This window comes from Lacisediminihabitans profunda (assembly GCF_008040105.1).
GTDB classification, from domain to species: Bacteria; Actinomycetota; Actinomycetes; order Actinomycetales; family Microbacteriaceae; genus Lacisediminihabitans; species Lacisediminihabitans profunda.
Map to the genome: position 1 here is coordinate 1 of NZ_VRMG01000005.1, position 227,898 is coordinate 227,898.

A 227,898-nucleotide genomic window follows, 5' to 3' on the forward strand; every position below is an offset into this window, starting at 1 on the left:
CCCGCCCTCACCCGCCCTCACCTGCCCTCACCCGCCCTCCCTCGCTCACTCACCCGCGTGCATAACTCCGGCAGAATTTTGCGGCGGGGTACCCGGCGCCCGGGATTCCGGGGCGCGAGCCGGTCGGCGCGGATTTCTGCCGGAGTTATGCACGGGCGACCGGCGGCCCAGCGAGCCGTCGCGGCAGGCGCAGCGGGGCGGCAGGCGCAGCGGGGCCGCGGGGCAGCGGGGCGGCAGGCGCTGCGGGGCGACAGGCGCAGCAGGCGGCAGCGGGTGCGACCGGGCGGACCGAACTCAGAGCGCGGGGCCGAGCCCGGCGATGCTCGCGAGCGGCAGCGTGCGCTCGATCGCCGACTTCTTGTCCCGCCCACGCAGCCGCCCGCCGGCCACGCTCGTCGGCTCCAGCTGGTAGTCGATGACCGATCCGTTGGGCATGCTCACGCTCACGGTCAGCGCCGACCGCGCCTTGATCGCCACGTCGAGCTGGCGGATGAGCCAGGCCTGACTGGCCTCGCCCTCCTCCGGCTCGCCGCCGAGCCGAAGGCGTTCGATCAGCGTCTCGATGGGGTTGACCGCGCCGGCTGCCGCCGACCGCGCGGTGCGCTGTCGTCGGAGCGCGATGATCTCCCCGGTCGCATCCTCCGCCGCGATCGGGTAGCGCGCGTCGCTGAGCGACCAGAACACGACATCGCGCGAGAACCGGCTCTCCAGCCGACCGGCGTCGAGCCGGGCGAGCCCGAGCGCCGACAGGTTCTGGTCGACCATGATCGTGCCGAGCAGGTGCTCGTCGTCGGAGCGCAGATAGCTTCTCGCCTCGGTGCCCGGCGCATCGACCACGCCCACCCGAACCAGTCCGTAGCGGGCGGCGGCCTCGCCGACGAGGTAGTCGAGGGGCTGCGGGATGCCGGTGAGCGAGATGCTACGCAGGAATTCCAGGATCGACTCGGCGGTCTCTCCCGAGGCCATCGCGCGGTTGACGCTCGAGGTAGACACGCGGTAGCTGGAGGCGAGGGCGCGGCTCTCGGCATCCGCGATCGACCGCAGCCGGGCATCCACCCGGGGAGTGAGCGGCCCGGGCGCCACGACCGAGAGGTCGTGCTGCAGGTACACCTGCTCCACTTCGGCGGGCAGCAGGGCCGCCATGGCGGCCGCGGCGTCGTCCAGGGCGTCGCCCAGCAGGAGGGAGCCGGGACCGGTGGGGGCCTGGTTCGCCGTGATTCCGAGCAGCTCGGCGTCGCGGGTGTAGACGGTGATGCGTTCGTCCATCCAGTCGCCGCCCGCCGGGTACAGCCAGTCGACGTAGCCCCTCAGCCCCTGGCCCCAGACGGCGTGGGTTCGCTCGCCGAGGAGGGTTCGGATGTCGCCGGGCAAGTGACCGAACCAGGCGCCGGCGAGCACGGCCCAGCGCGCGCCCGAGGATTCGAGCAGCCAGGACGCCCCGGCCTCGGTGATCATCCAGGACCCGGTCTCGCGGGCCACCAGCTCGGCCCGGTCGGCCACGGCGAGGAGGTTCGCGACCGACTCGAGATCCACGGACATCGCGTTGGCGAGCCGCTTGCTGTCCGGCAGCGCCACCCCGCCCTTGGCGAGTTCGCGGGCCGGATCGCGTTCGATCTCGACGAGCAGTTCGGTGATCGCGGTCGTGGCGGCGAAGGCGCGCTCGGCGCCCAGCCGGTCGATGAATCTGCGGTCGACGTCTGGCACGGGTTCGAGCGCGGCGGGCGGGGTCGCAAGCGCGAGGTCGGCAAGTCCCGGAAGGCCGAAGGCCGGCCACGATCGCAACTGCTGGCGCACGCCGTCGTAGGGGGCGACCGTCAGCGGGTCCTCCTCGAGCAGCAGCATGGCGCGCGCCTGGTCCGCGCGTTCGGCGATCACCTGGGCGGTGGGGGCGCTGCCCGCGATCGAGGACAGCAGGGCCTCCACCCTGGCGAGGTCGGGGGCGTCCCCCGTCTGGTCGGCGAGCTGGCCGGCGGCCGCGAGCACCGCGAGGGTCTGCCGATCAAGCCGGGTCAGGGCCTGCTGGATCGACGCCCTGTCGAGAAAGGCCTCGGCGAGGTCGAAGAAGTCCTTGATCCCGGAGGTGCCGACGCCTCGGTCGTTCATCGCCCGCGCGAGTTCCGCATCCGACATGGCGCGGAGCCGTGAGGCGAGCGACAGGGTGTTGCTCATGGGCCCTCAATGTGAGTCGATGTCCGGCGGCGTCGCCGGGCGGTTGGGCTACTTCTTGGACTTGGATCGTGGCTTGGGCTTGGCCGACCGCTCGGCCTCGAGCTGGGCCCTGGCCTCCGCGCTGCGCCGGCGGGCGCTGATCACGGTGAGTGCCACGATGAGCAGGATGCCCAGCGGAAGTCCGATGAGCGGCAAGACCCCGAAGATCGGCCAGATGGATTTGGCTCCGGCCGCGGCGGCGATGAGCACACCGATGAGGTCGAGGATCGCGACGGCAATCACGGTCACGATCATGTACGCGAGCACACGTTCGTTACGATGAATGGTCACTGGGGTTTCTTTTGCCACAGTGACAAGGATAAGGCCCCCCGACTGCCCGTAGGCTTACAGCTAGGTCTAAGCGAAAGAGGTATTGCCATGCCAACCGGCAAGGTCAAATTTTACGACGACGAGAAGGGCTTCGGCTTCATCAGTTCCGATGATGGCCAGGAAGTCTTCCTGCACGCGTCCGCCCTCCCAGCGGGAACCACGGTCAAGGCCGGAACAAAGCTCGAGTTCGGCATCGCCGACGGCAAGCGGGGCGCCCAGGCGCTCTCGGTTCGGGTCTTGGAGGCTCCACCGAGCCTCGTCAAACTGAGCCGCAAGCCGGCCGACGACATGGCCGTCATCATCGAAGACCTCGTCAAGCTCCTCGACGGCGTCGGCACGAACCTCAAACGGGGCCGTTACCCCGACAACAAGCACGGCAAGACGATTGCCGCGATGTTGCGCAAGGTCGCGGATGAGCTCGATGCCTGAGTTGGACACAGTGCCTGAGTCGGCCTCCACGCCTGAGTCGAGCACGGCGTCGATCGCCGCGACGCCGGCCGACTTCGAACTGGGCCGCACGGCCCTGCTCGAGATCACGTCTGCGGCCTCGGTCGGCGCGCCGGCCGGGTCGATCGACCTGGGCGACGGCGTCGTCACCGTCTACTTCGACAGCCTGCTGGCCGGTTACCCCGGCTGGCGCTGGACGGTGAGCATCGCGCACGTCGACGGCGAGGCGAGCGCGCTGGAGACCGAGCTCACGCCGGGGGACGACGCGCTGCTGTCGCCTGCCTGGATTCCGTGGGTGGACCGTCTCGCCGACCTTCAGGTGGCCGAGGACGGGTTCGAGGCAGACGACTCTGACGACGACGATGACGATGAGGACGAAGACGAAGACGAAGACGACGATGACGACGACGACCTCGGCAGCGATGTGCTGCATGGCGGGGATCTCGATGGCGTCGACATCGACGAGGCGGTCGACCCCGAGCTGGGCAACTCGCTCGACGACCACATCGAAGACGACGACGAGCTCGAACTAGGTGTGGCGCCAGTTGGTGTAGAGGATTCCGACGAGTCCGAGGGCGATTCCGACGACGCAGGTCCAGAGCCAGAGGCCGTTGCCGGCGGCGAGGAGTGGCCCGAGTACGGCCAGGAGCACGACAAGAGCTACTAGCCACAGGCTCACGCCCACGAGCATCGCCTTGCGGTCGTCGGTCTTCACCGGCGACGGATCCGGCCGGCGCTCGGAGTCCTTCAGCCAGAGCCGCATGGGCTAGAGGCCTTCCACCACGAACTCGATGCACGCGATCAGCTTGCGCACGTCATCCGGGTCGATTGCGGTGAAGGTGGCCACGCGCAGCTGGTTGCGTCCGAGCTTGCGGTACGGCTCGGTGTCGACGATCCCGTTGGCTCGCAACGTCTTGGCGACGGCCGCGGCATCGATCGACGGATCGAAGTCGATCGTCACGACCACCTGCGAGCGGTGCTCCGGGTTCTGCACGAATGGGGTGGCGTACTCGGTGGCGATCGCCCAGTCGTAGAGGGCGGATGACGACTCGGCCGTGCGCGCGCTGGCCCACTTCAGGCCGCCGTTGCCGTTGATCCAGTCGATCTGGTTCTCGAGCAGCAGCAGCGTGGACAGCGCCGGGGTGTTGAGGGTCTGCTTGAGGCGCGAGTTGTCCACAGCATTCTTCAGGCTGAGGAACTCGGGGATCCAGCGCTCGCTCGCCGCGATGCGCTCGACGCGCTCGAGTGCGGCGGGGGAGAACAGGCCGAGCCAGAGGCCGCCGTCCGAGGCGAAGTTCTTCTGCGGGGCGAAGTAGTAGACGTCGGCCTGCGACGCGTCGAAGTCGATGCCACCGGCCGCGCTCGTGGCGTCGATCACGGTGAGGGCTCCGGCGTCCCCGGCGACACGGGTGACCGGCGCCATGACTCCGGTGGACGTCTCGTTGTGTGGCCAGGCGTAGACGTCGATGCCGGAGGCGACCTCGACCTCGCTGCGCGACCCGGCCGGGGCGTCGATCACGCGCGGGGCCTTGAGGAACGGGGCGGATGCCGCCTGCGCGAACTTGGCGCCGAATTCGCCGAAGGTGAGGTTCTCACTGCGCTTCTCGATCAGTGAAAACGCCGCGGCATCCCAGAAGGCGGTGGACCCGCCATTGCCGAGAACGACCTCGTAGCCATCCGGGATGCTGAACAGGTCGGCGAGGCCCGCCTGCACCCGGCCGACGAGGTTCTTCACCGGCGCCTGGCGATGCGAGGTGCCGATGATGGCCGCCCCGGCACCGGCGAGGTAGGCGAGCTGTTCCGGCCGAACCTTGGACGGCCCGCAGCCGAAGCGTCCGTCGATGGGCAGGAGGTCGGTGGGGATCGTCAATTCCGGCATGTCGCCAAGTATATTGCCGGGGTTTTGCCGCCAGTGGCGCAGGAATTCTGCCGACCGAGCGCAGGTTAGGCTTACCTGAGATGCACGCACGAGCTGGAGGCGACGATGACCGATCTCATTGACACCACAGAGATGTATCTGCGCACCATCTACGAACTCGAAGAAGAGAACATTTTTCCCCTGCGCGCGCGCATCAGCGAGCGACTCGGGCACTCCGGCCCCACGGTCTCACAGACGGTCGGACGGATGGAACGCGACGGCCTCGTCGTCGTGGAGGGTGACCGCCACCTGGCGCTCACGACGGAGGGCCGCAGCAAGGCCGTGCACGTGATGCGCAAGCATCGCCTGGCCGAGCGCCTCCTCGCCGACGTGATCGGCCTGGACTGGACCCTCGTGCACGAGGAGGCCTGCCGCTGGGAGCACGTGATGAGCGAGTCGGTGGAGCGACGCATCATCGAGCTGCTCGAACACCCCACCCACTCGCCATACGGCAACCCCATCCCGGGCCTCGACGAGCTGGGCGACCACCCGGTTGGCCAGTTCTCCGATGGCGTGGTGAATATCGTCAACTTCGTGCTCGGGGCGGTCGGACCGGTGCGGGGCGTCATCCGTCGCCTGGGCGAGCCGGTGCAATACGAGGTGGAGCTGCTTGAGCAGTTGCGCTCGGCCGGCGTGATGCCCGGCGCCAAGGCGAGTTTTTCGGCGGCGGGCTCCTACGTGCTCGTCGAAGTCGAGGGTCACGAAGACGGTCTCGAGCTGCCGAATGAGGTCGCGATTCACGTCTACGTGGGTATCTGATTTTCGCCACTTGGTGAACGCAAGGTGACAAAAAGGTAACGGTCCCGTAGCCTAGGCAGGTCCACACCACCCGAAACGCGGTAATTGGACCCGGAACTGCAACGTCTCACATCCAACCTGCAGACTCCGAGAATGCACTCGATGAGCGAAAGGGATGGGGCGACTGCCTAGAGTCGTCGGGACGCAGGAGTCGAACTCTTGACCGAACTAGAACCACGCGGAACATCGCAAGAAATACCCGCCAAGCTCGAAACCCCGGCCAGACAGAAGAGTCTTTCGCGCCTCCGTCATCGCGGCGGCCCGCTCAAGCTCGTGATTATCGCCGTCTCGACCGGGCTCATCGCCACTCTCGCCATCCCGGCCTACGCCTCCAACGAGAGCGCGGATGCCGAGAAGACCGCCGCCGCCACCGAGCAGCTCAACTTCGTGCACGCGAACGCCCAGACCCTCAACGTGACTCCCGCCGTGGCCCTCGGCGCCGTCGAGCGCGACGCGTACACCGCCACCTCCGCGGTGAAGATCGCGGCCGCCAAGGCGGCCGCCAAGGCAACCGTCAAGACGGTCGCCGCCACACGCGGAACGGCCATCAACCCGGGCCTTCCGTCGTTCAGCCTCGACGGCATCTTCGCCGAAGGGATGAAGTACGTCGGAGTGCCCTATGTCTACGGCGGGTCGACGCCGGCCGGCTTCGACTGCTCCGGGTTCGTGCTCTTCCTCTACTCGCACGTGGGCATCAGCCTCGCCCACAACGCCCGGATTCAGGGACAGTCCGGCACCGTCATCTCCCAGGCGGATGCCCGCCCCGGCGACCTGGTGATCTTCTACGGTGGAGCCCACGACGGCATCTACGCCGGCAACAACATGGTGCTCGACGCGCCAAAGCCCGGAGGATCGGTGGGCGTCCGCGCGATCTGGACCTCCGACGTCTTCTTCGTTCGCCTCGGCATCTAGCTTCTGCCAGCCTTCCCGCCGCTTTAGCCGCCTGTAGCTGGCCTTTTCTGCCGCGCCCTGCGCCCTCCCCTGCCCCTCGGCCCCTCGGCCCCTCCCGGTCATCCGTCACTAACTGCTGGCTGGGGCACCTGAGCGAGCACTTGGTGACGGTTGAGTGGCGGGGGAGGCGGGCCGCCGGGTGGCCTGAGCGTCACTTGCCGCACCCTCCCGGTCATCCGTCACTAACTGCTGGCTGGGTTACCTGAGCGAGCACTTGGTGACGGTTGACCGGGAGGGGCCGGTCGAGTGGCGGGGGAGGCGGGCCGGCGGGTGGCCTGAGCGTCACCTGGCGCACCCTCCCGGTGATCCGTCACTAACTGCTGGCTGGGGCCCCGGAGCGAGCACTTGGTGACGGTTGAATGGCGGGGGAGGCGGGCCGCCGCGAGCTAACGGCTGGTTAACGGATGGCGCTCGGGCGCGCCAAGGCTCAAAAGCGCCAAAATTCTGGGTTACCCTTAGATCCTTGCAATTCTGAGAGTTGATTTTTCGGGAGAGCCGATGTCAGGAACGAGAGCCATCCAATCCGTGGATGCGCGCGCGCTCTTTTTCATACGGCACTGCAGTCAGCGGCGCGTGGTCACCCTCGCGCCATCGAGTTAGGCACTGTCTTCGACAGTGCCTTTTTTGTTGGCCGCGTTCTCCCAACTCCCAGATAGTCAGGGTGCATCGAACTGCCTGGAAGCCGTCCAGGCGTTTTCGAAAGGATGAGAATGCGCACGCTGGTCCTCAACGCGGGCTTTGAGCCCCTCGCCGTGGTGTCCTTCAAGCGAGCACTCGTGCTCGTGATGAACCAGAAGGCTACGATAATCGCGGCGGATGCCGAACATCCGGTCTGGGGCTCGTCCGGCTCCTACGATCGCCCGTCGGTGATTCTGCTCACCCGCTACGTGCGTATCCCCTCAACGAGGCTGATCCCGGTCAGTCGTCGCGGGGTTCTGCGCCGGGACGGGCAACGCTGCGCGTACTGCGCCGGCTCGGCCAACACGATCGACCATGTGCTGCCACGTTCGCGCGGCGGCCAGGACTCGTGGGAGAACCTCGTTGCCTGCTGCCTGCACTGCAACAACGCCAAGGGCAACCGCACGCCGAGCGAGATGGGCTGGAACCTGCGGGTGCGGCCGAAGCCGCCGCACGGCACGGCGTGGCTCGTGCGCGGCGTGGAGCGCGCCGAGCAGCAGTGGGAAGAGTTTCTGGCGCCCGCCGCCTGACCGCTGCGCTCGCCCTCACCCGCTAAACTCGTTGAGCCAGCCTCTGTAGCTCAATGGAAGAGCAGTTCCGTCCTAAGGAAACGGTTGGGGGTTCGAGTCCCTCCAGGGGCACACTGATTTCAACGAATACGGCGAATCGCGGACGACAATGCGATTGGGCGTCAACCGGGTCAGTTCGGCCTCGATTGCCGTCGGGATCGAATCAGCCGACACCAGCAGAACCGGTTCACCGTCCTTGCTAAGCGCGAAGAGTCAGTGCTCTTCGTCAAAGCCAGCTTGAGCGGGGCGCTGGCCGTCGAACAATCTCTTGGCTGCGTGGGCGCAGTCGTGATCTTCGGCCGCACTCGCTCCACTGACGCCTATTCCTCCGACGATGACCGGTCCATCGTGCAGTGGCACTCCGCCCCCGAAAATGACGTAGCGTCCGTTCCCGTTAGCGTGCAATCCAAACAGTGGACCGCCCGGCGCGGCGAGTATCGCCAACTCAGCCGTCGACACACTCTGCGCAACAGCGGTGTAGGCCTTGTCGACGGCGAGCGTCGGACCGGCAATTTCAGCACCGTCCATTCGCTGGAACGCCACCAGATGACCGCCTGAGTCGACGACGGCGATACTCACGTTCACCTCGAGCGCCGTGGCGTGCCGGTGGGCAGCCGTTATGAGCTGCTCCGCGATGTCCAGGGTCAGCGGTCGCGTCACGAGACGTTTGTAGGCTCTGAGTCTGCGGTGTCGTCAACTTCACCCGTGGCAAGAACCGCCCCGGCCCGTTGAAGCACTTCCGGCCGACGACGACCGATCCTGAACGCGATCAACGCCATGACCGCGATGAAGACAAGGACCAAGTACGGGAAGTAGGTTAGCGGGGCAGGCGGTGCCGGATAGACCTGACCGAAAATCGGTATTGCGAGCACGAGGATGCCCAGGATGGGGAGCACGACATGTCGCCAAATCGACCTCTCTGAGCGACCCGGTCCGGCGAAATGACGCATGCAGGCAATGTTGGTCAAGATGTAGACCGGGATGATCGCAAGAGTGAGGATCGATCCGAGGTAGATGTAGGCGTTGAACGGGCCGGAGAGAAGACCGACGCCGAACGTGAACACGACAGCCACGATGGCCTGCAACCAGATTGCGTTTGTCGGAGTGCGGTGCACGGTGTGCACTTTGCCAAGAGCCTTGGGGAGCAATCCCTCGCGGCCCATGGCGAACACAATGCGCACGATGCCGTTGTTGGCATTCATGGTGACGGCGAAGATGCTCGAGATGCCGGCGAGGCCGACCAGCACCTGCAGCCACGGTGCGTACATGTTTGCCAGCGTAGTGAACGGCGCCGTGTCTGCGGTGAGCTTGCCAACGTTGGCGGTGCCGAATCCGATCATCTCGCTGTAGGTGCAGAAGAGGTAGATGAGCCCGACAAAGAGCAAAGAGAGAACGATCGCGCGGGGAACGTTGCGATGCGAGTCACGCACTTCCTCTCCGAGCGTGGTCGCCGCCTCGAAACCGACGAACGACAGGATTCCAAAGGTCATTCCGAGCGCGAGACCAGACAGGCCGGTCGGTGACGACGCGGGATTAAGCGGCGCGAGCGACAATCCGTGTGCTCCGCCTTTCGCCAAGATGATTGCGCTCAGAAGGACAATGACGCCCACCTCGACGCTGAACAGGATTGCAGCTGTTCGCAGCGAACCGGTGATGCCTCGCAGCGACAGAACGACCATCAGCACGATGAAGAATGCCGAGATGATCGTCCAATGGATGTGCACTCCGTAACCTGCGAGAAGGTCCGAAGTGTAAATGCCGATCAGGGCAAGCTCTGCAGGCACGAGAAGCGCGTACGCCACGAACATCAGGCCACCGGTGACAAAACCACTCCGTGGACCCACCCCGCGGGAAACGTAGGTGTAGAAGGCTCCTGCGCTAGGAAACACTCGTGCCATTTCCATGATGCTGCTCGCCAGCACCAGCATGATCACCAGTGCGACGATGAAGACAAACGGGGTTGCAACTCCGGCACTCGCCGCCACGACCTGCGGGTTGAAGTAGACCGACACCGCGGGGCCCATGAGCGCCGCGGACATGATGACCGCACCGCCCAGACCCACCGCGTTAGTTCGTAGTGCGCCTCCACCAGACATGACAACTCCCATCGTTGCGCTCAAACAGTGCCCGAGCCGTGGGTCAGAAGCTAGGGCTCTCGGTCGGAGGCTGTCAACGAGTTCTCAGGCAAAGAAGGCATTTCCGGACACTCTGACTAATTCAGGGCCCTTTCGATCCGCTTTGATCGGCGACGACCCAGACCATGAGCGGCGTGGCATCCGCGCTCAGCGCGTGGATCTGCGTCGTGCGAGGAGAGCCGTGTGCAGCGCGCTCACGGTCTCGCCGTCGTTGAGGTCGGCCCCGAGCAGCTCTTCTATGAGCGATATGCGCTGGTAGAAGACGGATCGGGAGAGGTGGCTCGATGCTGCTGCCTGGGTTCGGTTTCCGGGGTGCGAAATATATGAAAGGAGCACTCTGAGAAGGTCGCCGCCTCGTCGCAGGTCGTAGTCAATCAGCGGGCGCAGCATCTGCTCGCTGTGGGCTTGCAGCCGCGGGTCGCCTCCGAGCGAGTTGACAAAGCGCAGCAGTGGGCGGTTCTTCACCCGGAAGACTGCGAGCCCGCGGCTGTGCGTGCTTCCGTGATGTCGAAGGAGTTCCGCCGCTTCTTCAAGCGACGACAATAGTCCGGCGACGTCAACTGCCTCTTCGCCGACCGCGACGACGAGTTCGTCGCCGTCAATTCCGCACTCGAGAGCGAATCGTCGAGCAAACAGGGCGAGCGCCTGGTCGGTCAATAGCAGGTTCTTGGGCAATGACAGAGCGACGATCAGGTGCGCTGACCCTGGCGTGGGGGCAACGCCGGCCAGTGCGTCTCCCCCGATTTCTCGTGCAGCTGCCCGTGCCGCTGCCCCGCAGGTGGCGGCATTCCAATGTGACACCGCGACGCCGACCCATCGCCGATCGCGCACGGGGACGCCCGCCGCTTCGAATCGCGCCGCAAGCCCCGTTTCGCTCCTATACCTACGCCCGAGGAGCGCGGTCAACAGGTGTTGATGACTCTGGCGGGTCCACTCGTCTGCATCCCTGTCGGCGAGGCGGCTGAGCGCGAGCGCGACTGCGGCCTGTTCGAGAACGTTTACCCTGCCGGCCGGATGCCGCTGCCCCGGCAACGCGATCAGGTACCCCCACCTGATTCCGCGGGCTTCGACGGGTGTGATGGTCCACCTCTGGTCATCGTCACTCTCGACGCTGTCAGGTGCCCTGATCGCGAATTCGCGATGCGCCATGCGCGACCTTTGTTCCCAGTCGATCAGTACGTCGTCGCCGAAATCCAGGCTCTCGATCGCAACGACTTGATGGTTCAGGTTCTCAAGCACGACGGGCGCACCCAGTGCTCGCCCCACTTGGGCAACGATGAAATCGGCTGGGCTGCCGCGGAGGCTGAGTTCGGTGAAGAGCGCATGGATCTCGTCGCGCGCGCGCAGGGCAATCATCTGATCTGAGATGATGCGCCCATGCACGGCTTCCGTGATGGCAATGAACCGGGTCTCCCGATGGAGCACGATGAGCGGAAAGTCGTGCGTGCGGCATTGCTCGAGCAGCCGGGATGGCGCTGTTTTGAAGCGTGCGCCGAGTTCGAGAATGAGGCCGGCGACACCTACCAGTGCAAGGCCTTCGACGTAACCGTCAAGTCCGTGCTCGCCCTGCGGCCAGCCAACGCCGGTCGACAGCAGCAATTCGCCGCCGTTGACCAGGCTCGCGGTGCCGGTGGTTTCGGTGACGTGCACCCAGCGAACGGGGTTGTCGAGTTTGCTTTCGCCCGCGAGCACTTCGGGCATTCCGCTTGCGACTGCGTCAAGCCGCAGTATGTCCCGGATACTCGGCAGGAGCGCACGGTCCGCGGCATCCAAGTTCAGACGATCTGTATTGACTACGGGAAATCGGCGACGATCTGGCACCGATCAAACCCCTGTCGCTCTGCAAACATTGAGTCATCAGCATAATGCCTTTGTCGGGCATTTCGTCCGATCGGCCATTCTATTCGTGCGCCCGGTCGAATCTTGAGAGAGAAGACCGCCCATGGCCCTCATCAGACACTTTGTCAGCGGAGAAGAATTCGGGAGCCCTGAGCGCACCGGTCCGGTCTTCAATCCGGCGACTGGTGAGCGCCAGCACGAGGTCATCCTTGCCTCAGTCTCCGATGTTGAGACCGCAATAGCGGCTGCGCGGACGGCGTTGCCCGCCTGGCGCAAGACCAGCCTCACCAAGCGTGCCGATGTCTTCTTCCGGCTGCGTCACCTGCTCACCGAACGTTCAGGCGAACTCGCAGCGATTGTCACCAGCGAGCACGGCAAGGTCCTGTCGGATGCTGGCGGGGAGATCGCTCGCGGTCTCGAGAACGTGGAATTCGCATCCGGCCTGGTCAACCTGCTCAAGGGCGGGTTCAGCCAGCAGGTTTCGACCGGAATCGACGTGCACAGCATCAAACAGCCCGTCGGGGTCGTCGCCTGTATCACGCCGTTCAACTTTCCCGTCATGGTCCCGCTCTGGATGATTGCAAGCGCCATCGCCTGCGGGAACACCGTCGTGCTCAAGCCGAGCGAGAAGGACCCCTCCGCAGCGGTATTCCTAGCGAAACTCTTTCTCGAAGCCGGCCTGCCTGCCGGCGTGCTGAATGTCGTCCATGGCGACAAGGTGGCCGTCGACGCGATCCTCGACAGCCCAGGCGTCGACGCCGTGAGCTTCGTCGGCTCGACGCCGATCGCCGAACTGATCTACTCCCGCGCGAGCGCCATGGGCAAGAGGGTGCAGGCCCTCGGCGGTGCCAAGAATCACATGGTCGTGCTCGAAGACGCCGACATCGAAGCTGCCGCCGACGCCGCCGTATCCGCCGCCTACGGGTCAGCCGGCGAGCGGTGCATGGCGGTGAGCGTTCTCGTCGCTGTGGGCGGTGTCGGCGACGCGCTCGTCGGGGCCATCCGGGACCGCCTTGGCAGACTCGTGATCGGCGACGGCACTCACTCCAGCTCCGAGATGGGACCGCTCATCACGCGCGAGCACCGCGACAAGGTCGCCTCGTACGTCGCGGCCGCCGCCGCCGAGGGGGCAACCGTGGTCGTCGACGGCACCCAGAAGCAGTTCGACTCTGCGGGCTTCTACATCGGCGCGAGCCTCGTCGACAACGTGGGAACCGGGATGAGCGTGTACACCGACGAGATCTTCGGGCCCGTGCTGTCTGTCGTCCGCGTCGCGACCTTCGCGGATGCCGTCGCTCTCGTCAACGGCAACCAGTACGGCAACGGGGTCGCCCTCTTCACGCGCGACGGCGGGGCCGCGCGGGACTTCGAGTTCGAGATCGAGGTGGGCATGGTGGGCATCAACGTCCCCATCCCTGTGCCCGTCGGTGCCTACTCGTTCGGTGGCTGGAAGAAATCGCTCTTCGGCAATGCCCACATCTACGGTCCCGAATCGATCGATTTCTACACGCGAAGCAAGGTGGTCACCTCCCGCTGGCCCGATCCCGCCCACTCGAAAATCGAGCTCGCCTTTCCGGGCAACTCCTGAGCGCGAAAGGCACTTTCATGGTTGAATCATTCACCGACCGGCGTGGTCAGGTTCATTCGTTCGGAGATGCTGTCGAAGAGCAGCGGGTTCGCGCTGACGACCGCGGCCACGTGTTTCACTCGTGGAGCGCGCAGGCCCGTATCAATCCCCTGCCGATTGCCGCGGGGAAGTCGTCGACGTTTTGGGATTACGAAGGCAACGCCTATCTCGACTTCAGCTCGCAGTTGGTGAACCTGAATCTGGGCCACCAGCACCCGGATCTGGTGCGCGCAATTCAGGAGCAGGCGGGCAGACTGACCACTATCCAGCCTTCCATGGCAAACGACGTTCGGGGCGAACTCGCTCGACGGATCGCCGAGGTCGCGCCCGGCGACCTGAACAAGGTGTTCTTCACCAACGGCGGAGCGGACGCCAACGAGTACGCGGTTCGAATGGCGCGCCAGGCCACAGGCCGCCGCAAAGTACTTTCGATGTACCGTTCGTATCACGGCGGTACCGCCACGGCGATTTCGCTCACCGGTGACCCTCGGCGCTGGGCGAACGAACCGTCCGACTCATCCGTCGCGCACTTCTTTGGCCCCTACCTGTACCGTTCGGCCTTCCACGCAACCACACAGGCGGAGGAGTCACAGCGCGCGCTGGAGCACCTCGAAAACGTCATCCTCCTCGAGGGCGCTTCGACGATCGCCGCCATCATCATCGAGACGATTGTTGGCACCAACGGCGTGCTCGTGCCGCCGCCGGGATACCTGCCCGGTGTTCGCATGCTGTGCGACAAGTACGGCATCATCTACATCGCAGATGAGGTCATGGTCGGTTTCGGTCGGGTCGGCGAGTGGTTTGCCGTCAACTCGTTTGACGTGGTCCCCGACCTCATCACCTTCGCCAAGGGCGTGAACTCGGGATACGTCCCGCTCGGCGGCGTCGTCATCTCTGATCGCATTTCGTCATTCTTCGACGACGTCGCGTTCCCCGGCGGTCTCACGTATTCGGGGCATCCGTTGGCGTGCGCTGCTGGCGTCGCAACATTTGAGGTGTTCGAACGGGACGGAATTCTCGAGCGCGTGCGGGATCTTGGCGCACGTGTGATCGAGCCCACCATTCGCGGCTGGATGGAAAAACACGCGTCGCTCGGGGAGGTGCGCGGGAGTGGGCTGTTTTGGGCGCTCGAGCTTGTGCGTTCCACCGAGACACGGGAGCCGCTTGTTCCGTTCAACGCCGCGGGGACCGAGGCGAAACCGATGGCGGAGATCGCAAGCGCCTGCAAGGCTGCCGGCCTGTGGCCGTTCATCCACTTCAACCGCGTTCACATCGCCCCGCCTTTGGTGATTTCCGAGGATGAACTGCGGCGCGGTCTCGACATTATCGATGAGGCGCTCACCGTCGCCGACTCCTTCGCGGTGCAGGAGTAGAGCAGCATGAGCAGCGCGCAACTGAGCAATTTCGTCAACGGCGAGTACGTCGAGGCGACCGCCGAGTCGTCCTTCGACCTCATCGATCCGGCCACCGAGGAGGTCTACGGCTCGTCGCCCGTCTCGAGCGCGGCGGATGTCGATTCCGCGTTCCGGTCCGCGGCGAAGGCCTTTCAGCAGTGGGGCGAGACCACCCCGGGGGAGAGGCAACTCGCGCTGTTCCGCATCGCCGATGCGATCGAGGCCAACGCGGAGAAGTTCGCCGACCTGGAATCCAAGGACACGGGCAAGCCGCGGGCGAGCTTAGTGGCCGATGAGATCATGCTGTCGGTCGACCAGATCCGCTTCTTCGCCGGCGAGGCCCGTCACCTGAGCGGCATGGCCTCCGGGGAGTATCTGAAAGACCACACCTCGCACATCCGCCGCGAGCCGATCGGCGTGATCGCGCAGGTCACACCCTGGAACTACCCGCTCAACATGGCGGTCTGGAAGTTCGCCCCGGCGATCGCCGCTGGCAACACCACCGTGCTGAAGCCGTCGGACACGACGCCGTCGGCCACCCTCTTCCTCGCCGAGATCGCGGCCGAATTCCTGCCACCGGGAGTGCTCAACGTGATCACCGGCGATCGCACGACCGGTGCCGCGATGATCGAGCACACCACCCCGCAGATGGTGTCCATCACCGGCTCTGTCCGTGCGGGAATGGAGGTCGCGAGGTCCGCGGCATCCGACCTCAAGCGCGTGCACCTCGAACTCGGCGGCAAGGCTCCGGTCATCGTCTTCGACGACGCAGACATCGAATCCACCGTCGCCGGCATCGCGGTCGCGGGGTACTTCAATGCCGGTCAGGACTGCACGGCTGCGACCCGCATCATCGTGCAGGCCGGCATCCACGACGAGTTCGTGGCCGCGCTCGCCGCCTATGTCAGGGCGAACGCAGTGACCGGAGCCCCGAACGACGGCAACATCCTCTTCGGGCCGGTCAACAACGCCAACCAGCTTGCCCAGGTGCAGGGATTCATCCAGCGGCTACCCGACAATGCGACGATCGAGGCCGGCGGCCACCGCCAGGGAGCCATGGGATATTTCCACGAGGCGACGATCATCTCCGGGCTGCTGCAGTCCGACGAGGCGGTGCAGAACGAGATCTTCGGACCGGTGATCACGGTGCAGGCGTTCACCGACGAGACGCAGGCACTCGAGTGGGCGAACGGCGTGCAATTCGGCCTCGCGTCGAGCGTCTGGACCCAGAATCACGGGCGAGCCATGCGATTCGCAAAACACCTGGACTTCGGCTGCGTGTGGATAAACACGCACATCCCGATCGTGGCGGAGATGCCGCACGGGGGATTCAAGCACTCCGGCTACGGTAAGGACCTCTCGTCCTACGGCTTCGAGGACTACACGCGAGTCAAGCACGTCATGAGTTTCATCGGCCGCTGAAGGCACGTCGAGCCGGGTGTCGCCAGACAATAGAGACATGCGACCGCACGATGGCGACGACACCGTCATCCGGGTAATTCGATAGGTCCCCCTGTGGTGAGCCCGAGGTTCGTGCCGTGCTGATGCGCGCGGTTCACCGTCGCGTCCACCGACACTTCCCGCTCGATCAACCCACCGGCATCGGCTTGGGCGAGCAGCTCCGCGAGGGTCTTGTCCCAGGTACTGAATCGCCCCGGATTTAGTGGAGGGCGGGTTCTCCCTGTCGCGGTTGCGGCTGGGCGGTGTTTTCACGGCAGGGGACTGCGGTTCGTATTCGATCGGGGTGAGGTAGCCGATCGAGGAGTGCAGCCGGTTCTCATTGAACCAGTGCACCCAGGACAGGGTCGCGAGTTCGAGCTCGTCGATGGTCCGGAATGGGTCTTGACGCACTCGGTCTTGTAGAGGCCGATCACCACAGCATTCCCAACGTCGACGTGATGGTCCTTGCGCGGGCGTCCATGTTTTTCCGACTCGTCGATGTCCTGCAGGAGACGACCAACCGTCCGCTGCTGTCCAGCGCCCGAATGGGTTTCACGTATCTCGCCGTACGCGTCGCGGACCTGTAGCGCTGACGGTGCAGCAGCGACATGTGAGCCGCTGTTCTCATTGAGCGTTGACCGGCAGGAGGATCGCAGCAGAGAACCCGGTCAGGGGACGTTCGGCGAAGGATTCGCAGTGATGTCCGTTGAGTGGCTTTCCCAAATCGAACTCATTTCAGCGGACGCTCGCTGCATGATTCCCAGCATCGCTTCGTGCGCGTCCGCCGGGTTACCTCGCTGAATGGCGCTGGCGACGTTTACATGGAGTTGCAGCGCTTCGTTGTGCGGGTGGCTAGGCATGAGCCCGTATTGGGTGCGTCCGGTGAGCACTTCCGCAACGAGGGCGTTGAGCTTCGCGAACATCTCGTTCCCCGAACTCGCCAGCACAAGACGATGGAACTCGATGTCGAGGGTGAGAAACGCGGCCTCTTCGCCTGCCTGTCCGGCCGCCCAGAGTTTTCCGGCAAGGCCCATGAGCTCACTGGCGTTCGCCAATGGCGCACGCACGGCGGCCAGCCGGGCCGCTTCCGGTTCGATCGCGGTTCGCAGCTCGGTCAGGGAACGCAACTGGGATATCCGGCCTGGCGAGGCGAGACGCCACCGGATGACCTGCGGGTCGTAGAGATTCCACTCCGTCGCCGGTCGGATCTGCACGCCGACCCGCCGACGTGAGGCGACCATGCCCATGGATGCCAGAACTCGGATCGCTTCACGAACAACCGAGCGGGACACGCCGTAGCGTTCTTCCAGCTCCTCGATTCGAAGAACGGAGCCGCTGCGCAAGTCGCCGGCGCAGATTGCCAGGCCGACCTTGTCGAGAAGCTGGGCGTGCAGTCCGGTCCATGGTGACCCGACGTCCCCAATCGCCACGGACGCGACGGACGAACCGTCTTGCGGGCCTGATTCTGCGGCTTCCGTCATGGGCTGATCATATCGTTACCTCTTTGAATTGAAATAAGTATGCTTTATTAGGTATCGTCTTCAAACGAGGCAGATGTAAAGATGCATCCGTTGGGTGTCTGCGCGTTACGGCAGGCCCATCAAGATTGGAGACACAGTGAAGCGTCATTCAGTTCGAATTGCGGTCATCGCGACCGCGGCGATCCTGGCAGCGGGGGTCCTTTCCTCCTGCAGTTCAGCAGCCCCAACCGGCGGTAGCACCGCGGCCAGCACGGGCTCGAAAACCATCCGGGTCACGCTCGCGAACCACGTGTGGACCGATGCCATCAAGGCAAAGCTGCCCGAGTTTGAGAAGGAAACGGGCCTCAAGGTAGAGCTCAGCCAGTACGGTGAGGATCAACTCTCCGCTCAGTACAACGTCAAGCTGAACGCTGGGACGAACGAGATCGACGTGATGATGTACCGTCCGCTCCAGGAAGGCAAGCTCTTCGCAAAGGACGGCTACCTGGCGAACCTCAGCACGGACGTGAAGTCCGACCCCGCGTGGGGGTGGAGCGACTTCCAGTCGGGCCCGGTCGGGTCCACGACCTACAAGGACAAGGTGGTCGGAGTACCGATCATCACCGAACAGGAAGTGCTCTATTACCGCAAGGACCTGCTGGCGAAGGCCGGCCTGAAGGTTCCGAAGACCATGGCTGAGCTCGAGCAGGCGGCCAAGGCGATCAAAGCGCAGAACCCCGGTGTCGCAGGGTTCGTCGCCCGCACGGCAAAGAACGCCGCGGTGACGCAGTACTCCAGCTTTCTCTACAGCTTCGGCGGGGACTTCATCGGCAAGAGCGGTAAGTCCGCGATCGCGAGTGACGCGGCCAAGAAGGCGTACGCCTACTACGGCGGCCTGATCCGCAATTACGGGCCGGCGAACGTCAGCACCGACATGAGCTGGCCGGAAGCGATGGCCATCTTCACCCAGGGCAATGCCGGCCTCTACACCGAAGCGGACAGCCTCTATAAGAACGCCACCGATCCGGCCAAGTCGAAGGTCGCCGACACCGTCGGCTTCGCACCGATGCCGGCCGGTCCCGGCGGCTCAAAGGCCTACAACGTTCCCTCCTGGGCGCTTGGCATCAACGCCGCCTCGGACAATCAGTCCAACGCGTGGAAGTTCGTCAAGTGGGCCACCAGTAAGAAGCTGACCCTGGCGGTCCAGCAGGCCGGTGTTCCCAGCGCGCGTACCTCGGTCTGGGCGAACAAGGCGGGCACCGCCACCTACCCCGCGGACCTCGCGGCGGCGATCGCGGCCAGCACGAAGAACGGCATCGGCCACGACCGACCCCTCGTAATCAAAGTGCCGGAGTCGCGTGACATCGTCGGCGACCCGCTTGTGGTCGCCATCACCGGCGGAGACTCAAATGCCGCCGCCGACCAGGCGAGCACGGCGTTCCAAAAGCTCCTGGACGCCGAGAAGTAGTAAACGGCGCGTGAGGCTGCCTTCCCCGATCGGGGCTAGGCAGCCTTGCGCAACCCGCTTTCCATTCACCATCACCGAGTGCGAGGTACACGATGACCGCAACGGTCGCCATCAGGCCCACCGCGTGGAAGACATATTCTGCCTGGGCAAATCGTCACCGCAAGTGGCTCTTCGCCGCCCCCGCGATGATTTTCGTCGGATTGCTCATCGCCGTGCCGCTAGCCTGGACGGCGTACTTGAGCGTCACCGACTCCCAGGGCTCCGTTCGAGCCCCGTCCAGCTTCGTTGGCATCGCTAACTACCTGAAGGTGCTCGGCGACACCGATCGCTACTGGCCCGCAGTGCTTCGCACATTCACTTTCACCGGCGGTGCGCTCGCGGCCGAATTGGTGCTCGGCATGGGGATCGCCCTTCTGCTCTGGCGTCCGTTTCGGGGCGAGAAATGGGTGCGCGTCGCGATCCTCCTGCCACTCGTGGCGACCCCGGTTGCGGTGGGGATGATGTGGCGACTCATCTTCGACCCCAACATCGGCTTCGCAAACCAGGTCCTCCGCTGGATCGGGATTCCGCCGCAGCCGTGGTTGTCCGGTCAGGCGACCGCACTGCCCACCCTCATGTTCGTCGACGTCTGGCAGTGGACCCCGATGATCGTGCTGATACTGCTGGCTGGTCTGACGTCCCTGTCGGAGGAGCCGGACGAGGCCGCACGTATCGACGGGGCGAACGCCTGGCAGCGCTTCTGGTTCGTCACCCTCCCCCTGATGCGCACGACGGTCGTCGTCGCCATAGTGCTGCGCGGCATCGACGCGCTCAAGACGTTCGACATCCTGTACGCGACGAAGGGCACGGGGGGCGGCTCGTTCCACGAGGTCGAGACGCTCAACGTCTACGCCTACGGGCTGAGCTTCGACTACAACGACTATGGGACGGCATCCACGGTGCTCATCCTGTTCTTCCTGCTCATCATCGCCATCATGTGGATGGTCACTTATCGCAGAAAGGGAAACCGGTCATGACCGACACCCTGACAGTCCAGCCCGAGCTGATTCGTGCCAAACCCGAACCGGAACGCAGCGTCAAACGGCGCTCGAAGGGGCGGGCCTACCCGATCTTTCGGGTGCTGATGCTCACGCTCACAGTCGTCCTCTTCGTGGCCCCGCTGGTCTGGATGGTGATGGCGTCGTTGAAGACAAACGTGGACATCTATGACCCGGGCAAGACCTTTGCGTTCACACCGACGTTGGACAATTACATCAACGTCTTGAGTCGCAACAACTACTTCACGTTCATCTTCAATAGCTTCTGGGTGGCCCTCTGGTCGACCATTTTCTCGTTGATCCTGGGAGTGCCGGCCGCGTACGCGATGAGCCGATTCACCATGCACCGTTCGGCAATGGTCGTGCTCATGGCTCGCATCATCCCCGGAGTGAGCCTCCTGGTGCCGTGGTATTTCATCTTCGCCAACCTCAAGATGGTCGGCGGTTTCGGCGTGCTGATCCTTTCCCACATGTTCGTGGCGCTCCCGCTGATCGTGTACATCATGATCAGCTACTTCGACTCGATGCCCCTTGAGCTGGAGGAACAGGCGCAGGTCGACGGATTGACTCCCATCGGCGCATTCCTCCGGATCAGCCTGCCGTTGTCGGCGCCGGGACTCGCGACGGCGGGAATCCTCTCCTTCATCTTCTCCTGGAACAACTTCATGTTCGCCCTGGTGCTTTCCGGGGCGAACACGAAGACGCTCCCGGTGGCGATCTTCAACTTCGTGTCCTACGCGAGCATCGACTGGGGGAGCCTGATGTCGGCGGCCGTCGTTGTCACCGTGCCGATCATGGTGATTGCGTTGTTCACCCAGAAGTACATCGTTTCCGGGCTCACCGCCGGCGCGACAAAGGGCTGATCGCCATGATCGACGCAGCAAGGGACGGCAGCCAATGAACATCAGCAGAGTTGAGACATTCCTGGTGGCGCCGCGGTGGCTGTTCGTGCGGATCGAAACCGAATCTGGTGTGGTCGGCTGGGGCGAGGCAAGCCTCGAGGGGCACTCGGATGCCGTGCGCACGGCGGTCGAACAGTTCGCCGAACTGCTGGTGGGCACCGATTCAGCGCGAATCGAAGACCATTGGCAAGTGCTGACCAAGGGCGGTTTCTACCGCGGGGGGCCTGTTCTCGGCAGCGCCGTGTCCGGTATTGACCAGGCGCTGTGGGACATCAAGGGCAAGTCCCTCGGGGTATCCGTCTACGAACTTCTCGGTGGCGCGGTGCGAGACAGAATTCGAATGTACGGCTGGGTCGGGGGAGACGACCCGAGCGGCATCGCCGATGCGGTGCAGGCCCAACTCGACGTCGGGTTGACGGCAGTCAAAATGAACGCGTCCGGGGCGATGAGCCGATCGGGTACCGTCGCTGAAATCGATGGAGTTCTCAAGCGGGTTGCCGCGGCGCGCGAAGTCCTCGGGCCAGAGCGCGATGTGGCCGTCGACTTCCACGGCCGCTTCACCCTCGCCAATGCGCGCCGAATCGCGCCGCTGTTGGAGTCCTTGCACCCGTTCTTCATCGAGGAACCGGTGGTGCCGGAAAACTCGCACTTAATCGGGCAACTCGTGCAGGCCACATCAGTGCCGGTCGCCACGGGGGAGAGACTCTACAACCGCCAGGACTTCCTTCCGGTGTTCCAGGCCGGCATCGCCATCGCCCAGCCAGACCTCTCGCACGCGGGCGGCATCTCCGAGGTGCGCCGCATCGCGGCCATGGCCGAGGTCTACGACGTGCAACTCGCCCCGCACTGCCCCCTCGGCCCGATCGCACTCGCCGCCTGCCTGCAGGTCGGATTTGCGACACCGAACTTCCTGATTCAGGAGCAAAGCATCGGGATCCACTACAACCAGGGCGCCGAGGTGCTTGACTACGTGCTCGACAAGTCTCCGCTCCAGTTCGTCAACGGCAACATCGAACGGCTCACTGGCCCCGGTATCGGAATCCAGATCGACGAGTCGGCGGTGCGCGCGGCCGACGCTCGCGGCCACTCCTGGCGGAGCCCGCTGTGGCGACACTCGGACGGGTCGCTGGCGGAATGGTGACCCGGCCTCGGGCGGCTTCCTCGCCGCGCTCGGTCAGGAGCGAATTGGTGCCATCATTCGAATTCGCGCATCGCTCGTACGACGAGATGCTGCACCCGGCTCACGAGCGGCCGTCGATCGTTGTAATGGGCGTTTCGGGCGCCGGAAAGACGACCACAGGCATCCTGATCGCAGACGTCCTCGGCGTGGAATTCGTCGATGCGGACTCTCTCCACCCGCAGGCCAACCGGCTCAAGATGGCCGGGGGAGAGCCGCTCACCGATGAAGATCGCTGGCCCTGGCTCGATGAAGTCGGCCGCGCCATGGCACTCAGCGCGAACGTCGGCATCGTCATGGCGTGCTCGGCACTGAAGCGGTCCTATCGCGACGCAATCGTCCGCCTCGCTCCCAGCGTGCAGTTCGTCCACCTTCACGCCCCGACGCAACTCCTGGCCGCGCGAGTCGAACAGCGCGCGGGACACTTCATGCCGTCCCGCCTGCTGGCCTCGCAACTCGATGCGCTGGAGGTTCTCGCCTCGGAAGAGTGCGGTGTAGAGGTATCCGTGGACGGACCGATCGGGGATGTGGTTGCCCGAGCGATCGCGGCGCTGGAATCCCTGGCGCCCCATCGACGGGGGCCGGTTGGGGCTCGGTGACCATGTCCCGAACGCGGCCGAGGTGTCCAGAGAATCCCCAGGAATAACTAGAGCGTGCACGTTCCCAAGTGGGGAACTGCATCCAGAATCTCTTCAAGGGCGAAGCGCCCAACGCAAGAACCACCCGCTTGTTGGTGGGTTACTTCTGGCGCTCGTCGATGATCCGCAGAGGAGCGGCGACGAGGGCCCGTCGCGGTGTGCCGCCCTCATGGGACGTGGCCCGCATTGATCGACTGTTCCGCGTGCATCGCGAACCTGCAATTACCGCGCCCCTTGCCCTCGTGGCTGGCGGCGGGGTTCGCCTCGGGAAGCGGCGAAAGTGAGGTTGATCTTCGGCCTCGTCCGCGCAGGTGCAGCGTGCATTAATACCACCGTCGGCCATGGCGCGGAAGAGCGTTGCGCGGCATGCTCGCCTGGTTAGATCGCCAGGTGTCCCTCCAGCAGGCGACGCGCTACCAGAGTGAGCCGCGCCGCGATGAGGTCGTGTCCGAATTGGTCGGGATGCAGGTTGTCCGGCAGGTGTCCGTCTTCGACCCCGAGCAGTGTCAGCCCATCAACGAGGTGCAGCGCCGGGTCGTCACGGGCCGCGACGACCTGCTCGAGCAGCGAGCGGGTACGCCGAAGGGTCAGACTGCCGTCGCCGGCCCCAATCTCTCGCGGTGTCGCCCCGGCCTTGCCAGGGGAGGCCTCGCGGGTTGGGCCCGTCGCGACCTCGTGGATGGGGCAGGCGAGCGCGGTGATGACCGCAAGCGGTGTGAACGGATGCCCCTCCCTCACGAGGTTCAGAAAGTTGTGTGCGGCGGGCACGAAGGTGCGGGCGCGCATCGCGTCGCCATTGACGACGTTGATTCCGATCTTGAGGCTGATCAGGTCTGCGGGTGCCTGCGCGATCGACCGCGCGACGAATGGGTCGAGCATGGCGTTGCCGGCGAAGCCCATGTTGGCTAGATCCAGGTCGAGGCGGCGGGCCACCTGCTGCGGCCATGGTCCGCGTGGACCGTCCAAGTCCGAGCCGTGGCTGATCGAACTGCCGTAGTGAATCCACCTTGCCCTCTTCTCGGGCGCGGGCCGCAGCGGTGCGTCGGCGCTCATTTCGTGCAAGATGCAGGCGGCGGAATGCGGCAACCAGATCGTTACGACCCGCTCGGACTCGGTGGCCTCGAGCGCAAAGTGCACGTGCGAGCGCTTACCGTGCTCACGCACCGCGGTGCGGTCGGACGCCTCGACGAGCACATCCCCTTCGTCCATCGTGATACTGCAGCTAACCATGGCAGTCTCGGCAACGAGACGAAAGGGCCGCGCCGGATGCGCTCGCGAAGCCGTGCGGGTGAACGTGGCCTCGAGTTGGATGCTGTGAGCCGCCGTGAGAAGTCGGATGCAGACTCCGCTCAGCTGCGCCGACATCCTGTCTATGCCCCCGTCGGCGTGCTCGGCGCGTGTCCAGGCTGGCAATCGCAACGGTGCAATTCCGCCAGGAACCGACTCGAGCTCAAGGGCACCATGCACGCTGCTCGCGAGATCTTGCAGCGTCATCACGTACTCTGACACGTCGCCTTGTCCTTTCGCCGTTCCTGCCGCTAGGTTAGAGAAACCGCTTTCACAAGAACGTTATCCCATGCTGGTCGACGAAGAAACTGTCAGATGCTCAAGCCCGACGAGAGAACCACGCCACGCAACGGCTGGGCAATTGACTTAGCACCGCTCCGAGGCAACCCCGCCTATGCGCGCCTCTGGGCGGGCGGAGTGACCTCAGGAATAGGCGCCCAACTCACCGTCGTCGCTATCGGCGTGCAGATCTACGATCTGACCAAATCGACCTTCGCCGTCTCGCTCGTCGGCATCATCTCGTTCGCACCGATGATCGTCGTCGGCACCTTCGGTAGTAGTCTCGTCGACGCTTTCGACCGGCGCATTGTGCTGCTCTGTGCGGCCCTCACCTCCTGGGTGGCCGTTGGCGGGATCGCTGCCTTTGCCTGGGTTGGCGGCAATAATCTCACGCCGCTCTACGTGCTCGCGACGCTCAGTTCGGTCAGTTCGACGATCGTCGGCACTGCGCGGTTCTCAATACTGCCGCGACTTGTGCCAGCGAGCCAGCTGCCAGCCGCGGCCGCCCTCAGCGGCGTCTCCGCGGGTTTGCAGGTGACGTTCGGTCCGGCGCTGGCCGGACTGCTCATCGCGGGCTGTGGATTCGCTTGGACTTACTCGATCGACGTCATTCTGTACACGACGGCATTTCTGGGCATCGTGATGCTGCCGCCGATTCGTCCGGAGGGGAAGCGCATGAGCCTCGGGTCGCGCTCGGTGCTCGACGGCATCCATTTCCTAGCCACGAGTCCGGCGCTACGGGCGCCGATTCTCCTTCACGTTGTGTGCATGGTGTTCGGTCGTCCCCAGGCCCTCTACCCAGCCCTCGCGGCGACGGTCCTCGGAGGCGGTCCCATGGTCGTTGGCCTGCTCTCGTCGAGCGCGGCGATCGGGGTGCTCGCGAGCAGCGTGTTTTCCGGGAGACTAGTGCGAATCCGCAGGCAGGGTGTTGTGGTCGGGCTTGCGGCAACCAGCTTCGGCGCCTCGATCCTCGCGGTCGGAATTGTCATTGCCAGCGCGGGCAGGGACGCTCGCGGCACCGAAATCGTCGCGGTGCCCCTTATCGCCGCATGCGTTCTTCTGTTCTTTTCTGGCGCTTCGGACAACGTCGCATCGATCTTCCGCACCACGATGATGCAGTCCGCCGCGCCCGACGCCGTGCGCGGCCGCATCCAGGGACTGACTACGGTGGTGCTCACAGCTGGTCCGCGTGTCGGCGACGCGTGGGTCGGGGCCCTTTCGGGTTTCTCATTCTGGGCGGCCCCGGTGGTCGGTGGCGCGATCATTGTGCTTGCCGCCGCCGCGACGACGCGCTGGGCACGAGGGATGCGCGAATATGTGCCCGTCGAGGTGCCGCAATGACCGCCCGGGAACGCGTGCTCGCGGCGCTCCCGGTCGGGGTCGACGGAGTGATCCTGGAGACCCCTGCTGTCGTGTCGTGGTACCTCGGCGGGGCGCGCACGAGTGTGCCGCTTGGCGGGGCATCTGTCGTCGCGGTGCTGGTCGGCCGCGACGGGGACGAGGTGCGCTGCCACGTCATGGAGGCTGAGCGCCTGATCGCGGAAGAGGGCATCACGGATGCGACGGCCGTCGATTGGATGCAGCCGCTGGTTCCCGAGGAATGGCGTCGCAATCCGCGCATCCGCTCTGAAGAACAACTCGAGTCCGAGTTGCGGATCGTGCGATCGTCTCTCACCGAAATCGAGGCCGACCGATACCGCACCCTCGGTGCCGAGGTTGCCGCCGCGCTGACGACCGTGGCGGCGGCAACCCGGCCGGGGGACACGGAGCGGTCGGTTGCGGGTGACCTCGCCGACAACCTTTTTTCCCTCGGTGCCGAGCCCGTGGTCTTGCTGGTTGCAGGCGCAAGCCGGGTCGGATACCGACATCCGCTGCCAACCGCAGCGGCCCTCGGCGAGCGCGCGATGCTTGTGGTGGGCGCGCGCCGCCACGGGCTGATCGTGAATCTCACCCGGTGGGTGCAGTTCTCGGGGTCCGAGCACCCGGGGGAGAGCGGCATCCGCACCGTCGAGGCCGACGTGCTCGATGCGACGGTGCCGGGCGCAGCGATCGCCGATGTCTTCGCGGTGCTCCTGGCCTCCTACGCCGCCAACGGCTTCCCGGACGAGTGGCGCCACCATCACCAGGGCGGACCGACCGGCTACCTCGGTCGCGATCCCAAGGTCACCCTGAGCACGACCGGCGTGATCGCCGAGCGGCAGGCCTTCGCCTGGAACCCCAGCGCGCAGGGCGTGAAGGTCGAGGACACGGTGCTGGCGACCTCGGCGGGAATCGAACTGCTCACGCGCGATCCCGCCTGGCCAACCGTTGAGGTCGCCGGCCGGCCTCGCCCCCTGACGATGCACCTATGAGATTGGAAACCCAATGACAACCCTTCCCTGGATCCACGTGGACGGCACCCGGCTCGTAAACGAGTCGGGCGAGACCGTGCTGCTCCGGGGCGTCGGCCTCGGCGGCTGGATGAACATGGAAAACTTCGTGACCGGGTATCCAGGTTCGGAGCAGGGCATCCGCCGACAACTGCTCGCCACGATGGGACCGGAGGCCTACGACGCCTTCTTCGACGCCTTCTACGTCGACTTCTTCGACGAGGCGGATGCAGCGCATCTGGCGTCGATCGGAATGAACTCGGTGCGCATACCGGTGAATTATCGCCACTTCGAGAACGACGACCGGCCATTCGAACTCACAGAGGAAGGCTTTGCCCGGCTCGACCGGGTGATCACCTTGCTTGCGCGGCAGGGCATCTATTCGATCATCGATCTTCATGCGCTGCCCGGCCACCAAAACCAGCACTGGCACAGCGACAACCCGACGCACCTCGCGACCTTCTGGGACCATCCGCACTTCCAAGACCGGGTAGTGCACCTGTGGGAGGCCCTTGCCGACCGCTATAAGAACCGGCCCGAAGTCGCCGGCTACAACCCGATCAATGAGCCGTCAGACCCGAGCAACGAGAGGTTGCTGCCCTTCTACGAGCGAGTGGAGAAGGCCGTTCGGGCCATCGACCCGCGGCACGTGCTCTTTCTCGACGGTAACAAATACTCCACCGACTTCAGCGCGTTCGATACCAGGCCCGAGCCGCTGCCCAACGCCGTCTACACCGCGCACGACTACGCGCTGCCCGGCATCACGAGCGCCACCGCGTACCCGGGTGTCACGCGCGGCGAGTACTTTGACCGCGACGTGATCGAGCAGACCTTCCTCCGTCGCACCGAGTACATGCGGCGCACGGGCACCCCGATCTGGATCGGTGAATTCGGCCCGGTGTACTCGACCGACCGGTCGCAGGACAGCTGGCGCTATCAGTTGCTGCGCGACCAGCTCGAGGTCTACCGCGATCACGGGGCGAGCTGGGCGCTGTGGACCTACAAGGACATCGGCCTCCAGGGTCTCGTTCACGCGGCCCCCGACAGCGAATACATCTCGCTCATCGAACCAGTGCTCGAGGCGAAGAAGCGGCTGGGCGTGGACTCCTGGGGTGGGTCAGACGCGGGCGTCCGCGACATCCTGGATCCGATCGACGCGACCTTCGATCGGGAGTTCCCCGGGTACGCGCCGTATCCGTGGGGGCGCCAGCCCCACATCGCGGTCCTCGTGCGCCACATCCTGCTGGCCGAGCCGCTCGCGGAACGCTTCGGAAAGCTCTTTGATGGCGTCGATGCCGATCGAGCCCGCGCTCTCGCGCACTCCTTTCGCTTCGAGAACGCCATCGAACGCACCGGGCTCACCGAGGTTCTGCGCTTCCACCTCGCGGGATAGCGCCGATCAGGCCCGGGGTGCGATGAACCCCGGGCCCGAGCGCTCGACGACACGACCGTCCCGGAACGAGACGCGCTCGTTTGGCCCGACGACGAGCGGGATCGTGCGTCCCTCGGCCACGAGCTCACCTGGAATAGCGACCGGCGACAGACCCACGACGGCGCTGACCGAGCCCGCCCGATCGGTAACCACCCGCCATCCGCGCGGGAAGCGCACATGCTCGACGCGGTCGCGGTAGACGATCACCGACTCGTCGTCACCGGCCAGTTCGAACTCGACGGCGTCCACCGTGCGCGCGTAGGCGGAGGCCGTGGTCGCCGTTCCGTGCTCGAGGCGGGTTGGGATGAGACCGCTGAACCACAGCTCACCGTCGGGACGGGGCAGGATGCCGCTGTGCCGCTCAATCGCGTCCAGAAGCCACAGGATCGACGGCGAGTACTTGCTTGTGAATCCGGGCGTTCCTGTCCACGGGTCGAGGCACTGAGGGAACCGGTCGGAGGACGCGACCGCGGACAGCACCGGCATTGCCGAGACTGCGAGTTCCGCGAAATGTCCGTGATGTTCGAATGCGTGAGGCGCGCGAATGAGGCTGAGGAAGTTGCTTGGCCCACCCCACGAGTTGCGTGAGTAGTCGTGGTCGAAGCGGGGGTCGTCCATGGCCAGTGAGGTGAATCCGTAGTGGGCGAGGAACTTGCGTGTGTTCATCAGGTAGCGCTCGAGGGAGGCCGTGAAAAACACCGCGTCGCCCACTTCGCAGGCCAGCACACGCAGCAGCACGTCGGACTGGATGCGCCTCAGCGCACCCGTGGCGTCGCGATCATAGAAGGCGGCGTCATCCCCATCGAAACACTGCTCGAACAGTGCTGAGAGCGAGGCCGCAGCCTTCTCCCGCCACGGCTTGGGGTCGAGCCCGAGTTCCTCGGCTATGAGCGCGAGATAGGAGCGTTGGCACGCGACGTTGGCTGTCAGGTCGGGGGCGATGTAGGGAAGCACGGGCGATGCCGGGTCGTAGTGCCGGGCGTCGTCGTGATAGCAGCGTTCGGGGATGAACCAGAAGCGCGGGGAGAGGTCATGACCGGTATCGAAGGTGCAGAAGGCCTCCACTGCTCCGGTGCCGCCGCTGTCACGATACTCGGCGAGCCAGGCGTCATAGCGCTCCATGGCGTCGTACATCGTGCGCAGGTACGAGGCATCCCGACCGCAAAGCAGGTACTGGTTCCACACGGTACGGGCGAACGGGGTGACGATCTGGATCTGGCTGAACGCCGGTCCGGCGTCCGTCACCTTGTAGGGCATCATGCCGTCCTCGCGCTGGAACTGCGCGAACAGCAGGTGGGTGTCGTGAGTCACGCTAGGCGCGAAGCGGGAAAGCAACTCGGCGTTGATGGTCGCCGTGCTCTCGATCCAGCTGCCCAGATAAACACCACCTTCGTTGAGCACAGCCGAACTGCCTGCGAGCGGGCGGATGCACTCGGCGAGTTCGACGAGCGCTTGGTTCCAGCGCTTCTCAAGGGGGCCGCCAATTGCCGCGAAGCGCACCCCGGCGGTACGCATCCCATCAGGCACGGGCCCGTCACCGACGGCAGCAGACGACCTCAGCCGCGCGAGTGCATCGTCGATCGAGGTCACAACTACATCCACTCTTTTGTAAAAAACACTGCTTCTGTAAACGACACTGCTTCTGTAAAAAATACTGTGGGCGGCCCGTCAGGACCGCCCACAGCGTTGTCAAGCGAAGGCTACTTCAGGTCGGCCGAGAGCTTCTGGACCCAGGTTGTAGCGGCTTGTAGCGGCGTCTGACGACCGAACAGCACTTCAGCCTCACCATTCTGCGTGTACTGGTTCATGTTGGCACCGCCGTTCGGCTGCGGTGGAGCCACTGTGCCGGAATCGAGCACCGACTTCACGTACTTCGCCGCGTCCTTGCTTGGTCCTTCGAGCAGCGGAGTCACGATCGCGGCCATGTCGGGGTTGAATGGCACGCCGCGGGTGTCCTTGATCAGCTTGATGGCGGCAGGCTCGTTGAGGAACCAGTTCATCAGCATTGCGGCCTCCTTCGGGTGCTTGGTTTCCGCATTGAGCGACCAGAATGCCGACGGCAGGAGCGCGACGCCGTTCTTCTTGGTGTCAGTTGGCGGCGGCAGGAGGAGTGTGGCACCGGCCTTGTCGTAGGTTCCGACCAGGTTGCTGTAACCGAAGGTGATCGCCGCCTGTCCGAGGGTGTACAACTGCTGGTCCGGCGGAAGTGCCCAGCCCGCGCTGACGATGGTCGGATCCGGCAGGCCGCCGCCGTTCTTGAGCTTGAGTTCCTTCTGATACAAACCCGCGATCGTCTTGGCGTTGACGTCGAGCTTGCCCTTGAAGTTGTAGACGCCGTATTTGGTTTCCTGCGCAGCGTAGGTGCCGACGATGTCCGCCACACGGAGGTCGAGGCCATAGATCGGGGCACCGGTGGCCGACTTCAGGCCAGCAGATCCGATCTTGTTGGCGGCACTGATCAGGTCATCCCAGTTCCAACTCGCGTCGGGGACTTTCACGCCGGCCTTCTTGAAGATGTCGGTGTTGACGAACGCGGCGGTTGCGTTGCCGCCGGTCGGCAGGCCGTAAAGCTTGCCATTTACCTTCGCGCTCGTGGTCGAGAAGTCCGGATACTTATTCACCTGCACGATGTTCTTGACCGAGGCGAGGTCGAGCAGCGCTCCAGCCGAACCGTACTCCTGCGGCTTCGCGCCACCGAGGGCGAACACGTCGGGAGCGGTGGTGCCGCCGCCGCCAAAGTCCGTCGCAAGTCGGTTGAACAGGTCGTCCGGGCTTCCGACCGGCGTCTGCTTCACGGTGATGTTCGGATACTTCGCTTCGAACTTGTCGATGATTTGGCCGAAGAGCGTCGCGCGAGCGTCGTCACCCCACCAAGACATCTCCAGCGTAACTTTCTTGGCCGCATCGGACTTGGGGGAACTCGATGCTGGGGATGTGGAACATCCCGCCAGAACCAGTGTCGCGGCGATGGCGGATCCGAGGATCGCCTTGCTCGCGAGGGACCGTTTTATGCGCGTCATCGCGCCTCGATTCGTGTCGTGGTGGGGGTCACCATGCTGATTACAGGAGGTAGCCGGAAGTTGTTCTGTCTCCAGCCAGCGATCGTACGACGCGCAGGACTCCGTCGTGAAACCGCTTTCTCGGAAAATTAGCACCCGCGTCGGGATCTGTCAACGGTGGCGAAAGATTCAGCTGCGAGGAGCGGCTGTCGACCGGCGAACCTCGAGCCGCGGGTGGAACTCGATGTTTGCCCCAGGTGTCTCTCCGGTTATCAGGGAATGCATCCGATGCCAGGCCTCTGCCCCGAGGTCCTCATTCGGCACCGAGACCGTCGTCAATGTCGGTGCGCTGAACCTAGCGAACGGGATGTCGTCGAAGCCCGTCACGGACATGTCTTCCGGCACGCGGACGCCGAGTTGGATGAGTCCGTTGAGCAGTCCGATCGCGACGAGGTCGTTGAATGCGAGTGCAGCCGTGGCCCCGGAGTCGCGCACTGGGCCGGCCGCCGCGAGGCCGTCTTCGCTCGTCGCGCCGCCGGACATCCGGTCAATGCGCACCCCGGGCATACGTCGCGCGAACTCGGCAAGGCCCTCGAGGCGGTGGCGGTTTGACACGCTTTCGGCCGGACCCTCGACGAAAACCAGATGGCGGTGGCCGAGATCCCAGAGGTGTTGGGCGAGGTCCTGGATGCCGGAGCGGTAGTCGACCGAGAGCGATGGCGCGCCGAGCTTGGGGTTCGTGCGGTTGATGAGCACGAGAGGGCTCAGCGAGTCAGCCATCGCGACGAGTTCCGCGTCAGACATGCGTGGAGCGCACAGCACGACTGCGTCACAGCGGTGCCGGATTTCGCTGACGAGAGCCGGCTCGTCGCGTGGCGACTCGGCCGAATCGGCGACGAGCACCCGGTATCCATCCTTCGCAGCCGCCTTGCTCAAGCTCGACAGCATCGCCTGGAATGCGGGGTTCGCAAGGTCTGGCACCACGAATGCGATTGCGCTTGTTTGGCCGAGTGCGAGGCTGCGGGCCAGGTGACTCGGCGAGTAGGCAAGTTCCGTCGCGACAGAGAGCACACGTTCGGCGATCGTCGCATCGCCGAAGAACCGTTGATTCATGACTCGAGACACGGTCGCCGGAGAGACTCCCGCCTTCTTCGCGACTTCGGAGATCGTTGCTGACCCTGAGCGACGTTTCACATCGGCCCTTCCTCTTAGCTCTGGTCAAACGATAACGGCGCGGGGCTCGGGTTGACGATTTCCTGTCAGAACGGCATAATCGGACATCACGCGTGAAACCGCTTTCTCGGAGTGACCGATCAAGCGATTCACAGTTTACGAGGAGGTCAACGTGAGCGGTCTCGGTGAGTTGCGCTCACTGGCGTTGAACGCGCGCCGCAGGGGCGACGGCACCCCACGGCTCAAGGAGCGGATGCCGGACAATCGGGCGGCATTCCTCTTCTTGTTGCCGTGGCTGATCGGACTCCTCGTCTTCTCGATCGGTCCGATACTCGCCTCGCTGTACCTGTCGTTCACGGACTACAACCTCTTGAAGTCGCCGCTCAAGTACCCGCCCGTATTCACCGGGCTCGAGAACTACATGAAGATGTTCTCCGACCCCGCGTTCTGGAATTCCTTCCGCGTCACGGTGACCTACGTGGCTGTGTCCGTTCCACTTCAGCTCGCACTCGCACTCGCCCTCGCGCTTCTACTCGATCGTGGAATGCGAGGGCTGGGGTTCTACCGCTCGATCTTCTATCTCCCGAGTCTCTTAGGCGGGTCGGTCGCCGTCGCGATCCTTTGGCGCCAAGTGTTTAGCAAGGACGGCCTCCTCAACGGCTTCCTCGGCTTGTTCGGCATCGATGCCCCGGGCTGGATCGGACACCCTGACTACGCTCTTGGCACGATCGTGATTCTGCACATCTGGACCTTCGGATCACCGATGATCATCTTCCTTGCGGGCCTTCGGCAGATTCCCGAGATGTACCACGAAGCGGCGTCGGTCGACGGCGCGGGTCGAGCCCGAAAATTCTTCTCGATTACGCTTCCGCTTCTCACACCGATTATCTTCTTCAACTTGGTGCTCCAAATCATCTTCGCTTTCCAGACTTTCACCCAGGCCTACGTGGTCTCCGGTGGAACGGGCGGGCCCGCCGACTCGACGATGTTCTACACGCTGTTCCTCTATCGGATCGGCTTCCTCCAATACAACATGGGTTACGCCTCGGCGATGGCCTGGTTCCTTCTAATCGTGATTGCGGCATTCACCGCATTCAACTTCTGGCTATCGAAATTCTGGGTGTTCTATGACGACTGAGAACGCGCGCGAGCGATTGCTTCCCTCAACCCCGAAGCGCATTGCTCATCGCAGCAGTCGGAACAGGGTGTCCTCGGTGCTGAAGCATGCTGGGCTCATCGCGGGGGCACTGGTGATGATGTATCCGCTTCTCTGGCTGGTGGTATCAAGCTTCAAGCCCAATGACCAGATCTTTCGGGACCTGAGTATCTTCACCACCCATTTGACCATCGAGAATTACATCCACGGGTGGAACAACCTTCAGTATCCGTTCGGGGTGTTCCTGCTCAACTCCACGATGATCGCGGTTGGCTCGATCATCGGGAATCTTGTCTCATGCTCACTCGCCGCGTATGCGTTCGGGCGGCTCAAGTTCCGCGGCCGAAACTTGCTCTTCGCGATCATGCTGGCGACAATCATGCTTCCGTTTCAGGTCGTGCTAGTGCCGCAGTTCACCATTTTCAAGGAACTCGGCTGGCTTAACACATTCTTGCCGCTCATCGTGCCGAAGTTCCTTGCTACCGACGCGTTCTTCGTCTTCCTCATGGTGCAGTTCATTCGCGCCCTTCCGGGAGAGCTCTTCGAGGCTGCGCGGATCGACGGCGCAGGGCACTTCCGCACCTACTTCCAGATCACGCTCCCGCTGATGACGCCGGCGCTGGCCACGACCGCGATATTCACCTTCATCTGGAGCTGGAGCGACTTCCTTAGTCCGCTGCTCTATTTGCGGGTTCCTGCGCTATTTACAGCGTCAGTCGCGCTGAAGGGGTTCCTCGATTCGCAATCGAGTTCTGATTTCGGGTCGATGTTTGCCATGTCCGTGGTGTCGCTCGTGCCACTGTTCGTGGTATTCCTCTTCGGCCAGCGGTATCTCATCAAGGGCTTTGCTACCACGGGGATGAAGTAATGACCAAAGAACGCCTTCGCTATGCGATCGTCGGCACGGGATCTCGCGCTCAGATGTACATCGATGCGATCACCGGCGCCCACGCCGAGGTCGCCGAACTTGTCGCTTGGGCCGATACCAACCCCGGCCGTCTTGCTTACTACGAAGCCAGACTTCCGGCCGGTGTCCCGCTGCCCCACCGCTTCACTCCCGATCGGCTCGCCGCTGTGATCGAGAAACATCAGATCGACCGTGTGATCGTCACCTCGCCCGATGCATTCCATGCGGCCACAGCAGTCACCGCGCTCGACGCTGGCGCCGATGCGATCATCGAGAAGCCGCTCACAACCAGCGCGGATGGCGTGCGGTCCATTGCGGCTGCCGTAGAACGTACAGGGCGCAATGTAACGATCACCTTCAACTATCGTTACTCCCCTCGCAATACGGCGCTGCGCCAAGTCATTGCGGATGGCAGGATTGGCAACGTCACCTCCGTGCACTTCGAGTGGGTGCTCGACACTGCCCACGGCGCCGACTACTTTCGGCGCTGGCACCGAGACAAACAGACCTCGGGCGGTCTCCTCATCCACAAGTCCTCGCACCATTTCGACCTTGTCAACTGGTGGATTGACGACGTTCCAACGCGTGTGTTCGCGAGCGGTGGACTCCGCTTCTACGGGCGCAAGAACGCGACTGCGCGGGGAATTGGCGAACGCCCGGAGCGCGGCACCACCGACTCCCCGTTGCGCGACGAGTTCAGCTTGGATCTTCGGGCGGATGACCAGCTTCGCGGGCTCTACCTCGAGCAGGAGGGGTTCGACGGCTATCGTCGAGACAAAGACGTCTTCGACCCGGGAATCACTATCGAAGACAACCTCTCGCTCGTCGTTGACTACGCGCGCGGCGCGACAATGTCGTACTCGCTCAATGCCCATTCGCCGTGGGAGGGCTACACGATCTCGGTGAACGGCACCAAAGGTCGCGCCGAGTTGCGCGTTGTCGAACGCGGCGCCGTGCTACTCGACGAGCAGGGCCGCGTCATCGTCGACCCGAGTGCCCGTCCCGATCTCGTCGTCGAGGAGGGGAGCAGGCCGACCTCGGAGACGCTCACCGTGCAGAGCCATTTCGCACCGGCTGAGGAGATCGTCATCCCCACCGGCACTGGCGGCCATGGCGGCGGCGACACCGCCCTGCTGTGGGACGTGTTCCGTGGAGTGGGTGACGATCCGCTCGGCCGCGCGGCGTCGTGGAGAGACGGAGTGCGCGCTGTCGTGGTTGGCCTCGCTGGAAACAGATCGCTGGAAAACGGGTCCGCGGTGCGCATGACCGATCTGGACCTCGGCGCCGCTGCGGGGTCTTTAGAGGATCGCTCGTGAGTCGCTACCTGGTCACCGGCGGCTCCGGACGGCTGGGACGTTCCGTCGTCGCCGTGCTGGCCGGTGCCGGCCACGAGGTCATCTCGGTTGACCGCGAGCCACGCGCCGCGGGTACGGAACGGAGCATCGCTTGCGACCTCTCGGATGCGAACGCAACGGCAGAGCTTTTCGCTGAAGTGCGGCCCGATGCAGTTGTTCATCTCGCAGGCATAGCCATTCCGTTCGGCCGGCCCGACCCTGAGCTCTATGCAATAAATACGGGTCTCGCATTCAGCGTGCTCGAGGCAAGCCTGACCAGCGGGGTTTCATCCTTGCTGTTTGCCAGCAGCCCTACGGTCATTGGCTACGGCGCACCGGACGGGTGGCAGCCGGCGTATCTTCCGATCGACGAGCAGCACCCCCTCGCACCGTGGAACGCCTACGCTCTCGCGAAGCAGGCAGTCGAGGGCCTTGTCGCCATGGTCGTGCGCGCCCACGGCGATCGCCTTCGGATTGGGGCTTTCCGGCCGTGCTACGTGATCACGCCCGAAGAGTGGGCCGGTGCGCCGACGCAGCAGGGGCACACCGTGATCGAACGCCTCGACCGGCCCGAGCTGTCGGCGGTCGCGCTTTTCAATTACGTCGACGCGCGTGACGTCGGCGAATTCGTGCTCGCCTGGATTGATCGTGCCCACGAGATCCCGAACGGTGCAACCTTCTTCGTCGGAGCATCGGACTCGCTTGCCCGGGAGCCGATTACCGACCTTTTCCCCCGTTATCGGCCCGAACTCGTTGAGGCCGCCGGCGCACTCGCTGTCCACGCACCGATATTCAGCTCGGAGCGGGCCGAGAGACTTCTGGGCTGGCGGGCGTCGCGCACTTGGCGCACCGAACTCGCTAGGGAGGATGTCTCATGAGTGAACTTGTCTTTCCACAGCGGGTGCTCTACTTTCCGGTCACTCCGTTCGATGAGCGTGGTGCTGTGGCGCCAGATGCCCTGGACGAACATCTCGCCTCTCGTCTCGTGCACAACCCCGGCGCCGTATTCATCGCCTGTGGCACCGGCGAGTTCCACGCGCTCTCGCTCGCCGAGTACGAGCTCGTCGTCGGGCGGGGGGTCGCAGTGACCTCTGGCACGGTGCCGGTGGTCGCTGGCACCGGTGGCCCGCTCGGCCATGCCATCGAGTGTGCGATCGCGGCCGAGAAACTCGGCGCAAACGCCCTGCTGGTCATGCCTCCCTATCTCGTTACCGGTCCGCAGGCGGGGACCGTCGCCTACGTGGAGACGATCGCTGCCGCAACCGATCTACCACTCATCGTCTACCACCGCGGAGCCTCCCAGCTGAGCATTTCCTCGTTCGAAGTCCTCGCGGCCAACCCGCGTGTCGCCGGATTCAAGGACGGCGTAGGAGACATCGCTCTTGCCCAGGAGTTCGTGCTCGCTGCAGGTCGTTCCGGTCGCAGCGATCTCCAGTTCTTCAACGGGCTGCTCACGGCTGAACTAAGCCAGCGCGCTTACCGGGCTGTCGGGGTGCCGCTATATTCCTCCGCGGTGTTTGCGATGGCGCCTGAGATAGCCAACGCCTGGTTCCGGGCTTACATCGCACACGACGACGCGCGCCTCGATGAGCTTCTCGAGGGCTTCTTTGTTCCTCTCGTGCGCTTGCGCGACACAACACCTGGCTACGCGGTCGCGCTCATTAAGGCCGGCCTTGAACTCGCCGGCGCGCGAGTCGGGGGGGTGCGGCCACCGCTAGTCGCCCCGTCTGCCGAGCACAGAGAGCGGCTCGCTCGCGTCCTCGAGCGCGGGAGGGAGCTCGTCGGATGACGGGCCTGATCGAAAGCGTATCGACGCGCGTCATCCATGTACCGCTCTCGCGTCCGTGGGCTGAAGATGTGCGAGAGATCGGCGTCGTAGAAGTCTGTGTCAGCCGCGACGACGGGATCGTTGGCCACGGCTTCTCCTGGACCCCGTCAATCGGAGCGACTGCCGTCGACGCCCTCATCCGCGACGACCTCGCCCCATGGTTGACTGGCCGACCGGCTGACGCGAGCATCTGGCAGCAAGCCTGGGAGCACGTGCACGAGGCCGGCGGCGGAGGCATTACGACAATCGCGCTCGCGGGAGTCGACCTCGCCCTCTGGGATCTCAACTTGCGCGAGCGCGGGCTCGCCCTAGCCGACGCGCTCGGCCGAAAGCATGAGAGCCTGCCCGCCTACGGCAGCGGCGTTAACCTGCACTACACGATTGAGGAACTCGTGTCGCAGGCTGCGCGTTGGCGCGACGCCGGTTACGGCGGGGCAAAGATCAAAGTGGGCAAGCCCGACCTCGCCGAAGACGTCGACCGGGTTGCCGCCGTCCGCGAGACGATCGGGCCAAACCTTCGACTCATGATTGACGCCAACCAACGTTGGGATCTCGGCCGCGCGACCCATGCTGTCGCCGAGCTTGCGCCCTTCGGCCTCGAGTGGATCGAGGAGCCGCTGCGCTCCGACGACAGCCGCGGTTATCGCCAACTTCACGACCTGATCGACGTGCCGATCGCACTCGGCGAAAACCTTCACACCATCCACCGTTTCCGGGAACTCATCGACGCCGAGGCGATCGACGTCATTCAGCCGAACGTCGTGCGGGTCGGCGGCATCACCCCTTTCCTCCGCATCGTGGAACTCGCGCGGGAATCGGGTCTGCTTCTCGCCCCGCACCTCTTGCCGGAGCTCTCCGCCCAGCTGGCCTTCGCTCTGCCGGAGAAATGCTGGGTGGAGGATGTGGAGGACGCAGGATTCGCCTCGCTCGGAGCGTTGGCGGAGCCGAGTGGAGTAGACATCGTGTCAGGCAGGGCCGTCGGCGGTCACGCCCTCGGTATTGGCATCAGGTTCGCGTGAACGGGGAGAACACCATGGACAATTCGATATTCGAACTGGCTGCCGGGGCGGCCTCCGTGATGGTGCGCTCGTCCGGCGTTCAGCGCGCGGGGTGGCTGCGGGCGGTGGCCGCCGCCCTTGATGCGCACACAGCGGAACTGGTCGCTGTCGCCGACGTTGAGACCCGCCTCGGAGTGGCACGGCTATCCGGCGAGGTCGCGCGCACCAGCGGGCAATTGCGGCTGTTCGCTGACGTGGTCACGGAGGGCTCGTACATCGAGGCCACGATCGACCATGCCGACCCAGGAACGGCTCCTCCCCGGCCGGACCTCCGGAGGATGCTGCGGCCCCTCGGCCCGGTCGCCGTCTTCTCTGCGTCCAACTTTCCCTTTGCATTCTCGGTCGCCGGCGGTGACACTGCCTCCGCGCTCGCCGTCGGATGCCCCGTGATCGTCAAAGCACACCCCGGGCATCCGGAACTTTCACGACTTACCGCAGGCATCGTCCAGGAGGCACTGCTGGCGGCGGGCGCTCCTGTTGGGGCATTCGCTCTCGCCGAGGGGTATGAGGCAGGTGTAGCGCTCGTGCAACATCCCGTCATCACTGCGGTGGCCTTTACCGGCTCGGTTGCCGGTGGCCGGGCACTGCACGATCTCGCCGCAGCGCGCCCGGCGCCGATCCCGTTCTATGGCGAGCTCGGCAGCATCAACCCCGTCGTAGTCACCCGCGCAGCCGATGCTGCGCGGGGTGCGGCGCTCGCGAACGGACTCGCTGGCTCGTTCACCCTCGGCGCCGGGCAGTTCTGCACCAAGCCCGGAGTCGTCTTCATTCCAAGAGGCTCAGAGCTGGAACGGGAGCTTGCGACGCTTGCCGTGCCGGCAGCCCATACCATGCTCACGGAATCGATCGCGAAGGGCTTCGCCTCCGGTGTCGAGCGGCTGCTCGCGATCCCCGGCGTTGAACGTGTCGCCGGGACCCAGGACGGGCCGCTCGTCGTCACGGCCTCATTCGACGCGCTCGATGCGCACGCGGATGAGTTGCTCGCGGAAGTGTTCGGGCCAGTGACCGTGCTCCTGCGTTACGACTCGGAAGAGCAGTTGCTCGCCGCGCTCGACATCTTGGAGGGAAGCCTCACCGCGACGCTTCACTCCGAGGACTCCGACGACACTGTGGCAGTGATCGAGCGGCTCGAACAAGTCGCAGGGCGCGTGCTGTTCGCCGGCTGGCCCACCGGAGTCGCTGTCACCTGGGCACAGCACCATGGCGGTCCGTGGCCGTCGACGACTTCGCAGTTCACGTCCGTGGGCGCAACGGCAGTTCGACGCTTCCTCCGCCCGATCGCGTACCAGGACGCTCCGGACGCGATGCTGCCGCCCGCGCTACGCGAGGAGAACCCGCTCGGCATTCCGCGGCGGGTGGACGGCGTGCTGGTCTGCGTGACATGAACGCACTCGGTCTCCTGTGCTGGAGACTTCCAGGCCCGCTCGTCGAGTCGGGAGCGATTCGAGATTGGCGGTATGAAGCTCGGGCCGCATTGAGCGTCGAGTTGTCGGCAAGCCTTTCTACGGTCTCCTGATATCGCGTACAAGGGAGTAACGACGTCGACGAGCTGGGATCGCATGTCCTCGTACTCGAGACCGCCTGACGAGACAATGGTGCGCAGGTTGTCGACCATCCCGTGCTTCGTTGCTGCCCAGTCGGCAAACAGATCCATCCACGTGCGCAGCGCCTGGAACGGCAGCGCGCTGGTCAGCAGTTCGTCTGCGCTGGTGCTCAATCGCTCGACTTGGTCGCGATAAACGGCCGCGACTAGGGCTTCGCGTGTGGGGAAGTGGCGGTAGAGCGTGCCGATTTCGACGCCCGCTACTTGCGCGATTGACTCCAGCGGCACGCGATTCTCACTGGTGGCGAACGCGCGAGTGGCGACTGCGATGAGGGTTACGGCCAGCCCCACGGCAATCGAGCCGTCGGCAATCGCACAAGCATTCTGGACAATGACCAAACAGCGCATAGCAACCCGAGTGCGTATCGCGGAGTGATTTCACCTTCGTCACCGCGCCGCAGTTCGCATCCACCAGAGGGTTCGGCTGGTGACCTGTGCGTCAGGACCTTCGACCCTTGCCGGAACGGACAACGCGAAGCGACCATAACGTGATGCTGGTGAAGGAGGGTGGCCGCGACCGCCATGAACCGATCTACTCCCTCGCGATAGGAATTGGCCGTGTCTTGTTCGGCGGGCTGCTCCAGCTGAAGCCAATCGTGTCGGGCATCGAACTGATTCCGCGCAGCGGAGGGGCGGTGCTCGCCCTGACGCATTTCGGCTACCTGGATTTTGCGTTGACCGAGTGGGTGGTCTGGCTGCACACCCGGCGCCGCATCCGGTTCCTGGCGACCCAGGCCGCGTTCGATAAGCCCGTTGTCGGCTGGCTGTTGCGGTCAATGAGGCACATCTCGGTGAACATGCAGGCTGGCGGCGACGCCTACGTCAACGCTGTCGAGGCACTTCGGTCCGGGGAACTGGTAGGGGTCTTCCCGGAAGCCGGTGTGAGCGCATCGTTCACCGTGCGGAAGTTCAAGACCGGTGCAGTTCGGATGTCGGCAGAAGCCGGCACCCCGATCGTTCCGATAGTCGTCTGGGGCGGGCAGATGCTGAAGACCAAGGCGCATCGCGCTCGGCTTCGTGACGCCTTCCGCGCGCCCATCCTCGTCGACGTGGCCGAACCGATTCGGGTCAGTTCCGCGGATGATCCTCAAGTGGCTACCGAGCAGCTCCGGCAGACCATGCAAGCCCACCTCAACAGAACTCAGGCCTCCTACCCACGCACTGGATCGGGCCAATGGTGGCAACCCGCACATCTCGGCGGGACTGCGCCCACGCCGGAGGTCGCAGCGGTCGCCGAGACAGAGCGACAGCGACGCAAGGCCGCGGCCCGTGGCCGGTAGCAGTCTCGCCGCCTACGCTTCGCGACCATGGCTGGCCTCCTATCCCGACGGTGTGCCCGCCGAAATCGACATGCCCACCGGTTCCCTCGTCGACCTGATCGACCATTCCGTGTCCGAGTTCGGGGCCACGGTGGCGCTGCAGTTCTTCGGCCGACGCATCACCTACACGCAACTGGGTGAGCGGATCAGCTCTGCCGCGGAGGCGCTCCGGCGGTTGGGCGTGAAGGCAGGCGACCGCGTCGCCTTGGTCCTGCCGAATTGCCCGCAGCTTGTGGTGGCGTTTTACGCAGTGTTGCGTCTGGGGGCGATCGTGGTGGAACACAACCCGCTTTACACCGCAACGGAACTCGAGCAGCAGTTCGCGGACCACGGCGCAGGTGTGGCAGTCGTCTGGAACAAGGCCGCGGAGAAGGTCGCCAATCTTCCCGACCCGGTGCGGCCCGCGGCGATTCTGTCGGTCGACCTGATTTCGGAGATGCCCGTTCACACCCGGTTGGCGCTTCGCCTGCCCCTGGCGAAGTCTCGGTCTGCTCGTGCGCAATTGACGACAGAGGCGACGTTGACGGGGACAGATCGCTGGGATCGACTCGTCCACGGTCCGACGATCGACCCCGCACACGTACGGCCTTCCATCGACGACGTCGCCGTTCTGCAGTACACGAGCGGAACCACGGGGGCACCCAAGGGGGCCATCCTCACGCACGGCAACCTGGTAGCCAACGCCGCCCAGGGCAGGGCGTGGGTTCCCGGGCTTCAACCGGGCAAAGAGACTATCTATGCCGTGCTTCCGCTCTTTCACGCCTACGGGCTCACGCTCTGCCTCACCTACGCGATGAGCATCGGAGCCACCTTGGTGCTCTTCCCGCGGTTCGACGTCGACCTGGTGCTCGATGCGATGCGCCGAACACCCGCCACCTTCCTTCCTGGTGTTCCTCCGATCTACGAGCGACTGGTCGTGGGGGCAGCGCGACGCAGCATCAAGCTCACGGGCATCCGATATTCCCTCTCCGGCGCGATGAGCCTGCCGGCGGCAACGATCAAGATCTGGGAAGAGGTGACCGGTGGCCTCTTGGTCGAGGGATACGGCCTGACGGAAACGTCTCCAGTGGCCCTGGGCAACCCGATGGGCCCGGCGCGACGACCCGGCACGGTCGGGATCCCGTTTCCGAGCACCGAGATCCGTGTCGTCGATCCCGATGATCCGGCGAGTGATCGCCCTGTGGGGGTTGCTGGCGAGTTGCTGATTCGAGGACCGCAGGTCTTCTCCGGCTACTGGAATCGACCCGCCGAGACGGCCGCGGCGCTCTTGCCCGGCGGCTGGTTGCGATCGGGCGACATCGTCACGATGTCCGCCGACGGCTTCGTGACCGTGGTGGACCGAATCAAAGAGTTGATCATCACCGGTGGATTCAACGTCGCCCCGACCGAGGTCGAAGAGCAATTGATGGAGCACCCCGACGTTGTCGCTGCGGCCGTCGTCGGAGTGCCGTCGAGATCGGGCGAGGACGTGATGGCCGCCGTCGTCCTGCGCGATGGTGCACTATTCGATTCGGAGGCGCTCCGGGAGTTCTGCAGGAGACGTCTCACGGCGTACAAGGTGCCCAAGCGCATAGTCCGCGTCGACGAATTGCCGCGTTCGTTGATCGGCAAGGTGCTTCGTCGCCAGGTGCGTTCGACGATCATGGCTGTGCTGCAAGCGAACGCTGCGTCTTCTGAGAACCCGCCTAGTGCGCGGGCTGAAGACGGCGCCTAACCTGAAAGTAGTCGAGTAACCCCGGACCGTGGTCGCTTCTCTCCTTCCCCGCACGGGGAAATGACCTACCTACCGAGATGAAAAACGCATGACCAGCACAGCCCCCGCCCAACCCCTTTTCTTGAAGACGAAGCCCAAGTCTGGCCGAGCGAATCCCACGACGGAGTACTCGGCACTCCTCCACACGGTTCGTGATGCCGGCCTTCTGCGCAGACGCACCGGCTTCTACTTCCTGGTCTTCGGACTCATCACTCTGGCACTCGGTGGTGCCGTGGCGGGGATCTTGCTGCTCGCCCACACCTGGCTCGTGCTTCTCATCGCCGCAGCGCTCGGGATCATCTTCACCCAATATGCGTTCCTCGCCCACGAGGCGTCGCACCGACAAGTCTTCACCTCCGGGAAAGCGAACGATGTCGCCGGCCGTACCATCGCCAATCTCTTCGTAGGCATCAGCTATTCGTGGTGGATGACGAAACACAGCCGCCATCACGCCAACCCGAACGTGATCGGCAAGGACCCGGACATCGAGCCAGACTTCGTCTCCTTCACGGCCGACGACGCCGCCAGGACGAGAGGGTTCCGCGCCTGGTTCACCAAGCGGCAGGGATACCTCTTCTTCCCCATCCTGATGTTCGAGGGACTGAACCTGCATTTCCACGGGTTCCGCACCGTCTTCGGCCGGGGCAAGGTGGATAAGCGCTGGCTCGAGATACTGATGCTGACCACGCGAGTCGCACTCTACCTTGCGGCAATCTTCCTGCTCCTGTCGCCCGGAATGGCGTTCGCGTTCATCGGCGTGCAGTTGGCGGTGTTCGGAATCTACATGGGCGCGTCCTTCGCGCCGAACCATAAGGGCATGCCCGTTCTCGCCAAAGACAGCAAGGTCGATTTCCTGCGGCGGCAGGTGCTGACCTCACGCAACATCGCCGGTGGCGGCCTGGTCGACGCCTTCATGGGCGGCCTGAATTACCAGGTTGAACATCATCTCTTTCCGAACATGCCCAGACCGCATCTCAAAAGGGCTCAGGTCATCACCCGGGAGTATTGCGCGGCCAACGACATCCTCTACACCGAGACAACGCTGCGAAAGTCGTACGCGATCGTCATCCGCTACCTCAATCGGGTCGGCCTCAGCGCGGTAGGCGACCCATTCGACTGTCCGGCGGCTACCGCATTCGGCCGTTAGGGATTTCGCGCCGGCGGGCCCTACCCCGCGGCCGCTTCGGGTTCCTGATTCCGTGCCTCCTCAAGGTAGGCATACGCGGTGACCCGCGAGATGCCCAGGCGGGCAGCGATGCCTTCGACGCCCTTTCTCATCTGAAGTACGCCCTGTTGGTCCAGCCGGGTGAGCACGGCGATGCGGTCGTCTCGGCTCATCTGGCCCACGGGCTTGCCGATCTCGCGGATGGCCTCGGTGACCATGGTATCCATCACTGCCACCAGGTCCTGCCCGAAGAACTCGTTCGGCTGATTTTGGGAGCTGGAAGCGGCTCCCGGCAGCAGGCCGTCGAGCAGTGCCCGGGCCCGTTCGATGATGCTGACGTCGAAGTTCACGCACAACGCGGCGATGATCCGCCCGGCTGAGTTGCGAAAATACACCGAGGAGCAGCGCAATTCGCGTCCATCGCTGGTGAATCCTCGGTATCCGAACGCGTTGTGGTCCGCTTCCTGATTGTGAAGCACGCCGATCCCGAGGCTGCTGGAGGGGCCGCCGACTTCGCGTCCGGTGACGTGCCCGTTCTCGATCGCTGCGATCGTGTGGCTGAGGTCCGGATCCGGGGCAGACAGGTCGTGGAGCACGACCTCGCAACTGGGACCGGCCGCCGCGGCCAATGCATGCATGACGGGGCGGAAGGCGGTGAGAATGTCCGCCACTGACTCGTAGGTGTCCGTGTCGGTGAGCTGGCCCAGCAAAGACGGCGTCGAATGCGCGGTCATCTTGTCTCCCTCACTCATCAAGCCATCATTATCCCGCGCTCTCCATGCGTACAAAAGTTTAAGCGCGTAGACATATTGTTCGACTTGCTGTTAGCTTATGCGGGGGTCGTGCGGCGGGCAACCCAAAGATTGGCGCCCCGCACCGCATCTTCACCCAGGGCAAGGAGGCTCTCAATGGTCCAGGCACAAGAAACGCAAAGTAAGTCGTGGGGATTCGCAATATCGCCGAAGCAACGCAGGATGGTCGCTGCGGGCGCCATCGGCACTCTCATGGAGTACTACGACTACTATCTCTACGGCCTTGCGGCTGCCGTCGTGTTCCCCACGGTGTTCTTCCCGAACGATAACGCCGCGGTTGCGACCCTCGCATCGTTCGGGAGTTTTGCTTTCGGCTTCTTGCTGCGCCCCCTCGGCGGCCTCTTCTGGGGCTTCATCGGCGATCGTTTCGGGCGCAAACCCGCTCTGCTGGCCACGGTGATCGGGATGGGGATCTGCACGGCCGCAATCGGCCTGACCCCCTCGTTCGCGTCGCTCGGGATCGTCGCGCCGATACTGCTACTGCTGTTCCGATTGCTGCAGGGACTGTTTGTGGGCGGCGAAATGGGGGCGGCCGCGACACTCGTCATCGAGCACGCCCCGGTGGGTCGACGCGGCCTGTTCGGGGCGATCCTGATCAGCGGTGCCGGCGTCGCGAACGTCGCATCGGCTGGCTTCATGGCCCTGCTGGGCGCCGGTTCCGCATCCTTCTTCATGGCATGGGGATGGCGCATTCCGTTTGTGTTTGCACTCGTGCTCGCCGTGATCGCCGTGGTGTTGCGCTCGAAACTGGAGGAGCCCGAAGAGTTCAAGGAGCACACCCAGGCCATCGAGCTCGGCCACGTCAAGCGCACGAACCCGCTGAAGGAGGCTCTTCGTCATCCGAAGAATGCGATCCTCGGCATTCTCATCGGCCTGCCACAGAGCATTGCCGGCTACGTCGTGCTCACCTTCGGACTTGCCTTCATGGTTTCCAAGGGAACTCAGGCCCAGGTCGGCTTCATCGGCACCATGATCGTCGGCGTCCTGCAGATCTTCGCCGCGCCGTTCTGGGGGTGGGTCTCCGACAAGGTCGGCCGCCGCAGGTTCTACATCGCCGCTGCCATCGTTTTCGCGCTGCTGCTCTACCCCGCCTTCGCGTTGTACAGCACGAATGTCGCGGTGCTCATCTGGCTCGGCATGGTGGTCGGCTTCGTCATCCCGGGTGTCGCCATGCAGGGCACCCTGCAGACGATGCTCACGGAGATGTTCGATGTCGAGGCGCGTATTACGGGCGTGAACATCGGCTACCAGTTCTCGAACATGCTCGGAGGATTCGCGCCATTGATCGCCACCGCGCTGTCGCTTGCCTTCGGCTCGATCGTGCCGATCATCGTCTTCGCGTCTGTCGTCGTGATCATCGGTGTCGTCGCCACGGCATACGCGTCGTTCCGGCCCGATGTGGAAGACGCGGGTCGGCTGCACACCCTCGCCTAGCGTGCGGAGCAGGGCACCGAACGGCCACGGTGCCCTGCCACCCGACTTAAGACCTCGATAATAAGGAGTACCAATCATGGCGAAGACCGCCTTCCGCACCACGAACGCGCCGCAGCCTGCGGGCCCGTACAGCCAAGGCATTGAGGCGAACGGGTTCTTCTATACGGCCGGATTCGGGCCACAGGACCCTGTCACCGGAGACATGGCAGAGTCCGTGGGCGACCAGACCCGGCAGGTGCTGCGGAACATTCGGTCCGTTCTCGCCGAGCGCGGGCTGACCATGGACGATTGCGTCAAGAGCACGGTGCACCTTGCCGATCTGGCCGACTTCGCCGAATTCAACCTGGCATACGCGGAGTTCTTTTCTGAGCCTTATCCCGTGCGCACCACTGTCGGGTCGCAACTGGCGAACATCCTCGTCGAGATCGACGTCGTCGCCGTCGTGCGGGACGGTGCGTAGCCCGCTACCCGAGCTCGCGAGCGATCTGCGTCGCGGTGCGCTGCAGGAGCGGGATGTGCACTTTGATCTGCTCCAGGTCGTGCTTCATGCGGATGGCGGTGAGTGAGAGCGCACCGACAACCCCGGCGGAACTCCGGATGGGCACGGCCACGCAGTTGACGAAGTCCTCGAACTCCCCGTTATCCACGGCCCACCCCTGCTTGGCTACCGCGTCCAGCTCGGCATCCAGGGCTTTGCGGGTGGTGATGGTCGTGTCCGTGTACTTCGTCCACGTCGCGCCGTCGAGGACGGCATCGCGTCTGGCTGTGTCGAGGTCGGCGAGGATCGCCTTGCCGACGGCGCTGCAGTGCGGGCGTACCGGGAAACCGATCCGCGAGTACATGCGCACGCCGCTGGCGTCTTCGACCTTGTCGACGTAGATGATCGCATCGTCCATGAGTGCGGCCACGTGCACCGTGTTTCCGACGAGCTGGTGAAGTCGGCGCACCTGCGCGTAGGAGGACTGACGCAGATCGAGGTTCTCGAGTGAGGCCTGCGCGAGCGACGCCAAGTGGAAAGCGAGCGCATAGGTGCCGTCCTTGCGGCGCCGGACGTACCCGACCTCCTCGAGCGTCTGAAGTTCCCGGAACATGGTCGAGCGGTGCAGCCCGAACTCCTCCGCCAGCTGCGCGACCGTCTTCGGCTGCGCGGCGATCGAGTCGATGATTCCCACCGCCCTCTTCACGCTCTGCGACACGGATTCCCTTACCCTTCAGCCTGTTCGCGCCGGAGGCCCCGGCCCGGTCTGCTGTTCACGAGCGCGCCGTTCGCGAGCACCGGCACTCCGGCCACCAGCACGTCGTCGATGCCGACGGCCTCGCCCAGTGGCTCGTCGTAGCTGGCGGTGTCGGCCACCGAACGCGGGTCGACCACGATGAGGTCGGCAACCCAGCCGGCGGCAACTCTGCCTCGTCGCCCCAGGCCGAAGCGAGCCGCCGGTGCGGACGAGAGGTGACCCACGGCATCCGACCATGACCACTCCGGCGATTCACGCACATACTCGCGCAGATACCGGGCGAAGGTGCCGCGAGCCCGCGGATGCGGATGAGCGCCAATGAAGATGCCGTCTGAGCCGCCCAGGTGACCGGGATGCCCGAAGATGCGCGCGAGCTCCTCGACAGGGCGCTCGTACCGCACCGCCATGACGGCATTGACCTGGAGGCGGGAGGCGGCCAGCACATCCAGGGCGAGATCGATCGCGTCGATGCCGGCTCGCGCAGCGGCATCCTCCAGGGTGAGTCCGTGGGCCCACGCGAACTCCGGAGCGGCCACATGCGCAAGCGTGATCATCGAGGGCCACTCGGGCCCGAGGCTCGCGTTGCGTTCGACGGCCGGGAACCAGTCGCGGCGCAGGCGCCGCCGCTCGCCCGGGTCGGTGATGACCTCGACGACCGTGTCGGCCGAGAGCACTGCGAGTTCCGGTGGCAGCAATGGCATGCCCAGCAGTGTGCAGCCGCGAGTGTACGGATACGCGTCGAAGGTCGCGTCAACGCCTCCGCGCTGGAGAGCGTCGAGCTGGTCATGAACGATGTGGGCCTGGGCGTGAAAGTGCGAGATGTGGACGCGCACGCCGGACGCCGCAGAGATTCGCGCGATCTCCTCGATGCCCGCGGCCGAATTGGATTCGTAGCCGCCGCGCATGTGCGTGACATAGATGCCGCCGGCGCGGGCCACTGGCGCGCACAGTGCCGCAATCTCATCCGCGGTGGCGAAGATGCCGGGAACGTAGTCGAGGCCGGTCGAGAGTCCAACGGCGCCGTCGCTCATCCCCGCTTCGACCAGGGCAACCATCAGCGCACGCTGCTCATCGTCGGCCGGCGTTCTCGAGCGCCCGCACACCTCCCAGCGAACCGTCCCCGCGGGGACGAGGTAGGCGAGGTTCAGCCGCGACCGTCCGTCGACCGCCCTGAGGAACTCGCCAATGCCGCCGCCCGAGTAGCTCGGATGCTCGCCGTTGATGGCGGCGAAGTACTCACGCGCGTACGTCCCGTCGCCCGGCGCATAGGAGACGCCGTCTTGCCCGGCAATCACCGTAGTCACACCCTGCCTGAGCAGGGCCCGCTGCACGGATTCGTCCTCCATGAGCCCGTCCACGTGCGAGTGGGTATCGACGAACCCGGGCAGCACGAAACGCCCACGGCAGTCGATGACCCGATCGTCCTCGCCGGCGGGGATGTCGCCGACCTCGCTGACCGTCTCGCCCTCGATCGCGACATCAGCGCGTCGCATCCCGTCGCCGTCGACGACCGTTCCGCCGCGCATCACCCACCGCATGCTGTGCCCCTGCCGACTGTGCTGGTCAAAAGAAAGTGCGAACGAGATCGACCACGCGGTCGGACCCCTGTGAGGCCACCACCGGCAGGTAGCGCCACTTGTCGAACGTGGTGCACGGATGCGACAGTCCCAGTGCCACGACAGTGCCGATCGCACCAGGTTGAGCGCCGAACGCGCCATTCTCGCCCGTCAACCCCAGATAGCTGTGTTGATCGTTCATGGCGAGAATCGACGCATCTTGTAGTGGGGCCCATTCTTGACCGAGGTCGCTCGCGACCTGACGGGGGATTGGCAGCCCCTCGTCGAACGGGAAGTCGCGCTTGCCGCCGTCGAGCAGCGCAAGGCCCGGCTCGGGGTGCGACACCACGCGGGCAATGCCGCGCATCGCGGAGCGCAGCCGATAGGGCCCGGCGCCGCCCTCGTCGAGTGGTGAAATGCCGCGATAGAAGCCATCGTCGTGCACGACATACGCCCCGCTGCGAAGGGTCCACAACGTGCGCGAATCGGCGGCGATCGCGCTGGCGAATGCCTCCGCGACCAGATCGAAGTACGCGCTTCCGCCCGCAGTCACATAGACGTCGCCGTCATCGTCGTAGAGATCGTGAAACACGTCGTGTAATTCGACCTGTCGCTGAAGATAGGCGCGCACCGCATCCAGCGACTCGTCTGAGCGGTCGTGGGCGAGACTTCCTTCGTAGCCGGCGACTCCGGCCAGGCGAAGGACGTCTGACGCGGCGATCCGCCGGGCGACCTCGAGTGCCTCGGCGTTGGTTCGGGCGCCGGTGCGCCCGTCGGCAGCACCGATCTCGACGCAGACGTCGACGGGTCGCGGGGTGCGGGCCTCGCGGAGGGTGCTTTCCATCGCCTCGACCGTCGCTATCGAGTCGGCCCAGCAGACGAAGCGAAACTCCGGGTCGGCAAGCTGGGTGGCGAGGTAGCGCAGGGAACGATCGTCGACCGCGGCGTTGGCGAGCATGATCGAGTCCAGCCCGAAGGTGCGCGCCGTGCGCACCTGGCCCATCGTCGCCAGGGTGATGCCCAGGCTCCCCGCGTCAAGCTGACGCTGCCACAGCGCGGGGGCCATGGTTGTCTTGCCGTGCGGCATCAGCTCGAGCCCATGGGAAGCGCTCCACTGGGCCATGACGGTCAGGTTGTTCTCGATGGCCTCGTCGTCGAGTGTGACGATCGGGGTCCAGAACTCAGAGAGCCGGGGGTCGCTCGCCAGGAACTCGGTCACCGCCATGCCGAATGCCCGCTCCGGGACTCCTTTGTCGCGCGCGGACAAGCGCTCATTCCCCAGCTCGTCCAACAGAAGCGCTCGTGTCATTGGGTCCCCTTCGGGATTTCGCGTGCAATGGGCCACATCGTGAGGCGTGGCGACAGTCAACTATAGATCTGACGTGGCGACCGTGTGCAAATGACGCAACGCGAGTTGCGCATGTCGCACCATAGAGGTCATAGTGGGGCTATGACGCTCGAGGCAACACCGCGCTTGATCGCCCTCGGCGAGACGATGATGATGTTCGCCCCGGCGCGGGCAGAATCCCTCGCCACCGCCGAGGACGTGGGCGTTCACCCTGGCGGCGCGGAGTCGAACGTCGCGTGTCACGTGGCGCAGGCGGGCCTCTCGTCCGCGTGGGTGGGCGTGCTCGGCGACGATGTTCTCGGCCACCGGATACGCCGGTCTATCGAGCGTCTCGGCGTCGATACTCGGTGGGTCAGCTTCGACTCGGCCGCGCCCACCGGCGTCTACTTCAAGGACCCCGGACACGGCGTGCTGTATTACCGCAGCGGGTCGGCCGCATCCCGGATGAGCCCAGCCACGGTTGAGCGCATCCCCCTGGAGGAAGCCGATGTCGTGCACCTCTCGGGCATCACTCCAGCGCTGTCGGCGAGTTGCGCAGCCCTGGTGGAAACGGTGTTCGACCGGGTCGCAGCGAGCAGCGCGAGACTGAGCTTTGACGTCAACTTCCGGCCCTCGCTCTGGCCGGAGGGCGCTGCGGCCTCGGTGCTGCGCACGCTGGCGAACCGTGCAGACATCGTCTTCGTCGGTCGCGATGAAGCACAGGTGTTGTGGGGGTGCGGCACGGCGGATGACGTGCGGGTGCTGCTGCCGGGACCGGGGCGGCTCATCGTGAAGGACAGCGATATCGGGGCCACGGAGTTCAGTGCGGACGGCAGCGTCTTCGAGCCGGCGATCCCCACTGAGGTGCTGGAGGCGGTGGGGGCCGGCGATGCATTCGCCGCCGGCTATCTCGCGGCCCTGCTGCGAGGCGAAAACACCAAGGGTCGGCTGCGCGCCGGCCACGAGCGCGCGCGGCTGGTGCTGATGTCACCAAGCGACTTCGTCGCGCAAGTCGCCTCGACCGGCGTATCGGCCGGAACCGTCGCCCCTGTCCTGCCCACCGAACCCCGATTGAAAGGCCCAGCCTGACCATGGTCGAAAACGCGCAGTTCAGCGAGATCTTCAACGCAGCGCCACTCATGGCCATCTTGCGCGGCATGGGCGTGGAGCGCAGCCTCTCCGTCGCGACAACCGCCTGGGATCTCGGCATAGACGTCATTGAGCTGCCGATTCAGACGCCGGATGACATCGAGGCGCTGCGGGTTGTCGTCAGGGCCGCCCGCGAGCGGGGAAAGGTGGTAGGCGCCGGCACCATCGTCTCGCTCGAGCACGTGCGGCAGGCGGCGGATGCGGGAGCCGAGTTCACCGTGTCTCCGGGCTTCGATCTCGAAGTCGTGCGGGCGTCGTCCGATGCCGGGATGCCTTCGATGCCGGGGGTGGCAACCGCAAGCGAGGTGCAGCTTGCGCTGAAGGAGGGACTGACCTGGCTCAAGGCGTTCCCCGCATCCGTGCTCGGGACGGAGTGGATCACGGCGATGCATGGTCCGTTCCCGCAGGCGACGTTCGTCACCACCGGCGGCATGAATGCCGCGAATGCGGGCGCATTCCTGAGGGCGGGTGCGCGCGTCGTGGCCATCGGCTCGGCACTCGAGGACCCGTCACAGCTTCCCAATCTTGCCGCGCTGCTCGAGCCTGCTGCGCCGTCTGCCGGGAATTGACCGTGGTCTCGCAGAGCGATCTTCTCGCGTTCGTGGACGCGAGGCTGGCGTACGAGATAGACGTGGTCGCTGCCTCGCGTGCCCAGATCGATGGCACGGCCACATTCGTCGATACCCGCAGACAGCTCTCGTGGGACCACGGTCACATCGCCGGCGCCCTGCACCTACCGGCCGACACCCTGGATGCCCAGCTCGCCACCCTGCCCCGCGACCGCGTCCTCGTCGTCTACGGCTGGGGCCCCGGCTGCAACGGTGCTACGCACACCGCCCGCCGCCTGCTCGCCGAGGGCTTCGACGTGCGCGAGTTGATCGGGGGGTACGAGTACTGGGTGCGAAATGGTTTTTCGCTCGAACGTGGTGCCGCCGTCACGAGGCAGGCGCCCGATCCCCTCGTGACCGCCGAAAGTCGCTGAGGTCTGGGTGGTCTCCTCTTCCTCTTCCGTGCTGCAGGTGGCCCGTTCTTCGGCATCGATGCCGCGGTAGCCGCGCCCTCCAGGCCCCTTTCGTCGAGCTGCTCGGTGAAGGTTTTCCGTACGAGGCGAATTATGCCGTCGCCGCCGGCGAGGCTCCGACGCCCCGACGGTGCGCCGCGAACCGGCAGCAATTCGCACCCTTTGGCGCACGGAGATTGACAATTCGGAGAACGGCACGCTAATGTCCGGAGATAGATAGGAAAGTTTCTATACGATCCTGTCGCTGGTCGATAGTCTCCCGTTTCACCGTGACGAAAAGAGCGAACATCGTGGTTTCTGGCAGCCCCAGCGTCCTGCGTGCGTTGAATGACCGTTCTGCGCTCGAGATCCTGCTGCGCGAGTCCGAGGTGTCGCGGGCGCAGCTTGAAACGATGACCGGGCTGTCGAAGCCGGCCACCTCGCAGTTGCTCAACCGATTGGAAGCTGTCGGACTCGTCAAGCGGGTCGGTCTGCGAGACGGAGGCCCAGGTCCCCGTGCCCAGCTTTGGAGCTTGAACGCTGAAGCCGCCTATGTCGCAGGCATCGACGTGACAGCGACCGAGATCGATGTGTCGATCGCCGATCTTCAAGGCGCTACCGTCTCACATCTGACTACACCGGTAATCCCGGGCAGGGGCGAAGCAGCTGACGCGCTGTTCGGCACCGTTTCCGAAGCCTGCGCATTGATCGATCTCAATCCGTCCGATCTCGCGCACGTGACGATCGGAATGCCCGGCGCGGTCGATCCGGTTTCAGGGCAACTGCGGTACGCCTCTGATCTGCCCGACTGGGCCGGCATAGACATTCTTCGGACCCTCAGCGACCACCTGGCTGTTCCGGTCACCGTCGAGAACGACGTGAATCTCGTCGCCCTCAACGAGATGGCCACAGGGACGGCCCTCGGGGCGACAGACTTCGTCCTGCTCTGGCTCTCCGACCGCGGCGTCGGATCCTCCGTCGTCTTGCGAGGAGAACTGCTACGGGGGTCGACTCTGGGCGCCGGCGAAATCGGCTTCATGCCCGTGCCCGACCTGGCCCGAGCGACAACCCCGAGCACAGGTTTCCGATACGGAGACCGCCTGGCCCAGCCCGCCGTTCTCGCCCTGGCGAAGGCCTACGGTATCAGCGCACCCACCGGCACGAACGCGGTGACCCAGGCTCTCGCGGACAAGCACTCCTCGACTCCCGGATTCCTCGACGACCTCGCACGTCGCATCGCGGCAGGACTCGCCGGAGTGGTCGCCCTGATCGACCCCGAACTCATCGTCCTCGGTGGGGATGTGGGGTTGGCCGGGGGAGAGGTGCTCTGCAACCTCATCGCCTCCAGCCTGGCTGAACTCGTGCAGCAGCGTGTGACCATCCGGCCCGGCCAAACCGACCGCGGGTCCGTGGGCGCCGGTGCCGTCCAATCCGCTGTCATCCCGGCCCGCGAGCGCTATTTTGCCGCCGGTTCTACCCTCGATCTCCCGTCAGCCTGACGGTACAGCACCACTAACCCCTGAATACGCATAGCAAAGGAGCACACATGCAAAAAATTCTCCCGGTCGCCGCCCTCGGTGTCGCGGCCCTCATCGCTCTAAGCGCCTGTTCGAGCGGGCCGAGCGCCACCGGTTCGAAGCTGGCGCCTCTCCCCAAGTCCAGCGACAAAATCACCCTGACGGTGTGGAGCGGATTCACCGACAGCGATCTCGCCGCGCTGAACACCACGCTCGCGGGATTCCACACACTGCACCCGAACATCACCATCACGAGTGAGGGCAGCCAGGACGATGACAAGATCTCCCAGGCCATCCGAGGTGGAACCGCTCCTGACGTCGCCATCTCCGGCAACGCCAACGCGCTGGGCCAATATTGCAGTTCCGGCGCATTCCAGGACCTGGCCGGTTACATCTCTCGCGATAAGGTCGACCTCTCACAGATCCCCCTTGCGGTTCAGAAGTTCACCTCGTACAAGGGCATACGGTGCGCGATGCCGCTTCTCGCCGACGACTATGGCCTGTACTACAACAAGGAGCTCTTTGCCAAGGCGGGCATCACCTCTCCGCCGAAGACGATGAGCGAACTGGCCAAAGACGCCAAGAAACTCACCGAACTCAACACAGATGGCAGCATCAAGGTTGCCGGATTCGTTCCCACCATCGGCTTCTACAACAACAGACTCGACGTGTGGGCACCCCAGTGGGGAGCGGCCTGGCAGTCCAGCGCCGGCAAGTCGAGCCTCGGAACCAGTTCCGGGTGGACCGACATGTTCGCCTGGCAGAAGAGTCTCACCGAGTTCTACGGGGCTGACAAGCTGACGGCCTTCACCTCCGCCGCCGGACAGAAGTACTCTGCCGACAACTCGTTCCAGACCGGGCAGATCGCGATGATGTTCGATGGAGAATTTCGCACCGGCTTCGTCGACAGCCAGGCCCCCAACCTCAAGTACGGGACCGCGCCGCTGCCCGTTGCCGACAAACTCAGCGCCCACTATGGCGGGAGCGACATCGGCGGCAACATCATCGGAATCCCGAAGGGCGCCCAGCACACCGGCGCCGCCTGGCAGCTGATCAAATACATGAGCACGCAGACTGCACCGCTGGTGACGCTCGCGAACGGGCTGAAGAACATCCCCACCACGCTCGACGCCATCAAATCGCCCGATCTCGTCAGTAGCGCGAATTTCGCGCCGTTCCTCCGCATATTCGCGAACCCGAATTCAAGCTCATTGCCTTCCACCCCGAACGGAGGCGCCTTCCTGAAGACCGCCACCGACTTCGCAGTGAAATGGCAGACCGGGGGCACAACGGATCTGAGCGCCGGGCTGAGCGCAGCCGACTCCGAAATCACAAGCGCATTGGCACTGAAGGCACCGTGACCTCCTCTGCAGCGACGGGAACGGCGACGCCACGAACAGTGGCGTCGCCGGCCCCCGGGGCGAACTCCGTAGGAAGAACACGTCGGGGTGATGGCGATCACAAACGCCGCAGGCACCAGCGCCTGGTTGTCCTGGCGTTCATGTCACCGTGGATCATCGGATTCGGAGTCTTCTTCGTCTACCCGCTGCTGGCAACAGTGTTCCTCTCATTCACCAGTTACGACCTGATCAGCGATCCGATCTGGGTCGGCGTGAAGAACTACGTCTTCATGTTCACCAGCGACCCACTCGTATGGACGGCGATTCGGAACACCACCTATCTGGTAGTCGCCATCACGATCGGCCGGGTCGGTTACGCGCTCGCTTCCGCGATGGTGTTATCGAAGGTGCGACGGGGGTCGGGAGTCTTCCGGACACTGTTCTACCTGCCCGCCCTGGCCCCGCCGGTGGCGGCGGCCCTGGCGTTCGTCTTCCTGTTCAACCCCGGGACCGGGCCGGTAAACCAAGTGCTGGGCTGGTTCGGCATCAAAGGCCTGCTCTGGTTCAACGATCCGCTCCTGGCGAAGCCTGCGCTGACCGTGTTGGCGCTGTGGGCTTCCGGCGAAATAATGGTCATCCTGTTGGCCGCACTCCTTGACGTGCCCACCGAGTACTACGAAGCGGCCGCCCTCGACGGCGCCGGCTCGTTCACCCGGTTCTGGCACATCACTCTCCCCACCATCGCGCCGGTGCTCACGTTCGCCGTCATCAACTCGATCATCGTTGGGCTGCAGTACTTCACAGAAGCGGTCGTCGCCGGTGCCGTGGCATCGGGATCGAGCGATGCCGTGGGATCCGGCACCCAGCTCGGCTACCCCGACAATTCCACCCTCACCTTCCCAATGTGGCTGTATCAACAGGGCTTTCACTACTACAACATGGGCTACGCCTCGACGATGGCAATTGTGCTTTTCATCGTTTCGGCCATATTCACCGTCATTCTGGTGCGGCAACTGCGCAAATCCGGGATGACAGAGGAGGACTGAACATTGGCCATAGCCACGCACGCGGGCGCACCGCTCACTCGCACCAAGAGTTCACAGGCGAAACGTCGCGACTTCCTCGCCTGGATCGCTCTCCACGCCGTCGCTATCGCGATGGCCATAGGATTCCTCGCCCCGCTGGTCTTCGTGCTGCTCACCGCATTCATGACCGACCAACAGGCGCTGACCAAGGACCTGTGGCCCCAAACCTGGCAGTGGCAGAACTTCGGAGCGGTATTCGAGAAAGCCCCACTGCTGCGCTACTTCGGCCAGAGCCTGACCTACTCGGTGTTGTCCACCGTCGGAATGCTCATCTCGAGCGTGCCCATCGCCTATGGCCTGGCACGGCTGAAATGGAAGGGCCGCACCTGGGCCTTCTACCTTGTCATCGTCGCCATGATGCTGCCGCCTCAGGTCATCGCGGTGCCGATGTACGTGCTGTGGGCGAAAGCCGGACTCACCGGAACGCTCTGGCCATTGATCATCCCCAACTTCTTCGGAGATGCCTTCAGCATCTTCCTTATTCGACAATTCCTAATCTCGATTCCGCAGTCCTATATCGACGCAGCACGAATCGACGGCGCGAGCGAACTCGGAATTCTCTGGCGCATTGTCATTCCCATGGCGAAGCCCGGGCTCGCTGCCGCGGCCCTTTTCATGTTCCTCCGCACCTGGAACGACTACTTCGGGCCACTCCTCTATACCGGCGAAAGCCCTGCCAACTGGACCCTCTCGGTCGGGCTGGCCTCCTTCAGGAGCGTTCACCAGGTGCAGTGGAACCTCACCATGGCCGCCACGGTTCTCGTGATGCTGCCGGTGATCATCCTGTTCTTCTTCGCTCAGAAGTCCTTCATCGAAGGCATCAAACTCTCGGGAGTCAAATAACAATGAAACTCACAGTCGTTGGCGGAGGGTCTACCTATACCCCCGAACTCATCGACGGATTGCTGCAGACATCCGCCGCATTCCAGATCGACGAAATCGCACTGATGGACACTGATCCGGTGCGGCTTGAGGTCATCTCCGCCTTCGCCCGACGCATGGTGGCCGCCGCCGGGCAACCCACCGTCATCAGCGCAACAAACGACCTCGCCCGTGCGGTTGACGGGGCCGCCGCCGTGCTCATCCAACTGAGGGTCGGCGGCCAGCGCACGCGGTTGTCCGATGAAACCTTCCCCCACGACTGCGGGTGCATCGGTCAGGAGACCACCGGAGCCGGCGGATTAGCCAAGGCGCTTCGCACGGTGCCGGTCGTCATCGATATCGCTGACCAGATACGGCGCCTTGCCGGTGACGACACCTGGATCATCGACTTCACCAACCCCGTAGGCATCGTCACTCGCGGGCTGCTCGAGGCGGGGCATAAAGCGGTGGGCTTGTGCAACGTCGCCATCAACTTCGAACGCAACTTCTCCCGCATCCTCGACGTCGCTCCCGAACGGGTTCAACTCAAGCATGTCGGGCTCAACCACCTGAGCTGGGAGACCGGCGTCCTCGTCGACGGGGAAGACCAGCTGCCCGCGTTGTTCCAGCACCGTCTCGCCGATGTTGCGCGCGAGTTCCGGATCTCCGAAAGCCATCTCCTCTTGCAGCAGGCGGTTCCTTCCTACTATCTGAGGTACTACTTCGCCCATGATGAGGTGTTCAACGAACAGCTGCGCGAGCCTGCCCGCGCTGCGGTCGTCATGAACGTGGAGAACGAGTTGCTCGACATCTATCGGGACGAGAGCGTCGTCACCAAGCCTCTTCAGCTGCAGGAGCGAGGGGGACGCTACTACTCGTTGGCCGCCATCCAGCTGGTGGCGTCGCTGCTGAGCGACACCGGGGACGTGCAGGTGGTCAACGTGCGAAACCGCGGCACTCTGCCGTTCCTCCCCGAGGATGCGGTCATCGAAGCGGCCTCCGTGATCACCGCGGCCGGCCCCATGCCGTTACCGATCGGCCGAGTCGACCCGTTGATGGAAGGTCTGATCGGTCACCACTTCGCCTACGAGCAACTGGCGCTTGACGCCGCACTGCATGGTGGCCGCGCCCGGGTGGTCAAAGCGTTGCTCGCGCATCCGCTGGTCGGACAATATGCGATCGCGGAAAAGCTCGCCGACAATCTGCTGGCGGCAAACAAGCACTTCCTCCCGTGGGCGTAGTGGATCCGCGTGACGACCGTGTTCTTCTGGCGATCGACGGGGGGAATAGTAAGACGGACGTGGCAGTAGTGGGATTTGACGGCACTGTGCTCGCCCAGTTCAGAGGCGCCGGCGTCTCCCAGCACATATTCGGGGCTCGACAGTCGGTACTCGCGCTCGAACAAATGGTGCGCACGGCGCTGAGCAGCGCCGGCCGGGCGCTGGGCCCGCAGCATGTCAGGCACACCGCCGCGTACCTCGCGGGGGTCGATCTTCCGCGGGAACAATCGACCCTGCTGAGCGTCGTCGTGGAGCGTGCATGGTCAGAATCGACGAGCGTCGATAACGACACCTTCGCGCTTCTGCGCGTCGGATCACCATCCGGTTTCGGCGTCGCCGTCGTGTGCGGCGCCGGCATCAACTGCGTTGCAGTCGATTCGCATGGCCGGACAATTCGATTCCCGTCCCTCGGCCAGCTTTCCGGTGACTGGGGCGGCGGCGAGCATCTCGGCGGGGAGGTCATGTTCGCTGCCTCACGTGCGGAAGACCAGCGCGACGTGAACACATCGCTTCGCAGCGCCGTGATCCGGCACTTCGGCACAACAACCGTGCTTGAAGTGATCGAGGCCATGCAATACAAAGAGATTCCGGCAGAACGGATTCACGAACTGGTGCCGGTGCTCTTCGACGAAGCCGATGCTGGCGACGCGGTAGCGTGCGCGCTCGTTGAACGACTCGCGTCAGAAGTGGCGCGATACGCTGTCTCGGCCCTGAGGCAACTCGGGATGCTCGCGTCTGACGCCCCCATCGTGCTCGGCGGGGGAGTCCTGGCAGCACGACGACCCATCCTGGTCGAATCGGTTGAGAGACGCATCGTGAACGATGCGCCCAACGTGCGGTTTGCTTACGTCGACCGTGCCCCGATTGCGGGAGCCGCGCTTCTCGGCCTCGATCACATCGGGATGACCGTCGATGCCACGGTCGAGCAGAGGATCCGCCGCCAATACGGTCTGGAGCAGGCGATAGCCGGCCCGCTGGTGAGCGCACCTTCGCACCCGGTCCTCCGACCGTCATCGCTCCCGGATTAGAAGGAATACCTCACTGATGAACTCGACCCGGTCAGGTGCCCAATCGGGCACCGCCATGGAGCGCGAAATCCGCCAGCAGCCGCTCATGTGGAGCAATCTCATCGACCAGCACGAGGAGATCCTCAACGTTGTGGCCGCGATCCGGGCATTCGCACCGCGCTCGATTCAATTCATCGCCCGCGGCACGAGCGACCACGCGGCGATCTACGCCAAATATCTCGCGGAGGTCCTGTGCGGACTCCCTGCCGGGCTGGCATCCCCGTCGACGATGACACTCTACGGAGCACGCCCTGACCTTAGTGACGTGCTCGTCATCGGCATCAGCCAGTCAGGCGGTTCGCCAGACCTGTCGCACGCCATGGGGGTATCACGCGAATGCGGAGCTCTCACCATCGCCCTGACCAACGACCCAAGATCTGCGATGGCGACCGCCGCAAAACACCACATCGATATGCGGGCTGGCGAAGAACTGGCCGTCGCCGCGACAAAGTCGTACACCGCTGAACTGTTGAACCTCTTCCTTCTCTTCGACGCGCTTGCCGGCGGTACCGGAGGTGCCACCGCGATGCTTCCAGAACTTGGCGAACAACTCATCAACGACGCCGGATGCCTGCCTGAACTGGTCGATCGCTTCCAGGGCGTGGAACGAACGGTAGTCACCGGGCGCGGATACTCATTCGCTACCGCCCGGGAGGGAGCGTTGAAGCTCATGGAGACGACCTACCTGTCAGCGCAGGCATTTTCCGGTGCTGACCTGCTGCACGGACCCATCGCCATGATTGGCACCGGATTTCCCGTGCTGCTCGTAGCCGGCGACGGGGCGGGAGGAGACGCGATGACGACAGTCGTCGAACGCCTTCGAGAATTGGATGCGGACCTGTTCGTGATCGGGTCGCAGGCGATTGTCGATCGGACCGGAGCGGGCATCGTCGTCCCCGGTCACGTCGGCGAGAAGCTCTCGCCGGTCCTTGAGATACTGCCATTCCAACTTCTCGCACTCAATCTCGCACGTGCGAAAGGTATCGATCCTGACCAGCCACGCGGGTTGCTGAAGGTGACCCGAACACTCTGACTGAGTATCCCGCAGGCGGCGGTAAGGACCGGGGATACGGCGCGCTCGGTGGTCCGTGAGCTGCGGAATGGCAGGTCAGATGCGTTTCACGCTTGAATGGCCAGGCAAATCGGTTCTTGGCCTACGCGTTGAGAGTAAACCCGGGCCGATTCATCTCGGCGATCCAGCCCAGGCTCTGCTCGGTCTGTCCGTTTGGCAGATACTCACAGGAGACCGCTCCCGAGTAGCCGATTTCAACCAGGGCATCGAACACCGCACGGAAATTGATCGCCCCGGTCCCCGGCGCACCACGGCCCGGGGCATCCGCCACTTGGACGTGACCGATGAAATCGCCGGCCAGATGGATTGCCGCCACGAGGTCGTCTTCATTGTTGCTGAGGTGAAACGTGTCGAAGAGCAGCGCAATAGTTTTCAGACCGGCAGTCTCGCGCGCCCGCTGGATGAGCGGAATCGCGTCGGAGACGGTCTGGATCGGGTAGTCGCCATTGAGCCCGCGGCTGAGAGGCTCGAGAAGCACTGTGCCGCCGACCCGCCCCAGTTCGCGGGCGGCCAAGGCCAGATTCGTCACGGCGGTGGCTTCCTGCAGTTCCTTCGAGAGCCCGGGTTGACGTTGACCATAGAGGGCGTTAAAGACACGGCAACCTGTCGCACGAGCGATCTCCGCGACAACGGCGACGTTCGCCTCGAACTGGTCGCGTCGGTCCGGTAGTGACACCACCCCTCGCTCTCCGCCGGCCATGTCGCCCGCCCAGAGGTTCATGCCCCTAAGGGCGATGCCCGACTTGCTGATCGCGGATGTCAGCCTCACGAGATCGGCAGCGATGGGTACCGCGTCGGCGAACGGCCACCAGAGCTCGACGGAGTGGAAGCCCGCGCTCGCCGCCGCGGAGAATCGGTCGAGCAGGGGCAATTCGGTGAATAGCAACGAGACATTTGCCACCAGGTCGAATTCGCCTGCAGGCACGCTGGGCATCGCTCAGAGCCCTGGTGCGGGCCCGAGGGCCTTCCGAAGCGCCGAGAGCGCTACGTACGCCCGGTTGCGGTAGTCGACGAGGGCAACCACGTCCTTCGCGTCGATGTCCAGGAACCCGCCGCCCGACTTGATGCCCAGGTGACCGTGCGCGACCATCGAACTCAACATGGCGGGCGACGCGAGTCGTTCTCCATATTCCGCCTCGAGCGAGGAATAGGACGCATTGTAGACATCCAGGCCAGCCATGTCGGCGATGGCGAACGGGCCGAAGAGAGCCAACCGGAATCCAAAGGCGTTCGAGACCACCTCATCGACCTCGGATGGGGTAGCGCTGCCCTCCTCGACGATTCGTACCGCCTCTTTGAAGAGGGCGAACTGCAGCCGGTTCGCGACAAATCCCGGGGTGTCCGCGACGCGCACCGGGGCCTTGCCCGCGCTGCGAATGAATGCCTCAACGGTGTCGACGACGTCCGCGCGGGTCGCCTCAGCCGCGATCAGCTCCACGGCGGGAATGAAGGGAGCCGGGTTCATCCAGTGCACACCGAGGAATCGTTCGGGGTGTCGAACGGATTGCGCGAGTTCCTGGATCGGGATCGCCGAGGTATTGCTACCGATCACGGCTGAGGCGGGCGCCGCTGCGGATATCCGGGATAAGGCATCCGCCTTAATCTCGCGGCTCTCTGGCACCGCTTCCGTGACGTAATCGGCCTCGGCAACAGCATCTTCGAGGGTGGGCGCGATGCGCAGCCGACTCCTCAGAACCATCGCTGAACCCTGATCGAGCAGATGGGCGATCTCGAAGGCTTCGGCCTCCTTCACGATCCGCTCGAAGGCGAGCGATGCCGTTTGCTCGTCAACGTCGCCCAGTGTCACCGTGGAGCCCGCCAGGGCGAGCACCTGCGCGATCCCGCCGCCCATGTAGCCGGACCCGATTGCCGCGACACGACATTGCGAATTGACCGTCATCGCTGGTCCTCGTCTCGTGTGGTTGAGAGCGCGCGTGCGCGGTCGAGGTCGTCGAGGTAGGAGCGAATGACGCTCTCGAAGTCGGGGTCGGCCTCGAGCCCGAGTGATTTGGCGCGCTCGGAATTGAACTTGGCGGGCCATGAGGTGACGATTTCGGCGATTCGTGCATCGGGGATCCAGTCCACAAGCGCGGCGACCTCTGGGCCGGCCACTGCGGACAAGGCATCGACGATTCCGCCGACCGTCACGGTCAGCGCTGGCAAGGTGAGGGCGGTCAGTGGACCCCACTCCACATCCGTCGCGGTCGCCGCCCGCACAAGGCCCTCAATCGTGCTGGCCGGAGAGAGTACAGCTACCTCGGTCCCGGGCGGTACGGGGCTGACGCTTCTGACGCCGGCCATGGGCTCTCGAACAATCCCCGAGAGGAACCCGGAAGCCGCCGCGTTCGGGACTCCCGGTCGAACTGTCACTGTCATCAAACGGACGGTGCGACCCGGAACCAGACCCTGGCGCGCGTAGTCGGCAACGAGCTGCTCGCCGATGAACTTCTGGATTCCGTAACTCGATTGAGGCGTTGGCAATGTCGAGTCTTCGATCACGTCAGGAAGGGGAAGCAGCGACGTTCGCCCGAAGACGGCAAGTGAGCTGGCGAAGATCAGGCGGGGCGGGCGGGATTGCCTGCGGCAGGTTTCGAGTAGCTGCAGCGTCGCCGCGAGGTTCACCGTCATTCCGAGGTCGAAGTCTGCCTCAGCAGCGCTCGAGACCACCGCGGCGAGGTGGAAGACCAGATCGCTGTCGTCGAGCAACCCGGTCGGCAGCAGTTCGGCGAGGTCACCGACGACCGAAGTGACTCGGGAGTCCTCCAAAAGGTCGACCTGCGGGCTCACCCGGTCCACCAGCACGATCTCGTCTATTCGGCGGAGTGTTTCTCCCGTCACGGGCAATTCGCCGAGGGAGAGCAAGGAACGTGCCAGACGGTCGCCGAGGAAGCCGGCACCTCCCGTGATGATGATTCTCATGGTCCTTACTCTCCCGATCGAATAGTGAGCGGGGCTGCCCCGACCCGAGTTCTGAGCGTTCGTACCGTGGTCGACATGCAGATGAACAGGGTCCGTCCGTCATCGCCACCCCAGGTGAGGTTGGCGCTGGTCTCGTCCGTCTCGATAATGCCGAGAAGGTCACCGCTTGGTGCCAGCACCCAGATGCCTCCGCGAGCAGTGCACCAGATATTGCCGAATTCGTCGCATCTCATGCCGTCGGGGTTGCCTCGGCCCGGGATGTCCGTGTCGCCCATCCCCGCGTGGAACGGTCGACCGGGGGAGAGCCCGCCATCCGGCGCGACGTCGAAGGCGCGCACGCCGTGCAGGTCGTCGATGTAGAGCACGCTCTCGTCTGGCGAGAAGCACAGCCCGTTCGGCTGGTCGAACTCGTCACGCGCCACCACTAGTCGGGTCTCGCCACCCCCGGGCGGCACCATGAACACTCCCTGGAATCCGAGCTCAAGCCGTCGGTGGACTCCTACGACGTGGTCCCAGCGGCCGTAATCGGGGTCGGAGAAGTACACAGTCCCATCGGATCGCTCGACGACGTCGTTGGGGCTGTTGAGGTAGGTACCCTCGAAATGGAATGCGACCAACTCGCGGTGTCCGTCGCGAAGCTCCCGCACCACGGAGCTGGTCACGTGTTCGCAGACGAGCAGGCTGCCGTCACGGGCCAGCGTCATCCCGTTGCCGATGCGATTGGGTTTCGCCGTGAGCACGGCAGCATCGGCTTCCGTCCACCGCCAGCGGGCGTCATTCTGGATGTCGTTGAACTGCAAGGACCGGTCGGCGGAATTCCAGACGGGTCCTTCCACAAACCTGAACCCCGATGCGATGGTGGTGAATTCCTCCGCGGGGTCGAGGAGCCGCTCGATGGCGGGCGTGCTGTGCGAGATGGTTACCATGCTCGATTGCTCTCCAATATCTCTACGACACCAATTATTCGAAAGTCGTTGACGATTCGAATCTTTACACATATCGTCTGATTAGTCATTTTTCTTAGCCAAAGAGGGCAGTGAACAACAATGCGTTTAGCAAACCTTTCGGGCCGGCTTGTGATCGTCTCCGGGTCGAAGGCCTCGGATGTCGAGGCTCTCAGCATCGGCCGGTTCTCTTCGGATCCGCAAGCAATCTACGGGGAGTGGGATGAGTTCACGACGTGGGCGAGGACCGCGGACCTGACCGCGGGCGTCCCCTTTGACCACCATGACCTCCTCGCTCCAGTTCCCCGCCCGCGGCAGATCTTTGCGGTCGGCCTGAACTATCAGGAGCACGCGTCCGAAGTCGGGCTCGTGGCATCAAAAGTTCCGATCGTCTTCACCAAGTTCGTCTCGTCGATCACCGGACCGCGGGCAGACGTCCCCCACCCGGGCGGCGACGTCGACTGGGAGGTGGAGCTCGTGGTGGTGATCGGCAAGACAGCGCGAAACGTGAGCGAGTCGGACGCCTGGGAGCACGTCGCCGGCCTCACTGTAGGGCAGGACATCTCGGAACGCATCACGCAGCACGAGGGTGCCACCCCCCAGTTCAGCCTCGGCAAGTCGTTTCCCGGCTTTTCGCCGATGGGACCGTGGCTCGTCACGCCGGACGAGTTCTCCGATCCTCGCGACATAGCCCTCGAGACAATCGTCAACGGTGCCACCCGGCAGCGCGGCCGAACCTCTGACATGGTGGCATCCGTGGCAACACTCATCACCGCGATGTCCAAGATCCTGGAGCTCCTTCCCGGCGACATCATCTTCACGGGGACGCCATCGGGAGTCGGCCTGGGGATGAAGCCGCCGCAGTTCCTGTCCGTGGGCGACGAGCTCGTGTCGCGGATCGAGGGCATCGGCGAGATGCGCAATCGGATTGTCGCGGTGGCGTGACGGTGTCGAGGCGTCTCTCCCTTACATTCGACAACGGGCCGACGCCCGGTGTGACCGAGCACGTGCTGGCCGAGCTCGCTGCGCGTGCTGTCTTGGCGACCTTTTTCGTTGTGGGTCGAGACCTGGAACGCGACGGCAGCCGAGAGCTGGTGCAGCGTGCGAAGGATGCGGGGCATCGCATTGGCAACCACACGATGACGCACAGCATCCAGTTCGGCACGAGCGACGATCCCGGCCTGCCCGATGCGGAGATCACGGCGGCGCAGGTCGTGCTCGGTGATCTGGCCGAGGACGATCGCCTGTTCCGGCCATGGGGTGGAGGCGGAGTGCTCGGACCGAACTTATTGAGCCCCGCCGCCGTCGACCTGCTCGAACGCGACGGATACACGCTGGTTCTTTGGAACGGTGTTCCTCGTGACTGGGAGGATGCGACCGGCTGGGTCGATCGGGCGCTCGCTGACATCGAGTCCCAGGACTGGACGGTGCTCGTGCTCCACGACATCCAGAGCGGGGCAATGGCGCAGTTGGGGCAGTTCCTCGATCGCGTCATCGAATCCGGGGTAGAGATCGTGCAAGACCTTCCAGACGCCTGCGTGCCAATCCGGCGCGGGAAGCTGGTGGGAAGTCTCGACGACCTCGTCACTCGGTAGCGAAACACATGGATACGACCCCCCTATAACAGCCCCAATAAACAGCCCCACTAGAACAGCCTCTATAAACGGACAGGAGTAGCTCTTGGCAACCAGAGCGATAATCGCAGGGATTGGCGAATCCCCCCTCGGCAAGGTGCCGGGGATGACCGCCCTCGGCATCATTGTTGATGCCGCGCTGAACGCGATCGAAGACGCGGGACTCACCGTGCAAGACATCGACGGCATCATCCTCCACCCCGCCTTTCACGTGTCTCCGCGGTACCACATCATCGTCGCGGAGACCCTCGGCATCTATGTGAAGACGATGGCCGACACAACCATGATGGGCGGCGCCTCCTATGGAGTCGCCATCGAGCGGGCCAAGCAGGCGGTCGAGAGCGGCCTGTGCAAGAACGTCCTGATCGTGGGTGGCGAGAAGCTCGCGACCGGCCACGTGAGCGGGTCGGCGATGATGGCCTCCGTCGGTGCGCACAATCTGGACTACGAGTACCCGTTCGCGGCGACGATCCCGGCCTACTATGGCCTGCTGGCCCAGCGCTACCTGCACGACTACAACGCCGACGAGAGCGACCTCGCCCAAATAGCCGTCGCGACTCGCAAGCACGCGGCGCGCAACCCGAACGCGACGATGCGTGAGCCGATCTCGGTGGACGACGTGCTCAACTCGCCGATCATCTCATCACCGCTTCACCGGCTCGACTGCTCCCTCGTCTCCGACGGCGGTGCGGCCTACGTCATTTCAGCGGCGGGGACAAGCAAGGACCCGTCACGCGAGGTCGAGGTGCTCGGTATCGGGCAGGCGCAGTCGTATTACCACATGGGTCAGCTCGCCGAAGGAAAGGGCGATCACGATCTCGTACGCACCGTCGTGGATGTGGCCGGCAAGCGTGCCTTCTCGCAGGCGGGCCTCACGCCGGCCGAGATCAACATGGCGAACATCTACGACAGCTTCACTATCACGGTGATCGTGCAGCTCGAAGACCTCGGTTTCTGCGAGCGGGGAACCGCTGGAAAGTTCGCGGCGGAGGGAAACATCGACCCGGGTGGAAAGCTGCCGGTAAACACCCACGGCGGCCTGCTGAGCAACGCACACCCCGGCGCCTGCGGGGGAATGCTCGGCTTCACCGAGGCCGTGCGTCAGCTGCGAGGCGAGGCTGGCCTGCGCCAGGTGGCAAAGCATGACAACGCGCTCGTCAGCTCGGCGAGTGCCGTGGCATCCAACTTCTCTGTCAGCATCCTCGGCGCTCCGATTCAGTAAGGGGACATCACATGCAGCACATCACAAGACCACTTCCCTCCATCACCCAGGACAACGAAGACTTCTGGAGATCCACGAGGGAGCACGCCGCCAGACTCCAGCGCTGCAATGCGTGCGAGAAGTTCTGGTACTACCCAGGTCCCGTCTGCCACAACTGCGGAGCGCGGAACTGGACGTGGACCCTGTTGAGTGGCGTCGGCACCATTTACAGCTACTCGGTGCTTGAGCGCGCGAAAGGCAATCCGTACGAGGAAGACGTGCCGATCACCATCGTCCTGGTGCGGCTGGCGGAGGGTCCAGTCGTCATGTCGAACCTCTTCGACTACGAGCCGGGAGAGCTCGCGATCGATGCCGAAGTGATGATCGATTATGAGGATGTCAACGACGAAGTCACCCTGATTGTGTTCCGGCCCGCGCGCCGGTAGGGGGTCTTCGTGCACCATTCGGCGATCGTTTCGACGCTGACCGGCATCGAGTCGGCCGGGGGATCACGCATGCGCTGGTGGCGTGATGGATCCGATATTGCACCATGTAAAAGCAGAAGAGCAAGATATTCGAAAAACGTTGACGATTCGAAATTCGTCCCGTAACATCCCGAAGTAAGCAGCCCCGAGAACCAGGAAAGCGTCAATGAAGACTAATCAGGACACCGCAGAGCCGATCCTTGCTGTCGAGAATGTGTCGAAGAGCTATTCGGGCACCGATGAGGCATCCCTCGTTCTTCGCTCCGTCAACCTCACTGTGGCCAAGTCCGAGTTCATCAGCATCATCGGGCCGAGCGGGTGCGGCAAGACGACCCTGATGAAGATCTGCGCAGGCCTGCTGTCACAGACCAGCGGCGTCGTGACATTCGCGGGCAAGGCCGGCACCCCGCCTCCCCGCAAGATGGGCGTGGTGTTCCAGTCGGCGGCGCTGCTGCCGTGGCGTACGGTCATGGCCAACATCCTGCTGCCCGCAACGATCCAGAAAGCAAACATGACGAAGGCGAAGGAGCGGGCACGCGAGCTCCTGGACATGCTCAACCTCGTCGGTGTCGAATCCAAGTACCCCTGGGAGCTATCCGGCGGAATGCAGCAGAGGGTCTCGATCGCGAGGTCGTTGGTCCTCGAGCCCGAGGTTCTCTTCATGGACGAGCCATTCGGCGCTCTCGACGCGATGACGCGGGAGAAGCTGAACCTCGACCTCCAGGCCATTCACGCACGCACCGGCGCCACGATCATGTTCGTCACCCACAACATCGCCGAGGCGGTGTTCCTCTCCGATCGGATCGTCGCGATGGCGGCCCGCCCCGGCCGCGTCGCAGACGTCATCGATGTCACGCTGGATCGTCCTCGTACACAGGACAGTTACGTCGACGAAGACTTCAGAGAAATTGAAACCAGAGTGCGTAACTCTTTTGACCGAGCGGCGGCGAGCTGACATGACCACTGACATGAATTCCGTGTTCAACGCGGAGAATCCCATTGCACCACCGGCAGGCGACCGGTCGCAAACAAGATCGACTCGACTGGTCAATGCCGGGCTGAGTGTTCTCCTGCTGATTGTCGCCCTGGGGGCGGTTGAGCTTGTCAGCCGTTCGGGTCTCGTCTCAATCCTCCTCGTGCCACCGCCCAGCGCCATTTTCGCGACGCTCGTGAACGGCATCGCGAGCGGGATCTATTGGGAGCCACTCCTCAACTCGCTCTCCGCGGCCTTCGGCGGCTTCCTGATAGCGGCAGTCCTTGGCTTCGCGATTGGCGGCCTCCTCGCCTCGCTGCCACGGTTGGAGAGGATCGTGTTTCCCTACGTGGTTGCCTTCCAATCCACCCCCATGATCGCCATCGCGCCGCTGATCATCATTTGGGTCGGATTCGGCATCCAGTCGAAGATCGTCGTCGTCATGGTGGTCTGCTTCTTCCCGATCCTCGTGAACACGCTTCAGGGCTTGCGGCTCCGCGATCGTGACAGGCAAGAACTGGCCGTGGCCCTCGGGGCAAATAGGTGGCAAGTCTTCCGCTACATCCGCCTGCCTGGCTCCATGCCCTACGTCTTCGCCGGCCTGCACGTCAGCGCGATCTTCGCGCTCATCGGAGCGATAGTCGCCGAGTTCGTGGGCGCGCGGGGAGGGCTCGGCACGATGATGAACGAGCAGCGCGCACTGTTCAACGTGCCAGGAGTGTTCGCCATCCTCATAATCCTGATGGTCCTCGGGCTGACAGTGAATCTGCTCATGAAGGCACTGGAGAAGCGCGTGACCTTCTGGGCGCGGGAGAAGAACTAGCGGCACTCGAGCTTGCGAGTCGTGACCTGCACGCGGCGCGCTAAGAAAAAACCGAACACACCAAGAAAACAAAGGAGTTTTACCCGCATGATGAAGAAAATGGTGTTTCCCCTAGCGGCGCTTGCGACAGTCGCACTGATCCTGTCAGGGTGTTCTTCCGCCACGCCCAAGGCGTCCTCGTCGTCGGGTGGCCTCACTACGGTGAACCTGACGCTCCCGGCGCCGGCATCACTCGAGTCGGTTGTCTACGACTGTGTGCCCAACATGGAAGGCTTCTTCAAGAAGGAAGGGCTCAAGGTCAATGTAGAGACGGCGGAGGGCAGCGTTCTTGCTTTGCAATCGCTCGAGACCGGGACCAGCGACGTCGTCGTCGTCGGCACATCGCCCCTCATGGCCGGCATCGGCGCGGGATCGACCGCGAAGGCATTCGCCTCCGTGGTGACCGGCAGCTACGCCTATCCCGCGGTGCTGCCGAACAGCCCGATCAAGACCTTCCTCGACCTTCAGGGAAAGACCGTCGGCGTCCCCAGCCTGCAAAGCGGATCCATTCCGTTCACGCGCGGCCTCGTCGCCCTCGCGGGCGGCAACCCGAAGTTGGTCGAATTCCTTCCGACTGGATTCGGTGCACCGGCACTCGCGGCCCTGAAGAGCGGGCAGATCGACGCGCTCGGCCTCTGGGACACCGCGTACGAGGTCATCAAGGGACTCGGCCAGCCGCTGAGGTTCATCCAGAACGACCAGTCGAAGAAGCTCGGTTTTCAAGTCGTCTACGCGGCCAAGTCCGCGTGGATCGACAAGAACCCGAAGGTCGCCCTGGGCATGTCTCGCGCAATGAACAAGGCCTATGTGTTCGCCATCACGAACCCCGAAGCGGCCCTCAAGGACTGCTGGGACGAGTACCCGAACCTGGTGCCAACCGGCGTCGACCCTGTCAAGGCGAAGGCTGACGGTCTGGCCGCGGTGAAGGCCCGGCTCGCATCGAGTGGTCCCGTCGACGGCGTCTACGGCACGTCTACTGCGGACCAGGTGCAGACGTTCTACTCGCTGCAGGTGGCTGCCGGCACGGTGAAGCCGGGCATCACGGTGGGTCAGCTGTGGACAGACAAGTTTGTCAAAGACGCCAACAAGTTCGACGTCGCCGCCGTCAAGAAGGCTGCTGCCGCCAAGAAGTAACGATGAACCTATAGCACCGCATGGGTGGCCCGGCACGTGAGAAATCACGAGCCGTGGCCATCTTTGTGTTGCGGCGAGTAATCGAGCATCGCCGAAGTACCACGCCCCGGCATGGCCGGAGGCCTGCCGTGGCCAAGCTGGGCAGTGCGGCGACAGTTGTGTGATTGTCGCGGTTCACAGTCCGGGAGACGGATCAGGCGGAGTTTCTGCGGGCTCGGTTGGCGGCAAGCAGTCGCTCCGGTGTCACCCCCTGGAACGGCGAGCTGTACTGATCCTGGAGGTCCTCGTGTCCGACCCTAACGCTGCTCTGACCTCGCGTCACCGGCTGCGTCTCGCGCGTCTGATCGTCGATGAGAATTGGCCGGTCGCTCTCGCAGCCCCGACGGTTCAATGTTTCGGGCCCGACCGCCCAACGGTGGGCCGAACGCCATGCCTGGATGGGCGCGGCGGGATGGCCGACCGGTCGGTGCGCCGGCATCGAGACCCACTACAACGGCGGGGAGTTGGTGCGGAATTAGCCGGTCAACCAACGTCCCTGGGCAGTGCAGTTAGCCGCCCTGCCCCACGAGGCGGCCGGTCGCGGTCCCGAATCTCGCCGCGAGCTCGCGCTTGAGGATCTTGCCGCTCTCCGTCATCGGCCACGTGTCCACCTGGATGATCTCCCGCGGCACCTTGAAACTTGCCATCAGCGAAGCGCAATGTTCGATGATCGCCGCCTCGTCAAAGCGGGCGCCACTCATCTGGACGAACGCCACGGGCACTTGCCCGAGCCTCTCATCCGGCTTGCCAACGACTGCGACGTCCGCGACTCCTGGAAACGTTTGGATCACCCGTTCCACTTCGGCGGCCGACACATTCTCGCCGCCGGGTTTGATCATGTCCTTGACGCGATCCACGAAGTAGAGGTTGCCGCTGCTGTCGAGACGCCCGATGTCGCCGGTGTGGAAGAAGCCGTCGGCGTCAATGGCCTCCTCGGTGGCTTTCTCGTTGCGGTAGTAGCCGAGCATCACTGACCAGCCGCGAATGATGATCTCTCCCGTGACGTCCGCTCGATGAGTGGCCCCGCTGTCGGTCTGGATGGCCACCTCTATTCCGGGAATCGCTCGGCCGCAGGAGTGAACCCACACGTCCTCTGGGTCGTCCAGCGAGTTGATCGTTGTGGTGCCGGCGGTCTCGGTCAGGCCGTAGATGGTCGTCATGACGGCCACACCCATTTCTCGGCTGATGGTGCGGCGCAACTCGGGGGTTCCCCCGGACCATGCCTTCGTGAGGGTGGCAAAGATCTCGGCGTGGTAGTCGGGGTGAGCGAGTTCCATGGCGTACATCGCCGCCTGTCCGGTCCGCGCGGTGCACCCATACTTGGGAATGAGTGAGAAAACCGCCTCCGGCGAATAGCGCTCAGGCACGATCATCGTGGGAGATGCGCCCAGGGCCATGAGTGTGGTGGCTACCGAACCGCCCACGTGATACATCGGCTGTGTGCTGAAGTAGATGTCGTCGGCATCGATCTGCATGCGCTCGGCGATATACCAGGTTGCCCCGAGGGTGGCCCGACTATTGAGCAGCGCCCCCTTCGGAAATGCGCTGGTGCCCGACGTGAACTGGAGAAGCACTGGATCGTCTGCGCGACCGATTATCGAGGGCGTCTCCGACGCAGCACCGAGCGCCAGCAGCTCCGCCCAAGTGCGACGGCCGGCTCGACCCTGGCTCGCCGCGGCAACCAATTCGACGGCGGGGGAGTCGAGTGTCACGAGTTCGAGCGGGGGCCCCGGAACAGACCTGGTAACGAGGTCGACGTAGTCGACGTTGTGATACTTCTCTATGAGCACCACGACCTTGGGCTGGCAGAGCCCGAGGACGAAGCCGACCTCGTCCTGGCGGTATCTCGTATTCACCGGAACGATGATCGCGCCGAGGTGGCTGCACGCCGTCTGCAGAATGGGCCACATCGCCGAACCTGGCGCCAGCGCCGCCACGCGGTCTCCCTTGCCCACCCCAAGCGCGGCCAGTCCGGCGGCAACGGCGCGGGACGTCGTAAGCCAATCCGTGAAAGACAACGCCTGGTGCCATTCCGGACCCTCGAAGTGGAATGCTGGGCGACCGCCGAGGCGGGCTTCGGCGCGTTGGAGGGCCTCCGCCCAGCTGAATTCGAGGATCTCGGCGAGGTCTGGAGCAGACATGGAGGGCGCCCTTCTTTGGCAAATGCCACAACGCTGTACAGTGCGAGCGCGATTGGTCGCGCATCTTCAGCGCCATCCTAACGGATGTTTCGCAGAACCAATAGATATTCGAAGATCTGTCGGTGTGCGCCAAATTTCCCCGTGTTGCGAAAACCACTGCTAGCATACGTGCGTATACCCGTCGACGAAGAAGAGGTAATGCGGCATGGCCACGCTAGACAGAATTCGTGTTCTCGATCTGGGGCATTACGTGGCGGGACCGCTGACGGCGCAACTTCTTGCACAGCAGGGTGCTGAGGTCGTTCGCGTGGACCGCCCGGGCGCGATCGACGGTCTTGCTGACGCGTATCTGCAGCGCAACAAGCAACGGATCAGTCTGGATCTGAAGAGGCCGGCCGATGTCGAGACCGCTCGGAGTCTGGCAGCTGATTGTGACGTCGTCATCGAGAACTTCCGACCGGGCGTCCTCGACCGGATTGGACTCTCCGCCGAGGTGCTCATGGCAGAGAATCCCGGACTGATCTACTGCTCGATTCCAGGCTTCGCGGCAGCCGATCCACGCTCGCAGGTGCAGGGCTGGGAGGGTGTGATCGACGCGGCGACCGGCAACTGCAGGGTTCGGGTTGGTGAGGCTCCGCCCGACTGGGATTTCACCAGGCCAACCTTCAGTGCGCTCCCGCTCGCCTCGAACTTCGCGGCGATCCTCTCGGCGACGGCGATCGTCGCGGCCCTGACCGAGCGTGAGGTGACCGGCAGAGGTGCGCGCCTGGAGGTGCCTCTCTTTGATTCAATGTTCGAGCTAATCGGCGGAGCCGGTGCGTACTCCGCCGAGCGGGGTTTTCAGAGCGAAGCTCCGCTTATCGCGAATGGCAGCGGAACGTATGAATGCGCCGACGGCACGTTCGTTCAGTTCAACCCGATTGGTGCCACCATGAGATTCCTGATCTGGTTTCTCGATGCGGCGGGAAAGCAGGACTGGATCGCAGAGGGGCTCGGTCTCGCGTCCTCATACACAGCGGATCCCGAGCTGGCCGCTGCCCTGCGCGTGCGCCTCGCGGCCCTCTTCCTGACCAGGCCCGCGCAAGAGTGGGAGGAACTCGGGCAGGAGGCCGGAGTCCCGCTCTGCATGGTGAGGTCGTCGCGGGAGTGGATGGAGAATGACCACGCGCGGGCTTCCGGGCAGGTTGTTGAGGTCACGGACCCTGAGTTCGGACGTACCTGGATGGCGGGGGTGCCCATTCACCTTTCGGAGAGTCCGTCGGTGGCTCCGACCCCGAGACATGCCGTGGACGCAGACCGGTCGATCGTCCTTGACGCACTCGCGCAGCGCGGTGGTGCTGTGGCGAACTCCGGTCAGGCTCGCGCCCCCAAGCAGATGAAGGACGTCCGCGTGGTGGACCTCACGCAGATTCTGGCCGGTCCCAGCGCCGGCAGAATGCTCGCGGAGTATGGCGCAGACGTCATCAAGGTCAACGCGCCACAACGCAACATCGAGGCCCACGGAATAGTCAACCGGGGCAAGCGATCCATCCTCATCGATCTTCAGCGCAGCGAGGGGCAGGCGTTGCTCTGGGAACTGATTGATCGCGCAGATGTCGTGACCCAGAACTTTCCGCAGGGGACGGCGGAGCGCTATGGCCTCGGGTATCGCCATGTCCATGCGCGAAGGCCGGACATCGTCTTCGTGTCAGTGAGTTGCTACGGATACGACGGGCCCTGGGCGCAGGGTCGCGGGTACGAGGTGCAGGGGCAGGCGGTGACCGGCATCATGGAGCGGGCAGGCCGTGGCGGGAAGCCCGCAGTGCTCGGCCCATACAATCCCCTCGATTACGGAACGGGCGCCATGGCCGCGTTTGCCGCGACTCTGGGCCTGTTTCACAGGGCTCGAACCGGGCAAGGCCAGCATGTTTCAACGTCACTCGCGCAGGTGGGTACCTTCCATCAGGCAACGATGCTGGTGGGCAATGCCGGCTCGGACGGTGAGGCGGCGGGTCGCGATGCCTTGGGGGCATCGCCCCTTCAGCGTTTCTATCAGGCTTCGGACGGATGGTTCTTTCTCGGGGCACGCACAGAGCAACTCGAGGCCATAGTTGCCGTCAGTCGAGTGCTGCCAGACGGATCGATCTCGTTCGAAGAGGGGCTCGAAGCCGCTTTTATCGCCAAGGATGTCGCGCACTGGGTGCGCAGCCTCCGAGACGGAGGAGTCGGCGCGCACGAAATCGTGCGTTTGCCCGATCTGCTTCTCGATCGCTATGTCGTCGACTCTGGCCTGCGGGTCGAACAGGTATCGGAGGAGGTGGGGCCAGTGATCATGCCCGGTCCTGCAGTGATCATCGATGGTCGACGGATCAGCGCCGGCAGACCGGCCAATGCGCCAGGGGCCGACGCGCAATCCGTCTTGGATGAGATTGGGCGAGGCGACGAACTCTCGTCATTGGAGTCGCGCTGGGTCGTGCAACGCGTCGCGCTCCCGTCAGGATGGCCAAAACCCTAAGCATTCGAAATGCACCGCGATATTCTTTGAATTAGGGGAGGGTTAAACTGATGCATAAAGATCAAAACATGCCGCGCACTGCGTATACGGTGATACCATCAGCTTTCGTGAAGAGCGGGCCGACTAAGAAGACAATGGCGATCGACGTGCGTGATCGCATGCGATCCGACATTCTCTCTGCGCGCCTCATTCCCGGTCAGCGGCTGATGTTCGCCGATCTGAGCGAGCGCTATGGCGTGAGCGTCGGAGTCACCCGAGAAGCGCTCACCTGGCTCTCGAGCCAGGGCCTCGTGCAGGCGAATGCCCATCAGGGGTACATTGTGACGCCGCTGTCAATACCGGACCTCACCGAATTGACCGAGACCCGCATACTCATTGAACCGCTGGTGCTTCGCATGTCGTTCGAGACCGGCGGCATGGACTGGGAGGGTGACGTCATATCGGCTCACCACATCCTGTCTCGTACGCCGCCGCCTCACGGTCCAAAGGCCCTCGATGAAGATGCACTTGACCAGTGGGCCGAGGTCCACTCTGCTTTCCATGAGGTGCTGTTCGCCGCGTGCACGAACAAGCGCCTCCTGCGAACGGTGAAGCAACTCGCTGAGGAGGCTGCGATGTATCGACGTTGGTCGGTAGCGCTCGTGTTGAGCAATCCGCAGGCCGAGAACGAGCATCGTGCACTGCTGGAAGCTGCTCTCGACGGGGACTGGGAACGCGGTGGTGCCGTGTTGAGGACCCACATCGAGCACACTCGCGAGATGCTCACGAACTACCAGGCAGCTCACCCCGACGAATAGGGCATGTTCCCGGCGGACGGGGCCTGAGCGCCAAAATGCGCGCGGAAGGGCTGTCGGTCAGATCGCCCACTATCGCCTCGCCTCTGGGCTTCCGATGCCTGACACCGTCGCCGAGGCTTCCCCTGCTCGCGGGGAGCGAGATCCCCGGACATCGATCGGTCTTCCGGCACTTTCACGCTATCGACAATTTTCGAATATCAAGTTATATTCTTTTTGGGTCCGCGCATTCGACGGTCCCAGGACTAGTGAGACCGCGTCTGTCAGCGGCTCACGGCGCCGATACGCACCTCGATTCCGGTGCAACACCCCTGAAGGGCCCTCGAAAATGACTGACTCCGCAGCGGTACGCCAGCAGATCCGCGACTGGCGGGAGAGCCGGTCCAGGCGGTTGGTCGTGCTCGACGATGATCCAACAGGTTCGCAGAGTGTGCACGACGTCCAGATAGTCACGGTCGTCTCCGAGGCGGAAATCACCCGCGCGCTGACCGACCGTGGTTCCACTGCATTTGTCCTCACTAATACGCGGGGCCTGCAGGAAGCCGAGGCCATCGAACTCAACAAGCAGGTGGTGACGAGCGCTCTTGCCGTCCACGGCGATGGCGTCGACATCATCAGCCGAAGCGATTCGACGCTCCGCGGTCACGTCATTGCGGAGATCGAGGCAATCGATGAATGTCGGGCTGGGATTGTCGGTCGCCACGTCGATGGTGTGTTGTTCGCGCCTGCATTTTTTGAGGCGGGGCGGTTCACCGTGGGGGACACTCATTACGCAACCGTTGACGGCGTGCCGGTGCCGGTAGGGAAGAGCGAGTTTGCGCGGGACGCAACCTTCGGCTACGCGTCTTCCAACCTGGGGGATTTTCTGGGGGAGCTGAGTCATGGACGAGTCCCTCCCGAGGACGTTCTGAGTATTTCTCTCGAGACCATCACTGAGGGAGGCCCCGATGCGGTGCGTGACGTGCTGATGCGTGCATCAGGGGCGGCATGGATTGTCATCAATGCGACGAGCTACGAGCATTACGAAACCGTGGTGCTGGGGGTGCAGGCGGCGATCGACGCCGGGCGGACTTTCCTCTTCCGCACCGGCCCGTCATTTGTGCGCGCCCTCGCCGGCCTTGAGCCGAAAGACCCGCTGTCGACAGCCGATTTCCCGCAACTGGGTTCGACGGACGCTCACGGTCTGATTTTGGTGGGCTCGCACGTGAGCCAGACGAGTCGTCAGGTCGCGGCGGTTCGGCTCTCTGGCGGCCTGGCTGAATTCGAGTTGAACGTCCCCCTCATCCTCGCGGGCGACAGGTCCTACATTCCCGCCGCCGCCGCGTCGGTCCGGGCGGCTCTCGCCAACCATGACGTGCTCGTGTACACGAGTCGAGAAGTCATCGGTGGGGAGAGCGCCGCCGCAAGCCTCGACATCGCGCGAACCGTCTCGAACGCCGTCAGCGAAGTTGTCGCCGGCGCACTAGCCGCTCGTCCCGCGTGGATCATCGCCAAGGGTGGCATCACCTCCCACGACGTGGCCGTGCGCGGGCTTGGCATGCGGCGCGCACGGGTCCTCGGTCAACTACTGCCGGGCCTGGTCTCGGTATTCGAGCCACTGACGGCTTCTCCGGAGGCGAGAGGCGTGCCCTATGTCGTGTTCGCGGGCAACGTGGGAGACGATGACACGCTCGCGCATGTTGTCTCTGTTCTCCGCTCGGCTCAGCCGGCGCGGGAGCTCGCACGATGAGCCCCATCGGCTGGATCGGCCTGGGGGCCATGGGCGCTCCGATGGCCTTGGTCGCAGCGCAGTCACATGATCTCGTGGTGTTCGATGTGGATCAGCGCGCCGTCGCGAGGCTCGCGGGAAACCGAATCACGGCGGCGGCGTCCGGCCGTGAGGCCGCGTCAAACGCCGACGTGTTGGTCGTGATGGTCGCCACCGAAGCCCAGGTCGAGTCGGTACTCTTTGGAACGCACGGTGCGGTCGACACGCTTGCTCCCGGTGCGGTGGTGGTCGTCATGGCCACGGTCGGGCCGGCGGCGGTGCAGCGCTGGGCGGAGAACCTTGCGGCGGTGGGGATCTCCCTCGTCGACGCTCCTGTCTCCGGCGGTGTATCGCGGGCAGAACAGGGAGAACTGCTCATCATGGTGTCGGGATCAGCCTCGAGCGTGCAGAAGGTCTCCCATCTGCTGGGGAGCCTCGCGCGGTCAGCCCCCGTCGTCGGAAACCGGCCAGGGGACGGTCAGAAGGTCAAGCTCGTCAATCAGTTGCTCTGTGGAATCCACATTGCCGCAGCAGGCGAAGCGCTAGCGTTCGCCGAGTCGCTGGGAATGGACGCGCGCTCGTGCTGGGAGGTGGTCCGCTCCGGCGCCGCTGCGTCGTTCATGCTTGACGACCGAGGAGAACGAATGCTCGAGGGGAAGTTCGATGACGTGCGGAGCGCCGTCGACATCTTTGTCAAGGACATGGCGCTTGTGCGTGAAGCAGCTGCCGACTCGGGCGTCCACACGCCACTGGCGGCAACGGCGGGACAACTGTATGCGCGAGCCGCCGCAGTTGGCCTCGGTCGCAAGGATGACTCCGTGATCATTCAGCTTCTGCGAGCCGCAGAATGAAGACTGGCCCGTCACTGGTCATCATTGCTGATGACCTCTCGGGCGCGGCGGAGACGGCTGGAGCGATCGCAGCGGCAACTTCGGCGGTGGTCGAACTCCGCATGGAACCCTGGCCCGGACCGCATCCCCAGGTGCTGGTCATCGATACGGATTCGCGGGCGATGCGGCCTTCGCATGCAGTCCTCGAGTGTGCAAAGGCGCTCGCAAGCATCGATCCGGGCACCATCGTCTACAAGAAGGTCGACTCGCTGCTCCGCGGCAACATTGACCTCGAGCTCCGAGCGATGCATGGCCTCGGGTTTGGGCTGATCGCCGCCCTCGCGGTGCCGCGGATCGGACGGACGGTGCGCAGCGGGGTCATGCACGTGGACGGTGAGGTTCTTGGTGCCATCGGCGATGTAATAGAACTGCCGTCGATTGTCATCCCGCTGGGCGTGGTGCGATCCGCGCACCTGCGGGCTGCGCTGGTAAGTGCGCTGGACGCCGGCACTATCGCGATCTGCGACGGCCAGACCCAGTCCGACCTCGACCTCGTGGCATCTGTGCTCGTCGGTCTCGAGCGTCGCGTCGCCATCGTCGCCGCCGGTGGGTTTGCGCGATCGCTCGCGCCTCTGCTTGCGGTGAGTGAAGGCGTTGCTCGATTCTCGACCGGCGCCGACAGGGTGGTCGCGGTGGTCGGAACCTTAGCGGCTTCGGCCGCCCTGCAGGTCGACCGGTTAACCGAAGCCGGGACGCGGAGGATAGTGTTGCGGCCGGGTTGCCGGCTCGCCCTCGACGGATCGGATGCGGTCGTGACATTGTCGGCGGTCGACGAGTGGACCGCCGAATCGTTGAGGGAGGCGTATGCGGCCATCGCCGACGGGATCCGGGCGCTCGACGGCCGCACTGACCTCGTCCTCACGGGCGGCGACACGGCTCGCCGGATTCTCGATCGTCTCGGTACTCGACGGCTCTATGCGGAGTCGGAGATTGAGCATGGTGTCGTGCTCAGCACGACCGACGACGGGGCGGCCGTCGTCACAAAACCGGGAAGTTTCGGGAGCGATGACACGCTTCTCCGAATTCTTGACCACCTGAAGGGGAGACGACCATGACAGCACTTCCAATCATCGCGGTGACGATGGGGGACGGCGCAGGGGTTGGACCCGAGATCTCATTGGCGGCCGCAGTCGACAATTCGCTGGCGCTGGATGCGGAGATCATCATCGTCGGCGACACTAACCGGCTTCGGCAAGCGGCGCAGATCCTTGGGATCAGCGCGGAGATCGTCTCGATCGACGGGGTCGACGACTATCGGGCGGGCCGAGTAAACGTGATCGATCTCGGCCTCCTGCCACAGGATCTCCCGTGGGGGCAACTCTCAGCGGTGGCGGGCGACGCCGCCTTCCACTACGTGCGGGTAGCCTGCGGACTCGCCATGGCCGGCCAGGTTAACGCGATCTGCACAGCACCGCTGAACAAGGAGGCGCTGCACGCCGCTGGCCACAGGTATCCCGGGCACACCGAGCTGCTCGCTGCGCTTACGAACACCCCAGAGGTGTCAATGCTCCTCTCGACACCCAAGGTGAAAGTGATCCACGTCACGACGCATCTAGGCCTCATCGACGCCGTAGCGCGCATCGAGCCAGGGTTGGTGGAACGCACCATCCGCCGAGGTTGGTCGGCCATGCGGGCTTCGGGCGTCGAGCGTCCAAGGATCGGAGTGTGCGCCATCAACCCGCACGCTGGCGAGAATGGACTTTTCGGCTATGGCGAGGAAGCCGAGAAGATCGCTCCGGCAATCGAGCTGCTGAAGGCTGAGGGCATGGACGTCCACGGTCCCCTGCCTGCCGACACCGCCTTCTTCCTCGCCGGGCGCGGCGACTACGACTTGATCGTTGCCATGTACCACGACCAGGGGCACGGACCGGTGAAGGTGCTCGGGATCGAGGCCGGTACCAATATCACCGTTGGCTTGCCCGTCATTCGCACCTCGGTGGACCACGGCACCGCCTTTGACATCGCGGGAACGGGCAGGGTCGACACTCGGAGCATGATCGAAGCACTCCGGCAGGCGATAGACCTGTCGGGCGTAGTCCGCGAGGGCGATTCCTAGTTTCGGCTCACCCGTGCGCGCCTTCGCCGGTCAGGCGAGGGGATCGTACTGGAACTCGCGGAGCTCCTGCGTGCAGCGGCAGGCGACCGCGATCTTCGCGGCCCACTCGAGGGCCGCCTCGCGCGAGGGAACGTCGATGATGGTGAAGCCGCCGTTGAGCTCCCTCGACTGCGGGTAGGTTCCCTCGGTGACCGTGCCGTCGCCGGCCACCATGACAGGGGCGACATCCTCGTTCACGCCGCCGCCGAAGATGTAGACACCGGCAGCCCTGGCCTCGTGGATGACGGCATGGGCGTCCCGGGCCACGTCGGAGATCTCCTCTTCGGAGACATCCATCGCAGCGCTGGGGAACGAGATCAGGTACCGCGTCATCTCACAACTCCTTTGTTCGGGCGGCTTCTGTCGGCGTGGATCGACCAGCTGCCTCCCAGTGTGCTCCGAGAGCGGCCCACCCGGAACCCCACAACCTGGTCGACACGCGGGCCGTCGAGGAGAGCCCCGTGACGATCCATGTTCTGCTGTGAGCATATTTCGCCGTCGGGAGACGATCGGAGCCCTACGGTCGAGGTGATGAGAAGCGGAGAGCGGGCCCACGAGACACGGCGTCCGCGTGTGCGGCTCGTACAATTCCACCGAATCGTGGAGGGAAGGAACACCCGATGGAACTGATCTTCGTGCACGGAGCCCTGGTGCGTGACGGGCTGTGGTGGTGGGAGCGGACCGCAGACCTGCTCCACGAGCGCACGGGCATCCGCAGCCGAGCGGTTGCGTTGCCCTCCTGCGGTGAGGCGGCCCCGGAGCAGGTTGCCGGCGGCCTGGCGGCCGACGCGGCGGCGCTCCGGCGTGAACTCGACGACGCGGACTCGGCGATCGTTGTCGGGCACTCCTATGGCGGCACCGTCATCGCCGAGGCCGGCCATCATCCCGCGGTCGCGCACCTGCTCTACATCTCGTCCTATTTGCCGGACATCGGGCAATCCCAGGGCGGGATCATGAGCGCCGAGAGCGACCCGGCGTCGATCGGTGACAACGGGGATGGCACCCTTGGCCTGTCCGGATACGACGCGACCTCGTTCGGGGCTCGCTTCCTTCAGGACGCAGACGTCGCGATCCAGCGTCAGGCGTGGGAGCGTGTCACCGCGCAGGCCCTCGCCGCGTTCATGACTCCCACCAGCGCCGCGGGCTGGGAGGGGATCGACTCGACCTACATCGTCTGCGGGCAGGACCGCAGTACCTCGGTGGAATTGCAGCGCTTCCACGCTTCCCGAGCGACCCGCTCCGTGGAGCTGCCGACCGGTCACCACCCCTTCGTCTCTCGGCCCGACCTGGTCGTCGAGCAGGTGCAGGCGCTGTTGCATCGCGCATGAGTCGATGGCGCGACCAGCGGCTCGAGCCTGCCGTCGCCACCGCACGGCACCGCGGGCCCTTTGGCCCTCGCGGGGGTGGGTGGCGCGCCCATGATGGAGGCTTCCGCACACCGTGGAGGTCCAGACCGTGAGTACCGCACGCATCGCTTCGCCCGAGGTCGACTCGCGCTGGCGCCCGGTGGTCAGGCTCGCCGCCGTCTCCGCCGTGCTCGTGACGGTGCTGATCCCGGTGCAGGCGCTGGTATTCATCCTGATTCCGCCGCCCCAGACCGTGCCCGAGTACTTCGACCTGTTCCAGCGCAACCCCGTTCTCGGCCTTCTGGACCTTGACCTGCTGCTCACCCTCGACTATCTGGTGATGATCCCCTTCTACCTCGTTCTGTTCGCGTGCTTGGAACGCGTCGCACGGGCCTGGGCGACGCTGGCGCTGATTCTGGGGCTGTTCAGTGTGCTGCTTTTTGTCGTCTCGCGCGAGGCGACGTTCTCGATGTGGCTGCTGAGCTCCCAGCACGCGGCCGCTCACACGGCGGCGGATAAGGCGGCCCTCGTCGGCGCCGGGCAGACGCTGCTCACGCTCTACAACGGCGGCACCTTCGGAATCAGCTACGTGCTCGGGGCGATCAGCACCCTCATCTTCTCGGCGGTGATGCGCCGGCATCGTATCTTCGGCCGGCTGCCGGGAATCGTGGGCATCATCACCGGGATCACCATGCTCGTGCCGTCGAACGTGGGCGCGGTCGGCCTCGTCATCGCGATGCTCTCGCTGATTCCCACGATGCTCTGGCTGATTCTGCTGAGCCGGGCGCTCTTCAGGCTCGCCCGCGACTCCGCTGCGAGCGCCGCTAGACCTGAGCGTTGAGCGCTTCCACTGCGGGGATGAACCGCATCCGCGAAGACTCGATGTGGCTGAGCATGAGTTCGCCGGCCGCGGCGCCGTTGCCCCCGGCGATCGCCGCGGCGATCTCGACATGCTCGCTCAACGCCAGCGGGCGCTTGCCGCCCTGGTAGTACTCCTCGAACATGTTCTGCACGAACTTGCCCTCGCTCGGGGCGTTCGCCTCGATGTTCAGCGTGGCCTTGTAGACCCGGAACAGATGCATGTGGCAGTGCGTGCGGATGAACGCCTCTTCGACGTAGTGGCTTCCCGATGCGCGCGCGACGAGTGCGTGAAAGCGTGTGTCGTGTTCGACGAACTCCGGATAGGTGGAGGCCAGCCCGGCGAGGGAGATGCTCTCGGCCCGCGCCAGTTCGGCGTCGAGAGCCTCGACCTGGCGGCGAGTGCTGCGTCGCGACGCCTCGGTGGCGGCCCACGGCTCGATGAGCGAACGGAACTGGAACAGGTCGTCGAACTGCTGCACGGAGAGCAGGTCGGTGGCCTCGTAGCCGCGAAGCGGGATCTTGGTGACGAGGCCGTCGGCCTCCAACCGGGCGAGCGCCTCACGCACCGGCGTCTGCGACACCGAGAGGCTGCGGGCGAGCTCATCGATTCCCAGATGCTCACCGGGGGAGATCTCGTGGTCGAGGATCATCGCGCGGATCGAGTCGTAGGTGCCGTCCGCCAGCACGAGCCGCTGCGGCCCGGCGAGCGGTCGTCTGGCAATATCCCTGGTCATCACGCTTCCCTCCCACTTGAGTGCGCGGTCACCGTGAGGCGAGACCCGCGATCATCGTATATCGAAGCTGGCATAGCACTCTCCGCGCCGCGTTTCAGCGTGCGGCGACCCGGAGGCCGTCCATCCCTCCATCGACCGCGAGCACCGTTCCGGTGGTGGAACGCTGGCTCGGATCGGCGAGAAAACAGATCGCGCCGGCCACCTCATCCGCGGTGACGAGCCTGCCGTTCGGCTGGCGTTGTTCGAGTGCGACGCGCTCCGCCGAGGGGTCGGCGGCCTGATCGAGCAGCCGCGCCACCCACGGAGTATCGGCGGTGCCGGGGTTCACACAGTTGACCCGGATGCCCTCGTGGATGAGGTCGGCGGCCATCGCTCGGGTGAGGGATTGCACGGCGCCCTTGCTCGCGGAGTAGACGGCGCGGCTACGCAGACCGACGGTCGCGGCGATCGAACAGGTGTTGACGATCGCGGCCGACTCACTCAGGCGCAGGAGGGGAAGTGCCGCGCGGGAGACACGGGCGATTCCCGTAACGTTGATGTTGAACACGAGTGCCCAGTCCTCGTCGGTCGCCTCCTCAACGGTGCCGATGGCGCCGATCCCGGCGTTGTTGACGAGGATGTCGAGCACCGGGGAGGCCGAAGCGATCTGGAGGAAGGCGGCGGCCACGGAATCGGCGGACCCCACATCGCAGTGGATCCACTCGGCTACGCCCTCCATGGCGCCGACGTTGAGATCCAGGCCGATCACCCGCGCTCCGTGGGAGGCGAGGCGGGTTGCGGTGGCGAGACCGATGCCGGATCCGGCACCCGTGACGACGGCGGTGAGGCCCGTGAGTTCTTCAGCCATTGTGCGGTGTGCTCTCTTCATCGAGGAGTTTCTCCCTCCCCGGATGCCTCGCGACAGAGTCCCGAGGCTCGAAGATGGGCCATGAAAAAATACTATATAGGATTCTGCGAAATCATGTAGCATGACTTCCACCGGAGCGAAGATGCTTTCTTTCGTTCCCTCACGGCATGAAAGGAAGCACCAATGAAACGACTAGCAGTGGCGCTCGTTGCGGTAGTGGCGGTAGGGGTGGCCCTCACGGGATGCTCGTCCGGAGCCCCGTCCTCGAGCGGCAAGCCCTCCATCCTGATCTGGGCGGACACGCCCCGGATTCCTCAGGCGACGGAGTACCAGAAGGAGATGAAGGGCAAGGTCGACGTCAAGATCGAGACCATCGCCCAGGCCGACGCGCAGACCAAGATCTCGCTGGCCAACCGCGCGAAGAAGGGGTGGCCGGACATCATCTTCGGCGCGCCAGCCGATACCGCTCAGTTCAAGGATCCATCCAATGGCTACGCCGCCGACCTGACCAAGCTCGTGTCGAAGAAGATCTTCGATGGCTTCGGGGAGGGCAACAGCGACTGCCTGTACGACGGCAAGTACTACTGCCTGAAGAACGACCTCGCCAACACCGTGCTCTGGTACAACACCAAGATCTTCGCGCAGTTGGGACTCACCGTCCCGACGACCATGCAGGAGTTCGCTGACACCGCGATGAAGCTCAAGGGCACCGGCTTCTCGGCCGGCGCGTACGGCGACCAGCTGTACTACGCAGCATTCCTGCAGTCGAGCGAATGTCCCCTCGCCGACCTGACTGCCGCGAACACCGTGCGCATCGCCCCCGGTGACTCCAAGTGCACTCGAGTGGCCAAAACAATCCAGCCGCTGCTCGACGCCGGCGTCATCGACAAGCGGTCCCCGTTCGATGCCGGCTTCATCAAAGATGTCGCAGCGCAGGATAAGGTCGCCATGACCATCGGCCCGTCGTGGTGGGGTGACTTCGTGATCAGGCCTCAGGCATCGTGGAACGTGCCCGCCGGTGAGATCGCCGCCGCCAACATGCCCGCCTGGGGCACCGGCAAGGACAACAAGTCGGGCGCGTACGGCGGTGGCGTCTTCACCGTCTCGTCGCACTCGAAGTTCCCGCAGGCCGCCGCTGATGCTGCAGTCTGGATGACAACCTCCAACTGGATGGCAACCGCGGCGACCACACCGACGTTCCCGGCCTACGGTCCGGCGAACAAGCTGTGGGAGGCGCGCATCTCGAAGGACGCCTACTATGCGAACAACGTGTACACGGCCATGGCGGCAGGCGCGAACAACATCTCGCAGGTCGACCGACCAGTTCGGTTCCCGTTCAACGCTCAGTTCGGCGCCACCCTGTCGGCGGACATCAACAACGGGAAGTCGCTGAGCGTCGCGCTCGATGACTACGCGAAGTCGATCCAGGGGCTCGCTCCGCAGTCCGGCTACAAGGTAGTAACCAAGTAACACCGTCCCTTGCGGTGCCGGGAGACCGACGGTCTCCCGGCACCGTGACGTCCCGAACGAAAGGAACGCGATGGCGCGCTCACGATCCAGCCGACGCAGTCTGCTAGCGGGCAGCATCATGTTCGCGCCTTACCTGATCCTGCTGCTCCTGTTCGGCATCTGGCCGATCATCCAGGCCACCATCACCTCGATCGGGCCGAGCATTGTTAACCCGGCGGGCGGACTGCAGAACTTCGCCGACGTCGTGGCGGACGTGCGCTTCTTGCCCGCACTGATGAACGTCGTGGTCTTCCTGCTGCTGTACGTGCCGATCATGATCATCGTGGTGTCGGTCATGTCTCTTCTCCTGGACACCGTCCAGGGCAGGTGGAACCTCCCCCTGCGCCTGACCTATATCGTGCCGGCCTCGATGACCGGGGCCACCGCTGTACTCATCTGGTACTTCATGTTGGAGCCCTCCCTGAGCCCATACCAGAGCGCATTACACGCCCTGGGGATCACCCAGGGCAACCAGATCTGGCGTCAGGGCGGACTCGCCTGGATCTTCGTGGCGATGGCTTTCTTCGTCGGCGCGGGCAACTGGATCGTCGTGCAGTACGGATCCTTGCAGTCCATCTCCGAAGACGTCCTCGAGGCAGCACGGATCGATGGAGCGAACGCCTGGCAGATCGGCTGGCGGATCAAGCTCCCGCTCATCCGCAAGTACCTCGTGTACATGGGCATCCTGGTGTTCGCCGCCGGCCTGCAGGTCTTCGTCGAGCCGCAACTGATCTCCGGCTCGGTCTACACCGGGATCGCGAAGGACTGGTCACTCAACCAGCTGAGCTATGACCTTGCCTTCCAAAGCAACAACCTGGCGGGCTCGGCGGCGCTGTCGCTGATGCTGCTGGTGGTCTGCATCATCGCGGCGATCGTCGTGATCTTCCGAACCGACTTCTTCGAGGGCACTGGGGTGGGCAAGAAATGACAACAGAATCGATCGTCCTTCCCGGACGCGGTGAGGGAATAGTTCGCACCCGCGGCCTGGGAGCTGTCACCGGCCGGGTCGTGGTGTGGATCGTGCTTGCGGTCTTCGGCATCCTCAGCATTATTCCGATGATCTGGCTGATCCTCGCGCCGTCGAAGACGGGCCAACAGTTGAATGACAACCCGCCGTTCTCGTTCGGCAGCTTCGAACAGTACGGGGCCACCTGGAACAACCTGCTCAGCCAGAACGACGGGATCATCCTGAAATGGATGGCGAACTCGGTCACCTACACGGCGTCGATCGTGGTCATCTCGTGTGTCACGGCGGTGCTGGCCGGCTACGCGCTGGCGGCCACCACCCTGCCGTTCAAGAGGGTGCTGCTGATCATCACCCTGATCGCGATGATCATCCCGCCGGTCGCCCTCGTGGTGCCGCTGTTCGTCGAGATCTCCGCGATCGGGCTGTACGACAACCCGGTGTCGGTGATCCTGACGAGCTCGTTCTATCCGTTCGGGGTCTTCCTCGCCTACATCTACTTCTCCACGTCGATCCCCACCGAGCTGTATGAAGCCGCCAAGGTCGACGGAGCGGGCGAGTTCACCACCTTCTTCAGGATCGCGTTGCCGCTCTCCAAGGGGTTGTTCGGCATGCTGGCGTTCTTCAGCTTCAGCGCCGCCTGGGTGAACTACTTCCTGCCCTACGTGCTGTTGCAGTCGCAGGAGAATTTCAACCTGTCCGTCGGCCTCGGGTTCCTGTTCACCTCCAGTCCGGCCCTGAACCCGTTGAACGGCGCGCAACAGAGCCTCATCGGCCGCCCGGAGATCGCGTTGGCCAGCCTGTTCCTCGCCATCCCGATATTGATCGTCTTCATCGCGTCCTCACGCCTGCTCGTTCGCGGCGTGCTTGCCGGCGCGGTGAAGAGCTAAGGAGTATTGCCACAGATGAGCACCGTCACCAGCATCCGCACCGTCGATATCAGGTTCCCCACCTCGATCTTCCTGGACGGGTCGGATGCCATGAATCCGGATCCCGACTATTCGGCCGCCTACCTGGTGGTCGAGACCGACTCCGACGATGGCCTGGCGGGCGCGGGGTTCGTCTTCACCATCGGGCGAGGCAACGACATCCAGTCCAACGCGATCGACGTGCTCGCCCAACGGTTCATCGGGCGCGATGTCGAGGAGCTCCTCGGCAACATGGGGGCGACGTGGAAGGAGATGCTCCACGACTCGCAGCTGCGCTGGCTCGGGCCCGAGAAGGGCGTCATCCACATGGCCATCGGTGCGGTCATCAATGCGTTCTGGGACCTGCGGGCGAAGCGTGCCGGGCTCCCGCTCTGGCAGCATCTCGCCACGCTTTCTCCCGAGGAGATCGTCGACCTCATCGACCTGCGGTACCTGAGCGACGCCCTCACCCGGGAGGAGGCCCTCGAGATCCTCCGTGCCGGAAAGGTGGGCGCCGAGGAGAGGATCGCCGAGCTCCTCGAGAGGGGATACCCGGCATACACGACCGGTCCGGGCTGGCTCGGCTACAGCGACGAGAAGCTCGAGCGCCTGGCCCGCGAGGCCGTCGCCGACGGGTTCACCCAGATCAAGCTCAAGGTGGGCGCCGATATCGACGACGACAAACGTCGCCTGGCGATCGCCCGCGCCGCCGTCGGCCCCGACTTCCGCATCGCCGTCGACGCCAACCAGCGCTGGGACGTGGACGAGGCCGTGGAGTGGATGAGTCAGCTCGCCGAGTTCGACCTGGCCTGGATCGAGGAGCCGACGAGCCCGGACGACGTGCTCGGGCACGCCGAGATCGCCCGCAGGCTCGCCCCGATGCCGGTGGCCACCGGCGAGCACGTGCAGAACCGGATCATCTTCAAGCAGATGCTGCAGGCCGGGTCGCTCGAGGTGCTCCAGATGGACGCCTGCCGGGTGGGCGGGATCAACGAGAACATCTCCATCCTGCTGCTGGCGGCCAAGTTCGGCATCCCGGTGATTCCGCACGCCGGGGGCGTCGGGCTGTGCGAGACCGTGCAGCACCTCTCCATGTTCGACTTCGTGGCGGTCTCGAGCACCATGGACGGGCGCATGATCGAATTCGCCGACCATCTGCACGAGCACTTCGTGACCCCGGCGTCGATCGTGGGCGGCCGCTACCAGACGCCCACCGCGCCGGGTTCCGGGGCCGAGGTCCTGCCGGCATCCATCGACGAGTGGATCTTCCCGCACGGCTCCGGCTGGATCGAGATCGAGGCCAGCGGAGGAACGCGCTGATGCTCAGGTTCATGCGGCTGGGCGCTGTGGGTTCCGAGCGTCCCGCGGCTCTCGACGACGATGGCGTGCTGTGGGACCTCTCGGGGCTCGCCGTCGACATCGACGGCGACTTCCTCTCCTCCGGGGGCTTGGATGCCGCGGCCGCGGCCGTGGCGGCGGGTGGGCTGCCCGTGATGGACGATCCCGCCGACGGCTCGGGGCTGCGCGTCGGATCCCCGATCGCCCGACCGCAGGCCGTGATCTGCGTGGGGATGAACTACGCGGCCCATGCGGCGGAATCCGGGTCGGAGCCTCCCACGCGCACCGTCATCTTCTTCAAGCATCCGAACACCGTCGTCGGGCCATTCGACGAGGTGCTGATCCCGCCGGGGTCGGCGAAGACCGACTGGGAGGTGGAACTCGCGGTGGTGATCGGCACGCGCGCACGCTACCTCGGGTCTCCGGCCGAGGCACTGGCCCACATCGCGGGCTTCGCGGTCTCGAACGACGTCTCCGAGCGTGAGTACCAGATCGAGATCTCGGGCGGTCAGTGGAGCAAGGGAAAGAGCAGCGAGACGTTCAACCCGCTTGGACCGTGGCTGGTGCGGCCGTCCGACATCGGCGACGGCTCCGCCCTGCGCCTGCGCTCGTTGGTGAACGGCGATCCGCGCCAGGACTCGTCAACCTCCGACCTGATCTTCGATGTCGCCCAGGTGGTCTTCGAGCTCAGCCAATACATGGTGCTCGAGCCGGGCGACGTGATCAACACCGGCACTCCCCAGGGGGTCGCGCTCAGCGGTCGATTCCCCTACCTCCGCCCGGGGGACGTGGTCGAGTGCGAGGTCGAGGGTCTCGGTCGCCAGCGCCAGGTGGTCGGCCAGGGACGATCGTGAGCGGTCGGGCGCTGGGTCGCGCCGGGCTCGAGGTCGGGCCGTACGCGTTCGGGGTCGCCCCTCTCGCGAACCTCGGTCACGAGGTCACCGAAGAGGATGCGGCCAGTGCGCTCGAGGCGGCCTGGTCTGCCGGGGTGCGCTACTTCGACACCGCACCGCACTACGGTCTCGGGCTGGGAGAGCGCCGGCTCGGCGCGTTCCTCGCCACGAAGCCGCGGAATGAGTTCGTCCTCTCCACCAAGGTCGGCCGCGTGCTCGTCGACAACCCGCTCGGGGTGCAGCCGGACGACGAGGGTTTCGACGTGCGCTCGCCGCTGGCGCGCCGCCGAGACTACAGCGCGGATGGTGTGCGACGTTCCCTCGACGACAGTCTCGAACGGATGGGACTGGATCGAATCGACGCCGTGTTCGTGCACGACCCGGACGAATTCTTCCGCGAGGCATTGGAAGGGGCGTTCCCCGCCCTCGACCAGTTGCGCCGCGAGGGTGTGATCGCCTCCTACGGCGCGGGCATGAACCAGTCCGCGATGCTCGCCGACTTCGTTCTCAACACCGACCTGGACGTGGTGATGTGCGCGGGCCGGTACACCCTGCTCGAACAGGGTGCCCTCGACGACCTGTTGCCGGCGGCCTCCGCCCGAGGGGTCTCGGTGGTGGCTGCGGCGGTGTTCAATTCCGGCCTGCTGGCCCGGGACCGCCCGGCGCCCGGCAGCACCTATGACTATGCCCCCGCGTCGGTCGAGCTGCTCGCCCGGGTGGGCGCGATCGCCGACGTCTGCGAGGCCAACGGCGTCTCGTTGCCGGCGGCCGCCCTGCAGTTTACTCTCGGACATCCCGCGGTCGCGACCGTGTGCACCGGCGCACGCTCGGCCGAGCAAGTGCGCCGCAACGCCGGCCTGTTCGACCTGACCATCCCCGATTCGCTCTGGGCAGACCTCGCTTCGGCCGGCCTGCTCCGGGCGGACGCGCCACTCCCCACGAAAGAGGAAACACCATGATCATCACCGCCGTCGACGTCGTTCGGGTGGCCGTTCCCGCCCACGAGCCTCCCTTCGTCTGGCGCGCCGGTCTGCCCGGTTCCGAGCCGGCGGCGGATGGCGCGTGGCTGGTGATCCGCACCGACACGGGTGTCTCGGGCCTGGCCTTCGCCCTGCGCGGTGCGATGCTGCAGGATGTCGTCGACCGCCGCATCCGGGCGGAGCTGGTGGGCCGGGATCCGATCGCCCGCGAGCTGCTCTGGGATCGCATCTGGGAGCTCGACCGGATCGACCGCTTTCCGGTCTTCGTGCAGGGCATCGTGGACGTGGCGCTCTGGGACCTTGCGGGCAAGGCCGTCGGGTTGCCCGTGTACCAACTGCTTGGCTCGTACCGGGAGTCGCTGCCCGCCTATGCGTCAACGGTCACCTTCGGCTCGATCGAGGAGTACCTCGACGTCGCCGACCAGTGCCTCGAGCTCGGCTTCCCCGCGATCAAGCTCCACGCCTGGGGCGACGCCCGCAAGGATGCCCGGCTCTCCGAGGCGCTGCGCGAGCACGTCGGCCCGGATGTTCCCCTCATGTTCGACGGATCGGCGGGCTTCGACCTGCTCGACGCGACCTATCTCGGCAAGGCGCTGAGCGACGCGGACTACCTCTGGTACGAGGAGCCGATGCGCGAGTTCAGCGTGACGGCCTACAAGTGGCTGGCCGAGCGAGTGGATGTCCCGCTCATCGTCGCGGAGGTCGCGGAGGGTTCGCACATGAAGACCGCGGACTTCATCGCGGCGGGCTGCGCGGCCGCCGTGCGCACGAGCACCGGGCTGCGGGGCGGCTTCACCGGCGCGATGCGCACCGCCCATCTGGCCGATGCCTTCCTGCTGCGCGCCGAGGTGCACGGGCCGGGGGAGACCAGTCGGCACCTCTGCATGTCGATCAGCAACACCACGTACTACGAGTCGCTCATCGTGTCGAACCCGGTGCGCCGGCCCGCCGAGGTGGATGCCTCGGGCAACGTCCATGCTCCGACGCTTCCCGGCGTCGGTTTCGAGGAGGCCTGGGGCGACGGGGTGCCCGCACCGCTCGCCGCGGCGCTCGCCGACTGACCGGGCCCACCGCCGCACGACAGGAGGATCGATGAGGATCACCGAGATAGAGATCAGGGCCTGCAGCCCAGGCAACGTGGGTGACGCGGTGGACGGCGCCCGGCTCAGCGGGGGAACGGCCCCGGAGGTCGTGGTGATCTCGATGAAGACCGACGAGGGAATCACCGGCGTCTCGTTCGGTTCCGGCGGGCTCGACGCGCGGGTCACGGCCCGGGCGTTCGCGCAGGTGCGGCCGTTCTTCCTCGGCCGCGACCCGATGGCCCGCGAGCAGAACGCGACCGAGTTCCGCTGGTTCGACCGACGCTGGAACCACTCCCCCATCTATGCCTACGGGCCGTTCGACATCGCCTCCTGGGACATCGCGGGGCTTCGCGCCGGGCTCCCGATCCACCAGCTCATCGGCACGGCCGCGGAGCGTCGTGCCGTCTACGTCAGTTCGATGTTCCTCGACACGCCAGAGCAGTACGCGGCGCAGGCGCTGGAGGTGAAGGCCAGGGGCTTCCGCGGCTACAAGGTGCATCCTCCCGGCCCGGCGGCGGTCGACCTCGAGGTGTACGCCGCCGTGCGGGAGGCGGTCGGCAGCGAATTCGCCCTGATGGCCGACCCGGTCGCAACCCACAGCTACGAGGAGGCGCTGCGGGTGGGGCGAGTCCTCGAATCCCTCGGCTACCTGTGGTTCGAGGAACCCGTGTACGACTATGACGTGCAGTCGCTCATCAAGCTGACGAACAAGCTGGACATCCCGATCGCCGGCACCGAGACCATCGCCGGGGGGAGCCACCTCACCGCACAGTTCATCGCGAGCGGCGCGGTGGACATCGTGCGCACGGATCCATCCTGGCGCGGCGGCATCACCTCGTCGCTCAAGACGGCGCACACCGCTGAGGCGTTCGGCCTGACCTGTGAGCTGCACACCGCGCTGTACCACCCGCTCGAGCTCGCCAATCTGCACACCTCGCTGGCGATATCCAACACGGGCTGGTTCGAGCTGCTGTACCCGACAGAGGACTTCGACTTCGGCCTCGCCGAGCCCCTCGACATCAGGGACGGTTACGCCTACGCGCCAGACGCCGCGGGTCTGGGAGCAGTGTACGACTGGGACGCGATCGACGACGCGACCGTGGAATTGGTCTGACCTCAGAGGATAGGGAATCGCATGAAACGCATCGCATCGGTGATCGGGCTGCCGCCCGAGAGCGTCGAACGCTACGAGAGCCTGCACGCCGCCGTCTGGCCGGCCGTGCTGGCTCGACTCTCGGCCAGCAACATCGTGAACTACTCGATCTACCGGTACGGCGAACTGCTGTTCTCGTACCTGGAGTACGTGGGGGAGGACTTCGACGCGGACATGGCGGCGATGGCCGCCGACCCGGCCACCCAGGAGTGGTGGGCGGTCTGCATGCCGCTCCAGCGTCCCGTCGACGACCGGGCCGAAGGAGAGTGGTGGAAAGAGATTCCCGAACTGTTCCACCTTCACTGATGGCGGCCTTCGAGCCGGCACCGGGAGACGAGCGACTCAGCACGGCGATGCTGAGCGACTCCCTCGACGAGTGTGGGCTGCGCTCCCAGGTGCTCCAGGGACGCCTCGCGCCGGTGGTTGCCGGGTCCCGCGCGTTCGGGCGTGCCGCGACGGCGAGGTTCGCGCCTGGCGAGCATGATGAGCCGGAGGATCCATACGGCGCCGCGATCGACTTCATCGCCGGTCTCGGTCGCGGCGAGCTCGTCGTGTTCGCGACGGCCGAGAGCGACGCCTCCGCTTTCTGGGGCGAGCTGTTCAGCGCGGCGGCGATCGGCGCGGGCGTCGTGGGGGTGCTGACCGACGGCAATCTGCGGGACACCGAGCGGATCGCGGCGCTCCAATTCCCGGCCTTCTCCAGGTCCCGGCGACCGATCGACTATCGCCGACGCATGGCCATGGTGGAGTCGCGCACGACCGTGACGATCGGGGGAGTGCGCATCGCGGACGGCGATCTCGTGATGGCGGACGACGATGGCGCGGTGGTGATCCCTCGCGAGCGGGAGTTCGAGGTGCTCGCCGCGGCGAGGCTGAGGGCCTCGAAGGAGTCGACGGTGCTGGCCGAGCTGCTGGCGGGGGAGTCCCTGCGCGCGGTCTGGGATCGGCACCGGATCCTGTGAACCTCGCCGGGCGCTTGACGTGATAAATCGATTTACCATAGGGTGGGAAACATGACAGCGTGGACAGCATGACAGCGGAGTCGAGCGCCCCAGTCGTGCTCAGGGGCATGACCTGGGATCACCCGCGCGGTGTCGATGGCCTCCGCGAGGCAGACCCGCTCCTCATCGCCCGACACAGCGTCACCATCGAGTGGGAGGCTCGTTCCCTTCTCGCCTTCGGTGACCAGCACGTGGCCGACTTCGCCGCCGACTTCGACATCCTGGTCATCGATCACCCGCACGTGCCCGACGCCGTCGAGGCCGGGGCACTGCTGCCCCTGGACGGCATCGCGGGCCTGGCCGATTTGGCGAAAGAGAGCGTGGGGCAATCGCACGACTCCTACCGCTATCGGGGCAGCCAGTGGGCACTGGGCGTGGATGCCGCGGCTCAGGTGAGCGCGTTCCGTCCCGACCGTGCAGACGGCGCCCCCGTCTTCTGGAGTGACGCCCTCGAACTCGCCGGCACCGGCGCGGTGCTCTGGCCGTACAAGCCGGTCGACGCCTTCAGCACCTTCGCGACGCTGTTGGCCCAGCGCGGCGCACCGCTCGCCCGGAGCGGTCGATTCCTGGACCGCGCCGTCGCCGGCGAGGTTCTGGAATTCATGATCCGACTCGCGGATGCCGTTCCCGCCTGGTGTGCGGACGCGAACCCCATCGACGTGGCCGAGGCCCTCGTCGCCGATAACGACTACAGCGTGGGGGTCGCGCTGTTCGGCTACACCAACTATTCCCGCGCGGGGTTCCGGCCGCGCCCGCTCGCCTACGACGACATCCCCTCGTTCGACGGCAGGGCGGGCGGGTCGACGCTCGGCGGCGCCGGGGTGGCGGTGTCGGCATCCACCCGGCATCCGGAGCTGGCGATCGCCGCGGCGGCGATGCTCGCCGGGGCCGAGGCACAGATCGGCCCGTACACCGCCGGCGGCGGCCAGCCGGGAAACCTGCGAGCCTGGCGCAGTGACCGGGCGAACGAGACGACCCGCGGCTTCTTCCGCAACACCCTGCGCACCCTCGAACGAGCCTGGGTGCGCCCGCGCGTGCTCGGCTGGCCCGACCTGCAACTCGCACTCTCGCACCTGGTTCGGGACGCGGTCGTGGCGCGGCGGTTCGACGAGACCACGCTCGACCGGATCGAGCGACTGCCCGCCGCCCACCTCACCGAGGAGATCGAGTGACCTATTTCGAAGAGTACGAGCTGGGGTCGACCCGGCAGAGCCACGGTCGCACGGTGACCGAGGCCGACATCGTGCTGCACGCCGGGCAGACCGGGGACTTCTATCCGCACCACATGGACGCGGAGTTCGCGAAGACGCTCCCCGGGGGCCAGCGCATGGCGCACGGCACGCTGATCCTGTCGATGTCGGTCGGCATGCTCGCCGGCGAGGTGAACGACCAGGCGATGAGCTACGGCTACGACCGCGTTCGCTTCATCCGCCCGGTGCACATCGGCGACACGATCACCTCTCGCAGCGAGATCGTGGCGCTGCGCGACCACGCCAAACGACCGGAGTCCCTCGGCCTCGCCGAGGAGAAGGTCGAAGTGCTCAACCAGCGCGGCGAGGTCGTCATCGCGTTCGTGCACCTGTACCTCGTCAACCGTCGACCGCGGAGCCTCTCATGACCGATCTCTACCAGCCGGCCCAGATGATCGACACCCATCAGCACCTGTGGAAGCCCTCCGAACGGCGATACGAATGGCTGGACGCCGTCGGGGCGCCCCTCAACGCGGACTTCGGCCCGGAGGACGTCGAGACGGATGTCGCGGCCGCCGGCATCACCGGGACCGTGCTCGTTCAGGCCGCCGACAGCTACGAGGACACGTTCTACATGCTCTCCGTCGCCTCCCGGGTGCCCGTCGTGCGCGGAGTGGTCGGGTGGGTGCCGCTCGACCGAGCCGCCGAGGCCGCGGCGGCACTGGACGCCTACGCGACGACGGTGGTGCGCGGCATCCGCGTACTCAATCACACCTACCCGGACCCGAGGTGGCTGTTGAGGGAGGACGTGACGGCCGGGGTCGAGCTGCTCGCCCCCCGCGGGCTGCCCCTCGACGTGGTCAGCATCGTGCCCGAGCACCTCGCCATGCTCGTGGAGCTCGCGGCGAGGCATCCCGACCTCACGATCGTGCTCGATCACCTCGCCAAGCCGGACATCGCCGGGCGAGGGTGGGAACCGTGGGCCTCACTGATCGCCGCGGTCGCCGCCCAGCCCAACGTGAGCGTCAAGATCTCCGGTCTCAATACCGCCTCCGGACCCGAGTGGACCTGGCGGGACTGGTTGCCGTACGTCGATCACGTCGTCGAGCAGTTCGGCTCCGACCGGGTGATGCTCGGAAGCGACTGGCCGGTCTCGACCCTGGCCGGCGACTTCCGCGGCGTGTGGCTGGCCCAACGCCAGGTCATCGCCCACCTCGACACGGCCCAGCAGGACGACATCCTGTACCGCACCGCGCTCCGCACCTACTCGCTCGCCCTCTCCGGAACGGACCTCCCATGACCACACCGTTGCCCCTCGACGGCATGCTCGTTCTCGACTTCAGCCAGTTCCTGGCCGGGCCGATGGCGGCCATGCGTCTCGGCGACCTCGGGGCCAGGGTGATCAAGGTCGAGCGGCCGCAGGGCGGCGACATCGGGCGGCGGCTCGCCTTCGCGGGAGTCGTGGAGGACGGCGACACCCTGTCGTTCCACATCACGAACCGCAACAAGGAGAGCTACGCGGCCGACCTCAAGAACGAGGCCGACCGCGACGGTCTCCGCGCCCTCGTCGCCAGGGCCGACGTGATCGTGCAGAACTTCCGGCCGGGCATCATGGAGCGGCTCGGCTTCGGCTACGACGCCGTCTCGGCCATCAACCCCGGAATCATCTATGCGAGCGTAAGCGGCTACGGCACCGAGGGACCGTGGAAAGATCGGCCGGGGCAAGACCTCCTCGCCCAGTCGTTGTCCGGACTGCCGTGGCTGAACGGCAGCTCCGACGACCCGCCCGTGCCGGTGGGGATCGCCCTCGCCGATGTCATCGCCTCGATCCATCTGGCCAGCGGGATCACCGCCGCCTTGCTGCGCCGGGAGCGCACGGGACTCGGCGGCCGGGTCGACACCAGCCTGCTCGAATCGATGCTCGACCTGCAGTTCGAGCTGATCAGCGCCCACCTCGGCGACCCCTCGATCACCGTCAAGCGCGGCGCGCGCAACACCGCGCACGCCTTTCTCCAGGCGCCGTACGGGGTCTATCCCACCTCGGACGGCTACCTCGCGATCGCGATGACCCCGGTGCCGGCTCTCGGGGCCCTCATCGGGCTGGCGACGCTCGAGCAGTATGTCGACCCCGACACCTGGTGGACCGAGCAGACCGCGATCACGCGCGCGCTCGCGGATCACCTCGCGACCCGGTCCACCGAGCATTGGCTGGAGATCCTCGATGCGGCGGATGTCTGGTGCGCGCCGGTGCTCACCCTTCCGGAGCTCGTCGCCCACGACGGATTCCGCGCGCTCGACATGGCGCAGCAGATCGAAAGACCGGATGCCGACGGCGGCCCGCCGGTCGCCATCCAGACCACCCGCTCCCCCGTGCGCTACGACGGCCGGGTGCTCAAGAACGACAGGGGCGCCCCGCGACTCGGGGAGCACACCGACGCTATCCGGGCCGAGTTCGCCGACGAGGAGGCAGCAGTATGAGGAATCCCAACTCCGACCCGGTCGCCCGCCACGCGGTGCCGGTCTGGAACCAGGACGTGAAACTCTACGAGGACTACGAGGTGGGGGAGGTGGACCGCTCCATCCGCCGCACCATCTCCGAGGGGGAGGTGATGATGTTCAGCAGCATGCTGGTCGACCTCCACCCCTATGTCGCCGACGAGATCTTCGCCCGCGACGAGGGGCTCTTCGGCAGACGCATCGTGCCGGGCGCGCTCGTGTTCGGCTACGGAATGGGCCTGATGGCGCACAACAACGTCAACACCTTCAGTTATGGCTACGACCGGCTGCGGTTCATCAAACCGCTGTTCATCGGCGACACCATCTATACGATGCGCACCCTGCTGAGGAAGGAGCCGAAGTACGACGAGATGGGCCTGTTCACCGTGTCGTACGAGGTGTTCCGTGCCGACGACGAGCAGATCGTGCTCTACTGCGAGCACCTGCAGACCGTGAAATACCGGGATCCGGCGGCCGCGAGGGCCCAGTCCACCCAGGCGTCATCGTGATCGACCTGTTCGCCGACGTCTCCGACTACTGCCGGCTCGTAATCCCCGAGGCGCACAAGCGACCCATCGCCATCATCGGCGCCGGGGGAATCGTCGACGGCGCGCACCTGCCGGCCTACCGCCTCGCGGGTCTGGAGGTCGTCGGGATCACGGACATCGATCCGGAGCGGGCCAGGGACGTGGCCGCCCGCCACGGCATTCCCCGCGTCTACGAGAGCCTGGCCGAGTTGCTCGCCGACGACCGGGTCGAGGTGGTCGACATCGCGGTTCCCGTCACCCACCAGCCGCCCATCTTCCGTGCCGCGGTCGCCGCCGGAAAGCACATCCTGGCCCAGAAGCCCTTCACCGACAACCCGCAGACCGCGCGCGAACTCGCGGCGCTCGCGGCCCAGGCGGGCGTGGTCGCCGCGGTGAACCAGCAGATGCGGTTCGACGAGGGAATCGCCGCGGCCCACCGGATGGTGGAGGCCGGCTGGCTCGGCACCGTCACGTCGTTCGCGCTCACCGTCAACGTCTTCACCGACTGGTCGCAGTGGGAGTGGGCGAAGGCCATGGAACGCCTCGAGATCATGGTGCACTCGATCCACTACCACGATGCCGTGCGCTGGTTCATGGGCGAGCCGTCGTCGGTCTACGCCGTCGCCGGTCGAACGCCCGGCCAGTACCCGGTCGGCGAGACCCGCACGACGAGCAGTTACACGTTCCCCGACGGAAGCTCCGCCCTGGTCTCGGCCAACCACATGAACCTCGGCGGCGACAACTCCGCGGAGTTTCGGATCGAGGGGACCGGGGGCGCCATCCGCGGCACCCTCGGGCTCATGTACGACTACCCGAACGGACGCCCTGACACCCTGGAGGTGACCAGCACCGTGCTGCCGACCGACGGGTGGGTGCCGTATCCGGTGACCCAGCGCTGGTTTCCGCACGCCTTCATCGGGTCGATGGGGTCGGTGCTCGAGGCGATCGCCACCGGTTCGACACCGCGCAGCACGGTCGGCGACAACGTGAAGACGATCGAGCTCGTGGACGCCCTCTACCGCTCGATGGGCGCCAACGAGGTCGTGCACTTCGACCGCTGAAGGGCGCGATTTCGCGCTCGGGCGGCATTCGTAGTAGACAGGCGGAGTCATGGTCAAGCTCAGCGATGTCGCCGCGCTCGCCGGGGTCTCCCCGGCGGCGGTGTCGAGGGTACTCTCGGGCGACACGACGCTCCGGGTCTCGGAGGGCACGCGGCAACGGGTGATGGCCGCCGCGCAGCAGCTGGACTACGTGCCGAACCACGCCGCCCGCTCCCTGCGCACCTCCCGGACGAGCACCATCGCTCTCGTGGTGCCGGATGTCACCAGCGCCGTCTTCGCGGAACTCGCGAGAGGGGCGGAGGACGAGGCCGGAGCCCGTGGGCTCGCGATCGTGCTCGGTCGCGCCGAACGCCTGCACGACGACAGGGACTGGCTGCGCCGGTTGGTGGGGGAGGGCCGCATCGATGGAGTGATCCTGCAACTGCCCGACGGAACGCCGCCGGCCGATCTGGAGTCGCTCGTCGTGCAGGACACCCCGATAGTCGTGATCAACTCGGTGGACGACGGGCCCCTCAGCACCATCGTGCTCGATGACGCGGCCGGGATCCGCCTGGCGATGGATCACCTCCGCCGGCTCGGTCACACCGACATCGGATTCATCGGCGGTCTGCTCGGCAGCGCGACCGGCGCCCGGCGCGAGGCCGCCTTCCGCGCGGCGATGGCAGAGGCTGGGTTGTCGCCGGAGGAGGCGTGGATGACCCGGCTCGGCTACGCGGGGACCGACGGGCGCGCCGCCGCCGTTCGGCTTCTCGAGAGCGCCACGCTGCCGACCGCCCTCGTGGTCGCGAACCTCAACGCGGCCCTCGGGGTGCTGGCCGAGATCCACGACCGTGACCTGCGGGTGCCGGGGGACATCTCGATCGTGGCCATGCACGACGTCTGGTACGCGGATGCCACCTGGCCGCCCATCACGACGGTGCGCATGCCGCTGAGCGAACTGGGCGCGGCGGCCGTCGTCGCGCTCGCGGACAGCGGCTCCGGCGTGATCCACACCGTGCTCGACTCGCCGGCACCGCAACTCGTGGTGCGCCGATCGACGGCGGCCCCGCGCGCCGGCGGCTAGACCAGAGTCGGCCACTCACCGGGGCGAACCAGTTCGAGATTTTCAGCAATTTTTGAGCCTGCAGCCCTTGAATTCGGGCTCGAACGACTGGTAAAAAATTGGTGAATTGAGTCACTCGGACTCACGTTTCTAGAAAGGGGAATCCTCATCATGGCTATGTCTTTTGATCCTTTCAACGAACTGGATCGCCTCGCTTCGGCTCTCTTTCAGTCGAACCGAGGACAGCGGCTCATGCCCGTAGACCTCTACCAGGACGGCGGACAGTACATCCTCAACGCCGACCTCCCGGGGGTCGACCCGGGGTCCGTCGATGTCGACGTCGACGGCCAGCTGCTCACCATCCGGGCGCAGCGAACCGAACCGACATCGGACGACGCGAAGTTCCTCGCCCGGGAACGGCCGTACGGAGCGTACTGGCGGCAGTTCACCCTGGGGGAGGGCATCGATGTCGAGCGGATCAGCGCCCACTACGACAACGGCGTGCTCAGCGTGGTGATCCCGGTCAGCGAGACGGCGAAGCCGAGGAAGATCGAGGTTAGCTCCCGGGCGAACGCGCGCGAGCAGATGACGATCTCGTCCTGACGCCGCCGGCCGCACATTCACGGAGGCGAAAATTCACAGAGAGGAAGATTCACAGAGGCGAGGGGAGGCGACATGACAATTGCGACTATCGCGATGCCGCCGGTGGATGAGGAGCGGGTACTGGCCTGGACAGAAGACCAGGACCTGGTCGATCGCGTGTTCCTCGAACTCGTGCGCACGATCCGACCCCCAGTAGTGAGCACCGACACGCTCGCCCTCCCTCCTCTCCAGGATTCGGTGAGGCGCCCCGACCGACCCCAACGAGCGTCGGTTTCCGGCTCCGAGCGTGATTGTCGGGCCTGGCAGCGATCGCCCCCGGCTCGGGGCTGATTCGCGAGAAGCCCTGCGCCGGTGTGTGTCCCGCGCCGGTCTCGGCCGATTCAGAGCCCGCTCTTAGGCTGCGGTTGCACGATGGAGTTTTCCGGTGCAGAGTCGCCTCGGCCACCGAGGCGAGGAGCCTGAGATGAAGAGACCGTCAGACGCAAGCCGGCGGGATGGCGTGCCGGACCGGGGCACCCTGGGCAACGGGATGCCGTACCTCCGCGCCGGGGCGGGCGGCCGTCTCGTGTTCCTTCCCGGGATCGCGGGAGGCGCCCGCCCGGCCACCGCCCTGGATCGGCGCGTGCAGGGCGGCCAAATCAGCCTGTTGGCCCGTCATCACGAGGTGTGGTGGATCGGTCACCGCCCGGGGCTGCCGCCGGACTTCGACATGGCCTCGGTGGCGGGAGAGTACGCGGACACCCTTCGGCACCTATTCGGCGATCCCGTCGACGTCATCGGCGTTTCCACCGGCGGCAGCATTGCGCTGCAGTTGGCGGCGGACCATCCGGACGTGGTGAACCGCCTGGTGGTGGTGTCGTCCGCCTACCGCCTCGGCCCGAGCGGTCGCCTCGCCCAGCAGCGCACGGGCGCCCTGCTCCGTGCGGGCCGGCCGCAACGAGCCGCCGCCGAACTCATGTCGCGGCTCGGCAGGAACGCCGTGGAGCGCAACGCGATGACCGTGGCGGGCCTGATGCTCGGGCCGATCGTCGTCGGCAACGACGACCCCGACCTCTTGGTGCTGCTCGACGCCGAAGACGGGTTCGACCTGCACGGCCGCCTCCCCGAGATCACGGCGCCGACGCTGGTTCTCGGCGGTGACTCCGACGGATTCTACCCCGAGAGCCTCTTTCGGGAGACCGCCCTCCGCATCCAATCTGCACGCCTCGTGCTGTACCGGGGGGTCGGGCACATGACGACCCAGGGCAACCATCGGCTCGCCGCCGACGTGCGTGCCTTCCTCGAGGATTAGGCGATCCCTGCGCGACGACCAGAGTCAGCGCACCGGTGCCCAGGATCGCCACCCGAGATGGCGCCTCCATACTGGAGGAGTGCTCGAAACCGTCGGAGTGATCCGTGGGGCGCTCCGCGCTCGCGGCGTGCCGCTCGGGTTCGTCGTTGCGCTCACGGCGCTCTACTCGACCATCGCGGTGCGGCTGCACCTGAGGGTGCACACCGGAGGCTACGACCTCGGAATCTTCGAGCAGGCGATCCGCGACTACGCGGCGCTTCGACCGCCCATCGTGGAGCTCAAGGGACCCGGATTCAACCTGCTGGGCGACCATTTCCATCCGATCCTCGTGCTCATCGCGCCGTTCTATGCGGTGTTCCCGACGCCGATCACGCTCCTCGTGGCGCAGGCCTTCCTCTTCGCGCTCGCCGCCTGGCCACTCGTGTCCTGGGCCCAGCGCGCCCTCGGCACCCGCGTCGCCGTCGCGGTCGGCTGCGTGTACGGCCTGTCCTTCGGGATCGCCTCGGCCGTGGGATTCGACTTTCACGAGATCGCCTTCGCCGTGCCCCTTCTGGCGTTCTCGTTGAGCGCCCTCGGGCAGGGGCGGCTCACGGCGGCCTCCGCGTGGGCGCTGCCCCTGCTCCTGGTGAAGGAGGACCTGGGCGTCACCGCGGTCGCCGGAATCGGAGTCCTGATCGCGTGGCGGGGCGCGCGCCGACTCGGCATCGTCACGGCCGTGATCGGGATCGCCGCCTCGGCCATCGAGATGACCGTGCTGCTGCCCCTCGTCAACTCCGCGGGGAGCTACGACTACTGGAGCAAGTTCGCGGGTGGTCGCCCGATCCTCGAGGTGGCGTTGACCTCCGTGGATGAGAAGCTCGGCACGCTCCTCCTCACGCTGGCGATCACGGGATTCGCCGCCGTGTGTTCCCCCATCGTGCTCGTGGCCCTGCCGACCCTGCTCTGGCGATTCGTGGGCGACGACCCCAACTATTGGGGAACGCGGTATCACTACAGCGCGGTGCTCATGCCGATCGTCGTCGCCGCGATGATCGAGGCGCTCGCGCGCTGGAAGCGGTCCGATTCCCGCCGCGCCAGGAGGGGTATCCGCGTCACGGTCGTCGCGGCCGTCGCCATCACCCTGGTCACGATCCCGAACTACTCGCTGGAACGGCTCATCGAGCCGACCCTGTGGCAGCCGAATCCGCGCGCCGGCGCGATCCACGCCGCCCTGGCGAAGATACCGGATGGCGCGACAGTGTCAGCGTCGGACGACCTGGTTCCGCAACTGACCTCGCGCGCCACCGTGACTCTCTTCGGTCTGGCACCCCTCAACGCGATTCGACCGGAGTGGATCGTGGTGGACCCGTACTCCAGCAGGCATTTTCAGGTGCATCGGGGGCAGGAGCAGCGCGACCTCGCCGAGGCGCAGACCCACGGCTATCGGGTGACCTTCCATCGTGATGGGATAACGCTTCTGCGCCGCTCGCCCTAGGCCTCGGGCGGGCCGCCCCCTCGGCGCATTCGAGCGCTGCCGACCCCTTTTCGCGAGGCGAAAGGTGTACTAGCGTCGAAGTGTGCCCAGGTATCGCGGGGCGGATGACGCCGAACTGTTTTTCGAAGACAGGGGAGTCGGGCCGCCCATCGTGGTGGTGGCTGGGGGCGGTCCCCGTCACCCCGACTACCTCGAAGACCTCGCCGGGCTGGGCGACCACTACCGACTGATCGTCCCGCACCTTCGAGGAGTCGGGCGCACCCCCGCGACCGATGGCAATCTGGGGTCCTGGTGGCACGAATCGGCGGACATCGAGTGTCTGCGCGAGCACCTCGGGCTGGATCGCGTCACCATCGTCGCTCACTCTTCCGGCCGAGCGATCAGGCGAGTCTCGAGGCCTGGACCGACGCGACGGCGCCGGTGGGGTACGCGGCGTGGGGCGAGCGGCAGCAGCTCCACTCGCGGGTGGGGTCAGTGAACTATCGGGTCAACCGAACCTACTTCAGTGTTGCCCCGCCCGTCGATCTCGCGGAGCGGCTGACCCGGGTCGAGGCGCCGGTCCTGGTGATCGCGGGGGCGGAGGACGCAGTCACGGGCGCGGCCCCCGCCGTGGCGATGGCGCAGCTGTTTCCCCGCGGCGCCGCCACGGTTCTCGACGGCTCGGGCCATTACCCGTGGGTGGACCAGCCGCGCGCGTTCCTGGCCGCGGCCCGCGAATTTCTCGACCGGCCGGAGTGAGGCGCGACCGAGGCGGTCGTCACGGAGCGTGCGGTGGGGTGCCCGTGCTGGCCCGCAGCACCAGCCGCACCGGAACGATGGATCGCACGGGCACGATCGGGGCATGCTCGATCTCCTCGAGGAGGATCTCGATGCTGCGCTGTCCCACGAGGTCGAAGTCCTGGTGCACCGTGGTGAGCGGTGGCCAGAACGAGTCGGATTCGGCCATGTCGTCGAACCCCACGATGCTCACGTCCTGGGGTATCCGCCTGCCGCTCTCGTGCAGGGCGCTCATGATGCCGAGCGCCATTGCGTCGTTGGCGGCGAACACCGCGGTGATCTCCGGCCTGTGAGCGATCTCCAGCCCCAACGCGTGACCGGATGCCGCGGTCCAGTCGCCGCGGAAGAGGGGAGGCACCGCCCTGCCGTGGGCCTGGAGGGTGTCGCGCCACGATTCGTGGCGGCGGCTTGCGGGGTATGAGCCCTCCGGCCCGGCGACGTGCCAGACCGTGTCGTGGCCCAGGTCCAGCAGGTGCTGCGTCGCCAGCCGCGCGCCCTCGGTCTGGTCGTTGTCGACGACGGGGTAGTCGGCGCGGGCCCCCGAGTCGACGACGACCACCGGCAGGCCCGGCGGCAACTCCACCTCGGAATTGTCGACGAGGTGCGCCTCGATCAGCAGGATGATGCCGTCGACGGCCTGCTCGACCAGGTTCGTGAAGGCTGAACTCACCGCCTCCTGGGTCGGATCCCGCACCGGCACGAGCGTGATGGAGTACCCGGCCGCGGCGGCGGCCACCGTGATGCCGTCGAGCGTTCGCATGTTGCCGTAGGTGGACAGGGTGAACATGGTGATGCCGATGTTGCGGAAGCGGCCAGATCGAAGCGCACGGGCGGCCTTGTTCGGGCGGTAGCCGAGCACCTGCATGGCCTGAAGGACGCGATCGCGAGTGGCCGGCTCCACGTTGGTGAGCCCGTTCGCCACCCGGGAGACGGTCTGGGTCGACACCCCGGCGCGCTCGGCGACGTCCGCCATCGACGGGCCGCGGGCGGGGCGGGGTGCTCGCGGAGGAATTGTCTCGGTCATGGTGGCTTCATCCTAGGGCTTGCATGTTTACGTCAACATGCTAGTCTGACCCTGCGGATGTTGACGTAAACATCCGAGTGTTCGACGGGAAGAAAACATGACATCGACGTCCATAGTCCGGCTGGCCCAGCGGGCCACACCGGCGCGGCGAAACCGCCGCGACTGGCGCGGCTGGGCCTTCGTGGCACCGTTCATGCTGGTGTTCCTTGCGATGATCATCGCTCCGGTGGTCTACGCGATCGGCCTCAGCCTGTTTCGCGAGCAGCTCTTCGGCGGCACCGTCTTCGTGGGGCTCAACAACTACCTCGCCGTCTTCCAGGATGCCAAGTTCTGGCAGGCGCTCGGCCGGGTCACCCTCTTCCTCGTCGTGCAGGTGCCCATCATGTTGGCCCTGTCGCTCACGGCGGCGCTCGCGCTGGACAGCGCCCGGCTGCACGGGGCGGCCTTCTTCCGCATCGCCATCTTCCTTCCCTATGCGGTGCCCGGAGTGGTCGCGGCACTGATCTGGGGCTTCATCTACGGCGATCAGTTCGGCCTGACCGCGGGGATCAACGATCTTCTCGGCGCCCATGTGCTCGAGCCGTTCAGCGCGCAGGCGATTCTCGGGTCGATCGGCAACATCGTCACCTGGGAGTTCATGGGCTACAACATGCTCATCTTCTACGCGGCGCTGCGCGTGGTGCCCTCCGACATCTACGAAGCGGCGGAGATCGACGGCGCGGGCGCGATGCGCACGGTCTTCAGCATCAAGATCCCCGCGTTGCGCGGCGCGATCGTGATCGCGACGATCTTCTCGATCATCGGCAGCTTCCAGCTCTTCAACGAACCCAACCTGTTGAAGATCCTCAGCCCCAACGTGATCACGAGCTACTTCACCCCGAACATGTACGCCTACAACCTGTCGTTCGCCGGGCAGCAGTTCAATTACGCGGCCACGGTGGCCATCGTGATGGGCGTGATCACCGCGGTCATCGCCTACGTCGTGCAGCTGCGCGGCTCCCGGCAGGAGAGCATCTGATGGCCGTCACCGCACTCGCCCGTTCGCCGCGCGCCCAGCTCAGGGCGGCACGCAAGCGCGATCCTCGCCAGCGACGGTCGGTGGTGCTCACGATCGTGATGGCACTTTTCGTGCTGTACTCCGTGGTCCCGCTGCTCTGGCTGATCATCAACGCCACCAAGAGCCAGCCCGACCTGTACTCCACGTTCGGGCTGTGGTTCGGCAAAGACTTCACCCTCTTCCAGAACATCGTCGACACGCTCACCTACCGCGACGGCATCTTCGTGAAGTGGTTCGGCAACACCCTCCTCTACGTGGTGGTCGGAGCCGGCGGGGCGACCCTGCTCGCGACGGTTGCCGGCTACGGGCTTGCCAAGTTCACGTTCCCGGGCAAGCGTGCCGTCTTCGCGGTGATCCTCGGCGCCATCGCCGTGCCGGGTACCGCTCTGGCGGTGCCCACCTTCCTCATGTTCAGCCAGGTCGGGCTCACCAACACGCCGTGGGCGATCATCCTGCCCTCGCTGATCAGCCCGTTCGGCCTCTATCTGATCTGGACCTACACGATCGATGCGGTGCCGACCGAACTGCTCGAGGCGGCACGGATGGACGGGTCCGGTGAGTTCCGCACCTTCTTCACGATCTCGCTTCGGCTGCTGGCGCCCGGGGTCGTGACGGTGCTGCTCTTCGCCATCGTCGCAACCTGGAACAACTACTTCCTGCCGTTGATCATGCTGAGCGACCCCACCTGGTACCCGCTCACCGTCGGCCTCAGCCAGTGGAGCGCCCAGGCCACCGGGGTCGCGGCGCAGCCGATCTACAACCTGGTGATCACCGGCTCGCTGATCACCATCATCCCGATCGTCGCCGTCTTCCTCCTGCTGCAGCGCTACTGGCAGTCGGGGCTGGCCGCGGGAAGCGTCAAGCAGTAACGGGAGACCGCTGCTCGATTGTGCACCACTCCTCCCAGGGCGTCCTGCCCATCCTCATCCCGAAGAAGTGAAAGGAACACCATGAAGATCACGTCACGCACAGTGTCGTTGTCGCGTCGAATCGCCGCGATTGTGGTCGCCAGCGCCCTCATCGGCACGGCCCTGGCCGGCTGCGCGAGCACCTCGTCCGGCACGCCAGCCGGCTCTACCGATGTCGCCGCCGCCCTCAAGAAGGGCGGAACCATCACCTACTGGTCGTGGACCCCGTCCGCCGAAGCGCAGGTCGCGGCGTTCGAGAAGGCGTACCCCAAGGTGCACGTCAAGCTCGTCAACGCCGGTACGAACACCACCGAGTACACGAAGTTGCAGAACGCGATCAAGGCCGGCTCCGGCGCACCCGACGTCGCCCAGGTGGAGTACTACGCGATCCCGCAGTTCGCCCTGAGCAAGTCCCTCGTCGACCTCACGGCCTACGGCTTCGACTCCCTGAAGAGCGCATACACGCCGGGCCCGTGGAGCTCCGTCAACGTGGGCGGCGGACTCTACGGCCTGCCGCAGGACTCCGGCCCCATGGCCCTGTTCTACAACAAGACGGTCTTCGACAAGTACGGCCTGACAGTTCCCACCACCTGGGACGAGTACATCGCCGACGCCAAGAAGCTGCATGCGGCCAACCCCGAGGCCTACATCACGAGCGACTCCGGCGACTCGGGATTCACCACCAGCATGATCTGGCAGGCCGGCGGCCGTCCGTTCACCTCCAACGGCTCCAAGGTGAGCATCAACCTCCAGGACGAGGGCAGCAAGAAATGGGCCTCAACCTGGAACGAGCTGGTCGACAACAAGCTCCTCTCTCCCGTTCCCGGCTGGAGCGATGACTGGTTCAAGTCCCTGGGCAACGGAAATGTCGCCTCCCTCATCACCGGCGCGTGGATGCCCGGTGTGCTCGAGTCCTCGGTGAAGGACGGTTCTGGCCAGTGGCGCGTCGCCCCCACGCCGACCTATGACGGAAAGCCGGCGAACTCCGAGAACGGCGGAGGCGGACAGGTTGTGCTCAAGCAGAGCAAGAACCCTGCCCTCGCCGCGGGCTTCCTGAAGTGGCTGAACAACAGCCCGGGGAGCATCAAGGTGTTCCTCGCCTCCGGCGGTTTCCCCTCGACGACCAGCGAGCTGAACTCTGAGGCCTTCCTCGCCGACGCCCCGGATTACTTCGGCGGCCAGAAGATCAACGAGGTGCTCGTGCAGGGAGCGAAGGACGTCTCCACGGGATGGTCCTACCTTCCGTACCAGGTCTATGCGAACAGCATCTACGGTGACACCGTCGGCCAGTCCTACGTGTCAGCGGGCGACCTGAACGCCGGACTGAGCGCCTGGCAGAAGTCGCTCGCCGACTACGGCAACCAGCAGGGCTTCACCGTCACCACGAAGTAGCACCGCCTCGGTGTGCGGCCGGCGGACCCAGCAGGTTCCGTCGGCCGCTCGCCGCGCCCCCGACCACCTCACCCCTAAGGACCGCGACGCATGGACAGATTCGAGATCGAGGACGATGACTTCGTCCTGAACGGCGAACCGTTCAGAATCCTCTCCGGTGCGATCCACTACTTCCGTGTGCACCCCGACCAGTGGGCGGACCGAATCCACAAGGCGAGGCTCATGGGCCTCAACACCATCGAGACCTATGTGTCCTGGAACTTCCACGCCGAGACGCCGGACTCGTGGACCCAGTCCGGGCGCGCCGATCTCGACCGGTTCCTGCGCCTCATCCAGGCCGAGGGGATGTACGCCATCGTTCGGCCCGGCCCCTACATCTGCGCGGAGTGGGACAACGGCGGACTGCCCGCGTGGCTCTTCGCGAACCCGACCGTGGGTATCCGCCGCGACGAGCCGCAGTTCATCGCGGCGGTGACGACCTACCTCAACCGGGTGCTCGGCATCGTCGCGCCCCTGCAGATCGGCAACGGCGGGCCGGTGATCCTCGTGCAGGTCGAGAACGAGTACGGCGCGTACGGCGACGACGCGTCCTACCTGCGAAAGCTCACCGACATCACCCGCTCGGCGGGCATCACCGTTCCATTGACCACGGTCGACCAGCCACAGGACGACATGCTTGCCAATGGGTCGCTTCCCGAGCTGCTCAAGACCGGCTCGTTCGGATCCCGCGCCGTGGAGCGACTGGAGACCCTTCGGAAGAACCAGCCGACCGGTCCGCTCATGTGTTCCGAGTTCTGGGACGGCTGGTTCGACCACTGGGGTGCGCATCATCACACCACCTCGGCCGGGGAATCGGCGGCGGAACTGGACGCCTTGCTCTCCGCCGGCGCATCCGTGAACATTTACATGTTCCATGGCGGCACCAACTTCGGGTTCACCAACGGTGCGAACGACAAGGGCGTGTACCAGCCGATCGTCACCAGCTACGACTACGACGCGCCCCTCGACGAAGCGGGCCAGCCCACCGCCAAGTACTGGGCCTTCAGGGAGGTGCTCGCCAGGCACTCGAGTCTGCCCGCCGAACTGCCCGCCGCCCGCGTTCCCGCGCCGGACTTCTCGGTTCCCCTCGACCGGGCGGTGAGCCTCTTCTCCGTCGCGGACCGCCTCGGCTCCTGGTCGTGGTCCGATGGGTTGCCGTCGATGGACGAACTTGGCCAGTACAGCGGATTCGCCCTCTACTCCCACGAGATCGACCTCGACCGCGTCGCGGTGCTCGAGATCGGTGAAGTGCGGGACCGGGCGTACGTCTTCGTCAACGACTCGCCCATCGGGGTGCTGGCCCGCGATCATCACGATCGCAGCATCAGCGTGCCGGCCGGGCGCGGCACCCTCTCCCTGCTCGTGGAAGACCAGGGACGGGTCGACTACGGCGACCGAATCGGCGAGCCGAAGGGGCTGATCGGACCGACAGTCCTCGACGGCGTCCGGCTCCAGCGGTGGGGCGTTCTTCCTCTCGACCTGCGGTCGCTCGCCCCGGTGGACGCCGCCCTGGATGCCGGCGCCGACCATCCGCGTTCCCTCAGCGGGCCCGTGTTCGCGCGCGGCCACTTCTCGCTCGCCGCCGTGCAGGACCTGTTCCTCGACACCTCGTCGTGGGGCAAGGGAGTGGTCTGGATCAACGGTTTCTGCCTCGGCCGGTACTGGTCGCGCGGTCCGCAACGCACCCTCTACGTACCGGCCCCGGTGCTGAACCGCGACCGGAACGAGATGGTCGTGCTCGAGCTCGAATCCGCGGCCTGTGCGGAGGCACGATTCGTCACGGAGGCGAATCTGGGGCACACCGAATTCTGAGGGTGGGTTCGGGTGCTGTCGAATCAGGTTTTGCCCAGTGCACCGATCTAGAATCGGTCGTGCTGAGGAAGTAACCCGGACGACAAGAGGAAGCCATGACCAACCTGCGACGAGTTGCTGCCATTGCCGGAGCAGCGGCCATTCTCATGGCCATGGTGGGATGCAGCGCCGGAGTGCGGGCGCACGCGGTGGCAGTCGTGTCGCCCACCCCGATGACCACACCGACACCGATGGCTGTCACACCGACGCCCGTCGCGGCCCCGTCGCCCCCGCCGGTCCCCGTCTCGGCCGCCTGCGCCGGAACACCCGCCGGCACCAAGCACATCTACGTGAGCATCGCCCAGCAGCACCTGTGGGCGTGCGACGGGGTGACGCTGCTCACGGAATCCGCCGTCACCACTGGCGCATCGGCGCTGAAGAATGTGCACGACGCGACCCCCACCGGCACCTTCCACATCATCAACAAGGTGCGCAACACCGTGCTCGCCGGCCACGACGTCAACGGTTCCTGGAACGACCACGTCGCCTACTGGATGCCGTTCTCCGGCGGCGACGGATTCCACGACTCGCCCTGGCAGACGTTCCCCCTCGGTAGTCCGCTCTACACGACCCAGGGCTCCCATGGCTGTGTGCACTTGCCGCTCGACGTGATCGCTTCGCTCTTCGCCTGGACACCCGTGGGAACCGCGGTCACCATCCGCGCCTGACCCGCGGACCCGCATCGATCGACCGGATCGCGGTGGGGATGAATCGCGGCCGTCTCGGCCCTACCGAGTGATCGGTTCGAGAAGCACCAGCGGGATCTGCCGCTTCGTCTTCTCCTGGTAGCCGCCGTAGTTGGCGTACCTCCCGGTGATGATCGGCCAGAGCCGGGCGCGCTCGTCGGCGGTGGCGACCCGCGCAAGCATGGGCACTCGAGGGCGGCCCTCGACCACGACCTCCACCCGCGGGTTGTCGCGGAGGTTGAGGAACCAGGCCGGATGCCGGTCGTCCCCACCGCGGGACGCCACTACGACGTAGGCATCGCCCTCCTTCAGCGGAGACGTGAGCATCGTCGCCCGACGCTCGCCGCTTCGGCGTCCGATCGTCGTCAGCTCGATCACGGGCATGTCGGAGATCGTCCAGCCGACCCGTCCGCGAGTGATCCACTGCAGGAAGCGGTGCGAGGCCTCCATCGCCTTGAGTGAGAGGGTGCTCGGCATACTCGGTCAGCCCTCCCGCGAGAGGCGGGCGGCGGGCGATGAGGTGGCGAGGATGGTCATGGAGGCATCGTACGTCGTGAGGCGGATCACCGCCCGGCCGCGACGCCCAACGCGCTCCGGCTCAGCGTGCGATGGGCGGCCGCGCCACGATCACCACTCCCTCGCCGTCGATCGACATCGCCCCGGCGGCGAAGGGGACGAGCGTCGTGGTTCCCCGGGACAGCTCCAGCGTGGCTCCGTTCTCGGTCGTCAGCGTCATCGATCCCTCGAGCGCGATGAGCACCGCGAAGCCGGCCGGCAGCGTCTGGGGACGGGAGACGCGGTCGAGGCGGAAGTAGCCGGCCGAGGCGGCCGGGAGCACCGGCCCGTCCGAGTCGACCTGCCGCACGAGCGAGAGGATCGCGTCGCGCGACCACCCGCTCGTGTCGACCGCGGAGAGGGCGAGTTCGAAGCCCAGCCCCAAGTGCCCGTCCGCCGCGCCGTCGAGCTCGAAGCCCGTCCACTCGAGCAGGATCGACAGGTCCTCCGGTTCCTGCACCTCCGCGAGCAGGATGCCCGGGCCGATCGCATGCAGCAGCCCGGGCGGCACGTACACGGTGTCGTTCGGCGCGACGTCGATCGCGTGCAGCAGGCCGAGCATGCGCTCGGTCTGCTGGCCGTCGACGAGGCCGCGCAACTCGGCGAGGTCGATGGACTCGCGAAGGCCCAGGTGCACCGTGCCCGGGGAGAGGATGTACCAGGCCTCCGCCTTGCCGTGCGCCGCCGCGAGGTGCTCGGCGGCGAACCCGCCGTCCGGGTGGGCGTGGATGGGAAGCCGCTGCCCGGCGTCGAGAAGCTTCACCAACAGCATCGTGTCCGCGCCGAAACGCTCGACGTGAGCCGCCCCGAGCCAGCCGAGCGGGTCGCTGGAGACCGCGTCCGCGAGAAGCTCGCCGTCGGGAAGCCGAGTCTGGCCCACCGGGGCGTGTCCGCGCACGCTCGTCGTGGAGCCCACCCAGTCCTCCGGCGTGAACGGCGCGGCAGGGGGCCCAGACCGGAAGTCGGAGATGCGGCTCCCACCCCGGTAGAACCGATCCGCTGGCTGGTTGGCGGGCAGGTGGATCGGGTCCGTGCCGTAACGGCTCATTCCGTTTCCCGGCTGGTGGGGACCAGGACCGTGACGTTGTTCTTTCTCAGGGCGTTGGCCAGGTCCTCCGGGGGAGCGCTGTCCGTGACGAAGTAGTCCGCTCGGCCGAGCTCCGCGACCTGGGCGAAGAGCTGACGCCCGAACTTGGAGGAGTCCGCGAGAATTGCCACCCGCGAGGCGCGGGAAATCATTTCACTCATCATGACGGCCTCGGCCAGGTTGCTCGTCGAATACCCGCTTTCGGCCGAGACAGCCCCCACCGAGATCAGGGCGAGGTCGCATCGCAACTCGAGATCATTGCCGCCACCGGCGAACTGGAAACCCACCGGGCCTATCGTGGACTGCCCACTCAGTCGCACGGCGCCCCCGAAGAGATAAAGGTCCCGGCAGACATCGGGCGAGATCTCCGTGGGGATCCGGAGGTTGTTCGTGGCCACGGTGAGCTCGCGGTGGTTGCGCAGGTGGCGCACAACGGCAAGCGTGGTGGTGCCGGCGTTGATCATGATTACGGATCCGTTTTCGACGAGTCCCGCTGCCAGCGCGCCGATCCGCTCTTTCGCGGAGGTCTGGAGTCGCATGCGCACGTCGAGCTTCTTCTCGATGGACGACATCACCGACGAACTGACCGCGCCACCGTGAGTCCTGATGAGGACGCCGTCGACATCGAGCTGGTCGAGGTCGCGTCGGATGGTGTCGGCAGACACGCCGAATCGCGCGGCAAGCGCCGCCACCGTGACCTGACCTGCCTCGGCTACATGGGCGGCGAGTTCGGCCTTGCGGCCGGCAGGGAGGCGGGACGGCTGGTCATCCCCGTCCGCGGAGGAAAACTGAGAAGAAGTCACGCTGGATTGTAGCATTTTGTTGCATTTGTGGTCAAGAATCTCCTGAGATTGAACGTCGGCGATGCGTGTTTCTTGCATGAATACGCAAGCACTATCACTCGCTTGATGGCCTCGAGGGCCGGTTCTCTCGGAATCTGAGGGGATCGCGACTTTATTTCCTGCGATTCGCCGCTTGACGGCGATTGCCGCGGGCCGCTAGCATCGGGGCAACAAAGCGCAAGAAAGCGCATTGAACAGCACAAGGCAGCAGCTCCCGGATTGGAGAACCATGAATAGCAAAGGCGCTACGGTTAAACGCGGAATACTCAGTATTCTCGCCACCGTCTCCGCGATCACCCTCATCACGGCGTGCAGCAGTGGAGGCGGATCCACTCCCGTCGCCGCAGGGAAGGTGACACTCGAATTCTCCCAGTGGTGGGAGCCCGAACTGCCGGCGGGGGCGCTTCGTTCGGTGATGGACGACTTCCAGGCCGCGAATCCGAACATCACGGTCAAGCTGCTCAGCGCACCGTACGCGTCGACGAAGGACCAGACAATTGCCGCCGCCGCATCGGGCACCATGTCCGATGTCGTCGGCCTCGACGGCGCATGGGTCAGTGACTTCGCCAAGCAGGGTTCCGTTGCGGACCTCTCCAAACTCATGAAGAGCGCGAAGTACGACGAAAGCCAGCTGGCCAGCCAGATCAAGGTCGGCGGCTCCACCTACATGATCCCCGTCGTCAACTTCGTCTACCCCATGTTCACCAACGACGACCTGCTGGCGAAGGCCGGCATTTCTCAAGCGCCGACGACCAGGACAGAGTTCACCGCCGCCGCCGAGGCGTTGAGCAAACTGGGCGGCAACACCAAGGGATGGGTCCTTCCGCTCTCGCTGCAGGCACCGAACGGCATTCAGAACGACGTCATGTCGTGGGCGTGGGCCTCGGGCGGAAGCATGCTCAAGGGCGGAAAGCCAGACCTCACCAATTCCGCTGTGACCAGCGCGACGAAGTACGTCAAGGAACTCTGGGACAAGGGAGTCGTCTCGCCGGGTGCCCTCACGATGACAGAGCAGGACAAGGTCGAGGAGTTCACGAACGGTCGCGTCGGAATGATGATCGACTCCCTCTCGCACATCACCACAATCCGTGAAAAGAACCCGAACCTCAAGTTCAGCATCTCCGCCATCCCAGCCACTGATGGCTTCGCGGGCAAGCGCGGTATCCCATACGCCTCCTGGGGCATCGGCATCTCTGACAACAGCAAGCACAAGGCAGAAGCGTGGAAGCTCGTGCAGTACCTGATGAGCCAGAAGGTCAACTCGAAGCTGTCTACGCTGGCCCACGCGTTCCCCGGCAACACCAAGTCTGAGCCTGACTTCACCGGGACGGACCCGCTCTTCAAGACGGCGTTTGACATCTACAAGAGCGGCGCCCCCGTCAACGAGTTCACGGGTCTGCCGGTTGCCGACCAGCTGATGCGTGACTTCGATGAACAGTTCCAGGGGGTGCTTACCGGAACGCAGTCCGTGAACGACGCGCTGAAGAAGGCCCAGGCCGCCTGGAAGACGCAGTTCTAGTCCCGCACATCGCCGTTTCACGCGGCCGCGCCAGTGGATTCCCCCTGGCGCGGCCCGACCGACCTAGGAGGTGAACGTCTTGAGTATCAAGATCATCAACGCTGATGTGTCGAGGGGCGCGTCAACGAAGTCGTTGGGGAGGAGGCTCGCCCCGTACGGATTCATCTCCCCAACAGCCGCACTGCTTTTCGTCCTCATGTTCATCCCGATTGCGATGGTCGTCGGCTACTCGGTGATGGACAACGTCATCGTCAACAAGCACCCGCAGTTCATCGGATTCGACAGCTACATCAAGGTGCTGACAAACAGCGTGCTGCCGACGGCGGTAATGAACACGGCCGTCTTCACGGTCGTGAGCGTGATCGCCCACCTCGTGCTCGGCCTGCTGTTTGCGATGATGCTCAACACGAAGTTGCTCAGCAATGTCACCACCGGGCTCTTTCGGGTCATCTACATTCTCCCGTGGCTGTTCACGGTGGCGATTATCGCCATCCTCTGGAAGCTGCTGCTCAACCCGAACGGCGTCATCAACTACGCGCTCATCAGCCTCGGACTCACCGACAAGGGCATCGAGTGGCTGTCCAGCCCAGCGACAGCGCTCATCGCGGTCACCTTCATCAACATCTGGGCGGGCTATCCGTTTTACATGGTGAGCCTGCTCGCCGGTCTGCAGGGAATCCCGAAGGACCTCTACGAGGCGGCCAAAGTGGACGGCGCAAGTGGCTTCCAGCAGTTTTGGAGCATCACCCTCCCGCAGCTCAAGCCGATCATCATCAGCATGTCGATGCTCGACGTGATCTGGACCTCGCAGCAGTTTGCGTTGATCTGGATGACGACGGGAGGCGGTCCCATCAACGTCACCGAAATGCTCAGCACCTTCACCTACAAGCTGGCGTTCAGCAACTACCAGTTTTCGCAGGCCTCGGCGAGCGCGGTCATGATCCTGGTGCTGTCCACGATTCTTGCCTTCTTTTACGCCCGGTACCAGAAAGCGCGGGACTGACCATGGCGACCAAGCGACGCGGCCACCTCCTCAAGAAGACGGGGCTGCTGGTGGCCCTGTCTGCCGGTGCGATCTTTGCCGGCTTTCCGGTGCTCTGGATGGCATCCAGCTCGTTCAAGTCGAACACCGAGATCTTCGCCTATCCACCGAAATTGATCACCGAGCACTTCTCCTTCGATGCGTACATCGCGATTCTCACGGATCCGACCAAGGTGCGCTTCTTCATCAACAGCTATGTGGTTGCGATCTGTGTCACCCTGCTCACGTTGCTCGTTGCGCTGCTCGCCGCCTATGCCTTCAGCCGCTTCGAGTTCCGGTTCAAGAAGCCGCTGAGCATGCTCATTGTGAGCGTTCAGGCGGTGCCACCCATAACCCTGCTGATCCCGTTCTTCGGATTGATGGTGGTGCTCGGCCTCTACAACACGTACCTGGGGCTGATTCTCACCTACATGGTGTTCACGCTGCCCTACGCGATCATCATGATGACCGGGTACTTCAACACGCTGCCGAAGGAGCTCGACGAAGCTGCTCGAGTGGATGGAGCGAGCTCGATGGGGGCGCTCTGGCGAATCCTCGTGCCGATCTCGGTGCCGGGGATCGTCTCGGTCGGCATCTACACGTTCATGATCTCGTGGAACGAATTCCTCTTCGCCCTCACGCTCACGCGCACGCCAGACATGCGGACAGTGCCGATCGGCATCCAGTTGCTCATGGGGCAGAACTCGTACGAGTGGAACCAGATGATGGCGATGAGCATCCTCGGGTGCATCCCCGTGCTGGTTCTCTTCCTCTTCTTCCAGCGGTTCTTCATCGGCGGCATGACAGCCGGCGCGGTCAAGAACTAGAGCAGCGGAACATCGCTTCACAAACCAACCAAAGGAGAAACACCGAAATGTTAGTGAATGGCAAAGACCTTCTGGCCGTGGCGAACGCGAACGACTTCGCGGTGCCGGCGTTCAACGTCAGCGACCACGCGATGATGACCGGACTCTTCGAGATCAGTGAGGAGAAGCAGTCCCCGCTGCTGGTCGCGATCCACCCCGATGAGCTCAGCCACATCGGAACGGACATGCTGCCGGCCATCATCGCTCGGGCGCATCGCTCATCGGTTCCGGTCGCCATCCACCTCGATCACGGCGCCACCTACGAGCAGGTGCTCCAGGCGATCCAGTGTGGCTTCACCTCGGTGATGATCGACGGCTCGATGCTGCCGTTCGAGGAGAACATCGCTGTCACCAAGCGAGTCGTGGAGACGGCGCACGCCGTCGGTATCTCGGTCGAGGGCGAGTTGGGCACGATCGGCAAGCTGGACAACTACGGTGAGGGCGGAGCCGCGGCAATCATCTACACCGATCCCGACGAGGCGGTGAAGTTCGTCGAGGAGACCGGGGTGGATAGCCTCGCCATCGCGATCGGCACGAGCCACGGCATCTACCCCTCCACGATGAAGCCGGAGCTGAAGCTCGGGCTACTCAAGCGCATCAAGGAGAAGGTGAGCATCCCGTTGGTGCTGCACGGCGGATCGAACAACCCGGATGGAGAGATCGCGGAGGCGGTGACGCTGGGCGTGAACAAGATCAACATCTCCAGCGACATCAAGGTCGCCTACCACGACAAGATGCGTGCGGTGCTCGCCGACCTGGGCGAGCGGGAACCGAACTCCATCCAGCCGCCCTCCGTCGCGGCGATGAAGGTGGTCGCCGCTCAGAAGATCGACCTGTTCAACGCCGCGGGAAAAGCAGCGCTGTACTAGACCGATCCCTATCGTTATGTCGATGAACACGAAGTTGGTATTAGGCCTCGGCGGCACCGTCGATTACGAGATCAGGTGGGACTCCCGCGTGATCGAGGACCTTGTCGGGGAGTACTCGATCGTCGAGTCCGAGTTGGACTCGTCGATCTCGGTGAAGACTGAGCGAGACCTGGTCGTCTCCCTGCTGGCTTTCGTGCGAGGCGGTGTCGGGGGGGAGCGATTCGTCGCCTCCTCCGACATCGTGGAGACGTTCGCCTCGCGATTCGACAAGCGCATCACGCTGGGCGGAACCTGCGTGCGGGCGGCGATGGCGATGCAGACTCTGGGCGTCAGCAGCACCGTTCATCTCGTGAGCATCGACGACAATGTTCGCCGCCTGCTGCCACCGGGGTGTGCGTACATAAGCAGCGCCCAGGGCGACACGACCGACCCGCATCTCATCGTGCAGTTCAACGAGGGAGCGCGGGTGACCGCCGGCGACATCGATATTCGAGCACCCCATCCGAACCGGGTGATCTTCGCCAACGATCCGCCGAACGGTGAGTTGGCGCTCAGCGACGACTTGGGCTCTGCCCTGGAGAGCGCAGAGGTGTTCATGCTCTCGGGCTTCAACAGCATCCAGTATCCGGGCCTGCTCAACCAGCGGCTTCTCGGTGTCCGGCAGCACATGACCCACCTCTCGTCGAGTGCCGTCGTGTTCTACGAAGACGCCGGATTTCATGTGCCGGAGATGAGCCTGCGCGTTCGCGACGCACTCATCGACGTGATCGACGTCTATAGCCTGAACGAGGACGAGATGCAGGCCTACCTCGGCCGTGGCCTCGATCTTCTCGATGCCCGGGAAATGGGTCAGGCCCTTCGCGAGCTTCACGCCCTCATCCCGGCGCCGACCCTCGTCGTTCACACTAAGTATTGGTCGCTCGCGCTCGGCGAGCACGCCCAGAGCTACCGGGCCGCGCTGCAGGGCGGGATAACCATGGCCAGCAGCCGATACCTGCTCGGGGACGAGTTCACCGAGGAGGACTACCGCGAGGTGGGGCTCAGGCTCCCCGGCGAGCGCGGCGCGGAATTCGCCGCCGCGCTCGAGGGCCGGCTCGGGGACGACGTCAGCTGCGTTCCGGCCCTGGTCCTCACAGCCGAACACCCCACGACGATTGGCCTGGGGGACACATTCGTCGGCGGCTTCATCGCGGCGCTTTCCGATTCGTCTTGTCTGCTGATTTCGAGCCTTGACGAGGAAGCCGACTGACCCGGTGGGTGAGCCGGGGCTCCCAGCGGCTCAGGTCGCCGTGCCCTCGACCCCGGCGACGATGTCCTCGTCGAGTTCCACGGTGAAGCCGGCGCCGGTCGAGGCACGCAGGTCGTCGACCGAGGTGCCCGGTGCCGCGGCACGCAGCACGAGGCCGTCGGGGGTCACGTCGAAGACCGCGAGATCGCTGATGATGCGGTGCACGACCCGACTGCCGGTGAGGGGCAGGTCGCACTCCGCCACGATCTTCGGGCTGCCGTCCTTGGCCACGTGCTCGGTCACCACGACCACGCGCGGAGTGCCGGCGACGAGATCCATGGCACCGCCCATGCCCTTGACCAGCTTGCCGGGGATGGTCCAGTTGGCGAGGTCCCCGTGGCCGGAGACCTGGAGGGCCCCGAGGATCGCGATCTGCACGTGACCGCCGCGGATCATCGAGAACGAGGTCGCCGAGTCGAAGTAGCTGCCGCCGGGGAGCAGGGTGACCGTCTGCTTGCCCGCGTTGATGAGGTCGGCATCCTCCTCGCCCTCGAACGGAAAGGGCCCCATGCCGAGCAGCCCGTTCTCGCTCTGCAGGGTCACCCGCACCCCGTCGGGGAGGTGGTTCGCCACGAGGGTCGGGATGCCGATCCCCAGGTTCACGTATTCGCCGTCGCGCAGCTCCCGCGCGGCGATGGCGGCCATCTCGTCTCGAGTCCATGCCATGTTCGTCTCCTCCCGCGGAGTTCTAGTCGGCGACCGTCGCGCGGGGGCGCACGGTTCTCTGCTCGATGTCCTTCGTTCGCGGCAGAGACTCGACGAGTCGCTGAACGAAGATGCCCGGCGTCACGATCGCGTCGGGATCGAGGTAGTCGGTGTCGAGCACCTGCTCCGCCTCCGCGATCGTGATCCTGCCGGCGGTGGCGACCACCGGGTTGAAGTTGCGCGCGGTGTGGCGATAGATCAGGTTGCCCTCGCGGTCGGCCTTGAACGCGTGCACGAGGGCGATGTCGGCGACGATGCCGCGCTCGAGAAGGTAGGTTTCACCGTCGAACTCGGCGAGCGTCTTGCCCTCGGCCACCGGAGTGCCGACCCCGGTCTTCGTGTAGAAGCCGGCGATGCCCGCCCCGCCCGCCCGCAGTCGTTCGGCGAGCGTGCCCTGCGGCACGAACTCGACCTCGAGTTCGCCGTCCAGGTATTGCCGGGCGAAGAGCCTGTTCTCGCCGACGTACGAGGCGACGACCTTCTTCACCTGGTGGTTCTCGAGCAGGATTCCGAGGCCCTTGCCATCGACGCCCATGTTGTTGGAGACGATGGTGAGGTCGGTGGCGCCCGAGTCGCGCAGGGCCTCGATCAGGTCGGACGGGTTGCCGCTCAGCCCGAAGCCCCCCACCGCGATGGTGGCCCCGTCGTGCACCGCATCGCGCAGAGCCTCCGCTGCCGATGGCCAGACCTTTGACATGAACACTCCCTCGTGTGGTTGCCCGGGCCGTTCCGACCACAAAGTGGTCAGGAAATGCCCGAACACCACGCTAGTGTTCCCAATCTGTTTCTGTCAAAGTTGCCGAGCGTTGGCCAAGAATCCGATCACAGCGTGGTCAGGCGAGCTATCGTTATCCACATAGTGGTCAGAAAGGGAGCAGCGGATGGCGGAACCGATCCAGGGCGGGCAGGTGATCTCGCGGGCGAGCAGCATCCTGCGCATCGTGAGCGAGAACGCCGAGGGGGTGTCGTCGGCTGACGTGGCGAGGCGGGCCGGGCTCACCAGGCCCACGGCCCATCGGCTGCTCTCGTCGCTCGCCGCCGAGGGGCTGCTCGACCACGACAGCGACCGCGCGCGCTGGCACCTCGGGCCGGAGCTGTACGTTCTCGGTTCCCTTGCCGCCGAACGGTACGACATCACGGATGTCGCCCGCGACGGCGTGCAGGCCCTCGCGCGGGAGACCGGAGAGAGCGCGTTCCTCTCCGCGCGCCGCGGCAACGAAACAGTGTGCCTGGTGCGCGAGGAGGGCAGTTTTCCGGTGCGGTCCTTCGTGTTGTACGAGGGCGTGCGGTTTCCCCTCGGTGTCGCATCGGCGGGGCTGGTGATGCTCGCGTTCTCGGCTGACGACGAGATCGACCGGTACCTGGCGCGGGTGCCGCTCGAGGCGAACTGGGGACCGCAGCACTCCGGGGAGGCGATCCGACGGCGAATCGCGCTCACCCGCGAGACGGGCTACGCGGTCAACCCGGGGCTCATCCTCGAGGGGAGCTGGGGCATGGGGGCGGCGATCTTCGACGACCGCGGCCGGCCGGCCTGGGCGCTGAGTATCACCGGGATCGAGCCGCGGTTTCGGGCCGAGCGGCAGCCGGAGCTCGGGCGGCTGCTCCTCGAGCAGGCGCACCTGGTGGGGCAGCGGCTCGCGAGCACGCCCCGGCACGCCTCGCGGGGGTGAGCGCAGGCCGCCAATCAGCGCAGTTCCACCGGCACCGTGTGCGGCCGCTCCCAGGTGAGGGTCAGCCCGTCGCGACTCTCCGGGAGGACGGACCCGGCCACCTCCTTGGTGATGACCGCCCGGATGGTGTCCAGCATGTCTTCGTAGCGGGCCACCGCATCCAGCCGCAGGGTCGTCACCTCGTCACGGACGAGCACCCGGCCCACCCCCTGGATCAGGACCATGGTGCGATTCGGGGCGACGGGCACATGCTCGAAGCGGTGGAGCCGCTCCCGCAGGAGCACGAGCGGCAGGGACGAATCGGTGGGGCGAACGGTCGCCGTGAGTGCGAGCATGCCGCCAAGCCTGCGCCCGGCGGGTAACGGGAAAATGAATTGTGGCTGTGCGGGAGGCGTGAATCTCGATTCGGTGGGACTCCCGGTCAGCGGGTCTTCGGCAGGCAGGCCGCGAGCCTCCGTTCGAGCGCCGGTGCCAGGGCGCGGCTGTGATGCCGCGCACGATAACAGCCCGCGGCAAACAGCGGGGGTCGCCGGGAGGTGGCACGATTAACATCAGACCGCAGGAAAGAAGCATCATCGTGACGCAGCCAGGCAACCGATCAGCCCCGACCCTCCAGCCGGGGGACAGGTTCGTGCACACCGACCCGCTCGACCCACTCGTGGCACCTCTCCTCGAGGACCTGGAGCGCGAGTACGACGGACGCTACGGCACGATGTTCGGTGAGCCGGCGGCGGCGGAGATCTCCCGCTACCCCGCCGAGGCCTTCACCGCGCCGGGCGGCACGTTCGCCCTGTTGTTGCGCGGCGGCGCGGCGATCTCGGGCGGAGCCTTCATGACGATCGACGAGTCGACCGTCGAGGTGAAGCGCATGTGGACCCACGTCGACCATCGCGGCCAGGGGCTCGCCAGGCTCGTGCTCGCCGAACTCGAGGCGGAGGCGCGCCGACGCGGTTTCCGCACCGTCGTGCTGAGCACCGGGCCGCGCCAGCCCGAGGCCGTGCGGCTGTACCTCGCTACCGGCTACACCCCGCTGTTCGACCCCGCCCTCAGCGCGGAGGCGATCGTCATCCACTCCTTCACCAAGGACCTGGAGGGGGCAGCATGACCGGCGTCGAGTCGACCGGTATCGACGTGACCGTTCCCCCGAGCGGCACGGGCTGTCTGGAGTGCGATGCCGCCGGCGGCTGGTGGGTGCACCTGAGGCGGTGCGCGCAATGCGGCCACATCGGATGCTGCGACTCGTCGCCGGCCAAACACGCGACGGCCCACGCGGCGGCGACCGGGCATCCCATCATCCAGAGCTTCGAACCCGGGGAGGACTGGTTCTGGGACTACCGAACCTCCGCAATGATCACCGGCCCCGCGCTGGCACCGCCGGCGCACCGCCCGGTCGAGGAGACCGCTCCCGGCCCGCGCGATCGGGTGCCGGCGAACTGGCGCGACCTGGCGGGCTAGTCCGGGGAGAAATTCGACCAGAATCATCGGGTACGGAGCGACTCAGTCGGCGTACCATTTGCTAACAGAGATTCTCTGCCGTCCACGTGAACCGCGCAGCGTGCCGGTCGTCGGTGGGGACGATGGGCGGCGAGCAATGAGCATGATGGCCGAAATGATGTCCATGTCGATGAAGGACATGAAGGACGCGCAGAAGATGGACATGGCGGGCATGCAGGCCTGCATCGAGGCGTGTTCGGCGTGCGAGCAGGCCTGCACGGTATGCGGGGACGGCATGATGGACATGCCGCGCTGCGCGAGCATGTGCGCGAGCACCGCGGATGTCTGCAACACGATGATGCGCATGATGATGCGCCCGGCGGGTTATGACATGGCCGCGATGATGTCGATGCTCGAGACCACGATCGCCATGTGCACGGCGTGCGCGGCCGAGTGCATGACGCACGCGGACATGCGCGAGGAGTGCCGGATGTGCGCTCAGGCCTGCATGGAGTGCCAGAAGGCCTGCGAGGCCATGCTCATGTCGATGAAGTCGATGCCGATGAGCTGACGCCTGGGACTCAGGCGGCGAGCTCGCCCTCGACGAGCACGTTGAACCAGCGATCGCCGACCGCGACGACCTTGTAGACGCCGTGGATGCCGACCGGCTCGCCCACGGCCGCGAGGTTCTCGAGCGCCTCGTGGTGCCAGACGTTCACCGCGCTGCCGTCGAGGAGGTGGAGGCGCACCCAGCCGTCCCCGATCGGGGTGCCGACCACGGCATCCAGCCACTTGCTCGGCGTCGCCGAGACCACGCGCTGCTGGATGAGGTGCATCGCGTGCCCCGCCCCGACCTTCTCGCAGCCCATCGCGTGCTCGCTCTGGCAAGCCGAGAGCTGCTGCGCGGGCTGGGGAGAGTGGGACATTCTGGCCTCATCATGGTCGGAACCGGGCCGAACCGGCTCCGGTCACTTCACGTTAGCGGCGGCCGCGCGAAGAGTCACTCGTGCCCGTAACCCAGCGAAACATTGGTCGAGCGGCCGCCGCTGACCGCAGCGAGATCCGCCGGATCCTCGCTATCGGGGGCAAGTCGTTGCTACTGTGGTGAGTGTTGCCAGTGTTACTGGTGTTACACGCGACCTGGTCGCATGTCATGTATGGGGATCATGAGCTACGCAAAGCACGCCAGCGCCCTGCCGCGCAGCGCCGACAAGGCCCGACTCCGACTGGTCGCGGGGCTCGTCGCCTTCGCCCTGCTCGCCGCCGGGTCGGTGGCGTCCGGCCAGGCCGCGTGGGCCGTGACCTACCCCAGCTGGGGAGACGTGCAGGCCGCCCGAGCCAGCGAGGGCGCCAAGAACGCGGAGATCGCGCGCCTCCAGGGCCTGCTGAACGCCCTCAGCGCCCAGGTGCAGGCCACCCAGGCCGAGGCCGAGAAGAAGGGCAACGACCTTCAGGCCGCCCAGCAGAAGCTCGACGAGGCCTCGCTCAAGGCCGACGCCCTCGCGGCGCAGGCGGATGAGGCAAAGGCGCGCGCCAAGACCTCGCGCGAGCGGGCGGGGGCCATGGCCTCCCAGATGGCGCGCTCCGGCAACACCGAGGTCGTCGCCACCCTCATGTTCAACGGCGGCAAGGCCGCAGACCTCCTGTCTCAGCTCAGCCTCGCCAGCAAGGTGACAGACCAGTCGAAGGGACTGTACGAGAAGGCGGTGCAGGAGCAGAACAGCGCTCAGTCGCTCACCGACCAGAGCACCCTCGCCAAGACCGCGCTGAAGACGCTCGCGGAGGCCGCCCAGGTGGCCCTCGATGAGGCCCAGACTGCCGCAACGAACGCCACCAACGCCCTCGCCGAGCAGACGGCGCACAAGTCGGAGCTCGACGCGCAGCTCGCGCTGCTCGTCAACAACACCCAGCAGACCGAGGCCGGCTATCGCACAGGAGTCGCCGTCGCCGCGGCGGCGAAGGCGGCCGCCGAGGCCGCGGCGCGGGCGGCAGCTGCCGCTGCTGCCGCGGCGGCTGCCGCAGCCGGAGGCGGGAGCAGCGCCGGACAGCCGGGATCGAGTGGATGGGCCAGGCCCGCCGGCGGTCGGATCACGAGCGTCTACGGCTACCGGCTCGACCCGTACACCCACCAGAACGCCCTGCACTCGGGCACTGACCTCGGCGCGGGTTGTGGCACGCCGATCTGGGCCGCGCACTCCGGCCGGGTCATCTACGCCGGCCCGTACGGCGGCTACGGCAACTTCGTGCAGATCGCCAATGAAGACGGAAGCGGAATCTCCACCGGCTACGGCCACATCGTCAACGGCGGCATCCTGGTGAGCGTCGGCCAGCAGGTCAGCGCCGGTCAGCAGGTCGCTCGGGTCGGCAGCACCGGATGGTCAACCGGCTGTCACCTCCACTTCGAGGTGCGCTACAACAACGTGGCGCGGGACCCGGTGCCGTACCTCCGCGACCGGGGCATCGACCTCTAGCTGGCGCCCGGTCCTGGCGGTTCGGGCGCTCCTAGCGAGCGACCGCAAACGTAGTGGAGAATGAGAGCCATGTCCAAGAAAATCGACGCGACTCTGAAGGACCTCGTCAAGGCCCTCGAGAACCACGCGAAAGTCGTCGGCGGCCGAAACGTGTCGCTCAAGAAGTCCCAGCGTGCCGCGGCGAAGCTCCAGGCGGCCGCGAGTGCGTACTCCGTGGCGGTCTACACGAAGACGGGTCTGGACAGCCCGTTCAACGACGTGCTGCGTCCCGGGCTCGACGAGGCGACCGTCGCGTCGTTGGAGGCCGAGCGCGATGCGCTCGCGAAGATCGTGACCGGCTCGATCCCGCAGCAGCAGCGCGAGGCCAGCTAGCCGCACAGATCGCGTGGGGCACCACGCAAGGAGCGTGAGTGATCCAGTCGGCGCCCGGCCAGAGCGTGCTCGAGGCCGGTTCGAGGCGCACGCAGGCGCGCACGCTCGTGCAGATCCTCGCCGAGACGGCCCGGGACAATCCGGATGCCGTGGCGCTGGAGGACCCGGACGGCGCGATCAGCTACCGCCGGCTGCTACGGCTCGTCAACGAGCAGGCCCGCGCGCTTCGCCGGGCCGGCGTGCGCCGCGGAGACGCCGTCGGCATCCGGATTCCGTCGGGCACCCGCGACCTCTACCTCTCGATTCTCGCGACTCTCGTGCTGGGCGCGGCCTACGTTCCGGTGGACGCCGACGACCCGGAGGAGCGGGCGCGGCTCGTGTTCCGCGAGGCGGACGTGGTGGGCGTGATCGGGGCGGGTGGCATGTTCGAGCCGCGGGGTGCCGCCACCGCGACACGCGGTTCCGTCGACGATGTCGAGCCGCCCGCCGAGGCACCCCGCCCGGAGGACGATGCCTGGGTGATCTTCACCTCCGGGTCGACCGGGGTGCCCAAGGGGGTCGCGGTGACCCACCGTTCCGCTGCGGCCTTCGTGGACGCCGAGGCCCGGCTCTTTCTGCGGGATGAGCCGATCGGACCGGGCGACAGGGTGCTCGCCGGCCTGTCGGTCGCCTTCGACGCGTCCTGCGAGGAGATGTGGCTGGCCTGGCGCAACGGGGCGTCGCTCGTGCCGGCGCCGCGTTCGCTCGTGCGCTCCGGGGTCGACCTCGGTCCCTGGCTCATCGCCCACGGGATCACCGTGGTCTCGACAGTCCCCACCCTCGCGTCGCTCTGGCCTGAGGAGTCGCTCGAGCTGGTGCGGCTCGTGATCTTCGGCGGCGAGGCATGCCCGCCCGAGCTCGCGGCCCGGATCTCGGCCCGCGGTCGAGAGGTGTGGAACACCTACGGCCCCACGGAGACCACCGTCGTGGCCTGCGCCGCACCGCTCGGCGACGCGGGACCGGTGCGCATCGGCCTTCCGCTCGACGGCTGGGATCTCGCGGTGGTGGATGCCGCGGGGGTGCGGGTCGCCGAGGGGGAGACGGGGGAGCTCATCATCGGTGGAGTCGGGCTCGCCCGGTACCTCGACCCGGTGAAGGACGCGGAGAAGTTCGCTCCCCATGCCGGCCTGGCCTGGGATCGGGCCTACCGCAGCGGGGACCTCGTGCGCTTCGAGAGCGACGGGCTCGTCTTCGTGGGGCGCGCGGACGACCAGGTGAAGCTCGGCGGCCGCCGGATCGAACTCGGCGAGGTGGAGGCGGCGCTGCAATCGCTCGACGGGGTCGCAGCGGCCGCGGCCGCCGTGCAGACGACGCCCGCCGGCAACCACGTGCTCGTCGGCTACCTCGCCCTCGTCGACGGCGTGGTGGGCTTCGATCGCGCGGCGGCGAGCGATGCCCTGAGGGATGCCCTTCCTGCCGCCCTCGTTCCGCTTCTCGCCGTGGTGGACGAGCTGCCCACCCGCATCTCGGGCAAGGTGGACCGCGCCGCCCTGCCCTGGCCGCTGCCCGCCTCCGACGAGCCGGCGGCCGAGCAGTTGTCACCCACCGCCGCCTGGATCGCCGAGCGCTGGACAGCGATCCTCGGAGCCCCGGTGGCCGGCCCGGACGACGACTTCTTCGCGCAGGGCGGCGGCTCGCTCTCCGCGGCCCAGCTGGTCTCGGCGATCAGGGAGCGGCATCCGCAGACCAGGGTGTCCGACATCTACGACCACCCGCGGATCGGGTCGCTTGCCGACGAGCTCGACGCGCGAGCGCCCGCCGCGCCCGCCGCGACGAGGAAGGTCGCGCGCACCCCGCTCGCCAGCCAGCTCGCCCAGACCCTGCTCGGCATCCCGCTGCACGTGCTGGTCGGCGCACGCTGGCTGGTCTACCTCGCGGCGGCGAACAACCTGCTCTCCCTCGTCTTCGGGGTTACCTTCGTGCCCACCCTGTCGTGGTGGTGGATCGCCGCCGGGTTCGTCGTGTTCATCAGCCCGCTCGGCAAGATGACGATCGCCGTGGTCGCCGCGCGACTCCTGCTCGCCGGCGTGCGGCCGGGCGACTACCCACGCGGCGGCTCGGTGCACCTGCGGCTCTGGCTCGCCGAGCAGGTGTCCCTTCTCGTAGGACCGGCGAGTCTCGCCGGCGCCCCCTGGATCAGCTACTACGCGCGGGCGCTCGGCGCGAAGATCGGCGAGGGGGTCGACCTGCACTCGCTTCCACCGGTCACCGGGATGCTGTCGATCGGCCCGCACGCGGCGATCGAACCCGAGGTGGACCTGGCCGGCTACTGGATCGACGGCGACGTTCTGCGCCTCGGCCACGTGCACATCGGCGCCGACGCGGTCATCGGATCGCGAAGCACCCTTCTCGGCGGGGCGAGCGTCGGGCGCGGAGCCGAGGTGGAGCCCGGAGCCGCGGTCTTCGCGCGCGTGCCGGCCGGCGAGCGATGGGCCGGGTCGCCCGCCGCGCGCGTGGGCTCCGCGCGGCACGCCTGGCCGATCGAACGCCCGCCGCGCGGCCGGCGCTGGCTTCTCGTCTACGGGGCGGGCTCGGTCGCCCTCTCCGCGATGCCCGCCGTGAGCCTGGCACTGGGGGCGCTCGTCGTCGGTTCGGCCATCGGCGACGCGTCCACCCTCTGGGTCGCGCTTCTGCGGGCGGCCATCGCGGTACCGCTCGCGGTGCTGGTGAGCGGGGCGAGCTACGCGCTCCTCGTGATTCTCGCCGTGCGCGCCCTCGGCCTCGGGCTCCGAGACGGGCACTTCCCGGTGCGCAGCCGCGTCGGCTGGCAGGCCTGGTCGACCGAGCGCGTGCTCGACAGCGCCAGGACGCTGCTCTTTCCGCTCTACGCGAGCCTGTTCACGCCGGCCTGGCTGCGGATGCTCGGCGCCACCGTCGGCAGCGGGGTCGAGGCATCCACGGTGCTCCTGATCCCCTCGCTCACGACGATCGCACCCGGGTCGTTCCTTGCCGACGACACGATGGTGGCCACCTACGAACTCGGCGGCGGCTGGATGCGCATCGGCCGGGCGAAGATCGGCCGACGGGCGTTCCTCGGCAACAGCGGCATGGCCGGGCCCGGCCGCACGGTGCCGCGGAACGGCCTCGTGGCCGTGCTCTCGGCCACGCCGCGCAAGGCGAAGCGCGGGTCGTCCTGGATCGGCAACCCGCCGCTGAGGCTGCGCCGCACCGTCACCGACGTCGACGAGGGGCGCACGTTCGAGCCGAGCGTCGCCCTGCGGATCGCCCGTGGTTCGTGGGAGGCGCTGCGCATCGTGCCGGTCTTCGTGACGGGGTGGGTCGCGCTCGGCGTTCTCGGCTCCCTCGAGTCGCTCTGGATCGTGGCCGGCGGGGTGTGGTGCATCGCCCTCTCCGGCGTGGTGATGCTCGCGGCCGGGGCGGCGGCGGCGGCCGCCACGACCTGCGCCAAGTGGCTCGTGGCCGGGCGGATCGACGCGAGCGAGCATCCGCTCTGGTCGTCGTTCGTGTGGCGCAACGAGCTCTCGGACACCTTCGTGGAGATGGTGGCCCGCCCGTGGTTCGCGGCGAACGCCACCGGCACTCCGGCGCTCGCATGGTGGCTGCGCAGCCTCGGCGCGCGGGTCGGCCGCGGCGTGTGGTGCGAGACCTACTGGCTGCCGGAGGCGGACCTCGTGACCCTGGCCGACGGCGTGACCGTCAACCGAGGCTGCGTCGTGCAGACCCACCTCTTCCACGACCGGATCATGCAGCTGGACACCGTGCGGATCGGCACCGGCGCGACACTCGGGCCGAACAGCGTCATCCTGCCGGCGGCAGCGATCGACGAGGGTGCCTCGGTCGGTCCCGGCTCGCTCGTGATGCGGGGCGAACGCGTTCCTCCCGGGTCGCTCTGGGCGGGCAACCCCATTGCCCCCTGGCCGTCGCCCCCATGGAATACTTGACGGCAGCCATGCCCCAGTCCCCGCGATCGACCTACGGCTCCCCCTCCGCGGGAGACCCCTACCTGCCGACGAGCGGCAACAGCGGCTTCGTGGTTGAGCACTACGACCTCGACCTCGACTACCGGGTCAGCACCAATCGCCTCGTGGCGACCGCGGTCATCTCGGCCAGAGCGAGCCAGGCGCTCGAGCGGTTCAGCCTCGACTTCGCCGGCCTCGTGGTCGACCGGATCACGGTGGCGGGCGAGCGCCCGCGCAAGGTCTCCCAGACGGCCCGCAAGCTCGTGATCACACCCGCGGTGCCGCTGGTCGACGGCGAGCCATTCGAGGTGGTGGTTCGCTATCGCGGCAGCCCGCATCCGATCCGCAGCCAATGGGGGGAGATCGGCTGGGAGGAGCTCGCCGACGGCGTGCTCGTGGCCAGCCAGCCGTCCGGGGCGTCGTCGTGGTTCCCCTGCAACGACCACCCGAGCGACAAGGCGACGCTCACCCTCGCGGTGGCCTGCGAGTCGTCGTACGCCGTGGTCTCCAACGGGACCCCCGTGTCGCAGACCACGCGTTCCGGACGCACCCGGTGGCTGTTCGCGGCCACCGAGCCGATGGCGACCTACCTCGCGACGGTGCAGATCGGTCGCTACCGCACGCTCGACGTGCTCGCGGCGCCGGTGCCGACTCGCATCCACTTCCCCCCGCAGCTCGCCCGGAACGTGGCGACGGATTTCGAGCGTCTGGGCGAGATGATCGACCTGTTCTCTAGGCTGTTCGGGCCGTACCCGTTCGAGACCTACTCGGTGATCGTGACCCCGGACGAGCTGGAGATCCCGCTCGAGGCCCACCGCACCGCGGTGTTCGGCCGCAATCATGTGGACGGGGCGCACGGCAGCGACCGCCTGATCGCCCACGAGCTGGCGCACCAGTGGTTCGGCAACAGCCTCACCGCCGGCGCCTGGCGCGACATCTGGCTGCACGAGGGCTTCGCCTGCTACGCGGAGTGGTTGTGGGCGGAGGCGAGCGGCGGGGCGACGGCCGAGCAGAGCGCCCGGGAGGCGTGGGACCGTCTCGACGTGCTGCCGAAGAACATCGAGATCGGCGACCCCGGCCCGCGGGCCATGTTCGACGATCGGGTCTACAAGCGCGGAGCCCTTGCGCTGCACGAGCTCCGGGGGCACCTCGGCGACGACGCGTTCTTCTCGGCGCTCCGCGGCTACACCCTTGCCTTCCGGTGGAGCACGGTCACCCCACAGGACTTCTCCGCGTTCGTCGCGGCATCGGGCGGCCAGGCCGTCGACGACATCCTGCGACGGTGGGTGTACTCCCGGCCGCTCCCGGCGCTGACCGCGGTCTGACCGGGCCGGCTGCCGAACGGCTAGAGGCGGATGAACTCCGGGTTGCCCCAGATGGGACGGTGCGACACGTCCTTGCCGGGCTTCGGCGCGTCGACGATGCCGCCGTTGCCGTCGTAGATGCCGATGTGCTGGTGCGGGTAGTAGACGAGGTCGCCGGCCACGGCCTCGGAGCGCGGAATCACCGTGCCCTGGGCCGCCTCGGCCACGGCGTTGCCGGTGAGATGAACGCCGAACTGCGCGTAGACGTAGCGCACGAAGGTGTCACAGGTGAAGCCGGTGCTCGGGGAGTTGCCGCCCATGATGTACGGCACCATGCCCACGAACTGCATAGCGTACTGCACGACGGCCGGTCCGCCGCCCTGGAGATCCGGCGGGTTGATGTACATGTTCGCGCCCACCGAGAGCGGCGTCGCCGGCAGGGCGCCGCCGCCGTAGACGCCGAGCGCGATCCGAGTCGCCGCGTAGTAGACGCTCGACTTGTCGCGAACCACGTCGTCGGTCTCGACCGTGCTGCTCACCGTGAGGCGCTGCGACCGGGCGATCATCGACGAGACCTGCGAGTCGGCGTCCGTCGCCGAAGCCGAGACGGCGGGGATGGCCATCGTCGCCGCCAGACCGAGGGCCACGACCATCGCGGTGCCGGTGGCGGCGGCTCGTCTCAGGGAGAGGATGGGACGTCGGGTGCGGGGGGCCGAGTGCCTGCCGAGGTGAGAAGCCAAGATCCGTGAAGTTCCATATCGCGTTGCGTTACCAGAATGTGACCTTGGGGAGCCTACCCCACGCGACTGGGATCGCGCCGATCCACGCGCTAGTTTTGACAGGTGAGCGAAACACGAACAGACCTTCAGCGCCAGTACGACACCCTCCGCGCGCGCAACCTCGGCCTCGATCTCACCCGTGGCAAGCCGTCGCCCGAGCAGCTCGACCTGTCGAACGCGCTCCTGTCCCTCCCGGGAGAGCACGACTACCGTGACGCGAGCGGCACCGACCTGCGCAACTACGGCGGCGCGGACGGCCTGACCGAGCTGCGCGAGATCTTCGCCGAACTCCTCGCCGTCCCGGTCGCCCAGCTGCTCGCCCTCGGCAATGCGAGCCTCGCCGTGATGCACGACTCGGTCGTCGACGCCCTCCTGCACGGCGTGCCGGGTGGCAGCGGCCCCTGGCGCGACGTTCAGGACCTGGCGTTTCTCTGCCCGGTTCCCGGCTACGACCGGCACTTCAGCATCTGCGAGTCGCTCGGCATCCGCATGATCCCCGTGCCGTTCGTGAACGGCCGACTCGACCTAGACACTATCGCTCGCCTGGTAGCCGAGGACCCGGCGATCCGGGGGATGTGGTGCGTTCCGATGTACTCGAACCCCACCGGACTCGTCTACACGGTGGAGGAGGTCGAGGCGCTCGTCGGCATGCCGACCGCCGCGCCGGACTTCCGCCTCTTCTGGGACAACGCGTATGCCGTGCACCACCTCACCGACGACGAGCCGCCGGTGATCGACGTTCTCGGCGCCGCGGCGACGGCCGGGCATCCCGACCGTCCACTCGTCTTCGCCTCGACCTCCAAGATCACCCTGCCCGGCGCCGGCGTCGCCTTCCTCGGCGGTTCGGCAGACAACATCGCCTGGTTCCGCCGGCACAGCGCGGCCCAGACCATCGGGCCGGACAAGATCAACCAGCTGCGGCACGTGCGGCTGTTGAAGAGCGCGGATGGCGTGCGCCGTCACATGCGCGCCCACCGGGCCATCGTCGAGCCCCGCTTCGCCGCCGTGCTCGCCATCCTGGAGAGGCGCCTCACCGGGGTGGCGACCTGGTCGCGCCCCGCCGGGGGCTACTTCATCAGCCTCGACGTCGCGCCGGGAACCGCCGCCGCCGCCATCGCCCTCGCGAAGGAGGCCGGCATCGCGGTGACCCCGGCCGGGTCGACCTGGCCGCATCGCAACGACCTGGTCGACTCCAACATCCGCATCGCCCCGACCTTCCCCTCGATCGAGGAGCTCGAGGCGGCCATCGACGCCCTGTGCACCTGCGTGCTGCTCGCCTCGGCGGTCGACTGAGGCTCGCGACGCTCATCGCGGCCGATTCCTGCAGCGCGGAAGCGAAACTCCCCCGCATCTCCCCGGCTTTGACGGGTTGCACGCTTAAGGTATCGGTGTGTGGCGTGCTAATAGACCTCAGGACGATCTTTTCGACGAGCCTGGCGATGACCGCGCCCGCGTGGAGTTGCAAGTGACCGCCCCTCATGCCCTGACCTTCGGTGACCCGAACTACGTGCTCGCCAATGTCGCCGAGCCCGTCTGGCACGAGTGGCGCAGCCAACTCGCGACGGTGGGCGGCTCGTCGCCGCTGCTGCACTTCGTGGATTCGCCCCGCACCCGCATAGAGCTCGGGGCGACCCATCCCGGCGGACTCGCCCAGTTCATCACCGGCAAGAGCACCCTGCTCTCGAGCCTCATCCGCGACGATGTCGCCCTGCGCGCGGCCAAGCTCGCTGCCGGGGAGATCGCAGCGAAGGGCCTCGAACTCGCCACGGCCCGAGGCATCGACTCCATCCACCTGGGCATCGGAATCGCCGACTGGCAGCACGGTGGCGTCGAATACCGTGCTCCGATCCTGCTGCGTCCGCTCGCCATCCGGCGTTACGGCAGCGACTTCGAGGTGAAGCTCAAGGGGGCGCCGTTCCTGAACCCGGCGCTCGCGAAGGCCCTCGCGGAGCAGTTCCAGATCGAACTCGACACCGGCGCCTTCGTGGCGCTCGCCGAGGAAGACGGATCGTTCAAGCCGAACCCGGTGATCGACCGGCTGCGCGGCCTGACCTCCCACCTCGACTGGTTCAACGTGCAGCCGCGACTCGTGGTCTCGTCATTCGCCGACGTGGGCACCGCGATGGTGGAGGATGCCGCCGATCTCGAGCACCCCATCCTCGACGCGCTCGCCGGCAATCCCTCGGCGAAGTGGACGATCGAGGAGAGTTACGCCCCGGTCGAACCGCAGAATTCCGACCAACGCACCCCGGAGACGGACACCCTTCTGCTCGACGCGGATGCGGAGCAGGAGAACGTGATCGCCCAGATCGCGGCCGGCAACTCCGTGGTCGTGAAGACGCTCCCCGGCACCGGAGCCACCCAGACCATCGTCAACGCGCTCGGTTGCCTCGTGAGCCAGAACAAGCGGGTGCTGGTCGTCAGCGCTCGCCGCTCGTCCCTCACCGGCATCGCCCAGCGCCTCGGCGACATCGGCCTCGCGGGAATCGCGGTGTCTCCGGCCACCCTGCGTCGCGACCTCATCCGCTCGATCGGCCGAAACGAGAAGGCGAAGGCGCCCCAGGTCGGGGAGGTGGATGACGCCCTCGTGCGCCTGCGCAAGGTTCTGCTCGATTACCGCGGTGCCGTCGCCCGCCGCGACCCCGCGCTTCGGGTGTCCGTGCTGGACTGCCTCACCGAGCTCTCCCGGCTCGCGCTCCTGCCGACGCCTCCCGCGACGACGGCCCGCCTCTCCCGCCCGTCGGTCGAGCTGATGGCGGACGACCGCTCGCGCGCCGCGATCGCCATGGTCGAGGCGGCAACGCTCGGCGAGTTCAAGTACGGCCCGGGTGATTCGCCCTGGTACGGCGCGACCTTCTCCTCGAGCGAGTCGGCCACCCGCGCTCACGGCATCGCGCAGCAGCTGCACCACACCGAACTGCCGCGCCTGCTCGAGCGCGCCAACGAACTCATCTCCGGCACCCGGATGCGGCCCTTCGAGTCGATCAACGAGTTGGGCGTCTACCTGCGCCTGCTCACCGACATCCGGGACACCCTCGACAAGTTCCAGCCGGTGGTCTTCGATCGTTCGCTCAGCGAGCTCATCGCGGCCACGTCATCCCGCAAGGACTCTCCGGAGATGTCCGGCGCGAACCGGCGACGGCTCAAGCGGCTCGCCCGCGAATACGTGCGCCCCGGCGTGCACGTGGGCGACCTCAACGAGGCCCTCGTGCGCATCCAGCAGCAGCGCATCCTGTGGCAGCGATTCGTCGCCGCCGGGGTCACCCCCGAGGTTCCGGTCGGAATCGCCGACGTGCAGGTGGCCTACCAGCAGGTGGCGCAGGACCTCACCTTCCTCGACGAGCCGCTCGGCGCGGTGACGCGCGAGACGCAACTCGTGTATCTGCCCATCCACGTTCTCGTCGAACGAGTCGCCGGACTCGCCGCCGACTCCGACGTGCTGCACAACCTGCAGGAGCGGGCGCACCTGCGCACCACGCTTCGCGACCTCCAGCTCGACCCTCTGCTCGAGGATCTCGCCTCCCGGCATGTGCCGGAGGAGCAGGTCGCGGCCGAGCTCGAACTCGCCTGGTGGCAGTCGGCCCTCGAGTCCCTCCTCGAGACCGATCGCGCACTGCTCAATGCCAACACCTCTGTGCTCGACCGGCTCGAGGCCGACTTCCGGCTCGTCGATGAGGCGCACGCCGCCGGAAGCGCCCAGCTGCTGGCCTGGCAGCTCGCCGAGGGCTGGAGCATCGGCCTCGTCGACTGGCCGGACGAGGCCGCGGAGTTGAAGACCGTGCTTCGCACCGAGCGCATGGATGCCCGCGCGCTGCAGGAGGCCGCCCCGCACCTGTCGCGCACCGTCGCACCGGTCTGGCTCGCGTCGCCGTATGAGGTGGCGCAGATCACCGACGCCCTGCACTTCGACACCGTGATCCTCGTCGATGCCGGCGCCACCACGCTCGCCGAAAACGTCGCCGCGATCCGCCGCGGAAAGCAGACGGTGGCCTTCGGTGACCCGGTGACCCAGACCCCGGCGCCGTTCGACATCGCCCTGGGGGATGCCGAGGACGAGCAGGACGACGACGTCGCGGCCGCCCTCGACGAGCTTCACGCCGAGTCCGCGCTCGCCAGACTGGGAACGCTCCTGCCGACCCTGGCCCTCACCCGCAGCTATCGCGCCGGCGGCGAGGACCTCGCCGAACTCGTCAATCGCCGCTTCTATGCCGGCAAGATCGAGTCCTTCCCCTGGGCCGGAAGCTTCCTCGGCCACAACAGCATCCGGCTCGACTTCGTCGCGGACGGCTCGGGCATGCCCGATCCGGAATCCGGGGGAGTGGAGAGCGTGGACGCCGAGGTCAACCGCGCGGTGGAACTCGTGATCGAGCACGCCACGATCCGCCCGCACGAGTCGCTCATGATCATCACCGCGAGCGCGCGTCACGCCGTCCGGGTGCAGCAGGCCGTGCTCGCCGCGACCGTCGGGCGTCCCGAGGTGAGCGAGTTCGTGCTCGGCGACCGGGCAGAACCCTTCGCCGTCATGACCATCGAACAGGCCGTGGCCCAGAGCCGCGACCGCGTCATCCTCTCGATCGGCTACGGCCGCACTCCGCACGGGCGCGTGCTGAGCGATTTCGGCGCCCTCGGGCGGCCCGGCGGCGAACGTCTTCTCGCCGTGGCGATGACGCGGGCACGCCGGTCCATGGTGATCGTGACCTGCTTCGAACCGCAGGACATCGACGAGGGCCGCATGCAGTACGGCGCGGTCGCCCTCGCCGAGATCCTCGCCGACGTGAGCGCGCGCAGCACGATCCAGCCGGTGCCGGACGACAGCGAGCCCATGCTCGTCGACCTGGCGCGCCGCCTGCAGGTGCGCGGGCTGCGGGTCGCGCTCGGCCATCGTGGCAAGCTCGGCCTCGTGGCGTCGCACCAGGGAATGTGCCTCACGATCGAGACAGACACCGTGCTTCAGGGTTCGAGCCTGCGCGAGTCGCTGCGCCTGCGCCCCGAGATGCTGCGTCGACTCGGCTGGCACTACCTCCGGGTGCACGCCTTCGAGCTCTTCAGCGAGCCGGATGCCGTCGCCGATCGGATCGTCACGATGCTCGGCCTCGACTCGGCGCCCAAGACCGAGCCGATCCCGATCGTCGCTGCGCGAGGCTGACCCGTGCCCGACGTGACTGGCGCCTCGTCAAACGCTGCCGATGGCACCGAGCCCGCACAGGGCAAGCCGGCGCGCAAGCGACGCCGGGTCACCACCTCGCCGGTTCCCGGCGCGGACCCCAGCCCGCCGAGCGAGCCGCAGCGTCACGCCGAGGGCGAGAACGACGAGCGCCTGAAGGTGGACAAGCCGCCGCACTGGGGCTGAGGAGGCCCGGCTCGGCATCCCACTCGGCTCGGCTTTGCCCCCCTCCATCCCACTCAACCGTCAGTAACTGTCGGCTGGGGCCTGCCGGCGAGCAGTTGGTGACGGTTGAGTGGGGTTGAGTGGGGTTGGGCGGGGTTGAGTGGGGTTGGTGTCTACTCGTCCGTCAGTAACTGTCGGCTGGGGCCTGCCGCCGAGCAGTTGGTGACGGTTGAGTGGGGGTTGAGTGGGGTTGGGTGGGCCGGTGTCTGCTCGACCGGCGGCGCGGCGAGCCGGGCTACTCGGTGGGCTGCGAGTGCGCGCCGCTCGACACCGGACTCTTGGCGAGCAGGTCGCGAATCTCGCCGAGAAGCTCGAGCTCGGTGGGCGGAACTTCCTCGTCGGCGGTCGGCTCCTCCTGCTTCTTGCGGAAGGACACGCGCTTGAGGTAGTTGATCGGCACGATGAGGGCGAAATAGACCACGATCGCCACCAGCAGGAACTGGATGACGGCCGCGATGACCGCACCGAAGTACATTGTGGCCGTGCCGCCGTCGGCGGTCGGGATCGTGACCGGCAGGGCCTTCTCGAGCGACTTGGCGTTGAAGAGCGCGCCTATCGCCGGGTTGAAGACGCTGTTGACGATCGCGTTGACGATGCCGGTGAACGCGGCGCCGATGACGACGGCGACGGCGAGATCGATGACGTTTCCGCGCAGAATGAACTCTCTGAAACCCTTGAGCATTGCGTGGCCCCCTTCAGCGACGTGCTGGACTAGTTGGCGCTTGAGGATACCGCGGCCGGGGCTTTTGCCGGCGCTGGCGGGGCCGAGTCCGGCTTCGATTTCGGCTCGGACTTGGTGTCGGACTTCGTCGCCGAACCGCCGGAGGACTCGCCGGATGCCCCCTTGGAGGCGGACTTGGCATCCGCCCGGGCATCGTTGCGATAGAAGCCGGTGCCGTTGAAGGTCACTCCGATCGAGTTGAAGACCTTGCGCAGTTGCGGTTCGTGGCAGTGGGGGCACACGGTGAGCGAGTCGTCGGTGAACGACTGGTACTGGTCGAAGGCGTGGTCGCAGCTCGCGCAGCGATACGAATAGGTGGGCACGCGGTCCTCCGTGCGGTAAGCGGTACTGGGGGTGAAAGTCAGAAGGTGACGAGGGCGCTCGGTGTGACGACACCATCCACGCGCTTGTCGTGCACCTCGCTGGGCACTGAGTCGACAAGTTCCCGGTCGAAGATCACAGCATAGACCGGTGGGCACTTCTCCATCGATCCGAGCGTGCGATCGAAGTATCCGCGTCCCCAGCCCATGCGCATTCCCGTTCGGTCAACGCACGCTGCCGGCACGATGATCAGGTCGACGTCATTAATGGCGAATGGACTTAACAACTCGCCGACGGGCTCTGGCATTCCGAAGAGCCCCTCGGTCTCGGTCTTTCCGTCGCCGACCGTCCAGTCGAGGAGGCCGTCGTCGCGGGAGATCGGGAAGAGGATGCGAACGCCGTGCTCCGAGGCCCAGTTGAGAAACGGACGGATGTTCGGCTCGTCGTTCGAGGGAAGGTACGCGGCGAGGGTCTTCACGTCGAGACTCGTCGCGAGCTCGATCAGGTGCCGACTCAGCTCCGTCGTCGACCGTTCCCGCTCGGTCGCGGTCATGATGCGCCGGTGCTCGCGAATCTCGGCCCTCAGGGCCCGCTTATGGTGGCCAACGTCACCGCTCATGCTCACATCCTAAGTGTGCGTCGTTTGTTAACCCCCCGTGAAACGGGGCACAGGTTAGCCTTGTCCACATGTCGTTCAAGATCACTAAAGCAGTCATTCCCGCGGCGGGCCTCGGAACACGATTCCTGCCCGCTACCAAAGCCATGCCGAAGGAAATGCTTCCCGTGGTCGACAAGCCGGCCATCCAGTATGTGGTGGAGGAGGCCGTCGCCGCAGGACTCACCGATGTTCTCATGATCACGGGCCGCAACAAGAATGCCCTGGAGAACCATTTCGACCGTGTCGGCGAGCTCGAGGCGACCCTCCTGCAGAAGGGCGACATCGAGCGCCTGCGCAAGGTCAACTACGCGACGGACCTCGCCGAGGTGCACTACGTGCGCCAGGGCGACCCGAAGGGACTCGGTCACGCCGTGCTCCGGGCCAGGATGCACGTCGGTCACGAGCCGTTCGCCGTGCTGCTCGGTGACGACATCATCGACGCCCGCGACGTTCTGCTCTCGCGCATGATCGAGGAGCAGGGCCTGCGCAACGCGACCATCGTCGCGCTGCTGGAGGTGGACCCGTCCGTCGTGCACATGTACGGCGTAGCGACGATCGAGCCGACCGAGACGGACGACGTCGTGCGCGTGACCGGCCTCGTGGAGAAGCCGACCAAGGAGAACGCGCCCTCGAACTACGCGATCATCGGCCGGTACGTTCTGCAGCCGGAGATCTTCGACATCCTCGAGCACACCAAGCCGGGCAAGGGCGGCGAGATCCAGTTGACGGATGCGCTCGAGACCCTCGCGGCCAACCCCAGCATCGCGGGCGGCGTCTACGGCGTCGTGTTCCGCGGCCGCCGCTACGACACGGGTGACCGCCTCGACTACATCAAGGCGATCGTGCAGCTCGCCGTCGAGCGCGAAGACCTCGGACCGGACCTTCGTCCGTGGCTCAAGGAGTTCGCCAAGGACCTCGAGTAGTCGTCGGCACCCGGCCGTCCCGCATCCCGGGCGGCTCGGGCGCCGAGACGACCAGCCTCTAGAATGGTGACCGTGGCGACGCCGATACCTACGCTCCGTGAGGGCAACGTGGCGATTCGCCCGATTCGCCTTCGGGATGCCCGGGCGCTCGAGCGGGAACTTCTCGACAACCGGGGCTGGCTGCGCAAGTGGGAGGCGACCAATCCGCACGGTGCGATGAGTTTCGACGTGCGGTCCAGCATCCGCAGCCTGCAGGCCAATGCACGGGCCGGCTTCGGGCTGCCGTTCGTGATCGAGCATGACGGCGAGCTCGCCGGCCAGCTGAACGTCTCGAGCATCACCTACGGGTCGCTCTCGTCGGCGTCGGTCGGCTACTGGGTCTCCGAGCGCTTCGCCGGCCTCGGCATCACCCCCACCGCGGTCGCCCTCGCCACCGACTACTCGTTCTTCCAGGTGGGCCTGCACCGCATGGAGATCTGCATCCGGCCGGAGAACGGCCCGAGCCTGCGCGTGGTGGAGAAGCTCGGCTTCCGCTATGAGGGGCTGCGCAGGCGGTACATCCACATCAACGGCGACTGGCGCGATCACTTCTGTTTCGCCCTGGTGGCGGAGGAGGTTCCGTCCGGGGTGCTGCGGCGCTGGAGGGACGGGCGGGTGCCCGCGGGCGCCGGCACGGTGCCCCAGGCGGATCGGGATGCCGCACTTCTGCCCGGAACACACCCTCGCTAATCGGCGCGTTTCGTGCGCCGCCCTCGTAGCGTATGGGTATGGGAGCAGACGGATTCGGATCGAGCATGATCATCGCGGCCGCCGCGCTGCTCTGGCTCGTCTATCTGGTGCCCACCTGGCTGCGTCGGCGTGAATACCTGGCCACCGAACGCAACGCGATCCGTCTCCAGCAGACGCTGCGCATCATGGCGGAGACGGCCGAGGTGCCGACCGAGGTGAGAGCCGAATTCTCGGCCCGCAGCGCCGCCCAGCAGGAGCGGTTGCTCAAGAAGGAGATGGAACGGCAGGCTGCCGTCGTCAGTGCCCAGGATGCCGCGGCCGCGCGGGCGGCGTCCCGGCGCCTCGCCGAGTCCCAGCCGGCCATCGCCGCGGACATCGCGCTCTCTTCGAGTTCCTCCCGGCGGCTGCGCCGTTCCCGGGCGATCACGTCCCTCATCCTCTTCGCCTCCCTTGCCGCGGTCGGAGTCGGTGTCGCGCAGCTGCTCACGACCGGCGCCTGGCCGCTTCTCGCCGGCGGCGGTCTCGTTTCTGCCGGCAGTCTCGTGATGCTCGGCCAGATGGCCGCGGTCGGTCGCGCGCGCCTCGAACTGGCCCGCAGCATCCGGTCCCGGCCGCCCGTCGTGCAGCGGGTGCGGCGCCAGGTCGTCATCCCGGCCGTGCCCGTGCGGTCCACCTGGACCCCGGTGCCCGTTCCGAAGCCGCTCTACGCGACCATGCCGGTCGCGGAGCGGTCCCTTGCCGCCTCGCTCGAGGCGGCCGCCGAACTGCGCCAGGCCGCGGCCGACGCGGAGCGTGCGCTGCGCGAGGCGCACCAGGAGCCCGAGGTGACGCCGATCCGTGCCACCTCCACCCCGAGTCGTTTTTCGCGGATGGGCATCATCGACGAGCAACAGGCCGCTACGACCGACATCGACGCCGTGCTGCGCCGCCGTCGCACCGCCGCGGCCGGCTGATCGGTCCGCGGCGACCGCTGACGCGGCGTTTGCGTCCGGCACGTGTTTCTCGCCCGGCACGCGTTTCTCCGCCGGCACGTGTTTCTCCGGAGGTTTCGGCGCGAGCGGAAGACCGGATGCCGGGCAGACCCGCGTTGACGGGCCTGTTCGGCGGTCGAGGCCCCGCGGACGCGAAATGCTCCGGAGAAAGGTAGTCCCGCCGCGCCGCATCGCCGGGCCGCGTCGCCGCTCCGTCCGGCCCCGTCCCGCGGCTGCCCCGCACCACGCGTTTCTCGCCCGGCACGCGTTTCTCCGGAGGTTTCGGCCCAGGCGGAAGACCGGATGCCGGGCAGGCCCGAGTTGACGGGCCTGTTGGGCGGTCGGGGCCCCGCGGACGCGGTGACCTCCGGAGAAACGCGAGTCGGCAGTGGAGGCGCCGCGCTGTTCTGGGGCGGGCAGCCACACCGGCTGGCGGGGTGCCGGTGTCTCGGCGGCGCAGCGGAAAGTGATAACGTAGCTACGCACTAGGGCCCTTGGCGCAGTTGGTAGCGCGCCTCGTTCGCATCGAGGAGGTCAGGAGTTCGAATCTCCTAGGGTCCACCACCCCGGTGCCGAGAACCCCGCGCAGACGACAGTCTGAGTGGGGTTCTTCGTCGTTCAGCCGCGCAACGCGAGCTCCTGGCTTCGCCAGAGGGCGTATTGCGCCCAGGGATCTTCGGCGCCCGCGCGCAGCCCGCTCACGTGCGCGGCGAGCTCGTCGTTCGGCTCGAACCACTCGGTGTGCGGGATGCGGTGGCCCGCGAACTGGACGTGACGGCGCCGCTCGAGCAGGCGGTTGCCGCGCTCGAAGGCCAGCACCTCGTCGTGGGGGAGGCCGGCTATCCTGAGGCGCGGATTGCCGGACGTGCCGATCTTGATCCGGTCCTTGTACCGGAGGTAGTAGACGACATCCACCCGCAGCACGCTCACCCCGTCGTCCGGGATGTCGCCCACCCGCCACTCGCAGATCCCGCAGAGCCAGCCGGACGGATACCGCACCCCGAGCCGGGCACCGCAGGCCAGGCAGGGGGAGGGCAAGAGGTCGCTGCGGCCGACGTCCTGCACCACCCAGTCGTAGGCCTCGAGGAGGTGCCGGTCGCACAGGGCGACGGGCGCACCAGGGTCGACCGGTCGCCGACAGGGTCGACCGTCAGGCGAGTCGGCGAGACACCGGGCGCGAGGCATCATGGGCGCACGCTACCGCAGGCCGCCGACAGTGGCCCGGGATGTTCCCCGTTTGGGGGGTGGGCGTTCAGGTCGAGGTCACCAGCCGGACACCCTCCCCGAGTTTGCTTGTGGCCGGGCTGGACGCCGGTCCTGCCCAGAGGAGGAATCATGAACCTGCACAAGAAGATCGGCGCCTCCGGCGCGATCGGCCTGGGCCTCGGCCTCGCCGTTCTGGCCAGCGCCACGCTGCCGGCCACCGCGTCGGACTCCGACGGATTCGCCCGCGATTCGGTCGCGGCCAACTCGGCGGCCTTCGGCATCCAGAACAACGTCCTGGCTCGCGGCCTCACCGAGAGCCCCGTGGCCTACGGACAGCTCCCCCTGGCCAACCCGCACGGCGGCGTCTCGCACTATGGCTTCAACACCGCCAATGGCGGCCCGCTCACCCAGGACCCCCACGAGGCATTCAAGACCGAGCCCGACAAGAACGTCTACCTCGTCTTCGGCGGCGTCCACTACCTCTACCAAGGCCACGAGGGCGGACCGCAGGGCTACGTCACCCGCGTCAACCTCGACGAGAAGGACCCGGCCAAGCGCGTCACCCTGATCGCCGATGCGCGCTCCGACGGCGCGGCCGTTCCCAACTTCGACGGCATCACCTGGGACCCGTTCACCAAGCAGCTGCTCCTCACCGCCGAGTCCGCCGCGCCCAAGGGCGGAGTCTTCGCCGTGGGCCTGGATGCGAAGGGCGACCCGCTGGACGGCAAGTTGATCCCGCTTCCGGCGCTCGGATCCGGCGGCTACGAGGGCGTGCAGAACGACTCGGCCGGAAACGTCTGGCTCGTGGAGGACATCGGCGGCGCCAAGGCGTCCGGCGGCAAGGTTCCCAACAGCTACATCTACCGGTTCACCCCGACCACCCCCACCGACCTGTCCGGCGGCAAGCTGGAGGCGCTGCAGGTGAGCACCAAGGCCGGCACCCCGGTCACCGCGAAGCAGCTCTCGGCCAACCCGTCCGACCCGTTCATCACCGACCTGCACACCTACGGCGCCTCGTTCTCCACGCGCTGGGTGACCGTCACGCCGGGCGCGGACAACGGAGCGACGGCCGCCGCCGCCGCGGCCGGGGCCACCCCGTTCAAGCGTCCGGAGAACGGCGTCTTCCGTCCGGGCACCAAGTTCGGCGAGTTCTACTTCACCGAGACCGGTGACACCGACAAGACCAGCACCCTCCCCGGGGCGTTCGGCGCGGTGTTCCGCCTGAGCCAGTCGTCGCCGTCCGCGAAGACCGGCACCCTGTCGCCCGCCTTCCTGGGAGACCTGACGCACACGGGCCTCGACAACATCCAGTTCCAGACCCCGGACAAGCTGCTCGTTGTCGAGGACGCCGGCGACACGCTGCACACGCAGCGCGACGCCCTCGACTCCGGCTACCTGATCGATGTCAGCCGCAAGGGGTCGAAGGCTCCGGTCGCGACTCGCTGGCTCGCGGAGGGTCGCGACGCCTCGGCCACCTACGACCACTTCACGAGCCCCGGCTACAACGACGGGGACAACGAGATCACCGGCATCCACGTGTCCAACGGCGACCCGTCGACGTCCGGAATCCTCGGTGCGCAGGCACCGAAGGCGTTCACGGACGGCTGGCGCACCTTCTGGACCCAGCAGCACGGTGACAACATCACCTGGGAACTTCACCAGAGCGCGCAGCACGACTAGCCCACGCCGCACACGGCGCCCCGCTCCCGCGGTTCGGGAGCGGGGCGCCGCTGCGTGTGGAGGGGCCGTCCGGCCTCCCGGCGACATCGACGACGCGTACCTCGCTGACCCTGGCCGGCTGACCCGTGTCAGATGATGCGGAAGACCGTGTCGCCGTCCGGCGGGACCGACTCCGCGTCGACCGCCGTGACCAGGGCGCCCGGCGGACCGCGGCGCAACCAGTCGAGCAGGGCATCCACGTCGGCCGGCGGTCCCTCCGCCTCGACGAGCACCGAGCCGTCCGGACGGTTGGTGGCGAAGCCGCCGAGCGCGAGCCGCTCGGCCGCGATCCGAGCGCTCCAGCGGTAGCCGACGCCCTGCACCCGGCCGCGAACTACCGCGCGCACGCGCGCTCTCGATCCGGATGCCGCGCCGTCGTCCATGCGAACAGGGTAGTCCCGGTCAGAAGCCCGTCGGCTCGGTCTCGAACTCCGGTTCGCGGGGCGGCGGCTCGTGGCGCAGCGGGCGTAGCGCCGTCGTCTGCTCGAACCAGAGCAGGGCGTCGTACCGACCGCCCATGGTCGTGGGAACGTAGTTCGCGAACTCCCGTTCCGGGTGGTACACGACACCGATGGCGCGGTGCCCCAGCCGGGCGGCGAGCCACGGCCGCTCCCGATCGTCGCCGAACATGAGCACGGCGGGCTCGCCGAGCGCCCGGTGCAGGAAGTCCTCGTGGCTGCCTGGCCGGGCATCCGGCACCGGCAGAACCCGCTCCGGCGCGCCCCACTCCGCCCCCGCCAGCACCGTGCCGCGGAAGGACGCCATGCCCACGAGAGCGACCCCCTCGCCCCCGTGCCGCTCGCGCAGCAACTGGCCGACGTTGACGAGCCCGCCCTGGGCCATGTCGGTGGCCCTGGCGTCTCCGACGTGGGTGTTGTGCTCCCAGACGATGCCCTTCGAGCCTTGACCGAGATGCCGGGCGATGCGATCGATCGTGTCGACCATGTGGATGTCGCGGACGTTCCAGGACTCGCGGTCGCCGCGCACCATGGTGCGGTAGTAGCGCTCGGCACCCGCGGCGACCTCGGCATTCTGTTCGGCGTCGAACGCGCTCTCGTCTCCCGCGCGGAGGGAGGCCTGCTCGCGCACCTCCGAGAGCAGGGCGACGACGTCGGCCTCGCAGGACTGCGGCACGAGCCGGGTGCTCCAGGCGTAGCGGTGCGGATCCTCCTGGTACGGCACGAAGCACTGCCAGGCCTGCATCGCGCTCTCGACCGCCTCCGGGGCATACTTCTCGAGCCAGACCATGATCTCGCCCAGGGAGTCCCAGAGCGAGTAGACGTCGAGGCCGTAGAAGCCCACCCTCTTGCTCTCCGGCCGGGCGGAGTTCCAGTCGCGCAGCCACTCGAGAAAGTCGACGACGTCTTCGTTGGCCCACAGCCAGGTCGGCCAGCGCTCGAACAGGCCGAGGAGTTGCCGCGCCCCGAGATCCTGGTCGCCCCGACCGCGCACCCACTGGTTGATGCGCCAGCAGTCCGGCCAATCGCCCTCGACCCCGATCCAGGTGTAGCCGTGCTCCTCGATCAGGCGACGGCTGAGGCGCGCACGCCAGTCGTAGAACTCATGGGTGCCGTGGGAGGCCTCGCCGATGCAGACGAACCTCGAGCTTCCCACACGGTTCACGAGGGGGCCGAGATCGCTGTCACTCACGAGTGGACGGGCCAGGTCGAGGATGTCGGCAACGATGTCGTGGCTCACGACGATGTGCCCGATGTCGCTCATGGGGCTGATCCCTTCGATTGCGTTTCGTCGTCAGACCGCAGGTGGGTGACGAACCAGTCGCGGGCGAGGATGGCCACCTCGGCGAGGGCGCCCGGCTCTTCGAAGAGGTGAGTGGCTCCCGCGACGACCGCCAGCCGGTTCTCACAGCGCAACTCGGCCTGCGCGCGCCGATTGAGGTCGAGCACTATGGTGTCCGCGCCGCCGACGATGAGGAGGGTCGGCGCGGTCACCGCCGGGAGGATGGGCCCCGCCAGCTCGGGCCGGCCGCCGCGTGACACGACCGCGGAGATGCGCTCACCCAGCTCGCCCGCCGCCCGCAGCGCCGCGCCGGCGCCCGTGCTCGCTCCGAAGTAGCCGATGGTGCACCCCGCGGTCTCCTGGCGTGCGGCAAGCCATTCCGTGACGGCGCCGAGTCGCCGGGCGAGTAGTTCGATGTTGAAGACGTTCGCCCGGTTCGCCTCCTCGCCCGGCGTGAGCAGGTCCAGCAGCAGCGTGCCGAGGCCGGCCTCGTAGAGCACGTCGGCGACGAAACGATTGCGCGGGCTGTGTCGGCTGCTGCCGCTGCCGTGGGCGAACACGACCACCGCCGTCGCGGGCTCCGGCAGGCGCAGGTGCCCCTCGACGGTCACGCCGTCGACCGGAATCACGACGTCGAGATCACTGTCGGCCGCCTCGGAGGCGAGGCCGGCCTGCATGCGCCGCGCCGCGGCATCCAGGAGCACGATCACCTCGTCATCGGTCGTCGGAGAGAAGTCTCGGTAGTGGTAGCCCACCGCGAGAAACTGGCTCGGGGCCGCCACGCAGACGACCTCATCCGCCTCGGTGAAGCCCTCGACGGTGTCTTTCGGCCCGACCGGCACCGCGAGCACGACCCTCGCCGCGCCGAGCCGCCTCGCGACCTGGCAGGCTGCCCGAGCGGTGGAGCCGGTGGCGATGCCGTCGTCGACGATGACTGCCGTGCGACCGGTGAGGTCGATGCGGTCGCGCCCGCGACGGAATCGCGCGCTGCGGTCCTCGAGGGTCGCGCGCTCGAGGCGCTCGACGTTCGCGAGGTCGGCGTCGCTCACCCGGGCCATCCTCAGCACCCGGGCGTCGAGCACCTTCACGCCGCCCTCGCCGATCGCTCCCATCGCCACCTCCGGCTGGAACGGCACCCCGAGCTTGCGCACGACGATGACGTCGAGCGGGGCGTGCAGCGCCTTCGCCACCTCGGCGGCCACGGGGACACCGCCGCGGGGAAGCCCCAGAATGACGATGTCGGTGCCTCTCAGCGGCTCGAGGCGCGCGGCGAGCTGCCGACCGGCGTCGATTCGGTTGTCGAACACGTCCATGGGTCTCTCCTAGGCGGGCAGCGCGTACCGCAGGATCGCGGCGACCGGCCCGCCTCCCGGCACCTCGGCGCCGCGCACCGCCAGCACCCGGGCGTCCGAGGCGAACGCCCGTCGCACGATCTCGTCCACCACGTCGTAGTTGGCGGCGTCGTCGGCGTCGCTGCGCGTGATGACGCCGCTGATCTCGTCGACGTAGCCGGGGATGCGCTCCTCGATGTCGACGAAGAGGGTGTCGATGGCCCTGGCGGTCGCGGCGACGGCCACGCGATCGAGGGTTCCGACGGCAAGCCCCCGGGATGTGCTCTCGTCGAACCGGGCGACCTGGGCGGCGAGCTCGGCGGCGTGCAACTCGTCCAGAATGGGCGTCGCGCTCGCGGCGAGCTCCTCGGCCGACCGTTCCTCCGGATTGCCGGCGATCGTCGATTCGGCGAGCCGCGGGGAGGAACAGACCGAGCGGAAGATGCTTGCGAGAGGTTCGGCGGCGGCGAGGATCAGCGGGCGATCCGACTCGGCGAGAACCGGCCTAAGTGCTCGGTCGATCGCCTGCGAGAACTCGCGCATGCGGACCTTGGGGTCTTCGGAGGTGCGCAGGTGGGCGAGCGTGTCACGGTCGTTGGTGAGGTCGAGGGCCAGGGTCGTCTCGAGGTCGGTGGGGAGGCCGGGCACCGCCAGTTCGGTGGCCGCGGACGAGGACGAGACGTCGATGAGCCGCACGGAGTTCTGTGAGAGCGCCAGGACCAGGGCGGAGTGCGAGAAGGTCACTGCGCGCAGGAGCGGAGTGATCGAGAACCGGTCGGAGACCTCGGTGAGTCCGGTGAGCCGGTTCGCGAGCCGGAAGGTGGTGAGTGTGCTGCCGTTCGCGAAGACCGCGAGGCTGTTCGACTGGCGGCGCCAGAAGTGCCGGTCGGTGAGGAGGCCATCGACCGCCGCGTTGATCGACTCGACGAGGTCGGCGCTCGTGCCGGCCGCCTCCAACTGCTGGACGGCCTCTCGCAGGCGGCTCTTGACCTCGATCCGAGCCTTGTCAGACTCCTGGGACTGCGGCACCGCCTCCGCGTAGATCGACACGCATCCTGGGGTGCGGATGTCGGCGAGTCTCGCCAGGTCCTCCACAGTCGGAAGGTCAACGTTGTGCATTCGCCCGTTCCTCTCCGCCGGGATGTCGTGATCGGTGAACCGGCTGGATTCCGAGCCTAGGAACTCCGTGCCGTCGCGACAGGGACGAAAGTCACGCGACCGGGCCGGTCGGCGCGTCGGGGCGCGGTATCGTCGTGAGAGCGACAGGGCATCCCTGATCCGCTGGACGACTTCGAGTGAGTGGGGCCGACACATGACCGAACCGGATGCCGCCACCGACGGTCTGGACGCCACGGCGCCGCGGCTCGCGCTCGCGGTGGGACGCCTCAATCGACGCCTGCTGCGGGCCACCGCCGGTCTCAGCCACGGAACCGTCTCGGCGCTGTCGAGCATCGTGCGCTTCGGGCCGCTCCGGCTGAGCGAACTCGCCCAGCGCGAGGGGATCGCCGCGCCCTCGATCACCCGAATCGTGGCAGACCTGGAGGCGCGCGGCCTCGTCGGTCGCGAGGTGGACGTGAGCGATCGCCGCGCCTTCTCGATCCAAGCGACGCCGGCGGGGGTCGACTACATCGTGCGCGCGCGGTCGGCGCGCGCCGAGCTCGTCACCGAGCTGCTCGGCACGCTCGACGCCGAGCAACTGGCGGCCGTCGAGGCGGCCCTGCCTGCCCTCGAGGCGATGGCGTTGCGCGGACTGGACGCGCCGATCCGTCCCCCCGCGCTCGGATAGCGCTGGCTACCGCGCGAGCAGTGCGGCCAGAGCCTCGAGCGGAGCCACCTGGCCCTTGACGACCAGGTCCCTGGCCTCGTGGATGGGCACCCAGCGCGCCCTGTCGATCTCCGGAAACCGCTGGATGCGCCCCGACCGCGGCGGCCACTCCAGCTCGAACAGGTTGCTGGCGATGTGGTCGGCGTCGAACTCCGCCTCACCGGCGAAGACGACGAGGATCTTGCGGGACGGTTGCGGAAACTCGCCAAGCGGCCGCCACTCCGCCTGCGGTGCCGGCCGTCCGGTCTCCTCCTCGAACTCGCGCAGGGCGGTGTCGAGGTCGTGCTCTCCGTCTTCGGCGATGCCCTTCGGGATCGACCACGCCGCGAGGTCCTTCTTCGCCCAGAATGGCCCTCCCATGTGCCCGATGAACACCTCGAGCGCGCCCGCGTCAGAGCGGCGATAGAGCAGAAGGCCGCAACTTCGCATGGTGGTCGAGGTCCCTCAGGACGGGTCGCCCGGAACGACACCGACGGGTGCGGTGCGCGGAGAGGCGACCCCGGCGAAGATCGTGCGGTCGAGGAACGCGTTGCGGAACTTGCCGTCCGGGTCGAGGGTGCGGGCGAGACGGCGGAAGTCGGGGAGCCGGGGGTAGAGCGAGTCGAGGCGAGTGGGTGTGGTCGCGAACAGCTTGCCCCAGTGCGGCCTGGCGTCGAACGGAGCGAGCGCCGCGTCGAGCTCGGGCAGCAGGTCGGCCACCGCGGGATCCTGTCGCCAGGTGAAGTGCAGTCCGAGAGAGTCGTGGCCGTAGCTGGGGCTCAGCCACAGCTCGTCGGCCGCCATCGTGCGCAACTCGCCCACGAAGAGCAGCGGCGCCAGGCGCGGACCGAGCCGTCTCATCGCCTCGATCGCCCCCGCGGCGTGGGCGCGTGGCACGAGGTATTCGCTCTGCAGTTCCTGGCCGTTGCTCGGGGTGAACTCGAGTTTGAAGTGAGCAAGCCGCTTCCACCACGGTCCGGCCACGCCACCCTGGTCGGTAGTCCACTCGCTCGGTCCGTCGGGCAGCGGATGACGCTGCCGCGTCGCCCGGGGCGCGCCGAACAGGTCGGCCCGGCTCGCGGCGGCGATGTCGGAGTCGACGCGGCTCTTGAGCCAGACCTGGCTCGCTCCGCCGTCGCCCCAGTCGGTGAAGGCGCTCACGCTGTACGCGCTCGCCGTGATCTGATCGAAGTTGGCGAGAAGCTGCGGCCAGGCCAGGTTCTCGAAGACGTCCTGGCGCATCTCGAAGTTGGGTTCGATGTCGAGGGACACGGAGGTGACCACTCCGAGGGCGCCGAGCGAGACGACGAGCCCGTCGAAGTCCGGGTCGCCGCGTCTCGACCGTCGGATCTCGCCGCTGGCCGTCACCATCTCGAGCGCCGCGACCGCCGTTCCGAGGCTCCCGTTGCGGTCGCCGGAGCCGTGGGTGCCCGTGGCGATCGCCCCGGCCACGGAGATGTGGGGGAGTGATGCGAGGTTGTGGATCGCCCAGCCCCGGCGGGCGAGCTCCTCCACGAACTCGCCGTACTTCGCGCCGGCGTTCACGGTGACCGTGCGCGCCGACTCGTCGATCACGACAGTGTGCGGCAGACCGGCGAGCGACACCTGCACTCCCGTCGTGTCGGCCACGTCGTTGAAGGAGTGCCGGCTGCCGAGCGCCTTCACCTTCTCGGCGCCGGCCACGAGATCCTGCAGCTCCTCGAGAGAGCCGGGGGTCGCGAGTTCGCGTGCGATGTATTCGTAGTTACCGGCCCAATTCGCTGAGATCATTGAGCCAGTCTAGGAACTGGACGGGTGGGAGGTGTGCGGTGGCCGGCTACTCCCCGACACGGCAGGCGCGCAAGCTCGGCCTCAAGGCCGGGATGCGGGTGTCGATTGTCGATGCGCCTCCCGGTTGGTCGTTCGACGGCGCGCCTCCCGTCGAGACGGTCGCCGACGGCGACCGGGCCGACCTCGTCCTCGTCTTCGTGCGGGCGGCAGCGGGCCTCGAGTCGAGGCTCCTCGAGCTGGGACGCCTCGTCCATCCGGCCGGCTCACTCTGGGTGGCGTGGCCGAGGAGGGCGGCGGGCCACACGAGCGACGTGACCGATGACCTCATCCGTGACTCGGTGCTGCCGCACGGCCTCGTCGACGTCAAGGTCGCGGCGATCGACGACGACTGGTCGGGTCTCAAGATCGTCTGGCGCCTCACCGAGCGCTGACCGGCTACTCGTCGGGGTGGTCGTGCTGCCCGACCGCCGGCGTTCGGCGGCGACGGATGCGCCGCACGAGCAGCAGCGCTAGGCCGCCGAGGAGCGCGGCCAGCACGAGCCAGGGCAACAGCACCCCGATCACCACGATCACCCCAGCGAAGAATCCGACGAGGGCGTTCCAACCGGCGACGAGTCCGCTGAGGAAGTCGTCTGGCACCTTCTTCGGGGCGGTGGCCGGCGATCCGAGGGTGAGGATGATCGTGGACAGGTCGACCTGGTCGACCAGGGAGCGCTTCTGTGCCTGCAGGCTCTCTAGGTTGGCCTGCCGCTCCGAGAGCGCCGATTCGATGGCGATGAGGTCGGCCGTGGTCGTGGCCTTGGCCATGAGCTGCAGGAGGCGGTCCACCGAGGCCTGAAGCGCGGTGATGCGGGCGTCCAGGTCCTGCGATTCGCTCGTCACATCCTGCTTGGTGATGGACACGCTCTGCAGAGTCCCGAGCCGCTCCAGTTGGTCGAGCACCGCCGTGAGCCTCGTCGAGGGGATGCGCAGGGTCAACTGGGCGCTGCCTCGATCGCCGTCGACCGGCGCGTGTTCGATGCGTCCGTCGACCCGTCCACCGGACGCTTCGACGATGGCCGCAGCGCGATCGGCGGCCGCGACCGGGCGTTCGACCGTGATGGAGACGTCGCCGTTGGTGATCACCTGGCGCCCGGTGCCGACCTCGGCCTTGCCGCCAGTCGAATCCTGGGTCGAGGGCTTCCCCTGCACCGCCGACGGCGCCTGAGCGCTCGAGGATGCCGCGCCGGAACTGCTGCTGCTCGTGTTCGACCCGGAGCATCCGGCCAGGCCGACCATGGCGAGCACGAGCACCGCGGGAATCAGAATTCGCCTCATGTCACCACGGTAGCCACGGACTCGTGCCACCACTACCCAACGTTCGACACGATTCGCACGTCCGCTGGTGGGGAGCGGGCCCGGAGCACGCTGGGAAAGCGGTGAGAGGAATCCCGCTCTCGAGTCTTCCGGGTCTACCGTGCTGGGCATCAGCGACATCCCGTTCGCGACAGGGACAAGAAGCAAGAAGGAGGAGTCATGGGAATGATCGACGACGCCAAGGACGCCGCGCAGGCGACAGGCAAGAAGGTCGGCGAGTGGGTCGACGACACCAAGGAGCGCGTGAGCGACAAGGCGGATGAGGTGCAGGCCGAGTCCGCGGTGAAGCGCGCCGAGGCGGAACGTGACGCCACCAAGGCCAAGAACGAGTACAAGGAGAACCTGCGCGACTAGTGCCAGAGGCCAGGCGCCCGGAGTCGGGACGGACGGACGGGGCGACCCGTCCGTCCGTTTTGCGTGTCCGAGCCGACCCCTAGGGTGGAAACATGAGAACTCGTACCCTGGGCCGCACCGGCCGTACCGTGTCCGTCATCGGTCTCGGCACCTGGCAGCTCGGCGCGGACTGGGGAGAGGTGAGCGCGGCGGATGCGCGGGCGGTTCTCGACGCCGCCGTCGCCGCCGGCGTCACCCTCTTCGACACCGCGGACGTCTACGGCGACGGTCGGAGCGAGCAGTTCATCGGCGCCTACCTGGCCGAGCACCCCGGCCACTCGATCACCGTCGCCACCAAGATGGGCAGGCGTGCGGCGCAGGATCCGGCCAACTTCACCCTCGCGAACTTCCGTGACTGGACCGACCGGTCGCGCGCGAACCTCGGCGTGGACACCATCGACCTGGTGCAACTGCACTGCCCGCCGGCCTCCGTGCTGTCGAGCGACGCCGTCTACGACGCGCTCGACACCCTCGTCGCCGACGGCGCGATCGCCCACTACGGGGTCAGCGTCGAGACCGCGGACGAGGCCCTCACCGCCATCGCGCGACCCGGTGTCGCGAGCGTGCAGATCATCCTCAATGCCTTCCGGCTCAAGCCGCTCGACGCGGTGCTGCCCGCGGCCATCGCGGCCGGCGTCGGGATCATCGCGAGGGTTCCGCTCGCGTCCGGTCTGCTCAGCGGCAGGTACACGGCGACGACGACCTTCGCCGCGAACGACCATCGAACCTACAACCGCGACGGCTCGGCGTTCGACGTGGGAGAGACCTTCTCCGGGGTCGACTTCGAGCAGGGTGTGATCGCCGCGCGCGAGTTCGCCGAGCTCGCCGCACGCACGCCGGCCGCGCAGGGGCTCAGCACCTCCCAGGTCGCGCTCGCCTGGGTCGCCCAGCTCGACGGGGTGTCGAGCGTGATCCCCGGCGCCCGGAACGTCGAGCAGGCGGAGAGCAATGCCGCGGCGGGCTCCGCCGCGGAACTCGGTGCCGAGTTCACCGCCGGCGTCACCGACATCTACGACCGCTACTTCCGCGAGGCCATCCACGGGCGATGGTGAGTCGGAAGGGGCTCGGCGGCGCCTTCTCCAACCTCTTCACCGCCAACCTCGCGTCGAGCCTCGGCGACGGCATCGCCCGCACCGCGGCGCCCCTGCTCGCGGCGCGGCTCACCCACGATCCGGTGCTCATCGCCGGGGTCGCGGCCCTCTCGCTGCTGCCCTGGCTGCTCTTCGCGATCCCCTCCGGCATCCTGATCGACCGGATCGACCGCCGCCGCGCCCTCGCCCTGGCGAACACGGTGCGCACGGTGCTCGCCGTGGCGCTCGCCGTGCTCGCGGGCACCGGCACGCTCACCATCTGGTGGCTGTACCTCGTGATCTTCGTCTACGGAACGTTCGAGACCCTCTACGACGGGGCCATCCGTGCCGTGGTGCCGAGCATCGTCGGACGGGCCGACCTGGCCCGGGCTAACTCGCGCATCGAGGCGGGCGAACTCGTCGTGCAGAACCTGCTCTCCGGACCGTTCACCTCCGCCCTCTTCGCCGTCTCGGTGCTCATCCCGCTCGGCACCAACGCCCTCGTCTTCGCCGTGGCCGTGGTTCTCGCGTTCCTCCTGCCGAAGGCGGCCTCCGGCCGGCAGTTCTCCGCGACGCACGACGAGCCGGCGGTGGCCTGGTATCGGCAGTTCGTGGACGGCTTCCGCTTCATCACCGCCAACCGGATGCTGTGCACCCTCTGGTTCTTCAGCACCTTCATCGGCATCTGCGTGTCGGCGGCCACCGCGAGTTTCGTGCTCTACCTGCTCGGTCCGCTCGGCCTCCCGGAGGCGCTCTACGGGGTGTTCCTGCTCACCGGCGCGGCGGGCGGGGTGCTCGGCGCTGCGCTCGCCTCGCGGCTGGGGTCGTGGCTCGGCGCGGGACTCGCGATGGCGATCGCGACGCTGCTCGACGCGCTCGCCCTGCTCTTCGCCGGAGTCGTGCCGGTGCTCTGGGCGGTCGGCCTCGGATTCTTCGTCTCGACCTTCGCGGTCACGGTGTGGAACATCCTCGTGATGTCGCTGCGGCAGAGCATCATCCCGGGCAGGCTTCTCGGGCGCGTCCACGGCACCTGGCGAACCCTGCTCTGGGGAAGCATGCCCGTCGGCTCGATCATCGGCGGCCTCATCGGGAGGGTGGATCTCGCGCTGCCGTTCACCATCGGCGGGGCGGCATCCGCGCTCGCCGCTGTCGTCTTCTTCCGCTTCCTGATGAGCCTGCCCAACCCCGAGAACGTGGACAACGGCGACCGGATCGAGGCCGCGCCGACCGAGGGGCTGCTTCTGGACTAGTGCTCGTCCGGGTTCATCCCGGTGCGGGTGCCCGTCTCGAGGGAGCCGATCGCCGCAAGGTCGTCTGCGTCGAGCTCGAAGTCGAACACGTCGATGTTCTGCCGAATGCGCTCAGCGGTCACCGACTTGGGGATCACCACGTTGCCGAGCTGCAGGTGCCAGCGGATCACGACCTGGGCCGCCGACTTGCCGTGCCGGGACGCGATCGCCTCGAGCACCGGATCGCCCACGAGCCGGCCGCGGGCGAGCGGCGACCACGCCTCGGTGAGGATTCCGTGCGCCGCGTCGTACTCGCGCACCGCACGCTGCGGGAGCCAGGGGTGCAGCTCCACCTGGTTGAGCACCGGCACCGTGTCCGTCTCGGCGAGCAGCCGGTCGATGTGATGCGGCGCGAAGTTGGAGACGCCGATCGAGCGGGCACGCCCGTCCCGGGCGATCGCCTCGAGGGCGCGCCAGGTGTCGACGTAGAGGTCCTTCGACGGCACGGGCCAGTGGATGAGGTAGAGGTCGACGTAGTCGAACCCGAGTGCGGCGAGGCTCACGTCGAAGGCGCGCAGGGTGGCGTCGTAGCCGTGGTCGTCATCCCACACCTTGGTGGTGACGAACACCTCTGCCCTCGGCACGCCGGAGGCTCGAACCCCGTCGCCGACCCCGCGCTCGTTGGCGTAGAGGGCGGCCGTGTCGACGTGGCGATAGCCGGCCTCGATCGCGGTCTGCACCACGCGTGCCGCCTCGGCATCCGGCACCTTGTACACGCCGAGCCCGAGTTGCGGGATGGTGTGGCCGTCAAGGAGGGGGAGGGAGGGGGATTCGGGGGTAGCCATCATTCCATTATTGGGGAATGCCCCCGGGGCGAACGCGGTCGACCGATCTGCCGCGTCGGGAATGCCGGGTGCCCGGGCTCGGTTCAGTACCGCGCTGAGACATTAACTACAGCGGGATTTCAACAACAGAACGTCAGAGGAGAAACCATGCCCAGGCTCATGATCGTCGTCGCGAGTGTTCGACCGGGGCGCATCGGGCTGCCGATCGCGGAGTGGGTGCGGAGTGCGGTGCAGGAGAAGGGCGGCTTCGAGATCGACTTCGCCGACCTCGCCGAGATCGGCTTGCCGTTCATGGACGAGCCGAACCACCCCCGGCTGCGGCAGTACACGCACGACCACACCATCCGCTGGAGCGAGCGAGTGGATGCCGCCGACGCGTTCATCTTCGTCACCCCGGAGTACAACCACAGTTTCTCGCCCGCGCTCAAGAACGCCCTCGACTACCTCTCCGCCGAGTGGTGGCGCAAGCCGGTCGGCTTCGTCAGCTACGGCGGCGTCTCGGCCGGCAGCCGCGGCGTGAACGCGATCGAGAACGTGATCGTGGGGCTGGGCCTCGTCAAGACGGGGGCCGCGGTGGAGATCACGTTCGCCGGCAAGCAGGTGCAGGACGGGAGTTTCGTGAGCACCGAGCGCCAGGACGAGATTCTCGCGGGCGTCATGGCCGAGCTGGCGGTCCTCGCCGGGGCGCTCATCCCCCTGAGGTAGCGAGGCGCCGGGCTCGCGCCCCCCCGCCGCCCCCGCCCCGTGCCGTGCCGTGCCGCGTGACTGTGCCCGTTCGTCGTGGTTGTGCCTGTTCGCCCGGGCCCAGTGATGTCGAACGGGCACTTTCACGGAATGGGCATGGGACGGGGTGGGGGTGGTGCGGACGAGACGGGACGGGGTGGGGACGCGGACGCGCGGGTCGGCCTCAGCTCGGCTGGACCGGAACGGGTTCGGTGTCTGGGATCGGGCTCGCATCCCGACCGCGCAGGTCGGGGTGAGCCCGGCGGAACAGCATCGGCACGAGGCACCCGAGACCGGCGAGCGACACGGCGACCCAGAAGGCGCCGGGCGCCTCGTAACGGTCGATCAGGAAGCCGGCGGCCGCGGAGCCGAGGGCGGCACCGATGAGCTGGCCGGTGCCCACCCAGCCGTACGCCTCCGCGGTCTCGCTGAACCTCACGCTGGACGAGACGATCGCGAACATGACCGCGAGGGCCGGAGCGATTCCGATGCCGGCGATGAGCAGCGTCACGGCGAGCCACCACACGTTGAGGGAGAACGCGGCGAGGGACATCCCGACGAAGACGATGAAGATCCGCCTCGCCATGGCCCACGGTCCGATCGGGATGTGGCCGAGCGCGAGTCCGCCGATGAGCGAGCCGAGCGAGAAGATCGCCAGCACCAGGCCGGACTGGGGACTCTTCTCGCCGAACGCCGAGACCACCCCGGCCTCGATCGCGGCGCACGCGCCGATGAGGAGGAAGCCGGTGACCGTCGCGAGAAGCACGGCGGGCTTCTTGAGCACGACGCCGAGGCTGCGGCGACTGCGCGGGATGCGCACCCGGCCGACCTCCGGGGAGGCGATGAACCAGATTCCGCCGCCGATCATGAAGAGCAGGGCGAGCAGGATCGCCGCCACCGTGCTGACCTGGGTGGCCACGAAGGTCGTGAGCACCGGGCCGGCGACCCAGATGATCTCCTGGGCGGACGCGTCGAGGGAGAAGAGGGGGGTCAGCTGCCGCGAGTTGACCATCTTGGGATAGATGGTGCGCACCGCGGGCTGGATGGGCGGCGTGCTCAGCCCGCCGAGTAGCCCGAGGGCCATGTAGACCGGCACGGGAAGGGTGGGGGCGAGCGCGATGGTGCCGACCGTCGCCGCGCACACCGCGAGGGTGAGCACCAGCACCCGGCGCATTCCCCAGATGCCCATCCAGCGGCTCGTCAGGGGGCCGGAGATGGCCTGGCCGATGCTCGTGGCGGCGAGAACGAGGCCCGCCGCCCCATAGGAGTGGTGCAGCCGCTCGATGTGCAGGAGATAGGCCAGCGAGAGCATTCCGTTGGGGAGCCTGGCAACGAGCTGGGCCGACATGAGCCGCGCGACACCGTGTGTCTTCAGAAGGCTCAAATAGGTGCTCACAAGGCTGCAAGCCTATCGTTCCGGGCGGTATTCCCGGGCGAGTCGGGCGGCGCTCCCGCGTGGCTCGGAGGCGCACCGGATCCGTCCACAGGCTGTGCACAACTCGGCGAACTTATCCACAGTTGTGGATGACACGCCCACTACATGTGGGGTTACCGGAATGTCGGAGGCCCGCTATATAGTGGTGGAACTGCGGGAGAGCAACTCCTGGATCGCCCACTCGGCGCGGCCCAGCCTGATGCGCATCGCAGTCGATTCCGGGACCAGCCGGAGATCATTCGGGGCAAGAAACCGCCGGTCGGGGTGGGTTTCAGTAGACGCGTTTAAACAACGCAAAGGGAGCAGAAGTGGGCATCACCGTAGTCAAGCGCAACGGGCAGCGCGAGCAGTATGACGCCAACAAGATCAACCTGGCGATCGAGCACGCGAGTGCCGGGCTGGACGACAACATCACCTGGGTGACCCAGATCGCGAGCGAGCTCGAGCTCACGCTCTTCGACGGCATCACCACCCAGCAGTTGGATGAGGCCGTGATCCAGGTCGCGCTTCAGAACGTGAAGGACGACCCGGCCTTCGACACGGTGGCCGCCCGGCTCCTGCTCAAGACCATCTACAAGCGCGTGCTCGGCGACTACGAGACGGCCACGGAGCTCAAAGAGCTCCACCGCGCGCACTTCGCCGCCAACGTCACGCGAGGCGTCGACGAGCAGCTGCTCGACCCCCGCCTCACCCAGCTCTTCGACTTCGACGCGCTGGCCGACGCGCTCGAGCCGGCCCACGACGAACTGCTCAAGTACATCGGCGTCGTCACGCTCAACAACCGCTACGGCATCAAGGGACGCAACGGAGACGCGCTCGAGGTGCCGCAGTACTTCTGGATGCGCATCGCCATGGGCCTCTCGCTCAACGAGGCGAACCCCACCGAGCACGCCATCAAGTTCTACGAGAAGATGTCGCGGCTCGAGTACCTGGCCGCCGGCTCCACCCTCGTCAACGCCGGAACGATCTACCCCCAGCTCGCCAACTGCTTCGTCATGGAGATGCAGGACGACATGGAGCACATCGCGAAGACGACCCGCGACGTGATGTGGCTCACCAAGGGCACCGGCGGAATCGGCCTCTCGGTGACCAAGCTCCGCGCGCAGGGCTCGCCCATCCGCTCCAACAACACCACCTCCACCGGCCCGATCCCGTTCATGCACACGATCGACTCGATCCTGCGCGCGGTGAGCCGCGGCGGCAAGAAGTTCGGCGCCCTCTGCTTCTACATGGAGAACTGGCACCTCGACTTCCCCGAGTTCCTCGACCTGCGGCAGAACTCCGGTGACCCGTACCGCCGCACCCGCACCGCCAACACCGCGGTCTGGATCAGCGACGAGTTCATGAAGCGCGTGCAGAACGACGACGACTGGTATCTCTTCGACCCGCTCGAGGTGCAGGATCTCAACGAGCTCTACGGCAAGGAGTTCTCGGCGAAGTACAACGAGTACGTTGCCAAGGCCGAGGCCGGCGAGATGCGCCTGTTCAAGAAGATCACCGCCCGCGAGCAGTTCAAGTCGATCCTCATCTCGCTGCAGACCACCAGCCACCCGTGGCTGTGCTGGAAAGACACGATCAACAACCGCGCGCTCAACAACAACACCGGCACCATCCACCTCTCCAACCTCTGCACCGAGATCACCCTCCCGCAGGACGAGGACAACGTCTCGGTCTGCAACCTCGCGTCGATCAACCTGTCCCGTCATTTGGATGACGCCGGCAAGCTGGACTTCAGCAAGATCGAGGAGAGCGCCCGCCTCGCCGTGCGCCAGCTCGACAACCTGATCGACATCACCCGCTCGTCGGTGAAGGAGGCCGACTTCTCCAACGCGCAGAACCGCGCGGTCGGCCTCGGCGTGATGGGCTTCACCGACGTCGTCGAGAGGCTCGGCTTCAGCTACGAAAGCGAAGAGTCGTACGACCTGATCGACGAGATCATGGAGCACGTCTCCTACGCCGCCATCGACGAGAGCGCGAACCTCGCCGTCGAGCGCGGCGCCTACCCGAACTTCGCGGGCTCGCGCTGGTCGGAGGGCCTCGTGCCGCTCGACTCGATCGCGCTCACCGAGGCGGACCGGGGCATCGAGATCAAGGTCAACCGAAAGACGCGGCTGGACTGGGACGCGCTGCGCCTGAAGGTCAAGGGCGGGATGCGCAACGCGACGCTCATGGCGATCGCGCCCACCGCCTCCATCGGCCTCGTCGCCGGCACCACCCCGGGACTCGACCCGCAGTTCTCGCAGATCTTCAGCCGCGCGACCTCCAACGGCAAGTTCCTCGAGGTGAACCGCAACCTCGTGAACGATCTGCAGGAGCTCGGCATCTGGGACTCGACCCGCGAGGCGATCCTGCGCAGCCAGGGCGACATCCAGGGAATCGCGGCCATCCCGGACCACGTGAAGGCCACCTACAAGACGAGCTTCCAGCTCTCGCCGTACGCCTTCCTCGAGGTGGCCGCGCGCGCCCAGAAGTGGATCGACCAGTCGATCAGCCGCAACATGTACCTCGAGACGCGTGATCTCGGCGACATGATGGACATCTACATGTCGGCGTGGGAACGCGGCGTGAAGACCACCTACTACCTGCACATGAAGCCACGCCACACCGCGGAGCAGTCGACCGTGAAGGTGAACAAGTCCGAGGACATCGGATCGGGAGCCCGCAAGGGCTTCGGCGCGGCCACCGCCACCGAGTTGGTCGAGACGGCGGCGGCTCCCGCGGCGGCACCGCGCAAGGGTTTCGGCTTCGGTGGGCTCGCTCCCAAGTCGGGGGAGTAGAACATGAACGAGAACGCCGCAACCGCGACGCGCGACGCAGCACCGTTCGAATACCACGTACCGGTCGACCCGATGGACGACCTCCAGTGCGACAGCTGCCAGTAGAAAGCGAATGCCAATAATGGGAATTCTCGGAACCGGCCTCCAGGAGGGGCTGCTGCTCAAACCGATCCGGTACCAGTGGGCGATGGACCTGTACGACCAGGCCGTGGCCAACACCTGGTTCCCCAACGAGATCCAGCTCGGCGAGGACATCGCCGACTTCAAGAAGATGACCGACGAGGAACGCCATGCCGTGACGTTCCTCATGAGCTACTTCAACCCGAACGAGCTGCTCGTGAACAAGGCGCTCGCCTTCGGCGTCTACCCCTACATCAACGCGGCGGAGTGCAGCCTGTACCTCGCCAAGCAGATGTGGGAAGAGGCCAACCACTGCATGTCGTTCGAGTACGTGCTGGAGACCTTCCCGATCGACCGCGAGGCCGCGTACAACTCCCACGTCGACATCCCGTCGATGGCGAAGAAGGAGGAGTTCGAGGTCAAGTTCATCAAGCGGATGACCGAGCAGACTCTCGACATCACGACGACCGAGGGCAAGAAGGACTTCGTGCGCAACCTCGTCGCGTACAACGTGATCCTCGAGGGCATCTGGTTCTACTCGGGCTTCATGGTGGCGCTGAGCTTCCGCCAGCGCAACCTCCTGCGCAACTTCGGTTCGCTCATGGACTGGGTGGTGCGTGACGAGAGCCTGCACCTCAAGTTCGGCATCAACCTCATCCTCACGGTGCTCGAGGAGAACCCCGACCTGCAGACGGAGGAGTTCGCCGCCGAGATCAAGCAGATGATCCTGGATGCCGTGGAGATGGAAGAGGAGTACAACCGCGACCTGCTGCCGGGCGGCATCCTCGGCCTCAACGCCAACTACATCAACCAGTACGTGAAGTACCTGGCCGACCGCCGGCTCGAGGAGCTCGGCTTCGAGGCCGAGTACAACGTCTCGAACCCGGCCAAGTGGATGGCGGCGGCGAACGACACGCTGCAGCTGGTCAACTTCTTCGAGTCGACGAACACCTCGTACGAGTCGAACGCGAAGGCGACGGTCGGCACGAAGTAGCAGTACCGAATTCGAGAAGCGGATGCCCGTCCCTCGGCATCCGCTTCTCGCGTTAACGGCCTGCCGATTCGCTCGCGAAGCGTACCCCGAGTCAAGGTGTAGGCTCCGAGAACAGTCGAGGCAAGGGCGCCGGGACCGTTGGATCTGACCCGAGGACACGAGACGCATGGCCACAGCGATTAACTCAGATCGCCGCGATCACGGCCGAGCCTTGTGGGTCGCATCCGGCCGACCGCGCTGTCGTTCCCACGGGCCTCACACCAGGAGAAAAGGGTAGAACAATGCGAATCAAATACGCGATTCCCGTGCTCGCCGTCGTCACCGCGCTTGCGCTCAGCGGCTGCGTGAACAACGAGGCCGCGACCGGTCCCTCCGGTTCGAGCGGCGTCACCGTGGCCAAGGACGCCGCCGCCGCCGCGCTGCTCCCAGACAAGATCGCCAAGGCCGGCAAGCTCATCATCGGCATCGACCCCACCTACGCGCCCAACGAGTACAAGGACGCGAACGGGAAGCCGATCGGCTGGGAGGTGGAGCTCATGGATGCCGTGGGCGGCAAGCTCGGCGTGAAGACCGACTACCGCGTCGCCAAGTTCGACAGCATCATCCCGAGCATCACGGGGGGCAAGTACAACCTCGGCCTCTCGTCCTTCACCGATAACACGGCACGGGAGAAGGTTGTCGACTTCGTCAACTACTACACCGCGGGCATCCAGTGGGCGTCGGCGACGGGAAAGACCGTCGACCCGGACAACGCCTGCGGCCTCAAGGTGGCCGTGCAGGCGACGACCTACGAGGACACCGACGAGGTTCCGGCCAAGTCGAAGACGTGCACGGATGCCGGCAAGCCCGCCATCCAGGCCGTGAAGTTCGACACCCAGGACCAGGCGACGAACGCCGTCGCGCTCGGCCAGGCCGACGCGATGAGCGCCGACTCGCCCGTCACCCTCTACGCCGTCGCGCAGCTCAAGGGCAAGCTCCAGCTCGCCGGCAAGAGCTTCGAGGTGGCGCCATACGGAGTGGCCGTCAACAAGGGCGACAAGCTCGCCAAGGCGCTGCAGAAGGCGTTCCAGTCGATCGTCGACGACGGCACCTACAAGAAGATCCTCGATAAGTGGGGTGTCGCGGATGGCGGCATCGACACGATCACGATCAATGCGGCCGCAAACGGCTGACCTCGCAAACGGCTGAAGAGATGAGCGCAGAAACCCGAAGTGGGTCGGTGGCGGGGTCCGCCCCGCCACCGACCGACGACGACGGCACCGCGATCAGGGCGGTGAAGCTGCGGCATCCGATCCGCAACATCTTCGCCGTCATCATCCTGCTCTTCGCCGCGGCCTTCGTCTACGACGCGGCGCTGCGGCCGGCCTACAACTGGCCGGCCGTCGCCAAGTACATCTTCGACCGCCGCATCTCGGAGGCGGCCGTCATCACCCTCGAGCTGACCGTGTATTCGATGCTCATCGGCGTGGCGCTCGGTGTCGTGCTCGCCGTGATGCGGCTCTCGCCGAATCCGGTGTTCAAGAGCCTGTCCTGGTTCTATCTCTGGGTGTTCCGGGGAACCCCGGTGTACGTGCAGCTCACCTTCTGGGGGCTGCTGTCGGTGATCTACCCCACGATCGACATCGGGCTCCCGTTCCTGAATCCGTTCATCACCCTGCCGACGGGCGATGTGCTCAACGTGTTCCAGCTCGCCGTGATCGGACTGGCCCTCAACGAGGCGGCCTACATCGCGGAGATCGTGCGCGCCGGAATCCTCTCGGTGGACCACGGCCAGGAGGAGGCGGCGACGGCGCTCGGCATGAGCTGGTTCCAGACCATGTCGCGGGTGATCATCCCCCAGTCGATGCGCGTGATCATCCCTCCGGTGGGCAACGAGGTGATCTCGATGCTCAAGACGACCTCGCTCGTGACCGCCGTGCCGTTCAGCTTCGAGCTCTTCACGCGCTCGCGCGACATCTCCGCCGAGACCTTCACCCCCATTCCGCTCTTCCTCGTGGCGTCCATCTGGTACCTCGCGTTCACCTCGATCCTCATGATCGGCCAGTACTTCCTCGAGAAGCGGTTCGCCCGGGGAATCGGTGTCGCACAACCGGAGAAGAAGGTCACGGTGGCGACCGGAGCCGTGCCGGTCGTCGGCGACGAGGGCGATGACGACCAGAAATCCGGCGGCGTTCACTCCGGGGGCACACCATGACCGACACGCTGATGGTCGAGGCGGACCGCGTCTCGAAGAGCTTCGGCTCCAACAAGGTGCTCAAGAGCATCTCCCTCACGGTGAAGCGGGGCGAGGTGATGTGCCTCGTGGGCCCGAGCGGCTCCGGCAAGTCGACCTTCCTGCGCTGCATCAACCACCTGGAGAGCGTGGATGCCGGCCGCCTCCGAGTGGACGGCGAACTCGTCGGCTACCGCGAAAAGGGACACATCCTGCACGAGCTGAAGCCGCGGGAGGCGGCCCTCCAGCGGCGTGACATCGGAATGGTGTTCCAGCGGTTCAACCTCTTCCCGCACATGACGGCCCTCGAGAACATCATCGAGGCGCCGCTGCGGGTCAAGCGGATGCCCAAGGCGAAGGCCATCGAGCGCGGCATGGACCTGCTCGCCCAGGTCGGCCTCGCCGACAAGGCCGATTCGTACCCCGCGCACCTGAGCGGCGGCCAGCAGCAGCGGGTGGCGATCGCGCGGGCTCTCGCCATGGACCCCAAGCTCATGCTCTTCGACGAGCCGACGTCGGCCCTCGACCCCGAGCTCGTCGGCGAGGTGCTCGACGTGATGAAGCAGCTCGCCAAGGAGGGCATGACCATGATCGTGGTGACCCACGAGATGGGCTTCGCGCGCGAGGTGGCTGATTCGCTCGTCTTCATGGATGGCGGGGTCGTCGTCGAGTCGGGCGACCCTCGCGAGGTGCTCGCGAACCCCAAGCACGAGCGCACGAAGTCGTTCCTCTCGAAGGTGCTCTAGACCCTCTCGAAGCTTCTCTGGCCCGTCTCGAAGGTGCTCGGTCCGCCGAGGATTGTGCCGCCGCACAAGCGCGCGGAGAGTTGGCGGGGCGGGCGACTGCGGGTTTGCTGTGCGAGCCCTGCTCGGGTTGACCCCCGGATGTGCCGTGGCGTAGCGTCTCGAATATCATCGCCGTCGGGCGATCTACCAGTCAATGGTGACAGGAGAATCATGACCCACCCGAGCTACTCCACCATTTCCGTGGCGGCCATCCTCAAGGAGTCCGCCGAGCGGCACCCGGACAACGTCGCGGTGGTCGTCGGCGGCACGGAATACACCTACGCCCAGCTCTGGCGGGAGACCCGTGGTTATGCCGGCGCCCTCAAGGCGCTCGGCGTGGGGGTCGGCGACCCGGTGGCCATCCTCATCCCGAACGTCGCCGACTTTCCGCGGGCGTACTACGGCATCCTGAGCCTCGGCGGCATCGTCGTGCCGATCCACGCCCTGCTCAAGGCCGACGAGATCGAGTACGTGCTGCGAGACTCCGGCGCCACCCTCCTCATCTGTGCCGCCCCCCTGCTCGGCGAGGGCGCCAAGGGCGCTGCCCAGGCCGGGGTGCCGGTGATCTCGGTGCTCGCGCCGGAACCGGTGGGGGACATCCCCCAGCTCGAGAAGCTGGCCGCCGGGGCCGTGCCGATCGACACCTACGTGCCTCGCCAGCCGTCGGACACCGCGACGATCCTCTACACGAGCGGCACCACGGGCAAGCCGAAGGGCGCAGAGGGCAGCCACTTCGCGATAGTCGAGCAGGCGAACACCCTCCTGCTCAGCACCTTCGATATGCGGCCGGACGACACCGTCATGGGCTGTCTTCCGCTCTTCCACACCTTCGGCCAGACCTGCACCCTCAACACCGGGTTCCGCATCGGCGCGAAGATCGTGCTGCTACCGCGCTTCGATGGAGACATCGCGCTGCGCACCCTCATCGACAGCGAGTGCACGATCATGATGGGCGTGCCCACGATGTACATCGCGCTGCTCGAGGCAGCCAAGAAGACGCCGGACCGGCCGAAGCTGCGCTACGCGGTCTCCGGCGGCTCCTCGTTGCCCCTCGCCGTGATCGAGCGGTTCAAGGCCGAATTCGGGGTGGATATCTACGAGGGCTACGGCCTGACCGAGACCTCTCCGGTCGCGAGCTTCAACCACGTGGGCCGGCCGCCGCGCGCGGGCAGCATCGGACAGGCGATCTGGGGCGTGGACGTGGAGATCGCGCGAGCCGACGTGGACGACTCGATCGAACTCCTGCCGGTCGACGAACTCGGGGAGATCGTGATCCGCGGCCACAACCTCATGAGCGGCTACCTCAACCTGCCCGAGGAGTCGGCGAAGGCCGTGGTCGACGGCTGGTTCCGCACGGGAGACCTGGGCACGAAGGACGAGGCGGGCTACCTCTGGATCGTCGACCGCAAGAAGGACATGATCCTGCGCAACGGCTACAACGTCTACCCGCGGGAGGTGGAGGAGGTGCTGACCGCGCATCCCGCGGTCTCCACCGCCGCCGTGTTCGGCGTCGCCCACGAGACGCACGGGCAGGAGATCATGGCCGTGGTCGTGCTCACCCCCGGCGAGCAGGTGGACGCCGAGACCCTCGCGGCCCACGCCAAGGAGAAGCTCGCGTCGTACAAGTACCCGCGTCGGGTGGAGATCGTCAAGGCCCTGCCGCTCGGCCCGAGCGGAAAGGTGCTCAAGCGCGAGCTCGTGGCCCACTACGAGGCCGAGGCGGCCGAGGCGATCGAGGTGCAGGCCAAGGGCGTCACGTCGCCGTAGGGGCCGTCACACGAGGCAACACTGACCCGAACCCGCTGTCGCTCGATTAGCGTCGAGCAGGTGACCAAGCTAAACGTCGTTGCCGTGACCGGCAGCCTGCACGCGCCGTCGAAGACCATCGCCCTCGTCGAGGCGATCCTCGCCGAGCTCGGCGCGCAGCTGCCGATCGACGCCCACCTGATCAAGCTCAACGAGCTCGGGCCGTCGTTCGCCGGCGTGCTCACGAGGCCGGAGCTGCCGGAGAACGTGGAGCGGGAGCTGCAGCGGATCGAGACTGCGGACCTCCTCGTCGTCGCGTCGCCGGTCTACCGGGCCTCGTTCACCGGGCTGTTCAAGCACCTCTTCGACTTCGTGGACCAGTACGCCCTCGTCGACACCCCGATCCTGCTCGCGGCGACCGGGGGATCCGAGCGGCACGCCCTCATCATCGAGCACCAGTTCCGCCCGCTGTTCTCGTTCTTCCAGGCGCTCACGCTGCCGCTGGGGATCTACGCGCACGACTCGGACTTCAGCGACTACACCGTGAGCAGCACGTTCCTCAAGGACCGCATCCGCAAGGTCGTCGAACGCTCGCTGCCGCTGATCAGCTCCAACTTCGCCGAGAAGCAGGACATCGCCAAGGTGCTCGACGGCCGGGTGGTGCGCGAACCGGAGGCGACCGCCGCCAACGTGCCGATCCGCCTGCTCAGCTGAGTTCCGAGCCCTCTACCGGGCGGTCAGATCCGCTCGATGATCGTCGCGTTCGCCATGCCGGCGCCCTCGCACATCGTCTGCAGGCCGAACCGGCCGCCGGTCTGCTCGAGCGTGTTCACCAGGGTGGTGAGCAGGCGGGTTCCCGAGGCCCCGAGCGGATGCCCGAGCGCGATCGCCCCGCCGCGCTGGTTCACCCGTGCCGGGTCGGCACCGGTCTCGTGCTGCCAGGCGAGCGGGACGCAGGCGAACGCCTCGTTCACCTCGAAGCTGTCGAAGTCGTCGATCGCCATGCCGCTGCGCTCGAGGATGCGCCGGGTCACCGGCATCACCCCGGTGAGCATCTCGATCGGATCGGAGCCGGTCACGGCGAAGTGACGGAACCGGGCCCTCGGGGTGAGTCCGAGCGATGCCGCCCGCTCCTCGCTCATGATCAGTGCCGCCGAGGCCCCGTCGGTGAGCGGCGACGAGTTGCCGGGCGTCACCCGCCACTGGATATCGGGGAAACGGGCAGCGGTCGCCTCGTCGAAGAACGCGGGCTTCAGGCCGCCGAGGCTCTCGGCGGTGGTGGACGGCCGGATGGTCTCGTCCACGAGCGGGGTGTCGCCCACCGGCACGATCTCGCGGGAGAAGTCGGCGGCGGCGGCGAGCCGGTGCGATCGGGCCGAGAACTCGTCGAGCTGCTCGCGCGAGAGGTCCCAGCGCGCGGCGATGAGTTCGGCGGAGACGCCCTGGCCGACGAGGCCGTCCGGATACCTGGCGTGCACCATCGGCCCCCACGGGTCCTCGCCGAGGGTGGCGAAGTTGATGGGGTTGCGGCTCATCTGCTCCACCCCGCAGGCGATCACGATGTCGTAGGCACCCGCGATCACGCCCTGGGCGGCGAAGGCGGCCGCCTGCTGGCTGGAGCCGCACTGCCGGTCCACGGTCGTGCCGGGCACCGACTCCGGGAAGCCCGCCGCCAGCACGGCGTTGCGGGTGATGTTGACCGATTGCTGGCCGACCTGGCTGAGGCAGCCGCCGATCACGTCGTCGACCATGCCCGGGTCGAGGTCGTTGCGCTCCACGAGGCTGTACAGCACGGTGGCGAGCAGATCGACCGGGTGCAGGCCGGAGAGCTGCCCCCCGGGCTTGCCCCGGCCGGAGGCGGAGCGGACAACGTCGACGATGACTGCCTGTGACATGAATCGAGCCTAACCCCGTCGCGCCGGGATGGCGCCTTCGGCGGTTCGGGGGCTCGGCCGGCTATTCGGCGAGAAGCTTCGTGATGCGCTGCAACGACACCGGTTCCGCCGTGGCGATGTGCTGGGCGAAGAGGCTCAGCCGCAACTCCTCGAGCAGCCAGCGGGCGCGCACGAGACGCTCGCCGGCCCCGGTCGTGAGCGGAAGGGTGCCGCCGGCTGCGGTGTAGCGCGCAGTGGCGGACTGCACCTCCGTCATCCACACCCGGTCCCGGCCGAGGTTCTCAGCCAGCTTGCCGATGCGGTGCACGATCGCCGTGAGGTACACGGGCAGCCGCCGCAGCTGCGCGAGGCCGGTCGCCGACACGAATCCGGGATAGACGAGTGCCGAGAGCTGCTCGCGGGCGTCGGCGAGCGGGCTCAGCAACGCGACGCTCGTGGCGGCCTTGATCGCCTTCTCCACCTCGCGGCCCCTGGCGATGATCGTGGACACGAGCGACACCGTCTGGAACAGCGAGTCCATGATCGTCGCGGACACGGCATCCCGCGCCGCCTCGAATTCGGCCCGGGTCCAGACCTCGCGACCGCCGAGCACCGCGTCGATGCAGGCCGCCATGCAGTCGGCGAAGAGCTCCCCGGTGGTGCGGTACGGGCTCTGCGCGAGGGTGAGCTTCTCGGCGTGGGTGAGGTGTTCCTGCACGTACGAGACGGGGGAGGGGATGGCGAGCAGCAGCATCCGGCGCACCCCGGCCCGCATCGCGCTCGCCTGGTCCTGCGGAGTGCTCATCAGCCGGATCGCCACCGTCGCGCCCTCGTCGACGAGGGCCGGGTAGGCGCGGATCGTGTTGGTGCCCTGCCTGGTGTCGAGGATGCGGGGCAGCTCGTCGAAGTCCCAGCCGGTGAGGCCCGTGCGCTCGATCGCGTTGGTCGGGATGGCGACGGAGGCGCGGGCGACGCTCTCGCGCACCGATGTGGCCAGTCGCCTCTGCAGCTCGGCCAGGTCCTTGCCGCTCGCGACCGGGCGCGACCGCTCGTCGAGCACAGCGAAGGTCACCCGCAGGTGGGGCGGAATGCGGGCCTCGTCGAAGTCGGCGGCGGTGACCGGCACATAGGTGAGGCGGGTGATCGCGGCCGCGAGAGTCGCCTTGAGCGACAGCTCGGCCGGTTCGGCCGGAAGCTCGGCCAGGAGCCGGCGGGCCCAGTCGGTGGCGGGCACGACGTTGCGGCGGATCGCCTTCGGCAGCGACTTGATCAGCGCCGTCACGAGGTCCTCGCGCAGCCCGGGCACCTGCCAGTCGAAACCGTGCGGGCTCAACCGGGCGAGCAGCGCGATCGGCACCTGCACGGTCACGCCGTCGTCCTCGGCGCCCGGCTCGAACCGGTAGGTGAGGGTCAGGCGCTGGTCGCCCTGCTGCCAGAGGCTCGGGTAGGCATCCTCCACCGGCTCGACCTCGGTCGTCTCCGGCTCGTCGACGAGGTTCTCCGCCGTCATGGTGAGCAGCTCGGGGGTCTCGGCCCGAGCCTTCCGCCACCAGGTCTCGAAGGAGCGCTGGGAGGTGATGTCCGCCGGGATGCGGCGCTGGTAGAACTCGAAGACGGCCTCGTCGTCGTAGAGGATGTCGCGTCGCCTGGTGCGTTCCTCGAGCTCGGCGAGCTCCCGGCGCAGGGCGCGGTTCGCGCGGTCGAAGGCGCTCATCCGGGCATCGAGCCTGGCCAGGTCCCACTCGCCGTCGACGAGCGCGTGCCTGATGAACAGTTCGCGCGCGTAGCCGGGATCGACCCGGCTGAACTGCACCCGGCGCCGGGCGACGATCGGCACGCCGTAGAGGGTGACCCGCTCGTAGGCGACGGCCGCCCCCTGCTTCTTCTCCCAGTGCGGCTCGCCGTAGCTGCGCTTGACCAGGTCCCCGGCGATCGGCTCTGCCCAGGCCAGATCGATTGCCGCATTCATGCGGGCGAAGAGCCGGCTCGTCTCCACGAGTTCGGCCGACATGATCTCGGCCGGCTGCTTCCTCGCCAGGGCCGAACCGGGGAAGATGCTGAAGCGCACCTGGCGGGCGCCCACGTAGTCCTTCTTGGCGACATCCCGGATGCCGATCTGGCTCAGCAGACCGGCGAGAAGCGAGCGGTGGATGCCGTTCGGGTTGACGCTCGCGCCCGTGATCACGAGGCCGAGGGGCTTGGCCTGGCGTTCGAGCTGCCGGTAGACGTCCTTCCACTCGCGCACGCGAAGGTAGTTGAGGTACTCGCTGCGGCACATCCGGCGGAACTGGTTGCCGCTGAGTTGCTTCTCCTGCTGTTCGAGATAGTTCCAGAGGTTGACGAGGGTGAGGAAGTCGCTCGTCGGGTCGACGAAGCGGGCGTGCGACTGGTCGGCCTGTGGGCGGCGCTCGAGGGGACGCTCGCGCGGATCCTGGATGCTGAGGCCGGCCACGATCGCCATCACCTCGCGGGTGACCCCGTGCTGCTTCGACTCCACCACCATGCGGGCGAGGCGCGGATCGATCGGCAGCTGGGCGAGCTGCTTGCCCACCCGGGTGATGGTGGGCTCGGCCGTGGTGCCGGCGACGGCGCCGAGTTCCCGCAGCAGGTCGAGGCCGTCCTTGATGCCGCGCGAGTCCGGCGGCTGCAGGAACGGGAAGCTCGCGATGTCGCCGAGCCCCAGCGAGATCATCTGCAGGATCACGGCGGCGAGGTTGGTGCGCAGGATCTCGGGCTCGGTATATTCCGGTCGCGACAGGTAGTCGGCCTCGGAATAGAGCCGGATGGCGATGCCGTCGCTCGTGCGACCGCTGCGGCCGGAACGCTGGTTGGCGCTCGCCTGGCTGATCGCCTCGATCGGCAGCCGCTGCACCTTCGACCGCACGCTGTAGCGGGAGATGCGGGCCGTGCCGGCGTCGATCACATACTTGATGCCCGGCACCGTGAGACTGGTCTCGGCCACGTTGGTGGCGAGCACCACCCGGCGCCGGATGCCCGGCGCGCGGGAGGTGTCGAACACGCGGTGCTGGTCGGCGGAACTCAACCGGCCGTAGAGGGGCAGAACCTCGGTGAACGGCAGGTTCCGTGCGCGGATCGACTCCTCCGCATCCCGGATCTCGTTCTCGCCGCTGAGGAAGACGAGCACGTCGCCGGTGCCCTCGCGGGCGAGTTCGTCGAGGGCGGCGTTGATGCCCTCCATCGGGTCGAGGTCGGCCGCGGTCTCGGCGGCATCCTCGTCCTCGTCGATCGGCACCTCGGCCACGAGCGGGCGGTAGCGCACCTCCACTGGGAAGGTGCGGCCGCTCACCTCGATGATCGGGGCGTCGCCGAAGTGCTTCGAGAAGCTCTGCGGGTCGATCGTCGCCGAGGTGATGACCACCTTGAGGTCGGGCCGCCTGGGCAGCAGCTGCCGCAGGTAGCCGAGCAGGAAGTCGATGGTGAGGCTGCGCTCGTGCGCCTCGTCGATGATGATGGCGTCGTACTTGGTGAGCAACCGGTCGCGGTGGATCTCGTTGAGCAGGATGCCGTCGGTCATGAGCTTGATGCGGGTGTCCTTGCCGACCCGGTCGGTGAAGCGCACCTGATAGCCGACGAGGGAGCCGAGCTGGGTGCCGAGCTCGTCGGAGATGCGCTCGGCGATGGTGCGGGCAGCGATGCGCCTTGGCTGGGTGTGCCCGATGCTCTGCTTGCCGAGCTCGAGCAGGATCTTCGGCAGCTGCGTCGTCTTGCCCGAGCCGGTCTCGCCGGCGACGATCACGACCTGGTGGTCACGGATGGCGGCGGCGATGTCCTCGCGCCGCTGGCTGACCGGGAGGTCTTCGGGGTAGGTGATGAGGGGGCCGCGCGCGGCCTCGGGGTTAGGGGTGGTTTCTGGCATCGGCACTCCATCGTACGGCCGCGGGCTTTCCCCTCTCTCCCCGCCCGCCTCCGGGGGAGGCCGCGGGGCCGAGGTGCCCACTTCTGCCGTGACGAAGGGACGGGTTGCGGCAGGAGTGGGCACCTCAACGGGCCTGTTCCCCCGCGATGTGGATAAGGCGCGCGGAACTGAGCGGCATCCGCCAGTCTCGAGGCATGCCCCGTCGCCCCAGCCTCCTTCCGCCGGAGATGGCCGGCGGGGCGTTTTCCGTGGCGGAGGGGGCGTGAGGCCGGGCTGAGCGCCCGACGCCTTCGGGCGGGTGACCTTGACCGTCGCTATTGGGGCGTGAGATCAGCCGGCCCGGCGCGAACCCTTCGCGAGCGCTGCCTGCTGCTTCAGCGGCGGATGCCCGACCACGCGTTCTTCAGCCACACGACCGCGGCCCTGCTCGTGGGCCTCCCCGTGCCACTTGCCTGGGAGATGGATCCCGTTCTGCACGTGGGCGTCAGGGATCCGCTCCGTGCGCCTCACGCTCGCGGGCTCGCCGGCCATCGGCTTCGCATCGAACACGGCGAGATTTCTCGGCGAGGCGGAATCCGTCTCACGGCGGTAGTTCGAACCTGGTGCGATCTCGCCGACCTGCTCACGCTGCCCGATCTCGTGGCCGCCGGGGACCACATCATCCACTGGCGACAGCCGCTTGCCACCAGGGAGCAGCTCGAACTCGCCGTCGCGTCGCGCATCGGGCGCCGCGGGCTGAAGGTGCTCCGGCGAGCTCTTCAGATGCTCAGCGATCGCGCGGAGTCGCCGCCGGAATCACACCTCCGGGTGCTCCTGCTGCTTGCGGGGTTTCCCGAGCCTCGGGTCAATCACACTGTCACCGATCAATTCGGGGAGTTCGTGGGTCGCACGGATCTCATCCTTGACGCCGAGAAGATCATCCTGGAATACCAGGGCGACTATCACCGGCCCGGGAAGCGACAGTGGCGCGCCGACATGACGCGCCGGTCGCGTCCTGAGGCGCTGGGCTGGCGAGTGATGGAGCTGAACGCCGACGATCTGAAGGACCCGATCGAGCTTGTGGCGCGCATCCGTGCCGTTGCCGCGCTGCCTCGCTCATCCTGAGAACTGGCGTGATGGCGGCGCGCGAGGCTGTGTGCGCGCGGCGCAGCGGGCGCGGCCGCGGGTGCTGGCCGTGAGGTGCCCAGTCTTGCCGGTATGCCGCCCGTGACGCGACAATTCCGGGCACCTCAGGGGCGGGCGCGGGACACCGGAGGGCGGGCGCGGGCGCGAGGGATCGTGCCGAGCGCGCGCGGCTTCCGTGGTCGGGGCAGCGACCCCGACGACCCCTGGCGGGGAAGGCAGGGCTCAGCCGCGCGCCATCGAATCCACGATCACCTGGATCGCCTGGGTGTCCTCGATGGTCGGCGGGATCACGTAGTCCTCGCCATCCACGATCTGCCGCATCGTCTTGCGCAGGATCTTGCCGGACCGCGTCTTCGGCAGCGCGCTCACCACCACCACGTCGCGGAAGGCGGCGACAGCACCGATCTGGTCGCGCACCATGGCGACGAGCTCCGCCGCGAGCTCGCTCTCCACCGGGGTCGATCCGCTCTTGAGCACAACGTAGCCGACGGGTTTCTGCCCCTTCAGCTGGTCGGCGACGCCGATGACCGCGCACTCGGCGACGGCCGGATGCTGGGCCAGAACCTGCTCCATCGAGCCGGTCGAGAGGCGGTGCCCCGCGACGTTGATGATGTCGTCGGTGCGCCCCATCACATACAGGTAGCCCTCACGGTCGAAGTAGCCGCTGTCGCCGGTGAGGTAGAAGCCCGGGAAGGCGGAGAGGTAGGAGTGGACATAGCGGTCGTCGCCCCTCCACAGGGTGCTCAGGGTGCCGGGCGGCAGGGGGAGCCTGATCACGATGTTGCCCTCGGTGAGCGGATGCTGTTGGTGGCCGTGCTCGTCCACGATCTCCACCTGAAACCCCGGAACAGGAAAGGACGGGGAGCCCGCCCGCAGCGGCAGTTCCTCGATGCCGCGCGGACTCGCACAGATCGCCCAGCCGGTCTCGGTCTGCCACCAGTGGTCGACGACGGGTTTGTCGAGCAGTGCGGTCGCCCACGTCCAGGTCTCCGGGTCGAGGCGCTCACCGGCGAGGAAGAGCGCGTCGAGCGAGCCGAGGTCGTACTGGTCGGCGAGGGCGGCGTGCGGGTCGACCTTGCGGATGGCGCGCAGCGCGGTGGGGGCCGTGAAGAGCACCTTGACCCGGTAGTCGCTCACGACGCGCCAGAAGGCTCCGGCATCCGGCGTGCCCACCGGCTTGCCCTCGTACAGCACCGTCGTCGCGCCCGCGATGAGCGGCCCGTAGACGATGTAGGAGTGGCCGACGACCCAGCCGACGTCGCTGGCGGTCCACATGACGTCTCCCGGGTGCACGTCGTAGATGTTGCGCATCGACCACGCCATGGCCACGGCGTGCCCGCCGTTGTCTCGAACGACGCCCTTGGGCGCGCCCGTCGTGCCGGAGGTGTAGAGGATGTAGAGCGGGTCGGTGGCCCTGACGGGCACGGGATCGTGGGGCGTCGCGGCGCCGGCCGCCTCGTCCCAGTCCCACCAGTCCACGCCGGCCGCGCCCTCGAGCTCCCGGGCGGAGCCGGGAACTTCCGGCCGGTCCTTGACGATCACCGTGCGCACCGTGCCACGGCTCAGCTCGAGCGCGGTGACGATCGTCGGCAGGTATTCGACCACCCGGCTCGGCTCGATGCCGCCCGAGGCGGTCACGATCACGGACGGCTCGGCGTCGTCGAGTCGGGCGGCGAGCTCCTTCGCCGCGAAACCGCCGAAGACGACGGAGTGCACGGCGCCCAGGCGCGCGCAGGCGAGCATCGCCACGACGGCCTGCGGCATCATCGGCATGTAGATCACCACGCGGTCGCCGACCGACACTCCGGCGTCGGCAAGCACCCCGGCGAACTGGGCGACCTTCTCGAGCAGCGCCGAGTAGGTGTAGCTCTTCTTCGCGCCGACCACGGGGGAGTCGTAGATGAGCGCCGTGGTGTCGCCGCGGCCGGCGATCACATGCCGGTCGAGCGCGTTGTAGCAGGTGTTGAGCATCCCGTCGGCGAACCAGCGGTAGAGGGGGGCGTTCGACGCGTCGACGGCCGCGGTCGGTGCCACGTCCCAGTCGATCGCCTCGGCAGCCTCGAGCCAGAATCCCTCAGGATCGCGGATGCTGCGCTCTGTCGTGGAGCGATAGTCCATGAAAACCTCCCCGTTGAAGTCCGTGTGTATACACAAGATGCTCTAGTATGGCATATTGACCCTGAATCGGGTCACTATTGTCTAATTTGTATACACAGCCTAGACTGCACGAGAAGTCCGCCGACGAGGGAGATGGGACCATGGCCGTTGCACTGCGCGCGAGCGATCGGGCCTATCTCGTCCTTCGCGAGGAGATCATCGACTGGGAGCTTCCCCCGGGGAGCGTGCTCGGCGAGGTCGACCAGGCGGCCAGGCTCGGTGTCTCCCGCACGCCGTTGCGCGAGGCCCTCGCCCGGCTCACCGCCGACGGCCTCGTGCGCGCCCAGGCCGGCCGCGGACTCGTCGTGAGCGACATCTCCGTGGAGAACATCCGCGAGCTGTTCGAGGTGCGTCAGTCCCTGGAGGCGCAGGCCGCCCGGCTCGCGGCGATCCGGCACGAGGGCGACGTGTTCCACCAGCTCGACCTGGAGTTCCGGGCCGTGCCGCAACTGCTCGAACGAGACGATCCGGCCAGGCACGCCTACTACGGCCTCGTCGAGCGATTCGATCGGGCGGTGGACGATGCGGCGAGAAACCCGTACCTGGTCGCCGCGCTCAACGGCCTGCGCACCCACCTCGTGCGCGTGCGCCGCCTCGCGAAGGACAACCCGGTGCGCCTCTCCGCCGCCGCGGGGGAACACCTGCTCATCGTGCAGGCGATCGCCGCCCGCGACGCGGACCTCGCCGCCCACGCGACCCACGTGCACCTGCACAACGCGCTGCAGAGCGCCCTTGAATCCACTCGACACGCCCCGACCACGTAAGGAAGCACCGTGAAACTGCACACCGTCCGCACGCACCCCAGCTGCGAGAACCTGCCGCGCGAGGACCAGCTCGCCTGGAAGATCGCCGAGGTCGCCACCGACCCGGTGGCCGTGACGGATGAGGTGGCCGAGATGATCGTCAACCGCGTGATCGACAACGCGGCGGTCGCCACCGCGTCGCTCACCCGGGCTCCCGTCGTGGCCGCGCGGGCCCAGGCGCACGATCATCCGTACACGCCCGGCTCCACGGTGTTCGGCTTCGGCGGCCGGTACAGCCCGGAGTGGGCCGCCTGGGCGAACGGGGTCGCCGTGCGCGAGCTCGACTACCACGACACCTTTCTCGCCGCCGAGTACTCGCACCCGGGGGACAACATCCCGCCGATCCTCGCCGTGGCGCAGCACGCCGGAAAGTCGGGCGGCGACCTCATCCGCGGCATCGCCACCGGTTACGAGATCCAGGTCGACCTCGTGAAGGCGATCAGCCTGCACGCGCATAAGATCGACCACGTCGCACACCTCGGCCCGTCGGCGGCCGCCGGCATCGGCACCCTGCTCGGGCTCGACACCGCCACGATCTTCCAGGCCATCGGGCAGGCCCTGCACACCACCACGGCGACCCGGCAGTCCCGCAAGGGCGAGATCTCCACCTGGAAGGCCTACGCCCCGGCCTTCGCCGGAAAGATGGCGGTGGAGGCGGTGGACCGGGCGATGCGCGGCCAGACCAGCCCCACCCCGATCTACGAGGGCGAGGATGGCGTGATCGCCTGGCTGCTCGACGGGCCGGATGCCCGCTACGAGGTGCCGCTGCCCGAGGCCGGCGAGGCCAAGCGCGGCATCCTCGACACCTACACGAAGGAGCACTCGGCCGAGTATCAGGCCCAGGCCTGGATCGACCTGGCCAGGAAGCTGCATCGCGAGTATCCCGCCCTCGGGGACGCCGGCACCATCGAGCGGGTCATCATCCGAACCTCCCATCACACGCACTTCGTGATCGGGTCGGGCGCGAACGACCCGCAGAAGTACGACCCCAAGGCGAGTCGCGAGACCCTCGACCACTCGATCCCCTACATCTTCACCGTCGCCCTGCAGGACGGCGAGTGGAACCACGAGCGCTCCTACTCGCCGGAACGGGCCGCCCGCCCGGACACCGTCGCGCTCTGGAACCGCGTGGTCACCGAGGAGGACCCGGAGTGGACTCGTCGCTACCACTCGACCGACCCGGCGGAGAAGGCGTTCGGCGGGAGCGTCGCGATCACCCTCACCGACGGCTCGACGATCGTCGACGAGATCGCGGTGGCCGACGCGCATCCCCTCGGCGCGAGGCCGTTCGCCCGCGAGCAGTACGTGGCCAAGTTCCGCACGCTCGCGGACGGCGTGCTCGAGCCCACGGAGATCGAGCGTTTCCTCGACCTCGCCCAGCGGCTGCCGTCCCTCGGCGCCGACGATCTGTCCGGCCTCACCGTCACCGCCCGGCCGGGACTCCTGGCCGGCTTCCCCGGCCCGAAAGGACTCTTCTGATGCTGTACGCCACCACCACCGCCGCCGAGAAGCGCGCCAACCTCCGGGCCGCGCTCGCCACCGGTGAGCTGCTGCGCCTGCCGGGCGCCTTCAACCCGCTCAGCGCCCGGCTCATCCAGGACAAGGGCTTCGACGGCGTCTACATCTCCGGCGCCGTGATCTCCGCCGACCTCGGACTGCCGGACATCGGCCTGACGACCCTCACCGAGGTCGCGGCCCGCGCCCAGCAGATCAGCCGGATGACGGACCTGCCATCGCTCGTCGATGCGGACACCGGATTCGGCGAGCCCATGAACGTGGCCCGTACCGTGCAGACCCTCGAGGATGCCGGGGTCGCCGGCCTGCACATCGAGGACCAGGTCAACCCCAAGCGCTGCGGCCACCTCGACGGCAAGGCGGTCGTCGACTCGGACACGGCGATCAAGCGCATCCGCGCGGCCGTCTCGGCCCGCCGCGACCCGAACCTGCTCATCATGGCGCGCACCGACATCCGGGCCCTGGACGGCATCGGGGCGGCGATCGATCGGGCCAAGCAGCTCGTGGACGCCGGCGCCGACGCGATCTTCCCCGAGGCGATGGCCGACCTCACCGAATTCGAGGCCGTGCGCCGGGCCATCGACGTGCCGGTTCTCGCCAACATGACCGAGTTCGGCAAGAGTGAGCTGTTCACCACCCGGCAGCTCGCCGATGTCGGGATCAACATCGTCATCTACCCGGTGAGCCTTCTTCGGCTGGCGATGGGGGCGGCGGAGCGCGGCCTCGATACCATCAATGCGGAGGGCTCGCTCGCTTCGCGCGTTCCCGACATGCAAACCCGGGCGAGACTGTATGAGTTGCTCGACTACGAGTCGTACAACGCGTTCGATAGTTCGGTATTCAACTTCACCGTCTGACGACGACCGGACCACGGAAAATCACAAGGAGCACCATGACCGATCCAGCCATCCACAAGGGCCTCGCCGGCGTCGTCGTCGACTTCACGGCGGTCTCGAAAGTGAATCCCGACACCAATTCCCTGCTCTACCGCGGCTACCCGGTGCAGGAACTCGCCACGAAGTGCTCCTTCGAGGAGGTTGCATACCTGCTGTGGCACGGCGAGCTCCCCGACGAGCGCCAGCTCGCCGAATTCGAGACCCTCGAGCGTTCGCTGCGGGCCCTGGACGACAACGTCAAGCGCGTCATCGATGATCTTCCGCTGACCGCCCACCCGATGGATGTCGTGCGCACCGCGGTGAGCGTCATCGGTGCCAACGATCCGGATGCCTCGGACTCGAGCCCCGAATCCAACCTGGCCAAGTCGATGTCGCTGCTGGCCAAGCTTCCCGCCATCGTGGCCTATGACCAGCGCCGCCGTCGCGATCAGCACCTGGTCGAACCGCGCGACGACCTGGGCTACAGCGCCAACTTCCTGCACATGACGTTCGGCGACGTGCCGGACCTCGTCGTGGTCAACGCCTTCGACGTGTCGATGATCCTCTACGCCGAGCACTCCTTCAACGCGTCGACGTTCACCGCGCGGGTCATCACCTCCACCCTCGCGGACCTGTACAGCGCCGTGGTCGGCGCGATCGGCGCCCTCAAGGGCGCGCTGCACGGCGGGGCCAACGAGGCGGTGATGCACACCTTCGACGAGATCGGCAGTGCGGACAAGGCGGCGGCCTGGCTCGATGCCGCGCTCGCCGAGAAGCGCAAGATCATGGGTTTCGGCCACCGGGTCTACAAGAACGGCGACTCCCGGGTGCCCACCATGAAGGCGGCGCTCGACACCCTCATCGCCGAGTACGACGCGCAGGATCTCGGCGACCTCTACGACGCCCTCGAGACCGCGATGGCGGAGCGCAAGAACATCAAGCCGAACCTGGACTATCCGTCGGGTCCCGCCTACCGCCTGATCGGCTTCGACACCGAGATGTTCACGCCGCTGTTCGTCGCCAGCCGCATCACCGGCTGGACCGCGCACATCATGGAACAACTCGGCTCGAACGCGCTCATCCGACCCCTGAGCCTGTACAACGGACCGGACGAGCGACACCTCGACTGACCTAAACGGGCTGGGGGGCTCCGGCGACCGGGGCGAACTCGTCGAGTGCGAGGATGTCGAGACCGGTCTGGACGAGCTGCGCGAGCAGCGCGTCTGACGCGGGTTCGCGCATCACGAACTCGGAGAGGAACAGCGGACCCACGATCTGCAGGTACTGGTCCAGGGTGACCGGGCCCACGGTGTCGGTGAAGGCATCGAGGGGCCAGGCTCCGAGCGCGGCGAGCGGCTCCGACGCTGCGCCGTCCTGGGCGGCCTGATGGATCAGGGTCGCCAGGGCGACATTGGTCACCGGGTCGTGCAGGCGTTCACGGATCGTGGCCAGGTAGATCTCGAGGCGCTCGCGCGGCGAGAGTCCTTCCGGGCTGAGACCATCGCTGTTCTCGTGGAGGGTCACGGCGTCGCTGATCACGCGTTCGATCGTGCCCCAGTGGGTGTACAGCGTGCGCCGTGAGACTTGTGCTCTCGTGGCGAGGCTGGTCAGCGTCAACGGCTCTCCAGAGCGCTCGCCGAGCATCTGGCGGGCGGTGTTGAGCACGTGGAGCCGGGTTCTCTGCACTCTAGGATCAGACATCTGCTCATGATAGGCCCGGTGCCCGGACATACCTAGGACTTTCGACCCCCCGTGTTCCGAGTCATACGCCCCAGTTAATTTCCACCCGTTTGCCCCGCGGCGTGGCGATGAGGAGGTCCGTATCAGCGAACGCCGCCTCCAGATTCGCGCGGGTCTCGGAGAAGTGAGCCCAGTCCTCGGTGTGCACGCCGACCACCCGTTTCGCGCCCAGCATCGTGGCCGCGGCCACGGCATCCACCGAGGTCAGGGTGAGCGGAGCATCCACGGCCGGCACGCGCGCGGCACCCGCGTTGAGCACGGCGATGTCGATGGGCGCGAAGCGGTCCGCGATCTGCCCGACGAGGGGAAGGCTCGCGTTGTCGCCGCTCACGTAGACGGTCGGCTCGCCCGGCGCCTGCAGCACGAAACCGATGACCGGCCCCGACCGGCGTTCCGAGCCGGGCGGACCGTGCAGGGCCGGTACGGCCGTGATCGTGACCGCCCCGATGTCGAAGGTCTCCCAGCCGTCGAGGCCGATCACGCTCCCACCGAAGAGGTCGTTCGCCGCCATCACCGTGCTGAGCGTCGGAACGCCCTGCGCGATCAGTTCGAGACCCTCGTAGTCGAGGTTGTCCTTGTGGCCGTGGTGTGAGAGCAGCACGAGATCGACGCGGCCGAGATCGCTCCGCGCGATGCCGGGGCCGTGTGTCTTCACCAGGGTGGTGGACCCCGGTTCGGCATAGGTCTGGGGCGCATCGAACGTGGGATCCGTCACGATGCGGAGGTTCGCGTAGTCGAGAAGGACCGTTGGTCCACCGATGTAGGTGATGGCTGTCGTAGACACCCTCTGAGCCTACGCTGGAGAGATGCCGAACCACCTGACGGATGCCGTGAGCCCCTACCTGCGGTCCCACGCCGACAACCCGGTCGACTGGTTTCCGTGGGGCGATGCCGCCTTCGCGGAGGCCGAGCGCCGGGATGTCCCGCTGCTCATCTCCATCGGCTACTCCACCTGCCACTGGTGCCACGTGATGGCGAGGGAGAGTTTCAGCGACCCGGACATCGCCGCAGTCATCAACGACGGGTTCGTGGCAGTGAAGGTGGACCGGGAGGAGCATCCCGATGTCGATGCGAGCTATCTCGCCGCCGCGGGCGCCTTCACCGAGAACCTCGGTTGGCCGCTCACCGTGTTCGTCACCCCGCAGGGTCGCACCTTCTACGCCGGAACCTACTGGCCACCGGCGCCGATGGGCGCGCATCCGGCCTTTCGGCAGGTTCTCGAGTCGGTGCTCGAGGCGTGGCGGGACCGGCGCGCGGAGGTGGAGGAGAGCGCGGCCGTCGTCGCGGAGGCGATCGCCCACCAGGGCGTGCCGGCGGCCGGTGCCCTGCCCGGTGGCGCGGAACTCGCGCTGGCCGTGCGGCACGTGCTCGAGGGCGAGGACACCGAGTTCGGCGGGTTCGGTCGGGCGCCCAAGTTCCCGGTCGCTCCCGTGCTGCTCTTCCTGCTCGAACGCGGCGCCGCCGGGGATGCCGAGGCCGGCGCGCTCGCGGCCCGCACCCTTCGCAGGATGGCCGGCTCCGGGTTGCGCGACCCCATCGAGGGCGGCTTCTTCCGCTACGCGACGGCGCGCGACTGGACGGAACCGCACTACGAACGGATGCTCTACGACAACGCCCTGCTGCTCCAGGCCTACGCGCGACTCGAGCAGCTCGAGCCGGGCGGCGGTCGGGCGACCGCCGAGGGAGTCGTCTCCTTCCTCGATGCCGTGCTCTCCCAGCCTGGCGGCGGCTTCGCCTCGGCCCAGGACAGCGAGAGCACGGTCGACGGCGTGCGGGTGGAGGGTGGATACTACGCCCTCGATGCCGCGGGGCGAGCGGCGCAGCGGCCCCCGGCGGTGGACGCGAAGGTGCTCACCGGCTGGAACGGTCTCGCGATCGAGGCCCTCGCCACCGCCGGCTTTGCGCTCTCCCGCCCCGACTGGGTGGCGGCCGCGCGCGCGACGGCCGACGCGATCCTGGCCCGGCATCTCGCGGCGGACGGCACCCTGCTCCGCGCGTCGATCGGGGATCGCGTGTCGAGCGCCGGGGCCACCCTCGAGGACTACGGCATGCTCGCCGCGGGCCTTGTCACGCTCGCCGCGGCGAGCGGGGAGGCGCGTTACGCGATCGCCGCGCGCGACCTCGTGGATGCCTCCCTGGCGGCGTCCGCCGCGACCCCGTCCGCCGCGACCCCCTTCGGAGTGCCGGGCGGTGCCGATCCGGTGCTCGCGGCCCGCGGCCTGGCCCTCGAGGTCGACCCGTCGGAGGGCGCGTATCCGTCGGGGTTGAGCGCGATGGCCTCCGCCTCGCTGCGGCTGTACCTGCTCACCGGCCATGCGCGGTATCGGGAGGCGAGCGAACACGCCATGGAGTTGCTCGCGCCCCTCGCCGTGCCGCGGCCGGTGTCGTTCGGCGGTGCGCTCGCCGTGATGTCCGCGCTCGCGGCACCCGTCGCGCAGCTCGTGGTCGTGACGGACGACGCCGAGTCGGCCGTGGCATCCGTCGCCCGCGGCTGGTTTCGGAGCGGGGCGGTCAGCACGGTGGTCACTCGCGCGCAGGCCGCGGCGTTCGCCGAAGCCGGATTCGAGCTCTTCGCGGGCCGGGACCGCGAGGCGGCCTACCTCTGCGAGTCGTTCGTCTGCCGGTTGCCGCTCACCGATGCGGCCGAGCTCGAGCGTGCCCTGCGGCTCTGAGCGCGGGTGCCGTCCTGCACGGAGCCGGTCGGGGAGAGGACGGAGTGGGGCGAGGCCTCAGCGCACAGTCTTGCGGGAGGTGATCACTCCCGTGTCGAATCCGAGCAGGTGCAGGCCGCCGTGGAACCGAGCGTGCTCGATCTTGATGCACCGGTCCATCACCACCGTGAGTCCCTTGCTTTCGCCGTAGATCGCGGCGTCCTGGTTCCAGATGCCGAGCTGCACCCAGATCACCGGGGACCCGATTGCGACGACATCGTCGATCACGGAGGGAATGTCGCTGGCCTTGCGGAACACATCCACGATGTCCGGTACCTCGGGCAGCGACGCGAGATCCGGGTAGGCCTTCTGCCCGAGGATGGTGTCGGCGTTCGGATTGACGAAGTAGACCCGGTAGTCGCTCGACTGCAGCAGGTAGGTGCCGACGAAGTAGCTCGACCGGGCGGCATTCGGGGACGCCCCGACGATCGCGATCGACTTCGCCTTGCGCAGGATCGCGAGTCGTTCCTTGGCGCTCGGCCCCACCCAGGTGCGCTGGGACTTGAGCAGCTTGGCCAGAGGCGAATCCGCCGGCAGCGCGCAACTGAGACCGTTAGGAAGGACCGTCACATCGGTCGCCGTTGCAATGCTCATCAGTTGCCCTTCGTTGCGGCCGTCAAAGCCTGGTCGAGGTCGTAAACAATGTCGTCCGGGTCTTCTATTCCTACACTGATGCGCACCAGCCCCGGAAGCACGCCGGCATCGGCGAGCTGCTGCTCGTTCAACTGCGCGTGCGTGGTCGACGCGGGATGAATCACGAGCGTCTTCGCGTCGCCGATGTTCGCCAGATGGCTGGCCAGGTTCACCGACTCGATGAACGTCTGCCCCACCTCCCGGCCGCCGCGCACGCCGAAGCTGAACACGGCGCCCGGCCCCTTGGGCAGGTACTTCTTCGCTCGGTCGAAGTGGGGGTGGCCCGGCAGCCCGGCCCAGTTGACGAACTCGATGCGCGGGTCGGCCTTCAGCCACTCGGCCACGATGCGCGCGTTGTCCACGTGCGCCTGCAGGCGGAACGGGAGGGTCTCCACGCCCTGGGCGAGCAGCCAGGCCGAGTGCGGGGAGAGGGCAGGGCCGATGTCGCGCAGCTGCTCGGCGCGGAGCCGGGTGAGGAAGGCGTACTCGCCGAAGTTGCCGTGCCAGTTGAGGCCGCCGTACGACGGCACCGGCTGGTCGAAGAGCGGGAAGTGCTCGTTGGCCCAGTGGAACCGGCCCGACTCCACCACGACGCCGCCGAGCGTCGTGCCGTGCCCGCCGAGGAACTTCGTGGCGGAGTGCACCACGACATCCGCTCCCCACTCGATCGGCCGGGTGAGGTACGGGGTGGCGATCGTCGAATCGATGATGAGCGGGATGTGGTGGGCATGGGCGACATCGGCGAGCCCCTCGAGGTCGGCGATCTCGCCCGACGGGTTCGCCACGATCTCCGCGAAGATGAGCTTGGTCTTGTCGGTGATCGCCGCCGCGTAGTCCTCCGGGTTGGAACCCTGCACGAACGTCGTGTCCACGCCGAACCGACGCAGGGTCACGTCGAGCTGCGTGATCGATCCTCCGTAGAGGCTCGCGGAGGCGACGATGTGGTCGCCGGCGCCGGCGAGCGAGGCGAACGTGATGAACTGCGCGCTCAGGCCGCTCGCGGTCGCGACGGCGCCGAGCCCGCCCTCGAGCGAGGCGATGCGCTCCTCGAAGGAGGCGACGGTGGGGTTGCCGAGGCGGCTGTAGATGTTGCCGTACTTCTGCAGGGCGAAGCGGGCAGCGGCATCCGCGGTGTCGTCGAAGACGAAGGCGGTGGTCTGGTAGATCGGCAGGGCGCGCGCCCCGGTGACGGCATCGGGAATGTTCCCGGCGTGGATCGCGCGGGTGCGGAAGCCCCACTCTCGGTCTGTGTTGTCGCGTTCGGCCATGCGAGAACGCTACCGGAGCGTGGCCGCACGGGTCGCCCGGTCCCGCCACGAGACGTAACACGCCACGGCTAGCGCCAGCCGGGCAGCCAGTAGTGCGCCTGCGAGAACCAGGTGGGGATCTGCAGACCGATCCACACCGGGTAGAAGAAGGCGCTCACGAGCACGGCGAGCACCAGGAACACCGCCACGATGCGGATGCCGCGCAGCCGTCGCCAGGGCGGGTCCGTGCGCGACCCGAGGATCAGGCCGATGACGAAGACGAGGCCGAGGAACATGTACGGCTCGAAGATGATCGCGTAGAACTGGAACACGGTGCGCTGCGTGTAGAGCAGCCAGGGCAGGTAGCCGGCGACCATGCCCATCAGGATGAGGCCCACCCGCCACTCGCGGTAGCGGATGAGCCGGTAGACGAGATAGAAGATCGCCGCGGTCGCCGCGTACCAGACGAGCGGGTTCGCGATCGAGGTGATGTACTGGGCGCAACCGCCGGCCAGAGTGCAGCCGCCCTGGCCCTGGGCCTGCCCCTCGTAGAAGAAGGCCGTCGGCCGCTGGAGGAAGAGCCAGCCGAGCGGATTGGCGGAGTACGAGTGCACCGCGTGCTCGTTGACGTTGAAGTCGTAGACGCTCTGCTGGTAGTGCCAGAAGCTCTGGATCGAGTGCGGCACCCACGAGAACGTCCCGGTCGCCGCGTTACCCGGCGCGTCTGCGAAGTCGCGAAAGTAGCCGCCGTAGGTGCGGAACCAGCCGAACCAGCTCGCGAGATAGGCCGCCACGGCGATCGGGACGGTGAGCAGGAAGGTGACCGGCGCCTGGCGGAACACGACTCCGCTCGCCCAGAACGCGATCCCGGCCCGGCGACGCGCGACGGCGTCGACGACGAGGGAGTAGATCGCGAACGCGGCGAGAAAGTACAGGCCGCTCCACTTCGTGGCGCTCGCGAGTCCGAAGGCGAGTGCGGCGGCGACGAGCCACGGGCGCAACCACAACGCGGGACCCCAGTCGGTGCTTCGACCGGCAGCCGTCCTGGCCGCCATCCACGCGGAGAGCCTCGACGCGCTCTGCGAGCGGTCGAGCAGGATCGCCCAGAAGCCCGCGAGGGTGAGAATCATCACGAAGTTGTCGAGCAGCGAGGTGCGGGACATCACGATGGCGTGGCCGTCGATCGCCATCAGCCCGCCCGCGATCGTCGCGAGCACCGTCGACTTGACGAGGGCGCGGGCGATCATCGCCAGCATGAACACCGCGAGGATGCCGGCGACGGCGGTACTGATGCGCCAGCCGACGCTGCTCTCCGCGCCCAGCGCCCGCAGGCCGAGCGAGATGAGCCATTTCCCGAGGGGCGGATGCGCGACGTACGACCCGACGGACGAGTAGATGTCGACCTTGCCGGCGTTGAAGCTCTTGTCGGCGTCCGCCGGCCACGACCCCTCGTAGCCGAGGTTCATGAGCGTGTAGGCGTCCTTCACGTAGAAGGTCTCGTCGAAGACGAGGGAGTGCGGATCGCCGAGCCGCCAGAGCCGCAGCACGGCGGCGAGGAGGGTGACGGCGATCGGGCCGCCCCAGTACCAGAGGCGCTGCCGCAGCGGTGTGCCGAGCATCCGCCCCCACCAGGCGTCGATTCGGGTCAGCGGGTGCCCACCAGCCGTCGCGTCGTCCATCGGCTTCTCGGGCGTCCCCCCGGCGGCGGGGGCCACGAGCGCGTCGAAGCCGGCGTCTGGTCTGGTCACAGAGCAATGCTAGGGGAGTGAAGCGGTGAGAACCGGGATGGGAGGATGGGGCAATGATCATCCTCGCCGCGACTCCGATCGGCAATCTCGGCGACGCCTCCCGACGCCTCGTGGAGGCTCTCGGCAACGCCGAGGTCATCGCCTCGGAGGACACCAGGGTCACCATCCACCTCATGCGCGCCCTGGGCATCGACAACCGACCGCGGCTGATCGCCCTGCACGAGCACAACGAGGTGGCCAAGGCGGCCGAGATCGTGGAGCTCGCGCGGGACATCGATGTGCTCGTGCTCACCGACGCCGGAATGCCGGCCATCAGCGACCCCGGCTTCTCGATCGTGACGGCGGCGGTCGCGGCCGGCGTCACCGTCACCGCGCTGCCCGGCCCCTCCGCGGTCATCACCGCCCTCGCCGTGTCCGGCCTGCCGACCGACAGGTTCACCTTCGAGGGGTTCCTGCCCCGCAAGGGCCGGCTCGCCTTCCTGCGCACGCTCGCGCGGGAAACGCGAACCATGGTCTTCTTCGAATCGCCCAATCGCCTGGCCGGGGCGCTCGGCGACATCGCGACGGCCCTCGGCGACGACCGCCGCGTCGCCGTCTGCCGGGAACTCACGAAACTGTACGAGGAGGTTCGCCGCGGAACCGCCGCGGAACTCGTCGCCTGGGCGGCCGCCGGGGTGAAGGGCGAGATCTGCATCGTCGTGGAGGGCGGGGCGACCCAGCAGGTGGATCTCGCGACCGGCATCGGCCAGGTGCTGGCGCTGGTGGAGTCCGGTTTTCGGCTAAAGGAGGCCGCGGCGGAGGTGGCCGAGGCGACGGGCCTCGGCAAGCGCGACCTTTACGAGGGGGCGCTCAGCTCGCGCTGAGCCTCCGGCTCACCATTTGTTCCCGTTTGTCAGGCCTGTGCCGGGGCGACGGGGAACATACCTGACAAAGGGAAACAATCACGCGGGCGGGCGGGCGCCGGGCGCGCTTAGCTCGCGCTGAGCCTCTCGATGTCGCTCGCGCGCAACACGAGATCCGCGGCGAGGGCGGAGTCGGTGATGCTCTCCGGGCGACGCGCGCCGGGGATCGGGATCACACAATGGCCGAGCGCGAGTTCCCACGCGAGGGTGACCCGCTGCGGGCTCACCCCGAGCTCCTCCGCGATCTCGGCGAACGCCGGATGGTCGGCGAAGACGTCCGCGCCTCGCCCGGCACCGCCGAGGGGGCTCCAGGGCAGGAAGGCGATCTCTCGCTCGACGCAGTAGTCGAGCTCTCCCTCGCTCGACCGGTAGGCCGGGGAGAACTGGTTCTGCACCGACACGAGCCGACCGCCGAGCACATGGTCGGCGAGGGCGATCTGCTTGAGGTTGGCATTGGAGATTCCGGCCATCCGGATCACGCCCTCGTCCATGAGCTCGCGGATGGCGCCGATCGACGTCTCGTAGGAGACCCCGGGGTCCGGGCGATGAAACTGGTAGAGGCCGATCGTGTCCACGCCGAGTCGGCGTCGCGACTCCCTGGCCGCCTGCTTGAGGTGGGCGGGGGAGCCGTCCCGGTCCCACGGTCCGCCATCGCGGTGCACGAGCCCGCCCTTCGTCGCGACGAGCACGCCGGAGGTGTCGCCGGGCCAGGAGGCGAGCGCCTCCGCGACGAGGGTCTCGTTGTGGCCCTGCCCGTCGGCATCCGTCGTGTAGGCGTCGGCCGTGTCGATGAGGGTGATGCCGGCGTCGAGGGCGGCATGGATGGTGCGGATCGCCTGGGGGCGCTCGGGCCGACCCTCGATCGACAGGGGCATCGCGCCGAGCCCGATCGCGCTCACCTTCGTGTCGCCGATCCTGCGATATCTCATGCCGCAAGCCTAGGGCGGCCCCGACCGGTGCACGGCTGATGGCGACTCGCGACAGGTAGACCGAATTTTCTGCCCCCTCTTGTGGTTACTTTTCCTCACGATTAGGGTCGCGTCTGTGCGGTTTCGCGCTTCATGCCTTGTGCTCAGGAAGGATTGTGGATGACCATTTTCGCGCGCCCGGGGGCGTCCTCACGAAGGATCGTCGCCATCGTGGCCACGGCGGCTGCCGTCGTCGCCCTGTCATTCACGGGAGTCTCGGCGGCCACCGCCGCGGATCGAGTCCCGTTCTCCGGCTCCGTGCCGTCGTGGGCGAAGACCGCCAACGACGCCGGAGCGCCGGCCGCCGACACCACGGTGGAGGGTGAGATCTACCTGCCCCTGCGCAACGCGGCGGCGGCCGAGGCGCTCGCGGTCGCGGTGTCCACTCCCGGTGCGCGGGGCTACCGCCAGGCGCTCACTCCGCAGCAGTGGATCCAGCGGTTCTCCCCGACCCAGGCCGACCTGAACGAGGTGGTGAACTACCTCACGGCGCAGGGCCTCACGATCAGCGCGGTGCCGGCCAGTCGGCAGTTCGTCGTGTTCCGGGGCACGGCCGCCCAGCTCAACGCGGGCTTCGCCACCGATCTCCACACGTACAACTACGCCGGCCAGAGCCTCGTCGCGCCGGCCGCCGCACCCTCCGTGCCCGCCGCTCTCGGCGCCAAGGTCTCCGGTGTCAGCCTCGACCAGGCCCGTTTTCTCACCAGGCCGCACTCGATCAGGCAGGGCGATCTCGGCGCTGCAGACGGCGTGCGGGCCTTCGGTCGCCAGGCTGCCGTCACCCCCACGATTCCCGCCCCCTGCTCGACCTACATCGGCGAGAACACGGTCACGGTGCCGCAGGTCTACGGCGAGACCCAGCTCAGCACCAACATCTGCGGATACACCCCGGCCCAGCTGCGGTCGGCCTACGGGCTCGACTCGCTCGCCAAGTCGGGCGTGAACGGAGCCGGCCAGACCGTGGCCATCCTCGATGCCTACGCGTCGCCGTCGATCGTGAGTGACGTCAACACCTACTCGGCCGCTCTCGGCGAACCGGGCCTCACCTCGGCGACCTACCAGCATATCGTGCCGGCGCCGAGCGAGTTCAAGGACCAGGCGGCCTGCGGATTCCCGAGCGGCTGGCAGGGAGAGCAGACCCTCGACGTCGAGTCGGTGCACGGCATCGCCCCCGGAGCCAGGATCCTCTACGTCGGCGCCTTCAACTGCGGCGGCGGCCTCGATGTCGCACTGGCGAAGGTGCTCGACAACAAGCTCGCCACCATCGTGAGCAACAGCTACGGCAACCTCGGCGAGGCCATCCCCTTCGACGCTCTCAAGGGCGCGGAGAACCTGCACATCCAGGCGGCCGGCGAGGGAATCGGGCTCTACTTCTCGAGCGGCGACAACGGTGACGAGGTCGCCAACCTCGGCTTCGCGTCGCCCGACTTTCCCGCATCCTCGCCGTACGTGACGGCGGTGGGCGGCACGAGCCTCGGCATCGACAAGGCCGGCAAGATCGCCCTCGAGACCGGATGGGGCGACACCGCCGACGTGATCACGTCGACCGCCGGAGTGCTGGCGTACACCGAGACGCCCCCCGGAACCCTGTTCCTCGGCGGAGCGGGCGGCGGAACGAGCGGTGTCTTCAAGGCCCCCGCCTACCAGCGCGGAATCGTGCCGGCGTCGCAGGCGAAGGGCTACCGGGTGTCGCCGGACATCGCGGCGCTCGCCGACCCGTACACCGGCTTCTCGATCGGCATCAGCCCGATCGTCGACGACACGTCGCTCGAGACCGGCGCCTTCGAACGCGACACCTACGGAGGCACGTCGCTCGCGTCGCCGATCGTGGCCGCGCAGATCGCGATCGTGCAGCAGGCGACCCACACCTCGATCGGGTTCGCCAACCCGACCCTGTACGGGCTCGACCGCGTGCTGCCGTCCTCGTTCCGCGACGTGCTTCCGCAGGATCCGCGTCAGGCTCTCGTCTACACCAGCGCCAGGAGCGGGCGCAGCTTCCTGATCAGCCTCGACACCGACACGTCGCTCACCACGGCGAAGCGGTACGACAACGTGACGGGCATCGGAGGAGTGACCTTCGGGCTGCTGACGCTGCTCGCACAGGGCAGGCACTGACCGCGTCACCGTGATCCGGCGATCGGGCGCGCCCACCGGGGGCGCCGCCCGATCGCCGATCTCGCCACCGGCGAACGCCGACGCACGTAACACTCCCCGACCGGCGAATAGACTGGGCCCATGGCCGCCGGTGATTCCTTCTATATTGCGACGCCCATCTTCTATGTGAACGATGTGCCGCACATCGGTCACGCGTACACCGAGGTCGCCGCCGATGTTCTCGCGCGCTGGCACCGCCAGGCCGGCGACGACACCTGGCTGCTCACCGGCACCGACGAACACGGCCAGAAGATCCTGCGCACGGCCGTCGCCAACGACACGACGCCGAAGGCCTGGGCGGACAAGCTCGTCGCGGACGCCTGGCTGCCGCTGCTCAAGACCATCAACATCGCCAACGACGACTTCATCCGCACCACGGACCCGCGCCACGAGAGCGCCGTCACGATCTTCCTGCAGAAGCTCTACGACGACGGGTTCATCTACTCCGGCGAGTACGAGGGCTACTACTGCGTGGGCTGCGAGGAGTACAAGCAGATCGACGACCTGATGGAGCTGCCGAGCGGCGACTACGCCGGCAAGCTGCTCTGCAAGATCCACTCGATCCCCGTCGAGGTGCTCAAGGAGAAAAACTACTTCTTCCGCATGAGCGACTTCGAGCAGAGGCTGCTCGACCTCTACGAGTCGCAGCCGGACTTCATCCAGCCGGAGAGCGTGCGCAACGAGATCATCCAGTTCGTGAAGTCCGGGCTCGACGACCTCTCCATCTCGAGGTCCAGTTTCGACTGGGGCATCAAGATCCCGTGGGACCACAGCCACGTGCTCTACGTGTGGTTCGACGCGCTGCTCAACTACATCACCGCGATCGGCTATGGCACGGACGAGGCGAACTTCGACCGCCGCTGGCCGGCCGTGCAACTCGTCGGCAAGGACATCGCCCGGTTCCACGCGGTGATCTGGCCCGCCATGCTCATGGCCGCCGGGCTGCCGACACCCCGTCGGGTGTTCGGCCACGGCTGGCTTCTCGTCGGCGGCGAGAAGATGTCCAAGTCGAAGCTCACCGGAATCGCTCCGTCGCAGATTACCGACACCTTCGGCGTCGACGCGTTCCGCTACTACTTCATGCGCGCCATCAACTTCGGCCAGGACGGCTCGTTCAGCTGGGAAGACCTCTCAGCGCGCTATCAGGCCGAGCTCGCGAACGGTTTCGGCAACCTGTCGTCCCGCGTGATCGCGATGCTGACCCGCTACCGGGCGGGCGAGATCCCGACCGGCGTCACCCTGACCGAGGCCGACGAGGCGATCTTCGCCGCCTCGGCACGAGCGACGGCCGAGGCGGATGCCGCCATCGAGCGACTGGCGATCCACGAGGCGCTCGCCGCCATCTGGACTCTGGTCGACGACCTCAACGGCTACATCACGATCCAGGAGCCGTGGGCCCTGGCCAAGGACCCCGCGAACGCTGGCCGGCTCGACGCGGTGCTCTTCACCGCGTTGCGGGGGCTCGGCACGCTCGCCGTGCTGCTGTCGCCGTTCGTTCCGGACGCGGCGGAGAAGCTGTGGTCGGCGATCGGTGGCGTCGGCGTGGTCCAGGCACAGGACGTGCGCGCCGCGTTCGACTGGGCCGGCGGCCCGACCGTCACGCCGTTGGAAAGCTCGCTGTTCCCGCGCATCGAATCGCCGGAGCCCGCGGCCGCCTCCTAGCCGTGCCGCCCAGGCAGGTTGGTTGATCGGGTGCGACGACTCGCTTCAGTCGGTGCACGTGCGCGAGGTTTTTGTGTCCTACACCGGTCACCGGTCGCGGCGACGATGCTCGCCGGAAGCTGGACCTTCTCGGCCCTTTAGCTGTTAGCTGTGCCGCCCGCGTCGGTCGGGCCGTGTTCTGCAGGACGGGCCCCGGAGGCTTGGTCGCCTACCCCACAGACTCCAGTTGTGCAGGACACCTTCTGCAGGACAGCAGGACACGGCAGGGGTGTGGCGACCCGGACGGTCCCGGTCTGCAGACGCTCCCGTCGGTTCTGCACCTATCGTCCTCGCTATCCGCCGGAGACGTCCTGCACAACCCGTCCTGCACAACTGGAGTCTGTGGGGCGGGCACCCGTGGACGCCGGAGATGTCCTGCACAACGCGTGCCAGGGCAAGGGAGTGCCGCACAGTGGCGGAGACAGGCGGCCCGGGGTCAGCTGGTTAACCAACGCTGGGCAGTACACCTCGCGCGCCACGTTGACGACTGCTCGATCCCGTCGCAGACTGGCACTCGGTGGCAGAGCGGCCGCCGGTGAGCAGTGAGGATGCCCGATGCCCCAGGCCGTCAGATTCTCGAAGTACGGCGGCACCGAGGTGCTCGAACTCGTCGAGGTGGATGCCCGCCCGCCTGGTCGCCGCGAGGTGCAGGTGGCCGTGGTGAGCGCTGCCATCAACCCGGGGGAGATCGCGATCCGCGACGGTCGCGTGCGGGAGGTGTTCCCCGCACACTTCCCGGAGGGGCAGGGCAGCGACTTCGCCGGAATCGTCACCGCGGTCGGCGAGGGGGTCGACTTCCCGCACGTCGGCGAGGAGGTCATCGGGTTCTCGGACGGCCGGAACGCCCAGGCGGAGTACGTGACGATCGATGCGGCGCGCGTCATTCCGAAACCGCACGGGGTCGGCTGGAACGAGGCGGCGAGCCTCTTCGTGGCCGGCACCACGGCCCGCGCCTGCATCGTGGCGGTCGACGTGCGCCCCGGGGACACCGTGGTGGTCGCGGGCGCCGCCGGAGGGGTGGGGGTGATCGCCACCCAGCTCGCTGTGCTCGCCGGCGCAGCCGTCGTGGCGACCGCGAGCGAGGAGAATCACGCCTTCCTGCGGAGCGTTGGCGCCATCCCGGTGGCCTACGGCAAGGGTCTGGCCGACCGCATCCGCAGGATGGTGCCCGACGGCGTCGACGCCTTCATCGACGCGCACGGCGAGGGGAACGTGCAGGTGGCGGTCGAGCTCGGTGTGCCACGGGACCGCATCAACACCATCGCTGACTTCGCGGCGAAGAAGAAGTACGGGGTGAAGGCGGCCGGGATGTCCACGGTGCAGCCCAGGGAGGCCCTCACCGAACTGGCCAGGCTGGTGGCGAACGGCGAGCTGAAGATCCCGGTCTACGCCACCTATCCGCTCGACAAGGTGCGCGCCGCCTACGAGCGTCTCGCGGCCGGGCACGGCCTCGGCAAGATCGTGCTCGAGGTGCGGCCCGCCGACTCGCTGTGACCGAGCGGCGGAGGCACGCCGGGTAAGATTCGGGGATGCCCGCGCTGGAGAACTCCCAAGGCCCGATCCGCCGGCGTGACACCTCGTCGGAGCAGGCCAAGACCCGCGACCTGAGCTATCCGCCCCTGCCCGAGGCCCTCGTGGTCGCGGTCTACGACAACCACACGCACCTCGAAATCGCCGACGGCGAAGATCCGCTCGACTACCGCGAACAGCTCGACCGAGCGTCGAGCGTCGGCGTGCGCGGGGTGGTGCAGGTGGGTGGTGACCTCGAGACGTCCCGCTGGTCGGCGGAGATGGCGGGGCGGGAACCGCGGATGCTCGCGGCGGTGGCCATCCATCCGAACGAGGCGCCGCGGTACGAGGAGGAGGGCACCCTCGACGCCGCGATCGCGGAGATCGACGAGCTCGCCGGGCGACCACGCGTTCGCGCCGTGGGAGAGACCGGGCTCGATTTCTTCCGCACCCCCGAGCACGGCCGCGCTGCCCAGTACAAGTCGTTCGAGGCGCACATCGCCATTGCCAAAAAGCACGACATCGCGATGCAGATCCACGACCGCGACGCCCACTCCGAGGTGATCGCCACCCTGCGCCGCGTGGGCGCGCCGGAGCGCACGGTGTTCCACTGCTTCTCCGGAGACGCGGACATGGCGAGGCTCTGCGCGGACAACGGCTGGTACCTCTCCTTCGCCGGCACGGTCACCTTCAAGAACGCGACGAACCTCCGCGAGGCGCTCGAGGTGATTCCGCGCAGCCAGATCCTGGTGGAGACGGATGCGCCGTTCCTCACCCCGGCGCCGTATCGGGGGCGACCGAACGCCCCCTACCTGATCCCGCTCACGCTGCGCTTCATGGCCGACCATCTGGGCACCGACGTGTCGATGCTCGCCGCTCAGATCTCCTCCAACACCGAACTCGTCTACGGCAGCTGGGATGCCGAACCGGTGACCCAGGAACAGGGTTCGCCCTACGACGAGGCCGTCGACTCGTCCGAACTCGCGTGAACGGGGAACTCGATGACTGAGCAGTCGAAGCTGTTGGGGCCCGCGGAGATTCGCGACCTCGCCGAGTTGCTGGACATCCAGCCCACCAAGAAGCTCGGCCAGAACTTCGTCATCGACGCCAACACCGTGCGCCGGATCGTGAAGGCGTCCGGGGTGAGCGCCGGCCAGACCGTGGTGGAGGTGGGGCCGGGCCTCGGATCCCTCACCCTCGGCCTGCTCGAGGTCGGGGCGTCGGTGGTGGCGGTCGAGATCGACAGGAGACTCGCCGCGCAGCTGCCGGTGACGGTGGAGCTGTTCCGGCCGGGTGCGCCGCTCACCGTGATCACGGCGGACGCCATGACGATCACCGAGCTGCCGGGGGAGCCGACGTCCCTCGTCGCGAATCTGCCGTACAACATCTCGGTGCCGGTGCTGCTGCACTTTCTCGAGTACTTTCCGCAGATCGCCTCCGGCCTCGTCATGGTTCAGTCCGAGGTGGGGCAGCGGATCGCGGCCACGCCGGGGTCCAAGATCTACGGGAGCCCGAGCGTGAAGGCCGCCTGGTACGGAGTGTGGCGCACGGCCGGGCAGGTGAGCCGGCAGGTCTTCTGGCCGGTGCCCAACGTCGACTCGATTCTCGTGCGTTTCGAACGGCGCGAACAGCCGGGCACCGAATCGGAGCGTCTCGCGACCTTCTCTCTGATCGACGCGGCGTTCCAGCAACGGCGCAAGATGCTTCGGCAGTCGCTCTCGGTCGTACTCGGTTCGAGTGCCGAGGCATCCGCCCGGCTGGAGGCCGCCGGGGTCGCCCCGACGGCCCGCGGTGAGGAACTCACGGTGCTCGATTTCCTGTCGATAGCGCGGTCCGGTGCGTAGGGGGCGGTCGAGCGGGTCGGCTAGGTTGGAGTAATGACCACCGCGGCCGCTCCGAAGGTGGTTCACGCGCGGGCACCGGGCAAAATCAATGTTTTCCTCAAGGTTGGCGCCCTGCTCGAGGACGGCTACCACGACGTCGCGACCGCCTACCAGGCGGTGTCGCTCTGCGAAGACGTTCGGGCCTCGGCGGCGGACGACTTCTCGGTGACCTTCACCGGCCCGATCGACTCCTCGAAGCTCGCCACCGGCGGAACGAACCTCGCGATCAAGGCGGCGCGGTTGCTCGCCCGCAAGGCCGGGTACCGCGGGGGCGTTCACCTCGAGATCGAGAAGCACGTGCCGATCGCCGGCGGAATGGGGGGCGGATCGGCGGATGCCGCGGCGACGCTCCTCGCCTGCGACGCGCTCTGGGGCACCAACCTCTCGCGCGAGGACCTCCTGGACCTTGCCCAGCAACTCGGATCGGACGTCCCGTTCGCGTTCATCGGCGGCACCGCCATCGGCACCGGTCGCGGCGACCAGCTGAGCCCGGCCCTTGCCAAGGGCCAGTTCCAGTGGGTGCTCGCCTTCGCGGACTTCGGCATGAGCACGCCTCTCGTCTACAGCGAACTCGACCGGCATCGCGACCGGCACTCGCAGGACATCTTCCCGGCGGCCGTGCAGCCGCAGGTGGACGCCAACGTTCTTCAGGCGCTGCGTGCCGGCGACCCGCACATGCTCGCCGAGGTATTGCACAACGACCTGCAGGCCCCCGCGCTGCACCTCGAGCCCGAACTCGCCCGGGTGATCGAACTCGGCGAGGAGAACGGCGCGCTCGCCGGAATGATCTCGGGTTCCGGCCCCACCGTCGCGTTCCTCGCGGCGAACCTCGACAGCGCGCTCGAACTGCAGATCGCCCTGAGCGCGGCCCGGCTCACCGTCGTGCGCGCGACGGGCCCGGTTCACGGCGCCCGCATCCTCAGCGCCTGAGCCGTCCGCCCCGCCGAGTCGGGGCAAGTGGCCGGTCTTCCGGCCCGAATGCGGCCGGTTGCCCCGATTCGAGGCGCGCGATGCGACACGGAAGGGCGGTCAGCGGCGATAGCGGGTCACGGTGACGCCCGTGAATGCCCACTCGGAGTCGACCCGGTAGCCGAGCCCCTCGAGCGTGCGGGTCACGCTCGGCCGCCAGTCCTGCTTCGTGCTCGTGATCAGCCACACGACGGAGGCCTCGTCGAGCCGAGAGGTGACCTGCTCGAGCGGATACCGGGTCTCCCAGAGCCTGCCGGTCTCGGCGGCCGGGGTCTTGAGTCTCACGTCGATGAGCCCGGCGAAGGCGTCGGGGTAGGAGACCGCGATCACGCGGGTCGTGGCGGTGGCGTGCCGTCGCACCGGTCCGTAGATCACCGCCTGCGGCGTGCTCATCGGCTCGCTCGATCGCTCGGAGGAGACGAGCTCGGCGACATCGCTCCACGTCGACTCCTGTTTGGCCTCCGGCGCCCGCTGCTCGAGGTACTGAGGCAGGGCGAGGGCAACGGATGCCGCGATGACGACCGCGATGAGGCGGCGACGGCGGAGGGCGGCCACGGCCACCGCCATGAGCGCCGCCGCCGCGGGCGCGACGAAGGTGAGGTAGCGCGGCGAGTACAGGGGCGAGACGAGAGCCGACGCGACGAGGAGGCCGATCGTGGGGACGACGATCCACGGCAGGGTGATCGCCAGCAGCGAGGGTCCGGGCGGCGACACCTCCTGCCGGGTCGGCTGTGCACGCGACTGGCGCACCGCCCGCACGGCGAGCAGCACGGTCCCGAGGGCGACGAGGGTCCAGCCCACGGCCGCGAAGGGCGGGTTTTTGTAGAACAGCTGGGTGACGAGGATGCCGCGCAGGGTGGTCGCGCCGATCGGATCGATCCAGCTCACCTGCCCGGACTGCGCGACGACGACCGCGGCGAAGGGGAGCACGAGAGCGGCGGCGGAGGCGGAGGCGGCGGCCCAGCAGCCGAGCGACCGCGCGGCGGAACGCCCGGCGCCGGTGGGTGGTGAGCCATCGCGCCTCGCGGCCCACCAGGTGAGGGCGGCCGTGACGCCGTGCGCCGCCACGATCAGGGCGAGGTAGGCGAAGAAGACGGTGCTGAGCGCCGCGAGGAGACCGTAGGCCACCCACCAGCGAGCGCGGGTGGATCGGCAGGCGGTGACGAAGAGGGTGGTGAGCGCCACGGCGAGCAGAGCCGTCGCGGCGTAGGAGCGGCCCTCGGCCCCGGCCCAGGTGATCCTGGGCAGCAGCTCGAGCAGGAGGCCGGCCAGCACGGCGATGCGGCCGGTCACGAGTCGGCGAACAAGCAGCACGGTGAGGGCGCCGGTCGCCCCGGTCGCGAGGGCGCTGGGCAGGCGGAGGGTGAATGGCGTGTAGCCGACGAGGTCGAACCAGAGGTGCATCCCCCCGTAGTAGAGGCCGTGCACGGCGTCGACGTGGGCGAGCAGGCTCCACAGCTGGGGCCAGCTTCGACCGGTCGCGGAGATGGTGGCCGCCTCGTCGTACCAGATCGAGGGCTGCCAGGAGAGGAACGCGGACAGCACGACCCCGAGGGCGCCGATGGCGACCGGGCCGAGCCAGCGCCGGGGTCGAGCCGGCGTGGAGCTCGCCGTGGCGGAGGGGGCCTGGCGTTCGAGAACGCTCATCCGGTGACCGCCTTTCGGGTTGGGGTGCCTGCGGCGCTCTCGTGGCAGCCGCGCGCGGGGCGGGGCGGATGACGCAGCGGCTACCGGGGCGAGGCCCGGCGGCGGGACGCCGCCCGAGCGACCGGGCTCCCCAGGCGGGCCCGGCCATCCGGACCGGTGCGCCAGAGGGCCATCGCCACGATGACGACGATCGCCACCGAGATCGCGACCTGAGAGACCGCATGGGACGGGATGAGCAGCCGCACGGTGAGCGCGAGGGGCACGGCCGACCACTCCCAGCGCCCGCTCAGCGCGATGAACGGCACGAGCAGCAACGCGTACCAGGGGTAGCGCGGACTCACGATGAGCAGCGTCGTGCCGATCATCACCACCTGGCCGAGCCAGGGCCGTTCCGGGTCGGTCTTCCACCAGACGAGCACCGCCGTGACGGCGAGCAGCAGCGCCGCGACGGCGAGGGCGGCGGCCGTCGGCACGAACAGGGTCACCAGGGTGAAGCGACTCCCGCTGTTGTAGCCCTCCTCGGAGAGGTAGCCGGGCAGGTAGCCGAGCACCGCGATGCCGGTGGTGGCCAGATAGGGCAGGTAGAGCAGCGCGAAGGTCACGATCGCCGCGGTCGCCACCTTCCACGGCTGTCGCCGGAGCAGCGCGGGCGCCGCGATCATCGGGATGAGCTTGGCCGCGATGGCCGCGCCGAGCGCGATTCCGCCGCGAAAGCGCAGGCCGCGGGCCGCGGCGAGGGTGGCCACGACCACGAGCAGGGCCCCCAGCACGTCGATGTGCGAGTTCGTCACCGCCTCGGTGGCCACGAGCGGGCTCCACGCCCACAGCGCCGCCCAGCGCGGGTCGATCCCGCGGCGCCGCATCGCCGCGATGAGCAGCAGCGTGATGCCGACGCTCATCAGCAGGCCCGTGAGTTGCAGCGGCCAGTACTCGGCGCCCGGACCCGTGACGAAGCGCACCGCGGCGAAGAACAGCTCGCTCGTCGGCGGATAGATGGTCGGCACCGTCGGCCGGTTGAGGGCGGTGCAGAACACCTCGTGCGACGGCAGCGAAGACGTGAGCTGGGTGCGCGGCTGGGTGCAGCGGTGGCTTCCGTCGGCGTTCTCGACGGCGGCGGGAAACAGCCAGTCCGGCCGCAGGTCGGCGAGCGCCTCGTCGACCGGCACGTAGCGGTACGGCGAGATCCCGGCGTTCTGCACGATGCCGTCCCAGGCATAGCGGGCCGAGTCCGTGCTCGTGTTGGGCGGACCGGCCAACGCCGCTCCGCCGAGCAGCACCGATCCGGCGATGACGAGCGCGACGGCCGCCCGCGTCGGCACCCTCCGCAGCAGAACGACTGCCGCGGCGAAGAGAACCCAGAGTGCGGTGGTCGTCGCGAGGAGCGCGAGGGGCCTGCCGCTGTCGAAGTAGCCGAGGGCCGCGACCGAGACGGCGGTGATCGCCGCCATCGCGGCGAGCAGCAGGGAAACGATAGCGATTCTCACCCGCCCCATCCTGTCGCACCGAGGGTGCGGTCGACCGGCGGCCGGAGGGTGCCGTTCCCGGACCGTAAGATTTGGCACGCCGTGTGGCGGTACTCGGGATGCTCAAATTGGAGCATGCGCCGCCTCCTCCTCGATGCCCGACGGATCCTCCGCGCGCCGTCGCGCAATCCGCGCTCGGCGGTGGTGCTCGGGCGACTGCTCGCCTTCGCCTTCCTCGTCTGCTTCGGCACCGGGCTGTACAGCCACTTCCTGCAGCAGCCGCTGCCGTGGATGGTGTTCGCCACCCGGCCGGCCTGGCTCTACCAACTCAGCCAGGGCATCCACATCACCGCCGGGATCGCCTGCTTCCCGCTCATCCTCGGCAAGCTCCACGCCGTGTTCCCCGAGCTCTTCCAGACCCCGCCCATCCGCGGGTTCGCGCACTTCCTCGAGCGGGCATCCATCGCCGTCTTCGTCGCGGCGTCGCTCGTGCAGATCGCCACCGGACTGCTCAACACCTACCAGTGGTACCCGTTTCCGTTCCCCTTCAAACAGGTGCACTTCGCCCTCTCGTTCGTGATGATCGGGTCGCTCGCCATCCACATCGCCGTGAAGCTCCCGGTGATCGCCCGCTACTGGACCCGCACGAACAGCTTCGACGCGGAAGGCAACCTCGTGCACGATGACGAGGGGAGCGCCGCGCCGGAGAAGGCCGCAACGGGACTGACCGGCCGGGTGCTGAACTGGATAGACACGGCGCCGCCGCGGGAACCCCGCGTCTCGAGGCGCGGCTTCGTCACCACGATCGGCATCGCGACCGCGGCGGTGGTGGGCCTCACCGCTGGCCAGTCCTTCCGCGCGCTCGACGGCCTCAACGTGTTCGCCCCGCGCAAGCAGGGCACCGGGCCGAACGCGCTGCCGGTGAACCGAACGGCGCGGGCCGCCCAGGTGACGAGCGATGACGTGGCGGCGGGCTGGGTGCTCACGGTCGCCCGCGGGTCGACCGCGAAGACCTTCAGCCTCGCGGACCTCGCCGCGCTGCCGCAGCATCGCGTGGATCTGCCGATCGCCTGCGTGGAGGGCTGGAGCCAGCTCGCCTCCTGGCGCGGCGTGCGGCTGCGCGACCTGATGGACAGCGTCGGCGCGCACCCCAACGAGGACCTGCGCCTCACCAGCCTGGAGAAGCGGGGCGGCTACCGCGTCACCGAGATGGGCGCGGAGTTCGTGCAGGACGACCTCACCCTCGTCGCTCTCGAACTCAACGGCGACCCACTCGACCTGGATCACGGCTATCCCGCCCGCATGATCGCGCCCGGTCGGCCCGGCGTGCTGCAGACCAAGTGGCTCTCGAAACTGGAGGTGATCTGATGAAGGCCTGGCGCACCGCCCTCGTCATTCTCGGAGTGCTGCTCACCGTGTACGGCGCGTACCTGATGCTCGACACGGTGAAGCCCGTGAAGATCGCCGGGGTGGCCCTGTGGTTTCTCGCCGCGCTCGTGCTGCACGACGGCATCGTCGCGCCGATCGTGTTCGGCGTGAGCGTCGCGCTGCGCAAGCTGGGCCGATCGATGCCGGTCGCCGTCCTCGTGATCATCCAGGCCGGTCTCGTCGTCGCGTCGGTGTTCGCGATCATCGTGCTTCCGGCCGTCTACAAGAAGACCCTGGGCACGAAGAACCCCACCGTGCTGCCGTTCGACTACGGCACGCGCCTCGTGATCGTCTGGCTGGTGGTCGCGGCGGTCACCGCGGTCGCGATCGCGACCTATCTGGCGATCGCGAAGCGGCAGAAGGCCCGGCCGTCGATCTCCCAGGCCTGATCGAGCACCAGCCCGACCCTCGAGGCGCGCGCGGTGAGCGCGTCGCGCCCGATCTCGGCCCACGGGAACTCGGCGCTCTGGTGGCCGTGGATGTCGATGATGGTGCCGTCGTAGCTGTGGTCGCGGAGCGGGTCGCGGTGAACCTCCACGATGACGATGCCCTCGGGGTCGAGGAGCTCGACACAGCGCGCGAGAAGCGCCGACGGGTCGCCGCCGATCCCGATGTTGCCGTCCACGAGGAGCGCGAGCTTCCAGGCGCCCTCCCGCGGCAAGCGCTCGAAGACCGAGCGGTTGAGCACGGTGAGGCCGGACTCCCGGGCGATCTCCACCGCCGTCGGCGAGACGTCGACGCCGAGGGCGGTGAGCCCGAGCATCATCGCGGCGCGCACCATTCGGCCGGGGCCGCAGCCGATGTCGAGGACGGCGCCGGTCGCTCCGGCGAGCAGGCTCATGTCGGTGATGTTCGCGAGGTCGTTCCAGCGCGAGATGTCCATGGATGAGGAGGGGGCGAGCGAGTCGGAGCTCGCGTCGCGGAGGTAGAGCACCTCGTCGTCGCGACGCAACGCGCGGGCGTACGGTTCGGCGCCGCCGGAGCCGAAGGTGCCGAACGCCGGGGCGCTCATCGTGTTCCCGCCACGCCGCCGAAGCCGGCCAGGGTCCGGGCGAAGCTGCCGTTCGGGGCGATCCCCGCGACGGCGTGCGCGTCGGCGATGGTGTCGACGTCGACGAGTTCGGGGAGCAGGCGCACCCGAAGGCCGGCGTCGGAGAGCCGGGCGAGCTGGAGGGCGCCGGTGTCGTCCCGCGACATCGGCACCCCGCGGATGAGGTCGCCGCGCGGGTCGGCGAGGGCGAGGGTCCAGTATCCGCCATCGTTCGCGAACCCGAGCCAGGCGTCCACATCGTCCGGCCAGTCCTCGAAGACCGGTGCGAGCATCCGCGCCTCAAGCTGGGGCGTGTCCATGCCGATCAGCACCGTCGGTCCGGAACATTGGTCGAAAATCGCTCCCAGTCGCACGTCAAGTTCCCCGCTCACTTGGTGGATCACTTCGTAGGACTCGGAGCCGAGCGGCGAATTGTCGCCATCGAACGCGAGAATTCGCCGGGAGGCCGGAAGGGCGGCCACGGCGGCGAGGGTGTCGGCGAGGCTCGCCGCGGCCAGGGTCGCGGCCTGCTCGAGCGTGAGCGGAGGGTGGAGGCGGGTCTTCACGTTGCCGGGGATGCACTCCTTGGCGATGAGGATGAGGGTGGTCACGCCCTCTCGCCCCTCAGCAGGCGCGACATGTCCTGCACCGCGATGACGGTGCCGCGGAGGGTGCCGGTCACCTTCGACCGGCCGACCCGTGGGGCGTACGGGGTGTCGATCTCGACGACGGCCCAGCCGGCCGAGGCCGCACGGAGAACCATCTCGAGCGGGTAGCCGCTTCGGCGGTCGCCGAGACCGAGCGAGAGCAGCGCCTCCCGGTTGGCGGCGCGCATCGGTCCGAGATCGTGCAGGCGGATGCCGGTGGCGGTGCGCATCAGCCTGGCGAGCGCGAGGTTGGCGATTCTCGCGTGCAGCGGCCAGGCGTGGGCGGCGGTGGGCCGTCGCCGACCGAGGGCCAGGTCGGCCGCGCCGCTCGTCACGAGTTCGACGAGCCCGACGAGGTCGGCGGGGTCCATCGAGGCGTCGGCGTCGCAGAAGGCCACGATCGGCGCGGTCGCGGCGAGCAGTCCGGCGTGCGCGGCCGACCCGAAGCCACGCCGAGCCTCGTGCACGACGATCGCGCCGCCGTCGGCCGCGATTTCGGCGGAGCGGTCGGAGGATCCGTTGTCGACGACGATGCCGCGGTAGCCCTCCGGCAGCCGCGAAAGCACCCACGGCAGGGCGCGTTCCTCGTTGAGGCACGGGAGCACGACATCGACCAAAGGGGTGGGCATCCCCTGAGCGTAGGAGACGGTGCGGCACGATCCGTGTCGAAAGTATTACGAACCGAAGACCGATTGGCGGGCGCCCCCGGGCTCGAGGCAATTCCGGCCGGAGGCGACCTATCCTGATGGAGTGTCCACCTCATCCACGGCCAGCCCCACGCGGCCGGACCCGCTTAAGGACCGTCGCGTCCTGGTGGTGGACGACGACCCCACCGTCTCGGAGGTCGTCTGCAGCTACCTGAGATCGGCCGGATTCCTCGTGGACGAGACCGCGGACGGGCTCAGCGCCGTGGAGATCGCCAGGCGCACCCGCCCCGATCTCATCGTGCTCGACCGCATGCTCCCCGGCATCGACGGGCTCGAGGTGTGCCGCCGCATCCGCGCCGACCGGGCGGTTCCCGTGATCATGCTCACCGCCCTGCGCGAGGAGGACGACCGCATCGGCGGCCTCGAGGCCGGCGCAGACGACTACCTGGCCAAGCCGTTCTCGCCCCGCGAACTCGTGCTGCGGGTGCAATCCATCCTGCGCCGCACCCTCGCGGAGTTCAGCCCGGAGTCGGCGGTGGACGTGGGCGAATTCCACCTCGACGTGTCATCGAGGCAAGTGTTCAGGCACAGAGCCGAACTCGCCCTCACCGTGCGCGAGTTCGACCTGCTCGCCTTCCTGATCAGGCACCCGCGCCAGGTGTTCAGCCGCGAGGAGCTGTTGCGCGCCGTGTGGGGCTGGGAGTTCGGCGACCTCTCCACCGTCACCGTGCACGTGCGCCGGCTGCGCGAGAAGATCGAACCTGACCCGGCGCATCCGAGCCTCCTCGCCACCGTCTGGGGCGTCGGCTACCGGTTCGACGCGGGGGAGGCGACGCCGTGATGAGTCTCGCCGACCTCGCCATCGTCTCGGCGATGGCCCTCGGCTGCGCCGTCGTGGTCGGGCTCGTCTCCCTGGTCGTGCTGCGGTTCATGTCCCGCGCCTCGCTCGTGCTCCAGCTCTGCGTGATCGCGCTCGCCGCCGTGCTCTCCATCGCCGGCGGCATGTGGCTCGCCGCGACGGCCATGTTCGTGACGCCGGGGGACCTCACCGTGCTGCTCTCGGTGGCGGTGATCGCCGGTGCGGTGTCGCTCGCGCTCGCCGCGCTGCTCGGCCGCTCGCTCGTGCGCAACAGCCGCCAGCTCATCGCGGCCGCCCGGAGGATCGGCACGGCCGAGGAACTCGAGGGCGGCGGGCGCCACAGCAACAACGAGTTCGCGGCCCTCGCCGACGAGCTGTCGGCCACCAGCCGGCGGCTCGCGGAGTCTCGGTCGCGCGAGGAGCGGGTGGAGAACTCCCGGCGTGAACTGGTCGCCTGGATCTCGCACGATCTGCGCACTCCGCTCGCGGGCATCCGCGCGATGGCCGAGTCGCTCGAGGACGGAATGGCGAGCGAGCCGGCACGCTACTACGCGCAGATGCGCACCCAGGTCGACCGGATGAGCGGCATGGTCGACGACCTCAACGAGCTCTCCCGCATCCACTCCGGCAGCCTGCGGCTCTCCCTGCAGAGCGTCTCGCTCTACGACCTGATCAGCGATGTCGTGGCGGAACTCGGCCCGTTCGCCCAGTCGCGGTCCATCGCGCTCGTGGGCGACGGCACACGCGAGCTCACCATCCTCGCCGACCCGCGCGAGCTCTCCCGGGTGGTGGGCAACCTCGTGATGAACTCCATCCAGCATTCGCCGGCCGGTAGCCCGATCACCGTGTCTGCGCGGGAGACCGAGGACGGCAACGCGATGATCTCGGTGATCGACGCGGCGGGCGGCATTCCCGAGAAAGACCTCGGCCGCGTGTTCGAGGCGGGCTGGCGGGCGAGCAACTCCCGAACCCCGGAGACCGCGACGGGCCGCTCGGGCGGCGCGGGCCTCGGCCTGGCCATCGTGCAGGGCATAGTGCACGCGCACAGCGGCCGGGTGGTCGTGCAGAACGTGCCGGGCGGATGCCGCTTCGACGTGTTCCTGCCCAAGATTCCGGTGACGGCATGAGTTCCGGAGGGTCGAATGCCGGTGGCGGCATGAGTGCGCGGACGGCGCGCTGGCTGGCCGCGCTCGTCGGCGTCGTCGCCGCGCTCGTCGTCCTGGGTGTGGCGGAGGCCGTCGCCCTGCTCGTCGGACCGGCCGGGAGTCCCCTCTTCGCGGTCGGCTCGCTCGTGATCGATCTCGTGCCGCCCGGGGTGAAGGAGCTGGTGATCTCGCTCTTCGGCACCGGCGACAAGGCCGTGCTGCTCACCGTGCTCGGCGTGCTCGTGGTCGTGCTCGCCGGGCTGGCCGGGGCGCTCGAGGCGCGCCGCCCGCCGTGGGGAGTCGTGATCTTCGGAGCAGCCGGGCTGTTCGGGGTGATCGCGGTGCTCACCCGCGCCGGGGCCAGCGGTCTCGACGGCGCCCCCACCATCGTCGGCGCCGTCGCCGGAATCGTGGTGCTGCGGATCGGCATCCGACGCCTCACCCGCTGGCGTCTGGCGGCCCGTCCCCGAAGCGGCGCGGTCGCCCCGCAGGTCGAGCGCCGCAGCTTCCTCACCCTCACGATCGTGGCCGGGGCGGCCTCCCTCCTCGTGGGTGCCGGGGCTCGGGCGATGAACGCCGGGGCCACGGCCGTGACCCAGGTGCGCAACCGGCTCGTGCTGCCGAAGCCGGCCACGGCCGCGCCGCCGGTCGCCCCAGGAGCGGAGCTCGACATCCCGGGCCTCACCCCGATCGTCACGCCCAATGCCGACTTCTATCGCATCGACACGGCTCTGCAGGTGCCCTCGATCGACTCGGCCAGCTGGAGGCTCAAGGTCACCGGCATGGTCGAGAACCCGATCGAGATCGACTTCGCCGAGCTGCTGGCCAAGCCGCTCATCGAGCACATGGTGACCCTCACCTGCGTCTCCAACGACGTCGGCGGCAACCTCATCGGCAACGCGCTCTGGCTCGGCTACCCGATCAGGGAACTCCTCAAGCAGGCGGTGCCCAAGGCGGGCGCCGACATGGTGCTGTCCACGAGCATCGACGGGTTCACGGCCGGCACCCCCCTCGACGTGCTTCTGGACGATGGCACCGAGGCCCTGCTCGCCGTGGGGATGAACGGCAAGCCGCTGCCGCTCGAACACGGCTTCCCGGTGCGCATGGTCGTTCCCGGTCTCTACGGCTACGTCTCGGCCACCAAGTGGCTGGTGGAGCTCGAGGTCACCAGGTTCGCGGATGCCCAGGGCTACTGGACGCCGCGGGGCTGGTCGGCGCGCGGCCCGATCAAGCTCTCGTCGCGCATCGACACGCCGGCGGACGGCGCGCGGGTGGGTGCCGGCCAGGTCGCGATCGCCGGTGTCGCCTGGGCCCAGCACACCGGTGTCCAACGCGTGGAGGTGCAGGTGGACGGCGGGCAGTGGGTGGAGGCGACGCTCGCCGACTCAATCTCCGCCGACACCTGGCGCCAGTGGGTGTACCGCTGGGACGCCACGAAGGGCACCCACACCGTTCGGGTGCGGGCGACCGATGCGAATGGCGTCACCCAGGGCAAGACCTACGTTCCGCCGGCCCCCGACGGGTCGGAGGGCTGGCACGAGATCTCGTTCTCGGTCTAGCCCCGCACCGCGCGGCGCAGCGGGGACGCCGCGAACTCGCGCATGCCGTCCTCGAAGGAGATGGACGGCCGCCAGCCGAGCTCCGTGCGGAGCCTCTCGGATGACGCGGTGATATGCCGCACGTCGCCGAGCCGGTACTCGCCGGTGACGACCGGCGCCAGACCGCCGGTGTGACGGCTCAGCTGCTCGGCGAGTTCGCCGATGGTGTGCACCTCGCCGCTGCCGACGTTGAAGGCGCGGAACGTGCCGACGGAGCCGGCACCCGTCGCCTCGATCGCGGCCAGGTTCGCGCTCGCGACATCGCGGGAATGCACGAAGTCGCGCCGCTGCCGGCCGTCCTCGAAGACGCGGGGCGCCTCGCCACGAGTGATAGCCGAGCGGAAGAGCGAGGCGACGCCGGCGTACGGGGTGTTCTGCGGCATCCCCGGTCCGTAGACATTGTGGTAACGCAGCGCGATCGCCGTGCCGCCGGTGGCGCGCACCCACGCGTTGGCCAGGTACTCCTGGGTGAGCTTGCTCACCGCGTACACGTTGCGCGGGTCGAGCGGGGCGTCCTCGCGGATGAGCACCGGCTCGAGCAGTTCGCCCTGCTCGTCCACCGGGTCGAAACGGCCGGCGTCGAGGTCTTCGACGCGCCGCGGTTCGGGCCTCGCCGCACGTCCGGCCGCGTCGCGGTAGTTGCCCTCGCCGTAGACCACCATGGACGACGCGACGACCAGCCGACGAACGCCGGCCTCGGCCATCCCGGCGAGCAGCACCGCCGTTCCGTGGTCGTTGCTGCCGACGTAGTCCGGGGCATCGGAGAAGTCCACGCCGAGGCCGACCTTCGCGGCCTGGTGACTGACAACATCCACGCCGAAGAGGGCGACGGCGAGCGCGTTGCGGTCGCGCACGTCCGCATGCACGAACTCGACCCGCGGGTCCGGCAGGTAGCCGGCGCCGTGCACGTCGGGCCGGAGGGAGTCGAGCACGCGCACGCGCCAGCCGCGGGCGAGGGCGGTCTCGACGATCGCGGATCCGATGAAGCCGGCGCCGCCGGTGACGAGAAGTCGGGTCATGGTGTGCTCCTTGAGAGGACGGCGGCGACCGCGTCTGGCGCGATGAGTTCGCGCGGCGCGAAGTCGCCGGGGAGGGCTCGGATGATGGTCTCGATCGCGGCGACGATGCGGGGCTGCGCCTCGGCAAGCCGCGCGAGCACGAGTTGGTGGCTCACGGCATCCGGATCCTCGGTGCCGGCCGCCGGCGTGAGGCCGGCGTCGCTGTCGGTGACGAAGGAGAGGTTGACCGTGTCGATGTTGAGCTCGGAGGCCAGCGGCACCTCCGGGTACATCGTCATGTTCACGGTGTGCGCGCCGGCCGCCCGGAACCAGAGCGACTCGGCCCGGGTGGAGAAGCGCGGTCCCTGGATGACGACGACGGTGCCGCTGTCCATCAGGTTCTCGTGTGCGAGGGCTCGCCTCGCGATCTCGTGCAGCTCGGGGCTGAACGGGTCGGCGGCGGCGAGGTGCTGCACGGAACCCTCGTCGTAGAAGGTGTCGGCACGGCCGCTCGTGCGGTCGATGAACTGGTCGGTGAGCACGAGCGTGCCAGGCGGGTACTCGGGACTGACCCCGCCCACCGCCGAACTGGAGAGGATCACCTTCACGCCGAGGGAGGCGAGAGCCCAGATGTTCGCGCGGTAGTTGATGAGGTGCGGCGGAACCGAGTGGTCGCTGCCGTGCCGGGTGATGAACGCCGCCGTGCGTCCGCCGAGTTCGCCGATCGTCACCTCGACGGATCCGTACGGGGTGGCGACGCGCCTGGACTCCGACCGCTCGGGGTCGAACAGGCGGTAGAGGCCGGAGCCCCCGATGATCGCGACGGTTGCTACAGAGCTCATCCCCCCAGTCTCCCAGACCAGCCTGCGCGCCCGCCGCCGGCTGCCCCTCCTTGCCGTCCGTCCTGGCGGCGGGGGATACGTCGTGGCGGCGGGGGGCGCGCCTCCCTCCGCGAGCACGTTTCCCCGCCGGAGGGGGTCTTTTCCCCCGCCGCCACACAGGCCGCGGTGGCGGTCGACACGGCAGAATAGTGGCGCGATGTCTCCCTCCGCGGGGTCTGGTCTCCCTCCGCGAGAGAGGGCGGTAAATGAAAGCCCCTACCGCCGCGACAGGAAACGGGCCACCGGCGGGGAGCGTGCGCGGCAGCGAGTAAACTCGCTAGGTGGCACATCTTCTGGGAGCCGAGTCCCTTCATCTCGAATATCCCACCCGCGTCATCTTCGACAAGATCACGATCGGGCTCAATGAGGGCGACCGCATCGGAGTCGTCGGACGCAACGGCGACGGAAAGTCGACCCTCCTCAGCCTGCTCGCCGGGCGCATCGAGCCGGACTCCGGCCGGGTCACCCGCCGCAACGGCGTCACCCTCGGCATGCTCGACCAGGGCGACGAACTCGACGACAGCATCGTCGTGCGTGACGCCATCGTCGGCGACAAGGACGAACACGAGTGGGCCGGGGATGCCCGCGTGCGCGACGTGATCGACGGACTGCTGCGCGACCTCCCGTGGGAGGCCACCCTCGGCGAACTCTCCGGAGGCCAGCGCAGGCGCGTGGGCCTCGCCAAGCTCCTCGTCGGCGACTGGGACGTCATCTTCCTCGACGAGCCCACCAACCACCTCGACATCGAGGGCATCGCCTGGCTCGCCGGGCACCTCAAGAAGCGCTGGTCGCCGAACGCCGGCGGCCTCATCGTCGTGACCCACGATCGGTGGTTCCTCGACGAGGTGTCCACCGACACCTGGGAGGTGCACGACCAGATCATCGAGCCGTTCGAGGGCGGATACGCGGCCTACATCCTGCAGCGGGTCGAGCGCGACACGATGGCGGCGACGATGGAGTCGAAGCGCCAGAACCTGGCCCGCAAGGAGCTCGCCTGGCTGCGCCGCGGTGCCCCGGCGCGAAGCACCAAGCCCAAGTTCCGCATGGATGCCGCCTACGACCTGATCGCGAACGAGCCGCCGCCGCGGGACACCGTGGCCCTCAGCCAGCTCGCCACGGCGCGACTCGGCAAGGACGTCGTCGACCTGCTCGATGTGGGGGTCACCTACGGCGGAACCACGGATGCCGACGGGCACGTGACGGGCGGCAAGCAGGTGCTGCGCGACATCGAGTGGCGGGTCGCGCCCGGAGAGCGCACCGGAATCCTCGGAGTCAACGGCGCGGGCAAGTCCACCCTGTTGAGCCTCATCGCGGGCACCCTGCAGCCCACCGTGGGCCGGGCGAAGCGGGGCAAGACCATCCGCGTCGCCATCCTCAGCCAGCAGCTCGGCGAGCTCGCCGACATCCTCGACGACCGGGTGATGGATGTCATCGCCCGCCAGAAGAGCTCGTACGTCACCGGCGGCAAGGAGCTCACCCCCGGGCAGCTGCTCGAGCGGATGGGCTTCATGACCGCGCAGCTCACCACCCAGGTGAAGGACCTCAGCGGTGGCCAGCGCCGCCGGCTGCAGCTGCTGCTGATCCTGCTCGGCGAGCCGAACGTGCTCATCCTCGACGAGCCGACGAATGATCTGGACACCGACATCCTGGCCGCCATCGAGGACCTGCTCGACTCCTGGCCGGGCACCCTGCTCGTGGTGAGCCACGACCGGTACCTGCTCGAGCGGGTCACCGACAACCAATACGGCATCCTCGACGGCACGATGCGTCACCTGCCCGGCGGGGTCGAACAGTACCTCAAGCTGCGCGCGGCGCAGGGTCCGGCCGGCGCGACCGTCTCCGAGTCGCACCGCTCGGACGGCAAGGCCACGGTCACCAGCATCAACTCCAAGGGGCACACCAGACTCCTCGGCGCCGAGCTGCGCAACGCGCAGAAGGAACTCGGATCGGTGAGCCGGCGGCTGGAGAAGGTCACCACCCAGATCTCCGCCGTTCACGACCGCTTCGCCGCGCACGACCAGTCCGACTACCCGGGGCTCGCGAGCCTGCAGGCGGAACTCAAGAAGCTCGAGGACTCGATGGCCGACCTCGAGCTGCGCTGGCTCGAGCTCAGCGAGGTGCTCGAGGCCTGATCCGCCGGGCGGGCCGCCGTCAGAGGTGGATGCCGACGGCCTCGCCGAACGATTCGACGGTGCGGGCGACCACCTCGGCCGCCGGGGAGTCCCAGATCCCCTGGTTGAAGATCTCCACCTCCACGTCGCCGGTGTAGCCGGCCGCCGTGACGGCCGCGGTGATCGGTGCGAAGTCGATGACACCGTCGCCCGGGTAGTGCCGGGCGAGCAGCACGTCCTCGGGCAGCGGTGTCGCCCAGTCGCAGACCTGGTAGCTCGCGATGCGGCGGCCGGCGCCGGCCCGCCGGATCTGCGGCAGCAGCTCCGGATCCCACCAGAGGTGGAAGGTGTCGACCACGACGCCGACCGCGCTCGCCGGGAACTGCTCGGCGATGTCGATGGCCTGGGCGAGGGTCGAGATGACCGCCCGGTCGGAGGCATACATCGGATGCAGCGGCTCGATCGCGAGGACGACCCCGGCGGCGTCCGCGCGGCCGGCGAGTTCGCCGATCGCGTCCCGCACCCGCTCGCGGGCGCCGGCGAGATCGCGGGAGTGTGGCGGGAGGCCGCCGACGACGAGCACGAGCGCCGGTGCGCCGATCGCCGCCGCCTCGTCCACCGCGCGCGCATTGGCGTCGATCGCCGCGCGGCGCTCTTCGCCCTCGGCCGCGGTGAAGAACCCGCCCCGGCAGAGGCTCGAGACGCGCAGCCCGGAATCCTCGACCAGCCGAACGGCCAGGGCGAGGCCGGCCTCGGCGATCGGTTCGCGCCAGAGCCCGACACTCGCGATTCCGGCGTCGACCGCGAGCCGAAGGGTCGACTCGAGGGACTCGTATTTGATCGTCGCCTGGTTGAGCGAGAGCCGCGGATGCGCGGCCGCGGGACCAGTCACGCGACGATTCCGTTCACCGCGAGCAGGTCGCCCCAGCGCGAGGCGGCGAGCTCCGGCCGTTCGAGGGCGCCGCAGGCGTTGGCGAGGCGCACGATCTCGGAGAGGTGGGGGAGGCTGCGAGCGGAGTGCAGCCCGCCGACCATGGTGAACGAGGACTGGTGGCCACCGAGCCAGGAGAGGAAGGCGACGCCGGTCTTGTAGTAGAAGGTGGGGGCGGCGAAGATCTGCCGGGACAACTCCTCGGTGGGTCCGAGGATGCGCCGGTAGCCGGCCCGATCGCCCGCGTCGAGGGCCTGGATGGCGGCCGACGCGTTCGGGGCGACGGCCGCGAACGCGCCGAGGAGGGCATCCGAGTGCCGGGGCGTGGGGGAGTTCGGCTCGTCCCCGGCGATGAGGCCGACGTAGTTGAAGTCGTCCCCGGTGAACATCGTGACGGTCTCGGGAAGTCGCGACCGCACGGCGATCTCGGCCGAGGCGTCGAGCAGGCTCATCTTGATGCCGGCGACGGCGCCCTGGTTCTCCCCGATGATCTGCAGCACGGTGTCGGCGGCCGCCGCCACGTCGCTCGAGCCGAAGTACGCCTCGAGGGTAGGGTCGAAGGCCGCCCCGAGCCAGTGCAGCACGACCGGCGTGCCGGCGGAGGCGAGCACCTCCCGGTAGACCCGGCGGTAGTCCTCGGCCGAGCGGGCGGCGCGGGCCAGCTGGCGGCTCGCCATGAGCACGACGCCGGCCCCGGCGTCCTCCGCGAAGTGCAGCTGCTCCGTGTAGGCGTCGATGACGGCCTCGAGCGGGATGAGCTCGTCCTCGACGTGGTCGGTGTTGACCCCGACGACAAGCCGACCGCCGACCGAGCGAGCCTCGGCGGCGCTGCGGGTGATCAGTTCGCGAGTGGCCGGCGGGTCGAGTCCCATGTTGCGCTGGGCGGTGTCCATGGCGTCGGCCACCCCGAGGCCCCACGACCAGAGGTGGTGCCGGAAGGCGAGGGTGGCATCCCAGTCGATCTCCGCGGGGGAGCCCGGCGTGTTCCGCGCCCAGGGTCGCGGGATCACATGGGCCGCCGCGTAGGCGACCCGCGAGGAGAGCGGCGCGGCCGGCCTCGTGAACGGCGGCGCGGGGTTGAGGGGTTCGGCGCTCGTGCCGCCGTCGTCCGAGAGCAGACGCAGGTCGGTCATGGCTGAGCGGCGTGAATCGGCGGCACGGGGTGGCTGGACGGCACGGCCACCGCGGGCAGGCTCACGACCGGGAGGTCGATGCGGCGACCGGTGAGCGAGCTGCGCAGCCCCTGTTCGGCAAGCTGCACGCCCCGGGCCCCCGCGAGGAAGTCGAAACGGTTGGGACCGTCATCCACCACATGCCGGATGAACTCCTCCCACTGGGTCTTGAATCCGTTCTCGAACACGTCGTTGGTCGGCACCTCGAGCCAGTCGTCCGAGTAGTCGTGGCTCTCGGCCAGGTCGGGGTTCCAGACCGGCCGAGGCGTGGCGGTGCGCGGTTGGATCTTGCAGCCGAACAGGCCCACGACGGCGCTGCCGAGGGTGCCGTCGACCTGGAACTCCACGAGCTCCTCGCGGTTCACCCGCACGGTCCAGCTCGAATTCAGTTGCGCGACGATGCCGCCCTCGAGTTCGAAGATGGCGTAGGCCGCGTCATCCGCCGTCGCCTCGAAGGCGACGTCGTTCTCGTCGACCCGCACCGGGATGTGGGTGACGGCCCTCGCGTAGACGGATTCGACCCGCCCGAACAGGTTCTCCAGCACGTAGTTCCAGTGCGGGAACATGTCCACGACGATTCCTCCGCCGTCCTGGCCGCGATAGTTCCAGCTCGGTCGCTGCGACCGTTGCCAGTCCCCCTCGAAGACCCAGTAGCCGAATTCGCCGCGCACCGACAGGATGCGACCGAAGAAACCCGAGGCGATCAGGCGCTCGAGCTTGCGCAACCCGGGGAGGTAGAGCTTGTCGTGCACCACCCCGTTCTTGACCCCGGCAGCCTCGGCCAGCACCGCGAGTTCGAGGGCCTCCGCGAAGCTCTCCGCCGTGGGCTTCTCGGTGTAGATGGCCTTGCCGGCGGCGATGGCCTTGCGGATGGCGGGCACGCGTGCCTTCGTCACCAGAAAGTCGGCGTAGATCTGCCAGCGGTCGTCGGCGAGGGCCGCGTCGAGATCCGTCGTGTAGTGCTCGATGTCGTGCCGTTCGGCGAGCTGGCGCAGGGTTGATTCACTGCGCCCGACGAGGATCGGCTCGACCTGCACGCGGCTGCCGTCGGCCAGCAGCACCCCGCCCTGGTCCCGGATCGCGAGGATGGACCGCACGAGGTGCTGGCGGTAGCCCATGCGCCCGGTCGCGCCGTTCATGATGATTCCGACTGTCGACTGTGACACGGGAGGCGCTTTCTACGAACGAGACGGTGGAGGCGCGTGTGGGAAAGCGCTTACCAAGGAGTGTATGGCGACGGGCCGGATCGCGCAAGTGACGAGTTCCCGAGATCGCGCGCGGCGGGGCCGGTCGGAGTGCTGGCCGCCGCTTCGAAGGCTCCCTCGTCGGCCGCCACCGGCAGGGGCCGGGCGCAGGGCGCGACCCGGAGAGGGGCGCGCTGCGCGCGTGCTATTTCCGCGCGGGGGTGCTCTCGCGGATCACGACAGTGGTCTCGACCGGGATCTCGGTGCCGCCGGCGGTTCGCGGCGCGAGAGCGAGCTCGACCGCGTGACGTCCCACGTCGATCAGCGGAATCTGCACCGTGGTGAGCGCCGGCGTGATGTCGCGCACGGTGGGGATGTCGTCGAAGCCGGCGACCGCGATCGATTCGCCCGGGATTCGGCCGGCCTCGCGCAGCGCCGACATCGCGCCCACCGCCATCACGTCGTTCACCGCGAAGACGAGCTCCACGTCGTCGATCCCGTGCTCCAGGAGTTCCACGGCGCCGGCGAATCCCCCGTCGCGGGTGAATTCGGTGTGCACGATCCGGTCGGCCGGCACCGTGAGGTCGTGTTCGGCGAGCCCGTCGAGGAATCCCAGGACGCGGTCCCGGGAGGTGAGCAGGGACGGGACGCCGGAGATCACCGCGAACCGACGGTAGCCCAGTCCCACGAGTTCGGCGGCGAGCCGGCGGGCGCCGCCGTAGTTGTCGAGGAGCACCGTGTCGAACGGCAACTCGTGCTGGCTGATGACGACAACCCGGCCGCCGGTGGATTCGAACGCGGTCAGCTCGGCGACGAGGGCCTGCTGGGACGGCTCGTCCGACGTGCGGGACCCGGCGAGGATGAGCACCCGCGGTCGCTGGCCGCGCAGTGCCCGCACGAGCGCGAGTTCGCGCTCGCTGTCCCTCGCGGTGACGGCCATGGTCACGATGAAGCCGGACTCCTCTGCCGCGCCGATGACGCCGGCGGCGATCGAGGAGAAGTACGGGTCGGAGATGTCTCCCACGACCAGCGCGACCGTCATCGTGCTGCCCTTCGCCACGGCCTGCGCGGACAGGTTGGGCGTGTAGCCCAGGCGCGCGGCGGCGGCCTGCACGCGCTCGCGGTAGGCGTCGTTGACCTTGCGCGCACTGCCATTGAGCGACCGGGACGCGGTGGCGAGCGAGACGCCGGCCTCGCGCGCCACGTCGTGCAGGGTGGGTGATCTCACTCCGGCATTCATTCGGGTCGACATCCCTCGGCTGGCCGCGCAGGTGGGCTCTCCGCGCTCTGGATGCCCATTGTCGCACGTGGGAAGCGTCGGCGCCGGGTCATTCGGAACACGCTTACCCGCGACGCTCTGCCCGTCGTGCCGGTCGTGTTCGCACTCTCCGGTCGCGACGCTGGGGTCAACACTCCCGGTCACCCTCGGTGAGGAGCACCGTCGCGACCCCGTTTGTTCATCTGTTGTCTTGCTGGCGTGCAAGCGGCTGAATGTCGCCATTCATGGCTCGTCTCTAGTTTCGGCACGTACGACACAGCAGTTGTTCTTCCCCTAAACCCGAAGTAGGACGAGGCGCGCCGACGATGAGTGGTCCCCGAATCATTTTTACGCGCTTTCTCAGCGGTGAGAGCCCGCGTCTCGCTCCCTGGCGCGAGCATCACCGACGCGTGCTCAGCCAGACCGCCGTCGCCAGCCAGTCGACGGAGCGGGGTTCGGTAGTGGTGTGGCGCCTTGTCTCCTCCAACAACCGCGAGCTCGCGAGAAGTGCCGAGATCTTTGGCCAGTTCCACGACGCGGTCGCGTCGGCGCGATCGGCCGCATCCTCTGCGGAGATCACCACGGTCTGCCTCGTGAGCGACGAGCGGGGCGGGTCGTACGGCTGGTATCTCGCCGATGCCGACCGCCCGGTGGCCATCTGCGCCCGGTGGTACGACGCCGAACGCGAACGTCGTCACGCCGTGGAGCTGGCCATCAAGGGGCTCGCCCTGGCCACGGTCGGGGAGGGAGCCCGTGAGCTCATGGACAGCGGCGCCCGGCGCTCTGGTCGAAATGTCTGACCTGCTGGAGTTGACGGCGCCGGTCGCCGAAGTGCCGTCGCCCCGTGAGGACGCCCCCCGCCCACTTCGTGCCGCAATCGGCGGTCAGGACCGCCTGTTCGGGCTATTCACGCGCGGTGCTGCCTCGATCGTGCTCGTCATCATGACGCTCGTCGGCATTTTCCTGCTGATCCGAGGCCTGCCTGCACTGTCCGCCGCGGGACTCGGATTCGTCACGACGCAGGCCTGGGAGCCCAACTCGGGCACCTTCGGCATAGCCGCGGTCATCACTGGAACGATCTTCATCGCCCTCACCGCGATCGTCGTGGCCATACCGCTCGCCACCGGCACGGCCCTCTACATCAGCGAGTACGCGCCGCGCCAGATCAAGCAGGCTCTGGTGAGCATCGTCGACCTCATGGCGGCCATCCCGAGCGTGGTCTACGGGCTGTGGGGACTCTTCCTGCTCCAGCCGAACATCCTTGCCGTGTCGCGGTGGATCGCCACGGTCTTCGGCTGGATCCCGATCTTCCACGTCACGGGATTCGATCCGGAAGACCCTCTGTCGAGCCCCACGATATTCACGGCCTCCACCTTCGTCGCCGGCCTGGTCGTCGCGATGATGGTCGCGCCGATCATCTCATCGATCATGCGGGAGGTATTTACTCAGGCGCCGATGGGGGAGCGGGAGGGTGCGCTGGCCCTTGGGGCGACGCGCTGGGGGATGATCCGAAGCGTCGTGCTGCCCTTCGGCCGCGGCGGGATGATCGGTGGGACCATGCTGGGGCTCGGGCGCGCGCTCGGCGAGACCATCGCGGTCTACCTCATCATCAGTCCGGCGTTCGTGATCCAGCCGCACATCCTCGAGAAGGGCTCCAATTCAATCTCGGCGCTCATCGCCCTCCGCTACAGCGAGGCGTCGCCCTTCGATATCTCCGCCCTGATGGCGGCCGGACTTGCCCTCTTCCTCATGACCCTCGTCGTCAACTTTGGAGCCTCGATCATCATCTCCCGCTCGCGTTCCGGATCGGCAAGCGACGGATGACCGTCATCGCTCCCGGAATCGTCACCGACCCGACACCCGACACCGTCGTCGTCGGTCCCCGATCCGAGCGGCCGGAAGAGCGCCGCAGCACCGGGGTCCTTCGTCGCTCCGACGTGCTCGCGATCCTGGGATCCGCTGTCGCGGCGATCTCGCTCACGGCTTGGTTGCTCACGCAGCTCATGCTGTTCGACGGCGTTTTGCCCTTCGTGCTCGTCTCTTATCTCTTCTTCGTTCTCATCTACTCGATCGTCGTGCGTTTCGATGAGTCGCAGATGGCGGTCCGTGACCGCGTCGTGAGCGTCATAGTGCACTCGCTAGCCACGGTGCTGCTGCTCGTTCTCGCGGTGGTCGTCATTTACACCTTCGGGCGGGGCATCACCGCGATCGTCCACTCGAATTTCTTCACCGCGGACATGAGCCAAACCGGTCCTCTCGATCCGCTGAGCTCCGGCGGCATCGTGCACGCGATTGCCGGCACGCTCATCATGATCACCATTGCACTCATCATCAGCATCCCGCTGGGGATCACCACGGCGGTCTTCATCAGCGAGTTCCCCGGTCGGTACGCGCGACTGATCCGCACAGTCGTCGAGGCGATGACCGCTCTGCCCTCGATCGTGGCGGGGCTTTTCATCTACGCGACCGTGATCCTCACGTTGGGTTTCGACCGGTCGGGCTTCGCGGCATCCCTGGCCATGACGGTGATGATGCTGCCCATCATCATCCGATCCGGAGACGTGGTGCTTCGTCTGGTGCCTGGCAACCTCAAGGAGGCATCTCTCGCGCTTGGCTCGAGCACCTGGCGCACGGTCTGGAACGTCACACTGCCGACCGCGCGATCCGGCCTCACGACCGCCATCATCCTCGGCACCGCGCGGGGGATCGGTGAGACCTCCCCGGTGCTCCTCACCGCGGGCCTGACCACCTACTTCAACGTCAACCCGTTCAAGGGCGCGATGATCTCGCTCCCGCTTGCGACTTTCAGCTTCGTGAAGTCCCCGGAGCCGAGCATGGTCGCACGCGGATTCGGCAGCGCCGCGGTGCTGATGGTACTCGTGCTCATCCTGTTCGCCATCGCTCGCGTGATCGGCGGTCGCGGGCCCGGTGTCCTCACCGCTCGCCAGCAGCGGCGGCGCACCCAGCAATCGCGCGAAGACGACTACCGATTCACCGCCCGCGACCTAGGCACTCCACCCCCGTCCGTCGCGACCGGTCTTTTCGCCGGATTGCGACGCCGAAAGATCACTCCGAAGGGCGGTCCGTCGTGACCTCGAAATCTCGCAAGCACGGCGCACGGCGCCGGGCAGTAATCAGCGGCATCGGCATGCTACTCGTTCTGGGCGTCGTTCTCGGCGGCACGGCCGCTGCACCCCTGTCGGCATCCGCTGCCGTCGGCAAGGAGTACTACCCGATCTCCGGCGTCGGGTCGACCTGGTCGGCCAATGCGCTCCAGCAGTGGATTCGCAATGTCTGGAACAACTACCGCTGGAAGGTCGAGTACAACGATGCGGGGTCTTCCGCGGGCCGGCAGCTTTTCTCCCAGAACGGCGGCGGGTATGACTTCGCCGTGTCCGAGATCCCCTACCAGCTGAAGGACAGCGACAGTGCCGACCCGCGTCCGGCACGCAAGTTCGTGTACATGCCGATCGTGGCGGGTGGAACATCGTTCATGTACAACCTCGTCATCGGCGGCAAGAAGGTAACCAACCTGCGGCTCGGCGGGGCCACCCTGGCGAAGATCTTCACCGGAGTTATCACGAAGTGGAACGACCCGGCGATCGCCGCCGACAACCCGAAGCTCGCCCTCCCCGCGACTCCGATCATCCCGGTAGTGCGCTCCGACGGCTCTGGCACGAGCGCCCAGTTCTCGTCGTGGATGCGCAAGCAATACCCCTCTATCTGGAGCGACTTCTGCGTGAAGGCGCAGCGTCCCGCCAACTGCGGCATCACCTCCAATTACCCCACGGTTGCGGGTTCGGCCTTCGTGTCCCAGTCCGGGTCAAACGGCGTGTCCGGATACGTGGCGCAGCCGCAGTACGTCGGGTCGATCACCTATGTCGAGTACTCCTACGCCCTCAACTCCCGGTCCCCGGTTGCGAAGATTCTCAACTCCGCCGGGTACTACACCGAACCGACTGCCGCCAATGTGGCGGTGAGTCTGCTCGGGGCGAAGATCAACCCGGACGAGTCGTCGCCCGACTATCTCACCCAACAGCTGGATGGGGTCTACGGCAATCCGGATCCCCGCACCTACCCGCTGTCCTCGTATTCGTACATGATCATCCCGACCGCGCTCGAGTACGGCTTCACCGAGAACAAGGGGCTCACCCTCGCGGCCTTCACAAACTACTTCCTCTGTGAGGGACAACAGCAGGCCGAGGTGCTCGGGTACTCGCCGTTGCCAATCAACCTCGTGACCGCCGGCCTGGACCAGGTGCGCAAGATACCCGGCGGAGATCCGGCGACCATCAACATCGCCAAGTGCAACAATCCGACCTTCTCTGCGGACGGAAGCAACAAGCTCGCCAACACCGCGCCTCAGCCGCAGGTCTGCGACAAGCAGGGCGCCGACCAGTGCGCCACGGGAACGGGTGGCGTGAAGAGTCAGGCCACCGCGCCATCGAGTGGCACGAAAACCACCGGCGCGAGCGCTGGTGGAACGGGAACGGCCGCGGGGGCCGCCGCCGCCGCTACCGGCGCCGCAACAGCAGCCGACGGTTCATCCACGGGAAGCGACGGTCCGGCGCTCGCCCTCGCCGGCGCAACCGGCCCGTCAGTGGTCGCCGGAATCCCGACGATGCTACCGACCTCATCGGGGCAGTGGCTCGCCACCCTCGCACTCGCAGCGGTCGCCTTCCTCGTGCTGTTCGCCATCTTTGGACCACCTGCGATCGCCCGCAGAAACGCGATTCGCAAGCCTCGGGCCGTCGCCCGGGCGCCCGGACGAAGGATCCGTATGCCAAACGTTAATCTGCCCGTATTCCGTAGACCACGCTCTCCTGAACCGCCATCAATGGGCGGTATCTAACGTGACTCTCATGACCCCCCGAAGGGCGACGAGACGCGACCCCCTGGCTCTCTCGCTCACCCGAATCGCGTGCCTCGTGCTGGCCGCGGGATCCGTCGTCGGCATGTTCCTGGTTGCTCCTGGTAGCGCCACGTTGGCCAGGGCGGATGCCTCGTCGGCGATCACCGTCAAGTGGGCGAACGACTCGAGCTCGGCCTCGTCATTCCAGCCGGCGAGAGACCCGGCGAGCGTGCACTACGCCGGATTCAAGAACCTGGCGGTGAAGATCGAACAGACCACGGGCATCACCAACCAGGCCCTGCAGGTCGACATCTCCGGATTCGCCGCGACCAAGCAGGCAACGGATGCCAACGGTGACACCTGGAGCAGCGCGGAGAACTTCTTCCAGGCGATGCAGTGCTGGGGTCCCGATCCGCTCGCGGCCGACTTCAACGAGACCTGCGAGTGGGGCGGTCGATACGCGAACAACAATGGCCTCAACAGGAGCGTCTACCTCGACAATATCCCGCGGGTCGCCGCCAAGGACATCCAGGCGAGCGCGTTGAACGCGACGGACGTGCCCTTCCGCACCTCCGGTGGAACGTCGGTCACCGGGCGCCAAGTGATCCAGGCGGGATCCAGTACGGTCACCTACCCGCTGCTCGATTACTTCGGCCCGGCCACGACGAATGAGGTTCAGAGCGTCCGGATCAATGGTGATGGCACCGGCGTTTTCAACTTCGAAGCCCAGACTTCCGAAGAGGCTCCTCAGCTCGGTTGCGGAACGGCGGAACATCTCCGATGTTGGCTCGTTCTCGTGCCGCGGGGCACCGTGTACGGGGGTCACGACAATTCGTGCAGCGACATTCTCGACGGCTCCTACAACCCCTTCACCTATGGGCGCCCCAATTCCATTCAGGCGGGGAGCCCGGTCAATCCCGGCTGCGACTACTGGTCTAATCGAATCAATATCCCGTTGGATTTCAACGCGACCGGCTCGACCTGTGCCCGGGGAAACACCGAACGCCGCTTGGTCGGCTCCCAGCTTCTGGTCGGGGCGATGGCGTCGTGGCAGCCGCAGTTGTGCGACGACCTCAAGACGACCTTCAGCTTCGCAACCAACCCGGACAGCGTGGCGCGACAACAGCTTCTCGATCAGCAGGCCGGTCTCGCGTTCTCCTCGTTTCCGATTGTCGGCAGTGAGCTCGACTCCCAACTCGGTGTCACTGAACTCGCCAATTCGAAGTTCAGCTATGCGCCGATTACGGTCACCTCGGCGGACGTCGCATTCTTCGCCGAAGGAACCGACGGGCGGGTAAACGATCTCCACCTGTCTCCGAGATTGCTTGCGAAGCTTCTCACCCAGTCGTACCGGTTCCTGGTGCCGTCGAGTGCGTCAGACGATTCGAGCAAAAAGTATCTCCAGCTCGGCACCGTGAACCGCACCTACGCCTACCTCAATCAGGACCCGGACTTCCGGGCGCTCAACCCCAATTGGGCGCAGTTCAGCTCCAATCCCGCAATCGTGATCCCCGGCCCCGCGGGCGCAGACGCGATCCGCCAGGTCTGGAAGTGGATCCAGGCTGACAAAGAGGCGGCCGCCTGGCTCGCTGGTGCGCCGGACGACTGGGGCATGACGATCAATCCGTACTACCTGCCGAAGGGCGACGCCCGGGCCATGGTTCCCACGTTCACCGAGGCCGGAGCCCTCGCCCTCGACTCGAACGGTGCGTCGATCCTGAACCCGGTGGGTCTCAGCAATGCGGACAGCTCCCCGTTCGCTCTCAGCAAGACAACACTGGATAACTTCCCGAAGGGCGACGACAGCCACGTGCCGCTCAAGCTCAACATCGAGCGCTACCGGTTTGGCACGCTGCAATCGGCCCCCTACTCGGATAACTTTCTGTCTGCCGCCCGCACCGTGTTCCGGGCCGATCCCGGTGCGAAGACGGTGTGGGATCCCACCGCGATCAACGCCGCCGGCGTCGCCGGAGACTGGGTGAGCGGGGGCGCCCAGGTCGCGGGCCAACGGTTCATGATCGCGATCACCGATGCCCCGTCGGCGCGGAGGTATGCCCTCAGCAGCGCCGCGTTGCGACTCGACAACTCGACCACGAAGTTCGTGGCCCCGACCGCGGATTCGCTCTCCGCCGCTCTCGATTCGGCGCTGACGGCAACCTCGGAACCCGCCGTGCAGCAGATCGATCCGGCCAAGGTCGTCGACGCCGGCTACCCGCTCACCGCAGTCGTCTACGCAACGGTGAACCTCACCGGCTCGGACGCCGCGGCTCGCACGGACTTCTCCCGCTTCATCGCCCAGGTGACGACGAAGGGCCAGGTGCCCGGCACCCAGCTGGGCGAACTGCCACCGGGTTACATTCCGTTGACCCCGGCTCTGGCCGGCCAGGCGGCCGCCGCGTCGGCCGCGGTGGCGTCCTTCGTCACTCCGACCGTCCCAGCATCGGCGGACTCGTCCTCCAATGGGTACGCCCAGGACAGTTTCACCGCCGCCGGATCGGGCGCGAGTGCGGCCTCGGGCGGGCTCGCCTCGGGTTCGCAGCGGCCGGGCATCGGCGCGAGCAGTTCACCCGCCCCCACTGCCTCAAACGGACGCACCCCCACAGCCACGAACGTGTCCCCGATTGCTCAAATGGCGCTCAGTGGCTCGCTCGCCACGGGGCTGTCCGGAGCGCTATTCGCCCCCCTTCTGTTCCGGGGGAGACGACTGCGCTAATCCCAGATCTTTTCTTCTCCGCCGTGCCCCGGAGACAGAAAAACCCCCTCGCTCAACAGCAAAGGAGGCGAGGGGGCAGTGTCCAATCGGACGGAACAACATGGGCAGACTACCAAAGAAGGCTGAAAACATGCTCAAGAAGACCAAGCTGCGCCTCGGCGCGGTGGCAGTTGCTGTATGTACGGCAACTTTGTTCGGCGCAATCTCCGCGTCGGCCGACCCGGCCGCCGGAACCTTCAAGACCCTGTCCGGTGTCGGTTCCGACACCACTCAGGATCTCGTTGCCGGGCTCGCGACGGCGGTGACGTCGATCGGGTCCTATGACGCGACTGGGTCGGCGACCATCCAGACGAAGTCGGGCGGACCCTCGTTCGTTCGCCCGAACGGCTCCGGCGCGGGCAGCCAGGCGCTGAGCGACTCCGCGCAGGGGGGAACCCACCTGTGGAACTCGGTGGACGTGACCGGCCAGATCGACTTCGCTCGTTCCTCGAGCGGGCCGTCCGGCAGCGGCACCCAGCTCACCTACATCCCGTTCGCGAAGGACGCCGTGACATTCGCGGTCAACGCCGCGAGCGACTTCCCGCGGGACATCCCCGTCGGAGCTTCCTCGCAGGATGCAACGAGCCCGGCGCCCTTCACCCTCCGCAACATCTATCGCTGTTCGGTCACGTCGTTCACTGACGGAAACGGTCTGAGTGTCACCATTCGTCCGCTGCTTCCTCAGTCCGGTTCGGGAACGCGGAAGTTCTGGCTGTCGAGCCTCGGTCTCTCCGAGACCGACATCACGGCCGGCGGGTGCGCGACCGACCTCGGTAACACGGTCGAGGAGCACAACGGCACGTTCGTGACGGGCCCCGGGGACATCGCGCCGTTCTCCGTTGCCCAGTACATCGCGCAGGGCAACTGGCAGACCCTTCCGTCGCCCGTCATCGAGCGTCGTGGCGGAGTCGTCCTCGGCCAGATCGGTGGTGTCAAGCCCTACAACATCACCACCGTCGGTGCCGTTCTGAACACCTCCTTCCCGGTCGTGCGCAACGTCTACAACGTCGTGCAGACCTCGCGTCTCGGTGAGGCGGCCATTGCGGCGGCGTTCGTCGGCAGCACGTCGTCGGTGTGCTCCAATGCCACGATCATCAAGAAGTACGGCTTCGGCACCATCGGAAGCCTCTGCGGCAGCACCTCCACCACCGGCCCGTTCACTCAGTAGCGCTCGACCTCCCCTTCGAAAGGCTAAGCAACTCATGAACAAATTCTCCAAGCGCATCGCGGCAGTCGCCATCATCGGCGCCGTCGTCTTCGGCGGACTCACCATGGCGCAGGCGGCAAACGCTGACACTCTCGCCGGTGGCACCCTCACCCTTCACGGACCGATGCTCAACACCACCACGATGGGAGCGGTGATCACCACCGGCTCGATCTCGAGCAACCCGGCCTTCTACGGGCTCACGTCCAACGTCGGCTGCCCCGCCGGATACCAGGGACGTAGCGATACCTTCGCCTACCAGAACGGTACGAATCTCGGCAACCTCTCCTCGAGTCGCAACGCTTCGGTCACCGCCTACGGCCACACCGGGCTCGACGGGCAGCCGATCGCGATGGACGACACGTACTCGATTCCGGGCACGAACCCTTACGTGAGCAGCAAGTCGCTTGATAGTCTCGCGACACCGCTCGTGACCGGTAACTGGGAGATTCGCCTTTACTGCTCGGCGGTATCGACCTCGATCAACTTCACGACCGACAAGTACTTCTTGCTCCCGATGACCGTGGATGTCACGGCGGGAACCTGGGCGGTGTACACGGCCCCGGTCGTGAAGACCACCCCGACGGTCTCGCTGACCGGACAGGCGCAGGCCGACAAATCGGTTCTGCTCACCGGTACGGTGAAGGACGGCGCCAACACGGCGACGGCCGCAGTGGGTTCGATGAAGTTCGTGGACACCACGCCAACCACCCCGGTCACGCTGGGTTCCCCCGCCGTTGCCAGCGGTGTGGGCACTTTGACGACCGCAGTACTTCCGGTCGGTACCTACACGTACACGGCTCAGTTCATCAACAACAACGATGCCACGTACAACGATTCCGCGGTCTCCGCGGTCGTCACTGTGGTGGTCTCCTCGAACGTCGCGCCGGTCAACATCACGGTCGCCATCCCCTCGGGAGTCGGCTCGCTGACCCTCACGGGTGTCGCGTCCTCCGTCAACCTCGGAACGGCGGCGCTGAACGGCGGACTGCTCACGGCCACGGGAACCCTCCCCGCCGTGACGGTCACCGACACCCGCCAGCTCGGTTCGGCGGCGTGGGCCCTCACCGGTATCACGACCGACTTCACCGCCGGCACCAAGGTGCTCGACGGTAAGTACCTCGGTTGGCTTCCCACCACGACCGACTCCGCAACCAACGCCGGAACCATCGGCGCCACGGTTGCCGCCGGAG

The 227,898-nt window shown here is 67.0% G+C and carries 206 protein-coding genes, 2 tRNA genes and 4 pseudogenes (1 of these 212 only partly in view); 143 read left to right on the plus strand and 69 right to left on the minus strand.

Features of this window, described 5'->3' with window-relative positions:
• Positions 1–294: 294 nt before the first annotated feature.
• Positions 295–2,169 carry a helicase-associated domain-containing protein gene (locus FVP33_RS04540; protein WP_147782471.1) on the minus strand — a complete coding sequence of 625 codons (1,875 nt, stop codon included), beginning with the start codon at positions 2,167–2,169 and terminating at the stop codon, positions 295–297.
• Positions 2,170–2,217: 48 nt separating this feature from the next.
• Positions 2,218–2,499, minus strand: coding sequence for a hypothetical protein (locus FVP33_RS04545; RefSeq protein ID WP_147782472.1), 282 nt, complete (start codon positions 2,497–2,499; stop codon positions 2,218–2,220).
• 87 nt (positions 2,500–2,586) lie between these two features.
• On the opposite strand from FVP33_RS04545, the gene FVP33_RS04550 reads away from it, so the two are divergent.
• Both FVP33_RS04550 and FVP33_RS20140 read left to right on the plus strand, forming a co-directional pair.
• The gene (locus tag FVP33_RS04550; protein WP_147782473.1) at positions 2,587–2,967 is read left to right on the plus strand and encodes a cold-shock protein; all 381 of its coding nucleotides are present in this window, start codon (positions 2,587–2,589) and stop codon (positions 2,965–2,967) included.
• Positions 2,960–3,652 carry a DUF3027 domain-containing protein gene (locus tag FVP33_RS20140; protein WP_342779845.1) on the plus strand — a complete coding sequence of 231 codons (693 nt, stop codon included), beginning with the start codon at positions 2,960–2,962 and terminating at the stop codon, positions 3,650–3,652. Before FVP33_RS04550 ends, FVP33_RS20140 begins: the two co-directional genes overlap by 8 nt.
• Here the strand turns inward: FVP33_RS20140 and FVP33_RS20145 are convergent.
• Both FVP33_RS20145 and serC read right to left on the minus strand, forming a co-directional pair.
• A pseudogene (locus FVP33_RS20145) lies at positions 3,596–3,748 on the minus strand (DUF2530 domain-containing protein); the annotation flags it as partial. The gene FVP33_RS20140 and the pseudogene FVP33_RS20145 sit on opposite strands and share 57 nt — an antisense overlap.
• Before the next feature lie 3 nt (positions 3,749–3,751).
• Entirely contained in the window at positions 3,752–4,864 is a 1,113-nt protein-coding gene (gene serC, locus FVP33_RS04565) for a phosphoserine transaminase (RefSeq protein WP_147782476.1), read from the minus strand.
• A gap of 105 nt (positions 4,865–4,969) precedes the next feature.
• On the opposite strand from serC, the gene FVP33_RS04570 reads away from it, so the two are divergent.
• The 4 genes from FVP33_RS04570 to FVP33_RS04585 all read left to right on the plus strand — a co-directional run bounded on the left by FVP33_RS04570 (position 4,970) and on the right by FVP33_RS04585 (position 7,971).
• Entirely contained in the window at positions 4,970–5,662 is a 693-nt protein-coding gene (locus FVP33_RS04570) for an iron-dependent transcriptional repressor DtxR (RefSeq protein ID WP_147782477.1), read from the plus strand.
• A gap of 198 nt (positions 5,663–5,860) precedes the next feature.
• Positions 5,861–6,613, plus strand: a complete 753-nt coding sequence (locus tag FVP33_RS20070; protein ID WP_147782478.1) for a C40 family peptidase — start codon at positions 5,861–5,863, stop codon at positions 6,611–6,613.
• Between the two features lie 749 nt (positions 6,614–7,362).
• On the plus strand, positions 7,363–7,860 hold the full coding sequence (locus FVP33_RS04580; RefSeq protein WP_147782479.1) for an HNH endonuclease: 498 nt from the start codon (positions 7,363–7,365) through the stop codon (positions 7,858–7,860).
• Positions 7,861–7,899: 39 nt separating this feature from the next.
• Positions 7,900–7,971 (plus strand) — tRNA-Arg (locus FVP33_RS04585).
• A gap of 141 nt (positions 7,972–8,112) precedes the next feature.
• Here the strand turns inward: FVP33_RS04585 and FVP33_RS04590 are convergent.
• The 3 genes from FVP33_RS04590 to FVP33_RS04600 all read right to left on the minus strand — a co-directional run bounded on the left by FVP33_RS04590 (position 8,113) and on the right by FVP33_RS04600 (position 11,855).
• Positions 8,113–8,559, minus strand: a complete 447-nt coding sequence (locus FVP33_RS04590; protein ID WP_222706619.1) for a GlcG/HbpS family heme-binding protein — start codon at positions 8,557–8,559, stop codon at positions 8,113–8,115.
• Positions 8,556–9,995, minus strand: a complete 1,440-nt coding sequence (locus FVP33_RS04595) for an APC family permease (RefSeq protein ID WP_187270573.1) — start codon at positions 9,993–9,995, stop codon at positions 8,556–8,558. Before FVP33_RS04595 ends, FVP33_RS04590 begins: the two co-directional genes overlap by 4 nt.
• 186 nt (positions 9,996–10,181) lie before the next feature.
• Complete coding sequence (locus FVP33_RS04600) at positions 10,182–11,855, minus strand: PucR family transcriptional regulator (protein WP_425460934.1); 1,674 nt, start codon at positions 11,853–11,855, stop codon at positions 10,182–10,184.
• A 121-nt stretch (positions 11,856–11,976) separates the two neighbouring features.
• Here FVP33_RS04600 and FVP33_RS04605 point away from each other — a divergent pair, with 121 nt between their 5' ends.
• The 3 genes from FVP33_RS04605 to FVP33_RS04615 are packed head-to-tail and all read left to right on the plus strand — an operon-like array spanning position 11,977 to position 16,316.
• Positions 11,977–13,461: a CoA-acylating methylmalonate-semialdehyde dehydrogenase gene (locus tag FVP33_RS04605; RefSeq protein WP_147782482.1), complete on the plus strand. Its 1,485-nt coding sequence runs from the start codon at positions 11,977–11,979 to the stop codon at positions 13,459–13,461.
• Positions 13,462–13,478: 17 nt separating this feature from the next.
• Positions 13,479–14,873 carry an aspartate aminotransferase family protein gene (locus FVP33_RS04610; protein WP_147782483.1) on the plus strand — a complete coding sequence of 465 codons (1,395 nt, stop codon included), beginning with the start codon at positions 13,479–13,481 and terminating at the stop codon, positions 14,871–14,873.
• Between the two features lie 6 nt (positions 14,874–14,879).
• The gene (locus tag FVP33_RS04615) at positions 14,880–16,316 is read left to right on the plus strand and encodes a gamma-aminobutyraldehyde dehydrogenase (RefSeq protein WP_147782484.1); all 1,437 of its coding nucleotides are present in this window, start codon (positions 14,880–14,882) and stop codon (positions 16,314–16,316) included.
• A 107-nt stretch (positions 16,317–16,423) separates the two neighbouring features.
• On the opposite strand, the pseudogene FVP33_RS04620 reads toward FVP33_RS04615, so the two are convergent.
• Both FVP33_RS04620 and FVP33_RS20210 read right to left on the minus strand, forming a co-directional pair.
• Positions 16,424–16,519 (minus strand): annotated as a pseudogene (locus tag FVP33_RS04620) (IS5/IS1182 family transposase); the annotation flags it as partial.
• A gap of 151 nt (positions 16,520–16,670) precedes the next feature.
• A pseudogene (locus FVP33_RS20210) lies at positions 16,671–16,745 on the minus strand (hypothetical protein); the annotation flags it as partial.
• Between FVP33_RS20210 and FVP33_RS04630 the strand changes: the two are divergent.
• Complete coding sequence (locus FVP33_RS04630; protein ID WP_147782485.1) at positions 16,730–16,921, plus strand: hypothetical protein; 192 nt, start codon at positions 16,730–16,732, stop codon at positions 16,919–16,921. The pseudogene FVP33_RS20210 and the gene FVP33_RS04630 overlap by 16 nt on opposite strands.
• An 81-nt stretch (positions 16,922–17,002) precedes the next feature.
• Here the strand turns inward: FVP33_RS04630 and FVP33_RS04635 are convergent, their stop codons facing one another.
• Entirely contained in the window at positions 17,003–17,815 is an 813-nt protein-coding gene (locus FVP33_RS04635) for a FadR/GntR family transcriptional regulator (protein WP_147782486.1), read from the minus strand.
• Positions 17,816–17,951: 136 nt separating this feature from the next.
• Here FVP33_RS04635 and FVP33_RS04640 point away from each other — a divergent pair, with 136 nt between their 5' ends.
• The 5 genes from FVP33_RS04640 (at position 17,952) to FVP33_RS04660 (ending at position 22,977) form a co-directional block, all read left to right on the plus strand.
• Positions 17,952–19,262, plus strand: a complete 1,311-nt coding sequence (locus FVP33_RS04640) for an ABC transporter substrate-binding protein (protein ID WP_147782487.1) — start codon at positions 17,952–17,954, stop codon at positions 19,260–19,262.
• 92 nt (positions 19,263–19,354) lie between these two features.
• On the plus strand, positions 19,355–20,278 hold the full coding sequence (locus tag FVP33_RS04645) for a carbohydrate ABC transporter permease (protein ID WP_246142173.1): 924 nt from the start codon (positions 19,355–19,357) through the stop codon (positions 20,276–20,278).
• Positions 20,275–21,162 (plus strand): carbohydrate ABC transporter permease, encoded by an 888-nt coding sequence (locus tag FVP33_RS04650; RefSeq protein WP_147782488.1) that lies wholly within the window; start codon positions 20,275–20,277, stop codon positions 21,160–21,162. Before FVP33_RS04645 ends, FVP33_RS04650 begins: the two co-directional genes overlap by 4 nt.
• Before the next feature lie 34 nt (positions 21,163–21,196).
• Positions 21,197–22,342 (plus strand): galactonate dehydratase, encoded by a 1,146-nt coding sequence (dgoD, locus tag FVP33_RS04655; RefSeq protein WP_147782489.1) that lies wholly within the window; start codon positions 21,197–21,199, stop codon positions 22,340–22,342.
• Positions 22,343–22,389: 47 nt separating this feature from the next.
• Positions 22,390–22,977 carry a gluconokinase gene (locus FVP33_RS04660; RefSeq protein WP_246142239.1) on the plus strand — a complete coding sequence of 196 codons (588 nt, stop codon included), beginning with the start codon at positions 22,390–22,392 and terminating at the stop codon, positions 22,975–22,977.
• A 417-nt stretch (positions 22,978–23,394) separates the two neighbouring features.
• Here FVP33_RS04660 and FVP33_RS04665 read toward each other — a convergent pair whose 3' ends face one another.
• A complete protein-coding gene (locus FVP33_RS04665; RefSeq protein WP_425460940.1) occupies positions 23,395–24,510 on the minus strand; it encodes a GDSL-type esterase/lipase family protein in 1,116 nt (371 codons plus the stop codon).
• 108 nt (positions 24,511–24,618) lie between these two features.
• Here FVP33_RS04665 and FVP33_RS04670 point away from each other — a divergent pair, with 108 nt between their 5' ends.
• The 3 genes from FVP33_RS04670 to FVP33_RS04680 are packed head-to-tail and all read left to right on the plus strand — an operon-like array spanning position 24,619 to position 28,344.
• Complete coding sequence (locus tag FVP33_RS04670; protein WP_147782491.1) at positions 24,619–25,923, plus strand: MFS transporter; 1,305 nt, start codon at positions 24,619–24,621, stop codon at positions 25,921–25,923.
• Positions 25,920–26,933, plus strand: coding sequence for a M24 family metallopeptidase (locus FVP33_RS04675; RefSeq protein WP_246142174.1), 1,014 nt, complete (start codon positions 25,920–25,922; stop codon positions 26,931–26,933). Before FVP33_RS04670 ends, FVP33_RS04675 begins: the two co-directional genes overlap by 4 nt.
• Before the next feature lie 13 nt (positions 26,934–26,946).
• A complete protein-coding gene (locus FVP33_RS04680; protein WP_147782492.1) occupies positions 26,947–28,344 on the plus strand; it encodes a glycoside hydrolase family 5 protein in 1,398 nt (465 codons plus the stop codon).
• A 6-nt stretch (positions 28,345–28,350) separates the two neighbouring features.
• Here FVP33_RS04680 and FVP33_RS04685 read toward each other — a convergent pair whose 3' ends face one another.
• The 3 genes from FVP33_RS04685 to FVP33_RS04695 all read right to left on the minus strand — a co-directional run bounded on the left by FVP33_RS04685 (position 28,351) and on the right by FVP33_RS04695 (position 32,576).
• Positions 28,351–29,973 carry an MGH1-like glycoside hydrolase domain-containing protein gene (locus FVP33_RS04685; protein WP_147782493.1) on the minus strand — a complete coding sequence of 541 codons (1,623 nt, stop codon included), beginning with the start codon at positions 29,971–29,973 and terminating at the stop codon, positions 28,351–28,353.
• A 110-nt stretch (positions 29,974–30,083) separates the two neighbouring features.
• A complete protein-coding gene (locus tag FVP33_RS04690; protein WP_147782494.1) occupies positions 30,084–31,403 on the minus strand; it encodes an ABC transporter substrate-binding protein in 1,320 nt (439 codons plus the stop codon).
• Positions 31,404–31,571: 168 nt separating this feature from the next.
• Positions 31,572–32,576 carry a LacI family DNA-binding transcriptional regulator gene (locus FVP33_RS04695; RefSeq protein ID WP_281289366.1) on the minus strand — a complete coding sequence of 335 codons (1,005 nt, stop codon included), beginning with the start codon at positions 32,574–32,576 and terminating at the stop codon, positions 31,572–31,574.
• A gap of 151 nt (positions 32,577–32,727) precedes the next feature.
• Between FVP33_RS04695 and FVP33_RS04700 the strand changes: the two genes are divergently transcribed.
• Genes FVP33_RS04700 through FVP33_RS04730 form a run of 7 tightly spaced genes read left to right on the plus strand, consistent with a single transcriptional unit; the run spans position 32,728 to position 40,223 of the window.
• A complete protein-coding gene (locus tag FVP33_RS04700) occupies positions 32,728–33,693 on the plus strand; it encodes a carbohydrate ABC transporter permease (protein ID WP_147782495.1) in 966 nt (321 codons plus the stop codon).
• Positions 33,683–34,579 carry a carbohydrate ABC transporter permease gene (locus tag FVP33_RS04705; RefSeq protein ID WP_147782496.1) on the plus strand — a complete coding sequence of 299 codons (897 nt, stop codon included), beginning with the start codon at positions 33,683–33,685 and terminating at the stop codon, positions 34,577–34,579. The genes FVP33_RS04700 and FVP33_RS04705 overlap by 11 nt, the downstream gene beginning before the upstream one ends.
• Positions 34,579–35,934, plus strand: coding sequence for a Gfo/Idh/MocA family protein (locus FVP33_RS04710; protein WP_147782497.1), 1,356 nt, complete (start codon positions 34,579–34,581; stop codon positions 35,932–35,934). The genes FVP33_RS04705 and FVP33_RS04710 overlap by 1 nt, the downstream gene beginning before the upstream one ends.
• Complete coding sequence (locus FVP33_RS04715) at positions 35,931–36,830, plus strand: NAD-dependent epimerase/dehydratase family protein (RefSeq protein WP_147782498.1); 900 nt, start codon at positions 35,931–35,933, stop codon at positions 36,828–36,830. Before FVP33_RS04710 ends, FVP33_RS04715 begins: the two co-directional genes overlap by 4 nt.
• Positions 36,827–37,741: a 5-dehydro-4-deoxyglucarate dehydratase gene (locus FVP33_RS04720; protein WP_147782499.1), complete on the plus strand. Its 915-nt coding sequence runs from the start codon at positions 36,827–36,829 to the stop codon at positions 37,739–37,741. Before FVP33_RS04715 ends, FVP33_RS04720 begins: the two co-directional genes overlap by 4 nt.
• Positions 37,738–38,799, plus strand: a complete 1,062-nt coding sequence (locus FVP33_RS04725) for a mandelate racemase/muconate lactonizing enzyme family protein (protein WP_147782500.1) — start codon at positions 37,738–37,740, stop codon at positions 38,797–38,799. Before FVP33_RS04720 ends, FVP33_RS04725 begins: the two co-directional genes overlap by 4 nt.
• A 14-nt stretch (positions 38,800–38,813) precedes the next feature.
• A complete protein-coding gene (locus tag FVP33_RS04730; protein ID WP_147782501.1) occupies positions 38,814–40,223 on the plus strand; it encodes an aldehyde dehydrogenase (NADP(+)) in 1,410 nt (469 codons plus the stop codon).
• 365 nt (positions 40,224–40,588) lie between these two features.
• Here the strand turns inward: FVP33_RS04730 and FVP33_RS20075 are convergent.
• Positions 40,589–40,789 (minus strand): annotated as a pseudogene (locus tag FVP33_RS20075) (TetR family transcriptional regulator); the annotation flags it as partial.
• Between the two features lie 143 nt (positions 40,790–40,932).
• Here FVP33_RS20075 and FVP33_RS19945 point away from each other — a divergent pair.
• The 3 genes from FVP33_RS19945 to FVP33_RS04750 all read left to right on the plus strand — a co-directional run bounded on the left by FVP33_RS19945 (position 40,933) and on the right by FVP33_RS04750 (position 44,660).
• Positions 40,933–41,721, plus strand: a complete 789-nt coding sequence (locus tag FVP33_RS19945; protein ID WP_147782503.1) for a lysophospholipid acyltransferase family protein — start codon at positions 40,933–40,935, stop codon at positions 41,719–41,721.
• Positions 41,711–43,474, plus strand: coding sequence for a long-chain-fatty-acid--CoA ligase (locus FVP33_RS04745; protein ID WP_147782504.1), 1,764 nt, complete (start codon positions 41,711–41,713; stop codon positions 43,472–43,474). The genes FVP33_RS19945 and FVP33_RS04745 overlap by 11 nt, the downstream gene beginning before the upstream one ends.
• An 88-nt stretch (positions 43,475–43,562) precedes the next feature.
• Positions 43,563–44,660, plus strand: coding sequence for a fatty acid desaturase family protein (locus FVP33_RS04750; protein ID WP_147782505.1), 1,098 nt, complete (start codon positions 43,563–43,565; stop codon positions 44,658–44,660).
• Between the two features lie 20 nt (positions 44,661–44,680).
• Here FVP33_RS04750 and FVP33_RS04755 read toward each other — a convergent pair whose 3' ends face one another.
• Complete coding sequence (locus tag FVP33_RS04755; RefSeq protein ID WP_187270575.1) at positions 44,681–45,412, minus strand: helix-turn-helix transcriptional regulator; 732 nt, start codon at positions 45,410–45,412, stop codon at positions 44,681–44,683.
• Positions 45,413–45,652: 240 nt separating this feature from the next.
• Between FVP33_RS04755 and FVP33_RS04760 the strand changes: the two genes are divergently transcribed.
• Together FVP33_RS04760 and FVP33_RS04765 are read left to right on the plus strand one after the other, a co-directional pair.
• The gene (locus FVP33_RS04760) at positions 45,653–46,924 is read left to right on the plus strand and encodes an MFS transporter (protein WP_246142176.1); all 1,272 of its coding nucleotides are present in this window, start codon (positions 45,653–45,655) and stop codon (positions 46,922–46,924) included.
• 76 nt (positions 46,925–47,000) lie between these two features.
• Entirely contained in the window at positions 47,001–47,384 is a 384-nt protein-coding gene (locus FVP33_RS04765) for a RidA family protein (protein WP_147782507.1), read from the plus strand.
• A gap of 4 nt (positions 47,385–47,388) precedes the next feature.
• Here FVP33_RS04765 and FVP33_RS04770 read toward each other — a convergent pair whose 3' ends face one another.
• The 3 genes from FVP33_RS04770 to FVP33_RS04780 are packed head-to-tail and all read right to left on the minus strand — an operon-like array spanning position 47,389 to position 51,024.
• On the minus strand, positions 47,389–48,120 hold the full coding sequence (locus FVP33_RS04770) for an IclR family transcriptional regulator (protein WP_147782508.1): 732 nt from the start codon (positions 48,118–48,120) through the stop codon (positions 47,389–47,391).
• Positions 48,121–48,128: 8 nt separating this feature from the next.
• A complete protein-coding gene (locus FVP33_RS04775; RefSeq protein WP_147782509.1) occupies positions 48,129–49,697 on the minus strand; it encodes an N-acyl-D-amino-acid deacylase family protein in 1,569 nt (522 codons plus the stop codon).
• A 25-nt stretch (positions 49,698–49,722) separates the two neighbouring features.
• The gene (locus FVP33_RS04780; RefSeq protein ID WP_147783164.1) at positions 49,723–51,024 is read right to left on the minus strand and encodes an alanine racemase; all 1,302 of its coding nucleotides are present in this window, start codon (positions 51,022–51,024) and stop codon (positions 49,723–49,725) included.
• Positions 51,025–51,165: 141 nt separating this feature from the next.
• Here FVP33_RS04780 and FVP33_RS04785 point away from each other — a divergent pair, with 141 nt between their 5' ends.
• The 10 genes from FVP33_RS04785 to FVP33_RS04830 all read left to right on the plus strand — a co-directional run bounded on the left by FVP33_RS04785 (position 51,166) and on the right by FVP33_RS04830 (position 61,374).
• Positions 51,166–52,131 carry a sugar kinase gene (locus tag FVP33_RS04785; protein ID WP_222706622.1) on the plus strand — a complete coding sequence of 322 codons (966 nt, stop codon included), beginning with the start codon at positions 51,166–51,168 and terminating at the stop codon, positions 52,129–52,131.
• Between the two features lie 2 nt (positions 52,132–52,133).
• Positions 52,134–52,760 carry a bifunctional 4-hydroxy-2-oxoglutarate aldolase/2-dehydro-3-deoxy-phosphogluconate aldolase gene (locus tag FVP33_RS04790; protein WP_147782510.1) on the plus strand — a complete coding sequence of 209 codons (627 nt, stop codon included), beginning with the start codon at positions 52,134–52,136 and terminating at the stop codon, positions 52,758–52,760.
• Positions 52,761–52,762: 2 nt separating this feature from the next.
• A complete protein-coding gene (locus tag FVP33_RS04795) occupies positions 52,763–53,173 on the plus strand; it encodes a rhodanese-like domain-containing protein (protein WP_187270576.1) in 411 nt (136 codons plus the stop codon).
• 308 nt (positions 53,174–53,481) lie between these two features.
• Positions 53,482–54,690: an ROK family transcriptional regulator gene (locus FVP33_RS04800; RefSeq protein WP_222706624.1), complete on the plus strand. Its 1,209-nt coding sequence runs from the start codon at positions 53,482–53,484 to the stop codon at positions 54,688–54,690.
• Positions 54,691–54,737: 47 nt separating this feature from the next.
• A complete protein-coding gene (locus FVP33_RS04805; RefSeq protein WP_147782512.1) occupies positions 54,738–56,069 on the plus strand; it encodes an extracellular solute-binding protein in 1,332 nt (443 codons plus the stop codon).
• A 140-nt stretch (positions 56,070–56,209) separates the two neighbouring features.
• Complete coding sequence (locus FVP33_RS04810; RefSeq protein WP_246142177.1) at positions 56,210–57,094, plus strand: carbohydrate ABC transporter permease; 885 nt, start codon at positions 56,210–56,212, stop codon at positions 57,092–57,094.
• A gap of 3 nt (positions 57,095–57,097) precedes the next feature.
• Complete coding sequence (locus tag FVP33_RS04815; RefSeq protein WP_222706625.1) at positions 57,098–57,976, plus strand: carbohydrate ABC transporter permease; 879 nt, start codon at positions 57,098–57,100, stop codon at positions 57,974–57,976.
• Positions 57,977–57,978: 2 nt separating this feature from the next.
• Positions 57,979–59,235 carry a family 4 glycosyl hydrolase gene (locus FVP33_RS04820; RefSeq protein ID WP_147782514.1) on the plus strand — a complete coding sequence of 419 codons (1,257 nt, stop codon included), beginning with the start codon at positions 57,979–57,981 and terminating at the stop codon, positions 59,233–59,235.
• Positions 59,235–60,302 (plus strand): N-acetylglucosamine kinase, encoded by a 1,068-nt coding sequence (locus tag FVP33_RS04825; protein ID WP_147782515.1) that lies wholly within the window; start codon positions 59,235–59,237, stop codon positions 60,300–60,302. Before FVP33_RS04820 ends, FVP33_RS04825 begins: the two co-directional genes overlap by 1 nt.
• Before the next feature lie 16 nt (positions 60,303–60,318).
• Positions 60,319–61,374 carry an SIS domain-containing protein gene (locus FVP33_RS04830; RefSeq protein ID WP_222706627.1) on the plus strand — a complete coding sequence of 352 codons (1,056 nt, stop codon included), beginning with the start codon at positions 60,319–60,321 and terminating at the stop codon, positions 61,372–61,374.
• A gap of 121 nt (positions 61,375–61,495) precedes the next feature.
• Here FVP33_RS04830 and FVP33_RS04835 read toward each other — a convergent pair whose 3' ends face one another.
• The 4 genes from FVP33_RS04835 to FVP33_RS04850 are packed head-to-tail and all read right to left on the minus strand — an operon-like array spanning position 61,496 to position 65,258.
• On the minus strand, positions 61,496–62,338 hold the full coding sequence (locus FVP33_RS04835; protein ID WP_246142178.1) for a hydroxypyruvate isomerase family protein: 843 nt from the start codon (positions 62,336–62,338) through the stop codon (positions 61,496–61,498).
• Positions 62,339–62,350: 12 nt separating this feature from the next.
• Positions 62,351–63,313: a 3-hydroxyacyl-CoA dehydrogenase family protein gene (locus FVP33_RS04840; protein ID WP_147782517.1), complete on the minus strand. Its 963-nt coding sequence runs from the start codon at positions 63,311–63,313 to the stop codon at positions 62,351–62,353.
• Positions 63,310–64,332 carry a D-erythronate dehydrogenase gene (gene denD, locus FVP33_RS04845; protein ID WP_147782518.1) on the minus strand — a complete coding sequence of 341 codons (1,023 nt, stop codon included), beginning with the start codon at positions 64,330–64,332 and terminating at the stop codon, positions 63,310–63,312. The genes FVP33_RS04840 and denD overlap by 4 nt, the downstream gene beginning before the upstream one ends.
• 5 nt (positions 64,333–64,337) lie before the next feature.
• Entirely contained in the window at positions 64,338–65,258 is a 921-nt protein-coding gene (locus FVP33_RS04850; protein WP_187270577.1) for an SMP-30/gluconolactonase/LRE family protein, read from the minus strand.
• A gap of 120 nt (positions 65,259–65,378) precedes the next feature.
• Here FVP33_RS04850 and FVP33_RS04855 point away from each other — a divergent pair, with 120 nt between their 5' ends.
• The 7 genes from FVP33_RS04855 to FVP33_RS04885 all read left to right on the plus strand — a co-directional run bounded on the left by FVP33_RS04855 (position 65,379) and on the right by FVP33_RS04885 (position 71,565).
• Positions 65,379–66,221, plus strand: coding sequence for a fumarylacetoacetate hydrolase family protein (locus tag FVP33_RS04855; protein WP_147782520.1), 843 nt, complete (start codon positions 65,379–65,381; stop codon positions 66,219–66,221).
• Positions 66,218–66,871, plus strand: a complete 654-nt coding sequence (locus FVP33_RS04860) for a polysaccharide deacetylase family protein (protein ID WP_222706628.1) — start codon at positions 66,218–66,220, stop codon at positions 66,869–66,871. Before FVP33_RS04855 ends, FVP33_RS04860 begins: the two co-directional genes overlap by 4 nt.
• 145 nt (positions 66,872–67,016) lie before the next feature.
• Positions 67,017–68,132: a thiolase family protein gene (locus FVP33_RS04865; RefSeq protein WP_147782522.1), complete on the plus strand. Its 1,116-nt coding sequence runs from the start codon at positions 67,017–67,019 to the stop codon at positions 68,130–68,132.
• An 11-nt stretch (positions 68,133–68,143) separates the two neighbouring features.
• Complete coding sequence (locus FVP33_RS04870; protein ID WP_147782523.1) at positions 68,144–68,557, plus strand: Zn-ribbon domain-containing OB-fold protein; 414 nt, start codon at positions 68,144–68,146, stop codon at positions 68,555–68,557.
• A gap of 205 nt (positions 68,558–68,762) precedes the next feature.
• Positions 68,763–69,551 carry an ABC transporter ATP-binding protein gene (locus FVP33_RS04875; RefSeq protein WP_147782524.1) on the plus strand — a complete coding sequence of 263 codons (789 nt, stop codon included), beginning with the start codon at positions 68,763–68,765 and terminating at the stop codon, positions 69,549–69,551.
• Position 69,552: 1 nt separating this feature from the next.
• Positions 69,553–70,392 (plus strand): ABC transporter permease, encoded by an 840-nt coding sequence (locus tag FVP33_RS04880; protein WP_187270578.1) that lies wholly within the window; start codon positions 69,553–69,555, stop codon positions 70,390–70,392.
• 201 nt (positions 70,393–70,593) lie between these two features.
• Positions 70,594–71,565 carry an ABC transporter substrate-binding protein gene (locus FVP33_RS04885; protein WP_187270579.1) on the plus strand — a complete coding sequence of 324 codons (972 nt, stop codon included), beginning with the start codon at positions 70,594–70,596 and terminating at the stop codon, positions 71,563–71,565.
• A gap of 548 nt (positions 71,566–72,113) precedes the next feature.
• Here FVP33_RS04885 and FVP33_RS04890 read toward each other — a convergent pair.
• The gene (locus FVP33_RS04890; protein WP_147782527.1) at positions 72,114–73,745 is read right to left on the minus strand and encodes a class I adenylate-forming enzyme family protein; all 1,632 of its coding nucleotides are present in this window, start codon (positions 73,743–73,745) and stop codon (positions 72,114–72,116) included.
• A 205-nt stretch (positions 73,746–73,950) separates the two neighbouring features.
• Between FVP33_RS04890 and FVP33_RS04895 the strand changes: the two genes are divergently transcribed.
• The 6 genes from FVP33_RS04895 (at position 73,951) to pdxA (ending at position 81,726) form a co-directional block, all read left to right on the plus strand.
• A complete protein-coding gene (locus FVP33_RS04895; protein WP_147782528.1) occupies positions 73,951–76,239 on the plus strand; it encodes a CaiB/BaiF CoA transferase family protein in 2,289 nt (762 codons plus the stop codon).
• A 134-nt stretch (positions 76,240–76,373) separates the two neighbouring features.
• Positions 76,374–77,036, plus strand: coding sequence for a GntR family transcriptional regulator (locus FVP33_RS04900; protein WP_147782529.1), 663 nt, complete (start codon positions 76,374–76,376; stop codon positions 77,034–77,036).
• Between the two features lie 325 nt (positions 77,037–77,361).
• Positions 77,362–78,762: a four-carbon acid sugar kinase family protein gene (locus FVP33_RS04905; RefSeq protein ID WP_147782530.1), complete on the plus strand. Its 1,401-nt coding sequence runs from the start codon at positions 77,362–77,364 to the stop codon at positions 78,760–78,762.
• Positions 78,759–79,631 (plus strand): NAD(P)-dependent oxidoreductase, encoded by an 873-nt coding sequence (locus FVP33_RS04910; RefSeq protein ID WP_147782531.1) that lies wholly within the window; start codon positions 78,759–78,761, stop codon positions 79,629–79,631. Before FVP33_RS04905 ends, FVP33_RS04910 begins: the two co-directional genes overlap by 4 nt.
• The gene (locus FVP33_RS19955) at positions 79,628–80,725 is read left to right on the plus strand and encodes a four-carbon acid sugar kinase family protein (protein WP_147782532.1); all 1,098 of its coding nucleotides are present in this window, start codon (positions 79,628–79,630) and stop codon (positions 80,723–80,725) included. Before FVP33_RS04910 ends, FVP33_RS19955 begins: the two co-directional genes overlap by 4 nt.
• On the plus strand, positions 80,722–81,726 hold the full coding sequence (pdxA, locus tag FVP33_RS19960; RefSeq protein WP_147782533.1) for a 4-hydroxythreonine-4-phosphate dehydrogenase PdxA: 1,005 nt from the start codon (positions 80,722–80,724) through the stop codon (positions 81,724–81,726). Before FVP33_RS19955 ends, pdxA begins: the two co-directional genes overlap by 4 nt.
• Positions 81,727–81,756: 30 nt before the next feature.
• Here the strand turns inward: pdxA and FVP33_RS04925 are convergent, their stop codons facing one another.
• The gene (locus FVP33_RS04925; protein ID WP_147782534.1) at positions 81,757–82,098 is read right to left on the minus strand and encodes a YciI family protein; all 342 of its coding nucleotides are present in this window, start codon (positions 82,096–82,098) and stop codon (positions 81,757–81,759) included.
• A gap of 287 nt (positions 82,099–82,385) precedes the next feature.
• Here FVP33_RS04925 and FVP33_RS04930 point away from each other — a divergent pair, with 287 nt between their 5' ends.
• Together FVP33_RS04930 and FVP33_RS04935 are read left to right on the plus strand one after the other, a co-directional pair.
• The gene (locus FVP33_RS04930; RefSeq protein ID WP_147782535.1) at positions 82,386–83,093 is read left to right on the plus strand and encodes an alpha/beta hydrolase; all 708 of its coding nucleotides are present in this window, start codon (positions 82,386–82,388) and stop codon (positions 83,091–83,093) included.
• 127 nt (positions 83,094–83,220) lie between these two features.
• The gene (locus FVP33_RS04935) at positions 83,221–83,952 is read left to right on the plus strand and encodes a DUF4386 family protein (RefSeq protein WP_147782536.1); all 732 of its coding nucleotides are present in this window, start codon (positions 83,221–83,223) and stop codon (positions 83,950–83,952) included.
• Here FVP33_RS04935 and FVP33_RS04940 read toward each other — a convergent pair.
• Both FVP33_RS04940 and FVP33_RS04945 read right to left on the minus strand, forming a co-directional pair.
• The gene (locus FVP33_RS04940) at positions 83,936–84,706 is read right to left on the minus strand and encodes a GntR family transcriptional regulator (RefSeq protein ID WP_147782537.1); all 771 of its coding nucleotides are present in this window, start codon (positions 84,704–84,706) and stop codon (positions 83,936–83,938) included. The two genes, FVP33_RS04935 and FVP33_RS04940, sit on opposite strands and share 17 nt — an antisense overlap.
• A 94-nt stretch (positions 84,707–84,800) precedes the next feature.
• Positions 84,801–85,553, minus strand: coding sequence for an SDR family NAD(P)-dependent oxidoreductase (locus FVP33_RS04945; RefSeq protein WP_147782538.1), 753 nt, complete (start codon positions 85,551–85,553; stop codon positions 84,801–84,803).
• Between the two features lie 183 nt (positions 85,554–85,736).
• Between FVP33_RS04945 and FVP33_RS04950 the strand changes: the two genes are divergently transcribed.
• The 23 genes from FVP33_RS04950 (at position 85,737) to FVP33_RS19765 (ending at position 105,803) form a co-directional block, all read left to right on the plus strand.
• Entirely contained in the window at positions 85,737–87,023 is a 1,287-nt protein-coding gene (locus tag FVP33_RS04950) for a sugar ABC transporter substrate-binding protein (RefSeq protein WP_147782539.1), read from the plus strand.
• A gap of 70 nt (positions 87,024–87,093) precedes the next feature.
• Positions 87,094–87,990 carry a carbohydrate ABC transporter permease gene (locus FVP33_RS04955; protein ID WP_147782540.1) on the plus strand — a complete coding sequence of 299 codons (897 nt, stop codon included), beginning with the start codon at positions 87,094–87,096 and terminating at the stop codon, positions 87,988–87,990.
• On the plus strand, positions 87,987–88,916 hold the full coding sequence (locus FVP33_RS04960) for a carbohydrate ABC transporter permease (protein ID WP_147782541.1): 930 nt from the start codon (positions 87,987–87,989) through the stop codon (positions 88,914–88,916). The genes FVP33_RS04955 and FVP33_RS04960 overlap by 4 nt, the downstream gene beginning before the upstream one ends.
• A gap of 15 nt (positions 88,917–88,931) precedes the next feature.
• Positions 88,932–90,254: an enolase C-terminal domain-like protein gene (locus FVP33_RS04965; RefSeq protein WP_147782542.1), complete on the plus strand. Its 1,323-nt coding sequence runs from the start codon at positions 88,932–88,934 to the stop codon at positions 90,252–90,254.
• Positions 90,254–91,126, plus strand: coding sequence for a fumarylacetoacetate hydrolase family protein (locus FVP33_RS04970; RefSeq protein WP_246142179.1), 873 nt, complete (start codon positions 90,254–90,256; stop codon positions 91,124–91,126). Before FVP33_RS04965 ends, FVP33_RS04970 begins: the two co-directional genes overlap by 1 nt.
• The gene (locus FVP33_RS04975) at positions 91,123–92,124 is read left to right on the plus strand and encodes an aldo/keto reductase (protein WP_342779846.1); all 1,002 of its coding nucleotides are present in this window, start codon (positions 91,123–91,125) and stop codon (positions 92,122–92,124) included. Before FVP33_RS04970 ends, FVP33_RS04975 begins: the two co-directional genes overlap by 4 nt.
• The gene (locus FVP33_RS04980; protein ID WP_147782543.1) at positions 92,121–93,206 is read left to right on the plus strand and encodes an enolase C-terminal domain-like protein; all 1,086 of its coding nucleotides are present in this window, start codon (positions 92,121–92,123) and stop codon (positions 93,204–93,206) included. Before FVP33_RS04975 ends, FVP33_RS04980 begins: the two co-directional genes overlap by 4 nt.
• A 31-nt stretch (positions 93,207–93,237) precedes the next feature.
• Entirely contained in the window at positions 93,238–94,341 is a 1,104-nt protein-coding gene (locus FVP33_RS04985) for an enolase C-terminal domain-like protein (RefSeq protein WP_187270580.1), read from the plus strand.
• Positions 94,342–94,362: 21 nt separating this feature from the next.
• The gene (locus tag FVP33_RS04990) at positions 94,363–94,686 is read left to right on the plus strand and encodes an L-rhamnose mutarotase (RefSeq protein ID WP_147782545.1); all 324 of its coding nucleotides are present in this window, start codon (positions 94,363–94,365) and stop codon (positions 94,684–94,686) included.
• A complete protein-coding gene (locus FVP33_RS04995) occupies positions 94,686–95,342 on the plus strand; it encodes an RraA family protein (RefSeq protein ID WP_147782546.1) in 657 nt (218 codons plus the stop codon). Before FVP33_RS04990 ends, FVP33_RS04995 begins: the two co-directional genes overlap by 1 nt.
• Positions 95,343–95,410: 68 nt before the next feature.
• The gene (locus FVP33_RS05000) at positions 95,411–96,553 is read left to right on the plus strand and encodes an extracellular solute-binding protein (protein ID WP_246142241.1); all 1,143 of its coding nucleotides are present in this window, start codon (positions 95,411–95,413) and stop codon (positions 96,551–96,553) included.
• Positions 96,550–96,999 carry a MaoC family dehydratase gene (locus FVP33_RS05005; protein WP_147782548.1) on the plus strand — a complete coding sequence of 150 codons (450 nt, stop codon included), beginning with the start codon at positions 96,550–96,552 and terminating at the stop codon, positions 96,997–96,999. The genes FVP33_RS05000 and FVP33_RS05005 overlap by 4 nt, the downstream gene beginning before the upstream one ends.
• Positions 96,996–97,871: an amidohydrolase family protein gene (locus FVP33_RS05010; RefSeq protein ID WP_147782549.1), complete on the plus strand. Its 876-nt coding sequence runs from the start codon at positions 96,996–96,998 to the stop codon at positions 97,869–97,871. Before FVP33_RS05005 ends, FVP33_RS05010 begins: the two co-directional genes overlap by 4 nt.
• Positions 97,868–99,049, plus strand: coding sequence for a CaiB/BaiF CoA transferase family protein (locus FVP33_RS05015; protein WP_147782550.1), 1,182 nt, complete (start codon positions 97,868–97,870; stop codon positions 99,047–99,049). Before FVP33_RS05010 ends, FVP33_RS05015 begins: the two co-directional genes overlap by 4 nt.
• The gene (locus FVP33_RS05020) at positions 99,046–99,576 is read left to right on the plus strand and encodes a MaoC family dehydratase (RefSeq protein ID WP_147782551.1); all 531 of its coding nucleotides are present in this window, start codon (positions 99,046–99,048) and stop codon (positions 99,574–99,576) included. The genes FVP33_RS05015 and FVP33_RS05020 overlap by 4 nt, the downstream gene beginning before the upstream one ends.
• Positions 99,573–100,655, plus strand: a complete 1,083-nt coding sequence (locus FVP33_RS19415) for a Gfo/Idh/MocA family protein (RefSeq protein WP_187270581.1) — start codon at positions 99,573–99,575, stop codon at positions 100,653–100,655. Before FVP33_RS05020 ends, FVP33_RS19415 begins: the two co-directional genes overlap by 4 nt.
• A 49-nt stretch (positions 100,656–100,704) precedes the next feature.
• The gene (locus FVP33_RS05035; protein WP_147782552.1) at positions 100,705–101,718 is read left to right on the plus strand and encodes a LacI family DNA-binding transcriptional regulator; all 1,014 of its coding nucleotides are present in this window, start codon (positions 100,705–100,707) and stop codon (positions 101,716–101,718) included.
• A 150-nt stretch (positions 101,719–101,868) separates the two neighbouring features.
• Complete coding sequence (locus FVP33_RS05040; protein ID WP_147782553.1) at positions 101,869–102,300, plus strand: Hsp20/alpha crystallin family protein; 432 nt, start codon at positions 101,869–101,871, stop codon at positions 102,298–102,300.
• A 72-nt stretch (positions 102,301–102,372) separates the two neighbouring features.
• Positions 102,373–102,630, plus strand: a complete 258-nt coding sequence (locus FVP33_RS05045; protein WP_147782554.1) for a hypothetical protein — start codon at positions 102,373–102,375, stop codon at positions 102,628–102,630.
• Positions 102,631–102,763: 133 nt separating this feature from the next.
• Positions 102,764–103,591 (plus strand): alpha/beta fold hydrolase, encoded by an 828-nt coding sequence (locus FVP33_RS05050; RefSeq protein WP_147782555.1) that lies wholly within the window; start codon positions 102,764–102,766, stop codon positions 103,589–103,591.
• A 79-nt stretch (positions 103,592–103,670) separates the two neighbouring features.
• Positions 103,671–105,065, plus strand: a complete 1,395-nt coding sequence (locus FVP33_RS05055; RefSeq protein ID WP_222706629.1) for a DUF2079 domain-containing protein — start codon at positions 103,671–103,673, stop codon at positions 105,063–105,065.
• Between the two features lie 82 nt (positions 105,066–105,147).
• The gene (locus tag FVP33_RS19760) at positions 105,148–105,543 is read left to right on the plus strand and encodes an alpha/beta fold hydrolase (RefSeq protein ID WP_222706630.1); all 396 of its coding nucleotides are present in this window, start codon (positions 105,148–105,150) and stop codon (positions 105,541–105,543) included.
• Positions 105,540–105,803 carry an alpha/beta fold hydrolase gene (locus FVP33_RS19765; protein ID WP_222706631.1) on the plus strand — a complete coding sequence of 88 codons (264 nt, stop codon included), beginning with the start codon at positions 105,540–105,542 and terminating at the stop codon, positions 105,801–105,803. Before FVP33_RS19760 ends, FVP33_RS19765 begins: the two co-directional genes overlap by 4 nt.
• A gap of 19 nt (positions 105,804–105,822) precedes the next feature.
• Here FVP33_RS19765 and FVP33_RS05065 read toward each other — a convergent pair whose 3' ends face one another.
• Positions 105,823–106,866, minus strand: a complete 1,044-nt coding sequence (locus tag FVP33_RS05065) for a LacI family DNA-binding transcriptional regulator (protein WP_147782556.1) — start codon at positions 106,864–106,866, stop codon at positions 105,823–105,825.
• Between the two features lie 97 nt (positions 106,867–106,963).
• Between FVP33_RS05065 and FVP33_RS05070 the strand changes: the two genes are divergently transcribed.
• From FVP33_RS05070 to FVP33_RS05090, 5 genes are all read left to right on the plus strand, one after another.
• Positions 106,964–107,884 carry a carbohydrate ABC transporter permease gene (locus tag FVP33_RS05070; protein ID WP_147782557.1) on the plus strand — a complete coding sequence of 307 codons (921 nt, stop codon included), beginning with the start codon at positions 106,964–106,966 and terminating at the stop codon, positions 107,882–107,884.
• 98 nt (positions 107,885–107,982) lie between these two features.
• Positions 107,983–108,792 (plus strand): carbohydrate ABC transporter permease, encoded by an 810-nt coding sequence (locus FVP33_RS05075; protein ID WP_246142242.1) that lies wholly within the window; start codon positions 107,983–107,985, stop codon positions 108,790–108,792.
• 81 nt (positions 108,793–108,873) lie between these two features.
• Entirely contained in the window at positions 108,874–110,223 is a 1,350-nt protein-coding gene (locus FVP33_RS05080; RefSeq protein ID WP_147782559.1) for an ABC transporter substrate-binding protein, read from the plus strand.
• A gap of 90 nt (positions 110,224–110,313) precedes the next feature.
• Complete coding sequence (locus FVP33_RS05085; protein WP_147782560.1) at positions 110,314–112,074, plus strand: glycoside hydrolase family 35 protein; 1,761 nt, start codon at positions 110,314–110,316, stop codon at positions 112,072–112,074.
• Between the two features lie 95 nt (positions 112,075–112,169).
• A complete protein-coding gene (locus FVP33_RS05090) occupies positions 112,170–112,781 on the plus strand; it encodes a L,D-transpeptidase (RefSeq protein ID WP_147782561.1) in 612 nt (203 codons plus the stop codon).
• Positions 112,782–112,841: 60 nt separating this feature from the next.
• Here FVP33_RS05090 and FVP33_RS05095 read toward each other — a convergent pair whose 3' ends face one another.
• The 3 genes from FVP33_RS05095 to FVP33_RS05105 form a co-directional block, all read right to left on the minus strand.
• A complete protein-coding gene (locus tag FVP33_RS05095) occupies positions 112,842–113,276 on the minus strand; it encodes a nitroreductase/quinone reductase family protein (RefSeq protein ID WP_147782562.1) in 435 nt (144 codons plus the stop codon).
• A gap of 121 nt (positions 113,277–113,397) precedes the next feature.
• On the minus strand, positions 113,398–114,402 hold the full coding sequence (locus FVP33_RS05100; protein WP_147782563.1) for a class I mannose-6-phosphate isomerase: 1,005 nt from the start codon (positions 114,400–114,402) through the stop codon (positions 113,398–113,400).
• The gene (locus tag FVP33_RS05105; RefSeq protein ID WP_246142180.1) at positions 114,399–115,244 is read right to left on the minus strand and encodes a DeoR/GlpR family DNA-binding transcription regulator; all 846 of its coding nucleotides are present in this window, start codon (positions 115,242–115,244) and stop codon (positions 114,399–114,401) included. Before FVP33_RS05105 ends, FVP33_RS05100 begins: the two co-directional genes overlap by 4 nt.
• 268 nt (positions 115,245–115,512) lie before the next feature.
• On the opposite strand from FVP33_RS05105, the gene FVP33_RS05110 reads away from it, so the two are divergent.
• From FVP33_RS05110 to FVP33_RS05130, 5 genes are all read left to right on the plus strand, one after another.
• A complete protein-coding gene (locus tag FVP33_RS05110; RefSeq protein WP_147782565.1) occupies positions 115,513–116,802 on the plus strand; it encodes an ABC transporter substrate-binding protein in 1,290 nt (429 codons plus the stop codon).
• Positions 116,803–116,872: 70 nt separating this feature from the next.
• Complete coding sequence (locus FVP33_RS05115) at positions 116,873–117,805, plus strand: carbohydrate ABC transporter permease (protein WP_425460935.1); 933 nt, start codon at positions 116,873–116,875, stop codon at positions 117,803–117,805.
• Positions 117,806–117,807: 2 nt separating this feature from the next.
• Positions 117,808–118,650 (plus strand): carbohydrate ABC transporter permease, encoded by an 843-nt coding sequence (locus FVP33_RS05120; RefSeq protein WP_147782566.1) that lies wholly within the window; start codon positions 117,808–117,810, stop codon positions 118,648–118,650.
• 47 nt (positions 118,651–118,697) lie between these two features.
• The gene (locus tag FVP33_RS05125) at positions 118,698–119,558 is read left to right on the plus strand and encodes a ketose-bisphosphate aldolase (RefSeq protein WP_147782567.1); all 861 of its coding nucleotides are present in this window, start codon (positions 118,698–118,700) and stop codon (positions 119,556–119,558) included.
• A 22-nt stretch (positions 119,559–119,580) separates the two neighbouring features.
• Positions 119,581–120,807, plus strand: a complete 1,227-nt coding sequence (locus FVP33_RS05130; RefSeq protein ID WP_147782568.1) for an ADP-dependent glucokinase/phosphofructokinase — start codon at positions 119,581–119,583, stop codon at positions 120,805–120,807.
• A 30-nt stretch (positions 120,808–120,837) separates the two neighbouring features.
• Here the strand turns inward: FVP33_RS05130 and FVP33_RS05135 are convergent, their stop codons facing one another.
• Together FVP33_RS05135 and FVP33_RS05140 are read right to left on the minus strand one after the other, a co-directional pair.
• Complete coding sequence (locus FVP33_RS05135) at positions 120,838–121,512, minus strand: CoA transferase subunit B (protein WP_147782569.1); 675 nt, start codon at positions 121,510–121,512, stop codon at positions 120,838–120,840.
• 22 nt (positions 121,513–121,534) lie between these two features.
• Complete coding sequence (locus tag FVP33_RS05140) at positions 121,535–122,248, minus strand: CoA transferase subunit A (RefSeq protein ID WP_147782570.1); 714 nt, start codon at positions 122,246–122,248, stop codon at positions 121,535–121,537.
• A gap of 184 nt (positions 122,249–122,432) precedes the next feature.
• On the opposite strand from FVP33_RS05140, the gene FVP33_RS05145 reads away from it, so the two are divergent.
• Positions 122,433–123,221 (plus strand): IclR family transcriptional regulator, encoded by a 789-nt coding sequence (locus tag FVP33_RS05145; RefSeq protein WP_147782571.1) that lies wholly within the window; start codon positions 122,433–122,435, stop codon positions 123,219–123,221.
• Positions 123,222–123,235: 14 nt separating this feature from the next.
• Here the strand turns inward: FVP33_RS05145 and FVP33_RS05150 are convergent, their stop codons facing one another.
• The gene (locus FVP33_RS05150) at positions 123,236–123,556 is read right to left on the minus strand and encodes a hypothetical protein (RefSeq protein WP_147782572.1); all 321 of its coding nucleotides are present in this window, start codon (positions 123,554–123,556) and stop codon (positions 123,236–123,238) included.
• Positions 123,557–123,798: 242 nt separating this feature from the next.
• Between FVP33_RS05150 and FVP33_RS05155 the strand changes: the two genes are divergently transcribed.
• The 3 genes from FVP33_RS05155 (at position 123,799) to FVP33_RS05165 (ending at position 125,226) form a co-directional block, all read left to right on the plus strand.
• The gene (locus FVP33_RS05155) at positions 123,799–124,326 is read left to right on the plus strand and encodes a GNAT family N-acetyltransferase (RefSeq protein WP_246142182.1); all 528 of its coding nucleotides are present in this window, start codon (positions 123,799–123,801) and stop codon (positions 124,324–124,326) included.
• The gene (locus FVP33_RS05160) at positions 124,323–124,676 is read left to right on the plus strand and encodes a UBP-type zinc finger domain-containing protein (protein ID WP_147782574.1); all 354 of its coding nucleotides are present in this window, start codon (positions 124,323–124,325) and stop codon (positions 124,674–124,676) included. The genes FVP33_RS05155 and FVP33_RS05160 overlap by 4 nt, the downstream gene beginning before the upstream one ends.
• Positions 124,677–124,812: 136 nt before the next feature.
• On the plus strand, positions 124,813–125,226 hold the full coding sequence (locus FVP33_RS05165; protein ID WP_147782575.1) for a four-helix bundle copper-binding protein: 414 nt from the start codon (positions 124,813–124,815) through the stop codon (positions 125,224–125,226).
• 10 nt (positions 125,227–125,236) lie between these two features.
• Here FVP33_RS05165 and FVP33_RS05170 read toward each other — a convergent pair whose 3' ends face one another.
• On the minus strand, positions 125,237–125,581 hold the full coding sequence (locus FVP33_RS05170; protein ID WP_147782576.1) for a hypothetical protein: 345 nt from the start codon (positions 125,579–125,581) through the stop codon (positions 125,237–125,239).
• Positions 125,582–125,821: 240 nt separating this feature from the next.
• Between FVP33_RS05170 and FVP33_RS05175 the strand changes: the two genes are divergently transcribed.
• The 4 genes from FVP33_RS05175 to FVP33_RS05190 all read left to right on the plus strand — a co-directional run bounded on the left by FVP33_RS05175 (position 125,822) and on the right by FVP33_RS05190 (position 132,782).
• Entirely contained in the window at positions 125,822–127,126 is a 1,305-nt protein-coding gene (locus FVP33_RS05175; protein WP_147782577.1) for a M23 family metallopeptidase, read from the plus strand.
• A gap of 69 nt (positions 127,127–127,195) precedes the next feature.
• The gene (locus FVP33_RS05180; RefSeq protein ID WP_147782578.1) at positions 127,196–127,498 is read left to right on the plus strand and encodes a hypothetical protein; all 303 of its coding nucleotides are present in this window, start codon (positions 127,196–127,198) and stop codon (positions 127,496–127,498) included.
• A 41-nt stretch (positions 127,499–127,539) separates the two neighbouring features.
• Entirely contained in the window at positions 127,540–131,439 is a 3,900-nt protein-coding gene (locus FVP33_RS05185) for a Pls/PosA family non-ribosomal peptide synthetase (protein WP_147783174.1), read from the plus strand.
• A gap of 8 nt (positions 131,440–131,447) precedes the next feature.
• Positions 131,448–132,782, plus strand: coding sequence for a M1 family metallopeptidase (locus FVP33_RS05190; RefSeq protein ID WP_147782579.1), 1,335 nt, complete (start codon positions 131,448–131,450; stop codon positions 132,780–132,782).
• Between the two features lie 20 nt (positions 132,783–132,802).
• Here FVP33_RS05190 and FVP33_RS05195 read toward each other — a convergent pair whose 3' ends face one another.
• Positions 132,803–133,501: a C40 family peptidase gene (locus FVP33_RS05195; RefSeq protein WP_147782580.1), complete on the minus strand. Its 699-nt coding sequence runs from the start codon at positions 133,499–133,501 to the stop codon at positions 132,803–132,805.
• A 102-nt stretch (positions 133,502–133,603) separates the two neighbouring features.
• On the opposite strand from FVP33_RS05195, the gene FVP33_RS05200 reads away from it, so the two are divergent.
• The 3 genes from FVP33_RS05200 (at position 133,604) to FVP33_RS05210 (ending at position 138,890) form a co-directional block, all read left to right on the plus strand.
• A complete protein-coding gene (locus FVP33_RS05200; RefSeq protein ID WP_147782581.1) occupies positions 133,604–134,833 on the plus strand; it encodes an aspartate aminotransferase type Ic in 1,230 nt (409 codons plus the stop codon).
• Positions 134,834–134,930: 97 nt separating this feature from the next.
• Positions 134,931–138,686: an AAA family ATPase gene (locus tag FVP33_RS05205; RefSeq protein ID WP_425460936.1), complete on the plus strand. Its 3,756-nt coding sequence runs from the start codon at positions 134,931–134,933 to the stop codon at positions 138,684–138,686.
• 3 nt (positions 138,687–138,689) lie between these two features.
• Positions 138,690–138,890, plus strand: a complete 201-nt coding sequence (locus tag FVP33_RS05210; protein ID WP_147782583.1) for a hypothetical protein — start codon at positions 138,690–138,692, stop codon at positions 138,888–138,890.
• Between the two features lie 274 nt (positions 138,891–139,164).
• Here the strand turns inward: FVP33_RS05210 and mscL are convergent, their stop codons facing one another.
• From mscL to FVP33_RS05225, 3 genes are read right to left on the minus strand one after another with little or no spacing between them, the layout of a single operon-like run.
• The gene (gene mscL, locus FVP33_RS05215; RefSeq protein ID WP_147782584.1) at positions 139,165–139,611 is read right to left on the minus strand and encodes a large conductance mechanosensitive channel protein MscL; all 447 of its coding nucleotides are present in this window, start codon (positions 139,609–139,611) and stop codon (positions 139,165–139,167) included.
• A 29-nt stretch (positions 139,612–139,640) separates the two neighbouring features.
• Positions 139,641–139,973, minus strand: coding sequence for an FmdB family zinc ribbon protein (locus FVP33_RS05220; RefSeq protein WP_147782585.1), 333 nt, complete (start codon positions 139,971–139,973; stop codon positions 139,641–139,643).
• 38 nt (positions 139,974–140,011) lie between these two features.
• Complete coding sequence (locus FVP33_RS05225; RefSeq protein WP_147782586.1) at positions 140,012–140,590, minus strand: 5-formyltetrahydrofolate cyclo-ligase; 579 nt, start codon at positions 140,588–140,590, stop codon at positions 140,012–140,014.
• 68 nt (positions 140,591–140,658) lie between these two features.
• On the opposite strand from FVP33_RS05225, the gene galU reads away from it, so the two are divergent.
• The 4 genes from galU to FVP33_RS05245 all read left to right on the plus strand — a co-directional run bounded on the left by galU (position 140,659) and on the right by FVP33_RS05245 (position 143,816).
• Positions 140,659–141,552 (plus strand): UTP--glucose-1-phosphate uridylyltransferase GalU, encoded by an 894-nt coding sequence (galU, locus tag FVP33_RS05230; protein WP_147782587.1) that lies wholly within the window; start codon positions 140,659–140,661, stop codon positions 141,550–141,552.
• A 63-nt stretch (positions 141,553–141,615) separates the two neighbouring features.
• Positions 141,616–142,281, plus strand: coding sequence for a GNAT family N-acetyltransferase (locus FVP33_RS05235; RefSeq protein ID WP_147782588.1), 666 nt, complete (start codon positions 141,616–141,618; stop codon positions 142,279–142,281).
• Positions 142,282–142,319: 38 nt separating this feature from the next.
• Complete coding sequence (locus tag FVP33_RS05240) at positions 142,320–143,234, plus strand: hypothetical protein (RefSeq protein WP_147782589.1); 915 nt, start codon at positions 142,320–142,322, stop codon at positions 143,232–143,234.
• Positions 143,235–143,740: 506 nt separating this feature from the next.
• Positions 143,741–143,816 (plus strand) — tRNA-Ala (locus tag FVP33_RS05245).
• A gap of 54 nt (positions 143,817–143,870) precedes the next feature.
• Here FVP33_RS05245 and FVP33_RS05250 read toward each other — a convergent pair.
• Positions 143,871–144,440, minus strand: a complete 570-nt coding sequence (locus FVP33_RS05250) for a GIY-YIG nuclease family protein (RefSeq protein WP_187270582.1) — start codon at positions 144,438–144,440, stop codon at positions 143,871–143,873.
• Between the two features lie 147 nt (positions 144,441–144,587).
• On the opposite strand from FVP33_RS05250, the gene FVP33_RS05255 reads away from it, so the two are divergent.
• Positions 144,588–146,138, plus strand: a complete 1,551-nt coding sequence (locus FVP33_RS05255) for an alkaline phosphatase PhoX (protein WP_147782590.1) — start codon at positions 144,588–144,590, stop codon at positions 146,136–146,138.
• Positions 146,139–146,266: 128 nt separating this feature from the next.
• On the opposite strand, the gene FVP33_RS05260 is transcribed toward FVP33_RS05255, so the two are convergent.
• Genes FVP33_RS05260 through FVP33_RS05275 form a run of 4 tightly spaced genes read right to left on the minus strand, consistent with a single transcriptional unit; the run spans position 146,267 to position 150,367 of the window.
• The gene (locus FVP33_RS05260; RefSeq protein ID WP_147782591.1) at positions 146,267–146,560 is read right to left on the minus strand and encodes an acylphosphatase; all 294 of its coding nucleotides are present in this window, start codon (positions 146,558–146,560) and stop codon (positions 146,267–146,269) included.
• Positions 146,561–146,579: 19 nt separating this feature from the next.
• On the minus strand, positions 146,580–147,899 hold the full coding sequence (locus tag FVP33_RS05265) for an erythromycin esterase family protein (RefSeq protein ID WP_147782592.1): 1,320 nt from the start codon (positions 147,897–147,899) through the stop codon (positions 146,580–146,582).
• Entirely contained in the window at positions 147,896–149,230 is a 1,335-nt protein-coding gene (locus FVP33_RS05270; protein ID WP_147782593.1) for a phosphoribosyltransferase, read from the minus strand. Before FVP33_RS05270 ends, FVP33_RS05265 begins: the two co-directional genes overlap by 4 nt.
• 9 nt (positions 149,231–149,239) lie before the next feature.
• Positions 149,240–150,367, minus strand: a complete 1,128-nt coding sequence (locus tag FVP33_RS05275; RefSeq protein ID WP_147782594.1) for a baeRF11 domain-containing protein — start codon at positions 150,365–150,367, stop codon at positions 149,240–149,242.
• A gap of 193 nt (positions 150,368–150,560) precedes the next feature.
• On the opposite strand from FVP33_RS05275, the gene FVP33_RS05280 reads away from it, so the two are divergent.
• Positions 150,561–151,034 carry a MarR family winged helix-turn-helix transcriptional regulator gene (locus tag FVP33_RS05280; protein ID WP_147782595.1) on the plus strand — a complete coding sequence of 158 codons (474 nt, stop codon included), beginning with the start codon at positions 150,561–150,563 and terminating at the stop codon, positions 151,032–151,034.
• Positions 151,035–151,040: 6 nt separating this feature from the next.
• On the opposite strand, the gene FVP33_RS05285 is transcribed toward FVP33_RS05280, so the two are convergent.
• Both FVP33_RS05285 and FVP33_RS05290 read right to left on the minus strand, forming a co-directional pair.
• Positions 151,041–151,502 (minus strand): NUDIX hydrolase, encoded by a 462-nt coding sequence (locus FVP33_RS05285; protein ID WP_147782596.1) that lies wholly within the window; start codon positions 151,500–151,502, stop codon positions 151,041–151,043.
• Positions 151,503–151,517: 15 nt separating this feature from the next.
• Positions 151,518–152,822, minus strand: coding sequence for an FAD-binding protein (locus FVP33_RS05290; protein ID WP_147782597.1), 1,305 nt, complete (start codon positions 152,820–152,822; stop codon positions 151,518–151,520).
• Between the two features lie 38 nt (positions 152,823–152,860).
• On the opposite strand from FVP33_RS05290, the gene FVP33_RS05295 reads away from it, so the two are divergent.
• The gene (locus FVP33_RS05295; protein WP_222706633.1) at positions 152,861–153,253 is read left to right on the plus strand and encodes a DUF3052 domain-containing protein; all 393 of its coding nucleotides are present in this window, start codon (positions 152,861–152,863) and stop codon (positions 153,251–153,253) included.
• A gap of 4 nt (positions 153,254–153,257) precedes the next feature.
• On the opposite strand, the gene FVP33_RS05300 is transcribed toward FVP33_RS05295, so the two are convergent.
• Entirely contained in the window at positions 153,258–154,139 is an 882-nt protein-coding gene (locus FVP33_RS05300) for a DUF4349 domain-containing protein (protein WP_187270583.1), read from the minus strand.
• A 198-nt stretch (positions 154,140–154,337) separates the two neighbouring features.
• Here FVP33_RS05300 and FVP33_RS05305 point away from each other — a divergent pair, with 198 nt between their 5' ends.
• The 3 genes from FVP33_RS05305 to FVP33_RS05315 all read left to right on the plus strand — a co-directional run bounded on the left by FVP33_RS05305 (position 154,338) and on the right by FVP33_RS05315 (position 156,891).
• A complete protein-coding gene (locus FVP33_RS05305) occupies positions 154,338–154,532 on the plus strand; it encodes a hypothetical protein (RefSeq protein WP_147782599.1) in 195 nt (64 codons plus the stop codon).
• A gap of 92 nt (positions 154,533–154,624) precedes the next feature.
• Positions 154,625–155,623: an aldo/keto reductase gene (locus FVP33_RS05310; protein WP_147782600.1), complete on the plus strand. Its 999-nt coding sequence runs from the start codon at positions 154,625–154,627 to the stop codon at positions 155,621–155,623.
• Positions 155,617–156,891, plus strand: a complete 1,275-nt coding sequence (locus tag FVP33_RS05315; protein ID WP_147782601.1) for an MFS transporter — start codon at positions 155,617–155,619, stop codon at positions 156,889–156,891. The genes FVP33_RS05310 and FVP33_RS05315 overlap by 7 nt, the downstream gene beginning before the upstream one ends.
• Here the strand turns inward: FVP33_RS05315 and FVP33_RS05320 are convergent.
• Positions 156,888–157,718 carry an aldo/keto reductase gene (locus FVP33_RS05320; RefSeq protein WP_147782602.1) on the minus strand — a complete coding sequence of 277 codons (831 nt, stop codon included), beginning with the start codon at positions 157,716–157,718 and terminating at the stop codon, positions 156,888–156,890. The two genes, FVP33_RS05315 and FVP33_RS05320, sit on opposite strands and share 4 nt — an antisense overlap.
• A 144-nt stretch (positions 157,719–157,862) precedes the next feature.
• On the opposite strand from FVP33_RS05320, the gene FVP33_RS05325 reads away from it, so the two are divergent.
• Complete coding sequence (locus FVP33_RS05325) at positions 157,863–158,420, plus strand: NADPH-dependent FMN reductase (protein ID WP_147782603.1); 558 nt, start codon at positions 157,863–157,865, stop codon at positions 158,418–158,420.
• Positions 158,421–158,622: 202 nt separating this feature from the next.
• Here the strand turns inward: FVP33_RS05325 and FVP33_RS05330 are convergent, their stop codons facing one another.
• Positions 158,623–159,834 (minus strand): MFS transporter, encoded by a 1,212-nt coding sequence (locus tag FVP33_RS05330; protein ID WP_147782604.1) that lies wholly within the window; start codon positions 159,832–159,834, stop codon positions 158,623–158,625.
• A gap of 347 nt (positions 159,835–160,181) precedes the next feature.
• Between FVP33_RS05330 and FVP33_RS05335 the strand changes: the two genes are divergently transcribed.
• The 7 genes from FVP33_RS05335 (at position 160,182) to msuE (ending at position 169,221) form a co-directional block, all read left to right on the plus strand.
• Positions 160,182–162,650, plus strand: coding sequence for a ribonucleoside-diphosphate reductase subunit alpha (locus FVP33_RS05335; RefSeq protein WP_147782605.1), 2,469 nt, complete (start codon positions 160,182–160,184; stop codon positions 162,648–162,650).
• A gap of 121 nt (positions 162,651–162,771) precedes the next feature.
• Positions 162,772–163,764: a ribonucleotide-diphosphate reductase subunit beta gene (locus tag FVP33_RS05340; protein WP_147782606.1), complete on the plus strand. Its 993-nt coding sequence runs from the start codon at positions 162,772–162,774 to the stop codon at positions 163,762–163,764.
• A 281-nt stretch (positions 163,765–164,045) separates the two neighbouring features.
• Positions 164,046–164,936: an ABC transporter substrate-binding protein gene (locus tag FVP33_RS05345; RefSeq protein WP_147782607.1), complete on the plus strand. Its 891-nt coding sequence runs from the start codon at positions 164,046–164,048 to the stop codon at positions 164,934–164,936.
• 20 nt (positions 164,937–164,956) lie between these two features.
• Positions 164,957–165,958, plus strand: a complete 1,002-nt coding sequence (locus tag FVP33_RS05350; protein ID WP_147782608.1) for an amino acid ABC transporter permease — start codon at positions 164,957–164,959, stop codon at positions 165,956–165,958.
• Positions 165,955–166,722 carry an amino acid ABC transporter ATP-binding protein gene (locus FVP33_RS05355; RefSeq protein WP_147782609.1) on the plus strand — a complete coding sequence of 256 codons (768 nt, stop codon included), beginning with the start codon at positions 165,955–165,957 and terminating at the stop codon, positions 166,720–166,722. Before FVP33_RS05350 ends, FVP33_RS05355 begins: the two co-directional genes overlap by 4 nt.
• 210 nt (positions 166,723–166,932) lie before the next feature.
• A complete protein-coding gene (locus FVP33_RS05360; protein WP_147782610.1) occupies positions 166,933–168,528 on the plus strand; it encodes a long-chain-fatty-acid--CoA ligase in 1,596 nt (531 codons plus the stop codon).
• 60 nt (positions 168,529–168,588) lie between these two features.
• Complete coding sequence (gene msuE / locus FVP33_RS05365) at positions 168,589–169,221, plus strand: FMN reductase (protein ID WP_147782611.1); 633 nt, start codon at positions 168,589–168,591, stop codon at positions 169,219–169,221.
• Between the two features lie 23 nt (positions 169,222–169,244).
• On the opposite strand, the gene FVP33_RS05370 is transcribed toward msuE, so the two are convergent.
• Positions 169,245–170,402, minus strand: coding sequence for a thiolase family protein (locus FVP33_RS05370; protein ID WP_147782612.1), 1,158 nt, complete (start codon positions 170,400–170,402; stop codon positions 169,245–169,247).
• A gap of 61 nt (positions 170,403–170,463) precedes the next feature.
• The gene (gene hrpA, locus FVP33_RS05375; RefSeq protein WP_147782613.1) at positions 170,464–174,258 is read right to left on the minus strand and encodes an ATP-dependent RNA helicase HrpA; all 3,795 of its coding nucleotides are present in this window, start codon (positions 174,256–174,258) and stop codon (positions 170,464–170,466) included.
• A gap of 324 nt (positions 174,259–174,582) precedes the next feature.
• Here hrpA and FVP33_RS05380 point away from each other — a divergent pair, with 324 nt between their 5' ends.
• Entirely contained in the window at positions 174,583–175,362 is a 780-nt protein-coding gene (locus tag FVP33_RS05380; protein ID WP_147782614.1) for a hypothetical protein, read from the plus strand.
• Between the two features lie 243 nt (positions 175,363–175,605).
• On the opposite strand, the gene FVP33_RS05385 is transcribed toward FVP33_RS05380, so the two are convergent.
• A complete protein-coding gene (locus FVP33_RS05385; protein ID WP_147782615.1) occupies positions 175,606–177,501 on the minus strand; it encodes an AMP-binding protein in 1,896 nt (631 codons plus the stop codon).
• A 140-nt stretch (positions 177,502–177,641) separates the two neighbouring features.
• Here FVP33_RS05385 and FVP33_RS05390 point away from each other — a divergent pair, with 140 nt between their 5' ends.
• Genes FVP33_RS05390 through FVP33_RS05405 form a run of 4 tightly spaced genes read left to right on the plus strand, consistent with a single transcriptional unit; the run spans position 177,642 to position 181,863 of the window.
• On the plus strand, positions 177,642–178,304 hold the full coding sequence (locus FVP33_RS05390; protein ID WP_147782616.1) for a GntR family transcriptional regulator: 663 nt from the start codon (positions 177,642–177,644) through the stop codon (positions 178,302–178,304).
• 9 nt (positions 178,305–178,313) lie between these two features.
• Positions 178,314–179,822, plus strand: a complete 1,509-nt coding sequence (locus FVP33_RS05395; protein ID WP_147782617.1) for an MmgE/PrpD family protein — start codon at positions 178,314–178,316, stop codon at positions 179,820–179,822.
• Entirely contained in the window at positions 179,822–180,715 is an 894-nt protein-coding gene (gene prpB / locus FVP33_RS05400; RefSeq protein WP_147782618.1) for a methylisocitrate lyase, read from the plus strand. The genes FVP33_RS05395 and prpB overlap by 1 nt, the downstream gene beginning before the upstream one ends.
• Before the next feature lie 35 nt (positions 180,716–180,750).
• A complete protein-coding gene (locus tag FVP33_RS05405) occupies positions 180,751–181,863 on the plus strand; it encodes a bifunctional 2-methylcitrate synthase/citrate synthase (protein ID WP_147782619.1) in 1,113 nt (370 codons plus the stop codon).
• Position 181,864: 1 nt separating this feature from the next.
• Here the strand turns inward: FVP33_RS05405 and FVP33_RS05410 are convergent, their stop codons facing one another.
• Together FVP33_RS05410 and FVP33_RS05415 are read right to left on the minus strand one after the other, a co-directional pair.
• Positions 181,865–182,434, minus strand: coding sequence for a TetR/AcrR family transcriptional regulator (locus tag FVP33_RS05410; protein ID WP_187270585.1), 570 nt, complete (start codon positions 182,432–182,434; stop codon positions 181,865–181,867).
• Positions 182,435–182,495: 61 nt separating this feature from the next.
• Complete coding sequence (locus FVP33_RS05415; RefSeq protein WP_147782621.1) at positions 182,496–183,257, minus strand: MBL fold metallo-hydrolase; 762 nt, start codon at positions 183,255–183,257, stop codon at positions 182,496–182,498.
• 22 nt (positions 183,258–183,279) lie between these two features.
• Here FVP33_RS05415 and FVP33_RS05420 point away from each other — a divergent pair, with 22 nt between their 5' ends.
• Entirely contained in the window at positions 183,280–185,145 is a 1,866-nt protein-coding gene (locus FVP33_RS05420) for a thioredoxin domain-containing protein (protein WP_147782622.1), read from the plus strand.
• Positions 185,146–185,202: 57 nt separating this feature from the next.
• On the opposite strand, the gene FVP33_RS05425 is transcribed toward FVP33_RS05420, so the two are convergent.
• The 3 genes from FVP33_RS05425 to FVP33_RS05435 form a co-directional block, all read right to left on the minus strand.
• Entirely contained in the window at positions 185,203–185,778 is a 576-nt protein-coding gene (locus FVP33_RS05425) for a CoA-binding protein (RefSeq protein WP_147782623.1), read from the minus strand.
• Complete coding sequence (locus FVP33_RS05430) at positions 185,778–187,085, minus strand: O-acetylhomoserine aminocarboxypropyltransferase/cysteine synthase family protein (protein ID WP_147782624.1); 1,308 nt, start codon at positions 187,083–187,085, stop codon at positions 185,778–185,780. The genes FVP33_RS05425 and FVP33_RS05430 overlap by 1 nt, the downstream gene beginning before the upstream one ends.
• A 68-nt stretch (positions 187,086–187,153) precedes the next feature.
• The gene (locus tag FVP33_RS05435; protein WP_246142184.1) at positions 187,154–188,812 is read right to left on the minus strand and encodes a dolichyl-phosphate-mannose--protein mannosyltransferase; all 1,659 of its coding nucleotides are present in this window, start codon (positions 188,810–188,812) and stop codon (positions 187,154–187,156) included.
• A gap of 53 nt (positions 188,813–188,865) precedes the next feature.
• On the opposite strand from FVP33_RS05435, the gene rsmI reads away from it, so the two are divergent.
• Entirely contained in the window at positions 188,866–189,675 is an 810-nt protein-coding gene (gene rsmI / locus FVP33_RS05440; RefSeq protein ID WP_147782625.1) for a 16S rRNA (cytidine(1402)-2'-O)-methyltransferase, read from the plus strand.
• Between the two features lie 107 nt (positions 189,676–189,782).
• Here rsmI and FVP33_RS05445 read toward each other — a convergent pair whose 3' ends face one another.
• On the minus strand, positions 189,783–190,643 hold the full coding sequence (locus tag FVP33_RS05445) for an aldo/keto reductase (RefSeq protein WP_147782626.1): 861 nt from the start codon (positions 190,641–190,643) through the stop codon (positions 189,783–189,785).
• A 159-nt stretch (positions 190,644–190,802) separates the two neighbouring features.
• On the opposite strand from FVP33_RS05445, the gene FVP33_RS05450 reads away from it, so the two are divergent.
• The 6 genes from FVP33_RS05450 (at position 190,803) to FVP33_RS05475 (ending at position 198,859) form a co-directional block, all read left to right on the plus strand.
• Positions 190,803–192,797, plus strand: coding sequence for a S53 family peptidase (locus tag FVP33_RS05450; protein WP_147782627.1), 1,995 nt, complete (start codon positions 190,803–190,805; stop codon positions 192,795–192,797).
• 120 nt (positions 192,798–192,917) lie between these two features.
• Positions 192,918–194,498 carry a methionine--tRNA ligase gene (gene metG / locus FVP33_RS05455; protein WP_147782628.1) on the plus strand — a complete coding sequence of 527 codons (1,581 nt, stop codon included), beginning with the start codon at positions 192,918–192,920 and terminating at the stop codon, positions 194,496–194,498.
• Positions 194,499–195,092: 594 nt separating this feature from the next.
• Positions 195,093–196,031, plus strand: coding sequence for an NADP-dependent oxidoreductase (locus FVP33_RS05460; RefSeq protein ID WP_147782629.1), 939 nt, complete (start codon positions 195,093–195,095; stop codon positions 196,029–196,031).
• Between the two features lie 35 nt (positions 196,032–196,066).
• The gene (locus FVP33_RS05465; protein WP_147782630.1) at positions 196,067–197,035 is read left to right on the plus strand and encodes a TatD family hydrolase; all 969 of its coding nucleotides are present in this window, start codon (positions 196,067–196,069) and stop codon (positions 197,033–197,035) included.
• Positions 197,036–197,047: 12 nt separating this feature from the next.
• Positions 197,048–197,890 (plus strand): 16S rRNA (adenine(1518)-N(6)/adenine(1519)-N(6))-dimethyltransferase RsmA, encoded by an 843-nt coding sequence (gene rsmA / locus FVP33_RS05470; RefSeq protein ID WP_147782631.1) that lies wholly within the window; start codon positions 197,048–197,050, stop codon positions 197,888–197,890.
• Between the two features lie 33 nt (positions 197,891–197,923).
• Positions 197,924–198,859 carry a 4-(cytidine 5'-diphospho)-2-C-methyl-D-erythritol kinase gene (locus FVP33_RS05475; RefSeq protein ID WP_147782632.1) on the plus strand — a complete coding sequence of 312 codons (936 nt, stop codon included), beginning with the start codon at positions 197,924–197,926 and terminating at the stop codon, positions 198,857–198,859.
• A 99-nt stretch (positions 198,860–198,958) separates the two neighbouring features.
• Here FVP33_RS05475 and FVP33_RS05480 read toward each other — a convergent pair whose 3' ends face one another.
• Positions 198,959–200,545, minus strand: a complete 1,587-nt coding sequence (locus tag FVP33_RS05480) for a glycosyltransferase family 39 protein (protein WP_147782633.1) — start codon at positions 200,543–200,545, stop codon at positions 198,959–198,961.
• A gap of 80 nt (positions 200,546–200,625) precedes the next feature.
• Positions 200,626–202,029: a glycosyltransferase family 87 protein gene (locus tag FVP33_RS05485; RefSeq protein WP_147782634.1), complete on the minus strand. Its 1,404-nt coding sequence runs from the start codon at positions 202,027–202,029 to the stop codon at positions 200,626–200,628.
• 114 nt (positions 202,030–202,143) lie between these two features.
• Here FVP33_RS05485 and FVP33_RS05490 point away from each other — a divergent pair, with 114 nt between their 5' ends.
• Both FVP33_RS05490 and FVP33_RS05495 read left to right on the plus strand, forming a co-directional pair.
• Entirely contained in the window at positions 202,144–203,376 is a 1,233-nt protein-coding gene (locus tag FVP33_RS05490) for a molybdopterin-dependent oxidoreductase (protein WP_147782635.1), read from the plus strand.
• The gene (locus tag FVP33_RS05495) at positions 203,376–203,825 is read left to right on the plus strand and encodes a hypothetical protein (protein WP_147782636.1); all 450 of its coding nucleotides are present in this window, start codon (positions 203,376–203,378) and stop codon (positions 203,823–203,825) included. Before FVP33_RS05490 ends, FVP33_RS05495 begins: the two co-directional genes overlap by 1 nt.
• Here FVP33_RS05495 and FVP33_RS05500 read toward each other — a convergent pair.
• Genes FVP33_RS05500 through FVP33_RS05510 form a run of 3 tightly spaced genes read right to left on the minus strand, consistent with a single transcriptional unit; the run spans position 203,771 to position 205,742 of the window.
• Positions 203,771–204,448: a class I SAM-dependent methyltransferase gene (locus tag FVP33_RS05500; RefSeq protein ID WP_147782637.1), complete on the minus strand. Its 678-nt coding sequence runs from the start codon at positions 204,446–204,448 to the stop codon at positions 203,771–203,773. The genes FVP33_RS05495 and FVP33_RS05500 overlap by 55 nt on opposite strands.
• Positions 204,445–205,077, minus strand: a complete 633-nt coding sequence (locus FVP33_RS05505; RefSeq protein ID WP_147782638.1) for a TIGR04282 family arsenosugar biosynthesis glycosyltransferase — start codon at positions 205,075–205,077, stop codon at positions 204,445–204,447. Before FVP33_RS05505 ends, FVP33_RS05500 begins: the two co-directional genes overlap by 4 nt.
• Complete coding sequence (locus FVP33_RS05510) at positions 205,074–205,742, minus strand: glycosyltransferase family 2 protein (protein WP_147782639.1); 669 nt, start codon at positions 205,740–205,742, stop codon at positions 205,074–205,076. The genes FVP33_RS05505 and FVP33_RS05510 overlap by 4 nt, the downstream gene beginning before the upstream one ends.
• A 121-nt stretch (positions 205,743–205,863) precedes the next feature.
• On the opposite strand from FVP33_RS05510, the gene FVP33_RS05515 reads away from it, so the two are divergent.
• The 3 genes from FVP33_RS05515 to FVP33_RS05525 are packed head-to-tail and all read left to right on the plus strand — an operon-like array spanning position 205,864 to position 209,323.
• On the plus strand, positions 205,864–206,601 hold the full coding sequence (locus FVP33_RS05515) for a response regulator transcription factor (RefSeq protein WP_147782640.1): 738 nt from the start codon (positions 205,864–205,866) through the stop codon (positions 206,599–206,601).
• Positions 206,601–207,746 carry a sensor histidine kinase gene (locus tag FVP33_RS05520; protein ID WP_147782641.1) on the plus strand — a complete coding sequence of 382 codons (1,146 nt, stop codon included), beginning with the start codon at positions 206,601–206,603 and terminating at the stop codon, positions 207,744–207,746. The genes FVP33_RS05515 and FVP33_RS05520 overlap by 1 nt, the downstream gene beginning before the upstream one ends.
• A 29-nt stretch (positions 207,747–207,775) precedes the next feature.
• A complete protein-coding gene (locus FVP33_RS05525; protein ID WP_147782642.1) occupies positions 207,776–209,323 on the plus strand; it encodes a molybdopterin-dependent oxidoreductase in 1,548 nt (515 codons plus the stop codon).
• Here the strand turns inward: FVP33_RS05525 and FVP33_RS05530 are convergent.
• Both FVP33_RS05530 and FVP33_RS05535 read right to left on the minus strand, forming a co-directional pair.
• Positions 209,320–210,381: an NAD-dependent epimerase/dehydratase family protein gene (locus FVP33_RS05530; protein ID WP_147782643.1), complete on the minus strand. Its 1,062-nt coding sequence runs from the start codon at positions 210,379–210,381 to the stop codon at positions 209,320–209,322. The genes FVP33_RS05525 and FVP33_RS05530 overlap by 4 nt on opposite strands.
• On the minus strand, positions 210,378–211,202 hold the full coding sequence (locus FVP33_RS05535) for an MTAP family purine nucleoside phosphorylase (RefSeq protein WP_147782644.1): 825 nt from the start codon (positions 211,200–211,202) through the stop codon (positions 210,378–210,380). Before FVP33_RS05535 ends, FVP33_RS05530 begins: the two co-directional genes overlap by 4 nt.
• A 320-nt stretch (positions 211,203–211,522) precedes the next feature.
• On the opposite strand from FVP33_RS05535, the gene FVP33_RS05540 reads away from it, so the two are divergent.
• Complete coding sequence (locus tag FVP33_RS05540) at positions 211,523–213,373, plus strand: ABC-F family ATP-binding cassette domain-containing protein (protein WP_147782645.1); 1,851 nt, start codon at positions 211,523–211,525, stop codon at positions 213,371–213,373.
• A 19-nt stretch (positions 213,374–213,392) separates the two neighbouring features.
• Here the strand turns inward: FVP33_RS05540 and FVP33_RS05545 are convergent, their stop codons facing one another.
• From FVP33_RS05545 to FVP33_RS05560, 4 genes are all read right to left on the minus strand, one after another.
• Positions 213,393–214,244, minus strand: coding sequence for a sugar phosphate isomerase/epimerase family protein (locus tag FVP33_RS05545; protein WP_147782646.1), 852 nt, complete (start codon positions 214,242–214,244; stop codon positions 213,393–213,395).
• Complete coding sequence (locus FVP33_RS05550) at positions 214,241–215,416, minus strand: dihydrodipicolinate synthase family protein (protein WP_147782647.1); 1,176 nt, start codon at positions 215,414–215,416, stop codon at positions 214,241–214,243. The genes FVP33_RS05545 and FVP33_RS05550 overlap by 4 nt, the downstream gene beginning before the upstream one ends.
• The gene (locus FVP33_RS05555; RefSeq protein WP_147783178.1) at positions 215,413–216,594 is read right to left on the minus strand and encodes a Gfo/Idh/MocA family protein; all 1,182 of its coding nucleotides are present in this window, start codon (positions 216,592–216,594) and stop codon (positions 215,413–215,415) included. Before FVP33_RS05555 ends, FVP33_RS05550 begins: the two co-directional genes overlap by 4 nt.
• 250 nt (positions 216,595–216,844) lie before the next feature.
• Positions 216,845–217,867 carry a LacI family DNA-binding transcriptional regulator gene (locus FVP33_RS05560; RefSeq protein ID WP_246142185.1) on the minus strand — a complete coding sequence of 341 codons (1,023 nt, stop codon included), beginning with the start codon at positions 217,865–217,867 and terminating at the stop codon, positions 216,845–216,847.
• Positions 217,868–218,223: 356 nt separating this feature from the next.
• Here FVP33_RS05560 and FVP33_RS05565 point away from each other — a divergent pair, with 356 nt between their 5' ends.
• The 7 genes from FVP33_RS05565 to FVP33_RS05595 all read left to right on the plus strand — a co-directional run.
• Positions 218,224–218,697 carry a hypothetical protein gene (locus FVP33_RS05565; RefSeq protein WP_147782649.1) on the plus strand — a complete coding sequence of 158 codons (474 nt, stop codon included), beginning with the start codon at positions 218,224–218,226 and terminating at the stop codon, positions 218,695–218,697.
• The gene (pstC, locus tag FVP33_RS05570; protein WP_246142186.1) at positions 218,651–219,721 is read left to right on the plus strand and encodes a phosphate ABC transporter permease subunit PstC; all 1,071 of its coding nucleotides are present in this window, start codon (positions 218,651–218,653) and stop codon (positions 219,719–219,721) included. The genes FVP33_RS05565 and pstC overlap by 47 nt, the downstream gene beginning before the upstream one ends.
• Positions 219,718–220,989, plus strand: a complete 1,272-nt coding sequence (gene pstA / locus FVP33_RS05575; protein WP_147782650.1) for a phosphate ABC transporter permease PstA — start codon at positions 219,718–219,720, stop codon at positions 220,987–220,989. The genes pstC and pstA overlap by 4 nt, the downstream gene beginning before the upstream one ends.
• Positions 220,986–222,749, plus strand: a complete 1,764-nt coding sequence (locus FVP33_RS05580; protein WP_246142187.1) for a phosphate ABC transporter substrate-binding protein PstS — start codon at positions 220,986–220,988, stop codon at positions 222,747–222,749. The genes pstA and FVP33_RS05580 overlap by 4 nt, the downstream gene beginning before the upstream one ends.
• Positions 222,750–222,759: 10 nt before the next feature.
• Entirely contained in the window at positions 222,760–225,462 is a 2,703-nt protein-coding gene (locus FVP33_RS05585; protein ID WP_147782651.1) for a hypothetical protein, read from the plus strand.
• 130 nt (positions 225,463–225,592) lie between these two features.
• A complete protein-coding gene (locus FVP33_RS05590) occupies positions 225,593–226,669 on the plus strand; it encodes a substrate-binding domain-containing protein (protein ID WP_147782652.1) in 1,077 nt (358 codons plus the stop codon).
• Positions 226,670–226,703: 34 nt separating this feature from the next.
• Positions 226,704–227,898, plus strand: partial view of a hypothetical protein gene (locus FVP33_RS05595; RefSeq protein ID WP_147782653.1) — the 5' portion only. 155 nt of this gene lie beyond the right edge of the window; only the first 1,195 of its 1,350 coding nucleotides appear in the window; it begins with the start codon at positions 226,704–226,706; its stop codon lies off the right edge, out of view.

Coding starts and splice junctions, on each gene's coding strand:
- FVP33_RS04965 (WP_147782542.1), top strand. CDS start 88,932: ATGAGCACCGTCACCAGCATCCGCACCGTCGATATCAGGTTCCCCACC.
- pstA (WP_147782650.1), top strand. CDS start 219,718: ATGACCGTCATCGCTCCCGGAATCGTCACCGACCCGACACCCGACACC.
- FVP33_RS04750 (WP_147782505.1), top strand. CDS start 43,563: ATGACCAGCACAGCCCCCGCCCAACCCCTTTTCTTGAAGACGAAGCCC.
- FVP33_RS05300 (WP_187270583.1), bottom strand. CDS start 154,139: ATGAGGCGAATTCTGATTCCCGCGGTGCTCGTGCTCGCCATGGTCGGC.
- FVP33_RS05095 (WP_147782562.1), bottom strand. CDS start 113,276: ATGCCGAGCACCCTCTCACTCAAGGCGATGGAGGCCTCGCACCGCTTC.
- FVP33_RS05050 (WP_147782555.1), top strand. CDS start 102,764: ATGAAGAGACCGTCAGACGCAAGCCGGCGGGATGGCGTGCCGGACCGG.
- FVP33_RS05110 (WP_147782565.1), top strand. CDS start 115,513: ATGAATAGCAAAGGCGCTACGGTTAAACGCGGAATACTCAGTATTCTC.
- FVP33_RS05010 (WP_147782549.1), top strand. CDS start 96,996: ATGACCGATCTCTACCAGCCGGCCCAGATGATCGACACCCATCAGCAC.
- FVP33_RS04580 (WP_147782479.1), top strand. CDS start 7,363: ATGCGCACGCTGGTCCTCAACGCGGGCTTTGAGCCCCTCGCCGTGGTG.
- FVP33_RS04775 (WP_147782509.1), bottom strand. CDS start 49,697: ATGCGGTGGGTGATGCGCGGCGGAACGGTCGTCGACGGCGACGGGATG.
- FVP33_RS04760 (WP_246142176.1), top strand. CDS start 45,653: ATGGTCGCTGCGGGCGCCATCGGCACTCTCATGGAGTACTACGACTAC.
- FVP33_RS05270 (WP_147782593.1), bottom strand. CDS start 149,230: ATGGACGTGTTCGACAACCGAATCGACGCCGGTCGGCAGCTCGCCGCG.
- FVP33_RS05100 (WP_147782563.1), bottom strand. CDS start 114,402: ATGAGCCGTTACGGCACGGACCCGATCCACCTGCCCGCCAACCAGCCA.
- FVP33_RS05175 (WP_147782577.1), top strand. CDS start 125,822: ATGAGCTACGCAAAGCACGCCAGCGCCCTGCCGCGCAGCGCCGACAAG.
- FVP33_RS05145 (WP_147782571.1), top strand. CDS start 122,433: ATGGCGGAACCGATCCAGGGCGGGCAGGTGATCTCGCGGGCGAGCAGC.
- FVP33_RS04630 (WP_147782485.1), top strand. CDS start 16,730: ATGGGTCTTGACGCACTCGGTCTTGTAGAGGCCGATCACCACAGCATT.
- FVP33_RS04710 (WP_147782497.1), top strand. CDS start 34,579: ATGACCAAAGAACGCCTTCGCTATGCGATCGTCGGCACGGGATCTCGC.
- dgoD (WP_147782489.1), top strand. CDS start 21,197: ATGAACATCAGCAGAGTTGAGACATTCCTGGTGGCGCCGCGGTGGCTG.
- FVP33_RS04635 (WP_147782486.1), bottom strand. CDS start 17,815: ATGACGGAAGCCGCAGAATCAGGCCCGCAAGACGGTTCGTCCGTCGCG.
- FVP33_RS04550 (WP_147782473.1), top strand. CDS start 2,587: ATGCCAACCGGCAAGGTCAAATTTTACGACGACGAGAAGGGCTTCGGC.
- metG (WP_147782628.1), top strand. CDS start 192,918: ATGGCCGCCGGTGATTCCTTCTATATTGCGACGCCCATCTTCTATGTG.
- FVP33_RS05355 (WP_147782609.1), top strand. CDS start 165,955: ATGACCGACACGCTGATGGTCGAGGCGGACCGCGTCTCGAAGAGCTTC.
- rsmI (WP_147782625.1), top strand. CDS start 188,866: ATGATCATCCTCGCCGCGACTCCGATCGGCAATCTCGGCGACGCCTCC.
- FVP33_RS04730 (WP_147782501.1), top strand. CDS start 38,814: ATGGACAATTCGATATTCGAACTGGCTGCCGGGGCGGCCTCCGTGATG.
- FVP33_RS04880 (WP_187270578.1), top strand. CDS start 69,553: ATGACCACTGACATGAATTCCGTGTTCAACGCGGAGAATCCCATTGCA.
- FVP33_RS05445 (WP_147782626.1), bottom strand. CDS start 190,643: ATGAGATATCGCAGGATCGGCGACACGAAGGTGAGCGCGATCGGGCTC.
- FVP33_RS05285 (WP_147782596.1), bottom strand. CDS start 151,502: ATGCGAAGTTGCGGCCTTCTGCTCTATCGCCGCTCTGACGCGGGCGCG.
- FVP33_RS04610 (WP_147782483.1), top strand. CDS start 13,479: ATGGTTGAATCATTCACCGACCGGCGTGGTCAGGTTCATTCGTTCGGA.
- FVP33_RS20140 (WP_342779845.1), top strand. CDS start 2,960: ATGCCTGAGTTGGACACAGTGCCTGAGTCGGCCTCCACGCCTGAGTCG.
- FVP33_RS05585 (WP_147782651.1), top strand. CDS start 222,760: ATGACCCCCCGAAGGGCGACGAGACGCGACCCCCTGGCTCTCTCGCTC.
- FVP33_RS05170 (WP_147782576.1), bottom strand. CDS start 125,581: ATGTCCCACTCTCCCCAGCCCGCGCAGCAGCTCTCGGCTTGCCAGAGC.
- FVP33_RS04890 (WP_147782527.1), bottom strand. CDS start 73,745: ATGTCTGCTCCAGACCTCGCCGAGATCCTCGAATTCAGCTGGGCGGAG.
- FVP33_RS05565 (WP_147782649.1), top strand. CDS start 218,224: ATGAGTGGTCCCCGAATCATTTTTACGCGCTTTCTCAGCGGTGAGAGC.
- FVP33_RS05130 (WP_147782568.1), top strand. CDS start 119,581: ATGAACACGAAGTTGGTATTAGGCCTCGGCGGCACCGTCGATTACGAG.
- FVP33_RS05520 (WP_147782641.1), top strand. CDS start 206,601: ATGAGTCTCGCCGACCTCGCCATCGTCTCGGCGATGGCCCTCGGCTGC.
- FVP33_RS05070 (WP_147782557.1), top strand. CDS start 106,964: ATGACATCGACGTCCATAGTCCGGCTGGCCCAGCGGGCCACACCGGCG.
- FVP33_RS05090 (WP_147782561.1), top strand. CDS start 112,170: ATGACCAACCTGCGACGAGTTGCTGCCATTGCCGGAGCAGCGGCCATT.
- FVP33_RS04570 (WP_147782477.1), top strand. CDS start 4,970: ATGACCGATCTCATTGACACCACAGAGATGTATCTGCGCACCATCTAC.
- FVP33_RS04780 (WP_147783164.1), bottom strand. CDS start 51,024: ATGACACGAGCGCTTCTGTTGGACGAGCTGGGGAATGAGCGCTTGTCC.
- FVP33_RS04970 (WP_246142179.1), top strand. CDS start 90,254: ATGCTCAGGTTCATGCGGCTGGGCGCTGTGGGTTCCGAGCGTCCCGCG.
- FVP33_RS05000 (WP_246142241.1), top strand. CDS start 95,411: ATGACAGCGGAGTCGAGCGCCCCAGTCGTGCTCAGGGGCATGACCTGG.
- FVP33_RS04615 (WP_147782484.1), top strand. CDS start 14,880: ATGAGCAGCGCGCAACTGAGCAATTTCGTCAACGGCGAGTACGTCGAG.
- FVP33_RS05020 (WP_147782551.1), top strand. CDS start 99,046: ATGAGGAATCCCAACTCCGACCCGGTCGCCCGCCACGCGGTGCCGGTC.
- FVP33_RS05190 (WP_147782579.1), top strand. CDS start 131,448: ATGCCCCAGTCCCCGCGATCGACCTACGGCTCCCCCTCCGCGGGAGAC.
- FVP33_RS04875 (WP_147782524.1), top strand. CDS start 68,763: ATGAAGACTAATCAGGACACCGCAGAGCCGATCCTTGCTGTCGAGAAT.
- FVP33_RS05240 (WP_147782589.1), top strand. CDS start 142,320: ATGGGAGCAGACGGATTCGGATCGAGCATGATCATCGCGGCCGCCGCG.
- FVP33_RS05590 (WP_147782652.1), top strand. CDS start 225,593: ATGCTCAAGAAGACCAAGCTGCGCCTCGGCGCGGTGGCAGTTGCTGTA.
- FVP33_RS04895 (WP_147782528.1), top strand. CDS start 73,951: ATGGCCACGCTAGACAGAATTCGTGTTCTCGATCTGGGGCATTACGTG.
- FVP33_RS05135 (WP_147782569.1), bottom strand. CDS start 121,512: ATGGCATGGACTCGAGACGAGATGGCCGCCATCGCCGCGCGGGAGCTG.
- FVP33_RS04810 (WP_246142177.1), top strand. CDS start 56,210: ATGTCACCGTGGATCATCGGATTCGGAGTCTTCTTCGTCTACCCGCTG.
- FVP33_RS04705 (WP_147782496.1), top strand. CDS start 33,683: ATGACGACTGAGAACGCGCGCGAGCGATTGCTTCCCTCAACCCCGAAG.
- FVP33_RS05080 (WP_147782559.1), top strand. CDS start 108,874: ATGAAGATCACGTCACGCACAGTGTCGTTGTCGCGTCGAATCGCCGCG.
- FVP33_RS04820 (WP_147782514.1), top strand. CDS start 57,979: ATGAAACTCACAGTCGTTGGCGGAGGGTCTACCTATACCCCCGAACTC.
- FVP33_RS05475 (WP_147782632.1), top strand. CDS start 197,924: ATGACCACCGCGGCCGCTCCGAAGGTGGTTCACGCGCGGGCACCGGGC.
- FVP33_RS04830 (WP_222706627.1), top strand. CDS start 60,319: ATGAACTCGACCCGGTCAGGTGCCCAATCGGGCACCGCCATGGAGCGC.
- FVP33_RS04785 (WP_222706622.1), top strand. CDS start 51,166: ATGACGCTCGAGGCAACACCGCGCTTGATCGCCCTCGGCGAGACGATG.
- FVP33_RS05310 (WP_147782600.1), top strand. CDS start 154,625: ATGAGAACTCGTACCCTGGGCCGCACCGGCCGTACCGTGTCCGTCATC.
- FVP33_RS05550 (WP_147782647.1), bottom strand. CDS start 215,416: ATGACCGACCTGCGTCTGCTCTCGGACGACGGCGGCACGAGCGCCGAA.
- FVP33_RS05255 (WP_147782590.1), top strand. CDS start 144,588: ATGAACCTGCACAAGAAGATCGGCGCCTCCGGCGCGATCGGCCTGGGC.
- FVP33_RS04665 (WP_425460940.1), bottom strand. CDS start 24,510: ATGACGCTGCAAGATCTCGCGAGCAGCGTGCATGGTGCCCTTGAGCTC.
- FVP33_RS05460 (WP_147782629.1), top strand. CDS start 195,093: ATGCCCCAGGCCGTCAGATTCTCGAAGTACGGCGGCACCGAGGTGCTC.
- serC (WP_147782476.1), bottom strand. CDS start 4,864: ATGCCGGAATTGACGATCCCCACCGACCTCCTGCCCATCGACGGACGC.
- pdxA (WP_147782533.1), top strand. CDS start 80,722: ATGACAGCACTTCCAATCATCGCGGTGACGATGGGGGACGGCGCAGGG.
- FVP33_RS05430 (WP_147782624.1), bottom strand. CDS start 187,085: ATGGCCGAACGCGACAACACAGACCGAGAGTGGGGCTTCCGCACCCGC.
- FVP33_RS04940 (WP_147782537.1), bottom strand. CDS start 84,706: ATGACCAGGGATATTGCCAGACGACCGCTCGCCGGGCCGCAGCGGCTC.
- FVP33_RS04950 (WP_147782539.1), top strand. CDS start 85,737: ATGAAACGACTAGCAGTGGCGCTCGTTGCGGTAGTGGCGGTAGGGGTG.
- FVP33_RS05345 (WP_147782607.1), top strand. CDS start 164,046: ATGCGAATCAAATACGCGATTCCCGTGCTCGCCGTCGTCACCGCGCTT.
- FVP33_RS05320 (WP_147782602.1), bottom strand. CDS start 157,718: ATGATGGCTACCCCCGAATCCCCCTCCCTCCCCCTCCTTGACGGCCAC.
- hrpA (WP_147782613.1), bottom strand. CDS start 174,258: ATGCCAGAAACCACCCCTAACCCCGAGGCCGCGCGCGGCCCCCTCATC.
- FVP33_RS04960 (WP_147782541.1), top strand. CDS start 87,987: ATGACAACAGAATCGATCGTCCTTCCCGGACGCGGTGAGGGAATAGTT.
- FVP33_RS05530 (WP_147782643.1), bottom strand. CDS start 210,381: ATGACCCGACTTCTCGTCACCGGCGGCGCCGGCTTCATCGGATCCGCG.
- FVP33_RS05340 (WP_147782606.1), top strand. CDS start 162,772: ATGGGAATTCTCGGAACCGGCCTCCAGGAGGGGCTGCTGCTCAAACCG.
- FVP33_RS04910 (WP_147782531.1), top strand. CDS start 78,759: ATGAGCCCCATCGGCTGGATCGGCCTGGGGGCCATGGGCGCTCCGATG.
- FVP33_RS04865 (WP_147782522.1), top strand. CDS start 67,017: ATGACCGCCCTCGGCATCATTGTTGATGCCGCGCTGAACGCGATCGAA.
- FVP33_RS05225 (WP_147782586.1), bottom strand. CDS start 140,590: ATGAGCGGTGACGTTGGCCACCATAAGCGGGCCCTGAGGGCCGAGATT.
- FVP33_RS05410 (WP_187270585.1), bottom strand. CDS start 182,434: ATGTCTGATCCTAGAGTGCAGAGAACCCGGCTCCACGTGCTCAACACC.
- FVP33_RS04990 (WP_147782545.1), top strand. CDS start 94,363: ATGAAACGCATCGCATCGGTGATCGGGCTGCCGCCCGAGAGCGTCGAA.
- FVP33_RS04755 (WP_187270575.1), bottom strand. CDS start 45,412: ATGACCGCGCATTCGACGCCGTCTTTGCTGGGCCAGCTCACCGACACG.
- FVP33_RS05480 (WP_147782633.1), bottom strand. CDS start 200,545: ATGAGCGTTCTCGAACGCCAGGCCCCCTCCGCCACGGCGAGCTCCACG.
- FVP33_RS04605 (WP_147782482.1), top strand. CDS start 11,977: ATGGCCCTCATCAGACACTTTGTCAGCGGAGAAGAATTCGGGAGCCCT.
- FVP33_RS04680 (WP_147782492.1), top strand. CDS start 26,947: ATGACAACCCTTCCCTGGATCCACGTGGACGGCACCCGGCTCGTAAAC.
- FVP33_RS05265 (WP_147782592.1), bottom strand. CDS start 147,899: ATGAGCGACATCGGGCACATCGTCGTGAGCCACGACATCGTTGCCGAC.
- FVP33_RS04850 (WP_187270577.1), bottom strand. CDS start 65,258: ATGGTAACCATCTCGCACAGCACGCCCGCCATCGAGCGGCTCCTCGAC.
- FVP33_RS05120 (WP_147782566.1), top strand. CDS start 117,808: ATGGCGACCAAGCGACGCGGCCACCTCCTCAAGAAGACGGGGCTGCTG.
- FVP33_RS04870 (WP_147782523.1), top strand. CDS start 68,144: ATGCAGCACATCACAAGACCACTTCCCTCCATCACCCAGGACAACGAA.
- FVP33_RS05035 (WP_147782552.1), top strand. CDS start 100,705: ATGGTCAAGCTCAGCGATGTCGCCGCGCTCGCCGGGGTCTCCCCGGCG.
- FVP33_RS04980 (WP_147782543.1), top strand. CDS start 92,121: ATGATCATCACCGCCGTCGACGTCGTTCGGGTGGCCGTTCCCGCCCAC.
- FVP33_RS04670 (WP_147782491.1), top strand. CDS start 24,619: ATGCTCAAGCCCGACGAGAGAACCACGCCACGCAACGGCTGGGCAATT.
- FVP33_RS05015 (WP_147782550.1), top strand. CDS start 97,868: ATGACCACACCGTTGCCCCTCGACGGCATGCTCGTTCTCGACTTCAGC.
- FVP33_RS05290 (WP_147782597.1), bottom strand. CDS start 152,822: ATGATCTCAGCGAATTGGGCCGGTAACTACGAATACATCGCACGCGAA.
- FVP33_RS05315 (WP_147782601.1), top strand. CDS start 155,617: ATGGTGAGTCGGAAGGGGCTCGGCGGCGCCTTCTCCAACCTCTTCACC.
- FVP33_RS05510 (WP_147782639.1), bottom strand. CDS start 205,742: ATGCCCACCCCTTTGGTCGATGTCGTGCTCCCGTGCCTCAACGAGGAA.
- FVP33_RS05490 (WP_147782635.1), top strand. CDS start 202,144: ATGCGCCGCCTCCTCCTCGATGCCCGACGGATCCTCCGCGCGCCGTCG.
- FVP33_RS05405 (WP_147782619.1), top strand. CDS start 180,751: ATGACCGATCCAGCCATCCACAAGGGCCTCGCCGGCGTCGTCGTCGAC.
- FVP33_RS04905 (WP_147782530.1), top strand. CDS start 77,362: ATGACTGACTCCGCAGCGGTACGCCAGCAGATCCGCGACTGGCGGGAG.
- FVP33_RS04925 (WP_147782534.1), bottom strand. CDS start 82,098: ATGACGCGGTACCTGATCTCGTTCCCCAGCGCTGCGATGGATGTCTCC.
- FVP33_RS05360 (WP_147782610.1), top strand. CDS start 166,933: ATGACCCACCCGAGCTACTCCACCATTTCCGTGGCGGCCATCCTCAAG.
- FVP33_RS05085 (WP_147782560.1), top strand. CDS start 110,314: ATGGACAGATTCGAGATCGAGGACGATGACTTCGTCCTGAACGGCGAA.
- FVP33_RS05495 (WP_147782636.1), top strand. CDS start 203,376: ATGAAGGCCTGGCGCACCGCCCTCGTCATTCTCGGAGTGCTGCTCACC.
- FVP33_RS04955 (WP_147782540.1), top strand. CDS start 87,094: ATGGCGCGCTCACGATCCAGCCGACGCAGTCTGCTAGCGGGCAGCATC.
- rsmA (WP_147782631.1), top strand. CDS start 197,048: ATGACTGAGCAGTCGAAGCTGTTGGGGCCCGCGGAGATTCGCGACCTC.
- FVP33_RS05235 (WP_147782588.1), top strand. CDS start 141,616: ATGGTGACCGTGGCGACGCCGATACCTACGCTCCGTGAGGGCAACGTG.
- FVP33_RS05165 (WP_147782575.1), top strand. CDS start 124,813: ATGAGCATGATGGCCGAAATGATGTCCATGTCGATGAAGGACATGAAG.
- FVP33_RS04790 (WP_147782510.1), top strand. CDS start 52,134: ATGGTCGAAAACGCGCAGTTCAGCGAGATCTTCAACGCAGCGCCACTC.
- FVP33_RS05350 (WP_147782608.1), top strand. CDS start 164,957: ATGAGCGCAGAAACCCGAAGTGGGTCGGTGGCGGGGTCCGCCCCGCCA.
- FVP33_RS04675 (WP_246142174.1), top strand. CDS start 25,920: ATGACCGCCCGGGAACGCGTGCTCGCGGCGCTCCCGGTCGGGGTCGAC.
- FVP33_RS04995 (WP_147782546.1), top strand. CDS start 94,686: ATGGCGGCCTTCGAGCCGGCACCGGGAGACGAGCGACTCAGCACGGCG.
- mscL (WP_147782584.1), bottom strand. CDS start 139,611: ATGCTCAAGGGTTTCAGAGAGTTCATTCTGCGCGGAAACGTCATCGAT.
- FVP33_RS04645 (WP_246142173.1), top strand. CDS start 19,355: ATGACCGCAACGGTCGCCATCAGGCCCACCGCGTGGAAGACATATTCT.
- FVP33_RS05385 (WP_147782615.1), bottom strand. CDS start 177,501: ATGGACTATCGCTCCACGACAGAGCGCAGCATCCGCGATCCTGAGGGA.
- FVP33_RS05535 (WP_147782644.1), bottom strand. CDS start 211,202: ATGAGCTCTGTAGCAACCGTCGCGATCATCGGGGGCTCCGGCCTCTAC.
- FVP33_RS04650 (WP_147782488.1), top strand. CDS start 20,275: ATGACCGACACCCTGACAGTCCAGCCCGAGCTGATTCGTGCCAAACCC.
- FVP33_RS04985 (WP_187270580.1), top strand. CDS start 93,238: ATGAGGATCACCGAGATAGAGATCAGGGCCTGCAGCCCAGGCAACGTG.
- FVP33_RS05425 (WP_147782623.1), bottom strand. CDS start 185,778: ATGAGCATTGCAACGGCGACCGATGTGACGGTCCTTCCTAACGGTCTC.
- FVP33_RS04725 (WP_147782500.1), top strand. CDS start 37,738: ATGACGGGCCTGATCGAAAGCGTATCGACGCGCGTCATCCATGTACCG.
- FVP33_RS19945 (WP_147782503.1), top strand. CDS start 40,933: ATGCTGGTGAAGGAGGGTGGCCGCGACCGCCATGAACCGATCTACTCC.
- FVP33_RS04805 (WP_147782512.1), top strand. CDS start 54,738: ATGCAAAAAATTCTCCCGGTCGCCGCCCTCGGTGTCGCGGCCCTCATC.
- FVP33_RS04930 (WP_147782535.1), top strand. CDS start 82,386: ATGGAACTGATCTTCGTGCACGGAGCCCTGGTGCGTGACGGGCTGTGG.
- FVP33_RS04765 (WP_147782507.1), top strand. CDS start 47,001: ATGGCGAAGACCGCCTTCCGCACCACGAACGCGCCGCAGCCTGCGGGC.
- FVP33_RS05180 (WP_147782578.1), top strand. CDS start 127,196: ATGTCCAAGAAAATCGACGCGACTCTGAAGGACCTCGTCAAGGCCCTC.
- FVP33_RS05525 (WP_147782642.1), top strand. CDS start 207,776: ATGAGTGCGCGGACGGCGCGCTGGCTGGCCGCGCTCGTCGGCGTCGTC.
- FVP33_RS05040 (WP_147782553.1), top strand. CDS start 101,869: ATGGCTATGTCTTTTGATCCTTTCAACGAACTGGATCGCCTCGCTTCG.
- FVP33_RS05125 (WP_147782567.1), top strand. CDS start 118,698: ATGTTAGTGAATGGCAAAGACCTTCTGGCCGTGGCGAACGCGAACGAC.
- FVP33_RS05250 (WP_187270582.1), bottom strand. CDS start 144,440: ATGATGCCTCGCGCCCGGTGTCTCGCCGACTCGCCTGACGGTCGACCC.
- FVP33_RS04595 (WP_187270573.1), bottom strand. CDS start 9,995: ATGTCTGGTGGAGGCGCACTACGAACTAACGCGGTGGGTCTGGGCGGT.
- FVP33_RS05275 (WP_147782594.1), bottom strand. CDS start 150,367: ATGCACAACGTTGACCTTCCGACTGTGGAGGACCTGGCGAGACTCGCC.
- FVP33_RS04900 (WP_147782529.1), top strand. CDS start 76,374: ATGGCGATCGACGTGCGTGATCGCATGCGATCCGACATTCTCTCTGCG.
- FVP33_RS04540 (WP_147782471.1), bottom strand. CDS start 2,169: ATGAGCAACACCCTGTCGCTCGCCTCACGGCTCCGCGCCATGTCGGAT.
- FVP33_RS05045 (WP_147782554.1), top strand. CDS start 102,373: ATGACAATTGCGACTATCGCGATGCCGCCGGTGGATGAGGAGCGGGTA.
- FVP33_RS05325 (WP_147782603.1), top strand. CDS start 157,863: ATGCCCAGGCTCATGATCGTCGTCGCGAGTGTTCGACCGGGGCGCATC.
- denD (WP_147782518.1), bottom strand. CDS start 64,332: ATGAGAATCATCATCACGGGAGGTGCCGGCTTCCTCGGCGACCGTCTG.
- FVP33_RS05305 (WP_147782599.1), top strand. CDS start 154,338: ATGGGAATGATCGACGACGCCAAGGACGCCGCGCAGGCGACAGGCAAG.
- FVP33_RS05280 (WP_147782595.1), top strand. CDS start 150,561: ATGACCGAACCGGATGCCGCCACCGACGGTCTGGACGCCACGGCGCCG.
- FVP33_RS05140 (WP_147782570.1), bottom strand. CDS start 122,248: ATGTCAAAGGTCTGGCCATCGGCAGCGGAGGCTCTGCGCGATGCGGTG.
- FVP33_RS05150 (WP_147782572.1), bottom strand. CDS start 123,556: ATGCTCGCACTCACGGCGACCGTTCGCCCCACCGATTCGTCCCTGCCG.
- FVP33_RS04840 (WP_147782517.1), bottom strand. CDS start 63,313: ATGACGGTCAATTCGCAATGTCGTGTCGCGGCAATCGGGTCCGGCTAC.
- prpB (WP_147782618.1), top strand. CDS start 179,822: ATGCTGTACGCCACCACCACCGCCGCCGAGAAGCGCGCCAACCTCCGG.
- FVP33_RS04855 (WP_147782520.1), top strand. CDS start 65,379: ATGCGTTTAGCAAACCTTTCGGGCCGGCTTGTGATCGTCTCCGGGTCG.
- FVP33_RS05065 (WP_147782556.1), bottom strand. CDS start 106,866: ATGACCGAGACAATTCCTCCGCGAGCACCCCGCCCCGCCCGCGGCCCG.
- FVP33_RS05390 (WP_147782616.1), top strand. CDS start 177,642: ATGGCCGTTGCACTGCGCGCGAGCGATCGGGCCTATCTCGTCCTTCGC.
- FVP33_RS04720 (WP_147782499.1), top strand. CDS start 36,827: ATGAGTGAACTTGTCTTTCCACAGCGGGTGCTCTACTTTCCGGTCACT.
- FVP33_RS04945 (WP_147782538.1), bottom strand. CDS start 85,553: ATGGCTGAAGAACTCACGGGCCTCACCGCCGTCGTCACGGGTGCCGGA.
- FVP33_RS05465 (WP_147782630.1), top strand. CDS start 196,067: ATGCCCGCGCTGGAGAACTCCCAAGGCCCGATCCGCCGGCGTGACACC.
- FVP33_RS19955 (WP_147782532.1), top strand. CDS start 79,628: ATGAAGACTGGCCCGTCACTGGTCATCATTGCTGATGACCTCTCGGGC.
- FVP33_RS05450 (WP_147782627.1), top strand. CDS start 190,803: ATGACCATTTTCGCGCGCCCGGGGGCGTCCTCACGAAGGATCGTCGCC.
- FVP33_RS04690 (WP_147782494.1), bottom strand. CDS start 31,403: ATGACGCGCATAAAACGGTCCCTCGCGAGCAAGGCGATCCTCGGATCC.
- FVP33_RS05500 (WP_147782637.1), bottom strand. CDS start 204,448: ATGAGCGCCCCGGCGTTCGGCACCTTCGGCTCCGGCGGCGCCGAACCG.
- FVP33_RS05260 (WP_147782591.1), bottom strand. CDS start 146,560: ATGGACGACGGCGCGGCATCCGGATCGAGAGCGCGCGTGCGCGCGGTA.
- galU (WP_147782587.1), top strand. CDS start 140,659: ATGTCGTTCAAGATCACTAAAGCAGTCATTCCCGCGGCGGGCCTCGGA.
- FVP33_RS05555 (WP_147783178.1), bottom strand. CDS start 216,594: ATGAACGGCGCGACCGGGCGCATGGGCTACCGCCAGCACCTCGTGCGG.
- FVP33_RS05160 (WP_147782574.1), top strand. CDS start 124,323: ATGACCGGCGTCGAGTCGACCGGTATCGACGTGACCGTTCCCCCGAGC.
- FVP33_RS05420 (WP_147782622.1), top strand. CDS start 183,280: ATGCCGAACCACCTGACGGATGCCGTGAGCCCCTACCTGCGGTCCCAC.
- FVP33_RS05075 (WP_246142242.1), top strand. CDS start 107,983: ATGGCACTTTTCGTGCTGTACTCCGTGGTCCCGCTGCTCTGGCTGATC.
- FVP33_RS05370 (WP_147782612.1), bottom strand. CDS start 170,402: ATGTCACAGGCAGTCATCGTCGACGTTGTCCGCTCCGCCTCCGGCCGG.